214 protein-coding genes, 1 tRNA gene and 1 other RNA gene (2 of these 216 running past the window's edge) are annotated in these 224,712 nt (G+C 65.1%); 108 read left to right on the top strand and 108 right to left on the bottom strand.

What is annotated here, in order from left to right; all coding sequences use genetic code 11:
- Positions 1-567: the 5' portion of a heavy-metal-associated domain-containing protein gene (locus ACLBKT_RS03210; protein ID WP_410181530.1), read on the bottom strand. Its footprint begins 723 nt before the window's first position; only the first 567 of its 1,290 coding nucleotides appear in the window; its start codon is at positions 565-567; its stop codon lies off the left edge, out of view.
- Between the two features lie 69 nt (positions 568-636).
- On the opposite strand from ACLBKT_RS03210, the gene purM reads away from it, so the two are divergent.
- From purM to ACLBKT_RS03195, 3 genes are all read left to right on the top strand, one after another.
- Complete coding sequence (gene purM / locus ACLBKT_RS03205; RefSeq protein WP_410181529.1) at positions 637-1,758, top strand: phosphoribosylformylglycinamidine cyclo-ligase; 1,122 nt, start codon at positions 637-639, stop codon at positions 1,756-1,758.
- Positions 1,759-1,867: 109 nt separating this feature from the next.
- Complete coding sequence (gene purN, locus ACLBKT_RS03200) at positions 1,868-2,833, top strand: phosphoribosylglycinamide formyltransferase (RefSeq protein ID WP_410181528.1); 966 nt, start codon at positions 1,868-1,870, stop codon at positions 2,831-2,833.
- On the top strand, positions 2,833-4,038 hold the full coding sequence (locus ACLBKT_RS03195; RefSeq protein WP_410181527.1) for a sulfotransferase: 1,206 nt from the start codon (positions 2,833-2,835) through the stop codon (positions 4,036-4,038). Before purN ends, ACLBKT_RS03195 begins: the two co-directional genes overlap by 1 nt.
- 84 nt (positions 4,039-4,122) lie before the next feature.
- On the opposite strand, the gene ndk is transcribed toward ACLBKT_RS03195, so the two are convergent.
- From ndk to ACLBKT_RS03165, 6 genes are all read right to left on the bottom strand, one after another.
- Entirely contained in the window at positions 4,123-4,545 is a 423-nt protein-coding gene (ndk, locus tag ACLBKT_RS03190; protein WP_410181526.1) for a nucleoside-diphosphate kinase, read from the bottom strand.
- Between the two features lie 141 nt (positions 4,546-4,686).
- Positions 4,687-5,199, bottom strand: a complete 513-nt coding sequence (locus tag ACLBKT_RS03185) for a hypothetical protein (protein WP_410181525.1) — start codon at positions 5,197-5,199, stop codon at positions 4,687-4,689.
- Between the two features lie 82 nt (positions 5,200-5,281).
- Positions 5,282-5,716 (bottom strand): DNA polymerase III subunit chi, encoded by a 435-nt coding sequence (locus ACLBKT_RS03180; RefSeq protein ID WP_410181524.1) that lies wholly within the window; start codon positions 5,714-5,716, stop codon positions 5,282-5,284.
- A gap of 15 nt (positions 5,717-5,731) precedes the next feature.
- Complete coding sequence (locus tag ACLBKT_RS03175; protein ID WP_410181523.1) at positions 5,732-5,899, bottom strand: DUF2256 domain-containing protein; 168 nt, start codon at positions 5,897-5,899, stop codon at positions 5,732-5,734.
- Between the two features lie 10 nt (positions 5,900-5,909).
- Complete coding sequence (locus ACLBKT_RS03170) at positions 5,910-6,032, bottom strand: hypothetical protein (protein ID WP_410181522.1); 123 nt, start codon at positions 6,030-6,032, stop codon at positions 5,910-5,912.
- Entirely contained in the window at positions 6,029-7,489 is a 1,461-nt protein-coding gene (locus tag ACLBKT_RS03165; protein WP_410181521.1) for a leucyl aminopeptidase, read from the bottom strand. The genes ACLBKT_RS03170 and ACLBKT_RS03165 overlap by 4 nt, the downstream gene beginning before the upstream one ends.
- 123 nt (positions 7,490-7,612) lie before the next feature.
- Between ACLBKT_RS03165 and ACLBKT_RS03160 the strand changes: the two genes are divergently transcribed.
- The 4 genes from ACLBKT_RS03160 (at position 7,613) to rsmA (ending at position 13,421) form a co-directional block, all read left to right on the top strand.
- Positions 7,613-9,919: an LPS-assembly protein LptD gene (locus tag ACLBKT_RS03160; RefSeq protein WP_410181520.1), complete on the top strand. Its 2,307-nt coding sequence runs from the start codon at positions 7,613-7,615 to the stop codon at positions 9,917-9,919.
- 252 nt (positions 9,920-10,171) lie between these two features.
- On the top strand, positions 10,172-11,479 hold the full coding sequence (locus tag ACLBKT_RS03155; RefSeq protein WP_410183639.1) for a peptidylprolyl isomerase: 1,308 nt from the start codon (positions 10,172-10,174) through the stop codon (positions 11,477-11,479).
- The gene (pdxA, locus tag ACLBKT_RS03150) at positions 11,476-12,501 is read left to right on the top strand and encodes a 4-hydroxythreonine-4-phosphate dehydrogenase PdxA (protein WP_410181519.1); all 1,026 of its coding nucleotides are present in this window, start codon (positions 11,476-11,478) and stop codon (positions 12,499-12,501) included. Before ACLBKT_RS03155 ends, pdxA begins: the two co-directional genes overlap by 4 nt.
- A 98-nt stretch (positions 12,502-12,599) precedes the next feature.
- Positions 12,600-13,421: a 16S rRNA (adenine(1518)-N(6)/adenine(1519)-N(6))-dimethyltransferase RsmA gene (gene rsmA, locus ACLBKT_RS03145; RefSeq protein ID WP_410181518.1), complete on the top strand. Its 822-nt coding sequence runs from the start codon at positions 12,600-12,602 to the stop codon at positions 13,419-13,421.
- Here rsmA and ACLBKT_RS03140 read toward each other — a convergent pair.
- Positions 13,418-15,514 (bottom strand): malate synthase G, encoded by a 2,097-nt coding sequence (locus tag ACLBKT_RS03140; RefSeq protein ID WP_410181517.1) that lies wholly within the window; start codon positions 15,512-15,514, stop codon positions 13,418-13,420. The genes rsmA and ACLBKT_RS03140 overlap by 4 nt on opposite strands.
- Positions 15,515-15,638: 124 nt before the next feature.
- Here ACLBKT_RS03140 and ACLBKT_RS03135 point away from each other — a divergent pair, with 124 nt between their 5' ends.
- The 4 genes from ACLBKT_RS03135 (at position 15,639) to ACLBKT_RS03120 (ending at position 19,536) form a co-directional block, all read left to right on the top strand.
- Positions 15,639-16,835, top strand: a complete 1,197-nt coding sequence (locus ACLBKT_RS03135) for a hydrolase (protein ID WP_410181516.1) — start codon at positions 15,639-15,641, stop codon at positions 16,833-16,835.
- Positions 16,832-17,848: an arginine N-succinyltransferase gene (locus ACLBKT_RS03130; protein WP_410181515.1), complete on the top strand. Its 1,017-nt coding sequence runs from the start codon at positions 16,832-16,834 to the stop codon at positions 17,846-17,848. Before ACLBKT_RS03135 ends, ACLBKT_RS03130 begins: the two co-directional genes overlap by 4 nt.
- An 87-nt stretch (positions 17,849-17,935) precedes the next feature.
- Entirely contained in the window at positions 17,936-19,183 is a 1,248-nt protein-coding gene (locus ACLBKT_RS03125) for an N-succinylarginine dihydrolase (protein ID WP_410181514.1), read from the top strand.
- Between the two features lie 92 nt (positions 19,184-19,275).
- Positions 19,276-19,536 carry a hypothetical protein gene (locus tag ACLBKT_RS03120; RefSeq protein WP_410181513.1) on the top strand — a complete coding sequence of 87 codons (261 nt, stop codon included), beginning with the start codon at positions 19,276-19,278 and terminating at the stop codon, positions 19,534-19,536.
- Between the two features lie 119 nt (positions 19,537-19,655).
- Here ACLBKT_RS03120 and ssrA read toward each other — a convergent pair.
- Positions 19,656-20,034: a transfer-messenger RNA gene (gene ssrA / locus ACLBKT_RS03115) on the bottom strand.
- 101 nt (positions 20,035-20,135) lie between these two features.
- Entirely contained in the window at positions 20,136-20,558 is a 423-nt protein-coding gene (mscL, locus tag ACLBKT_RS03110) for a large conductance mechanosensitive channel protein MscL (protein ID WP_410181512.1), read from the bottom strand.
- A gap of 168 nt (positions 20,559-20,726) precedes the next feature.
- Here mscL and ACLBKT_RS03105 point away from each other — a divergent pair, with 168 nt between their 5' ends.
- The 5 genes from ACLBKT_RS03105 (at position 20,727) to ACLBKT_RS03085 (ending at position 24,335) form a co-directional block, all read left to right on the top strand.
- The gene (locus ACLBKT_RS03105; RefSeq protein WP_410181511.1) at positions 20,727-21,329 is read left to right on the top strand and encodes a LemA family protein; all 603 of its coding nucleotides are present in this window, start codon (positions 20,727-20,729) and stop codon (positions 21,327-21,329) included.
- A gap of 5 nt (positions 21,330-21,334) precedes the next feature.
- The gene (locus tag ACLBKT_RS03100) at positions 21,335-22,192 is read left to right on the top strand and encodes a TPM domain-containing protein (RefSeq protein ID WP_410181510.1); all 858 of its coding nucleotides are present in this window, start codon (positions 21,335-21,337) and stop codon (positions 22,190-22,192) included.
- Between the two features lie 3 nt (positions 22,193-22,195).
- Positions 22,196-22,870: a TPM domain-containing protein gene (locus ACLBKT_RS03095; RefSeq protein ID WP_410181509.1), complete on the top strand. Its 675-nt coding sequence runs from the start codon at positions 22,196-22,198 to the stop codon at positions 22,868-22,870.
- Between the two features lie 157 nt (positions 22,871-23,027).
- Positions 23,028-23,549, top strand: a complete 522-nt coding sequence (locus ACLBKT_RS03090; RefSeq protein ID WP_410183638.1) for an NUDIX hydrolase — start codon at positions 23,028-23,030, stop codon at positions 23,547-23,549.
- A 3-nt stretch (positions 23,550-23,552) separates the two neighbouring features.
- Positions 23,553-24,335 (top strand): SDR family oxidoreductase, encoded by a 783-nt coding sequence (locus tag ACLBKT_RS03085; protein WP_410181508.1) that lies wholly within the window; start codon positions 23,553-23,555, stop codon positions 24,333-24,335.
- Positions 24,336-24,539: 204 nt separating this feature from the next.
- Here the strand turns inward: ACLBKT_RS03085 and ACLBKT_RS03080 are convergent, their stop codons facing one another.
- The 3 genes from ACLBKT_RS03080 to ACLBKT_RS03070 are packed head-to-tail and all read right to left on the bottom strand — an operon-like array spanning position 24,540 to position 25,057.
- Positions 24,540-24,755, bottom strand: coding sequence for a PspC domain-containing protein (locus ACLBKT_RS03080; RefSeq protein WP_410181507.1), 216 nt, complete (start codon positions 24,753-24,755; stop codon positions 24,540-24,542).
- 33 nt (positions 24,756-24,788) lie between these two features.
- Positions 24,789-24,902, bottom strand: coding sequence for an enoyl-CoA hydratase (locus tag ACLBKT_RS03075; protein ID WP_301751539.1), 114 nt, complete (start codon positions 24,900-24,902; stop codon positions 24,789-24,791).
- 41 nt (positions 24,903-24,943) lie between these two features.
- Complete coding sequence (locus ACLBKT_RS03070; protein ID WP_301751538.1) at positions 24,944-25,057, bottom strand: enoyl-CoA hydratase; 114 nt, start codon at positions 25,055-25,057, stop codon at positions 24,944-24,946.
- A gap of 241 nt (positions 25,058-25,298) precedes the next feature.
- Between ACLBKT_RS03070 and recF the strand changes: the two genes are divergently transcribed.
- Positions 25,299-26,387 carry a DNA replication/repair protein RecF gene (gene recF, locus ACLBKT_RS03065; protein ID WP_410183637.1) on the top strand — a complete coding sequence of 363 codons (1,089 nt, stop codon included), beginning with the start codon at positions 25,299-25,301 and terminating at the stop codon, positions 26,385-26,387.
- Positions 26,388-26,504: 117 nt separating this feature from the next.
- Here recF and ACLBKT_RS03060 read toward each other — a convergent pair whose 3' ends face one another.
- Positions 26,505-27,221: an arylesterase gene (locus ACLBKT_RS03060; RefSeq protein ID WP_410181506.1), complete on the bottom strand. Its 717-nt coding sequence runs from the start codon at positions 27,219-27,221 to the stop codon at positions 26,505-26,507.
- 59 nt (positions 27,222-27,280) lie between these two features.
- Here ACLBKT_RS03060 and ACLBKT_RS03055 point away from each other — a divergent pair, with 59 nt between their 5' ends.
- Both ACLBKT_RS03055 and ACLBKT_RS03050 read left to right on the top strand, forming a co-directional pair.
- Positions 27,281-27,979 carry an ABC transporter ATP-binding protein gene (locus ACLBKT_RS03055; protein WP_410181505.1) on the top strand — a complete coding sequence of 233 codons (699 nt, stop codon included), beginning with the start codon at positions 27,281-27,283 and terminating at the stop codon, positions 27,977-27,979.
- Positions 27,976-30,501, top strand: coding sequence for an ABC transporter permease (locus ACLBKT_RS03050; protein ID WP_410181504.1), 2,526 nt, complete (start codon positions 27,976-27,978; stop codon positions 30,499-30,501). Before ACLBKT_RS03055 ends, ACLBKT_RS03050 begins: the two co-directional genes overlap by 4 nt.
- 11 nt (positions 30,502-30,512) lie before the next feature.
- Here the strand turns inward: ACLBKT_RS03050 and ACLBKT_RS03045 are convergent, their stop codons facing one another.
- The 3 genes from ACLBKT_RS03045 to ACLBKT_RS03035 form a co-directional block, all read right to left on the bottom strand.
- Positions 30,513-31,382, bottom strand: coding sequence for a glycerophosphoryl diester phosphodiesterase membrane domain-containing protein (locus ACLBKT_RS03045; RefSeq protein ID WP_410181503.1), 870 nt, complete (start codon positions 31,380-31,382; stop codon positions 30,513-30,515).
- Between the two features lie 104 nt (positions 31,383-31,486).
- Positions 31,487-31,888: a DUF805 domain-containing protein gene (locus ACLBKT_RS03040; protein ID WP_410181502.1), complete on the bottom strand. Its 402-nt coding sequence runs from the start codon at positions 31,886-31,888 to the stop codon at positions 31,487-31,489.
- A gap of 120 nt (positions 31,889-32,008) precedes the next feature.
- On the bottom strand, positions 32,009-34,591 hold the full coding sequence (locus tag ACLBKT_RS03035; RefSeq protein ID WP_410181501.1) for a TonB-dependent receptor: 2,583 nt from the start codon (positions 34,589-34,591) through the stop codon (positions 32,009-32,011).
- Between the two features lie 417 nt (positions 34,592-35,008).
- On the opposite strand from ACLBKT_RS03035, the gene typA reads away from it, so the two are divergent.
- On the top strand, positions 35,009-36,841 hold the full coding sequence (gene typA, locus ACLBKT_RS03030; protein WP_410181500.1) for a translational GTPase TypA: 1,833 nt from the start codon (positions 35,009-35,011) through the stop codon (positions 36,839-36,841).
- A gap of 97 nt (positions 36,842-36,938) precedes the next feature.
- Here the strand turns inward: typA and ACLBKT_RS03025 are convergent, their stop codons facing one another.
- Complete coding sequence (locus ACLBKT_RS03025; protein WP_410181499.1) at positions 36,939-37,802, bottom strand: outer membrane protein; 864 nt, start codon at positions 37,800-37,802, stop codon at positions 36,939-36,941.
- Positions 37,803-38,047: 245 nt separating this feature from the next.
- On the opposite strand from ACLBKT_RS03025, the gene putP reads away from it, so the two are divergent.
- From putP to ACLBKT_RS03010, 3 genes are all read left to right on the top strand, one after another.
- Entirely contained in the window at positions 38,048-39,523 is a 1,476-nt protein-coding gene (gene putP / locus ACLBKT_RS03020; RefSeq protein ID WP_410181498.1) for a sodium/proline symporter PutP, read from the top strand.
- On the top strand, positions 39,520-39,906 hold the full coding sequence (locus ACLBKT_RS03015; RefSeq protein ID WP_410181497.1) for a VOC family protein: 387 nt from the start codon (positions 39,520-39,522) through the stop codon (positions 39,904-39,906). The genes putP and ACLBKT_RS03015 overlap by 4 nt, the downstream gene beginning before the upstream one ends.
- 103 nt (positions 39,907-40,009) lie before the next feature.
- Positions 40,010-40,738: an extensin family protein gene (locus ACLBKT_RS03010; RefSeq protein ID WP_410181496.1), complete on the top strand. Its 729-nt coding sequence runs from the start codon at positions 40,010-40,012 to the stop codon at positions 40,736-40,738.
- A gap of 88 nt (positions 40,739-40,826) precedes the next feature.
- On the opposite strand, the gene ACLBKT_RS03005 is transcribed toward ACLBKT_RS03010, so the two are convergent.
- The 7 genes from ACLBKT_RS03005 to ACLBKT_RS02975 form a co-directional block, all read right to left on the bottom strand.
- Entirely contained in the window at positions 40,827-41,447 is a 621-nt protein-coding gene (locus tag ACLBKT_RS03005; protein ID WP_410181495.1) for a response regulator transcription factor, read from the bottom strand.
- 143 nt (positions 41,448-41,590) lie between these two features.
- Positions 41,591-42,337 (bottom strand): peptidase, encoded by a 747-nt coding sequence (locus ACLBKT_RS03000; RefSeq protein WP_410181494.1) that lies wholly within the window; start codon positions 42,335-42,337, stop codon positions 41,591-41,593.
- 102 nt (positions 42,338-42,439) lie between these two features.
- Positions 42,440-43,306 (bottom strand): transglutaminase domain-containing protein, encoded by an 867-nt coding sequence (locus ACLBKT_RS02995; RefSeq protein WP_410181493.1) that lies wholly within the window; start codon positions 43,304-43,306, stop codon positions 42,440-42,442.
- On the bottom strand, positions 43,303-44,247 hold the full coding sequence (locus ACLBKT_RS02990; protein WP_410181492.1) for an alpha-E domain-containing protein: 945 nt from the start codon (positions 44,245-44,247) through the stop codon (positions 43,303-43,305). The genes ACLBKT_RS02995 and ACLBKT_RS02990 overlap by 4 nt, the downstream gene beginning before the upstream one ends.
- A gap of 16 nt (positions 44,248-44,263) precedes the next feature.
- Positions 44,264-45,694, bottom strand: coding sequence for a circularly permuted type 2 ATP-grasp protein (locus ACLBKT_RS02985; RefSeq protein WP_410181491.1), 1,431 nt, complete (start codon positions 45,692-45,694; stop codon positions 44,264-44,266).
- A 115-nt stretch (positions 45,695-45,809) separates the two neighbouring features.
- Complete coding sequence (locus ACLBKT_RS02980) at positions 45,810-46,646, bottom strand: esterase/lipase family protein (RefSeq protein WP_410181490.1); 837 nt, start codon at positions 46,644-46,646, stop codon at positions 45,810-45,812.
- A 71-nt stretch (positions 46,647-46,717) separates the two neighbouring features.
- Complete coding sequence (locus ACLBKT_RS02975; protein ID WP_410181489.1) at positions 46,718-47,251, bottom strand: DUF3617 domain-containing protein; 534 nt, start codon at positions 47,249-47,251, stop codon at positions 46,718-46,720.
- A 122-nt stretch (positions 47,252-47,373) separates the two neighbouring features.
- Between ACLBKT_RS02975 and uvrB the strand changes: the two genes are divergently transcribed.
- The 5 genes from uvrB (at position 47,374) to ACLBKT_RS02950 (ending at position 52,565) form a co-directional block, all read left to right on the top strand.
- Positions 47,374-49,569, top strand: coding sequence for an excinuclease ABC subunit UvrB (uvrB, locus tag ACLBKT_RS02970; protein WP_410181488.1), 2,196 nt, complete (start codon positions 47,374-47,376; stop codon positions 49,567-49,569).
- A 111-nt stretch (positions 49,570-49,680) separates the two neighbouring features.
- On the top strand, positions 49,681-49,962 hold the full coding sequence (locus ACLBKT_RS02965) for a type II toxin-antitoxin system RelE/ParE family toxin (protein WP_410181487.1): 282 nt from the start codon (positions 49,681-49,683) through the stop codon (positions 49,960-49,962).
- A complete protein-coding gene (locus ACLBKT_RS02960; RefSeq protein WP_410181486.1) occupies positions 49,937-50,257 on the top strand; it encodes a HigA family addiction module antitoxin in 321 nt (106 codons plus the stop codon). The genes ACLBKT_RS02965 and ACLBKT_RS02960 overlap by 26 nt, the downstream gene beginning before the upstream one ends.
- 203 nt (positions 50,258-50,460) lie before the next feature.
- On the top strand, positions 50,461-51,966 hold the full coding sequence (locus ACLBKT_RS02955) for a S10 family peptidase (RefSeq protein ID WP_410181485.1): 1,506 nt from the start codon (positions 50,461-50,463) through the stop codon (positions 51,964-51,966).
- Positions 51,963-52,565, top strand: coding sequence for a hypothetical protein (locus tag ACLBKT_RS02950; RefSeq protein ID WP_410181484.1), 603 nt, complete (start codon positions 51,963-51,965; stop codon positions 52,563-52,565). Before ACLBKT_RS02955 ends, ACLBKT_RS02950 begins: the two co-directional genes overlap by 4 nt.
- Here ACLBKT_RS02950 and ACLBKT_RS02945 read toward each other — a convergent pair.
- Positions 52,551-54,638 carry a protein-disulfide reductase DsbD family protein gene (locus ACLBKT_RS02945; protein WP_410181483.1) on the bottom strand — a complete coding sequence of 696 codons (2,088 nt, stop codon included), beginning with the start codon at positions 54,636-54,638 and terminating at the stop codon, positions 52,551-52,553. The two genes, ACLBKT_RS02950 and ACLBKT_RS02945, sit on opposite strands and share 15 nt — an antisense overlap.
- Positions 54,639-54,688: 50 nt before the next feature.
- On the opposite strand from ACLBKT_RS02945, the gene ACLBKT_RS02940 reads away from it, so the two are divergent.
- Positions 54,689-55,915 (top strand): UbiH/UbiF/VisC/COQ6 family ubiquinone biosynthesis hydroxylase, encoded by a 1,227-nt coding sequence (locus ACLBKT_RS02940; RefSeq protein WP_410181482.1) that lies wholly within the window; start codon positions 54,689-54,691, stop codon positions 55,913-55,915.
- A gap of 161 nt (positions 55,916-56,076) precedes the next feature.
- Here ACLBKT_RS02940 and ACLBKT_RS02935 read toward each other — a convergent pair whose 3' ends face one another.
- The 3 genes from ACLBKT_RS02935 to hemC form a co-directional block, all read right to left on the bottom strand.
- The gene (locus tag ACLBKT_RS02935) at positions 56,077-56,919 is read right to left on the bottom strand and encodes a hypothetical protein (RefSeq protein WP_410181481.1); all 843 of its coding nucleotides are present in this window, start codon (positions 56,917-56,919) and stop codon (positions 56,077-56,079) included.
- A 124-nt stretch (positions 56,920-57,043) separates the two neighbouring features.
- Positions 57,044-57,751: a uroporphyrinogen-III synthase gene (locus tag ACLBKT_RS02930; protein WP_410181480.1), complete on the bottom strand. Its 708-nt coding sequence runs from the start codon at positions 57,749-57,751 to the stop codon at positions 57,044-57,046.
- On the bottom strand, positions 57,748-58,686 hold the full coding sequence (hemC, locus tag ACLBKT_RS02925) for a hydroxymethylbilane synthase (RefSeq protein WP_410181479.1): 939 nt from the start codon (positions 58,684-58,686) through the stop codon (positions 57,748-57,750). The genes ACLBKT_RS02930 and hemC overlap by 4 nt, the downstream gene beginning before the upstream one ends.
- A 44-nt stretch (positions 58,687-58,730) precedes the next feature.
- On the opposite strand from hemC, the gene tsaD reads away from it, so the two are divergent.
- From tsaD to ACLBKT_RS02875, 10 genes are all read left to right on the top strand, one after another.
- On the top strand, positions 58,731-59,921 hold the full coding sequence (gene tsaD, locus ACLBKT_RS02920; protein WP_410181478.1) for a tRNA (adenosine(37)-N6)-threonylcarbamoyltransferase complex transferase subunit TsaD: 1,191 nt from the start codon (positions 58,731-58,733) through the stop codon (positions 59,919-59,921).
- Positions 59,918-60,919 carry an NAD(P)H-dependent glycerol-3-phosphate dehydrogenase gene (locus ACLBKT_RS02915; RefSeq protein ID WP_410181477.1) on the top strand — a complete coding sequence of 334 codons (1,002 nt, stop codon included), beginning with the start codon at positions 59,918-59,920 and terminating at the stop codon, positions 60,917-60,919. Before tsaD ends, ACLBKT_RS02915 begins: the two co-directional genes overlap by 4 nt.
- Positions 60,901-62,433: a lipopolysaccharide biosynthesis protein gene (locus ACLBKT_RS02910; RefSeq protein WP_410181476.1), complete on the top strand. Its 1,533-nt coding sequence runs from the start codon at positions 60,901-60,903 to the stop codon at positions 62,431-62,433. The genes ACLBKT_RS02915 and ACLBKT_RS02910 overlap by 19 nt, the downstream gene beginning before the upstream one ends.
- 373 nt (positions 62,434-62,806) lie before the next feature.
- The gene (locus ACLBKT_RS02905) at positions 62,807-64,279 is read left to right on the top strand and encodes a vWA domain-containing protein (RefSeq protein WP_410181475.1); all 1,473 of its coding nucleotides are present in this window, start codon (positions 62,807-62,809) and stop codon (positions 64,277-64,279) included.
- A gap of 82 nt (positions 64,280-64,361) precedes the next feature.
- Positions 64,362-64,934, top strand: a complete 573-nt coding sequence (locus tag ACLBKT_RS02900; RefSeq protein WP_410181474.1) for a hypothetical protein — start codon at positions 64,362-64,364, stop codon at positions 64,932-64,934.
- A gap of 72 nt (positions 64,935-65,006) precedes the next feature.
- Entirely contained in the window at positions 65,007-65,363 is a 357-nt protein-coding gene (locus tag ACLBKT_RS02895) for a response regulator (RefSeq protein WP_410181473.1), read from the top strand.
- Positions 65,364-65,498: 135 nt separating this feature from the next.
- The gene (locus ACLBKT_RS02890) at positions 65,499-66,674 is read left to right on the top strand and encodes an acyl-CoA dehydrogenase (RefSeq protein ID WP_410183636.1); all 1,176 of its coding nucleotides are present in this window, start codon (positions 65,499-65,501) and stop codon (positions 66,672-66,674) included.
- A gap of 124 nt (positions 66,675-66,798) precedes the next feature.
- Positions 66,799-67,437, top strand: a complete 639-nt coding sequence (gene maiA / locus ACLBKT_RS02885; protein ID WP_410181472.1) for a maleylacetoacetate isomerase — start codon at positions 66,799-66,801, stop codon at positions 67,435-67,437.
- Positions 67,438-67,569: 132 nt separating this feature from the next.
- Complete coding sequence (locus ACLBKT_RS02880) at positions 67,570-68,580, top strand: fumarylacetoacetate hydrolase family protein (protein ID WP_410181471.1); 1,011 nt, start codon at positions 67,570-67,572, stop codon at positions 68,578-68,580.
- Positions 68,581-68,699: 119 nt separating this feature from the next.
- Positions 68,700-70,151, top strand: a complete 1,452-nt coding sequence (locus ACLBKT_RS02875; RefSeq protein ID WP_410181470.1) for an NAD-dependent succinate-semialdehyde dehydrogenase — start codon at positions 68,700-68,702, stop codon at positions 70,149-70,151.
- Here the strand turns inward: ACLBKT_RS02875 and ACLBKT_RS02870 are convergent.
- The 10 genes from ACLBKT_RS02870 to ACLBKT_RS02825 all read right to left on the bottom strand — a co-directional run bounded on the left by ACLBKT_RS02870 (position 70,148) and on the right by ACLBKT_RS02825 (position 78,304).
- The gene (locus tag ACLBKT_RS02870) at positions 70,148-70,309 is read right to left on the bottom strand and encodes a hypothetical protein (protein WP_410181469.1); all 162 of its coding nucleotides are present in this window, start codon (positions 70,307-70,309) and stop codon (positions 70,148-70,150) included. The genes ACLBKT_RS02875 and ACLBKT_RS02870 overlap by 4 nt on opposite strands.
- Before the next feature lie 105 nt (positions 70,310-70,414).
- The gene (locus ACLBKT_RS02865; protein WP_410181468.1) at positions 70,415-71,581 is read right to left on the bottom strand and encodes an alpha-hydroxy-acid oxidizing protein; all 1,167 of its coding nucleotides are present in this window, start codon (positions 71,579-71,581) and stop codon (positions 70,415-70,417) included.
- 69 nt (positions 71,582-71,650) lie between these two features.
- On the bottom strand, positions 71,651-72,001 hold the full coding sequence (locus ACLBKT_RS02860; RefSeq protein ID WP_410181467.1) for a thiol-disulfide oxidoreductase DCC family protein: 351 nt from the start codon (positions 71,999-72,001) through the stop codon (positions 71,651-71,653).
- Positions 71,998-72,132, bottom strand: a complete 135-nt coding sequence (locus ACLBKT_RS02855; RefSeq protein WP_234031976.1) for a DUF2474 domain-containing protein — start codon at positions 72,130-72,132, stop codon at positions 71,998-72,000. The genes ACLBKT_RS02860 and ACLBKT_RS02855 overlap by 4 nt, the downstream gene beginning before the upstream one ends.
- 34 nt (positions 72,133-72,166) lie before the next feature.
- A complete protein-coding gene (cydB, locus tag ACLBKT_RS02850) occupies positions 72,167-73,162 on the bottom strand; it encodes a cytochrome d ubiquinol oxidase subunit II (protein ID WP_410181466.1) in 996 nt (331 codons plus the stop codon).
- Complete coding sequence (locus ACLBKT_RS02845) at positions 73,162-74,616, bottom strand: cytochrome ubiquinol oxidase subunit I (protein ID WP_410181465.1); 1,455 nt, start codon at positions 74,614-74,616, stop codon at positions 73,162-73,164. The genes cydB and ACLBKT_RS02845 overlap by 1 nt, the downstream gene beginning before the upstream one ends.
- A 139-nt stretch (positions 74,617-74,755) precedes the next feature.
- The gene (locus ACLBKT_RS02840; RefSeq protein ID WP_410181464.1) at positions 74,756-76,513 is read right to left on the bottom strand and encodes a SulP family inorganic anion transporter; all 1,758 of its coding nucleotides are present in this window, start codon (positions 76,511-76,513) and stop codon (positions 74,756-74,758) included.
- Positions 76,510-76,929, bottom strand: a complete 420-nt coding sequence (locus tag ACLBKT_RS02835; RefSeq protein WP_410181463.1) for a DUF6691 family protein — start codon at positions 76,927-76,929, stop codon at positions 76,510-76,512. Before ACLBKT_RS02835 ends, ACLBKT_RS02840 begins: the two co-directional genes overlap by 4 nt.
- The gene (locus ACLBKT_RS02830) at positions 76,926-77,375 is read right to left on the bottom strand and encodes a YeeE/YedE family protein (protein ID WP_410181462.1); all 450 of its coding nucleotides are present in this window, start codon (positions 77,373-77,375) and stop codon (positions 76,926-76,928) included. The genes ACLBKT_RS02835 and ACLBKT_RS02830 overlap by 4 nt, the downstream gene beginning before the upstream one ends.
- A complete protein-coding gene (locus ACLBKT_RS02825; RefSeq protein ID WP_410181461.1) occupies positions 77,372-78,304 on the bottom strand; it encodes an MBL fold metallo-hydrolase in 933 nt (310 codons plus the stop codon). Before ACLBKT_RS02825 ends, ACLBKT_RS02830 begins: the two co-directional genes overlap by 4 nt.
- 74 nt (positions 78,305-78,378) lie before the next feature.
- Here ACLBKT_RS02825 and ACLBKT_RS02820 point away from each other — a divergent pair, with 74 nt between their 5' ends.
- The gene (locus ACLBKT_RS02820) at positions 78,379-79,029 is read left to right on the top strand and encodes a peroxiredoxin (protein ID WP_410181460.1); all 651 of its coding nucleotides are present in this window, start codon (positions 78,379-78,381) and stop codon (positions 79,027-79,029) included.
- The gene (locus ACLBKT_RS02815) at positions 79,029-79,376 is read left to right on the top strand and encodes an ArsR/SmtB family transcription factor (RefSeq protein ID WP_410181459.1); all 348 of its coding nucleotides are present in this window, start codon (positions 79,029-79,031) and stop codon (positions 79,374-79,376) included. The genes ACLBKT_RS02820 and ACLBKT_RS02815 overlap by 1 nt, the downstream gene beginning before the upstream one ends.
- Here the strand turns inward: ACLBKT_RS02815 and ACLBKT_RS02810 are convergent.
- The 12 genes from ACLBKT_RS02810 to ACLBKT_RS02755 form a co-directional block, all read right to left on the bottom strand.
- On the bottom strand, positions 79,373-80,086 hold the full coding sequence (locus ACLBKT_RS02810; RefSeq protein WP_410181458.1) for a hypothetical protein: 714 nt from the start codon (positions 80,084-80,086) through the stop codon (positions 79,373-79,375). The two genes, ACLBKT_RS02815 and ACLBKT_RS02810, sit on opposite strands and share 4 nt — an antisense overlap.
- Positions 80,083-81,099, bottom strand: coding sequence for a sterol desaturase family protein (locus ACLBKT_RS02805; protein ID WP_410181457.1), 1,017 nt, complete (start codon positions 81,097-81,099; stop codon positions 80,083-80,085). The genes ACLBKT_RS02810 and ACLBKT_RS02805 overlap by 4 nt, the downstream gene beginning before the upstream one ends.
- Before the next feature lie 130 nt (positions 81,100-81,229).
- Positions 81,230-82,141: a response regulator gene (locus tag ACLBKT_RS02800; protein WP_410181456.1), complete on the bottom strand. Its 912-nt coding sequence runs from the start codon at positions 82,139-82,141 to the stop codon at positions 81,230-81,232.
- Positions 82,131-83,612 (bottom strand): ATP-binding protein, encoded by a 1,482-nt coding sequence (locus ACLBKT_RS02795; RefSeq protein ID WP_410181455.1) that lies wholly within the window; start codon positions 83,610-83,612, stop codon positions 82,131-82,133. The genes ACLBKT_RS02800 and ACLBKT_RS02795 overlap by 11 nt, the downstream gene beginning before the upstream one ends.
- 1 nt (position 83,613) lies before the next feature.
- Positions 83,614-85,380 carry an allophanate hydrolase gene (gene atzF / locus ACLBKT_RS02790; RefSeq protein ID WP_410181454.1) on the bottom strand — a complete coding sequence of 589 codons (1,767 nt, stop codon included), beginning with the start codon at positions 85,378-85,380 and terminating at the stop codon, positions 83,614-83,616.
- Positions 85,377-88,919: an urea carboxylase gene (gene uca / locus ACLBKT_RS02785; RefSeq protein ID WP_410181453.1), complete on the bottom strand. Its 3,543-nt coding sequence runs from the start codon at positions 88,917-88,919 to the stop codon at positions 85,377-85,379. Before uca ends, atzF begins: the two co-directional genes overlap by 4 nt.
- Positions 88,916-89,554, bottom strand: a complete 639-nt coding sequence (locus ACLBKT_RS02780) for an urea amidolyase associated protein UAAP2 (protein ID WP_410181452.1) — start codon at positions 89,552-89,554, stop codon at positions 88,916-88,918. The genes uca and ACLBKT_RS02780 overlap by 4 nt, the downstream gene beginning before the upstream one ends.
- A 24-nt stretch (positions 89,555-89,578) precedes the next feature.
- A complete protein-coding gene (locus tag ACLBKT_RS02775) occupies positions 89,579-90,400 on the bottom strand; it encodes an urea amidolyase associated protein UAAP1 (RefSeq protein WP_410181451.1) in 822 nt (273 codons plus the stop codon).
- Positions 90,397-90,885, bottom strand: a complete 489-nt coding sequence (locus ACLBKT_RS02770; protein WP_410181450.1) for a CopG family ribbon-helix-helix protein — start codon at positions 90,883-90,885, stop codon at positions 90,397-90,399. The genes ACLBKT_RS02775 and ACLBKT_RS02770 overlap by 4 nt, the downstream gene beginning before the upstream one ends.
- Positions 90,886-90,897: 12 nt before the next feature.
- On the bottom strand, positions 90,898-91,704 hold the full coding sequence (locus ACLBKT_RS02765) for an ABC transporter ATP-binding protein (RefSeq protein WP_410183635.1): 807 nt from the start codon (positions 91,702-91,704) through the stop codon (positions 90,898-90,900).
- On the bottom strand, positions 91,701-92,516 hold the full coding sequence (locus tag ACLBKT_RS02760; RefSeq protein ID WP_410181449.1) for an ABC transporter permease: 816 nt from the start codon (positions 92,514-92,516) through the stop codon (positions 91,701-91,703). The genes ACLBKT_RS02765 and ACLBKT_RS02760 overlap by 4 nt, the downstream gene beginning before the upstream one ends.
- Before the next feature lie 4 nt (positions 92,517-92,520).
- The gene (locus ACLBKT_RS02755; protein ID WP_410181448.1) at positions 92,521-93,609 is read right to left on the bottom strand and encodes a putative urea ABC transporter substrate-binding protein; all 1,089 of its coding nucleotides are present in this window, start codon (positions 93,607-93,609) and stop codon (positions 92,521-92,523) included.
- Between the two features lie 187 nt (positions 93,610-93,796).
- Here ACLBKT_RS02755 and ACLBKT_RS02750 point away from each other — a divergent pair, with 187 nt between their 5' ends.
- Positions 93,797-94,786: a YncE family protein gene (locus ACLBKT_RS02750; protein WP_410183634.1), complete on the top strand. Its 990-nt coding sequence runs from the start codon at positions 93,797-93,799 to the stop codon at positions 94,784-94,786.
- A gap of 84 nt (positions 94,787-94,870) precedes the next feature.
- Here the strand turns inward: ACLBKT_RS02750 and ACLBKT_RS02745 are convergent, their stop codons facing one another.
- Genes ACLBKT_RS02745 through ACLBKT_RS02730 form a run of 4 tightly spaced genes read right to left on the bottom strand, consistent with a single transcriptional unit; the run spans position 94,871 to position 99,027 of the window.
- The gene (locus tag ACLBKT_RS02745) at positions 94,871-97,405 is read right to left on the bottom strand and encodes a TonB-dependent receptor (RefSeq protein WP_410181447.1); all 2,535 of its coding nucleotides are present in this window, start codon (positions 97,403-97,405) and stop codon (positions 94,871-94,873) included.
- A gap of 37 nt (positions 97,406-97,442) precedes the next feature.
- Positions 97,443-97,853, bottom strand: a complete 411-nt coding sequence (locus tag ACLBKT_RS02740; protein WP_410181446.1) for a nuclear transport factor 2 family protein — start codon at positions 97,851-97,853, stop codon at positions 97,443-97,445.
- The gene (locus tag ACLBKT_RS02735) at positions 97,853-98,284 is read right to left on the bottom strand and encodes a nuclear transport factor 2 family protein (protein ID WP_410181445.1); all 432 of its coding nucleotides are present in this window, start codon (positions 98,282-98,284) and stop codon (positions 97,853-97,855) included. Before ACLBKT_RS02735 ends, ACLBKT_RS02740 begins: the two co-directional genes overlap by 1 nt.
- Positions 98,284-99,027 (bottom strand): aspartate/glutamate racemase family protein, encoded by a 744-nt coding sequence (locus tag ACLBKT_RS02730; RefSeq protein WP_410181444.1) that lies wholly within the window; start codon positions 99,025-99,027, stop codon positions 98,284-98,286. The genes ACLBKT_RS02735 and ACLBKT_RS02730 overlap by 1 nt, the downstream gene beginning before the upstream one ends.
- Positions 99,028-99,224: 197 nt before the next feature.
- Here ACLBKT_RS02730 and ACLBKT_RS02725 point away from each other — a divergent pair, with 197 nt between their 5' ends.
- The 8 genes from ACLBKT_RS02725 to ACLBKT_RS02690 all read left to right on the top strand — a co-directional run bounded on the left by ACLBKT_RS02725 (position 99,225) and on the right by ACLBKT_RS02690 (position 109,370).
- Positions 99,225-99,896: a GntR family transcriptional regulator gene (locus ACLBKT_RS02725; protein WP_410181443.1), complete on the top strand. Its 672-nt coding sequence runs from the start codon at positions 99,225-99,227 to the stop codon at positions 99,894-99,896.
- Positions 99,897-100,017: 121 nt separating this feature from the next.
- A complete protein-coding gene (locus ACLBKT_RS02720; protein WP_410181442.1) occupies positions 100,018-100,938 on the top strand; it encodes a hydroxymethylglutaryl-CoA lyase in 921 nt (306 codons plus the stop codon).
- A gap of 14 nt (positions 100,939-100,952) precedes the next feature.
- A complete protein-coding gene (locus ACLBKT_RS02715; protein ID WP_410181441.1) occupies positions 100,953-103,010 on the top strand; it encodes a hydantoinase/oxoprolinase family protein in 2,058 nt (685 codons plus the stop codon).
- 4 nt (positions 103,011-103,014) lie between these two features.
- Positions 103,015-104,904, top strand: a complete 1,890-nt coding sequence (locus ACLBKT_RS02710) for a hydantoinase B/oxoprolinase family protein (protein WP_410181440.1) — start codon at positions 103,015-103,017, stop codon at positions 104,902-104,904.
- A complete protein-coding gene (locus ACLBKT_RS02705) occupies positions 104,901-106,085 on the top strand; it encodes a CaiB/BaiF CoA transferase family protein (RefSeq protein ID WP_410181439.1) in 1,185 nt (394 codons plus the stop codon). Before ACLBKT_RS02710 ends, ACLBKT_RS02705 begins: the two co-directional genes overlap by 4 nt.
- Positions 106,085-106,720, top strand: a complete 636-nt coding sequence (locus ACLBKT_RS02700) for an isochorismatase family protein (protein ID WP_410181438.1) — start codon at positions 106,085-106,087, stop codon at positions 106,718-106,720. The genes ACLBKT_RS02705 and ACLBKT_RS02700 overlap by 1 nt, the downstream gene beginning before the upstream one ends.
- Positions 106,721-106,821: 101 nt before the next feature.
- A complete protein-coding gene (locus tag ACLBKT_RS02695; protein ID WP_410181437.1) occupies positions 106,822-108,138 on the top strand; it encodes an amidohydrolase family protein in 1,317 nt (438 codons plus the stop codon).
- Entirely contained in the window at positions 108,138-109,370 is a 1,233-nt protein-coding gene (locus ACLBKT_RS02690; protein ID WP_410181436.1) for an amidohydrolase family protein, read from the top strand. The genes ACLBKT_RS02695 and ACLBKT_RS02690 overlap by 1 nt, the downstream gene beginning before the upstream one ends.
- Before the next feature lie 18 nt (positions 109,371-109,388).
- Here the strand turns inward: ACLBKT_RS02690 and ACLBKT_RS02685 are convergent, their stop codons facing one another.
- From ACLBKT_RS02685 to ACLBKT_RS02675, 3 genes are all read right to left on the bottom strand, one after another.
- Complete coding sequence (locus ACLBKT_RS02685) at positions 109,389-109,844, bottom strand: (2Fe-2S)-binding protein (protein WP_410181435.1); 456 nt, start codon at positions 109,842-109,844, stop codon at positions 109,389-109,391.
- 15 nt (positions 109,845-109,859) lie between these two features.
- The gene (locus ACLBKT_RS02680) at positions 109,860-112,241 is read right to left on the bottom strand and encodes a molybdopterin cofactor-binding domain-containing protein (protein ID WP_410181434.1); all 2,382 of its coding nucleotides are present in this window, start codon (positions 112,239-112,241) and stop codon (positions 109,860-109,862) included.
- Positions 112,242-112,351: 110 nt separating this feature from the next.
- Positions 112,352-112,744 carry a MerC domain-containing protein gene (locus tag ACLBKT_RS02675; protein ID WP_410181433.1) on the bottom strand — a complete coding sequence of 131 codons (393 nt, stop codon included), beginning with the start codon at positions 112,742-112,744 and terminating at the stop codon, positions 112,352-112,354.
- Between the two features lie 82 nt (positions 112,745-112,826).
- Here ACLBKT_RS02675 and ACLBKT_RS02670 point away from each other — a divergent pair, with 82 nt between their 5' ends.
- The gene (locus ACLBKT_RS02670; protein ID WP_410181432.1) at positions 112,827-114,080 is read left to right on the top strand and encodes a GTP-binding protein; all 1,254 of its coding nucleotides are present in this window, start codon (positions 112,827-112,829) and stop codon (positions 114,078-114,080) included.
- 144 nt (positions 114,081-114,224) lie between these two features.
- Positions 114,225-114,911 carry a hypothetical protein gene (locus ACLBKT_RS02665; RefSeq protein WP_410181431.1) on the top strand — a complete coding sequence of 229 codons (687 nt, stop codon included), beginning with the start codon at positions 114,225-114,227 and terminating at the stop codon, positions 114,909-114,911.
- Between the two features lie 36 nt (positions 114,912-114,947).
- On the opposite strand, the gene ACLBKT_RS02660 is transcribed toward ACLBKT_RS02665, so the two are convergent.
- From ACLBKT_RS02660 to ACLBKT_RS02650, 3 genes are read right to left on the bottom strand one after another with little or no spacing between them, the layout of a single operon-like run.
- Entirely contained in the window at positions 114,948-115,958 is a 1,011-nt protein-coding gene (locus tag ACLBKT_RS02660; RefSeq protein ID WP_410181430.1) for a zinc-dependent alcohol dehydrogenase, read from the bottom strand.
- Complete coding sequence (locus ACLBKT_RS02655; protein ID WP_410181429.1) at positions 115,951-116,208, bottom strand: hypothetical protein; 258 nt, start codon at positions 116,206-116,208, stop codon at positions 115,951-115,953. The genes ACLBKT_RS02660 and ACLBKT_RS02655 overlap by 8 nt, the downstream gene beginning before the upstream one ends.
- A complete protein-coding gene (locus ACLBKT_RS02650; protein WP_410181428.1) occupies positions 116,208-116,429 on the bottom strand; it encodes a tautomerase family protein in 222 nt (73 codons plus the stop codon). The genes ACLBKT_RS02655 and ACLBKT_RS02650 overlap by 1 nt, the downstream gene beginning before the upstream one ends.
- A gap of 99 nt (positions 116,430-116,528) precedes the next feature.
- On the opposite strand from ACLBKT_RS02650, the gene ACLBKT_RS02645 reads away from it, so the two are divergent.
- Positions 116,529-117,110 carry a TetR/AcrR family transcriptional regulator gene (locus ACLBKT_RS02645; RefSeq protein WP_410181427.1) on the top strand — a complete coding sequence of 194 codons (582 nt, stop codon included), beginning with the start codon at positions 116,529-116,531 and terminating at the stop codon, positions 117,108-117,110.
- A 3-nt stretch (positions 117,111-117,113) separates the two neighbouring features.
- On the opposite strand, the gene ACLBKT_RS02640 is transcribed toward ACLBKT_RS02645, so the two are convergent.
- The 3 genes from ACLBKT_RS02640 to ACLBKT_RS02630 all read right to left on the bottom strand — a co-directional run bounded on the left by ACLBKT_RS02640 (position 117,114) and on the right by ACLBKT_RS02630 (position 119,293).
- The gene (locus tag ACLBKT_RS02640) at positions 117,114-117,917 is read right to left on the bottom strand and encodes a MipA/OmpV family protein (protein ID WP_410181426.1); all 804 of its coding nucleotides are present in this window, start codon (positions 117,915-117,917) and stop codon (positions 117,114-117,116) included.
- 108 nt (positions 117,918-118,025) lie between these two features.
- Positions 118,026-118,724, bottom strand: coding sequence for a DUF4386 family protein (locus tag ACLBKT_RS02635; protein WP_410181425.1), 699 nt, complete (start codon positions 118,722-118,724; stop codon positions 118,026-118,028).
- Entirely contained in the window at positions 118,721-119,293 is a 573-nt protein-coding gene (locus ACLBKT_RS02630) for a cupin domain-containing protein (protein ID WP_410181424.1), read from the bottom strand. The genes ACLBKT_RS02635 and ACLBKT_RS02630 overlap by 4 nt, the downstream gene beginning before the upstream one ends.
- A gap of 120 nt (positions 119,294-119,413) precedes the next feature.
- Here ACLBKT_RS02630 and ACLBKT_RS02625 point away from each other — a divergent pair, with 120 nt between their 5' ends.
- Entirely contained in the window at positions 119,414-120,073 is a 660-nt protein-coding gene (locus ACLBKT_RS02625) for a TetR/AcrR family transcriptional regulator (RefSeq protein ID WP_410181423.1), read from the top strand.
- A gap of 56 nt (positions 120,074-120,129) precedes the next feature.
- Here the strand turns inward: ACLBKT_RS02625 and ACLBKT_RS02620 are convergent, their stop codons facing one another.
- On the bottom strand, positions 120,130-122,484 hold the full coding sequence (locus ACLBKT_RS02620) for a transketolase (protein ID WP_410181422.1): 2,355 nt from the start codon (positions 122,482-122,484) through the stop codon (positions 120,130-120,132).
- A 280-nt stretch (positions 122,485-122,764) separates the two neighbouring features.
- On the opposite strand from ACLBKT_RS02620, the gene ACLBKT_RS02615 reads away from it, so the two are divergent.
- Positions 122,765-123,283 (top strand): DUF3526 domain-containing protein, encoded by a 519-nt coding sequence (locus tag ACLBKT_RS02615; RefSeq protein ID WP_410181421.1) that lies wholly within the window; start codon positions 122,765-122,767, stop codon positions 123,281-123,283.
- 84 nt (positions 123,284-123,367) lie between these two features.
- Here ACLBKT_RS02615 and ACLBKT_RS02610 read toward each other — a convergent pair whose 3' ends face one another.
- Positions 123,368-124,702, bottom strand: coding sequence for a glycine C-acetyltransferase (locus tag ACLBKT_RS02610; protein ID WP_410181420.1), 1,335 nt, complete (start codon positions 124,700-124,702; stop codon positions 123,368-123,370).
- Between the two features lie 83 nt (positions 124,703-124,785).
- Here ACLBKT_RS02610 and ACLBKT_RS02605 point away from each other — a divergent pair, with 83 nt between their 5' ends.
- Positions 124,786-126,282 (top strand): class I adenylate-forming enzyme family protein, encoded by a 1,497-nt coding sequence (locus tag ACLBKT_RS02605; RefSeq protein WP_410181419.1) that lies wholly within the window; start codon positions 124,786-124,788, stop codon positions 126,280-126,282.
- Positions 126,283-126,301: 19 nt separating this feature from the next.
- Here the strand turns inward: ACLBKT_RS02605 and ACLBKT_RS02600 are convergent, their stop codons facing one another.
- From ACLBKT_RS02600 to ACLBKT_RS02555, 10 genes are all read right to left on the bottom strand, one after another.
- On the bottom strand, positions 126,302-127,588 hold the full coding sequence (locus ACLBKT_RS02600; protein WP_410181418.1) for a cystathionine gamma-synthase family protein: 1,287 nt from the start codon (positions 127,586-127,588) through the stop codon (positions 126,302-126,304).
- A gap of 393 nt (positions 127,589-127,981) precedes the next feature.
- On the bottom strand, positions 127,982-128,137 hold the full coding sequence (locus ACLBKT_RS02595; protein ID WP_410181417.1) for a hypothetical protein: 156 nt from the start codon (positions 128,135-128,137) through the stop codon (positions 127,982-127,984).
- Between the two features lie 11 nt (positions 128,138-128,148).
- Positions 128,149-128,880: an RES family NAD+ phosphorylase gene (locus ACLBKT_RS02590; protein WP_410181416.1), complete on the bottom strand. Its 732-nt coding sequence runs from the start codon at positions 128,878-128,880 to the stop codon at positions 128,149-128,151.
- Positions 128,877-129,290, bottom strand: coding sequence for an antitoxin Xre-like helix-turn-helix domain-containing protein (locus ACLBKT_RS02585; RefSeq protein ID WP_410181415.1), 414 nt, complete (start codon positions 129,288-129,290; stop codon positions 128,877-128,879). Before ACLBKT_RS02585 ends, ACLBKT_RS02590 begins: the two co-directional genes overlap by 4 nt.
- Before the next feature lie 512 nt (positions 129,291-129,802).
- Entirely contained in the window at positions 129,803-131,914 is a 2,112-nt protein-coding gene (locus ACLBKT_RS02580; protein WP_410181414.1) for a prolyl oligopeptidase family serine peptidase, read from the bottom strand.
- A 336-nt stretch (positions 131,915-132,250) separates the two neighbouring features.
- Positions 132,251-134,254, bottom strand: a complete 2,004-nt coding sequence (locus tag ACLBKT_RS02575; RefSeq protein WP_410181413.1) for a TonB-dependent receptor — start codon at positions 134,252-134,254, stop codon at positions 132,251-132,253.
- Between the two features lie 5 nt (positions 134,255-134,259).
- Positions 134,260-135,633, bottom strand: a complete 1,374-nt coding sequence (locus ACLBKT_RS02570; RefSeq protein ID WP_410181412.1) for a DUF3526 domain-containing protein — start codon at positions 135,631-135,633, stop codon at positions 134,260-134,262.
- Positions 135,620-137,029 carry a DUF3526 domain-containing protein gene (locus ACLBKT_RS02565; protein ID WP_410181411.1) on the bottom strand — a complete coding sequence of 470 codons (1,410 nt, stop codon included), beginning with the start codon at positions 137,027-137,029 and terminating at the stop codon, positions 135,620-135,622. Before ACLBKT_RS02565 ends, ACLBKT_RS02570 begins: the two co-directional genes overlap by 14 nt.
- Complete coding sequence (locus ACLBKT_RS02560) at positions 137,026-137,754, bottom strand: ABC transporter ATP-binding protein (RefSeq protein WP_410181410.1); 729 nt, start codon at positions 137,752-137,754, stop codon at positions 137,026-137,028. The genes ACLBKT_RS02565 and ACLBKT_RS02560 overlap by 4 nt, the downstream gene beginning before the upstream one ends.
- On the bottom strand, positions 137,754-139,805 hold the full coding sequence (locus ACLBKT_RS02555) for a TonB-dependent siderophore receptor (RefSeq protein WP_410181409.1): 2,052 nt from the start codon (positions 139,803-139,805) through the stop codon (positions 137,754-137,756). The genes ACLBKT_RS02560 and ACLBKT_RS02555 overlap by 1 nt, the downstream gene beginning before the upstream one ends.
- A 465-nt stretch (positions 139,806-140,270) precedes the next feature.
- Here ACLBKT_RS02555 and ACLBKT_RS02550 point away from each other — a divergent pair, with 465 nt between their 5' ends.
- From ACLBKT_RS02550 to ACLBKT_RS02515, 8 genes are all read left to right on the top strand, one after another.
- Positions 140,271-141,527, top strand: coding sequence for a tyrosine-type recombinase/integrase (locus ACLBKT_RS02550; protein ID WP_410181408.1), 1,257 nt, complete (start codon positions 140,271-140,273; stop codon positions 141,525-141,527).
- Entirely contained in the window at positions 141,524-141,922 is a 399-nt protein-coding gene (locus tag ACLBKT_RS02545; RefSeq protein WP_410181407.1) for a hypothetical protein, read from the top strand. Before ACLBKT_RS02550 ends, ACLBKT_RS02545 begins: the two co-directional genes overlap by 4 nt.
- A gap of 87 nt (positions 141,923-142,009) precedes the next feature.
- The gene (locus ACLBKT_RS02540) at positions 142,010-142,174 is read left to right on the top strand and encodes a helix-turn-helix transcriptional regulator (RefSeq protein WP_410181406.1); all 165 of its coding nucleotides are present in this window, start codon (positions 142,010-142,012) and stop codon (positions 142,172-142,174) included.
- 3 nt (positions 142,175-142,177) lie between these two features.
- Positions 142,178-144,256 carry an AAA family ATPase gene (locus ACLBKT_RS02535; protein WP_410181405.1) on the top strand — a complete coding sequence of 693 codons (2,079 nt, stop codon included), beginning with the start codon at positions 142,178-142,180 and terminating at the stop codon, positions 144,254-144,256.
- 155 nt (positions 144,257-144,411) lie between these two features.
- Positions 144,412-145,122, top strand: coding sequence for a hypothetical protein (locus ACLBKT_RS02530; RefSeq protein WP_410181404.1), 711 nt, complete (start codon positions 144,412-144,414; stop codon positions 145,120-145,122).
- Positions 145,123-145,194: 72 nt separating this feature from the next.
- The gene (locus tag ACLBKT_RS02525; RefSeq protein ID WP_410181403.1) at positions 145,195-145,371 is read left to right on the top strand and encodes a hypothetical protein; all 177 of its coding nucleotides are present in this window, start codon (positions 145,195-145,197) and stop codon (positions 145,369-145,371) included.
- 49 nt (positions 145,372-145,420) lie between these two features.
- Positions 145,421-145,774: a hypothetical protein gene (locus ACLBKT_RS02520; RefSeq protein ID WP_410181402.1), complete on the top strand. Its 354-nt coding sequence runs from the start codon at positions 145,421-145,423 to the stop codon at positions 145,772-145,774.
- A 5-nt stretch (positions 145,775-145,779) separates the two neighbouring features.
- Positions 145,780-146,334 carry a hypothetical protein gene (locus tag ACLBKT_RS02515; RefSeq protein WP_410181401.1) on the top strand — a complete coding sequence of 185 codons (555 nt, stop codon included), beginning with the start codon at positions 145,780-145,782 and terminating at the stop codon, positions 146,332-146,334.
- An 11-nt stretch (positions 146,335-146,345) separates the two neighbouring features.
- Here the strand turns inward: ACLBKT_RS02515 and ACLBKT_RS02510 are convergent, their stop codons facing one another.
- On the bottom strand, positions 146,346-147,038 hold the full coding sequence (locus ACLBKT_RS02510) for a hypothetical protein (RefSeq protein ID WP_410181400.1): 693 nt from the start codon (positions 147,036-147,038) through the stop codon (positions 146,346-146,348).
- A 57-nt stretch (positions 147,039-147,095) separates the two neighbouring features.
- On the opposite strand from ACLBKT_RS02510, the gene ACLBKT_RS02505 reads away from it, so the two are divergent.
- Positions 147,096-148,181 carry a DUF4238 domain-containing protein gene (locus tag ACLBKT_RS02505; protein ID WP_410181399.1) on the top strand — a complete coding sequence of 362 codons (1,086 nt, stop codon included), beginning with the start codon at positions 147,096-147,098 and terminating at the stop codon, positions 148,179-148,181.
- Positions 148,182-148,249: 68 nt separating this feature from the next.
- On the opposite strand, the gene ACLBKT_RS02500 is transcribed toward ACLBKT_RS02505, so the two are convergent.
- Positions 148,250-148,339 (bottom strand) — tRNA-Ser (locus ACLBKT_RS02500).
- A gap of 179 nt (positions 148,340-148,518) precedes the next feature.
- Here ACLBKT_RS02500 and hspQ point away from each other — a divergent pair.
- The gene (gene hspQ, locus ACLBKT_RS02495) at positions 148,519-148,899 is read left to right on the top strand and encodes a heat shock protein HspQ (protein WP_410181398.1); all 381 of its coding nucleotides are present in this window, start codon (positions 148,519-148,521) and stop codon (positions 148,897-148,899) included.
- 24 nt (positions 148,900-148,923) lie between these two features.
- Here the strand turns inward: hspQ and ACLBKT_RS02490 are convergent, their stop codons facing one another.
- Positions 148,924-149,772, bottom strand: a complete 849-nt coding sequence (locus tag ACLBKT_RS02490) for an ABC transporter permease (protein ID WP_410183633.1) — start codon at positions 149,770-149,772, stop codon at positions 148,924-148,926.
- A gap of 142 nt (positions 149,773-149,914) precedes the next feature.
- Between ACLBKT_RS02490 and ACLBKT_RS02485 the strand changes: the two genes are divergently transcribed.
- On the top strand, positions 149,915-150,637 hold the full coding sequence (locus tag ACLBKT_RS02485; protein ID WP_410181397.1) for a GcrA family cell cycle regulator: 723 nt from the start codon (positions 149,915-149,917) through the stop codon (positions 150,635-150,637).
- A gap of 93 nt (positions 150,638-150,730) precedes the next feature.
- The gene (locus tag ACLBKT_RS02480) at positions 150,731-151,684 is read left to right on the top strand and encodes a YdiY family protein (protein ID WP_410181396.1); all 954 of its coding nucleotides are present in this window, start codon (positions 150,731-150,733) and stop codon (positions 151,682-151,684) included.
- Here ACLBKT_RS02480 and ACLBKT_RS02475 read toward each other — a convergent pair.
- From ACLBKT_RS02475 to ACLBKT_RS02450, 6 genes are all read right to left on the bottom strand, one after another.
- A complete protein-coding gene (locus tag ACLBKT_RS02475) occupies positions 151,672-152,352 on the bottom strand; it encodes a spermidine synthase (RefSeq protein WP_410181395.1) in 681 nt (226 codons plus the stop codon). The genes ACLBKT_RS02480 and ACLBKT_RS02475 overlap by 13 nt on opposite strands.
- A 158-nt stretch (positions 152,353-152,510) precedes the next feature.
- Entirely contained in the window at positions 152,511-154,799 is a 2,289-nt protein-coding gene (gene pnp, locus ACLBKT_RS02470) for a polyribonucleotide nucleotidyltransferase (protein ID WP_410181394.1), read from the bottom strand.
- A gap of 263 nt (positions 154,800-155,062) precedes the next feature.
- Positions 155,063-155,332, bottom strand: coding sequence for a 30S ribosomal protein S15 (gene rpsO, locus ACLBKT_RS02465; RefSeq protein ID WP_066524809.1), 270 nt, complete (start codon positions 155,330-155,332; stop codon positions 155,063-155,065).
- A 12-nt stretch (positions 155,333-155,344) separates the two neighbouring features.
- The gene (gene truB / locus ACLBKT_RS02460) at positions 155,345-156,289 is read right to left on the bottom strand and encodes a tRNA pseudouridine(55) synthase TruB (RefSeq protein WP_410183632.1); all 945 of its coding nucleotides are present in this window, start codon (positions 156,287-156,289) and stop codon (positions 155,345-155,347) included.
- A 56-nt stretch (positions 156,290-156,345) separates the two neighbouring features.
- Positions 156,346-157,038 carry a site-2 protease family protein gene (locus ACLBKT_RS02455; protein WP_410181393.1) on the bottom strand — a complete coding sequence of 231 codons (693 nt, stop codon included), beginning with the start codon at positions 157,036-157,038 and terminating at the stop codon, positions 156,346-156,348.
- A 25-nt stretch (positions 157,039-157,063) separates the two neighbouring features.
- The gene (locus tag ACLBKT_RS02450) at positions 157,064-157,639 is read right to left on the bottom strand and encodes a thymidine kinase (protein WP_410181392.1); all 576 of its coding nucleotides are present in this window, start codon (positions 157,637-157,639) and stop codon (positions 157,064-157,066) included.
- A gap of 80 nt (positions 157,640-157,719) precedes the next feature.
- On the opposite strand from ACLBKT_RS02450, the gene ACLBKT_RS02445 reads away from it, so the two are divergent.
- The gene (locus ACLBKT_RS02445) at positions 157,720-158,304 is read left to right on the top strand and encodes a YceI family protein (protein ID WP_410181391.1); all 585 of its coding nucleotides are present in this window, start codon (positions 157,720-157,722) and stop codon (positions 158,302-158,304) included.
- An 81-nt stretch (positions 158,305-158,385) separates the two neighbouring features.
- Here the strand turns inward: ACLBKT_RS02445 and rbfA are convergent, their stop codons facing one another.
- From rbfA to pspF, 7 genes are all read right to left on the bottom strand, one after another.
- A complete protein-coding gene (rbfA, locus tag ACLBKT_RS02440; RefSeq protein ID WP_410181390.1) occupies positions 158,386-158,808 on the bottom strand; it encodes a 30S ribosome-binding factor RbfA in 423 nt (140 codons plus the stop codon).
- Positions 158,808-159,254 (bottom strand): PaaI family thioesterase, encoded by a 447-nt coding sequence (locus ACLBKT_RS02435; protein WP_410181389.1) that lies wholly within the window; start codon positions 159,252-159,254, stop codon positions 158,808-158,810. The genes rbfA and ACLBKT_RS02435 overlap by 1 nt, the downstream gene beginning before the upstream one ends.
- A complete protein-coding gene (gene infB, locus ACLBKT_RS02430; RefSeq protein WP_410181388.1) occupies positions 159,251-161,812 on the bottom strand; it encodes a translation initiation factor IF-2 in 2,562 nt (853 codons plus the stop codon). The genes ACLBKT_RS02435 and infB overlap by 4 nt, the downstream gene beginning before the upstream one ends.
- Before the next feature lie 9 nt (positions 161,813-161,821).
- A complete protein-coding gene (locus ACLBKT_RS02425; protein WP_410181387.1) occupies positions 161,822-162,601 on the bottom strand; it encodes a DUF448 domain-containing protein in 780 nt (259 codons plus the stop codon).
- On the bottom strand, positions 162,582-164,210 hold the full coding sequence (gene nusA / locus ACLBKT_RS02420) for a transcription termination factor NusA (RefSeq protein WP_410183631.1): 1,629 nt from the start codon (positions 164,208-164,210) through the stop codon (positions 162,582-162,584). Before nusA ends, ACLBKT_RS02425 begins: the two co-directional genes overlap by 20 nt.
- Positions 164,207-164,773 (bottom strand): ribosome maturation protein RimP, encoded by a 567-nt coding sequence (gene rimP / locus ACLBKT_RS02415; protein WP_410181386.1) that lies wholly within the window; start codon positions 164,771-164,773, stop codon positions 164,207-164,209. The genes nusA and rimP overlap by 4 nt, the downstream gene beginning before the upstream one ends.
- Positions 164,774-164,934: 161 nt before the next feature.
- A complete protein-coding gene (gene pspF / locus ACLBKT_RS02410) occupies positions 164,935-165,990 on the bottom strand; it encodes a phage shock protein operon transcriptional activator (RefSeq protein ID WP_410181385.1) in 1,056 nt (351 codons plus the stop codon).
- 158 nt (positions 165,991-166,148) lie between these two features.
- Here pspF and ACLBKT_RS02405 point away from each other — a divergent pair, with 158 nt between their 5' ends.
- From ACLBKT_RS02405 to ACLBKT_RS02345, 13 genes are all read left to right on the top strand, one after another.
- A complete protein-coding gene (locus ACLBKT_RS02405; RefSeq protein WP_410181384.1) occupies positions 166,149-166,346 on the top strand; it encodes a hypothetical protein in 198 nt (65 codons plus the stop codon).
- Between the two features lie 40 nt (positions 166,347-166,386).
- Entirely contained in the window at positions 166,387-167,322 is a 936-nt protein-coding gene (gene pspA / locus ACLBKT_RS02400) for a phage shock protein PspA (RefSeq protein ID WP_410181383.1), read from the top strand.
- 3 nt (positions 167,323-167,325) lie between these two features.
- Positions 167,326-167,631 carry an envelope stress response membrane protein PspB gene (gene pspB, locus ACLBKT_RS02395; RefSeq protein WP_410181382.1) on the top strand — a complete coding sequence of 102 codons (306 nt, stop codon included), beginning with the start codon at positions 167,326-167,328 and terminating at the stop codon, positions 167,629-167,631.
- Positions 167,628-168,005 (top strand): envelope stress response membrane protein PspC, encoded by a 378-nt coding sequence (gene pspC, locus ACLBKT_RS02390; RefSeq protein WP_166547423.1) that lies wholly within the window; start codon positions 167,628-167,630, stop codon positions 168,003-168,005. Before pspB ends, pspC begins: the two co-directional genes overlap by 4 nt.
- 30 nt (positions 168,006-168,035) lie before the next feature.
- Positions 168,036-168,350, top strand: coding sequence for a hypothetical protein (locus ACLBKT_RS02385; RefSeq protein WP_410181381.1), 315 nt, complete (start codon positions 168,036-168,038; stop codon positions 168,348-168,350).
- Positions 168,350-168,694 carry a hypothetical protein gene (locus ACLBKT_RS02380; RefSeq protein WP_410181380.1) on the top strand — a complete coding sequence of 115 codons (345 nt, stop codon included), beginning with the start codon at positions 168,350-168,352 and terminating at the stop codon, positions 168,692-168,694. Before ACLBKT_RS02385 ends, ACLBKT_RS02380 begins: the two co-directional genes overlap by 1 nt.
- Complete coding sequence (locus tag ACLBKT_RS02375) at positions 168,694-169,053, top strand: hypothetical protein (RefSeq protein WP_410181379.1); 360 nt, start codon at positions 168,694-168,696, stop codon at positions 169,051-169,053. Before ACLBKT_RS02380 ends, ACLBKT_RS02375 begins: the two co-directional genes overlap by 1 nt.
- Positions 169,053-169,367 carry a hypothetical protein gene (locus ACLBKT_RS02370; RefSeq protein ID WP_410181378.1) on the top strand — a complete coding sequence of 105 codons (315 nt, stop codon included), beginning with the start codon at positions 169,053-169,055 and terminating at the stop codon, positions 169,365-169,367. Before ACLBKT_RS02375 ends, ACLBKT_RS02370 begins: the two co-directional genes overlap by 1 nt.
- Complete coding sequence (locus tag ACLBKT_RS02365) at positions 169,364-169,675, top strand: hypothetical protein (RefSeq protein ID WP_410181377.1); 312 nt, start codon at positions 169,364-169,366, stop codon at positions 169,673-169,675. The genes ACLBKT_RS02370 and ACLBKT_RS02365 overlap by 4 nt, the downstream gene beginning before the upstream one ends.
- The gene (locus tag ACLBKT_RS02360) at positions 169,672-169,923 is read left to right on the top strand and encodes a hypothetical protein (RefSeq protein WP_410181376.1); all 252 of its coding nucleotides are present in this window, start codon (positions 169,672-169,674) and stop codon (positions 169,921-169,923) included. Before ACLBKT_RS02365 ends, ACLBKT_RS02360 begins: the two co-directional genes overlap by 4 nt.
- Complete coding sequence (locus tag ACLBKT_RS02355; RefSeq protein ID WP_410181375.1) at positions 169,920-170,096, top strand: hypothetical protein; 177 nt, start codon at positions 169,920-169,922, stop codon at positions 170,094-170,096. Before ACLBKT_RS02360 ends, ACLBKT_RS02355 begins: the two co-directional genes overlap by 4 nt.
- Before the next feature lie 126 nt (positions 170,097-170,222).
- A complete protein-coding gene (locus ACLBKT_RS02350) occupies positions 170,223-170,633 on the top strand; it encodes a SufE family protein (protein ID WP_410181374.1) in 411 nt (136 codons plus the stop codon).
- An 84-nt stretch (positions 170,634-170,717) separates the two neighbouring features.
- A complete protein-coding gene (locus ACLBKT_RS02345) occupies positions 170,718-171,095 on the top strand; it encodes a VOC family protein (RefSeq protein ID WP_410181373.1) in 378 nt (125 codons plus the stop codon).
- Here ACLBKT_RS02345 and ACLBKT_RS02340 read toward each other — a convergent pair.
- The 4 genes from ACLBKT_RS02340 to ACLBKT_RS02325 form a co-directional block, all read right to left on the bottom strand.
- Entirely contained in the window at positions 171,092-171,622 is a 531-nt protein-coding gene (locus ACLBKT_RS02340) for a sterol desaturase family protein (protein WP_410181372.1), read from the bottom strand. The genes ACLBKT_RS02345 and ACLBKT_RS02340 overlap by 4 nt on opposite strands.
- Positions 171,619-172,416 (bottom strand): fatty acid desaturase, encoded by a 798-nt coding sequence (locus ACLBKT_RS02335; protein ID WP_410181371.1) that lies wholly within the window; start codon positions 172,414-172,416, stop codon positions 171,619-171,621. The genes ACLBKT_RS02340 and ACLBKT_RS02335 overlap by 4 nt, the downstream gene beginning before the upstream one ends.
- Positions 172,417-172,568: 152 nt before the next feature.
- Positions 172,569-172,850 (bottom strand): hypothetical protein, encoded by a 282-nt coding sequence (locus tag ACLBKT_RS02330; RefSeq protein ID WP_410181370.1) that lies wholly within the window; start codon positions 172,848-172,850, stop codon positions 172,569-172,571.
- Positions 172,851-173,038: 188 nt separating this feature from the next.
- On the bottom strand, positions 173,039-173,455 hold the full coding sequence (locus ACLBKT_RS02325) for an acyl-CoA thioesterase (protein ID WP_410181369.1): 417 nt from the start codon (positions 173,453-173,455) through the stop codon (positions 173,039-173,041).
- A gap of 128 nt (positions 173,456-173,583) precedes the next feature.
- Here ACLBKT_RS02325 and leuC point away from each other — a divergent pair, with 128 nt between their 5' ends.
- The 11 genes from leuC (at position 173,584) to ACLBKT_RS02270 (ending at position 184,195) form a co-directional block, all read left to right on the top strand.
- Positions 173,584-175,014, top strand: a complete 1,431-nt coding sequence (gene leuC / locus ACLBKT_RS02320; RefSeq protein ID WP_410181368.1) for a 3-isopropylmalate dehydratase large subunit — start codon at positions 173,584-173,586, stop codon at positions 175,012-175,014.
- A 45-nt stretch (positions 175,015-175,059) separates the two neighbouring features.
- Positions 175,060-175,236: an isopropylmalate isomerase gene (locus ACLBKT_RS02315; protein ID WP_410181367.1), complete on the top strand. Its 177-nt coding sequence runs from the start codon at positions 175,060-175,062 to the stop codon at positions 175,234-175,236.
- Positions 175,237-175,246: 10 nt separating this feature from the next.
- Positions 175,247-175,849, top strand: a complete 603-nt coding sequence (gene leuD, locus ACLBKT_RS02310; protein ID WP_410181366.1) for a 3-isopropylmalate dehydratase small subunit — start codon at positions 175,247-175,249, stop codon at positions 175,847-175,849.
- Positions 175,850-175,874: 25 nt separating this feature from the next.
- Positions 175,875-176,873 carry an NADPH:quinone oxidoreductase family protein gene (locus ACLBKT_RS02305; protein WP_410181365.1) on the top strand — a complete coding sequence of 333 codons (999 nt, stop codon included), beginning with the start codon at positions 175,875-175,877 and terminating at the stop codon, positions 176,871-176,873.
- Between the two features lie 88 nt (positions 176,874-176,961).
- On the top strand, positions 176,962-177,285 hold the full coding sequence (locus tag ACLBKT_RS02300) for a DUF1476 domain-containing protein (protein WP_410181364.1): 324 nt from the start codon (positions 176,962-176,964) through the stop codon (positions 177,283-177,285).
- A gap of 3 nt (positions 177,286-177,288) precedes the next feature.
- Complete coding sequence (locus tag ACLBKT_RS02295) at positions 177,289-177,522, top strand: BolA/IbaG family iron-sulfur metabolism protein (protein WP_410181363.1); 234 nt, start codon at positions 177,289-177,291, stop codon at positions 177,520-177,522.
- A gap of 41 nt (positions 177,523-177,563) precedes the next feature.
- Positions 177,564-177,893 carry a Grx4 family monothiol glutaredoxin gene (gene grxD / locus ACLBKT_RS02290; RefSeq protein WP_410181362.1) on the top strand — a complete coding sequence of 110 codons (330 nt, stop codon included), beginning with the start codon at positions 177,564-177,566 and terminating at the stop codon, positions 177,891-177,893.
- Between the two features lie 471 nt (positions 177,894-178,364).
- Positions 178,365-179,147, top strand: a complete 783-nt coding sequence (locus ACLBKT_RS02285; protein ID WP_410181361.1) for an NUDIX hydrolase — start codon at positions 178,365-178,367, stop codon at positions 179,145-179,147.
- Positions 179,148-179,413: 266 nt separating this feature from the next.
- Positions 179,414-181,951, top strand: a complete 2,538-nt coding sequence (locus ACLBKT_RS02280) for a glycoside hydrolase family 3 N-terminal domain-containing protein (RefSeq protein ID WP_410181360.1) — start codon at positions 179,414-179,416, stop codon at positions 181,949-181,951.
- 63 nt (positions 181,952-182,014) lie between these two features.
- Positions 182,015-183,049: a glycoside hydrolase family 5 protein gene (locus ACLBKT_RS02275; protein WP_410181359.1), complete on the top strand. Its 1,035-nt coding sequence runs from the start codon at positions 182,015-182,017 to the stop codon at positions 183,047-183,049.
- A 21-nt stretch (positions 183,050-183,070) separates the two neighbouring features.
- Entirely contained in the window at positions 183,071-184,195 is a 1,125-nt protein-coding gene (locus tag ACLBKT_RS02270; protein ID WP_410181358.1) for a hypothetical protein, read from the top strand.
- Positions 184,196-184,204: 9 nt separating this feature from the next.
- Here the strand turns inward: ACLBKT_RS02270 and ACLBKT_RS02265 are convergent, their stop codons facing one another.
- Complete coding sequence (locus ACLBKT_RS02265) at positions 184,205-185,854, bottom strand: glycoside hydrolase family 43 protein (RefSeq protein ID WP_410181357.1); 1,650 nt, start codon at positions 185,852-185,854, stop codon at positions 184,205-184,207.
- Between the two features lie 96 nt (positions 185,855-185,950).
- Between ACLBKT_RS02265 and ACLBKT_RS02260 the strand changes: the two genes are divergently transcribed.
- The 6 genes from ACLBKT_RS02260 (at position 185,951) to ACLBKT_RS02235 (ending at position 192,908) form a co-directional block, all read left to right on the top strand.
- Positions 185,951-187,075: a fumarylacetoacetate hydrolase family protein gene (locus ACLBKT_RS02260; RefSeq protein WP_410181356.1), complete on the top strand. Its 1,125-nt coding sequence runs from the start codon at positions 185,951-185,953 to the stop codon at positions 187,073-187,075.
- Positions 187,076-187,175: 100 nt separating this feature from the next.
- The gene (locus ACLBKT_RS02255) at positions 187,176-187,934 is read left to right on the top strand and encodes an SDR family NAD(P)-dependent oxidoreductase (RefSeq protein ID WP_410183630.1); all 759 of its coding nucleotides are present in this window, start codon (positions 187,176-187,178) and stop codon (positions 187,932-187,934) included.
- Positions 187,931-188,809, top strand: coding sequence for an SMP-30/gluconolactonase/LRE family protein (locus tag ACLBKT_RS02250; protein WP_410181355.1), 879 nt, complete (start codon positions 187,931-187,933; stop codon positions 188,807-188,809). The genes ACLBKT_RS02255 and ACLBKT_RS02250 overlap by 4 nt, the downstream gene beginning before the upstream one ends.
- Positions 188,809-190,722, top strand: a complete 1,914-nt coding sequence (locus ACLBKT_RS02245; RefSeq protein WP_410181354.1) for a sialate O-acetylesterase — start codon at positions 188,809-188,811, stop codon at positions 190,720-190,722. The genes ACLBKT_RS02250 and ACLBKT_RS02245 overlap by 1 nt, the downstream gene beginning before the upstream one ends.
- A complete protein-coding gene (locus ACLBKT_RS02240; RefSeq protein ID WP_410181353.1) occupies positions 190,719-192,041 on the top strand; it encodes a glycoside hydrolase 5 family protein in 1,323 nt (440 codons plus the stop codon). Before ACLBKT_RS02245 ends, ACLBKT_RS02240 begins: the two co-directional genes overlap by 4 nt.
- Before the next feature lie 21 nt (positions 192,042-192,062).
- Positions 192,063-192,908 (top strand): aldose 1-epimerase, encoded by an 846-nt coding sequence (locus ACLBKT_RS02235; RefSeq protein WP_410181352.1) that lies wholly within the window; start codon positions 192,063-192,065, stop codon positions 192,906-192,908.
- On the opposite strand, the gene ACLBKT_RS02230 is transcribed toward ACLBKT_RS02235, so the two are convergent.
- The 4 genes from ACLBKT_RS02230 to ACLBKT_RS02215 all read right to left on the bottom strand — a co-directional run bounded on the left by ACLBKT_RS02230 (position 192,888) and on the right by ACLBKT_RS02215 (position 198,970).
- Entirely contained in the window at positions 192,888-193,874 is a 987-nt protein-coding gene (locus ACLBKT_RS02230; RefSeq protein WP_410181351.1) for a family 43 glycosylhydrolase, read from the bottom strand. The two genes, ACLBKT_RS02235 and ACLBKT_RS02230, sit on opposite strands and share 21 nt — an antisense overlap.
- Complete coding sequence (locus ACLBKT_RS02225) at positions 193,874-195,658, bottom strand: IlvD/Edd family dehydratase (RefSeq protein ID WP_410181350.1); 1,785 nt, start codon at positions 195,656-195,658, stop codon at positions 193,874-193,876. Before ACLBKT_RS02225 ends, ACLBKT_RS02230 begins: the two co-directional genes overlap by 1 nt.
- Positions 195,655-196,779, bottom strand: a complete 1,125-nt coding sequence (locus ACLBKT_RS02220) for a LacI family DNA-binding transcriptional regulator (protein ID WP_410181349.1) — start codon at positions 196,777-196,779, stop codon at positions 195,655-195,657. Before ACLBKT_RS02220 ends, ACLBKT_RS02225 begins: the two co-directional genes overlap by 4 nt.
- A gap of 67 nt (positions 196,780-196,846) precedes the next feature.
- Positions 196,847-198,970 (bottom strand): alpha-glucuronidase family glycosyl hydrolase, encoded by a 2,124-nt coding sequence (locus tag ACLBKT_RS02215; protein ID WP_410181348.1) that lies wholly within the window; start codon positions 198,968-198,970, stop codon positions 196,847-196,849.
- Between the two features lie 59 nt (positions 198,971-199,029).
- On the opposite strand from ACLBKT_RS02215, the gene ACLBKT_RS02210 reads away from it, so the two are divergent.
- Genes ACLBKT_RS02210 through ACLBKT_RS02200 form a run of 3 tightly spaced genes read left to right on the top strand, consistent with a single transcriptional unit; the run spans position 199,030 to position 205,023 of the window.
- A complete protein-coding gene (locus ACLBKT_RS02210) occupies positions 199,030-201,432 on the top strand; it encodes a glycoside hydrolase family 3 N-terminal domain-containing protein (protein ID WP_410181347.1) in 2,403 nt (800 codons plus the stop codon).
- A gap of 29 nt (positions 201,433-201,461) precedes the next feature.
- Entirely contained in the window at positions 201,462-203,813 is a 2,352-nt protein-coding gene (locus ACLBKT_RS02205) for a glycoside hydrolase family 3 N-terminal domain-containing protein (RefSeq protein ID WP_410181346.1), read from the top strand.
- Position 203,814: 1 nt separating this feature from the next.
- Entirely contained in the window at positions 203,815-205,023 is a 1,209-nt protein-coding gene (locus tag ACLBKT_RS02200) for an endo-1,4-beta-xylanase (protein ID WP_410181345.1), read from the top strand.
- Positions 205,024-205,170: 147 nt separating this feature from the next.
- Here the strand turns inward: ACLBKT_RS02200 and ACLBKT_RS02195 are convergent, their stop codons facing one another.
- Positions 205,171-208,545, bottom strand: coding sequence for a TonB-dependent receptor (locus ACLBKT_RS02195; RefSeq protein WP_410181344.1), 3,375 nt, complete (start codon positions 208,543-208,545; stop codon positions 205,171-205,173).
- A gap of 176 nt (positions 208,546-208,721) precedes the next feature.
- Between ACLBKT_RS02195 and ACLBKT_RS02190 the strand changes: the two genes are divergently transcribed.
- Genes ACLBKT_RS02190 through ACLBKT_RS02180 form a run of 3 tightly spaced genes read left to right on the top strand, consistent with a single transcriptional unit; the run spans position 208,722 to position 212,826 of the window.
- Entirely contained in the window at positions 208,722-210,284 is a 1,563-nt protein-coding gene (locus tag ACLBKT_RS02190; protein ID WP_410181343.1) for a tryptophan halogenase family protein, read from the top strand.
- Positions 210,281-211,819: a tryptophan halogenase family protein gene (locus ACLBKT_RS02185; RefSeq protein ID WP_410181342.1), complete on the top strand. Its 1,539-nt coding sequence runs from the start codon at positions 210,281-210,283 to the stop codon at positions 211,817-211,819. The genes ACLBKT_RS02190 and ACLBKT_RS02185 overlap by 4 nt, the downstream gene beginning before the upstream one ends.
- Entirely contained in the window at positions 211,816-212,826 is a 1,011-nt protein-coding gene (locus ACLBKT_RS02180; protein WP_410181341.1) for a cupin-like domain-containing protein, read from the top strand. Before ACLBKT_RS02185 ends, ACLBKT_RS02180 begins: the two co-directional genes overlap by 4 nt.
- Here the strand turns inward: ACLBKT_RS02180 and ACLBKT_RS02175 are convergent.
- The 3 genes from ACLBKT_RS02175 to ACLBKT_RS02165 are packed head-to-tail and all read right to left on the bottom strand — an operon-like array spanning position 212,804 to position 217,249.
- Positions 212,804-214,279, bottom strand: a complete 1,476-nt coding sequence (locus ACLBKT_RS02175) for an FAD-dependent oxidoreductase (protein WP_410181340.1) — start codon at positions 214,277-214,279, stop codon at positions 212,804-212,806. The two genes, ACLBKT_RS02180 and ACLBKT_RS02175, sit on opposite strands and share 23 nt — an antisense overlap.
- Entirely contained in the window at positions 214,276-215,799 is a 1,524-nt protein-coding gene (locus ACLBKT_RS02170; RefSeq protein WP_410181339.1) for a tryptophan halogenase family protein, read from the bottom strand. Before ACLBKT_RS02170 ends, ACLBKT_RS02175 begins: the two co-directional genes overlap by 4 nt.
- A 28-nt stretch (positions 215,800-215,827) precedes the next feature.
- A complete protein-coding gene (locus ACLBKT_RS02165) occupies positions 215,828-217,249 on the bottom strand; it encodes a sugar porter family MFS transporter (protein WP_410183629.1) in 1,422 nt (473 codons plus the stop codon).
- Between the two features lie 121 nt (positions 217,250-217,370).
- Here ACLBKT_RS02165 and ACLBKT_RS02160 point away from each other — a divergent pair, with 121 nt between their 5' ends.
- Together ACLBKT_RS02160 and ACLBKT_RS02155 are read left to right on the top strand one after the other, a co-directional pair.
- Positions 217,371-218,933 carry an aldehyde dehydrogenase (NADP(+)) gene (locus tag ACLBKT_RS02160; protein WP_410181338.1) on the top strand — a complete coding sequence of 521 codons (1,563 nt, stop codon included), beginning with the start codon at positions 217,371-217,373 and terminating at the stop codon, positions 218,931-218,933.
- 13 nt (positions 218,934-218,946) lie between these two features.
- A complete protein-coding gene (locus ACLBKT_RS02155; protein WP_410181337.1) occupies positions 218,947-220,170 on the top strand; it encodes a Gfo/Idh/MocA family protein in 1,224 nt (407 codons plus the stop codon).
- 22 nt (positions 220,171-220,192) lie between these two features.
- Here the strand turns inward: ACLBKT_RS02155 and ACLBKT_RS02150 are convergent, their stop codons facing one another.
- From ACLBKT_RS02150 to ACLBKT_RS02140, 3 genes are all read right to left on the bottom strand, one after another.
- Positions 220,193-221,035 carry a 23S rRNA (adenine(2030)-N(6))-methyltransferase RlmJ gene (locus tag ACLBKT_RS02150; RefSeq protein WP_410181336.1) on the bottom strand — a complete coding sequence of 281 codons (843 nt, stop codon included), beginning with the start codon at positions 221,033-221,035 and terminating at the stop codon, positions 220,193-220,195.
- A gap of 61 nt (positions 221,036-221,096) precedes the next feature.
- The gene (locus ACLBKT_RS02145; protein ID WP_410181335.1) at positions 221,097-222,179 is read right to left on the bottom strand and encodes a 5-methylcytosine restriction system specificity protein McrC; all 1,083 of its coding nucleotides are present in this window, start codon (positions 222,177-222,179) and stop codon (positions 221,097-221,099) included.
- Positions 222,176-224,344, bottom strand: coding sequence for an AAA family ATPase (locus ACLBKT_RS02140; protein WP_410181334.1), 2,169 nt, complete (start codon positions 224,342-224,344; stop codon positions 222,176-222,178). Before ACLBKT_RS02140 ends, ACLBKT_RS02145 begins: the two co-directional genes overlap by 4 nt.
- A gap of 225 nt (positions 224,345-224,569) precedes the next feature.
- On the opposite strand from ACLBKT_RS02140, the gene ACLBKT_RS02135 reads away from it, so the two are divergent.
- Positions 224,570-224,712: the 5' portion of a hypothetical protein gene (locus tag ACLBKT_RS02135; RefSeq protein WP_410181333.1), read on the top strand. It continues 172 nt past the right edge of the window; only the first 143 of its 315 coding nucleotides appear in the window; the start codon lies at positions 224,570-224,572; the stop codon falls past the right edge of the window.

The following is a 224,712-nucleotide window of genomic DNA, read 5'->3' as shown; positions in this document are numbered from 1 at the left end:
GGACAGGCGGACATAATCGATCCGGCTTGTGCCCGGATTGAACTCGGCCCAGGCGCGCTGCCACGGGTTCCGCTGTTCGAAGGTGATATAGGCCCCGCCCGAATCCTGCACCGGGATCAGCAACAGCGGAGCCGATCGCACCTGCTGCGCCGCGCCGCCGAGATAGGAGCCCGCGCGCTGGCGATCGAACACGACGCCCAGGGTGGCGATGTAACGCCGGGGGCCCAACCGCTCCTGCTCGATCACGATGGCCGAGACCAGTCCATCGAGCTGGCTGTCAGACAGCTTGGGGCCTTTCAGCTTCTCCCACGCCTTGCGCTGCGCCTCGCGCCAGCCATTGGCGCGGGCATCCTCGGCGCTCTTGCCCTTCACATCGACGGTGATGCCCTTGACCTCGATGTCGGCGCTGGCGGCGGTGGGCGCGATGCCGCGCTCGCCCGCGACCTGCGCCACCAAGGCATAGCCGCCGCCCAGCAGCGCAAGCGCCAAAGCCGCACCGCCAAGCCAGCGCCGCAGGGGACGAACGGAGGCAGCACCGGGGCTCTGAAGGGAAAGAGACGCGCTCATGGGGAAAATCGCGTCTCCTTTGCCCAATGGCGAGTGGAATTCCAAGCGCGAAAGGCTATGGGACTGCGCATGACTTCGGGGACAAACGAGAGCAGCCCGCCGCAAGGCACCGGCTACACCTATGCCGACGCGGGCGTTTCGATCGCTGCGGGCAATGCGCTGGTGAAGGCCATCGCCCCCTTGGCGAAGGCCACGGCGCGCCCCGGTGCGACCAGCGAGTTGGGAGGGTTCGGCGGCTTTTTCGACCCCAAGGCGGCGGGCTACACCGATCCCTTGCTGGTCGCCGCCAATGATGGCGTGGGCACCAAGCTGAAGCTCGCCATCGAGCATGACCGGCACGACAGCGTCGGGATCGATCTGGTCGCGATGTGCGTCAATGACCTGATCGTGCAGGGCGCCGAGCCGCTGTTCTTCCTCGACTATTTCGCCACTGGCAAGCTGGAGAACGGCGTCGCCGAGAGGGTGATCGCGGGGATCGCGGACGGGTGCAAACTCGCGGGCTGCGCACTGATCGGCGGCGAGACGGCGGAGATGCCGGGGATGTATGCTGAGGGCGACTATGACCTTGCCGGCTTTTGCGTCGGCGCGGTCGAGCGCGGCGAGCAGCTGGCGGGCGAGAGGGTCGCAGCGGGCGATGTCCTGCTGGGGCTGGCTTCGAGCGGGGTGCATTCCAACGGCTATTCGCTGGTGCGCCGCTTGGCTGCGGACAAGGGCTGGAAGCTGAACCGCCCCGCCCTGTTCGATCAGGAGCAACTGCTGATTGACGCCCTGATCGCGCCGACGCGGATCTATGTGGCGAGCCTCCTGCCGCTGATCCGTGCGGGGCTGATCAATGCCCTCGCCCACATCACCGGCGGCGGGCTGCTGGAGAACATCCCGCGCATCCTGCCCGATGGCGCGCACGCGGTGGTCGATGCCGACCTCTGGCCCCAGCCACGGCTGATGGCTTTCCTCCAGGCGCAGGGGAACATCGAGCCGGAAGAAATGGCGCGCACCTTCAACTGCGGGGTGGGCATGGTGCTGGCCGTCAGCGAAGCGAATGTCGCCGAAGTCACCGCCAAGCTCGAAGCGGCGGGCGAGAGCGTGTTCACGGTCGGACGCATCGAAGCGGGCGCAAAGGGCTGCACCGTTCGCGGTTCGGTCGAGACTTGGTCGGCGAAAGCGGATTGGACAGCCACCCACCTTGCATAATCCGTCACCCTGAACTTGTTTCAGGGTCCATCGTGCCGCAAGAACCCGCGGTGACTTGGGGAGGAATGGATGCTGGAAGCGAAGCTCTGCTTGCAGAAACGAGTTCAGCATGACGATTAAATCAAGGATCGCCGTCCTCATCTCCGGCGCGGGGACCAATATGGCTGCGCTCGTCTATGCCAGCCGGATCGGCGATTGCCCCTATGAGATCGTGCTGGTCGCCAGCAATGACCCCGCCGCCCCCGGCCTCGCGCTCGCCGCCGCCGAGGGGATCGCGACCTTCGCCCACCCTCACAAGGGCATGACCCGCGAAGCACATGATGCCGCGATGGAAGCCGCCGTGCGGCAAGCGGGGGCGGACACCATCGTGCTGGCGGGCTATATGCGCATCCTCTCGGACGGATTTGTGGAACGCTGGCAGGGCCGGATGCTCAACATCCACCCTTCGCTGCTGCCGCTCTACAAGGGGCTCGACACCCACGCCCGCGCCATCGCGGCCGGAGACAGCCATGGCGGCGCCAGCGTCCACTTGGTCACGCCGGAATTGGACGCGGGCGAAGTGCTGGCGCAGGTGCGGGTCCCGATCGTGGCGGGCGATACGGCCGAGAGCCTCGCCGAACGGGTCAAGCTTGCCGAACACCAGCTCTACCCGCGCGCCGTGGCGGATTACGTGTCGCGCTGGCGCAACCCTGCATGGCTGCTGGAGCGGCTGCGGGAACGCGCGCTGGCGCTCCCCGAAACCAGCGAACAGGAGAGCTTCGGTTCGGCTGGTTTCCGCGTCGGCGAGGGCAAATCGGGCAAATATTTCGCCTATTTCTCCGACCGCCCCCACGGCCACGAACGCATCGCACTGCTGGTCAAGACCAGCGGGATGGACGAGCTCCACACTCTCGTCGAAGATCAGCCCGAGACCTATTTCAAGCCCGCCTTCTACGGCGCGAGCGGCTGGGTCGGGATCATCCTGGATCGCCCCGATCTTGACTGGGGCGATGTCGATGCGTGGCTCCAGCGCAGCTGGCGCAGCGTTGCACCCAAGCGGCTGACGCGGATGCTGGACATCGCGGACGAATTCTGATGGCGCCCACCCGCGATCACCTGCTGGCCCGCGGACCTGTGGCCGAGAAAGCCAACGCCTTCCTCGGCAAGGCGTGGGAGCGCGGGTGGCTGCCCCCGCCGGTCCTCGAACCCGAAGAGATGTGGGCCATCGCCACCAAGGCGCACGGCGCGCGCGCCGAGGCGGCCGAACATGGCGGGCGATCCGAGGAGGACGTGGCCGATTTCCGCGAGCGGCTCGCCCGGCTCATCGCGGCGCTGGAAGACGAGGCCGATCTCAACCCGTTGGGTCGCGCGATGGCGTGGGGGCAGCTGGCGCGGGTGGTGAAGAACCGTCTCGCCTTCGGCACGCTGTGGCTGGAACGGCCCGAGTTGCTCGAAACCCCGCTCGCCCCACCGATCATCGTCATCGGCCATATGCGATCCGGCACGACCCGCATCCACACGCTGCTCGCCGCTGATCCCGCGCACTCGCACACCCGCTACTGCGACGCCTATCACCCCGTCCCCGCTCGGCTCGGCATGAACCGCGTCAAGGCGGCGATGGAGCTGGCGATGCTCGGCCTGCTCAACCCGTGGATGCAATCGATCCACCCGATGGCGGCGAGCGGGGTCGAGGAGGAGCTCGCCTGGCTCAGCGCCGCGCTCCACCATTCGATCTACGAATCGCAGTGGCATATCCCGGCCTATTCGGCGTGGAGCGAAGCGCGCGACCCCGCGCCGGTTTACCGCGAGTTTGCCCGCATCCTGCGCACCGATGCCGCCATCCGCAGCGTGGCAGACAAGCCGCGCGTGCTCAAAGTCCCCGCCTTTGCCGAAGATCTGACAACCCTGCTGTCGCTGTTCCCCGATGCGCGGCTGGTGATCGCCCACCGGGCGCATGACGCGGTGTTGCGCAGCGCGGTATCCCTCGCGGCGAACCAGATGGCGATCCAGTCGGATAACTGTGACCTCGCCAGCATCGAGGCGCGCTGGCGGCACAAGATCGCCCTGCGCGAGGCGCGCATGGCGGAGGCGCTGGCGGACTGGCAGGGGCCGATAGCGCGGCTGACCTTCGAAGACCTCAACGCCGATTGGGAGGGCGCGATTGCGCGCTGCTATGCTGATCTCGGCATCACGCTGACTGGACCTGCGCTGCTGGGGATGCGCAGCGTGATGACGGCGAGCGAAGCGGGCCAGCACCGCGCCCACGCCGAGCAACTGGCGCGGTTTGCGGAGGCGGGCTGATCTCCCCCTCGCCTAGGGGAGGGGAGAAAAACAAAAGGGCCGCCCCATCGGGACGGCCCTTTCTATATCGTCAGGCGCAAAGCCTTAGCCGACGATTTCGTCTTCGTTGAAGAAGAAGGCGATTTCGATCGCGGCGTTTTCTTCCGAGTCCGAACCGTGAACGGTGTTCTCGCCGATCGACAGCGCCAGTTCCTTGCGGATCGTGCCCGGCGCGGCGTCGGCCGGGTTGGTCGCGCCCATCACTTCGCGGTTCTTCGCGACGGCGTCTTCGCCTTCGAGCACCTGCACCACCACCGGTTCGCTCATCATGAAGTCGACGAGTTCGCCAAAGAACGGGCGCTCACGGTGAACGCCGTAGAAGCCTTCGGCCTGTTCGCGGGTCATGTGGATGCGCTTGGAGGCGACGACGCGCAGGCCGGCGTCTTCCAGCATCTTGGTGACGGCGCCGGTCAGGTTGCGACGGGTGGCGTCGGGCTTGATGATCGAAAAGGTGCGGGTGACCGCCATGATAATGCTCCTGTGAACGTCTGTTCTGGTAAGGGGGATATTGGCCGCGCCCCGTAGATGCTGCGCTGCAAAATGGCAAGCATCCCCGCACCGGTGGCCGAACACAGCCGCCAGACGACAATTTGCGCAGGTCGATTGGGCTTAGCCGCCCTTCTTGGTGCCGATGATAATCTGCCCGGTGGTGGCGCTGTCATCGCCGGTCGTGGCAGTGACCGAGATCGAGGATTCATCCGCCTTGCGCTCACCGCCGATCATCACGGTGCCATTGGTGGTCATTTCCAGCTGGATGTCGAACCCAGCCGCCTTGGCCGCGTCACGGTAGTGAGCGACGACCTTGTCGGCGGGCGCATCGGCCTCGAACGCGACCATTGTGCCCTGTCCGTCCGGCTGGTTGACGACGGTGTTGGTGATGACCTTCGAACCCGGGAACAGCGTGAAGCCCGCGGGCAGGCTCACCGGCACATCCGCGCCCGATCGCAGGGTGGCCTCGCCATCCTCGCCCTTGATCGTCATGCTGGTTTCGCCGGTGTCCTTGTCGATGGTGTATTCGGCGTTCTCGCCATCGGCGGTGGTGAATTCGCCCGAGGTTTCCGAACCGCAGGCCGCCAGCGCCAGAGCGCCGCCGCACACCATCACCCGTGCCAACCATGTCATTGCCCAACTCCCCCTATCGAAGCGGGATGCAGCATCTCTTATTGCACGCGGAGGTGCAAGCCCCTCAACCCTTCATCGCTCGCTACCCCTTTTTCACCCAGCGCCCGTCTTCCTGCGCGAAATAGGCACGGGTGACATCCTCACGCCCGTCATGCGCGCGCCAAGCGAGCCGGGCGGCGGGGGCGGCGTCGGGCGGGAAGAGCAGGAACACGCGGGCAAAGTCGCTGCTTTCGCGGAACGTGCCATCGGCGAGGATCAGGTGGCTCGCCCCGTTGCTGGCGGCGATGTCGGGGGATAGCAGGATCGGCTGACGTTCGGCGCCGGGCGCGTCCGCCTCGCCATTGGCGAGAAAGGTCTCCGGCCCGGCCTGCCACAGCGTCCGGGCGATCACGGCGCGCTGTTCGGCATCGGCGGAGACGACCAGCACCCGCTCGCCTTCACCCAGCGCGCGCTTGGCGATCAGGGCGACGACCTTTTCGAGCGGGTCATGGGTGTATTGCCAGAAATCGAGCTTCATCAGTCTGCGTCTGTCCTACCGCTGTGCCACTTGAGGACGGGGGGCCTTCGCGCCGCGGCACCGATCGGAACAATACTTCACATTGTCCCAATCCCGCTCCCACTTCTTGCGCCATGTAAAGGGCAGCCCGCAGGCAAGGCAGGTTTTGGTCGGCAGATCCGATTTTTTGCGCATTTTCGGCATGACATGCGCCTCAATGACCGGCGGGCGCGTGCGCGCCCTTGGCTTCCGCGCTCACGCGGCCCAGCCGCCGCATGGCTGCGGGCGACCCGTCGGCCTTGCGGCACTGCGGGCCGATGAGCGCTGGTCCGATCAATTCTCCGCCACGTCCCGGATGAACTGGTCGAGCAGGCGCACGCCGTATCCAGTCGCGCCCTTGTCCCAGGTCTGGCCCGGCTTGTTCGACCAGACCACGCCCGCGATATCGAGATGCGCCCAGGGGGTGCCGTTTCTGACGAAGCGCTGGATGAATTGCGCGGCGGTGATCGAGCCGGCCTCGCGCGGACCGACATTCTTGATGTCGGCGATCGGCGAATCGATCAGCTTGTCGTAATTCGGCGAGAGCGGCATCCGCCACAGCTTGTCCCCGCTGGTCAGGCCTGCTGCCGAGAGCTGCGCCGCCAAAGTGTCGTCATTCGCGAACATCCCGCCGTGCTCATGGCCGAGGCTGATGATCATCGCGCCGGTGAGCGTGGCGACATCGATGATGCGCGCAGGGTCATATTGCTCCTGCGCCCAGTGGAGCGCATCGCAGAGAACCAGGCGACCCTCGGCATCGGTGTTGAGCACTTCGACAGTCTGCCCGCTCATTGTGGTGACGACATCGCCGGGGCGCATCGCCTTGCCATCGGGCATGTTCTCGACGAGGCCCACGACCCCGATCACGTTCGCCTTGGCCTTGCGGCTGACGATCGCCAGCATTGCGCCGACCACCGCGCCTGCGCCGCCCATGTCCCACTTCATGTCTTCCATGCCCGGCGGCGGCTTCAGCGAGATGCCGCCCGTGTCGAAGGTTACGCCCTTGCCGACGAACACGGTCGGCCTGTCCCCCGCCGTGCCGCCGTTCCAGCGGATCGCAAGCAGCTTCGATTCGCGGTCGGAGCCCTGCCCGACGCCGACCAGCGCGCCCATGCCGAGCGCGGTCATCTCCGCTTCGCCCAGCACGGTCAGCTCCGCGCCGGTGCCCGCGAAGGCTTCCTCGCAGGCGGCAACAAAGGTTGCGGGGTAGAGGATGTTGGCCGGTTCAGTCACCAGTCGGCGGGTGAACTCCACCCCCTGGGCGAGCGCCGATTCCCGCTCCCACGCCGCGGCGAGACCCTCGGGCGCGCCGGTCACGTGAACCGTGGTCAGCGAGGGGCGCTTGTCCGCAGCGAGGCGCGTGCGGTACTTGTCGTGCCGCCAGCCGCGCAGGCGCAGGCCGAGCAACACCGCCGCCGCATCGTCCGCCGAAAGCCCGGCATGGGCAAGATCGACCACGATCGCCGTCTCACCCGAAGCAAGATATTTCGCGGTCAGCGCGGCGCCTGCGCGCTCGAGGTTCGCGCGGCGGTCAGCGGCATCGACCTCGCCCGCGCCCGCCAGCGCAATCCGTTTGACCGAATCCCCGAGATTCGCAAAGCCTTCAAACACTTGCCCGGCCCGACCCGTAAAGCGCGAAGCCGCCGCGCCTTCAACGAACGTCACATCAAGGCCGGTGATCGCCGCCCCCTGATTGATCACCCGCGCATGCAGGCGAATATCGGTGGGAGGGGTGGCAGTGAGGTGGATTTGCATGAGTACTCCGAAGAAGCATGAGGGCGGTCATGCGGACATGGTGTCCAGCACGTGCGACGAGCCGCGCGTCAGGGGGCGCAAACGCGATTGCGATTAGGCCCGAGCGGTGCAATAGGCAAGGCTATGTCGGGAGGCTTGTCAGACGGATCGCGGGACGGCGCGTGCCTTGCCCAGCGCGTTCCGGGACGGGCTGGCGCGCCGCTTTGGGCCTTGGTGATGGGTCTGCTCGGGACAGCCACGCCGCTCGCCGCGCAGGACGCAGGTGCGGTTGCGCCAACCGAAGCGCCCCAACCCGCCCCATCGGACTCCACCGAGGCCCAAGCGCCCCGCAAGATCGATTTCGAAGCCCGCGAGCTGAGCTACAACAACGAAACGGAAACGGTCATCGCGCGCGGCAATGTGATCCTGCGCTCGGAAGACCGCTCGGTCCGCGCCGACGAAGTGGTCTGGGACCGCACGTCGGGCCGGATCATCGCCACCGGCAATATCCGGCTGGTGGACGAGGCAGGCAACCAGCTGTTCACCGACCAGGTCGAACTGACCGAAGAATTCGATACCGGGGCCATGAGCGAACTCCTCATCGCCCTGCGCGCGGGTGGCCGGCTTGCCGCGCGATCGGCGGAACGGGGTGAGGACGGCGTCGCCGTGCTGACCGATGCCGCCTACAGCGCCTGCCCGGTGGTCGATGCCGAAGGCTGCGCGACCGATCCCAGCTGGCGGATCACCGCCAAGCGGGTGATCTACAACCAGAAGACCAGCGTCGTCAGCTTTTCGGGTGCGGTGCTCGAACTGTTCGGCGCGCGCATCCTGCCGCTGCCGGGTCTCGGATTCCGCACGGATGGCAAGGGGACATCCGGGTTCCTCGTCCCCGATGTCCGCATCACGCAGGTCAACGGGCTGGAACTGTCGGGCGAATATTACTGGCGCTTCGGCGACAACCGCGATCTGACGCTGGGCGCCTATGTCTTCTCCAATGTCGCCCCGATGGCGAGCGCGAAGTGGCGGCACCTCACGGACAAGGGCGCCTATCAGGTCACCGGCTATGGCACCTTCAGCGACCGCCTGACCGATTTCACCGGGGCGGACAGCTTCCAGAGGGACCCGCGCGGCTACCTCGACGCCAATGGCCGGTTCCAGTTTTCGCCCGACTGGAGCTTCACCTCCTCGATCCGCTTGGCATCGGACCGCACCTTCCTGCGCCGCTACGATCTCAGCCGCGATGACCGGCTGCGTTCGACCGTCAATCTCGAACGGATCACCGACCGTTCCTATCTCTCGGTGGCGGGCTGGGCGACTCAGACCCTGCGGCTGAACGCCGATCAGGGGCAGGTGCCGCTCGCCCTGCCCGCAATCGATTACCGCCAGAAGCTCGCCAATCCGGTGCTGGGCGGCAATGTCCAGTTTCAGGCAAACAGCCTCGCGCTGCTGCGCAATGACGGGCAGGACACCCAGCGCGCCTTTGCCGGGGCGCAGTGGGATCTGAAGCGGCTGACCGGTCTGGGGCAAGTCGTGACCATGACCGCGCTGGTGCGCGGCGATGTCTACAACACCAACAACAGCATCGCGACCACCACCGCCAGCTATCGCGGCACCGAAGGCTGGACGACGCGCGGCATCGCCACGGCGGCGCTCGACATCGAATGGCCCTTCGTGGGCGAAGCCTTCGGGGGCACGCAGGTGTTCAAGCCGCGCGTCCAGATCGTCGCCAGCCCCAAGATCCGCAATCTCGACGTTCCCAATGAAGATGCGCGCGCGATTGATCTGGAAGATTCCAATCTGTTCGCGCTTAACCGCTTCCCTGGCTACGACCGGGTCGAGGATGGCAGCCGCGTCACCTGGGGCGTCGACTGGGAATTGCAGCGCCCCGGCTGGCGGGTGCGGTCGACCATCGGCCAGTCGTTCCGGCTCGAAGCCCCGCGTGACGACATCTTCCCGGAAGGCACCGGCCTGTCCGAACGGGTCTCCGATTTCGTCGGTCGCACCGAAGTCCGGTTCCGCAATCTGGTCAGCTTCACGCACCGCTTCCGGCTCGACAAGGACAACTTCGCGGTCCGCCGCAACGAAATCGACGCCACTGTCGGTTCGCGCCGGACCTATCTCGAAGTCGGATACCTGCGGCTGAACCGCGATATCGCCACGGTGGAAGACTTGCGCGACCGTGAGGAACTGCGCGCCGCGGCCCGGGTGGCGATTGGCCGCAAATGGTCGGTGTTCGGCTCGGGCGTGTTCAACCTCACCGACCCGGAAGAAGACCCGGTGTTCCAGCCCGACGGATTCGAGCCGATCCGCACCCGGCTCGGCGTGGCCTATTCCGACGATTGTATCGAATTCGGCGCCACCTGGCGGCGCGATTTCATCGATGCAGGCGATGCGCGGCGCGGCAATGCGTTCCAGCTGTTCTTTGCAATTCGCAATCTGGGCTTCCGCTGATCGGCGCGAATTGGCAGGCTTGGCAAATGGCGTTAAGGAAGCCGCCTGAAGCAAGCCGACCACGCCCTCGGGATCGGGCGAGGCTCAGCTTCCATTAAGCCGGTAGAGAACATTGGCGGCACAATGCGTGAGGGATCGCGCGACATGGTTGGCCATACGTCAGGCGAAAAGAACGGGAATGAACGAGTGAGTGTAAAGCTGTTTTCCAAGGCGTTGTTTGCCCGCACCGGAACCGCATTGGCGGTGGCCGGGATGATCGGCCTTGCGCTGACGCCGGTTGCGGCTCCGGCCCAGACCGTCGCCGTGCCGACCGCGGACAATCCCTTCGGCCTGCCCGAAGACATCACCCTCTTCGGCAAGGCCGATCCCGACCGCCGCACGGCCACCGCGATCGTCAATGGCTTCGTCATCACCGGCACCGATATTGATATGCGCGTGGCGCTGGTGACGGCGGCATCGGATGCCGCGATTTCCGATGATGAAATGCTGCGTCTGCGGGTGCAGGTGCTGCGCAACCTTATCGACGAAACGCTCAAGATCCAGGCCGCTGCCGCCGCCGAAATGGAAGTGAAGCGCGAAGAGGTCGAACAGACCTACCAGCAGCTTGCCGCCCAGAACTTCGGCAGCGATCCGAAGAAGATGGACGAATATCTGCTGTCGATCGGTTCCTCCCCCGCCTCGCTCAAGCGCCAGATCGAAGGCGAAGCGGCGTGGGAGAACCTCCTGCGGCGCAACATCATGCCCTTCGTCAATGTGTCGGCCGAAGAGGTCAATGATTCGCTCAAGCGGATGAACGAGGCCAAGGGCACCGACGAATACCGGCTGGGCGAGATCTTCCTGTCCGCCACCAGCGAAAATCGCGCGGCGGTGCTCGCCAATGCCCAGCAGATCGTCCAGCAATTGCAGCAGGGCGGCAGCTTCGTGGCCTATGCGCGCCAGTATTCCGAAGCGACGACCGCCGTGGTGGGCGGCGATCTGGGCTGGGTGCGGCTGGGTCAGCTCCCCCCGCAGCTCGCCGCGGCGGCCCGCACCATGAACGCCGGCCAGTTGCAGGGGCCGATCGAGATTCCGGGCGGTTTCTCGATCCTCTATCTCATCAACAAGCGGCAGGTGCTGATGGCCGACCCGAATGAGGCCGTGCTGAACCTGAAGCAGATCTCGGTGATGTTCCCGGCTGGGGTCACGCAGGCCCAGGCAGAAGCGCGCGTCAATGAATTCGGCAGCTTCATCGATGGCCTGCGCGGCTGCGCCGATGTCGAAGCGAGTGCGGCCAAGATTGGCGCGGACGTCGTGACCAATGACCAGATCAAGGCCGAGGTGCTGCCGCCGCAGCTGCGCGACATCATCCTCAACCTCCAGATCGGGCAGACCACCCCGCCCTTCGGCAACATCCAGGAAGGCGTGCGGGTGTTCATGCTGTGCGGTCGCGACGATCCCAAGGATGCGGGCGCCCCGACCTTCGCCGCCGTGATGGATCAGCTGGAACAAGAACGCGTCAACAAGCGCGCTCAGCGCTTCTTGCGCGATCTGCGTAACGACGCTTACATCGAATACAATTGACGCAGCCCGCCCCATCCCCGGCCGCGCCGCTTGCGATCAGCCTCGGCGATCCGGCCGGGATCGGGCCGGAGGTGATCCTTGGCGCTTGGATGCGCTTGCGGGCCGAACACCGCGCGCCTCCCGCCTTCGTGGTCGGCGGGCCGCAATTGCTGCGCGGGCTGGCCGAACGGCTCGGGATCGACTGCCCGATCGTGCCGATTGCCGACCCGGCCGAGGCGATGTTCGCAGCCGGAGCGGGGTTGCCGGTTCTTGCTGGCCTCGATGGCCTGTCATTGCCCGGTCATCCCGCACCAGATGGCGCCCGGTTGGCGCTGGCCTCACTCCAGTGGGGCACGAAATTCGCGCTGTCGGGGATCGCCGCAGGGCTGGTGACCGCGCCTGTTTCCAAGGGTGAATTGGCCGCGATCGGGTGGGACTATCCGGGACAGACCGAATTCCTCGCCGACGCCTGCGGACGGCCCTATCGCGACGCGGTGATGATGCTGGCTGGGCCTTCGCTGCGCACCGTGCCGCTGACGGTCCACGTGTCGCTGGCCGAGGTGCCGGCGTTGATCTCGGCCGAACTGATCATCCACAAGGCGCGGATCGTCGCCGCAGGATTGCGCCGCGATTGCGGTATTCCCGCCCCGCGCCTCGCGATTGCGGCGCTCAACCCGCACGCAGGCGAAGGCGGCAAATTCGGGGACGAGGAAGCCCGGATCATCGCCCCTGCCATCGCCGCCCTGCAGGCCGAAGGGATCGCCGCTTTCGGCCCCGTCCCCGGCGACGCACTGTTCACCCCGAGAGCGCGGGCCGGTTACGACGCGGCCTTGTGCATGTATCACGATCAGGCGCTGATCCCGTTGAAGGCACTGGAGTTCGACGAGGGCGTCAACGTCACCCTCGGCCTCCCGATCATCCGCACCTCGCCCGATCACGGCACCGCCTTCGACATCGCGGGGCAAGGCCTGGCCGATCCCGGCGCGATGGCTGCGGCGATCGTGATGGCGGCCGAGATGGCGGCGGCGCGCAGCAGCGCATAACTTCCGTTCGGGCTGAGCTTGTCGAAGCCCCGACTTTTCCTATAGCGCAGTGCCGAAGTGGAAGGACGGCCCTTCGACAGGCTCAGGGCGAACGGATATTGGTTGATCTTCCCCCCATCCGCGAAGTGATCGCCCGCCACAACCTCGCCGCGTCCAAGGCGCTGGGGCAGAACTTCCTGCTGGATGAGCAGCTGCTCGCCCGCATTGCCGCGCTTCCCGGAGACCTCACGGACCAGCAGGTGCTCGAGGTCGGCCCCGGACCCGGTGGCCTGACCCGCGCGCTGCTCAGAGCCGGGGCCCGCGTCACCGCGATCGAGATGGACCGCCGCTGTCTCCCTGCCCTCGCCGAACTGGGGGAGAGCTTCCCCGGCCAATTGACGGTGATCGAGGGCGATGCGCTCAAGCTGGATCATCCCGCGCTGATGCAAGGCGCGCCGTTCCATGTGCTCTCCAACCTCCCCTACAACGTGGGCACCGCGCTGTTCGTGCGCTGGCTTTCGGGTGAGGCCTGGCCGCCACTGTGGCAATCGCTCACCCTGATGTTCCAGCGCGAGGTGGCTGACCGGATCGTCGCGCAGGCCGGAGACGACGCCTATGGCCGCCTCGCCGTGCTCGCGCAGTGGCGGGCCGAGGCGCGGTTGGCGATGAAGGTTCACCGCAGCGCCTTCACCCCGCCGCCCAAGGTGATGAGCGCGATTGTCCACGTGACCTCTGCTGCCATGCCCGAAGGCGTCTCCGCACGGCTGCTCGAACGCCTCACCGAAGCCGCCTTCGGCCAGCGCCGCAAGATGCTGCGCCAGAGCCTCAAGGGCGTACCCGGCGCGCTGGAAGCACTGGCGGCGCTGGGCATCGACGAGACCCGGCGGGCCGAGACGGTCAGCGTGGCGGAGTTTGTCGCGGTGGCAAAGGCGCTGAGTTAACCCGCCTTCTTCACCTGCCGCCAGTGGTGCAACAACGGCTCGGTGTAGCCGCTCGGCTGCTCGACGCCCTTGAAGATCAGGTCCTTCGCCGCACTGAAGGCCGCGCCGTCCTCGTTGCCGGTGAGCGGTACATAGAGCGGATCGCCCGCGTTCTGGGCGTCAACCTTGGCGGCCATGCGGGTGAGGCTGTCCAGCACCTGCGCCTCGGTGATGACCCCGTGGAGCAGCCAGTTGGCGATGTGCTGCGAGGAAATGCGCAACGTCGCGCGGTCTTCCATCAGGCCCACATCATTGATGTCGGGCACCTTGGAGCAGCCCACGCCCTGATCCACCCAGCGCACCACATAGCCGAGCAAGCCCTGACAATTATTGTCGAGCTCCTCGCGGACTTCGTCTTCCGACCAGTTCGCACCGTCGGCCAGCGGAATGGAGAGCAGCGCGTCAAGGCCCAACGGCTCGGGCAAGGTCTTCTGCACATCGAACACGTCGATCTGGTGATAATGCAGCGCGTGGAGCGTCGCAGCTGTGGGGGACGGCACCCACGCGGTGTTCGCCCCGGCGCGCAGGTGGCCGACCTTCTCGACCATCATCTGCCCCATCAGATCGGGCGCAGCCCACATGCCCTTGCCGATCTGCGCCTTGCCTGACAGGCCGTGGCGGAGGCCGATGGCGACGTTGCGCGCCTCGTAGGCCTTGAGCCAGTCACTGCCCTTCATGGCGCCCTTGCGCAGCATCGGCCCCGCGCGCATCGAGGTGTGGATTTCATCGCCAGTGCGGTCGAGGAAGCCGGTGTTGATGAACACGATCCGGTCCTTCACCGCATGGATACAGGCGGCGAGGTTGGCCGAGGTGCGGCGCTCCTCGTCCATCACGCCGACCTTGATCGTGTGGCGCGGCAGGCCGAGCAGGTCTTCCACCGCATCGAACAGGTCATTGGTAAAGGCGCATTCCTCCGGCCCGTGCATCTTGGGCTTGACGATATAGATCGAGCCGCAGCGGGAGTTGCCAAGCGTGCCGTGGCCTTCGACATCGAGCGTGCTGATCGCCGAGGTGAAGACCGCGTCCATGATGCCTTCGGGCACTTCGCTGCCATCCGCGAGGCGGATCGCCGGGTTGGTCATCAGGTGGCCGACATTGCGCACGAACATCAGGCTGCGGCCTGAGAGCGTGTGCTGCGTGCCATCGGGCGCAGTGTAGCTTTTGTCGCCCGCCAGCGTGCGGGTGAGGGTCTTGCCGCCCTTTTCGAAGCTCTCTGACAGATCGCCGCGAATGATCCCGAGCCAATTGGTATAGGCCAGCAGCTTGTCCTCGGCATCGACCGCCGCGACCGAATCCTCGCAATCGGCGATGGTGGTGAGTGCAGCTTCGACGATGATGTCGGCGATCCCGGCCTTGTCGGTTGCGCCCACCGGCGTGTGCGAATCGAACACCACTTCGATGTGCAGGCCGTTGTTCCTCAGGAGAATGCCCTTCTCCGTCTCGCCAATATATTGTGCGGGGTCGGCGAGCGTCACGTCATCGCGGCCCGCCAGATCGGCCCAGCGGCCCTCCGCCAGGGGGAACGCCGAGTCAAGGAACTGCCGCCCGCGCGCGATTACCGCTTGCCCACGCGCCTCGTCATAGCCGCCCGGCCGCGCCGGGGCGGCGTCGAGCGCATCCGTGCCGTAGAAGGCATCATACAGGCTCCCCCAGCGCGCATTGGCGGCGTTCAGCAGAAAGCGGGCGTTGAGGATCGGCACCACCAGCTGCGGACCGGCCATGGTGGCGATCTCGGGGTCGACATTCTGCGTGCCGATCAGGAAGTCGCCCGGCTCGGGAACGAGGTAGCCGATGTCGGTCAGGAACGCCTTGTAAGCCGCTGGATCATGCGGCTTTCCGGCCCGCTCCACGTGCCACGCATCGATCTGCGCCTGCAACGCCTCGCGCTTGGCCAGCAACGCCGCATTGCGCGGAGCGAAGTCGGCGAGCAGCGCGGCCAAGCCCTGCCAGAAGGCTGCCCCATCGCGGCCCAGTGGCCCCAGCACCTCGGCTTCAAGGAAGCGCGCCAGCCGGGAATCGATCGTGAAACCGGCGCGGGTGATCATGTCAGTCATTGGTGTCCTCGTAGGGCTAGCAAAGGGCGTGACCTGGGGAGGAGAGGACGGCTGGGGCTATGGCGCAGGGGAGACGCGATTGCAACGGGTTGGCCCCGCGCCCGCGCACGGCTAGAGGGGGGTCATGAGAGAGGATGGGACCCTGACCGCGATCGACGGCGCTGCCATGCTGGCGCAGGTCGAAGCGTGGAGCGCGATCAACACCGGCACCGCGAATCTCGCCGGGCTCGCCCGTCAGGCTTCCGCGCTGGCTGAGGCCTTCGCGGTACTCCCTGGCACGGTCGAACTGGTCGACCCCGCGCCTGTGACCGCCATCGCTGCGGATGGTTCCGCATTCCCAAAGCCCCACGGCCAGCATCTGGTGGTGCGAGTGCGACCGCAGGCCAACCGGCGGATCGTGCTGACCGGGCACATGGACACGGTGTTTCCGGCCGATCACACCTTCCAGCGACTGCGCTGGCTCGACGCGGAGACACTGAACGGACCGGGCGTGGCCGACATGAAGGGCGGGATCGCGGTGATGCTCCACGCGCTGATGGCGTTCGAGCAGACCGCCAGCGCCTCGGCCCTTGGCTATGATGTGCTGATCAATTCGGATGAAGAAACCGGCTCGCTTGCCAGCGCGGCGTTGATCGCCGAGCTGGCCGCAGGCAAGCTTGCCGCCTTGACCTATGAGCCTGCTGCCCTGCCCGATGGCACGCTGGCGCATGAGCGGGGCGGCACGGGCAATTATTCGATCACCTTCACCGGCAAAAGCGCCCATGCCGGGCGCAATCCGCATGAGGGGCGCAACGCGATCGTCGCGGCGGCGGATCTGATCCTGCGACTGAAGGCGCTGGAGACGCCCGAGATCACGATCAATCCGGCCAAGCTCGAAGGCGGGGCGGCCAACAACGTTGTACCCGATCACGCCGTGCTGCGCTTCAATATCCGGCCCAGAACGGCCGAGGCGGGCGCGGCCTTCGACCATGCGCTCTCGCATCTGCTGATCGACATTCAGGTCGCACACGAAGTTGCCACCCATCGCCACGGCGGCGTCACCCGCCCGCCCAAAAAAGTCGATGCGGCGGCGCAGCGGCTGTTCGATCTGGTGCGCGAGTGCGGGGCGGAGCTGGGGCAGGATATCCGCTGGCAATCCACCGGCGGGGTTTGCGACGGCAACAATATCGCCGCCTGCGGCGTCCCGGTGGTCGACACCATGGGGGTGCGCGGCGGCGCGATCCATTCGCCGGACGAATATCTGATCGTCCCCAGCCTCACTGAACGCGCGGCCCTGTCTGCCCGCGTGATCGAGCGTCTTGCTCAGGGAGCTTTGTCTTGACCTTCCGTCTGCGCGCCGCGCGCTCTGCCGATCTCGAAGCGCTGTACGAAATGGCCAAGTTGACGGGCGGCGGTTTCACCAACCTCCCGCCCGACCGCGCCGCGCTCAAGAACAAGCTCGAACGCGCCGAGGCCTCCTTCGCCAAGGACACCGACACCTTGGCGGACGAGCTGTTCGTGCTGGTGCTCGAAGACGCCCGCACGGGCGCGGTGCGCGGGACGTGCCAGTTGATGGGCCAGGTCGGCCAGCGCTGGCCGTTCTACTCCTACCGGCTCAACACCCTGACCCAATATTCGCAGGAGCTCGACCGCACCGTGCGCGCGGAGCTCCTGAGCCTCGTCACCGATCTCGAAGGGTCGAGCGAGGTTGGCGGGCTGTTCCTCCACCCCAATGAACGCGCCGGAGGCCTCGGCCTGCTGCTCGCCCGCTCGCGCTATCTGTTCGTGGCGATGCACCGCAAACGGTTTGCCGACCGCATTCTGGCCGAGCTGCGCGGCATCATCGACGAGCGCGGCGGGTCGCCCTTCTGGGACGGGGTCGCGGGGCGCTTCTTCGGGATGAGCTTTCAGGACGCGGACTATTTCAACGCGATCAACGGCAACCAGTTCATCGCCGACCTGATGCCCAAGCATCCGGTCTATATCGCCATGCTGAGCGAGGATGCGCGCAGCGTGATCGGCGTTCCCCACCCCACGGGCCGCGCGGCGATGCGGATGCTGGAGGACGAAGGCTTCCGCGCGGACGGCTATGTCGACATCTTCGACGGCGGGCCGACGATGGTCGCGCGCACCGATAATGTCACCAGCGTGAAGAACAGCACGCTTGCCAAGGTCACCGCACTCGATGTGAGCGAGGGCGAGAAGGCGATCCTTGCCACCGGGCGGCTCGGCACCTTCCGCGCCTGCTTCGGCGCGCGGGTGCTGGACTCCGAGGGCGGCATCGCGATCGATAGTGCCAGCGCCGATCTGCTCGATGTGTGCGAAGGCGACATGGTGTGGAGCGTGGCGCGCTAGGATAACCCGTCCCCGTTCGTGTCGAGCGAAGTCGAGACACGGCCAAGCAGGGGTTCTCGACTTCGCTCGAACCGAACGGATAGAGGAATGCTTACCGAGATCAACTTCGACGGGATTGTCGGCCCTTCGCACAACTATGCGGGCCTCAGCCTCGGTAATATCGCCAGCGCCAACAATGCAGGCGACCCGTCCTTCCCGCGCGCTGCGGCGCTTCAGGGCGTGGCGAAGATGCGGGGCAATCTGGCGCGGTTGGGGGTGCAGGGCTTCCTGTTGCCGCTGCCCCGCCCCAATCACGGCCTGCTCGAAGCGCTGGCACTGGACGCCACCACGCCGCCGCAGCTGCGCGCCGCGGCCTGGTCTGCCTCGTCGATGTGGACCGCCAATGCCGCGACAGTCAGCCCCGCACCCGATACCGCCGATGGACGCTGCCATCTGACACCGGCCAACCTCGTCACCATGCTCCACCGCGCGCAGGAATGGCCGGATACCAAGCGTCAGCTTGCGGTCGCTTTCGGTGACACCCGCCACTTCGCGATCCATGACGCGGTGCCGCCAACCTTCGGCGACGAGGGCGCGGCCAATCACATGCGCCTGTGCGAAAGCCATGACAGCCCCGGCGTCGAGGTCTTCGTCTATGGCAAGACCGGCGGCCGCTTCCCCGCGCGTCAGCACGAACAGGCCAGCCGCATCGTCGCCCGCCGCCACGGGCTCGATCCGGCGCGCGCGGTGTTCATCGAACAGAACCCTGAAGCCATCGCGGCAGGCGCGTTCCACAATGATGTGGTCGCGGTCGCCAATGGCCGCGTGTTGTTCACCCATGATGCGGCCTTTGCCGACCAGCAAGGCGCCTATGCCGCAATCCGCGCCGCCTTCCCAGCGCTCGAAGTGGTCGAGGTGCCATCCAGCGCCGTCACCTTGCAGGAAGCGATCCGCACCTATCTGTTCAACGCCCAATTGCTCACCCTCCCCTCCGGCGAGATGGCGCTGATCGTGCCCGAGGAATGCCGCGAAAGCGCCAGCGTTTGGGGATGGGTCGAGGCGATGCTCGCCACCAATGGTCCGATCCGGCAGGTGATCCCTGTCGATGTCCGCCAGTCGATGGCCAACGGCGGCGGTCCGGCGTGTCTGCGCCTGCGTGTGGTGTGCGATCCGGCAACGGTCGATCCGCGCTTCTTGCTGGACGAAGCCAAGGCCGACCTGATCGAAGGGGTCATCGCCCGAAACTGGCCCGAACAGATTGACCCGTCCGATTTAGGGTCGGACAGTCTGGCGGCCAGCGTGATTGCCGCACGGCTGGCCTTGCTGGATGCGCTCGATCTGGCACAGCTTGGTTAACGCAGTTGGTGAGAAGGCGCTCCGGGCCTAAGGTTATCTCCACCTTAACGCGACTCAGGCGCAGCCCGGTCGCAGAACAATCGGGAGACGCCATGCTGCGCAAGCTCGGAAGGCTGTTTGTGATCAAGAACCGCCTTGAAGCGTTTCTGATCATCTACGCGCTTGCTCTAGGTTCAAGCGCGCGGGGCATGGTCTATCTCCATGATTATCCCGGCTTTGGCGGCAAATTGCTGTTTCTCGCCACCACCGGCGCAGTGTTCCTCGCCGGCGCGAAGATCCTCGATTGTATCAAGCTGGAGAAAGAAGTGGCGGAATTGCGCGGATTGCGGTCGCAGACCGCGCCGGGCGATTAGGTTCACGCAAAGCGGTATTCTATCGAGAATGCCGACCTTGCATATCCGCGCGCCTCTCAGCGTCTGTCTGTGAAAAAAGTGAGGTGGGGGATTCTGTTGCTACGCTCCCCCGGGCGCCCGGTTTCCGATTCTGTTACCCGGTTCGGTCCGAACCGTGCTCTAAGCTTTGTAAATTCAGGCCGTTAAGCCGTCACATTACGCAGCGAGAGCAAGTGCTTCGTTGTCGTTGGCACTTATGGTTTTTGAGCCTTATGCGGGTTACTCAGCCCGGGCGAAAACTACGCTTTTCAACACACGTCGATCCTGGTTCGGCCCCTCCAGCTGAGCCGCTCGGTCGGCACGCTTCCTGCGTGCTGACCGCGTTGCTCGGCCCAAATGGTGGAGCCGCCGGGTACTGCCCCCGAGTCCGTTGCATCTATTGCACGCAGCAATTTATCGCCATAGCCGGTCGAAACCGGCACCGAGCGATATAGCGCGGAAAAGCTGAATGTGAAGTGAGTAGCCCACCTGTACGTTCCCCGCGCAGGCGGAAACCTCCGCGCGAATAAGCGCCGAGATGCGCGAGGCCCCCGCCTTCGCGGGGGCTCACAGCCATGTTTTCACTTCTTCAACGCGTCGCGGATCTCGATCAGCAGGTCGATCTCGGTCGGACCGGCCGGCGCGGCCGCTTCCTCATGCTTGGAAAACTGCGCGGTAATCTTGTTCACATAGCGCACCATCAGGAAGATGATGAAGGCGAGGATCAGGAAATTGATCACAACCGATGCCAGCGCCCCCACGCCAAGCACCACCGCCCCTGCCTCCCGCGCGGCGGCCAGCGGCGTGCCCGGCGCGACATCGCCCGACAGCACGATATAGATGTCCGAAAAATCGATGCTGCCGACAATCCAGCCGATGAACGGCATGATGATATCATCCGTCAGCGACTTGACGATGGCCCCGAACGCCGCGCCGATAATCACCCCGACAGCGAGGTCGATGACATTGCCCTTGGCGATGAAGGCCTTGAATTCTGACAGCATGGTGATCCCCTTTATGCGTGGTATTTACCATGTTCTGGCACTCACATCCGTCCCTGCCAAGCCGCGCGCGCTGCCCGTCCACCGCTTGAACCGGCCAAGTGGTGTGCTATATGCGCAATACAGGAACACGCCGCCGGGTCTGCCCGTGCGTTGAGGAGGGATCGACCTATGCAAATTTCCACCATGCTGCGCGGCGCCTTTGCCGCCGTTGCGGCGCTGAGCCTTGCCGCTTGCGGGATCAACTCGGTGCCGACCGCCGAGGAAGAGGCGAAGGCCAAGTGGGCCGACGTCGAAGCGCAATTCCAGCGCCGCGCCAACCTCATCCCCAACCTTGCCGAAGTGACCAAGGGTGCGGGCGAGAACGAGCGCACGATCCTGACGCAGGTGACCGAAGCCCGCGCCAAGGCGACCAGCGTCAATATCACCGGCGATGATCTCAATGATCCCGCGAAGATGGAACAGTTTGCCGCCGCGCAGAGCCAGCTCGGCGCCGGGATCGGCCGCCTGCTTGCCAGCGTCGAGGCCTATCCGACCATCCAGTCGAACCAGAACTACCTCGCGCTGCAAAGCCAGCTCGAAGGCACCGAGAACCGCATCGCTGTCGCCATCCGCGACTATAACGAGGCGGTGCGCAAGTATAACACCACCATCCGCACCTTCCCGGATTCGATCGGCGCGAACATCATCCACGGGGCCGAACCGATGGTGCCCTACAAGGCCGTGACCCCAGGTGCCGAAGCCGCACCGCAGCTTGACATGACGTCGAACTGAGCGGCGTGATCCGGCGGCTTCTCATCCTGCTCGCGCTGGCGGGGGCGCTGATTGCGTCTCCGCTTGCCGCGCAGCCGAAGTTTCCCGAACTCTCGGGGCGTGTGGTCGACAATGCCGATATCCTCACGCCCGATGTCGAAGCGCGGTTGACCGCCAAGCTTGAGGCGTTGGAGACGCAGTCGCAGCGGCAATTGGTGGTCGCGACGATCCCGAATCTGCAGGGCTACGACATTTCCGATTATGGCTACCAGCTGGGCCGCACCTGGGGCCTTGGCGACAAGGAACGGAATGACGGCGCGCTGCTGATCGTCGCGCCGAATGATCGCAAGGTGCGGATTGAGGTCGGCTATGGGCTCGAAGGCTATCTCACCGACGCCCTGTCCTCGCTGATCATCCAGAACCAGATCCTGCCCGCCTTTCGCGACGGCGATCTCCCCGGCGGGATCGAAGCGGGCACGGATGCGATCATCGCTCAGCTGCAATTGCCACCAGAGGAGGCCGCCAAGGTCGCCGCGGAGGCGGGCAGCGCGCGCGAAAGCGACGGGGGCTTCCCGATCGGCGTGCTGATCTGGCTCGCCTTCATGTTCTTCTTCTTCGTCCTGCCGATCCTCGCCGGGCGCGGGCGGCGGCGTAAGTATCGCTCCAAGGGCAAGGGTCCGTGGGGCAGCCGCGACCTTGGCGATACGGCGCGTGACGTCATCCTGTGGGAGGTCGGCAGTGCGATTGCGCGCGGCATGATCTCGGGCGGCGGGGGTCGCGGTGGCGGTGGTGGATTTGGCGGCGGTGGTGGTTTTGGCGGCGGCGGCGGTTTTTCCGGTGGTGGCGGCTCCTTTGGTGGCGGCGGCGCCTCGGGGGGGTGGTAAGCCATGGCCTATCTCGATGATGCCGGGCGCCAGCTGGTCAGCGAAGCGGTCACGGCCGCCGAAAGCGCAACCTCGGGCGAGATCGTGACGGTGCTGGCCGATCGCTCGGACGGCTACACCGATGTCGCTCTGCTGTGGGCGGTCGGCGCGGCGTTCACCGCCATGAGCGTGTTTGCGGCAGTGCCCCTGCCCTTCCTCGATGCGTGGGATGCGGCGTTTGGCGGGTGGGACCATGAATGGACCACCGGCGAGTTGGCGAGCATGGTGATCGCGCTCGGCCTCATCAAATTCGTCGCCGTCATGCTGGTGCAGCAGTGGGAGCCGCTGAAGTTTTTCCTGATCCCCGGCCCGCTCAAGACGATCCGGGTCCACAATCAGGCCGTGCGCCAGTTCAAGGTCGGCGCGGAACATCGCACCACCGGGCGCACGGGGGTGATGATCTACCTCTCGATGCGCGAACACCGTGCGGAAATCGTCGCGGATGAAACCATCGCGGCCAAGGTCCCCGCCGAGGTGTGGGGCGAGGCGATGGGCGATATGCTCGCCCACATCCGCACAGGCCGGGTGGCCGAGGGGCTGGCCGTCGGCATCCGCGACGTCGGCTTCGTCCTCGCCGAACATTTCCCGCGCGGGTCCGAGGACGAGAATGAGCTCCCGGATCGACTGATCGAGGTTTGACGAATTAGCCCCTTGACCCGTTCGCCCTGAGCCTGTCGAAGGGCCGCTCTTTTCTTCTGATCCGCCGCTAAAGAAGGACGATCCTTCGACAAGCTCAGGATGAACGGGGTTTTTCATCTTGGAACGAGACCGCGACGCCGATCTGCCCGAAGAGGTGATGTGGGAGGGCCGCTTCATCACCACCAAAAAGCGGGGGCGCTGGGAATATGTCGGCCGGGCGCGCGGCATTCGCGCCGCTGCGATCATCGCGCTGGACGAGGACGGCGATGGCACGCGCCACGTGATCCTCGTCAGCCAGTACCGCGTGCCGCTCTCGCGCTTCAGCCTTGAAGTCCCCGCAGGCCTCGTCGGCGATGATGCGGGCGGCGAGGACGAAAGCGTCCTCACCGCCGCTGCACGCGAGCTGGAGGAGGAAACCGGCTACCGCGCGGCCACGCTTGAAGTGCTGGGGGAGTTCTATTCCTCGCCCGGCATGGTCTCCGAATGCTTCACGCTGCTGAAAGCGACCGGCCTGGAGCGCGTGGGCGAAGGCGGGGGCACCGAGGGCGAGAATATCACCGTCCACCGGGTTGCGCTGCGCGATCTTTCGCGCTTCGTGGCCGAATGGCGGCGCGCAGGCCACGCGGTCGACGTGCGCATCGCGATGCTTTTGACACCGGGATACTTGGGAGAGGATTGAATTATGGCAGGCAGAGTTGCGGGCAAGATGGCCCTCGTGACGGGCGGCGCGCAGGGCTTGGGCCGCGCGCATTGCATCCGCTTGGCGCAGGAAGGCGCGCGGGTGTTGGCGACCGACATCAACGGTGCGGGCGCGGAGGAAACCGCCGCGATCATCAATGCCGAGATGGGCGAAGGCACCGCTTTCGGGATTGCGCATGACGTCACCGACCCTGCCCAGTGGGAAGCCGCCGTCGATGCCGCGCGCGAGAAGCTCGGCGGGCTCAATGTGCTGGTCAACAATGCCGGGATCGGCGTTCCGGGCAATATCGAGGCCTGCGATTTCGGCGATTGGCAACGCTGCTTCGACATCAACGTCAATTCGATCTTCCACGGCTGCCAGAAGGCCCTGCCGCTGATGCGCGAACACGCACCGGGCTCGATCATCAACATCTCCAGCATCGCGGGTCTGATCGCGAGCGATACGATGCCCGCCTACAATGCCAGCAAGGCAGCGGTATGGATGCTGTCGAAGTCGATCGCGCTGCACTGCGCCAAGAAGGGGATGCAGATCCGCTGCAACTCGGTCCACCCGACCTTTGTCGACACGCCGATCCTTGACGGGACGGCCAAAGCCCATGCTCTCGACAAGGAAGTGCTGATGGAAAAGCTGGCGCGGCAGATCCCGCTTAAGTTCGTCGGCGAGCCCAATGATATCGCTAACGCGGTGCTCTATCTCGCGAGCGACGAGAGCCGCTTCATGACCGGCGCCGAGCTCAAGCTGGATGGCGGCATCAGCGCGATGTGAGTTTCGGACCTCCCGCCTCGCCTCCCCACCCGGCCACCATAGCGTGATGGTATCATTGGTGGCCAGGTGGGGAGGCGGGGCGGGAGGTCTGCGCCGCCCAAGGTGGCCGCAAGACAAAAAGAAAGGGGCCCAAACGGCCCCTTCCCGGTTGTTCCAATCAGGTGCAGCGGCCCGAAAACCGGGAACCGCTTTTGGTCGCTGCACTCAATCCGCGATCAGCGCGATCGCGAGGTAGATCAGGATGAAGCTGCCGAAGCCGAGCAGGGCGCCGGCAACGAAGCCGATCCGCACCAGCATGGCGTCGATCCCGAAGTAGTCGGCAATCCCGGCGCAGACGCCGAAGACCTTGGCGTTGGTCTTGTCGAGGCGGAAGTTCGCGCGGGGCGGCTTGCCGCCGGAATTGCCCGTGATGTTGTTCATGTCAGTCAGTCTCCGTGAGAAATCTGGGCCGGCTCAGGCGATCATGCCGGGGCTAGCAGGAACGATGGCATAGGCGAAGCTGGCAACGGTCAGAACGACAGCGAAGGCAGCGGAAGCGAGACGGGCGAGGTTGTCAGAGCCGAACATGGTTTTGGGTCCTTGGGGTCGAGTGATTGGTGAGGCGAAGATCAGGCGAGCAGGGTCGGGCTGGCCGGAACGATGGCGTAGGCGAAGAACGCGGCCGACATGACGATCGAGAAAGCGGCGGCGAACAGACGGTTCGAAGTTTCGGTGGCGAACATGTGAAGTCTCCTTTTTGGCGTTTTTCGTGTTTTCCGGGACCATCCCGGGGATGCCAACTACTTTGCATGGGGCGTGCCAAACTCGAAAAATGGCGGAATTCTGCGGTTTCGATGCTTTCACTCCGCAAACAGCCCGTTCAGCAAAGCGAAAGATTGGGAAAATCTCCCAAGGGTTGGGATGGCCGATTTCAGAGCCGCGGCTCTGGCCAAATCCGGCCCCTGTGCTAACCGCGAGGGCGCCATGGGCCTCAGCCGGATCACGCTCGAAAACTTCCGCAATCACGCCGCGACGACGCTGGGCGAGACGGCGCATTTCAACCTGCTGGTCGGCGAGAACGGCGCGGGGAAGACGAACCTGCTGGAAGCGCTATCGCTGCTCGGGCCGGGGCGCGGGCTGCGGCGCGCGAACCTCGGCGATCTGGCGCGGCGGGCGGTGCCGGGCGACCCCCCCCTGCCCTTTGCCATCGGCGCGAGCCTGAGCGAGGCGGGAACCGTATCGGCGCGGATCGGCACCTATACCGAAGATGGCCAACCTGGTCGGCGGCTGGTGCGGGTCAACAGCGCGCCTGCCAGCGCGGCGAGCCTCGCCGAATGGCTGGCGCTGAGTTGGCTCACCCCCGCAATGGACGGCCTTTTCACCGACAGCGCGGGCGCACGGCGGCGCTTCATGGACCGCATGGCGCTGGCCATCGCGCCGGATCATGCGCGGCGGGTCAATGCGCTGGAGACCGCCTTGCGGGAGCGCGGCAAGCTCCTGGAAACGGGCGGCGATCCGCGCTGGCTCGATGCGATCGAGGCGCAGGCGGCGGAGCATGGCGCGGCTGTCGCACGCACCCGGGCCGACCTCGTGCTGCGGTTGGTGGACGAACTTTCGGCCCTGCCCCCTGAACCCTTTGCCCGGCCTGCCCTCACCTACCTTCCCGGCGGCCCGCTGGACGAGACCGCCTTGCGCGCCGAACTTGCCCGCGCCCGCCCGCGCGACCGGGCGGCCGGACGCGCGCTCACCGGGCCGCAGCGGGATGAATTGCAGGTAAAAATGGCCTCGACCGGCCAGCCTGCCGCCGCCTGTTCGACCGGCGAGCAGAAAGCGATGCTGATCGCCATGACCCTCGCCCACGGCATCCTCGCCGCCGCTGGCCGCCCCAGCGTGCTGCTGCTGGACGAAGTCGCCGCGCATCTCGATCCGGTCCGGCGGACCGAGCTGTTCCGGCGCTTGCGCGACGGCAAGGCGCAGGTCTGGATGACAGGCACCGAACTCGCCCCCTTCGATGCGATCCGCAGCGAGGCGGCGGTGTGGCGCGTGTCCGGCGGCGGGGTGGAGCGTATCTAGAACCTTGTCGTCATTGCGAGGCGAAGGCGAAGCAACCCATGGCCCGGTCGTGCCAAGCTACTCCAACAGTCCATGGATTGCCACGTCGCCTTCGGCTCGTCGCAAAGACGAGGTCTGCTACTTCACAGGCGGCAACGCCCCCTCAACCTCGCTAATCGTCGCTGCCACCAACCGCTCGATCCCGTCGGCGGTCGGATGGATCTTGTCAGCCTGGAACAGCGCGGGTTCGCGGTAGATGTCTTCAAGCCAGAACGGGATCAGCGCCGCGCCATATTCCTTGGCGAGGTCGCGGTAGATCGCATCGAACTGCGCCTGAAACTCCGGCCCGTAATTCGGCGGTGCGCGCATTCCCATGATCAGCACCGGAACCTTCTGGTCGCGCAGGATCGTCAGCATCTTGCCAAGGTTCGCCTTGGTCTCTGCCGGTGAGAGGCCGCGCAGCAGGTCATTCCCGCCCAGCTCCAGAATGAACAGCGCAGGCGGCGTGTCCTGCGCCGCCAGCGTGAACTCCAGCCGCTGCAAACCCGCCGCCGAGGTATCGCCCGAAACGCCCGCATTGATCACATCGGCGTTCATGCCCTTGGCCCGCAGCGCGTTCTCCAGCTTTTCGGGATAGGAGTCCCGCGGATCGAGGTTGTAGCCTGCAAACAGGCTGTCCCCGAAGGCGATGATTGTGCGCTCCGGCCCCATCACCGGGATCGCCGGGAGCGCGGGCTGGCCGTCTTCGGCCACCTCGGCCGCGGGTGCGGCATCCTCGGCCGCGTCTCCGCAGGCCGCCAGCGCCAGCAGTGCTGCGCCAACGACGCCAATATTCGACCAACCGCGCTTGTGCATCCGCACACCATCCTTAGCTGTAGCTTGTTGCTCTCCCCCACCTATGCCATCGGAACCGTGTGACAAGTCCCTCTCTCGCAATCAGCGCTCGCAATCTTACCCTCACCCTCGGCAGCGATGCTGCGCCGGTCACGATCCTGCGGGGTATCGACCTCGATATTGCGCAAGGGCAGGTCGTGGCGCTGCTCGGCCCATCGGGCTCGGGCAAAAGCTCGCTGATGGCGGTGCTATCCGGCCTTGAGCGCGCCAGCGGCGGAAGCCTGACGGTCGCGGGCGCGGATTTCACCCATCTGACCGAGGATGGTCTTGCCGCCGCGCGCCGGGGGCGGATCGGCATTGTCCTGCAAGCCTTCCACCTGCTGCCGACCATGACCGCGGCCGAGAACGTCGCCACGCCGATGGAACTCGCGGCCATGCCGGACGCCAGCCCGCGCGCACTGGCGGAGCTGGAGGCGGTCGGCCTTGGCCACCGCACCGGCCACTACCCCACCCAGCTTTCGGGCGGCGAGCAACAGCGCGTCGCCATCGCCCGCGCCACCGCCCCGCGCCCCGATCTGATTTTTGCCGATGAACCCACCGGCAACCTCGATGCCGCGACCGGGGAGGAGATCATCAACCTCCTGTTCGCCCGCCGCGCCGAGACCGGGGCGACGCTGCTCATCATCACCCATGATGCCAGCCTTGCCGCGCGCTGCGAGCGGGTGCTGACCATGGCGGACGGCGTGATCGTTTCGGACACGGCTGGCACCCGCGCATGAGTCTTCCGCTCAAGACAGCGTGGCGCATCGCCCGCCGCGATCTCAATGCGCGCTTCCGGGGCCTCAGGTTGCTGCTGGTGTGCATCTTCCTCGGCACCGCAGCGCTGGCGGCGATCGGCACGCTGACCAACGCGATCGAGCGCGAGCTGGAGTCGAGTGGGCAGGAACTGCTCGGCGGCGACCTCGAGGTCGAGGTATGGCAGCGCGATCTGCGCCCCGATGAACGCACAGCGCTGAGCGCCTATGGCACGGTTTCGAGCGGCTACCGGATGCAGGCGATGGCCAGCACCCCCGACGCGGCGGCGCCGATTGAGCTGAAGGCGGTGGATGCCAAGTGGCCGATGTTCGGCACGCTCACGCTGACCGATGGCCGCACGGTCGGCGCGCCCAGCGGCACGGATGCGTGGATCGCGCAGACCGCGCTCGAACGGCTCGGCATCGCGGTGGGGGACAGCTTCACGGTCGGCACCGTGACCCTGCGCGCGGCGGGGGTGATTCAGGACGAGCCGGACCGCCTGTCCGAAGGCTTCCAGCTCGGCCCGACGATCATTGTGGCGCAGGATATCCCCGCCAAGGCCGGGTTGCTGCAACCCGGATCGCTGTACCAGAGCAAGCACCGGATCGCCTTTGCCAACGAAGCGCAGGCCCCTGTCGCAGTGGAAGAGGCGCTGACCCAGCGCTTCCCCACCGCCGGGTTCGACATTCGCACCCGTGACCGCGCTTCACCCGGCGCGGATCGCTTTGTGCGGCAGATGAGCGATTTTCTGACACTGGTGGGCCTTGCCGCGCTGGTGATTGCGGGCATCGGGATTGCGGGCGGCGTGTCCTCCTATCTTGATCAGCGCCGCACCAGTATCGCGACGCTGAAGGTGCTCGGCGCGACCTCGGGGGACATTGTCCGCATCTATGCGATGCAGATCGGCGTGGCGGCGCTGGCGGGGAGCTTGGCCGGGCTGGCCGCAGGCGTGCTGGTCACGCCGCTGCTGGCGAGCGCCTTGCAAGGGCTTCTGCCGGTCGAGAGCGGCTTCATCATCGCGCCGGGTGCCTTGGCGCTGGCGGCGAGTTACGGGCTGCTGGTGGCCTTCGCCTTCGCCGCCGCTCCCCTGCTGCGCGCGCGGACCTTCCCGGCGATGGCGCTGATGCGGTCGGGCATCGTGCCCCTGTCGCGGGACAAGCGCGCGCTCCTGGCGACCGGACTGGGGCTGGCGGCGATCTGCGCGCTGGCGCTGCTCACCACCGATCAGCCGATGCTCTCGGGCGGGTTCCTGCTCGGCGCAGGCGGCGCTCTGGTGCTGCTCGCCGGACTTGGCTGGGGCATCCAGACCCTCGCCCGCCGCTTGCCGCGTCCGGCAAACCCCTTGCTGCGGAGCGCGCTCGCCAATATCCACCGCCCCGGCGCGCCGACGGGGGCGCTGGTGACGGCGCTCGGGTTCGGGCTGGCGGCCTTTGTGCTGCTCGCCGCGGTGCAGAGTGCGATTGACGGCAATATCCAGCAGCGTGTGCCGCAGGCGGCCCCGGATTACTTTGTGCTCGATGTGCCCCCCGCCAAGGAACCGCGCTTCTTCGCCCTGATCCAACAGGACTTCCCCAAGGCCGCGATCCGCACCGTGCCAACGATGCGCGGCGCGGTGCTGGCTTACGGGCCCAAGGCGAAGATGATTCGCGTGGCCGACCTCAAGGAGATCCCCGAAGGCGCATGGGCGCTGCGGGGCGAGCGCGGGCTGACCTATGCCGACACCCTGCCCGAGGGCAACCGCGTGATCGAAGGCGAATGGTGGAGCCCGTTCCACAAGGGTGAGCCGCTCGTCTCGGTCGATGCCGATTTCGCCAAAGCCGTGGACCTCAAGGTCGGCGATTACCTCACCATCGGCATTCTCGGCGTGGAGCGCACCGCGCGGGTCGCCAATATCCGCGAGATCGACTGGGAGAGCATGGGCTTCAACTTCGCGTTGGTGTTCAGCCGCAATGCGATTGCCGATGCGCCGCATAACCTGTCGGCGACGATCGACCTGCCCGAAGGCGCGGATAGCGCTGCGCGTGGCAAGCTGCTGCGGGCGCTGGTGAAGGAGATGCCCTCATCATCGGTGATCGAGGTGGGCGGCATTCTGGTCGAGGCGCGCAATCTGCTCCAGCAGGTGAGCCTCGCGACGCTGGCGGCGGCGGCGGTGACGGTGCTCGCGGGTCTCGCGGTGCTGATGGGCGCGATTGCGGCGGCACGGGCCGCGCGAACCTATGACACAGTGATGCTACGCGTGCTGGGCGCGAGCAGGCGGCAAATCCTGCTGTTGCAACTGGCCGAATATGGCCTGCTCGCCGCTGTGCTGGCACTGGTCGCACTGGCGCTGGGCGGCGGGCTGGCGTGGGTGGTCATCACCCAGCTGTTCGAATTCGACTGGCTGCCCGATTGGGGCGAGGTGCTGGGCGTGCTCGGCCTCGGCGTGGTGCTGGTGCTGGGCTTCGCGCTGGCAGGATCACTGCCGCTCCTGCGGGCCAAACCGGCGCGGGCGCTGCGGGAATTGTAGGTGCGGGCGCTTCAGGCGAACACCTCTTCCAACCGGTCCGATCCGCCACCTGTCACTTCGGAATGGAGCGAGGCGGTGAAGGCCGCGGCGAATAGGGTATAGACGATCATCACCGGGATGATCAGCAGCCCACCGATGATCGCCAGCACAGCCCCCGCACCGGAGCCGCCCTCGGCTGCGTCGGCCGCGGCAATCAGCAGCACCACCGGCAGGCCTACGGCGACCAGAGACACCACGACAAAGGCGATCAGCGCCAGCAGGATTGCCAGAATCTTGCCGCGCGTCACCGACCAGCTGCGCCGCAGTGCGGTGATCGGGTTGAACACCTGATCGACCGCGACCACCGGAATCAGGACGGCAAAGCGGCAGGCCAGATAGATGATCACGGGCAGGAACAAGATCGGCAGGATCGCAGCAAAGGCCCGGCCGCCCGAGCCGCCCACCGCGTCCGACACGCCGAGCAGCATCATTATCCCCAGCGCAAGGATGAAATATCCCAGCATCAACAGCACCGCGAGCGCGAAGAACGGCAGCGCGCTCCGAAACCCGCGCACCATTGCCCCGCCGAACGATGGCTCCTCCAGCGGCGAGGCAATCGTCACCATCGCCGCCTGCTGGGCGAGCAGGATCACGATATATCCGGCGTAGAACAGCACGACCGCGGCGATCATCCCGATCCCGAGGCCGGTGAAGGCAGCCGGATCTTCGAGCCCCCCCGCAAGGCCCGCCGCCCCGGCTAGGCCCATCCCTATCACGCCAACGAATATCGCGATCGCGGCGGCGAACTGGATCACCAGAAACACCAGCCATATCCCGAGCAGCAGCCAGAAGCGCTGCCGGAACATGGCAAAGCTGATCGAAAAAACGCGGCCGATATCCATGATGCAACGCCCCTAGCGGGCTTGCCCGCGCCGCAGCGGTAACCTGCAACGCGCACACGCTTGGAGCAAGGGCCAAAGTCGCCCGTGCTCCATCACCGTGCCGATCACTCGAACACGTTCTCGCTATATGGGTCCTTCGGGTCAGCCCCGAAGCGGTTGGGCCCGCGTGTGCCTTCCAGACACATGAAGATGAGCAGGATCAGACCGCCCAGATAGGGGATCAGGCCCAGCAGGATGAACCAGCCCGATTTGTCCTGATCGTGAAAGCGCCGCACCTGCACAGCGAGGCTCGGGATGAAGAAGGCTAGGCCGAAAACCCCGACGAGCAGCAGAAAGAGAAAGCTGCCACCCTCCCCGCTGTCCGAAAAATCACCCATGACAAAGCCGAGCGCCATGAGCGGAAACAGCAAAAGGATCTGGAGCAGCACGAACATCCAGTATTCCTTGCGCCGCGAGCGGCCCGAAAAATCGGCATACCGCTTGAGCGGCATAATCATCCATTCCATCTGTGATCCCCCATTTGCTTGTGAAGCCCCTGCAAACCATCACATTTGCCTCCACCATGCAAACGAAAAGGGCCCCGCACCCGTGGTGCGAGGCCCCTATTCACGCCGATGGCGCTACGCTTAGAAGCGGAAGCGCACGAGGCCGCCGTAGGTGCGCGGCTGGCTCGGGTAGCCCGAGACCGTACCCGCCTGAGCGACGCCGTCGAACACCGTGATGATGTACTGATCGTCGAGCAGGTTGCGCGCCCATGCGCCGATTTCCAGCCCGTTTTCGAGCTTGAAGGTCATCGAGGCGTTCACGAGGTTGGTTTCACGCTGGAAGATCCGGGTGTTGCCCAGACCAGCGTTGAAGGTCGGCAGGCCGTTGTTGATCGCGACATTGCTTTCGTGGGCGTAGTCGAGACGGGTGACGAGCGTATTGCCGCTGTCGCCGAACTCGAGCGTGTAGGTCGCCGAGGTGGCGAGGCTCCACGCCGGGATACCGCCCGGACGCGCGCCCGTCAGATCGCCGACCGGGCTTTCTTCGAAGCTGTTGAACTTCGGATCCAGGTGGGTCGCCGCGAAGGTGAACACCAGACCGTCGGTCGGGTTGATCGTGGCATCGAGTTCAAAGCCGCGAACCGATTGCTCACCCGCATTGTTCAGCTGGAAGCCGGTGCCGGTGAACAGGAAGCTCTGGAAGCCCTTGATGGTCTGGTCGAACAGCGCGAGGTTGAAGCCGAAGCCGTCCCACTGCGCCTTCATGCCGAGTTCGTAGACTTCCGCCTTTTCCGGCCCGGCAAAGCGCGAACCCGTGGCGAGGTTGGCCACGCCCAGCCCGCCAGTGGTGATCGGCGAAGCCGGAGCGGCAAAGCTCGAGCGGCCCGGACCGGGGATGTAGTCCCCAAACGCCGGACGGCTGTCACGCGACAGGTTGACCGAGCTCGCCTTGAAGCCGGTGGCATAGCTGGCGTAGATGTTGACCTCGTTCGAGACCTGATAGGCGGCGCGCAGCAGGTAGGTGAACTGATCGTCCTGCGTACGGCCGGGTTCGACCGCGTTGGGCAGGTTGAGGAACGGCGGCTGGAACTGGAACGGCGTCAGGCCGAGCAGCGGGTTGGTCGCCGGGTTCGTGGCCGCGGCGAGGAGCTGCTGCTGGACCGCGCCGGGCAGAGCCTGGAACTGCGCGCGCGTGAAGACGTCGGGCAGGTTCGGGTTCTGCAGGGTCGCACCCGTGATGAACGCATCGACAAGGTTGATGTTGGCCAGCTCATCGAACGATTGCTGCGCGAGCGCGAAGTCCTTCTTGTCGTCGGTGTAGTTGAAGCCGGCGGTGAAGACGAGGCCGTCAGCCGGTTCGAAATCGACCGTGCCGAACACCGACCAAGACTTGTTGTCCATCGAAAACTGCTCGGCGGTCAGCGGACCGGGCGAGAAGATCGAGTTCTGCGGGAGACCAAGAGCCGCTTCGACACCGTTGAAGACCAGCGGGTTGCCAGCCAGCAGGCTGAAGAACGCGCGGGTGTCGGCACCCGTGGTCAGGCGGCTGTCCTGCGAAATCGACTCGTCGAAGTAGAACCCGCCGAGCAGGAAGTTGAGCGGGCCATCGAAGTCCGATGTGATCCGCAGTTCCTGCGTGAAGGTGTCAACCTCCTGATCGCGCACTTCGCTGACCACGTCGGCGCTGGTGAAGTCGACGTCCTGATCGAGGAAGTTCTTCAGCTCGCGATAGGCGGTGATCGAGGTGACGGTGAGGTTGCCGACGTTCCAGTCCGCCTGGATCGAGCCGCCGTAGTTGTCGACGGTGTTGCGCGGAACCTGGCTGAGGAAGGTGTTGTAGCTGAAGAAGTTGGTATCGAGCGCGCCGCCCACGGCAACCACGGCGGGCGCGCTGGGGCCGGCGACGAGGGTCGAGACCTGGCAGCACACTTCGTCGATCCGGCCGTAGTCACCGATGATGCGGATCTTGAAATCGGTGCTCGGCTCGATCAGCAGCTGGCCGCGGGCCGACCAGCGGTTGCGGTCGGACAGGTCTTCGTCGAGGTTCACGATCCGGGCATAGCCGTCACGCTTGTTGTAGCTCCCGTCGAGCGAGAAGGCGATATTGTCGGTGATCGGGCCGGTCACTTCGCCGCGCACCACGATCGCGTTGTAGTTGCCATAGCTGGCTTCCACGACACCGCCGAATTCGTACTCGGGCTCCTTGGTGACGACCGAGATCACACCGGCCGAGGCGTTCTTGCCGAACAGCGTCGATTGCGGGCCGTTCAGAACTTCGATGCGACTGACCATGTTGAGGTCGGACAACGCGGCGGCCGAACGCGAACGGAACACGCCGTCGATGAAGACGCCGACCGAAGGCTCGATCCCGAAGTTGTTATCGCCATTGCCGAAGCCGCGGATGATGAAGGTGGTGGCCGAAGCGCTCTGCAACTGGCTGACGCGCAGCGACGGCGTGACGGTTTGCAGGTCGAGCACGTCGCGGATCTGCGCGTTTTCGAGCGTCTCGCCGCTGGTCACCGACACCGAGATCGGGGTTTCCTGCAAGGATTGCTCGCGCTTGGACGCGGTAACGATGATGACGTTGCTGCTCTCAGGCGCTTCGACTTCAGGTTCCTGCTCCTGAGCGAATGCCGTGCCCGGCATGGCCAGGGCAAAGGTGGCAGCGCCTGCAAGCAGGGTGAATCGATATGCGCCGGCAATGCCGGTGATGGTCGAACGCATGGAAGCTCCTCTCCAAAAAATCCCGCGACCCCGGCGCCCGTTGGGCACGCACGTTGTTCGTGCGCTCTCTCCCGTGATCGTGTCGCGCCGGTGATAAGCCAGTGTTGCGTCAGCGACAAGCGGCCCACCCGCGCTTTCCTCTGCCAATCCGGGTTATTGTTGCGCCAGAGTCACACTGGAATTGGGTGCAAAGCCACCCCAAATGCGCCCCGCGCTTGCCCCGAACGCATCCTTGCGCTACGCGCCGCGGCGATGTTGCAACGCAGCACATGGATGCATCGGCCACGCTTGCCGTAGCGTCCGGCGCTGTCGCTAACCCGCCATAAACACTGCCTAACGCAGCGCCCCCGATCCGCGTTGCCCGTTTACCCTGCCCCGGATGCCTCGCATCCGGCTTTCACCGGAAGTTTTTTGCGCATGTCGTCCGCCCTCAGAAATATCGCGATTATCGCTCACGTCGACCACGGCAAGACCACTCTGGTTGACCAGTTGTTCCGTCAGTCGGGCACCTTCCGCGAGAACCAGCGCGTGGAAGAACGCGCCATGGATTCGGGCGATCTCGAAAAGGAGCGCGGGATCACCATTCTCGCCAAGTGCACGAGCGTCGAGTGGGAGCAGGACGGCGAGACCACCCGCATCAACATCGTCGACACCCCCGGCCACGCCGACTTCGGCGCGGAAGTGGAGCGCATCCTCAGCATGGTCGATGGCGTCATCCTGCTGGTCGACAGCGCGGAAGGCGCGATGCCGCAGACCAAGTTCGTGACCGGCAAGGCGCTCGCCCTCGGCCTCAAGCCCATCGTCGTGGTCAACAAGATCGACCGTCCCGATGGCCGCCCGCAGGAAGTGCTCGACGAGGTGTTCGACCTCTTCGTCAGCCTCGATGCCAATGACGAGCAGCTCGAATTCCCGGTGCTCTATGCTTCGGGCCGCGATGGCTATGCCAGCGAGGACGAGAGCCGCCGCGAAGGCACGCTTGCCCCGCTGTTCGCCAAGATCATCGAGCACGTGCCCGCGCCGGGCCTCGACCCCGACGCGAAGTTCGCCTTCCTCGCCACCCTGCTCGACCGCGACAACTTCATGGGCCGAGTGCTCACCGGCCGCGTCCAGTCGGGCACGATCCGCGTCAACGACCCGATCCACGCCATCGATGCCGACGGCAAGGTGATCGAAACCGGCCGCGCGACCAAGCTGATGAGCTTCGACGGTCTGGAGCGCGTTCCCGTGGAGGTCGCGCGCGCAGGTGATATCATCGCGCTCGCCGGTCTGGAGAAGGCGACCGTTGCCAACACCATCTGTGATCCTTCGGTGTCCGAACCGATCGCCGCCCAGCCGATCGATCCGCCGACGCTGGCGATGCGCTTCTCGGTCAATGACTCACCCCTCGCCGGGCGGGAAGGCAGCAAGGTCACCACCCGCATCATCCGCGACCGCCTGCTGCGCGAGGCCGAAACCAACGTCGCGATCCGCGTCACCGAGAGCGAGGACAAGGACAGCTACGAAGTCGCCGGGCGTGGCGAATTGCAGCTCGGTGTCCTCATCGAAACGATGCGCCGCGAAGGCTTCGAACTCGGCATCAGCCGCCCGCGCGTGCTGTTCCGCGAGGAAGACGGCAAGCGGATGGAGCCTTACGAAACCGTCGTGATCGACGTGGATGACGAACACTCGGGCACGGTTGTCGAGAAGATGCAGCGCCGCAAGGCGGACCTGACCGAAATGCGTCCCTCGGGCCTCGGCAAGACCCGCATCACCTTCTCCGCCCCCTCACGCGGCCTGATCGGTTACCACGGTGAATTCCTGTCCGACACGCGCGGCACCGGCATCATGAACCGGTTGTTCGAGAAGTACGATGTCTACAAGGGTCCGATCGAAGGCCGCATCAACGGCGTGCTGATCTCCAACGGCGATGGCGAGGCGAATGCCTATGCGCTCAACATGCTGGAAGAGCGCGGCGAACTGTTCGTGGCCCCCCAGATGAAGGTCTATCAGGGCATGATCATCGGCGAGAATGCCAAGCCGGAGGATCTCGAAGTCAATCCGATGAAGGCCAAGCAGCTCTCGAACGTCCGTTCGAGCGGCAAGGATGATGCGATCCGCCTCACCCCGCCGCGCCGCATGACGCTGGAACAGTCGATTGCATACATCGACGATGATGAGATGGTCGAAGTGACGCCGCAGTCGATCCGCCTGCGCAAGGCCGAGCTTGACCCGAACGAGCGCAAGAAGATGCGCCGCAAGAAGGAAAGCTGAGGCTCGCTCCCCCGAGCGACCGACCCTAAAGCAAATGACCCCGCGCGAGGATGGCCTCGCGCGGGGTCATTTTTTCAGCCGCAGCCGAAGCGACGGATCAGAACCGCAGGTTCACCGATGCGCGCAGCGCGTGGTAATCGAACTTGTCGTTCGACAGACGCATGTCCGTGCCGCCCGATTCCAGCAAGAACGGGTTGGTTGCGGGCGCGGTGCCCGGGCCGACGGCGACGACATAATCATCATCGTTGAAGCGCGAGTAGAGATACTCGATCCCCAGACCAAGGTTGCGCGTCAGCATCACTTCCGCGCCGCCACCGGCTTGCCAGCCGAACTGCCAGTCACGCTCGTTCGACGGCGTGAACGAATTGGCACCGTTGCTGGTGCTGAACGAATGGTCGATGCGAGCATAACCCGCGCCGCCAGTGGCGTAGAACAGGCCGCGCCCTTCGCCCGGCGCAATGCCAAGACGAGCGCGCGCCGTCACGGCCCAATCCATCTCGCGTCCGAAGGTATAGGAAGCCGGCGTGGTGCTGAAGCCGGTGGTAAATTCCTCCACGCCCGGGCGCGCACCTTCAACCAGAACCCCTGCGACAAACGGGCCGTCACCGAGGTGACGGTCATAGCCGATGCGGAGAGCATAGCCTTCGTTCTGGCGATTGCCGCGGCAACCCGCAGCCGCCGCGCTCACCGGCGTGCCGGCGCAGAAGCCCGGCGAGAAGGCATTGGCGCCCGCAGCCGTATTGACGTTGTCGTTGAAGGCACCGTCCTGATCGGTATCGAATACGATGGTATCGCCGCGACCATCTTCTACAGATTCAAGACCAATCGATCCGGAAATATAGGGGCCATTAAAGTAACGTTCATCTTCCTGCGCAAAGGCGGTGGAAGAAAGCATCAGTGCAGTTAGACCAACTGCCGGGGTAATGTAACGTAACGACATTATTGAAAACTCCGGATCCAAAGATGAGCTTTTTGCAATATCTTTTGATTGCCGGAGTTAACTGTCGCAGGTGCGATAATGTTTCTAACTCATGAGTTAGCATTCGCGCGATCCAACTTTCTGCTGCCTCGTCTCGGCTGAGAGGTGTGTATGAATTGCGATGAATGACCCCACCGGCTCTCGCAGCGGCGCATAAGCTCACTCCAACGGGGAAACTTGGCGCGATGGGTGGCCATCGGCGGCGGCGCTTGTTAGGCCTGCGCCCCATGAACGCCTTCACACTCGGCTCGCTCGCTGTTTATTTCGTCCTGATGCTGGGCATCGGGGTCTATGCCTGGCGCAAGACCGCCAAGGACAGCTCGGGCTATCTGCTCGCCGGACGCAGCCTTACGCCCTCGGTGGCTGCCTTGAGCGCAGGGGCGTCGGACATGTCGGGCTGGCTGCTGCTCGGCCTGCCGGGCGCGCTGTTTGCCAGCGGGTTGGTGGAGGCGTGGATCGCCATCGGTCTGACCGTCGGCGCGGCGCTCAACTGGATCATCGTCGCCCCCCGCCTGCGCGAACAGACTGAGCGGCTGGGTGACGCGCTCACCATCCCGCAATACCTTGCCAATCGCTTCCCCGAAAGCGGAACGCTGCTGCGGGTCATATCGGCGGTGATCATCGTCGGCTTTTTCACGGTTTACACGGCCAGCGGGATGGTCGGTGGAGGCAAGCTGTTCGCGACGGCCTTTGCCGGGGTGCTGCCGGACACGGGGCTCAGCGACTACATGCTCGGCATCATCATCACCGCCGGGATCGTGCTGATCTACACCATGATCGGCGGGTTCCTCGCCGTCAGCCTGACCGACTTCGTGCAAGGCATGATCATGATGGTGGCGCTGGTGGTGATGCCATTGGTGGTCATGTTCGGCCCCGGCGGCAGCGCGGGCGGGAGCATCCTCGCTGTGCCGCAAGAAGGGTTCCTGAGCCTTACCCAAGGCGCGACCGCCCTCGGCATCATCAGCGCGGTGACGTGGGGCCTCGGCTATTTCGGCCAACCGCATATCATTGTGCGCTTCATGGCGATCGACCGGGTGGAGAGCGTCGGCCGCGCCGGGGTGATTGGGATGAGTTGGATGATCATCTCGCTGGTCGGCGCGGTGGCCGTGGGCCTCGCAGGCCGCGCCTATGCCGAGCGCAACGGGGTGGTGGTCGAGGATCCCGAGACGATCTTCATCATCCTTGCCAATCTGCTGTTCCACCCCGCGGTGACCGGCTTCCTCTATGCCGCACTGCTGGCCGCGATCATGAGCACGATTTCCTCGCAGCTGCTGGTGTCGTCCTCCTCGCTAACCGAAGATTTCTACCGCCTGTTCCTGCGTCGCAATGCCTCCGAGGCGGAGGCGGTGAATATCGGGCGGCTGAGCGTGGCACTGGTGGCAGCGGCGGGCATGGTGATTGCCGCCGATCCCGAAAGCGAGGTGCTCGGCCTCGTTTCCAACGCATGGGCGGGCTTTGGAGCGGCGTTCGGCCCGTTGATCCTGCTGGCGCTGACATGGAACCGCATGACCGGCGCGGGCGCGGTCGCCGGATTGGTGACGGGCGCAGGCGTGGTCGCGGCGTGGATCGCGCTGGGCTGGAACAAGGCCTTCCTCGGCGGCCCCGGCCTCTACGAGATTGTCCCGGGCTTTGCCGCGTCGCTGCTGGCGATCGTGCTGGTGAGCGGGATGACGGGCAACGGGCGCGAAGGCGCGAAGGCATGAGCGCAGCGCCTCCCCGTGTCACCGGTCTTGGCGGGGTGTTCTATGTGGTGCGCGACCCTGAAGCCTCGCGCACATGGTATCGCGAGATGCTGGGGATTGACGGGCCCTATGGTCCGCAACTCGCCTGGGCGGACGAGCCGCGCGCGAACGCCTATTCGCTGATCAGCCACTTCACCGACGACGCCTATATCCAGCCCGGCACCGGCGGTTTCATGATCAACCTGCGGGTCGATGATCTGGACGGCTTTGTCGCCATGCTGCGCGCCAAGGGGGCCGATATCCTCGGCGAAGCGGACGAGGGCTATGGCAAGTTTGCCTGGCTGCTCGATCCCGATGGAGTGAAGATCGAATTGTGGGAACAGGTCGCGGACGAATTGCCCTGACGCGGACGGCGGCCTGCGCCCACGTCCATAGCGCGCTGCCAATCATCGGTTTTTCGGGCGCGTTTCCGGCCTGTTAACCATTTCTGCCAGATAATCTTTAGCCATGAAGGCCAAGGGCACGATTCGCGGATGGACGCTGGCGGTTGCCGCACTCGCACTGGCGGGGTGCGGCTCGCTGATCCCCGGCGGTGGCGGCGGTGCTGCACCGGGCAACGCCAGCCAAACCGCGCGCGCACCGGCCCGTCCCGCAGCGCCGGTGGCCTCGGCCCCGCAAAGCTATGCCCCGCGCGCTGAAGATGCGAGCTGCCTCGCCGATCTCGGTGCGAGCGGAGCCCGGTTCGATCCCCTGCCCGATACCTATGCCGCGCCCGGTTGCAACAAGCTGGGCACGGTGCAGCTCTTGGCACTGGCGGGAGACCGCGCGCCGCTCACCCTCAGCAACATGGGGCCGGTGCGATGCAGCGTCGCCAAGGCGTTTGGCGATTGGGCCCGCTTCGGGGTGGACCGCGCCGCGCGCCAGCTGCTCGGCAGCACGGTGGCGAAAATCGAGACGATGGGCAGCTACGCCTGCCGCAATGTTGCGGGGAGCGAACGCCGCTCGGCCCATGCGCGCGCCGAGGCGATCGACGTCTCGGCCTTCGTCCTGGCCGACGGGCGACGGATCGTGCTGAAGCGCGACTGGGACGGCGGCGATGCGGCCACCCGCGAATTCCTGCGGATCGTGCACAAGAGCGCGTGCAAGCGCTTTGGCACAGTGCTCGGCCCCGAATACAACGCCGCGCACGAAGATCACTTCCACCTTGAGGGCACTGGCGCGAAATTCTGCCGGTGATGGACAACGGTCTCGCGGCACCAGCCTGCTGAAGGATCAGCGCCAAGGCCACCTGGGCGAGGCGGAGCGATAGCCATCTGCCCTGACGCTAGGCCCGCCGCCTCGGCTCCAGCCTCGCCTCCAGTTTCAACCGAACCGCTTCCGCCGCATGACGCGCGCCGAGTTTGGTCATCATATTCGCCCGGTGGATTTCGACTGTGCGCGGGCTGATGTCGAGCTCGCGCGCGATCACCTTGTTGCTGCTGCCCTCGGCCAGCCAATCGAGAACCTCGCGTTCCCGTGCCGACAGGGTGGAGATCCGGTCGCGCGCTTCGATCATCCGGCGGCGGGCCTCGGCGAACTGTTCGGCTTCCTTCTCGATCCGCATCAGGCAGCGGTGGAAGCGTTCGGGATCGAGCGGCAGGGAAAGGTAATCCAGCGCGCCGGCCTTGATCGCCTCGACAATCCGGCCGGGCCGCGGCTGCGCATCGACGGCGATCATCGGTAACCAGATGCCCAGCCGACCCAGCCGGTCGAGGATGGTGCTTACCCCGCCTTCCTCAACCGTGTCGCGGGCGATGATGATCCCGAGGCGCGGCGGGTGCACGGCGAGTTCGGAAAGATCCCCGTACACCTCGCAATGGTGTCCGAGCGCAAAGCCCACCCGGGCCAGCTCTGCGCGTTGGCGGCTACAGGAATCGACGATGTGGAGCGATACTTTCTCTGTCATGCCCGGGAGTCTGCGTCATCCCCTTACGGGATTCACGCAAAAGCACCGCCAATCCGGAGAATATCCAATCCCCCCAATCACCGATATTTTTGATTTACTTGACTTATTTACCTCCACATCGGAGTTATATCGGACGGAAAAGCCTAGGCATCATCGCTGAAGCGATAGGATGGAAGCGAGTGGAAGGCCGATCGCAGTGCATTTCCCCACCCGGATGAAATCGTGTCGAAATAGGCATCCTCGGCAGTCACACGGTGTTCGTGGCTGGCGACAAATCCGTCCTTTGCGATCACCAGCAGGTCCAGCGGGAGGCCGACCGACAGGTTCGCCTTGAGCGTTGAATCAAAGCTCACCATCAGCAGCTTGACCGCGTCTTCAAAGCTCATGTCCCGGTCATAGCCACGGATCAGGATCGGGCGGCCATATTTGGTCTCGCCAATCTGGAAGAACGGCGTGTCCCAGCTGGCTTCGATGAAATTGCCTTCGGGATAGATCATGAACAGGCGCGGTTGCATCCCCTTGATCTGCCCGGCGACAATCATGGTCGCGGTAAAGCGCCCCTTGCCGGCCTCACCGTTGACAGCCTGCGCGCTTTCGATGGTGGAGCGCAGCAACCGTCCGATCTCGGTCGCGACCTGAAACATGGTCGGCCCTTTGAGCAGAGCGTTGTCGCGCTCGGAGGGAGCCTTGGTGCGTTCCTCAAGCTGGCTGATCACCGCCTGCGTGGTGGCAAGATTGCCCGCCGTCATCACCGCGATCATGCGTTCGCCCGGTACGCTCCAGTGGAACAGCTTGCGGAAGGTCGAGATGTTGTCGACGCCCGAATTGGTGCGGGTGTCGCTCATCAGCACGAGGCCTTTCTCAAGCACCATGCCAACGCAATAGGTCATGCTGTCATCCTCCCCTGCCCCAACCCCTTGGCCGGAGCCTTCGTGCTCCGCGCCCTAGCGCGTGGCACGCATCTGCGCAAAGCCTGCGCCTCGGCTTTTCGGTTATTGCGTCGACTGGCTCTGGCTTTGGCTCTGCGATTGCCCGGCCGAAGGTTTCGCCTCAACCGCGACGCCCACGGTCAGGACCTCGTCGGTCGCTCCGCCAAAGCTGATGCCGGTCACTGGCGCGGCATCGCGGTAGTCGCTGCCCGTCGCCACTCTGACATAGCGCGGATCGGGGCTGATCCCGTTCGACACATCAAAGCCGACCCAGCCCAGCCCTTCGACATGGGCTTCGGCCCAGGCATGCGTGGCCTCCTGCTCAATCCGGTCGTCCATCATCAGGTAGCCGCTGACATAGCGCGCCGGAATGCCGTTCGCCCGAGCGGCACCGATGAAGATATGCGCGTGGTCCTGACAGACGCCATAGCCGTGGATCACCGCCTCTTCCGCGGTGGTGCCGGGATGGGTGCGGCCGGTTTCGTAGGTGATCCGACCCCGGATGAGATCGGACAGGGAATGGAGAAATTCGAGCGGCGCCCTGTCCGCTGCCCCCTGCACCTCGCGCAGCAAGCCGCGCAGCTTGGCGCCGGGACGGGTCAGCGGGGTCTGGCGCAGAAAGCTCCACAAAGGCAGGTGGCCCGAATGGCGGCCGATCACACCGGCATTGTCCTCGGTCTCGACCACGCCTTCGCAGGTCACCGTCACCTCACGCGCGCCCGGCTCCAACCCGATCAGCGTGACGTGGTTGAAATGCTGATCGTCATATTGCAGCTCGGCATGGGCGTTGTCGAAGGTCATGCGCCAGTCGACGATGCGCTGGCCCTGCGTTTCCTTGGGCGTCAGCCGCAGCCGCTGGAGCGCGTGAACCACCGGCTGCGTGAAGGCATAGTGGGTGGTGTGCCGGATCGAGAGAGTGAGCTTGCTCATGCGTGGAACCGGTAATCCTCAGCGATGGCCTGGCTGATGCTGGCGTTGCGGGACAGGAAATCGACAAGGAATTCGTGCAGCCCCTGCTCGAAGATCTGGTCGACGCACAGGTGGCTGATGCGGGTGTCCGAATCCCGCATCAGGGCAACGGCGCGCCCCTCGACCCCGTGCATCCGCGCCAGCGCGCCGAGACAATCGCGCAAGGCGTTGCGGCAGAAGGCGAGGCTGCGCGGGAAGCGATCATCCAGCACCACGAATTCGACGATCCCGCGCGCTTCGATCTGCCCGGCGTTGAGCCAGCTATAGACCCGCGCCCCCGCGACCGAGCGCAGCACCTGTTCCCACTGCCCGGTATCGAGGCTTGACCCGACATAGGACAGCGAGGGCAGCAGCAGGAAATACTTCATGTCGAGAATGCGCGCGGTCGAATCCGCGCGTTCGATGAAGGTGCCCGCGCGGCTGAAGTGGTAGCCTTCGTCGCGCAGCATCGAGCCGTCGAAAGCCCCGTGAACCTGCGTGCCGGCGCGGCGAATCGCGGCCAGCACCTCACCCACGCCTGCCTGCCCCACCGGGCGCGCGAGCAGCGCGTCGAGCTTCATCCAGTTCTCGTTGACCGCTTCCCAGACATCCGAGGAGATATTGGTGCGCGCTGTCCGGGCGTTCGAGCGGACTGCGCCGAACATCAGTCGGACATTGCCGGGGTTGGACGGCCCGCGCAGGACGAAGTTCCACACCTGCATCCCGTCATAACTGTCATGCAGCGCCTCATAGGCCTTGCTCAGCCCCAGCGTCGCGATCACCGATCGCCATTCCGCTTCGGCCGTGGCGAGATCGCGGGTCAGCGCCATGCGCAGCGCGGCTTCGAGCAGGCGAGCGGTGTTCTCGGCCCGCTCAAGATAGCGGAACATCCAGAACAGTCCGTTGGCGGTGCGGCCTAGCATGATGCGTCCCCCACCATCAGTCCTTCAGCACCCAGGTGTCCTTGGTGCCCCCGCCTTGCGAGGAATTCACCACGAGCGATCCCTTCTTCAGCGCCACCCGCGTCAGCCCGCCGGGGGTGATGTCGATCCCATCGGGCGAAACCAGCACGAAGGGCCTCAGATCAAGATGCCGGGGAGCAAGGCCCTTGGCGGTGTAGATCGGGCAGGTCGATAGCGCGAGCGTGGGCTGGGCGATGTAATTCTCCGGCCGGGCCACCAGCTTGGCGCGGAAAGCCTCGATCTCGCGCTTGGACGAGGTTGGTCCGATCAGCATTCCGTAGCCGCCCGATCCGTGCACTTCCTTGACCACCAGTTCGGCGAGGTGGTCGAGCACGTAGGCCAACGCGTCCTTGTCGGCGCAGCGCCAGGTCTGGACATTGGGCAGCAGGGGCTTTTCGCCGGTGTAGAACTCGACGATCTCGGGCATGAAGCTGTAGATCGCCTTGTCATCCGCCACCCCAGTGCCGGGCGCATTGGCGATGGTGATTCCGCCCGCGCGATACACATCCATGATCCCCGGCACGCCAAGCGCAGAATCGGGATTGAACGTGAGCGGATCGAGATATTCGTCGTCGACCCGGCGATAGAGCACGTCGATCGGTTTGTAGCCCCGCGTGGTGCGCATTTGCACCCGCCCCTCGACGACACGCAGATCGCTGCCCTCGACCAGTTCCGCGCCCATCTGGTCGGCAAGGAAGGCGTGTTCGAAATAGGCCGAATTGTAGATGCCCGGTGTCAGCACCGCGACGGTCGGCTTGCCACCCGTGAAGGCGGGCGGGACGCAGGCGGCGAGACTGCGGGCGAGGCGGCGCGGATAGTTCGAGACGCTCTCCACCGCCACCCGGCTGAACAGATCGGGGAACATCCCCATCATCGTCTCGCGGTTTTCAAGCATATAGGAGACGCCCGATGGCGTGCGCGCATTGTCTTCCAGCACGAAGAACTCGTCCGGCCCGGTGCGCACCAGATCGATCCCGACGATGTGGGTGTAGATGCCGCCCGGCGGCGTGAAGCCGACCATGTTGGCGAGCCAGGCGTCGTTGGTCCGCAGCAAACGCTCGGGCAGACGACCGGCGCGGACGATCTCCTGCCGGTGATAGAGATCATAGAGGAAGGAATTGAGCGCCCGCACCCGCTGTTCGATCCCGCGCGAGAGCTTGCGCCACTCGCTCGCCGTGATGATCCGCGGCACCATGTCGAACGGGATCAAACGCTCTTCCGCCGCATCCTCGCCATAGACGTTGAAGGTGATGCCAGTTCGGCGGAAGCTGTCATCCGCCTCGCGGTTCTTGCGGCGCAGGAATTCGGGCGGCTGTTCGTTATACCAGCGACAATATTCGGCATAGGCGGGCCGGGTCCGGCCATCGCTATCGAACATCTCGTCGAAATTGCTGCTACCCGCGTTCATTGGCCCCCGCACGCCCTGTCAGAGCTTTATGCCCTTAGGTGCAGCGCACAATCTAACCGGCGTTTCGCAAAAGGAAAGCCGCCATGTCAGTTTGTGCAGGATCGACGAAAAAGCGTCAGATGCGGGTGGTTTCAAGTTCGTCGAGCAAAGTCGCGATCACCTGCGCATCATAGGTGAAACCCATATGCGTGCAGCGCAGCGGGATCGCGCGGTCACGTTCGCCCGGGCGGCCAGCCGCGCAGCGCGGGGCGATCACGCCGTCATTGGCGCTCCACAAGGCCACGGTTTCGACCGGCGGCTTGACCGCCAGCATGGCCTCGACCGGCGGAGCATCGACCGAATGGCCGGTGATGAACTGATAGGCGCGCCACACATTGTTGGCGCGCGGGCTCCCCGAAAAGGGTGAACCCATGGTGACGACCTTGGCGACCGCCTGCGGCTGACGCTTGGCCATCTCCCGCGCATACAGCCCGCCAAGGCTCCATCCGATCAAGAAGACCGGCCGCCCATGGCGTTGATGCAGTTCAAGCAAGCGCGCCTCGATCTGGTCGAAGCGTTCGGGATCGGGGCCCCAGTTGCGCCCCTGCCCCCAGCGCTTGACCACATGGCCAGCGCTTTCAAGCTGCCGCGCCAGATAGCGCATCCGCAGCGGGCTGGCGCCAAAGCCGGGGATGATCATCGCCACCTGCGGATTGGCCGTGGCCCTAGCGGCGGGCTTGCGCTTGGCGCGCCGCAGCGGTTCGAGCAGCACGTCAGCCTCACCCAGCAAGCGGATGAGGCGCGGCTTGCCCGCTTCAAATTCCTCGGGACAGGCTTCCCGCGCGAGCGCAACCCGCCGGGCCATCGCCGTCGCGGCATAGGCCTGCCTCGCCTGCGCGCCCGCCGCCGTCGCCGCTGCAACCAGCGGGGATGGCAGGCGGGGAAGCTCAGGGACGAAGCGCTGCAGTATCATGTGACAATTTAAAGAGCGAAATCGATTAATGTTCCCTGAAGTGTCACAAAGGAAATGCCGATTGCGGCGATTTACTTCGCCGGGCAGTCTCCGATCCGCTCGTGCTTCACCTTGAAGCTCATCGTGCCCTCACCCATGCCGTCAAAGTTCATCTTGGTGCTGGCGTTGTATTCGGACGAGGTGGGCGTGGTCGTGCCGGTCATGGACATGCGCGCTTCGCCCTCGGGGGTCTTGCAGACCATGACAGCATCGAGCTTGCCGCCATCGAGGTTGAAGCTTTCATAGGCGCACTCGCCATTCTGACCCTTCTTGACCAATTCCTCGAAACCCTTCTCGACGTCTTCGGCCGTCAGGCAATCCTCGCTGGTGGTGGTCGCGCCGGCCCCGTGGCCTTTCATTTCGGCAGGCATCCCCGGAACGTCGATCCCGGTCATGGTGATGGTCGCCTTGTAGAGCCCGGGCTGCGGCTTGATCCCTTCAGCCTGAGCCTTGTCGGCGACTTCCTTGGCGGTGATTTCGCCATTGCCGTCAGCATCCGTCTCTGCGCCGGAACAGCCGACAAGCAGCGCCGCACTGGCTGCGGCGAGAATGGTCATGCGCTTCATAGTGTCGTCTCCTCCAGCGTTTCGCGGTGATAACCGATCTAGCAGCAAATCGCGGCACGAAAAGCACTGCTATGCCGGGAAGCCGCCTTGCACGTCCCCGCTTTGTTCCCCATAATGTGGCGATGGCCCAACTCGTGATCCGCCGCGGACTGGACGAGCCCGAAACGGGCGCGGACTTCACCCCGCACCGCCCCCAACGCCCGGACAAGTCGATGGGCGGCATCCCGTTCAAGCTGGTGTCGGACTACGAGCCCGCCGGCGATCAGCCGACCGCCATTGCCGAGCTCACCGAAAGTGCGCTGGCGGGTGAAAAGACCCAGGTGCTGCTCGGGGTGACGGGCTCGGGCAAGACCTTCACCATGGCCAAGGTGATCGAGACCTTGCAGCGCCCCGCGCTGATCCTCGCGCCTAACAAGATCCTCGCCGCGCAGCTCTATGGCGAGTTCAAGAGCTTCTTCCCCGAGAACGCGGTCGAGTATTTCGTCTCTTACTACGACTACTACCAGCCGGAAGCCTATGTGCCGCGCTCCGATACCTACATCGAGAAGGAAAGCTCGGTGAACGAGGCGATCGACCGGATGCGCCACTCGGCCACCCGCGCGCTCTTGGAACGCGACGACGTGATCATCGTGGCGTCCGTGTCGTGCCTTTACGGCATCGGCTCGGTCGAGACCTATTCGGCGATGATCTTCGACATCAAGGTGGGCGAAGTGGTCGACCAGCGCGAGTTGATCCGCAAGCTGGTGGCGCTGCAATACAAGCGCAACGACGCCGCCTTCACCCGTGGGTGCTTCCGCGTGCGCGGGGACAGCCTCGAAATCTTCCCCTCGCACTATGAGGACATGGCCTGGCGGGTCAGCTTCTTCGGCGACGAGATCGAGGCGATCAGCGAGTTCGACCCGCTGACCGGCACCAAGGGCGCGGCGCTGGAGAAGGTCCGCGTCTACGCCAACTCGCACTACGTCACGCCGGGGCCGACGATGAAGCAGGCCGCCGCCGCGATCAAATTCGAGCTGGAGGAACGGCTCAAGGAGCTCGAAGCAGAAGGCAAACTGCTCGAACGCCAGCGCCTTGAACAGCGCACCCATTTCGATCTTGAGATGATCGCCGCCACCGGCTCGTGCGCGGGGATCGAGAACTACAGCCGCTTCCTCACCGGCAGGCTCCCCGGCGAACCGCCGCCGACCCTGTTCGAATACCTCCCCGAAAACGCCCTGCTGTTCGTCGACGAAAGCCACCAGACCGTGCCCCAGATCGGCGCGATGGCGCGCGGGGACCATCGCCGCAAGCTGACGCTCGCCGAATACGGCTTCCGCCTGCCGAGCTGCATCGACAACCGCCCCTTGCGCTTCAACGAATGGGACGCAATGCGCCCGCAGACCTTCGCGGTCAGCGCCACCCCCGGCGGCTGGGAGATGGAGCAGACCGGCGGCGTCTTCGCCGAACAGGTGATCCGCCCCACCGGCCTCATCGACCCCCCAGTCGAAATCCGCCCGGTCGAGGATCAGGTGCAGGACTGCATCACCGAGTGCAAGGCGACCGCCGCCAAGGGCTACCGGACGCTCGTCACCACGCTGACCAAGCGCATGGCCGAGGACTTGACCGAATTCATGCACGAGGCTGGCGTGCGCGTGCGCTACATGCACTCGGATGTCGAAACGCTGGAGCGCATCGAGCTGATCCGCGACCTGCGTTTGGGCGTGTATGACGTGCTGATCGGGATCAACCTGCTGCGCGAGGGCCTCGACATTCCCGAATGCGGGCTGGTGTGTATTCTCGATGCCGACAAGGAGGGCTTCCTGCGCAGCGAAACCTCGCTGATCCAGACCATCGGCCGCGCCGCGCGCAATGTCGATGGCCGCGTGATCCTCTACGCCGACCGCATCACCGGCTCGATGGAACGCGCCCTCGCCGAAACCGACCGCCGCCGCGCCAAGCAGCAAGCCTACAACGAAGAGCACGGGATCACCCCGCAGACCATCAAGCGCAACATCCACGACATCGTCGCGCACACCGCGGCGCAGGATAGCGTGCTGGTCGACACCGGGGATGAGGAACGCAACAACCTCGTCGGGCACAATTTGCGCAGCTACATTGAAGACCTCGAAAAGCGGATGCGCGATGCGGCCGCCAATCTGGAGTTCGAGGAAGCAGGCCGCCTGCGCGACGAAATCCGGCGGCTGGAAGCGGACGAGCTTGGATTGCCGGACGATCAGAAACGCGCGCCGATTGTGGGCCGGAGCAATGAGGGCAAACCGGGGACGAGGAAGACGCGGTACGGCAAGACGCGCTACAAGCGGATGGGGGGGAAGCCTTGAGTGCGTCAAAGTTATTTTGGTTCGATGCGTGAGTAAAATTCTGTTTCGAAATAACTATTGATTTCGCCTCAGAATGTGATTCTTAGAGGGCTGACCTAATCAGAGGCAGCCATGATCCACTCCTTCGCCTGTGCCGAAACCGAGAGCATCTGGAACGGCAAGCGCAGCCGCAAGCTGCCCGCCGACATCCAGGAGCGCGCGCTGGCGAAGCTCAACATGATCGACGCCGCAGACACCCTTGATGACCTCAAATTGCCGCCGAGCAACCGTCTACACGAGCTGGACCGCGACCGCGCCGGTCAGCATTCCATTTCAATTAACATGAAATGGCGTATATGCTTCCGCTGGGACAACGGAACCGCATACGATGTCGAAATCGTCGACTACCACTGACACCTCGGACTGGCTCGACATTCCCCATGCGGGCGAGATGCTAGTGTCGGAGTTCATGGAGCCTCTGAAGCTCGATACCGCCGCCTTGGCCGATGCCATCGCGGTCGATCCTGCGCGCCTCCAAGCGATGATTGACGGCAAGACCCGCGTTGATGGCGAGCTTGACCTACGCCTCTCGCGCTACTTTCGTATGTCGGAGGGCTTCTTCCTTCGGCTTCAGACAAGTGCTGAACTGCGCACCGCAAAACGCGCCTTGAACGGCGAGCTGGAACGGATCACTCCCCGCGCCGCGTGAACCACGACAATACACCACTAGCGCCTGCGACGCCGCAACATCCGGGCCGGATGCGAGCTCTGCAAGGCGTGGAAGGCAAACGGCTATCGCACCGAGGCATTGGGCGGCGAGACGTTTTCCGATCACGTGCGGCGCTTTACTGTTTAGATCACTCCAGGGCGCGCTTGACCCCCGCCCCCCATCCCTGCCACTCCCCTACCCCCATGAGCCCCCGATTCCTCGCGCTGCTGGCCGCTGCCAGCGCTCTCGCCCTTGCTACCCCCACCGCTGCGCAAGACGCGCCCAAGCCTGAGGCCGCTGCCAAGCCCGCGCCGAGTGCGCAAGTGCGTACGCGTGACCTCGTCGGCACCTTCGGCGGACAGCGGATCGCCTACAAGGCGACCATTGCCGACACGATCCTCACCGACGAGGCGGGCAAGCCCGAAGCCGTGATCGTCACCACGTCCTATGTGAAGACCCCCGCCGATCCGACCCGCCCGGTGTTCTTCATCTATAACGGCGGCCCCGGCTCAGGCTCGGTGTGGCTCCAGATGGGCGCCTTCGGGCCCAAGCGCGTGGCGATCCCCTCTGATGCGAAGGATGACGGCGCGCCGCCCTATCCGCTGCTCGACAACCCGGACAGCCTGCTCGACGTGGCCGATCTTGTCTTCATCGACCCGCCGGGCACGGGTTTCAGCCACCTTACGCCAGGCACCGATCCCAAGAAGTATTATGGTCTGCGCCAGGATGGCCGCGCGGTTGCCACGGTGATCCGGCGCTGGATCAATGATAATGGCCGCTGGAACAGTCCCAAGTTCCTCGGCGGCGAAAGCTACGGCACCACCCGCACCGCGATGGTCGCGGACGAGCTGGAAGGCAGCACCTACAACGATGTCGGCCTCAATGGGCTGATCCTCGTTTCGACCATCCTCGATTTCGGGGTCGAAGACACGACGCCCGGCAACGAGATGGCCTATGTCGTCACCCTGCCCAACATGGCAACCACGGCCTTTTATCACGGCAAGGTCGAAGGCACCTCGGCCGCGGCAGTGGCTGAAGAAGCCCGCCGCTTTGCGATTGGGCCATTTGCCACCGCGCTGCTCAAGGGGCAGGACTTGCCCGCCGAGGAGCGCGCGAGCGTGCGCAAGGAATTGGCGCGCCTCACCGGCCTGTCGGAGGAATATCTCGACCAGGCCAATCTGCGTGTCACCGATCAGCGCTTCTACAAGGAACTGCTGCGCGACCGCGGGCTAACCGTGGGCCGCCTCGATTCGCGCTACACGGGGACCGATTACGACAATGCGGGCGAGACGCCGGACAATGATCCGAGCTTCTACGGCATTGATGCGGGCTACACCGCCGCGATCAACAGCTGGGCGCGCGAGACGCTGGGATACAAGACCGACCGCGAATATCAGGCGATCGGTCGCGAGCCGGGGCGCAACTGGGACTGGAGCCTCGACGGGTCGGGCCGCGCGGCCTATCTCAACGTCGCGCCCCTGATCGGGAAGGCGCTGCGGCAGAATTCGCAGCTGCGCCTGTTCAACGCGCAAGGCTATTATGATTTCGCCACGCCCTTCTTCGGGGCGGAATATTCGCTGAAGCGCTACGGGATCCCGCAGGACCGCATCACGTGGAAATATTACGACGCCGGGCACATGATGTATATTCGCGACGAGGACCGCGCGAAGCTCTCGGCCGATATCCGCGCCTTTATCCGCGCGCGGTGATCCGCAGACTGGCGTTTTGGGCCGCGCTGGCGAGCGTGGGCGGATTGACGGGGTGCAAGCCGCCGCCGACCGATGCGGCCGTGGCGCGCGTATCGCTTCTGGCGCCGACCGCCGGGCCCTCCACCCCGATGCCCTCGCCCGATACCACCGGTGCGATCTGGGCGAGCACGGCCACGCCGCTGCGGCTGGTCTATGGTGTCCCCGGTCAGCCGGTGTTGCTCGCGCTCGAATGCCTTGACCCTGCCAAGCCCGAAGCGCGCCTCAGGATCACCCGCCATGCGCCTGCGGACGAAGGCGCTGCCGCGCTGCTGGCGCTGATCGGCAATGGCTGGATCGGACGCTTCCCGGTCGACGCGACCACGGTTGGCGGGCGCGTGTTGTGGCAGGGTGAGGTTCCGGCGCTGACCCGCGAATGGGATGCGCTCAAGCCGGAACGCGAGGCGACCGTGACGGTACCGGGCGCGGGGCTGGTGCGGCTCAACCCGAGCCCGCTGCCGATGCAGCTTGTCACCACATGCCGCAACGAAGCGCGCGACAACGCGCCGACCGCCCTGGAGCTGTTCACCCCGCCGACGCCGGAGCCGTCACCGGTTCCCTGATGCCTGCCGTTCAAGCAGCTCCGGGGTCAGCACCTGCGGCAATGGCTGCGGGCTGGCGGCTCCCGGCGCATACCACAGGTAAAGCGGCACGCCCGCTGCGCCCTGTTCGGTGAGGAAAGCGGTGATCTCGGGATCGCGCACCGTCCAGTCGCCCACCATCGGTACCACCCCCGCTTTGACGAAGGCTGCGCGCACGCTCTCGCGCTCGATCGAGCTGGCTTCGTTGACCTTGCAGGTCACGCACCAATCGGCGGTGAACCACAGGAACACCGGCTTGCCCGAGGCGCGCGCCTTGGCCAGCGCATCGCGGCTGAAGCTTTGTGGGTTGTGGATGCTGGCCTTGGGCGCGCCGGCCTTGCTTTCATAGACCGAAGGCAGGCCGATCAGCGCAAAGGCGAGGAACGGTGCGGCGACCAGGCCGAAGGCGGGCCAGGCCATTTTCCCGGCGCGTTGCAGCTTGCCCACCACGAACAGCGCCACAACCACGCCGAACACCAGCACCAGCGCGATTAGGCCAAAGGGGCGACCGCCCAGCTGCACCGTCAGCCACAGCAGCGCCAGCGCGGTGAGCGCCATCGGGATCGCCATGATCCGCCGGAACCGCTCCATCCACGCGCCGGGCTTGGGCAGCATCCGCCTGAGCGGCGGGACGAAGCCGAGCAGCAGGAACGGCAGCGCCAGCCCCAGCCCCAGCAGCGCGAACAGCAGCAGGGCTTGCGGCACCGGCAGCAGCAAGGCCGCACCCAAAGCTGCCGCCATGAACGGGCCGGTGCAGGGGGTCGCCACGAAAGCGGCCAGCAATCCGGTGGCGAAAGCGCCGGTGCGTTCGCCCCCCATGCGCATGGAGATCGTCGGCAGCTCGAACAGCCCGGCGAAATTCGCCGTGATCGCCGCCGCCAGCACCAGCAGCGCCACGACCACGCCCGGCTCCTGCAACTGGAACGCCCAGCCAACCTGCTCGCCCGCCGCGCGCAAGGCCAGCAGCAGCGCGCCCAGCGCGACGCAGGCCAGCACCACGCCCGCGGTATAGGCCAGCCCCTCAGCCCGCGCCTTGGCCTCGCTCTCCCCGGCGCGGGCGAGCGCGATCGCCTTCAGGCTCAGGATCGGGAAGACGCAGGGCATGATGTTGAGCAGCAAACCGCCGACCAACGCACCGAGGATCAGGGTCCACAGCGGTGGGACGGGTGCATTCTGCGCGCCCGCGATGATCTCGCCGCCGCTTGGCACGGTGCCGAGATCGGCTTCAAAGCGCACCCCGCTGCCCTCGCCAAAGGCGAGGATGCCGCTGACTGTCGCGGCCTTGCCCGTCCCGTATTGATCGAGCGGGATTTCGGCGACCAGCATATCGCCCGCCCGGCGGAAGGTCTGCGGCGCGGCATAGGCCACCAGCCGGTCGTTGGCGATGAACACGTGCGGATCGGTCAGGCCGACACTGGCGGGCAAGGGGATCGCAACGCGCAGCGTCTTGCCAGTGATCGCAAAGCGCGCCTTGGCGTCGATCAGCGGCGCGATAGCAGCCCGCCAGCGCGCGAAATCGCCCCCTGCCTGCGCCGTCAACGCAGCTGCCTGCGGCACGCAGATCTCATCGGTGCAGGCGAGATATTCGATTGCGCCTGTGACCGGCGTTCCGGCAAAGCTTTTCACGCTCGGCCCCGGCACCACCGGCACCAGCACGGTGTAGGACCCCTCGTAGATATGGTTCATCAGCCCGCTGATCACCAGCCGCTTGGGCACCGGATAGCGCGCTTCGCCCACTTCCCAATCGGGCGGCAGGTTGAGCGACAGGCGCATCCCCTGCCCCGCATCGCCGGGGTTCGACCAATAGCCATGCCATTCGCTCGCACTCGGCGTGAAGCGCAGCGCCAGCGTCCATTCCTTGCCTTCGGCCGGAGCGCCGTCCGCGTAGAGCGCGACCGCGATCTTGTCGGACCCGATCAGCGGCCCGCCACGCGCGGGCTGCGGCGTTGCTGCTTGCGCAAAGCCCGGCCCCGCCAGCATCAGACTTGCGGCCAGCGCAAGCACCCATGCAGCGAATTGTCGGATGAGGGACGGGAAGATTCTTGCGTGCGGCACGGGCTACCCTCTAGGCTTCAGCACCATACTTCGCAATCGGAGCGCGAGACGTGACAGCAGCAACAGACAATACGCGCGATCTGGTGATCCTCGGCGGCGGGCTCGTCGGCATGACGCTGGCGCTGGCGGCGGCGAAGAAAGGACTGTCGAGCCACGTGATCGACCGCGCCGACCCGGCCGAACTGACCGCCGAAGGCTTCGATGACCGCGCCACCGCGATCTCGACCGCGAGCTGGCACCTGTTCGAGAATATCGGGATCGCCGAAGGGCTCGAACAATTCGCCTGCGACATCGCCGCGATTGCGGTGACCGATCAGAACAAGCCCGGGCGGCTCGACTTCGTTCCCGGTGAAGGCGGCGGCACGCTCGGGCGAATGTTCCCCAATCGCCGGTTGCGCCTCGCGCTGTTCGAAGCTGCGGCGCAGGAACCCCTCATCAACTGGGTCGCCAAGGCCCATGTCACCGAGCGCCAGCGCAGCGAATATGGCGTCGCCGCCGTGCTGGCGGACGGGCAGAAGCTCAAAGGCCGCTTGATGATCGCGGCGGAGGGCCGCCAGTCGCCGACACGCGATCAGGCGGGCATTGCGATAGCCAAGTGGGATTACAAGCATCGCGCGATCATCGCCGGGCTGACGCATGAAAAGCCGCACGGCAACGTGGCGTGGGAAATCTTCTACCCCGCCGGTCCCTTTGCGCTGCTGCCGCTCAACGACGATGCGGATGGCACGCACCGCTCCTCGCTGGTATGGACCGTGTCCGAAGCGGATGGCGCGGGCGTGATGAAGCTGGGCGACCGCGCGTTCCTAGCCGAAGTCGAAAAGCGCATGGGCGGCGTGCTGGGCAAAGTGAAGAGTGTGGGCCACCGGTCAAGCTGGCCGCTGGGCTTCCACCATACCGCCAAGATCACCGCAGAACGCCTCGCCCTGATCGGCGATTCGGCGCACGGCATCCACCCGATTGCCGGTCAGGGGCTGAACCTCGGCCTGCGCGATGTCGGGGCGCTGGTCGAAGTGCTGGCGGACGGCGCGCGACTGGGCCTCGATCCGGGCGATCCCGAGCTGCTCAAGCGTTACGAGACGTGGCGCGGGCTGGACAGCTTCATGGTCGCGCTGGCAACCGATGGCTTGACCCGGCTGTTCGGCGTGCCGGGCAAAGCCGCCTCGGCCGTAAGGCGGCTCGGCATGGCGGCGGTGCAGCGCACCCCGATGCTCAAGAGCTTCTTCATGGACGAAGCGCGCGGGGTTTCCGGGGACTTGCCGGAATTGCTGCGGGGGTAGGTTGGCCAAGCAGTCCCTCCCCGTCCCGACGGGATGGGGAAGTGGCAGCGCGGAACGCGCTGACGGAGGGGTAAAGCGCAAGTAAGAACCCCTCCGTCAGCCGCCCAAGGCGTCTGCCACCTCCCCATTCGCAAGCGAACGGGGAGGGACGCAAGCTGCGCTCAGGGCCTGATCAACGGGCTCAGCTGCCGCACCGGATTGCCCGCCCCGTCGCGCAAACCACGCTGGTCGAGCACGGCGGCGGTTTCGATCACTTCCATCGCTTCCATCGCCTTGCGATAACGTTCGGCGTCCGCGATCCAGGCATCGGCCTTGCTCGCGCCCGGCATGGCCTTCACCTCGTCAATCGCGGCGCGGTAGCGGCCCTGTTCCAGAGCCCAGCGCGCCCGATCCAACCGGCGCTGCGGCTGCGGCGAGGGTGTGCTTTCGCGGCGGAACACGAACAGCTGTCCGACCTCGCGCTGGAACGCGGCCCATGATGGGCCCTCGCTGCTTTCCCGCAGTTGCGGCCCCAATCCTTCGAGCCGCGCGACTAGACTGTCGAGCCGGATCGGATTGCGCGAAAATTCGATGATCGTGCTGACCGCATTGGGCCACTGGTCGCCAAACCGCAGGCGCAGCTGATCGGACAGGTAGCCAAGCTCGGCCCCGCGTTCGACCGCGCGGCGGGTGGCAAAGGCAATCAGCAGGCTTTCGGCCCGCGCGGCATTGCCAGCGGCGGCCTGGGCTTGCAGGTCGAGCTGGGTCAGGCGCTGTTCGGCGGCGGCGAGGCGCTGGTCGAGGCCGCCCTGCTGTTCGGCCACCCGTTCGACCGCTTTTTCGGCCGCGGCCATCGGGGTCGGTTTGGCGGTGAGCGGCGTCTGAGCCGCAGATCCGGTGCCTGCCCCCGCTTCGGCCACCACGTCAGCACGCGGCGCTCCGGGGCGACCGGGTTGAAGGTTGTACCACATCACCCAACCCACCAGCGCGCCGCCCGCGATGAACGCGGCGAAGGCGGCAAGCATCAGCGCCCGACCCGTCGCGGGTCTGGGCGAAATGTCTAATGGCGATGATCCGGGCTCAGTTGCCATCGTGATCCGTTCTTTTGCGACCGTATAATCCCGCTCGCCCGCGCCGCTCTTACGGCTGTCAGGGTGAGCGAGGCGGAATGGAGCGCGGCTCGCCGCACAAGTCAAATGCCAATTGCAACATGGCGGCCTCATCCGGCTGCGGCGCGATATGGACGGCAGCCCATCCCGCGCCCGCCGCAGCCGCGATTCGCGGGCCGAGTGCGGCGAGCGTGATCCGCGCCCGCGCGACGCCGAGCCGGTCGCATTCCTCGGCAAAATGGCGCGCCGTGGCGGCGGAATGGAGCAGCACCAGCGCCTTGCCCTCCGCCAGAAGGGGCGTCACCGGATCGAGCAGCAGGGGCACGCTGCGATAGGCGATCACCTCGGCAAAGGTAACGCCTTCAGGCGGCGTAAGCGGCACATGCTCCTCGCCCGCGATTCGCAGCAGGTGACTAGGCGGAGCGATGGCATCAAGCACCCCTTGCAGCCCCCCACTCCCGGTCATGGCGACGGTGAACCCGGCAGCGCGCGCAGCCGCGGCGGTGGCCTCGCCCACGGCATAGACCGGCTTGGCGGTGAGGCGGGCGAGGTTTGTCCCGCCGTGCAGAAGGGCATTGGCGCTGCCGATCAGCAGCCCGTCAATGCCCGCCGGATCAGGGCACTCCCAAGCGACGGCGCGAATTTCGGAGAGGGCCAAGCCGGTGATCGCAAGGCCCATGGCGCGCGCCCTCTCCACCGTCGCGTCAAGCCCCGGCTGCGGGCGCAACGCGAGCAAGCGGAAGCTCATCTGCCGCTGAAGTGCTGCGTGATCGCAGGCGTCGCCCGGGCGAGCAAATCGGCAGCAAGCGCTTGGACCGCAGCGTGGTCACCGGGCGCAAAGCGGGCCGTGCCCTCGATCCGCTCGGCCCCGTCCGGGCTGAACAGCGCCGCGCGCATCACAAGCGCGCCATCGGCAGGCACGCACAGCACCGCGACCGGAGAATGGCAGGTGCCGCCCAGTTCGGCGAGCAAAGCGCGCTCCGCTTCGAGTTCCGCGCGCGTGGGCGCGTGGTCGATGGCGGCCAGTAGCGCAGTGGTTGTCGCATCATCGGCGCGGCATTCGATCGCGATCACGCCTTGGGCGGCGGCCGGAATCCATTCATCCTGTTCGAGCGGCGTGCCGACCGCGCTCTGGCCCAGACGCTCCAGTCCGGCAGCGGCCAGGAAGGTCACATCAGCCTCACCCGCCTGCAATTTCGCCAGCCGGGTCGCGACATTGCCGCGGAAGGTCACGACCTTGCAATCGGGGCGCAGGTTGAGCAGTTGCGCCGCCCGCCGGGGCGCGCTGGTGCCGACCACGGCGCCCTCGGGGATCGCGGCAATGCTCGCTGCTCCCACCAGACAGTCACGCCGGTCCGCGCGCGGCAGGAAGGCGGGGAAATGGAATGTGTCGGGCCTGATCGTCTCGACATCCTTGGCCGAGTGGACCGACAGGTCGATCCGGCCTTCGCCCAGCCATTGGTCCAGCTCCTTGGTCCACAGCGCCTTGCCGCCAATTTCCGAGAGGGGCCGGTCGAGCACCTTGTCACCGCTGGCAAGCACCGGGACGAGTTCAACCGCATCCTCGCTCCAGCCGTGGGCGGCGCACAGGCGGGCCCGGGTCTCGACTGCCTGCGCCATAGCCAAGGGGGAATTGCGCGTGCCAAGGCGCAGGCGGGGGGCGGTTCGTTCAGTTTCAGTCATAGCTATGCTTGCTCTAGCCTTCACACAGTCTAGATGGAAGCGGGATGGGATCGGTCACGCACACCTCAGAAGCTGGCTTTGCGCCCCCACTGGTTTTGGGCATCGAATCCAGCTGCGATGAAACCGCCGTCGCGCTGGTGCGCGGCGACGGGACGATTCTGGCGCAGGCGATTGCCAGTCAGGAGGCCGAACACGCGCCCTATGGCGGGGTCGTTCCCGAAATCGCCGCCCGCGCCCATGCCGAACGGCTCGCCCCGATGATCGCGCAGGTGATGGGCGAGGCGGGCCTTGGTCTTGACGATGTCGACGCGATCGCTGCAACAGCCGGGCCCGGACTGATTGGCGGGGTAATGGTCGGTCTGGTGAGCGGCAAGGCGCTGGCGATGGCGTCCGACAAGCCGCTGCTGGCAGTCAACCACCTCGAAGGCCATGCACTATCCCCCCGCTTGGCAGACGCGGGCCTCGCCTTCCCCTACCTTCTGCTCCTGGTGTCCGGCGGGCATTGCCAGATTCTCGCCGTTGAGGGCGTGGGCCAATATCGCCGCCTTGCCACCACCATCGACGATGCGCTGGGCGAGGCGTTTGACAAGACTGCGAAGATCCTCGGCCTCGGCTATCCCGGCGGGCCGGCGGTGGAGCGGCTGGCCTTGGAGGGCGATTCCGAGGCGGTGCCTCTGCCGCGCCCGCTCAAGGGCTCGCCCGAACCGCATTTCTCCTTCGCCGGGCTGAAAAGCGCGGTGCTGCGGGCGAAGGAAAATCAAACCCTCAATCCCGTTCGCGCTGAGCCTGTCGAAGGGCCGTATTTGTCTTCGGAAGGGACAAACGGTGCTTCGACAAGCTCCGCACGAACGGGGAATTATACCGACGCCGATATCGCCGCGAGTTTCCAGCAAGCCGCAGTCGATTGCCTGATCGACCGGCTTGATCAGGCCTTGGAACGGACGGGTCCTTTCCCGGCGCTGGTCGTTGCTGGCGGGGTCGCCGCCAACCGGACCGTCCGCGCCGCCTTGGAAGCCTTTGCCGCCAAGCACGCCATGCACTTTACCGCGCCGCCACTGGCGCTGTGCACCGATAATGCAGCGATGATCGCCTGGGCCGGGTGCGAACGGCTCGCGGCGGAAGGCTGGCAGCCGGGCGCCGCCTTTGCCGGTGACCCGCTCGATTTTCTCGCCCGCCCGCGCTGGCCGCTCGATCCCGCGGCGGAGACGGTGCGCGGCGCTGGAGTAAAGGCATGAGCAAGCCCGCAACTCTGGGCGTCATCGGCGCAGGCGCGTGGGGCACCGCGCTCGCGCAAATGCTCGCCAGTGACGGGCGCGACGTGCTGCTGTGGGCGTTCGAGCCTGAGGTGGTCACCGCGATCAACACCGATCACCGCAATCCGCTCTACCTCCCCTCCGCAACCCTCGCCCCGACTATCCGCGCGACCGGGGATCTGGCCGCGTTTGCCGCGCTTGATACCGTGCTGGTGGTCACACCCGCTCAGGTGCTGGGACGGGTGCTGACCGGCCTGACCACGGCGCCGCGCGATCTGGTGCTGTGCTCCAAGGGGATTGAGGCCGGCACCGGGCGGATGATGTTCGACGTCGCCAGCGAAGCGGCTCCCGGCAGCGCCATTGCCGTGCTTTCCGGCCCGACCTTTGCGCACGAAGTCGCGGCCGGATTGCCGACTGCGGTGACGCTCGCTTGCGATGACGGCGTGGCGCAGTGGGAAAGGCTCGCACCTGCCCTCGCCCGGCCTACCTTCCGACCCTATTATTCGGACGATGTCATTGGCGCGGAGATTGGCGGCGCGGTCAAGAATGTGCTCGCCATCGCCTGCGGGGTGGTGGATGGGCTCGGTCTCGGCCAGAACGCCCGCGCGGCGCTGATCACGCGCGGCTTTGCCGAAATGGCGCGGTTCGGTGCAGCCTATGGCGCCACGTTCGACACCATCGCAGGCCTCTGCGGCCTCGGCGATCTGGTGCTGACCTGCTCGTCCACCTCCAGCCGCAATTTCTCGCTCGGCAAGGCCTTGGGACAGGGGATGAGCGCCGCCGAAGCGCTGGCGGACAAGCGCACCGTGGCCGAAGGCGCGCACACGGCACCCGTGCTCGCGCAGCTCGCGGCGGAACGTGGGATCGAGATGCCGATCACCAGAGCCGTCGCCGATCTGCTCGCCGGAACTCCGGCGCGTGACGTGGTGCAGACGCTGCTCGCGCGTCCGCTCAAGGCCGAATGGGAAGCCGGTGCGTGACCACAGCGGCTGACGATCAGGACGACATCGCCAAGCTGGCAAAGGGCGGGCGCACCAATACGCTGGGCTTTGCGATCCGGCTGATCGCCCGCATCCCCTTTCTTGTCATCGCCACTCGGCTTTACGGAGCGGAGTCGCTGGGGCGCTTTGCCTCGGCGATGGTGGTGATCGAGATTGTCGCGCTGATCTGCTCGCTGGGAGAAAAGCGCGGGTTGGCGCAGCGCCTCTCCGAAGGGGCGGGCGAGAATCGGGAGGCGGAAAGCAATCTCGTCTATGACGGAATCCTGCTGGCGCTCGCCTATTCCGGTGTGGCCGCGCTGCTACTGGTCGCCTTCCCCGAACCGATGTTTCCCAATGGCACCAACAGCCACTGGGATATCTGGCTGGTCGCCACGATCCCCGCCTTTGCCGTCACCGAAATTCTGCTGGCCGCCCAGGCCTATCGTTATGATATCGCCACCATGGTGCGCACCCGCGCGATTGTCGAACCGTGGTCGATTGCCATCGGCGCGGGCGTGTTCTTCTTCATCCCCGCCACCCGCGATGGCGGGCTGGCGCTGGCCTATATCACGTCGATCTATTGCGGACTGCTGTCAGCCCTTTGGCCGTTTCTGCGCGGTTATGGCCTGCCCAAGGGCTGGCGACCGGAGGCCCGCGCTTTGCTCGCCATGTCGTCCCGCGCCTTCCCGCTGGTGGGGGCCGATGCGATCGAGCGCGGCACGCGGCTGCTCGATATCTTCATTCTCGGCTTTTTCGCACCCCCGCAGGCGGTGGGCATCTATTACGCCGCCCAGCAGATCGCATCGCTCCCGCAGAAGCTCAAAACCAGCTTTGAGCCGATTCTTTCTCCGGTCATCACCAAGAACCTGCGCATCGGCAACATGGGGGCCATAGCGGCGCAGGTGCGGCAGGTCGGGTTCTGGATCATCGCGATCCAGTTGGGCATCGCGCTGGTGCTCGGGATGCCGGGCGAGGCGGTGATGGGCCTGTGGGGGCCTGACTATGTCGCGGGCACAGCCGCGCTGGCTTTCCTGCTGGCGGCCGAGGTCGCCGCGTCGATGGCGGTCGTCTCGGAAAGCGTGCTCGTCTACATCGCGAGAAAGCGCAATCTGGCGATTTCGGTAGCAGTGATCGCGCTTCAGGCCGTGCTCACCATCGCGCTGATCGAGGGGGCGGAGGCCTATGGCCTTGGCAAAGGCTTCGAGGCGGCCAGCGCAGCCGGCGCGCTGATGATCGCGCTGGCGATGTCGAGCCTCGTCAAGGCGCTGCTGCTCAAGCATCTGCTCAAAGCGCCTGTCAGCAATTTGCGCTGGGCGCTGGTCTATGCCGCCGCGCCTGCCGTGGTGGTGGGCTATGCCTTTACGTGGCTGCCCGAGTGGATGGAGCTGGTAATCGGCGTGCCCGCGATCCTCGGCACCTATGCGCTGGTGATCTGGCGGCGCGGCTTTGACGACGGGGACAAGGTGCTGTTCCGCAAGCAGGTCGTCCCCGACCCGGCGACCGACCTGCCGTGATTACGCCCCCTTCCCGGGCCTGAGTACACCCACGGCCCGCCCGCGGACGGGCCGCGAGCGCACGCGCGCACGCAAACAGAATTACGTTCAGTCGCTATTCACGGGTCGGCTACGATTTTTCGAACCGCTGGAAGCGCGGGGAGACAAGGTGATGCGAGGAACACGGTTGGTCGCGGCAGTAGCACTGTGCGCGGTGATGACTGGCTGCGCGAAGAACGCGCCCGAGCAGTTGGCCAAGGCCCCGCCGCCGCCCTCGGTTACGGCACCTCCCCCGCCCCCTCCGCCGCCGCCGCCTCCCCCTCCTCCGCCGCCGCCTGCGTCACCCGGTGCCATCGTGGTCACCGGTTCGCAGCGCGTAGCGGATGCGGAGCGAGTGAGCCGCCGTGCAGCCCCCTCCGCCAATGAAGCCGCCTTCTACGCCCCGCCCGTGATGGTGGCGACCGATCCGGGCCGCGAGAAGTATGACAGCAAGGAGGTCTCCCCCGTAAGGCTGACCGCGGCCGAGCCCGTCTCCACCTTCGCGGTCGACGTCGACACCGGAGCCTATGCCAATACCCGGCGGTTCCTGACCCAAGGCATGATGCCGCCCAAGGATGCGGTCCGCACCGAGGAGATGATCAACTATTTCCGCTATGATTACGCGCGGCCCAAGGATCGCAGCCAGCCGTTCAGCGTGACCACCGATGTCGCCAAGACCCCGTGGAACCCCGGCACTTACCTCATGCGCATCGGTTTGCGCGGGTATGATATCGCAGGCGATGAGCGTCCGCCTGCGAACCTCGTCTTCCTGATGGATGTCTCGGGCTCGATGAACTCCCCGGACAAGCTGCCTCTGGTCAAGACCGCGCTGGCCGGCCTTGCGGGAGAGCTTTCGCCCAAGGATACGGTCTCGATCGTCGTCTATGCAGGCGCGGCGGGCATGGTGCTGGAACCCACCAGCGACACCGCCAAGATCCGCCGCGCGCTTGATAGCCTTGCCGCGGGCGGATCAACCGCGGGCGGCGCCGGGATCGAGCTGGCTTACCGCATTGCCGAGGACAACTTCATCAAGGGCGGCGTCAATCGCGTCATCCTGGCCACCGACGGCGATTTCAATGTTGGCGTGTCAGACACCAAGGCGCTGATCGAACTGATCGAGAAGAAGCGCGAAAGCGGCATCACGCTGACCACGTTGGGCTTCGGGCAAGGCAACTACAACGAAGCGATGATGGAGCAGATCGCGAACAAGGGGAATGGCAACTACGCCTATATCGACACCGCCATGGAAGCGAAAAAGGTGCTGGGCGAGGAGATGCAATCCTCTCTCTTCACCATCGCCAAGGACGTGAAAATCCAGGTCGAGTTCAACCCCGCCGTGATCGCACAATACCGCCTCGTGGGTTACGAGAACCGGGCGCTGCGCGAAGAGGATTTCGACAATGATCTGGTCGATGCGGGCGAGATTGGCGCGGGCCATCAGGTGACGGCGATCTATGAAGTGGTCGCGGTCGGCGGCAAGGGCTGGATCGCGCCCCGCCGCTATGAGGACAAGCCTGACGTGGCGGCAACCGCCAGGCTGGCCGAGGCTGCCAACGTCAAACTGCGCTACAAGCTGCCTGATGGCGATACCTCCAAGCTGATCGAGCAAGCGGTACCCTCCGCCGCGTTCACGTCAGCCACGGCGCCCAAAGGCGACTTTGCCTTTGCCGCCGCAGTCGCGGCTTACGGTCAGGTCTTGCGCGGGGACGAGATGATGCTGGGCTTCGGCTTTGACGACATCGGGAAACTCGCAGGCAGTCAGGACAATTTCTGGCGGCAGGAGTTCCTGCAATTGAACCAGCAGGCCGCCAGCATGAAGGGCGGCTGATCGCAGGGGCCTCGGCGAAGCGGGACGAGGCTGCTAGAGCGCATCGCCGCAACGTCATGATTCGCTTGGGAGCAAAAGCGCCATGTCCCCTGACCTTATGAATTATCTGCCGCTGATCCTGCTCGGTCTGGTGGCGCTGGTGCTGGCCGTGTGGATCCTCGCCCGCCTCAGCCGCAAGGCTCGCGTGATCGAGGACGAAAGCGGCAGCCCCCTTGCCCGCGATGTGCTGGAAGACGGCGCAGCCCCTGCGGCGCGCAATCAGGCGCTGATCGATGCGCCGCGTTCGATCGCAATCATTCAGGGCGCAACGTCGGCCGCCGCGAATAGTCAGGCGGTCGCCGCAGCGACGGTGGAAACCGATGCCGAGGCTGGCCCCGCCATCACCCCGACGGTGAGCCCACCTTCCGCCGGGGCCGCTGACGATCTGACGCGCATCAAGGGCCTCGGCCCCAAACTGGCCGCGCTGCTGGGCGAACTCGGGGTTCGCAGCTTTGCCCAGATCGCCGCATGGCAGCCTGCCGATATCGAGCGGATCGACGCCCAGCTTGGCCGTTTCGCCGGTCGCATCACGCGGGATCAGTGGGTCGAGCAGGCACAATTGCTGGCTGCGGGAGACGAAAACGCATTTGCAGCACAATTCGGCCGCACTGGATAATATTGCGCAAGGTTGACGTCCAATCCGTGATACACTTCGATTTGTGGGAGTCGGAGAAGCGGGAGAGGGTCAATGGTTTTGCGGATCTTGGTGGCCGAAGACGAGTTCATTACTGGATTTGATCTGTGCGACACTTTTGAAGAAGCCGGGTACGAGGTTGAAGGGCCGCACGCCGGAATTTCCTCGGCCATGCTGGCCTGCCAGAAGGAAAGGCCTGATCTGGCGATCCTCGACATCGAACTGGCCGATGGCCTGACCTTTGAGCTGGCGCAGAAGCTGCTCGATGACAATGTGCCGGTGATCCTCCATTCCGAACGGCATTCGGCGACGGAAGTCGCAGCCCGCTTTCCCGGCGCGACGACGCTGGCCAAACCCTGCCCTCCGGCGATGCTGCTCGAAACTGTCAGCCGGGTGATTGCCCCGGCCTGACCGAATGCTCTCTCACTGCTGGCCCCGCCCCTCTTGCCCCGGCCTGCCAAGCCTGCAAAGGCTGGTAACAACAAGATAAGCAGGAGCATGCCCGTGCACGGCACCACCAACACGCCTTCCCGGGCGGATTCGCGAATGGCCCCGTTCAACTGGGAAGACCCGTTCGACCTGGAAAGCCAGTTGACCGAGGAAGAGCGGATGATCCGCGACGCCGCGCACGGCTTTGCGCAGAGCGAACTTCAGCCGCGGGTGATCGATGCCTTCCGCGAGGAAATCGACGCGCCCGAGCTGTTTCCGCTGATGGGGCAGGCCGGGCTGCTGGGCGCGACCATTCCCGAAGAATTCGGCGGGGCGGGCGCAGGCTATGTCGCCTATGGGCTGATCGCCCGCGAGATCGAGCGGGTGGATAGCGGCTACCGCTCGATGGCGAGCGTGCAGTCGAGCCTCGTGATGCATCCGATCTACGCGTACGGATCGGAAGAACAGCGCCGCCAATATCTCCCCGGCCTGGCCGCTGGCACGCTGATCGGCTGCTTCGGCTTGACCGAACCCGATGCGGGCTCCGACCCGGCGGGGATGAAGACATGGGCGAAGAAGGACGGTGATGATTACGTCATCTCCGGCAGCAAGACCTGGATCAGCAACGCGCCCTTCGCCGATGTTTTCGTGGTCTGGGCCAAGTCCGAAGAACACGGCGGCGCGATCCGCGGCTTCGTGCTGGAAAAGGGCATGGCCGGGCTGTCAGCGCCCAAGATCAAGGGCAAGATCAGTCTTCGCGCCTCGACCACCGGCATGATCATGATGGATGAGGTGCGGGTGCCCTCCTCGGCCTTGCTCCCCAATGTTGAAGGGCTCAAGGGCCCGTTCGGCTGCCTCAACCGCGCGCGATACGGCATTTCGTGGGGCGCGATGGGCGCGGCGGAGTTCTGCCTCCACGCTGCGCGTCAATACGGGCTGGACCGACACCAGTTCGGCCGTCCGCTGGCCGCCACCCAGCTGTTCCAGAAGAAGCTCGCCGACATGATGAGCGACATTGCGCTGGGCCTTCAGGCTTCGCTCCGCGTTGGCCGGTTGATCGACGAGGGCCGGTTTGCTCCCGACATGATCTCGATCGTGAAGCGCAACAATGTCGGCAAGGCGCTCGATATTGCCCGGCAGGCGCGCGACATGCATGGCGGCAACGGGATTTCCGAGGAGTATCAGGTGATCCGCCACATGGTGAACCTCGAAACGGTCAACACCTATGAAGGCACGCATGATGTCCACGCGCTGATCCTGGGCCGCGCGATCACGGGGATTGCGGCGTTCTGATGCAGGGCATCGTCAGTGCAAGGAGCGACGCGACGAAGCAATCCATGGACTATGCTTGCACAGCCGAACGGGCCATGGATTGCCGCTCGTCTGCGCCGCTCGCAATGACGGAGGATAGGCACCCATGAAGCTCTACGGCTACTTCCGCAGTTCCACATCCTACCGCCTGCGGATTGCGCTCAACCTCAAAGGCCTCGCCTTCGAGAACGTGCCGGTCAATCTGGTGACAGCGGAAAACAAGGACGAGGCCTTCACCAGCCGCAACCCATTCGGCTCGCTGCCGATGCTGGAGGCAGATGGGCGTGACCGGGCGCAGTCGATGGCGCTGCTTGAATGGCTGGATGAGGCCTATCCCGAGCCGCAGTTCCTGCCTGCCGATATCGAGGCGCGCTACACGGTGCGCGAACTCGCCTACGGGATCGCGACAGAGATTCACGCGGTCAACAATCTGCCAGTGCTGAAATATCTGAAAGACCCGCTCGGCCATACGCAGGACGAAATCGACACATGGTATCGCCACTGGCTGGCGCGCACGCTGAACCCGGTTGAAGCGCGTCTGGCGCAGCTTGGTGCGGGCGATTTTCTCCACGGTGACGCGCCCGGCCTGTTCGAGATCGTGCTGATTCCGCAGCTCGCGAATGCACGGCGGTTCAACTACGATCTGACGAACAGCCCGCACATGACCCGAATTGAGGCCGCCTGCCTTGCCCTGCCCGCCTTTGCAGCGGCGCATCCTGACAAGCAGGTGGATGCGCCGCAATGAGGCCCGTTACACCCACCTCCGTCATCCTGAACTCGTTTCAGGATCCATGTCCCCTCTCGCACCGACGCCGCGAGCCGAAGGATGGATGCTGAAACAAGTTCAGCATGACGAAGGCAAAAGAAGGAAAACCGAATGAAACTTGCAACCCTCAACGATGGCACGCGCGACGGGCGACTGGTGGTGGTGTCGAAAGACCTCACCCGCTGCTGTGCTGCCGGCTATATCGCGCCGACCCTGCAAGCCGCGCTTGATGATTGGGAGCGGATCGCGCCGGAGCTTGAACTGCTCGCTCGCGATGTCGAGCATGAAGCGGTGCCGTGCGAACGGTTCCACGAGCGGCAGGCGCATTCCCCCCTGCCGCGCGCCTACCAGTGGGCCGATGGCAGCGCTTACATCAACCATGTCGAGCTGGTGCGTCAGGCGCGGGACGCAACCGTCCCCGCAAGCTTCTACCACGATCCGCTGATGTATCAGGGCGGATCGGACTCCTTCCTGCGGCCGCGGCAGGACATTCCGCTGGGCGATCCGGCCTGGGGCTGCGACATGGAGGGTGAGATCGCCTGCATCACCGATGATGTGCCGATGGGCGTGTCTGCGGAAGAGGCAGCGCGCCACATCAAGCTGCTGATGCTGGTGAACGATGTCTCTCTGCGGGGCCTGATCCCGGCGGAACTGGAAAAGGGCTTCGGCTTCTTCCAGTCCAAGCCCGCGAGTGCTTTCTCGCCGGTTGCCGTGACCCCGGACGAACTCGGCGAGGCCTGGGCTGACTCTCTGATCCATCTGCCGCTGATGGTCGATCTCAACGGTCAGCCATTCGGACGGGCGAATGCGGGCAAGGATGCGACCTTCAACCTCGCCCAACTCGTCGCCCATGCGGCCAAGACCCGCAACCTGAGCGCCGGAACGATCATCGGCACCGGCACGATCTCGAACAAGGGCGCCGATGGCGGCCCCGGCCAGCCGGTCGCAGAGGGCGGCGCGGGCTATTCCTGCATCGCCGAAATCCGCATGATCGAAACCATTCGCGACGGCGCGGCCAAAACGCCGTTCATGCAAGTGGGGGACACGTTACGGATTGAAATGCGTGACGCGCACAACCACTCGATCTTCGGGGCGATCGAACAGCATGTTGTGGCCGTCTAGCCTTCTTCAAGCCCTTGCCAGAACCCGGCTGAACCCCATCTGGGCCACCACCAGCGCGCCGTCGCGGCGATGTTTTGCGTGGAACATTTCTGCGCGCCCGAACCATCAGGAACTGACCGATGACCGACTACCCCACCCTCAAGATGTTCATCAATGGCGACTGGATCGAAGCCGGCGAGGCAGGCACGATGGAGGTGGTCAACCCCGCCACCGGCGCGGTGATTGGTCAGTGCCCCAAGGCCTCACCCGCCCAGCTCGATGCGGCGCTGAAGGCGGCGGACGATGCCTTTGCGAGCTGGAGCCGCACCTCGGGGGCGGAGCGTTATGCGATCCTGCGCCGCGCCGCTGACCTGCTGCGCGAACGCGCGCCAGTGATCGCCCGGGTGGTGACCGCCGAAATGGGCAAGCCCCGCGCACAGGCCATCGGCGAGATCACCTCATCCTGCGACGTGATCGACTTTCTCGGCGAAGAAGCGAAGCGGCGCGGCGGGCGCCTGATCCCGACACGCGGTGCGGCGCTGATCGCGCAGATGGTGACGCATGAACCGATTGGCCCCGCTGTGCTGCTCACCCCGTGGAATTTCCCGATCAATCTGCCGGTCAAGAAGATCGCCGGTGCCTTGGCGGCAGGCTGCACCGCGATCCTCAAGCCTGCGGAAAACACCCCGGGCGCGGCGCAACTGCTGGTCGAGTGCTTCGTCGATGCAGGCGTGCCAAGGGGTGTGCTGAACCTCGTCCATGGCGATCCCGGCCCGGTGTCCCAACACCTCATCGCCTCGCCCGTCACCCGCAAGGTGAGCTTCACTGGATCGACCGCCGTCGGCAAGCAATTGGGTGCGCTGGCAGCGACGCACATGAAGCGCTTCACCCCGGAACTGGGCGGCCATGCCCCGGTGATCGTCAGCAAGCATGCCGACCTTGAACGCGCGGTGGCAATGTGCGTCAGCACCAAGTTCCGCAATGCTGGACAGGTCTGCGTCTCGCCCACCCGGTTCCTGGTGGCGCGCGAGGTTTACGACCGCTTCGTCGCCGAATTTGCTGCCGTTGCGAGCAAGTTGAAGGTTGGCGATCCGGGCGCGGATGAAAGCGTCGACATGGGTCCGCTCGCCCACAGTCGCCGGATTGCAGCCATGGAGCAGGTCGTGGCCGACGCGGGCGGGAATCGCGGCGAAGTCGTGACAGGTGGCTCCGTCATCACCGGCAGCGGATTCTTCTTCCAGCCGACCGTGATCGCCAATCCCTCGCCCGACAGCCGGTTCATGACCGAAGAACCCTTTGGCCCCATCGCCGGGATCGTGCCGTTCGATGCGATCGAGGACGCGGTCGGGATCGCCAATAGCCTGCGCTATGGCCTTGCCGCCTATGCCTTCTCGGGCGATCTGGACGAAGCCCATTATCTCGGTCGGGCGCTGCGCGCAGGCATGGTCGGGATCAACCAGCTGATTGTGTCTTCGCCCGAAACCCCGTTCGGCGGGATCGGCGACAGCGGGTTCGGATCGGAAGGCGGCGAGGAAGGCTACCTCGCCTTTACCGATACCAAGCTGGTCATGCTGGCCAAGTCTGGCGGTTAAGCGCGCAGGTTCTTCCAGACGATCCGCGAGAGTAACGACTTGCGCTGCTCAATCGGCTGGATCTGGCCATAGCTTGCCTGCCGCGACTGTTCATCCTGCAAGCAAACCGTGCGTCGCATCCGATCTGGCCGGCTCGACCAAATAGTTGGTTTTTCCATGTCGTGCGTCCCCGAATGGCGTGTTGTTATATCGCAATGGATAGCATAATTTCCCTTCATAAATAGAGTCTTAATGCAGTCGCGGGTGAGAATATTCAGCATGGCCTAGGCTGTGGTGCGACGAACTCCGGCGGCGCGAACGTCGGCGAGCGTCGGATAGCCGTTCACCGCCATCAGCAGGTCCGCCTCGGCCAGGATCGAGCGCAGCACCCAAGCCGCACCCTCAGCCCCGCCCAGCGCGAGGCCGTAAGTGTAGGGCCGCCCCACGCCAACCGCCCGCGCGCCCATTGCCAAGGCCTTGACGGCATCAGAGCCGGAACGAATGCCGCTGTCGAACAGCACCGGCGTATCGCCAGCAGCTGTCACCACATCCTCCAGCAGATCGATGGTCGCAATCCCGCCATTGGCCTGCCGCCCGCCGTGGTTCGAACAGTAGACCGCATCCGCGCCGCAATCGACTGCGCGGCGGGCGTCGTCGGGATGGCAGATGCCCTTGAGCACGATGGGCAGCTTTGTCACCGACTTGAACCACGCCATGTCGTCCCAGGTCAGCACCTGCCCGAAGGTCGCCGCCCAGGTGAAGATCGCCGCCGCCGGGTCCTCCTCGGGCGGACGCGCCAGCAGCGAGCGGAAGACCGGGTCGGTGAAGTAGTTCTGCAAGACCTTGCCGCGCAGCTGCGGGAAGTTCGAGGCGTTGAGGTCCCGCGGCCGCCAGCCCGTCACCCAGGTATCGAGTGTCACCACCAGCGCTGTGTAGCCCGCGTCCTCGGCGCGGCGGATCAGGCTTTCCGCCAGTTCGCGGTTCTTGGGTGTGTAGAGCTGGAACCACGCGGGCGTCTCCCCGCAGGCGGCCTTCACATCTTCCATCGGGTCATTCGCCAGCGTCGAAGCGCAGAACGGCACCCCCGTCAGCGCCGAGGCGCGTGCGGCGGCCATGTCCCCATGGCGATCTTGCGTCGCCTCTCCGTTCAAGCCGATGGGGGCCATGAACAGCGGCGTGGGATACGTGTGGCCGAACAGTTCGATGCTGAGATTACGCACCGAACAATCGACCATCATGCGCGGCACCATCCCCCAGTGGTGGAAGGCCGACGCATTGCTGTTCTGCGTATGCTCATCACCGCAACCGCCGGCGACATAATTGGTGAGACCCGGCCCCAGCGCTTCATGCGCCCGCATTTCGAGGGTGGCGAAATCGACCGGCCAGGTCGGCAGGATGCCGCGCAAACCGGCGTTGTAGATTTCGTTCTGCATCGCGCCGAAATTGCTCATGGCGGCTGATCTCTCCCGTTGTTTAGGGGAACAGATCAGACGATCCGCGGATGCAGGGCAAGCGGTTTTCTAGGCGAAGAAGCGTTGCAGGCGTGGGCGAACCTTGAGGAAGCGCAGGTAAGCGGCCTCCAGAACCCGCAACACAAAGCCATTGCGCGCCGCCAGCCCCAGCGGACGCAGCAACGGGATTGCGCGCCACATGGCCGCAAAGGCCGCCGCTCCGCTATAGATCACGCCGCCTTCTTCGGCATGGAAACGCGCAAGCAGTTGCGCGCGATCAATCGGGCAGGAGGGGTCGGCCCCGCTCGCGACATCAGCGAAGGTGATCGCTCCGCGCTTGTCGAGCCGCCGCATCAGCGCGATCTCACGCCGGCATAAGGGGCAGGCACCGTCGAACCAGACCTTGACCGTACCGCTCAAGGCGCGATCCACAGCCGGATGACATAGGCCACAGCGCCAAGCACAGCCACGCTCGCCGCCCAGATGCCCGCCATCCACAGCAAGCGCTGCCATAGCGGCTTTTCAGGTTCCAGTTCCGGCGGGGCGAGCATTAGTGTTGTCCTGCCGCTGCGCTGCTTGAGGACATCAGTGGTACCCCTCGGCACCAACCTTGCCGCGGAACACCCAATAGGCCCACACGGTATAGGCGATGATCAACGGCAAGGTCAGTGCGACGCCAACCAGCATGAATTCCTGACTCCGCTCAGGCGCGGCGGCGTCCCAGATCGTGATCGAGGGCGGCACGACATTGGGCCAGATGGTGACCCCCAGCCCGCTCATGCCCAGGAAGAACAACGCAATCGCCAGCCAGAACGGTGCCGAATTGCCCGCCCCCCGGATCGTCCGGATCAGAGTGATTGCCACCAGCGCCGTCACAATCGGCACGGGTGCGACCCAATAGACCTCGGGCGCGGACAGCCAGTGCGCGGCATATTCGGGGTTGAGCGTGATGTTGTAGAGGCTCACCGCGCCCATCAGGACGATGGTCGCAAGCGCGGCCCGAAAGGCGACATAGCGCGCGTGCGCCTGCACCCCGCCGTCGAGCTTCCAGATCAGCCAGGTACTGCCGAGCAACGCGTAGCCCGCAACCGTGCCAAGCCCGGTGAGGAAGGTGTAAGGCGTCAGCCAATCCCACCAGCTGCCCGCATAGGCCCGGCCGTCAACCTCGATCCCTTGCAGCAGCGCGCCAAGGATCATCCCCTGCGACATCGCTGCGACCAGCGAGCCGCCGAAGAACGCCAGGTCCCAGAACTTCTCATGGGCCGGATCGCGCCAGCGATATTCGAACGCGACACCGCGGAACACCAGGCCGAGCAGCATCGCGATGATCAGCGGATAGGTCGCAGGCAGGATCACCGCATAGGCCAGCGGAAAGGCGGCAAACAGCCCCCCGCCGCCCAGCACCAGCCACGTCTCATTCCCGTCCCACACCGGCGCGATCGAGTTCATCGCCCGGTTGCGGCCATGCCCGACTCTGAAGGTCGGAAACAGAATGCCGATCCCGAGGTCGAAGCCGTCCATCACCACATAGGCGAAGACCGCAAAGGCGATGATGAAGGCCCAGATGACGGTGAGGTCCATCACACCGGCTCCTTTTCAGAAGGCGCTTCGGTGGGCAGCGGCTCGTCGCCCCCGGGGTTCTGCGTCGGGCCCGGGGTAATCCCGGCGGTACGGATCGGCCCGTCAATCTCGCCCTTGATGCCGCTCTCACCGGCATGGGGCGGTTTGCCCATCAGTTTGAGAATATACCACACGCCGATGCCGAAGACCGTGAAATAGACGAGCACAAACGCCAGCAGCGAGGCAGCAACCGCAGGCGCGTCGAGAGGGCTGGCGGCATCGGCTGTCCGCAGCACGCCGTAAATCACATAGGGCTGGCGGCCGACTTCGGTGGTGATCCATCCGGCCAGCACGGCGGCAAAGCCAGACGGCCCCATCAACACGGCGGCACGGTGAAGCCACGGCATGTCATAGAGCCGCCTGCGCGCCCGGCCCCACAGGCTCCAAAGCCCGATGCCAAGCATCGCAAAGCCAATGCCGACCATCACACGGAAACTCCAGAACACGGTGCCGACCGGCGGCTCCTCGTCATCGGGGATCGTGTCGAGACCGGCCATCGGCGCGTTCAGATCATGCTTGAGGATCAGCGAGGATGCCTTGGGAATCTCGATCGCATAACGCACCGTCTTGGCTTCGCTGTCGGGAATGCCGAACAGGATCAGCGGCGCGCCCTCGGGGTGCGACTGATAATGGCCCTCCATCGCCATCACCTTGGCCGGCTGATGTTCGAGCGTGTTGAGGCCGTGCATGTCGCCCGCGAAAATCTGCAAGGGCGTCACGATCGCGGCCATCCACATCGCCATCGAGAACATCGTGCGCGCGTGCGGATTGGCTTTGTCCTTGAGCAGGTGCCACGCGCCGACTGCACCGACCACGAAAGCGGTCGTCAGATAGGCCGCCATCACAGTGTGGACGAGGCGGTAAGGGAAGCTCGGATTGAAGACGATCTCCCACCAATTGGGGCCGGGCAGGAACTGGCCATTCGCGCCCATCTCGTACCCCGTGGGGGTCTGCATCCAGCTGTTGACGCTGAGGATCCAAAACGCCGAAACGAACGTCCCCAGCGCCACCATCAGCGTCGCAGCAAAGTGCAGCTTCTTGCCGACCTTCTCCATCCCGAACAGCATCACGCCAAGGAAGCCTGCTTCGAGGAAGAAGGCGGTCAGCACCTCATAAGCCATCAGCGGCCCGATCACCGGCCCCGCCTTGTCAGAGAATACCGCCCAGTTGGTCCCAAACTGGTAGGACATGACGATGCCGGAGACGACACCCATCGCAAAGGCAATCGCGAAGATCTTCAGCCAATACTTGAACAGGTCATGATAAACCGGCTTGCCGGTCTTCAGCCACAGCCCCTCGAGCACCGCAAGGTAGCTCGCCAACCCGATCGAAAAGGCCGGGAAGAAGAAGTGGAAGCTGACAGTAAACGCGAACTGGATGCGCGCAAGCAGCAGAGCGTCGAGGTTATCAAGCATGATCAGCAGCTAATCCCTTGGCGGCGCCGATCAATTGCTTTTGGCGCAACGGAGATACGGTTTGAGGGCAAAAGGGTTGCAGCGCCGGGCGAATTGGCGGCCAAAGGATGAAGGCGTCCGGCCATTCGCGGCGCGATGCTCAGATAAGCCCGCGCGCTTCGTCGGGGATGGGCGATGGCGCTTCCTCGCCGGTATCGCGGGCCAGATCGGCAAAGGCGGCGTCCTGTGACAGGAATACCCGGCCCGACAACTCATCCAGAAAATGCGTGCGCTTGAGACGGTCCATCACCGGCCCTTTGACCTCCGAAAGGTGCAAGCGGACGCCGCCATCGGCAAGACGATGGTTGATCGCTTCAAGGCTTTCGAGCCCCGATGCGTCAATTGCGTTGACGGCACTCGCCATCAGCACCACGTGGCGCAGGGATGGCCGGTCCGCGACCTGTTCGAGCACATACGCCTCCAGCCATCGAGCGTTGAGATAGGTCAGGCTTTCATCGACGCGGATGGTCAGCAGGTGCGGCACGGTGAGCACCGTGTGGCGTTCGACATTGCGGAAATGCGCGGTTCCCGGCACCCGCCCGACGATGGCGGCATGGGGACGGCTCGCACGCCAGAGATACAGCAGCAGGCCCACCGCCACGCCCGCGATCACGCCCCATTCGACTCCGGCTACCAAAGTCACGGCGATGGTTGCGGCGTGAGCAGCAAAGTCGGCCTTGGAATAGGCCCAGAGCTGGCGCGGCGTCTTGAAATCGACAAGGCTCAGCACGGCCACGATGATGGTGGCTGCCAGTGTGGCGTTGGGGAGGTGAAACAGCAGGGGGGTGAGGAACAGGCTGGCGAGCGCGATTCCCACCGCTGTGAACGCGCCTGCCGCCGGGGTCTGCGCGCCCGCGTCGAAATTGACCACCGAGCGCGCAAAGCCCCCCGTCACCGGATAGCCGCCCGAAAGGGCGCTCGCGATGTTACTCGCCCCCAGCGCGATCAACTCCTGATCCGGCACGATCCGCTGGCGTCGCTTGGCCGCGAGCGTCTGGGCGACTGAGACACTCTCGACAAAGCCGATCACCGAAATCAGCAGCGCTGGCACCCACAAGGCTTGCAGCAAGGCAAGATCGGTCGAAGGCAATGCGAAGGGCGGCAGGCCTTGCGGGATGGCGCCGACGACGGAGACGCCGCGCGCCTCCAATCCAAACCCGATCACCGCGAGGATCGACAGCGCCACGGCCACCACCGGCCCCGCCTTGGCGCTCATGTCCGCAGCGCGGGGGGAGAGGCCGAGCCGCTGGAGTGCGGGCTTCAGGCCCTTGCGCACCCAGAACAGGAACAGCGTCGCCGGGATACCGATGCAGAGGGTCGCAAGGTTGCTGTCACCAATCGCGCCTGCCAGACCGGCCAGCATCTCCGGCCAGGTCTCACCTCCGGGCTTAACCCCGAGAATGTGCTTCAGCTGGCTCGTCGCAATCAGCACGCCGCTTGCCGAGATGAACCCGCTGATCACCGGATGCGACAGCAGGTTCGCCAGAAACCCCAGTCGCAGCAGCCCCAGCACCACCAGCATCACGCCCGACAGGGCCGCCAGCGTGATTGCAGCCTCCCAATAGGCCGCTGTCCCCGGCGCCGCGACCGCTCCGGCGGCGCTCGCCGTCATGAGGGAGACCACCGCCACCGGGCCGACTGCCAGCGTCCGGCTCGTGCCGAAGATCGTATAAGCCAACAGCGGCAGGATCGAGGCATAGAGGCCGACAACCGGTGGCAGCCCCGCCAGCATCGCATAGGCAAGGCTCTGCGGGATCAGCATGATGGTGACAATTACCGCCGCCATCAGGTCGCTGGTCAGCGCCGGGCGGTCGTAGCTGCGCCCCCATTCGAGGATCGGGACATAGCGTTGAATCACGCCGCGCCGTCGATCAGGCGCACCAGCAGCATTCCGCCCAGCATGGCGATCACGAAAATCGCGGCCGAGGCAGGCGCGATAGCCAACGCGGCAAAGCCGGGCCCGGGGCACAGCCCAGCGATGGCCCAGCCAATCCCGAACAACGCTGATCCTCCAACGAGGCGCGGGGTGATATCGCTCCGATCAGGCAGCGCAAAGCCCTCGCCGAAAAAGGGGCGCAGCATCCGGCGCTGCACGGTCCAGGCGAGCGCCATCACCAGCACCGCGCCGCCCATCACGAAGGCGAGCGTTGGATCCCACGCCCCGAACAGGTCGAGGAACCCGCGCACCCGCGCTGGATCGGTCATTCCGCCGATGGTGAGTCCTGCGCCAAAGATCGTGCCCGACACGAGCGGGACCAGCGTGTCGCGGATCATGGCAACACCGCAATGCCAAGGGCGTTCATCGCGGCGACGGTGGCAAAGCCGGTCGCCATGAAGGTGGCGGTGGCAACCAGCGACCGCTGGGACAGGCGGCTCATGCCGCACACCCCGTGGCCGCTGGTGCAGCCACTGCCGAGCCGTGTGCCGACGCCGACGATCACACCCGCGACAGCCAAGGTGACCGGATTGGCAAAGGCCGGGGCTGAGGCGAGCGTCTGACTGGTGACGATCAAGGCACCCAGCGGCAGGCCGATGATGAAGGCCCATGCGCCGAGCCGCGGCTGCGAGCCGCTGGCAAGCCCGAAGGCGCGGGCGGCGATCCCGGAGACACCGGCGATGCGCCCCGCCCCCAGCAGCATCAGCGCTGCCGCCAGCCCGATCAGCACGCCGCCGATCAGGCCTTCAAGCGGCGCTGCATCAGGAAAGCCCGGCAAGGTCATACTGCGTTGACTGGTAGCTTGAGGTAGGTGATGCCATTGTCGTCCGGCGGGGGCATGTGGCCCGCGCGCATATTCACCTGCACCGAAGGCAGGATCAGGCGCGGCATATCGAGCGTCGCATCACGCGCCTCGCGCATGGCAACAAATTCGTCCTCGGTAATCCCGTCATGGGCGTGGATATTGCCCTCACGCTCGGCCGCGACGGTGGTTTCCCACACATACTGACTGCGGTCCTTGGGCAGGTAGTCGTGGCACATGAACAGCCGCGTCTCCGGCGGCAGCGCAAGGATCCGGCGCAGCGAGCGGAACAGCGTCCGCGCATCGCCGCCGGGGAAGTCAGCGCGCGCCGTGCCGTAGTCGGGCATGAACATCGTATCGCCCACGAACACCGCCTCACCCACGACATAGGCGATGCACGCAGGCGTGTGGCCGGGAACGTGCATCACCGTGACCGGCAGATTGCCGATGGTGAAGGTATCGCCGTCCTTGAACAGCGCATCGAACTGCGATCCGTCCCGCGCAAACGCGGTCCCGGCATTGAACAGCTTGCCGAACACGGACTGGACCATGGTGATGTCCGCACCAATCGCGATTTTGCCGCCGAGCCTCTCCTGAAGATAGGGGGCGGCGGAGAAGTGGTCCGCGTGGGCGTGGGTCTCTAGCAGCCACGCCACTTTCAGATTATGCGAAGTGACATGGTCGATCACCCGATCAGCCGACAGCGTAGCGGTACGCCCGGAGTTGGGATCGAAATCGAGCACGGAGTCGATCACGGCCGCCTCAAGCGTCGCAGGGTCGTGCACCACATAGGTAACCGTAAAGGTCGCCGGGTCAAAAAAGCTCGCGATTTCGGGACGGAGCGCGGATTCGCCAGCGGCCTTCACAACCTGTGCCGTTGCGCTTTGCAGCACCGGATCAATTGCGCTCATCGCCATTCTCCATTCATTTTCATAAATCGTGTATATGTATTGCAATCACGGAGTCAAGTGCTATGACCCGGGCCATGGACCAGACCGCTCCCCCCCTCCCCCCCTGCGCAGGGCTCCGCATCGGCGATTTTGCCCCCGATTTTGAAGCCCGCAGCACCATTGGCCCGGTTCGGCTCTCCGCCCACCGGGGGCGGTGGCTGGTCCTGTTCTCGCACCCGGCGGACTTCACCCCGGTCTGCACCACCGAATTCGTCGCCCTCGCCCGCGAAGCGGCGGCGTTCGAGGCGCGGGATTGCGCGCTGATGGCGCTCTCGGTCGACAGCCTGTTCTCGCACTTCGCGTGGCTCAGGATGATCCGCGACCGCTTCGGGGTCGAGGTGCGCTTTCCCATTCTTGAAGACCCGACACTGGTGATCGCCCGCGCCTTCGGCATGGTCGGCCCGCAGGACAGCGACAGCGCGGCGGTGCGCACGACCTTTTTCATCGACCCCAAGGGCGTAATCCGGGCGATGACCTGCTATCCGGCGAACCTTGGCCGCTCGGTTCCGGAGATGCTGCGTATCCTCGACGGGCTTCAAGCGATCGACGCGAAGGGCGCCCTCGCCCCTGCCAACTGGCAGCCGGGCGAACCCTTGCTCAAGCCGCCGAGCCAGACCCTAGACGCAGTGTTCGACGCCGAAGACGCGACCAGCTGGTTCCTGCGCGATGAGCAGGGAGACGGCTGATGGCTGAAGATGATCTGATCGAGGCGCTCAAAGCCCTCGCCCACCCCTTGCGCTGGCGGATTCTGACGACTCTGGCAGGCGGTGAGCGCAATGTCGGTGAGCTGGAACAGGCGACCGGGATCGTCCAGCCGGGCCTGTCGCAGCAGCTTGGCGTGTTGCGCAAGGCCGGGCTGGTCGCCACGCGCAAGGATGCCAAACTGGTGTTCTATTCGCTCGCGCCGGATGAACTCGGGGCGGTAACGGCGGCGATGGCGCAGGTCGCTCCGGCGCGCGCCATCCCGGTCGGCGAACCCGCAGCCCAGCGCACACCAGCTCCCGGCGTCGCCAATTTCGCCCGGATGTCCTAGCCCGCTGCGGGCGGGTTTGCGAGCGCCGCGCGAAAGCGTCGCCGCACCAGCCACGGCTCCAGCCAGCGGCCCACAAGATAGATCAGCGCGAAGACACCGGCCATGAAGTACCCCTCGTCAGGCGAATGACGGCCTTCGTCCTTCTTCTCGTCCTTCTTCTTGTTCGGATCTTCAGGCGCAGGCGCGCCGAGGAATTGATCGACGGGGTTGAGCGCTTTCACCGGTTTGGGTTTCTCGTCCTTCTTTTCCGCCTTCTCCGACGCGTCAGCGCCGGCGCCTTCCCACGCGTTGATTGCCACAGCCATCTGGGCAAAGCCGAGGAACAGCAGCGGGGCGAGGAAACACAGCAGCAGCGCATGGCTGAACAGGTCAAACCGCAGGACCGCGCCAGCGCCAACCCGCTCAATCCGCAGCTGACCGCGGGTGAAGGTCGCCAGCTTGTCCTGTGCGGCCGGGTTGTCTTTCGCATAGGTCAGCGTGCCCCCCTCTGCGCTCACAACCGTCCCCGGCGTGCGCAGCAGTGGATCGAGCCGGGCAAAGGCCTCTTCGGGCGACAACAGAGGGTCGATGGGCACATCGCCCCGCACCCGCCAGATATGGTCGATCAACGGCAGCCTCATGGTCGGAAGGCCCGCCGGGCGTTCCGGGGAAGGCACCGCGCCCCACGGCCCCGCTGTCTCACTGGCAATACCCCCTGACGTTCCGCTCATTCGGCAGGTTCCAGCTGGGCTGCTTGAAGCTGCGGGCTGGCCCCGCGGCCGAAGCGCTTGTCCAGCGCAGCCTTGGTGCTGCGCCAGCCTTCGCGGAACGGGAAGATCATCGTCTCACCGATATGCATCCGACGTCCGCCTTCCATGCCGAGCACCTCGGCTTCACCATCGACACAGGTGCCGAAAATGCGGTCCCAGATGATCCAGGTCCCTGAATAATTGCTGCGGGTTGCCTCGTAATCCTGCGAATGGTGCACCGAGTGATGCTCGACGGTGTTGAAGATGAAGCGCCACCAGCGCGGCGTGTTGAAGCGGACGTTGATGTGCTGATAGACGCTCACCGTCATCCCGATCGCGCCCGCCAGCAGGAAGGCGCGCGGCAGGAAGTCGAACAAGCCGCCAATGCCGAGGCCGATCAGGAACAGTTCGATCGGGTTGCCGACCGCGCCTTTGTTGATGTTGAGCTGGGTGATGTAGTGGTGCGGCGCATGGGTCAGCCACAGCGGGTACCAGTTGTGCATCGCGCGGTGCATCCAGTACTGGCCAAAGTCGAAGATCATCGAAATCAGCACCGCTTGCACCAGCAGCGGCAGGCCCGTGAACCAGCTGAACTTCTCCCAATCGAACGCCCCCTGCACCGCCTTGATCATCACCCCGTCGCCAATGTAGGCGTCAACCATGCCAAGGAAGGTCATGCCGAGCCCGACATAGAAGGCGTCGGTGGCGAATTCCTTCCACGTCAGTTGCCAGCTTTCGTAGCGCGGATTGACCCATTCCAGAGCCAGCAGCAGGATCGTCCAGCCCAAGCGGATGGCAATCGCCGTCGAGGCGACAGCGAGCCAGTTAGGGGCGTAATACCAGAACAGGATCGCAGCAAAGAGCATTGCGGGCTGGAAGTACGTGAACACGAATTGCTTGACCGGACCGCCCTGGACCCGGCCGATATTCTCCCAGCCGACAATCACCGGAGCATCCGCTCCGATAATGCGCTTGCCCACCTGCACTCCGGCCATGACGAACTCCCCTTAAGCTGTCCGTTTCATTCCAAATACCCATGGCGACCTCCCCCGTTCGAGGAAGTGGCCAAATGACGTAGGCTTGCGCGGACCCGTAGAAAGTGAAGAAATTTCAGTAAGAAAGTGATCAGTCAGCAAGATATCGCACGGCAATGGCCGTGGCGGCAGCACGGGTTTCGACCCCGAGTTTTCGGAACACCTGTTCCAAGTGCTTGTTCACCGTTCGCGGGCTTATACCAAGGATCTCGCTGATCGTCTTGTTGGTTTTGCCATAGCTCACCCACAGCAGCACTTCCGCCTCACGCCGGGTCAGGCCGTTATGCTTTTGGAGGTCGGCGATCTTGCCATCTTCACGCACTTCGGTGAGGCGGATCAGGGTTTCCCCCGGCCGGCCGGTCTCGACCAAAGCCAGATCAATCTCCAGCCCGCGCACATCGACGCGTGCGCTGGCGGGGGGCTGGACGGGGTCCGCGGCGATCAAGCCGAGGGCTGCGCCGATCAAGGCTTCGGGCAGCACGCCGCGATCGGCGGTCCAGTCGGGATCGACTGCGATGAACAGCGCCTCGGCCTGCGGTGTGCACCAGATCAGCCCCGCATCATCGCCCAGCGCCACCAGACTGCGCCCGGCTAGACCGAGCGCCAGCCGGGAGCGATAGGTGGTGCGGGCGTTGGCGAGGTGCACCTTCATCCGCGCCAGCAATTCCTCGATCACCACGGGCTTGCGCACATAATCGACCCCGCCGGTGCCGAGCGCGGCGACGACATGTTCAGGATCGTTGAGACCGGTCATGAAGATCACCGGGATATGCGCGGTCGCCGGATTGCGCTTGATCGCCTGCGTGGTCTCGATCCCGCCGATGCCGGGCATGATCGCGTCCATCAGGATGAGATCGGGCTGCACCTCGGCCAGCAGTTCGAGCGTCGCTTCGCCGCTGCGGGCGATCAGCACGGTCATGTCCTCGGCTTCAAGCGTATCGACCAGGAACCGGAGCGATTCCGGGCTGTCGTCGACCACGAGGATGCAGTCCTTAGCGCGCATCGGCAGCCACCGCTTTGGCAAGGTCGGCCAGCGCCTTCAAATCGAAGCTGTCGAGCACCCGCCGCATCCGTTCGGCCAGAGGCCCGGCTTCGGGAGCGAGCGCGGCGATGGCATCGATCTCCGTCTCAATCGCGCGGACATGACCGATCCGCACCAACCGCTCGATCTCGGCGCAATGGGCAGCGGCCCGGGACGCGATGGCTGGCGATAGGTGCGGAACACCGGCTTCGGGCAGGTCACGGGCGGGGCCGCCCGCCCGCAGCCATTCGAGCCCCAGCTGAGCGGCAATGACATCGAGCAGCACGGTGAACTCGAACGGCTTCATCACGAAGGTATCATTGGCCGGGCCGTCCGCAGGAGACGCGGCGGAATGGGGCCCCTCACCCGACAGCATCACGATCCGCAGAGCAGCGCCGTGGCGGCGGCGCAGTTTCGCCGCAATGTCCCACCCGGACTCGCGCCCCAGCATCACGTCGCACAGCACCAGATCGGGTTGGACCTGCGCCGCGAGCGCAAGGCCCGTCTCGCCATCATTGGCGGTGTGCACCCGGAAGCCCAGCGGTTCGAGCAGGTCGCGGACCATCGCCAGATGCGCCGTATCGTCATCGATCAGCACGACCCAGCGCTCACGCCCGAGGTAGCCGGTGACAGCGCCGGGCTCCGGTGCCGGATCGGTCGGCGGGCTGAGCGGCTGCGACAACATCAGCCGCACAATGAAGCGCGACCCTTCCCCCGGGGCGCTCTCAACCCGGATTTCGCCGCCCATGATATGCACCAGCGCCTGCGTGATCGCGAGGCCAAGCCCGACGCCGGGCCGCTCGCCCGCTGGCCCCGCCACCCGTTCGAACGGTGCAAAAATCCGTTCCGCATCCTCAGCCGCGATGCCGATGCCGGTGTCGATCACGGTGAAGGTCGCCAACTGGTTGCGATATTCGACCTTGAGCGTGACCGACCCGTGATCGGTAAACTTGATCGCGTTGGTCAGCAGATTGATCAGCACCTGCCGCAAGCGCTTGGGATCGGCATGGACAAATTCGGGCAGGCCCGGCGAATGGTCAAGCACGAGGGCAATACCCTTCGCCTGCGCTTGCAGATCAAGCATGGCGATGAGTTGGGCAAGGAACTCGGGGAAGCGGATCGCCTCCCGGCTGAGCTTCAGTGCGCCGCCTTCGACCTGCGCGATGTCGAGCAGGCCCTCGACCAGGTGCGACAGGTGTTCGGCGCTGCGGCGGATCACCAACGCGGCATTGCGCGCGTCCTTGCCGTCATTGCGCTCCAGCAGCTGGGCATAGCCATAGATCGCATTCAGCGGCGAGCGGATCTCGTGGCTGACGCTGGCGAGGAAGCGGGTCTTGGCCTCATTGGCAGCTTCGGCGGCCTCCTTGGCGGCGCGCAGCTGCGCGAACGCATCGTCGGTCGGCCCTGTTGTGCCGTCGCCCTTCAGCCAATTGGTGAGCCGCCCCGCCATCATGTCATCGCGAGGCGATATAGGCGCGCCAGCCGCCCAGATGGGTGATATCTTCCGCCCCGGTCAGTGCCCGCGGCTCGGCGACAAAGCCCTTCACGCTGCTACCGTCGGCCAGCGTCACCGTGCCGATCGCGAGCGGCGGGGGGACTTCGGCAACGAAGCTGCCGAAGCTGGCGAAGTCGAGCTCGTAGACTTCCAGCGCGATTTCCGCGCCGTCCTCGCTATGCACCAGCGCAGGCTTGGGGGGGACACTATCGGCCATCGCATACAGGCGGTAACTCGGCGCGGTGGTGAAGGCTCCCACGAAGGTCGCCCCGCGCGACGTCAGCTGCCAATGCAGCGGCATCCCTTCAAGATGGGCCCCAACGACGGCGAGTTTGACGGTGTCCATGCGGTCTCCAAGATCGAGTGGTGGCGGAGGGGGAAGATCGGCCGAGGCCAGGTAAGAACCCGCGAGGTCGATAAGTGCAAGATCGCTGTGCGCTGGCCCGATCAGCGTGATCCCAAAGCCCGTGCCATTGTCGCGCGCGCCGGCGGGGACAGCCAGCGCGGCCATATCGAGCAGGTTCACGAAGTTCGTGTAGAGTCCGAGATTGCTGTTCAAGGCCACCGGCGCTTCGAGCAGTTCGGCCACGCGGTAGGTCGTGCCAGTGGTGGGAAAGGCCAGCACATCGACCGCGCCCCACATGCTCTCGGCGTGGCGCTGCAATTCGGCGAGGCGGTAGATGCCGTTCCACAACTCGGTCGCCAGCATGGCACTGCCGGGCGCGATGACCTCGCGCACCACCGGATCGATGGCGAGCGGATTGCTCTCCAGCAGCGGAGCGATGGCGGCGGTGCGCTCAGCCACCCACGACCCGCCGTAAAGCAGGCGTGCGGCTTCGAGCAGCGGGGCGATGTCGATCTCGACGATTTCGCCCTGCGCTGCCAGCACGCTGAGTGCGCGGTCATAGAGGTATTCGGCCGCAACATCGCCGAAGAAGACCCGCTGATCGGGGCGCGGCACGCCGATCCGGCGACCTGTCATCGGGACGTCCGACCGCGGGCGCGAGAAGGCGTCCTCGGCATCGAACCCGGCGATCACCGCGTCGACTGCCTGCGCATCATGCAGGGCATCGGTGAACACCGTGATACAATCGAGCGTGCGGCAGGCCGGCACCAAGCCCCGGGTGCTCCAGCGGCCTTTGGTGGGCTTCAGCCCGATCAGGTGATTGAACGCCGCCGGCACCCGCCCCGATCCCGCCGTGTCCGTGCCAAGCGCGAAGGCCACCAGACCCGCCGCCACCGCAATCGCCGAGCCGGAGCTTGATCCACCGCTGACATAGTCCCGGTTATAGGCGTTGCGCGGGATGCCATAGGGACTGCGCGTGCCGACAAGGCCCGTGGCGAACTGATCGAGATTGGTCTTGCCGACGCAAATAGCGCCCGCCGCCTCCAGCCGTTCGATCACGGTGGCGGAACGCTCGGGCCGGTAGGCGAAGGCCGGGCATGCGGCGGTCGTCTCCATCCCCGCAACGTCGATATTGTCCTTGGCCGCGAACGGCACTCCGGCCAGCGGCAGGTGCGCACCAGCGGCCACGCGGACATCAATCGAACGCGCAGCGGCGCGCAAGGCGTCAGGGTCGGCGCGGCTGATCCACACTTGCGGCTGATGCGCATCATAGGCGGCGAGGCGGGCGAGCGTATCCTCCATCACGGCCAGCGCGGTGACCGCACCACTGGTGACGCTTGCCGCGATGGCTGTCGCGCTGAGGCGGGCAAAGGTGCTCACGATGCGGTTCTCAAGGCCAGCATCGGCGCGCCCGGATGCAAGGCCTGATGCTCGGTAATGTAGAGCGCGGCCACCGTGCCGCTCGCGGGGCTTTCAAACGGGCATTCCATTTTCATCGCCTCGATCACGGCAATCACATCGCCTTCGGCCACCACATCGCCGGGGGCGACCAGCAGCTTCCACACGCTGCCGCCGAACGGGGCTTCGATGAGGTCCGCACCTTCGGGAACCTTGATGGCGACCACATCGCCGCCGCCTGCCCCACCCTCAAGCAAATCGCTCACCCGGTCGAACTCGCCCGAGGCCTGCCATGCGGCGCGTTCCGCATCAAAGGCAGCCTGGCGGGTGCTTTCGAAAGCGGCGATACCGGCGGCGTTGTCGGCGAGAAACGCACGGTAATCGGCAAGGCGGAAAGTGGTCTCCTCCACGCGGATCGACCGGCGGCCATGCGGGAAATCGCGCCGCCAATCGGTCAGTTCGTCGGCCGAGACGGGGAAGAACCTGATCTGATCAAAGAACCGCAGCAACCACGGCTTGCCATCGACAAAGGCATCGGTCTGGCGGTGCGTGTTCCACACCTGAATGGTGCGACCGAACAGCTGGTAACCGCCCGGCCCCTCCATCCCGTAGATGCACATATAGGCCCCGCCGATCCCGACCACATTGGGCGGGGTCCAGGTGCGCGCGGGGTTGTATTTGGTGGTGACGAGCCGGTGGCGCGGATCGACCGGCGTGGCGACCGGCGCGCCGAGATAGACGTCGCCCAGCCCCAGCACGAGGTAGCTGGCATCGAAGATCAGGTCCTCGACAGCCTTGGCATCCGGCAACCCGTTGATGCGGCGGATGAACTCGATATTGTCCGGGCACCACGGCGCATCGTCGCGCACGGCGGCGATGTATTTGTCGATGGTCTCCTGCGTCGCCGGATCGCGCCAGCTCAAGGGCAGGTGGACGATGCGCGAGGGGGCCTCGAAATCGGCAAGGTCGCCCATCGCCTCCTCCGCCTGCTGCAATGCGGCGAGCGCCCCCGCCTGATCGAGCAGCGCGCCGTCGAAGTGCAGTTGCAGCGAGCGGATGCCGGGAGTGATGTCGATCACGCCGGGCAAGGCCATGGCCTCCAGCGCCTGCATCAGCGCGTGGATGCGGATGCGCAGCTCGATATCGAGCACGATCTCGCCATACTCGACGAGGATGTTGCGGTCGCCCTGCTGGCGATAGGTGGTGCGCGGCCGGCTCGGCGTGGCGGGAAGCTCAGCGAGGATCGGCGAGAGGTCGGCGATGGGCTGCGGCGAAGCGGTGTCGGCGATGCTGACGGGGACGAAGCGCACGCGGTCATCGGGGCTGAGTTGACCGATCTTCCAGCGGTCCTCCGCGATCACCGTGAAGGGGCACACGAAACCGCCGAGTGAAGGCCCGTCCGGCCCGAGGATGATGGGCATGTCCCCGGTGAAGTCGACCGCGCCGATTGCATAGGCGTTGTCATGAATGTTCGACGGGTGCAGCCCCGCCTCGCCCCCGTCCCGCCGCGCCCATTCGGGCTTGGGGCCGACCAGACGCACGCCGGTGCGGTTGGAGTTGTAATGCACCTGCCACTCGGCCTCGAGGAAGGTGGCGATGTCGGCAGGGGTGAAGAAATCGGGCGCGCCGTGGGGGCCGTAGAGGACGCGCAATTGCCATTCGCGGCCGAGCTCGGGAAGCGCGGCGGGCACGGGATCGCCACTCGGCCCACCGCCCAGATGCAGCACATCGCCCGCCACCAGAGCCCGCGCGGCGTGGCCGCCGAACTGGCCGAGCGTGAAGGTTGCCGCGCTGCCGAGATAGGGCACCACATCGAGCCCGCCCGCGATCAGGATGTATCCGCGCATCCCCCCGCCGCTGGCGCGGCCCATCGCGAGGGTCTGGCCGGCCTTGACTGCAATTGCCTCGCCGCGCGGTGCATGCGCGCCGTCGAGTTTCGCGCCGAAATCCGCGCCAGTGAGGCAGATCGTCGCGGGCGCCTCGAACAGGAGGGTCGGACCGCTCGCCGTGACTTCGAGGCCCGCCGTGCCCTCGGGATTGCCGAGGATGCGGTTGCCGAGGCGGAAGGAGAGATCGTCCATCGGGCCGCTGGGGGGCACGCCGACGTTCCACAGCCCGAGCCGCCCGGGCCAGTCCTGCACCGAGGTCGCCGTCCCCCCGCCGATCACCCGGATCGCGCGACGCCCATGGATGACCGTGTCGAGCATCCGCGTCGAGACTTGCCCGCTAGTGAAGCCCTCGTGCCGCACGACATCGCGCAGCCAGCGCAGGTTCGTCTCGATCCCGTCCACCCGCGAAGCATCAAGAGCCGCCTGCATCGCGCTGATCGCGCTGTCGCGGGTGTCACCAAAGGTGATCAGCTTCGCCAGCATCGGATCATAGAAGGCGCTGACCTCGCTGCCCGCCATGACCCAGGTCTCGGCACGGACAGTGTCCGGGAAGGCGACGTTAACCAGTGTGCCGGTGGTCGGGCGGTAGTCCATCGCCGGGTCTTCGGCATAGAGCCGCACCTGCACCGAATGGCCCTGCGGCTTCGGCGCGTCGGCATCGAGCATGGCGAAATCGCCCGCTGCGCCCCGGATCATCCATTCCACGAGGTCGATCCCCATCACCTCCTCGGTGACGCCGTGTTCGACCTGAAGCCGGGTGTTCATTTCGAGGAAGAAGAAATCGTCGCGCTGCGCATCATACAGGAACTCGACTGTGCCTGCCGACAGATATTCCGCAGCCTCGCCCAGCCGGACGGCGGCGGCGATCAGCTCGGCACGCTTGGCGGGGGAGAGACAGGGCGCAGGCGCTTCTTCCACGACCTTCTGGTTGCGCCGTTGCAGCGAGCAGTCGCGCTCGCCTAGCGCCATCACCCGGCCCTGCCCGTCGCCGAAGATCTGCACCTCGATATGCCGCGCGCGGGCGACATAGCGCTCAAGGAAGACGCCCGCATCGCCGAAGCTCGCCTCGCCCTGCCGGACAACGGCCGCGAAGCCCTCGCGCACCGACGCCTCGTTTTCGCAAATGCGCATACCGATGCCGCCGCCACCTGCCGTGGCCTTGAGGATCACCGGATAGCCAATCCGCGCCGCAGCCTCCGCCGCCTCGTCCTCACCGGTCAGCAATCCCGTGCCGGGTGCCAGCGGCAGGCCATGCGCTTCGGCCAGCGCCCGGGCGGAGTGCTTGAGGCCAAAGGTGCGGATGTTGTCCGGCGTCGGCCCGATAAAGACGATGCCAGCCGCCGCGCAACTTTCCGCGAACTCGGCATTCTCGGCGAGGAAGCCGTAACCCGGATGGATTGCCCCTGCGCCGGTCGCCCTGGCCGCCGCCAGAATGGCTTCGACATTGAGATAACTCTGCGCCGCAGGGCCCGGCCCGATACACACCGCCTCGTCCGCCGCGCTGACATGGAGCGAGCCTGCGTCCGCTTCGGAATAGACCGCCACGCTGCGCAGCCCCATCGCCTTGCAGGTGCGGATGATCCGCGTCGCGATCGCGCCCCGGTTGGCGATCAGGACGGTGTCGAAGCTCATGCGCCTGCAACGATCATCCGCACCGGCGTCGGGTTGAAGCCGTTGCAGGGGTTGTTGATCTGCGGGCAGTTGGAGACGACCACGATCACGTCCATCTCGGCGCGCAGGTCAACGGTGAGATTCGGCGCGGAAATGCCGTCGACGATGCCGAGCGTGCCGTCTTCCTCGACCGGAACGTTCATGAAGAAGTTGATGTTGGAGACGATGTCGCGCTTGCTGCGACCTTGGGTCAGGTTTGCTTCAAGGAAGTTTTCGACGCAGGCGTGCTGCGACTTGGTGTGATGACCATAGCGCAACGTGTTGGATTCGCAGGAGCACGCTCCGCCGATGGTGTCGTGATAGTCCACCGCGCTATCGACGATGGTCATCAACGCGCGGCCTTCGTTCGAAAGGAGCACGGTTCCGGTGCGCAGGAACAGATTGCCCTGCGCTGCCACGGTGTCCTGCGCCGAATACCGCTCGGCATCATCGGCGGCGGCATAGATCAGGAAATCGACCGCCTGATTGCCCTCCAGATCGACGATCCGCAGCACATTGCCCGCAGCCACATGGTGCAACCACGGCGCGCGGGCGGGCACGATCTCGTCGTGAATGATGGTGCCGGTAAGGCCGGAGAGGGCCGGGTCGCTGGTCATGGTTTGCCTTGCGTTTTGGGCGGGTTATCGGCGGTAGTAGTCCTCGGTGTTGAGGAAGGCGCGCTGCCCTTCTGGCGTGGCATTGCGCACGGGGTCGTGTTCAGGGGTGATCGGCCCGCGCCATGCGGTGACGCGCAGCGGGGCCGAGGCATATTCGGCACGCGGGTCGAGCACATGGGGGCAGTTGGCGATGACGATGATGACATCCATCTCGGCGCGCAGCAGCACTGTGCGGCCCGGTGCGAAGGGGCCGACAATTGGCGTGATGGTGCCGTCAGTCTCGATCCGGGTGCCCTTGAACAGGTTCACGCAAGGGTGGACATCGCGCCGTGTGAGCCCGTGCTTGGCCGCGCCAAGGATCAGCCGGTCGCGCCCGTTGGGGTAAGCGCCCGAATTACGACCTTCCCCATATTTCCTGAGGTTACCATCTGCATTTGAGACGCCGCAGAAGGTATCGTGCGTCCCCGCACCGTCCTCAACGATGCTCACCAGCACCCGGCCCATGTCGGACAAGAGGAGCTTGCCCTCGCCCAGATAGGCGTTCCACTGGACCTTGACCGTGTCGGCGACGTTCAGCCGCTCGGTCGGCATGTCGGCGTTGAAGATGTTGAGGCTCGCGCAGGCATCGCCCGCCTTGTCGATCAGCCGCAACCGCGTGCCGCGCGCAATCCGGCGGGAAGCATAGCCGCCCGGCGCGAGGGTTTCTTCCCAGAGCAGGTCGTCGGCTGCGACGCCATCAGGCAGGTCGCTTGCGACGGGCGGCAGGGTCGGCATGGTTTCGACCCGCGTGCCACCTTGCGCACGGGCATGGTCGCGCGCGGCCTTGGGATCGGCGGTCGCGCTCATTCGGCAGCCTCTTTCGCGGGCGGCACATCCTGTTCGTGCAGCGGCGGAAGCAGCGCGGTGGTGGTGACGAGCTGCAATTGCTGCACGCCGCGGATCGCGCGCAGCGCGTCGCACAGCTGCTTCAGCCGCACCGCCGGGCCCTGAACGAGCAGCACCTCAAGCGACTGGTCCTCTTCGAGGAACACGTGCTGCGACGAGATCACCTCCTTGAGGTAATCCACCTGTGTTTCAGCGAGTTGTTGGCGTACCCTGCCACCGCCTCCAGCATAGACGATGGTCACCGTCCCCGCGAGCGTCTCGTCCGGCCGGGTCAGCGCCTCATGCTCGGCCAGCGCGTGGCGGATCAGCTCGGCGATCAGCTGCGAGCGCGAAGGCAGCCCGCGCTCTTCCACCATCATGTCGAGCTGGCGGAACAGCTCGGCCGGCAGGCTCATGCTGAGGCGCGCGAGCCGTGCAGGTTCGGAGCGGGAGGGTTCGGTGGTCATGGGGCGATCATTTCAATTATTACCAACTGTGTCAATCGTAATACCGTCACCCTCAGCATCTTCATCCGCCCCGGCTTGCGTATGGACTTGCTGTACTTTGCGGGTCAGTTCGAGGTCATAGACCACAGCCGCTCCATAGCGCTGCGGGGCGTGCGGATCGTGGCGGCGCTTGTCCAAGGTAAGCACCCGCGTACCGAGCGAGAACGCCTCCTTGATATCGTGGGTGACCATGATGATCGTCAGCCCATGCTCGCGCCACAGCCGGGTGATGAGCGCGTGCATATCCTTGCGGATGCCGGGATCGAGCGCGCCGAAGGGCTCGTCCAGCAGCAGGATGCGCGGGCGCTTGATCAGGGCCTGGGCGATGGCGAGACGTTGCTGCATCCCGCCCGACATCTGCGCCGGGTAGAGGTGGCGGCTATCCGCCAGCCCAACCTGCTCCAGCATCGCCTCCGCCTCCGCCACCGCAGCCCGGCGGGCGGGGCCGAACAAGCGGGCGGTGAAAGGCGAGGCGGAAAACTCCAAACCCAGCAACACGTTACCCAGCACAGTTAAATGCGGGAACACCGAGTAGCGTTGGAACACCACCCCGCGATCAGGCCCGCATTCCGGCGGCAGGGGCGCGCCGTCCAGGGTAATCGTCCCCCGCGTTGGCTTCTCCTGCCCCAGCACCACGCGCAGCAGGCTGCTCTTGCCCGCGCCCGAAGGCCCGATGATCGAGACAAAGGAACCTTCGGCAATATCGAGCGAAATCCGTTCGAGCACGACCTTCTCGCCATACTCGACCCACAGGTTCCTGAGGCTCAGCAACGCCATCAGTGCGCCGCCCCATGCGCCCAGCCGAACAGGCGGCGACTGCCGCGCGACAGGGCGAAATCTATCACCACCGCGAGGATCGCGATCCATGCGACATAGGGCAGGATCACGTCCATCGCGAGATAGCGGCGGACGAGGAAGATGCGGTAGCCCAGCCCGACATCCGCCGCGATCGCCTCTGCCGAGATCAGGAACACCCAGGCGGGGCCGAGCGAGAGGCGCAGCGCCTCGATCAGTCGCGGCATGGCTTGGGGCAAAGCCACGCGCAGTATCACCCCCCACGAATTTGCGCCCAAAGTCAAAGCCTTGATCACCTGCTCACGCGGCAGAGCGGCGATGTGCCCGGCCACGTCGCGGATGATGAACGGGGCAACCCCGACGACGATCAGCGCCACCTTGGCGGTCTCGCCCAATCCGAACAGGATGAACAAGATCGGCAACAGAGCAATGGGCGGTATCACGGCGATCGCGGTGACGAGGGGGCCAAAGGTGGCTTTCACCGGGGGCAATGACCCGACAACCAGTCCGACACAAAGTGTCGATGCCGTGGCAATGCCAAGGCCAAGCCCCAACCGCGTGAGACTGGCGAGCGTATCGGCCCAGAACAGGTATTGGCCGGACAGCGGATCGGCTTCGAAAATCAGCGTCGCCATCGCTGCGGCCATTGCTCCGGGGAGCGGCAGGATCTTGTCCGCGGCGTTATCGGCATAACGCGCTGCTGCGGCGATGATGTAGGCGAAGCCCAGCACCACCAGCGGCAGCGCGCCCAACAGGATCGCCCGGCCTCGCCCCGGCTGGGCTGTCACCCAGCGCATCGGCCTAGAGCTTCCCGTCGGCGGCGAGTTGCATATAGGTCGGATCAAAGCGCAAGGTGATGGCGGCCTTGTCACCCAGCGTCTTGCCGCCGGGGAAGCTCATCCCGACCGCATCGGCCGAACGGGCCCCCTGTCCGAACAGGCCTTGGGCAAAGCTGAAATCGCGCACGCGGGTCATGGTGGTGACCAGATCGGGCGATTGCATTGCCACCAGCGCCGCCTTGGGATCGGCGTAAAGGGAGGTGGTGACAAGCTGGCCTTCGAAGGCCTCGGGCGTCGTCCCCGCCAGCTTCGCCATCGCCGCGCGGGCGGCGGCGCCTTCGGCATCCTGCCGCGCCATCAGTGCCATCGTCTCGTACCAGATCCCCGCCAGCGCCTTGCCGAGATTGGGATTGGCCTTCAACACCGCCGTATCGACCACCATCAGGTCGAGAATCTCGCCCGGAATATCGGCCGAGGAGAACACGGCCTTGGTGCCGGCGACGCCCTTCATCGTGGTCACCTGCGGGTTCCACGCCACCGCCGCGGTCACATCGGGCGCAGTAAAGGCGGCGGCGATATCGGCGTCCGAGGTGTTGACCGTCTTCACGTCGGTCAACTTCATCCCATTGGTCTCCAGCGCGCGGGCGAGCAGATAGTGCGAGACCGACAGCTCGGCCAAGTACACCTGCCGCCCCTTGATCCCCGCCACGCCATCCGCGCCCTTCAGCAGCACCGCATCATTGCCGTTGGAATAATCGCCGAGGATGATCGCCGAGGTGTCCTTGCCGCCGGCCGCCGGGATCGTCAGCGCGTCCATGTTGGCGACGGTCACGCCGTCCAGCTTGCCAGCGGTGTATTGGTTCACGCTCTCGATGTAGTCGTTGACCTGCACGAAGGTGATTGTGACCCCGTACTTGTCTTCCCACTTCTTCACGATCCCGGCCTGCTCGGCATAGGGCCAGGGCATCCACCCGGCGTAGATCGACCAGCCGATATTGAAGTCGGTCTTGGGCGCAGCCGCCTCTTCTTCCCCGCCGGAACATGCTGTCACCAGCAGCGCGGCGAGGCCGAGGAGGAGGAAGCGGGCTGCCCGGGAGAGGTGGTGGAGCATGATTCGTCCCCTATGTTGCGGGTGCGAACATCCCCCCGTTTGCAGCATTTGTCTATGGGGAATTATTACGATTGATTGGAAAAGTAATATGCGCAAAGTTGCGTCAGTCTGGCAGGCATTGTGCCCTTGCGGCGCTCCTCTCCTTCCCCTGCCATGCGTGGAGGCTCAGAGACCCATGACACCGATGATGCGCAATTCCGTTGCCCGCCCGCTCACTCTCACCCTTGCCGCCAGCCTGGCTGTCGCGGCTTGTGCGGCTGAGGAAAGCGAACCTCCCACGGAGATGGTCGGCCCCGCGCCCGACCTCATCGAAACCGCGCTCAAAGTGCCGGGCTTCGCCGATTTCCTCGCGGTGGACGGCGATACGGTGTGGGTCACCAATGACGGGCGGGTCGAGCAATGGTCGCCTGCGGGCAAGCTTGCCAGCACCCCTGTTCCCCGCCCCTGCGGCACAATGGCGATTGCGGCCGGATCGCTGTGGGTCGCCAATTGCGATGATCGTGAGCTGTGGCGCATCAACCTGAAGACCGCGGCGGTGGAAGCGAAGATCGCCACCGGCCTCGCCAACCCCAAGGGCGAAACCAATGTGATCGCGGGCGCTGGCTCTGTCTGGGTGCCGAGCGACCCGGAAGGCAAGCTGGCGCGGATCGACCCGGCCACCAACGCGATTGTCGCCACCGTCACCGTCACGCCCGAGACCTGGTATCTGGCCTATGGCTTCGATGCGGTGTGGGCGGTGTCGAGCGAAGGCAAGGTGCTGGAGCGGGTTGATCCGGCCACCAACGCCGTCACCGGATCAGCCGCGCTGGGCGATACGCCCGGCTTCCTCGCAGCAGGCGAAGGCGCCGTATGGGTGCAGGAACAGGGCGATGGCACGGTCGCCAAGGTCGATCCGGCCAGCCTGAAGGTCGCGGGCCGCACCAAGGTGGGCGATAACCTCAAGTGGGGCGATATCGATGCCAATGGCGGCGCGGTGTGGCTGCGCACCACCGATGATCAGACGATGGTGGTGATCGATCCCGCCACGCTCAAGATTCGCGCGCGGATGGGCGATGCGGTGGGCAGCGGCGCGCTGCGCTGGACGCCCAAGGGCGTGTGGACATCGGCCCATGACAACCAGACCCTGTCGTGGTGGAGCGCGCCTGCGGCACCGGCCACGGCAACACCCGCACCCTGATCGGAGCAAAAAAGAAGCGCGCAGAGCGGGTCGTCCCTGCGCGCTTCAATTGGCTTTGCGACGCCCGGAAGGGCTCTTGTTGTTTTAGAACTTGTAGCCGAACTCCACCCCGAAGCGCTGACGCGCGCCCGGCGAAATGAACGATCCGCCGAACTCGACGGCGGTGATGACTTCGTTCAGATACTTCTCGTTGAACAGGTTTTCGGCATAGGCCGTGATCGACCAGCGCTCGGCATCGAGCCCGACACGCAGATCGAACACGCCGAAGGTGTCCCGCTGCGAGACCGAGTAATCGGCATCGCCCACAAACGCAGGCAGCGCCAGCGCCGAACCCGGCAGCAAGCCGCTGAACAGCGTCGGGTTGGGATCATCCTGCAAGGTGTGGAACCAGGTCGGCCCGGTGATGCGGTAATCGGCGCGGGTGACAAAATCGATGCTGTCCGAAATCGGCAGATCAAGCTGGGTGCCGAAGTTCAGGGTATAATCGGCGGTATAGGGCGACTTGTTGCCCACGGTCACGGGGCGCGAGGCGTTTTCGATGATCTCGCTTTCGGTCACGTTGCCCGAGCCGAACACCGTCCAGCCATCCAGGATTTCCGCCGACAGGTTGAGCTCGGCCCCGTAGAGTTCGACCTCGTCGATGTTCGACACCACGCGCAGCAGGCCGAAGCCGCCGACGAAGAATTCGAAGAACTGCATGTCTTCGACCTTGGTGTAATAGCCCGCCAGATCAAAGGTCACCGCGCCGTCCAGCAGCGTGCCCTTCACGCCCGCTTCGAAGGCGCTGGAGACTTCCTTGCGGTACTGATCGTCGATCAGCACGTTGGTGCCGATGAAATCGTTGAACGCGGAATCGACGATCGCGGCTGAGCCCTGGTTGTTGAACCCGCCCGATTTGAAGCCGATCCCCCAGTTGCCATAGAGGTTGATGTCGTCGGTCAGCTCGTACCGCAGCGAGATCTTGGGCTGGAACTGCTTGAAGGTCGCGGATTTCGGCGCAATCGGCTGGACCACGCCGCCCACGACGGTCTGACCGGGGTTGATCGGCCCGCCCGTGATCGGATCGAACACCGCCGGAACGAGGCTCGCCACCTGACGGTCCTCGATGTCGTAACGGCCGGCAAAGCCGACATTGAAGCGGTCGGACAGATCGGCGTCGATGGAGGCGAAGGCCGCATAGACATCGGTCTTGAACGCATCGTGATAAAGCTGCGTGGTCGGGTTGTCCGATCCGGGCGCGTTATACAGCTCGCGGATGATGCCGCGGCCAAGGTCCGCCCCAAGGCTCACGCCAACCTCACGGTCGATGTGGAGGTAATAGGCGCCAACCTGCCAGTTGATCGCCCCGTCGCCGTTCGAGGCGAGCCGGATTTCACCGCTGACATCTTCCTGCTTGCGGATCTGGTATTGGGTGCCGTCGCAGGTGGTCGGGCTGTAGGGGCCAAAGGTCGAGCCATTGACCGGATCGAAGATGAACGGGACCGGGTTGTTGCCGATGAAGGTCGGCTGGTTCAGCGGGAAGCCCGTCAGCGCGGCGGTGCTGGCAAAGCAGGCGTTGGACGCCGCCACCGAAGCCGGCGTCGCGCCGGGGAAGGAGAAGCGGGCAAAGTCGGCCGAGGTGCTGTCCGCCGTGAGCGACTGGTCGACATCGCTGTAGAGCACCCATGCGGTCAATGTGGTGCTTTCAAACTCGTGCTCGACCTTGGCCGAGGTTTCGAAGGTCACCTGATCATTGGTCGGGCGGATGTTCGAATAGAAGCCGAAGGGATGCTCGTTCACATCTTCGAAGAACGCCGGGTTCACCGCGGCGAAGTTCGGGAGGTGGAAGCTGGCATTGAAGTTGATCGAAGCGCCGCGCAGGTCGGCATAGCGGGCCTTCACGTCGAGCTCGGTGTTCGGCCCCAGCTCCGCAACGAAGCGCCCGTCGATGCCAAAGACTTCCTGATCGTCGATGGTCTTGGAATTGCCGAGGAAGCTGTTGCGGAAGAAGCCATCGGTGGTCGAATAATTGGCCGAGAGCACCAGCCCCGCGGTGTCGCCGATCGGCGTCGAGATGAAACCATTGGCAAGGTAGGTGTTGTCCTGCGCGGCGCGCACCAGCATCCCGCCTTCCAGCGCGTCGCCGGGCTTCAGCGTTTGCAGCACAATCGCCCCCGCCGCCGCGTTGCGGCCATAGAGCGCGCCTTGCGGGCCCTTCAGGATTTCGACCTGACGCAGCGTGCCCTGGTTCTGGTTCAGCTGCGCGGTGTTCGTCTTGAGGATTCCGTCGACCACCAGCGCAACCGAGCTTTCCGCGTCGCGCGCGCCGTTGATGCCGCGAATGTTGATCTGGGTGTCGCCCGCTTCGGCGGTGCCGGTGACGATGGTGACACCCGGCGTCAGCTGGACGAAGTCATCCGCGCGCTGCACCCCGGTTGCGGCGAGCGTTTCCGCACCGAACACGGTGACCGCGGCGGGGACGTCCTGCAAGCTTTCCGACTGGCGGCGAGCGGTGACGATGATCCCGCCTTCCTCCTCGGCAGCAGGTTCAGAGGCAGAGGCGTCCTGCGCCAGAGCGGGCGAAGACAGGGCAATGGCGCCGAGCGCCGCGCCAGAAGCAAGAACCAAACGGACATTCATGGGACGGCTCTCCTGAAGAGGATTTAGAGATAGGCAATCAGACGAGGACGTTGGCCCCGCTCATGTAGACATAGACTTCCTGAAACTTCGGGCCTTCCGGGCCGGGCCGAAACCGCCAGAAATTGGTGTTTTCCAGCAGCGTCACCTGCCCGGCCGCATCATGCAGTTCGGCGGTGAAGCACGCCGTGATGCGGCCATTGGCCTCGTCCACCGTGCAGGTGAAATCGCGGTGGATGATGGTCTCGTAAGCGGCGAAAAAATCTTCGAACATCCGGCGGATTTCGGCCTTGCCCGCATGGCGGGTGAAGGCGGTCTGGACGCAGAACAGAGCGGTGTCATGGAAGCAGGCAAGCGCGCCCTCCATGTCCTTGGCATCGACGCGGGCGAAGTATTTGTTCAGCGCGAAGTCGATCAGCTCGGCGCGCGAAAGCGTGGGCTCGTACTGCATCAGACGTCCCCTTCCTTGAGCAGGTTGTCACCCGACATGTAGACATAGACGCGGTGGAACAACCGGTCCTTGAGGTAGAAGCGGTTGCAGTTTTCGTAGCGCAGCTCCTCGCCCCCGTTGGGCGTGATCAGCACCGTGAACTGCGAGCAGATCGCGTTCGTCTCCGGGTCGGCGGTGTGGACGAAATTGCCGTGCCAGATGCTTTCAAAGTCGGCGAACAGCTTCACGAACATCGCCCGGATCGCCTCGCGCCCCTTGTGCACGGTGTTGCTGGTCACTTCGGTCAGGATCGCGTCCGGCGTGAAACAATCGAGCACCTTGTCCATGTGCTTGTTATCGACCCCGTCAAAATACCGCTTGGTGACGATATCGACATAGACCGGATAGGGCAGCGGGGTCTGGCCCGACCCGCCTTCTTGCCATTCACTCATCAGTACCAGCCCTTTCGGATATCGGCGTGCTTGGGCACTTCGGGCGCGGGGAAGGCTGTCTTCGAGTGGGTCATCCCCAGTTCGATCAGCGTTTCGAGCTGTTTGTAGGCGACCTGTCCGGGGTTGATCACCGGCACCGGCAGCTCGCTTTGCAGGTAGGCAGCGGACTGGTGCATGGTGGTCGAGCCCAGCACGATCACATCCGCGCCGTCCTCTTCGATGGCGCGCAACGCCTCGGCCTTCAGCTTGGCGAAGACGACCTCTTCCTTGCCTTCGAGCAGTTCGGTCACGTCAGGCCGCGTGTCGATCGAGCGGACGCTGGCACAGCGATGGTCCCAGCCGTGCTGGTTCAGCACCTTCTCGTAAAGCGGGAACCACTGCGGCCACATGGTGATGACCGAGAACTTCTTGCCCAGCATCATCGCGGCGGCAAAGCTCGCCTCGCCCGGGCCGACCACGGGAATCTTCAGCGCAGAGCGCAGCGGCCACAGCCCCGAATCGCTGACCGTGTCGATCAGCACGCCCGCGTAGCCTTCGTCCTCGGCTGTCACCCCGGCCTGGAACACCGTCCAGTCCATCAGCAGCGTGTCATGATAGGAATCGCCCAGCGCCGCGCCCCAGCGCACCGCCTCGAAGGTGGGCGCGAAGCCCGGGCGCACGAAATCGGCCGGAAGCTGCTGCGCACGATTCGCGACGCCTGCTTCGTCCATGGCGATCGGTACGATGACCTTGATACGCTTCACGGCACTCCCCTGTTGCCCTGGCTCGCGTGGTTATTGTATACAAAACCATCTCGTCAAGTGCATAACTGAATTGCCGTGACAAGGCTGATGGGGTGTGTTCTTGCCGCCGCACAGGCTTGTGACAGGCGCCGGACGAACTAGAACAGGAAGGGCATGATTATCCTCCGCACCTCCCCCGTCCCCCGGAGCACTGCCGCATGAGCCGCGCGTCCGAACAGGCCTATGCCAAGATCCGCTCGCATCTGATGAGCGCGGCCTTGAAGCCCGGTGAACAGCTCACCGAAGATCAGCTTGCGCAGATCACCGGGGTCAGCCGCACGCCCGTGCGCGAGGCGGTGCGGCGGCTGGAGGATGAATTGCTGCTGGTGCGCAGCGATACCAAGCGGTTGTTCGTGGCCGATTGGAGCCGCGACGATATCGAGGAGATGTTCGCGCTGCGTCAGATGCTCGAATGCCACGCGGCCGAACGCGCCGCCCAGCGTCTTTCCCGAGAGCAGATCGCTGATCTGGAGGCGATCAACCGCGCCCTGAAAGACGCAATCGAACTGCTCGAACCCGACGTTGTGCGCTTTCTCGACGCCAACCGCGCCTTCCACGACGTGATCATCGACGCTGCCCATTCGCCGCGCTTGGGGCAGCTGCTTGGGCGGCTGGTCGAAGCACCGGTGGTGCTGCGCACGGCGCGCACATACTCCCCCGAAGACCTGCGCCAATCAGCCCGCGATCATGACGAGCTGATCGCCGCTTTTGCCGCCCGCGATCCCGATTGGGCCCGCGCGGTGATGGGCAGCCACTTGCGCCGCGCCTTCCACACTTTCGCCAAGACGGTTGGCCCGCCAGCTCCGCGATATGGCAACGGGAAGCCGTAACAACGCACGTTCCCGGCCCCCGGTTCCAGCCGAACTTCTCAACCCAAGCATGATTGCAATTGTATACAAACCCGGTAATTGACCCCAGGAAACACACCGCATCAGCAACAGGCGATTCACCATGTCAGGCCCAAAGTCCGTCGGCGCGATCGAACTGGTCGAAGTCGGCCCGCGCGACGGGCTTCAGAACGAACCCGACATTATCTCGACCGAAGTGAAGCTCGACCTTATTGGCCGCATGATCGGTTATGGCGCGCGGCGGCTGGAAGTCGCGAGCTTCGTCCACCCGCAGCGCGTCCCCCAGATGGCCGATGCCGAGGCGGTGATCGCGGGCCTGCCTGATCGGGACGACTGCACCTACGTCGGCCTTGTGCTCAACAAGCGCGGCGTGCTGCGCGCGCTCGCCACCCGCGAAAATGGCGCGCGGGGCGTCGATCAGGTCGGCTGCGTGGTGGTCGCCAGCGACACCTTCGGCCAGAAGAACCAGGGCCAGACCATCGCGGAAGGCATCGCCGAGACCCGCGAGATGCTGCGCTTCGCCCGCGCCGAGGGCATCCGCGCACAGGTCACCATCAGCGCCGCCTTCGGCTGCCCCTTCGAGGGCGAAGTGAAGCACGAGACCGTGCTCGCCATCGCCAAAGCCATTGCGGAGGAGTCCCCCGAGGAAATCGCGCTCGCCGATACGATCGGCGTTGGCACGCCGTGGGAGGCGGGCGAATTGTTCGGCAAGCTCGGCGGATTGCTCGGCGGCAAAATCCCGATGCGCGCGCATTTCCACAACACCCGCGGCACCGGCATCGCCAATGCGTGGGAGGCATACAAGGCGGGCGTGCGCGTGTTCGACGCATCGCTCGGCGGGCTCGGCGGCTGCCCCTTCGCGCCGCGCGCGACCGGGAACATCGCGACCGAGGATCTCATTTACATGATGCAGCGCTCCGGGGTGGCGAGCGGCATCGATCTCGACGCGGCGATTGCCGCCAACAAGTGGTTTGCAGGCGAGTTGGGGCGCGAACTGCCCTCGGCCGTCGCCCGCGCGGCATAACAAGAGGAAACGGTATGACGTACAGGCTGGGTGTGGATGTGGGCGGGACGTTTACCGACCTGCTGCTGTTCGACGAGGCGAGCGGCGCTTTCTGGCGGCACAAGACCCCTTCGACCCCGCACGATTCCTCCGAAGGCATCCTCAACGGGGTGAAGGCGATCATGGCCACCGCCGGGATCACGGCGGCGGAGATCAGCTATTTCCTCCACGGCACGACCGTTGCCACGAACGCGGTGCTCGAAGGCAAGGGCGCGAAGGTCGGTCTGGTAACGACGCAGGGCTACCGCGACATCATGCAGATCGCGCGCAGCTTCGTGCCCGGCGGGCTGGCCGCGTGGATCGTGTGGCCGAAGCCCCAGCCCTTGGCGCGGCTCGAACACACCGTTGAAGTCCCCGGCCGCATGGACGCCAAGGGCCGCGAGGTCGCCCCGCTCGATGAAGACGCGGTGCGCGCCGCGCTGCGCAAGCTGAAGGGTGACGGGATCGAGGCGCTGACCGTCAGCCTCATGAACGCCTACCTCAACGGCGCGCACGAAGCCCGCATCGGCGCCATCGCCGCCGAGGAACTGCCCGGTATCCCGGTCTCGCTCTCCCACGAAGTCCTGCCAGAGATGCAGGAATATGAGCGCACGCTTTCGACTGTCGCCAATGCCGCCGTGCGGCCGGTGGTGTCGAAATATGTCTCCAACCTGCGCACCAAGCTCGAGGCCGAGGGCCTCAAGGGCCGTCTTTCGCTGCTGCGCTCCGATGGCGGGCTCATGTCCAGCCAGAAAGCCGAGGAGCACCCCGTCAACATCCTCATGTCCGGCCCCGCGGGCGGGGTCACCGGCGCGTTGTGGGTGGCGAAGAACGCGGGCTTCGAGAATATCCTGACGCTGGACGTCGGCGGCACCTCGACCGATGTGGCGCTGATCCAGGGCTTGGAGCCGCGCCGTCAGCGCACCACCGAAGTCGGCCACCTCTCGGTCCGCGCCTCGGCATTGGACGTGAAGACCGTGGGCGCGGGCGGCGGCTCGATCGCTCACGTGCCGCAGCTGACCGGTGCGCTGCGAGTCGGCCCGGAGAGCGCGGGCGCAGTGCCCGGCCCGGTCGCCTACAACAAGGGCGGCACGCTCCCCACCGTGACCGATGCCAACGTGGTACTCGGCTACCTGCCCGAAGACCTCCTCGGCGGCAGCTTCAAGCTTGATCGCGAAGGCGCGAAGGCGGCGGTGCAGACCATCGCCGATGCGCTGGGCGTGACGCTGATGGAGGCCGCGCGCGGGGTCATCGACATCGTCAATGAAAACATGTTTGGCGCGCTGCGGATGATCAGCGTCCAGCAGGGCTACGACCCGCGCGAATTCGCGCTGATGGGCTTTGGCGGCGCGGGTCCGCTCCACGTGAATGCGGTCGCGCGGCTGATGGGCAGCTGGCCCGCGATCTCGCCCGTCTCCCCCGGCGTGCTCTGCGCGCTGGGCGACGCGACCACGCGGATGCGCACCGAGACCGCGCGCAGCTTCTCGCGCCTCGCCCGCGACACCACCATCGCCGATCTGGTCACCGTGCTCGACGAGATGGCGGCGCAGACCCGCAGCGAATTGCTCGCCGACGGCATTCCCGAAGAGCAGATCACCTCGCTGTTCGAGATCGACGTGCGCTATGCGGGTCAGGCCTTCGAAGTGCCGCTGACGATCACGCAGGACATTCTCGAAAAGGACGGGATCGAAGGCATCCTCGCCCGCTTCGACGAGGAGCACCTGCGCCTGTTCACCTTCAACATGGACACCCCACACGAGATCGTGAACCTGCGCGCGGTGGCGCAGGGGCAGGCCCCTGCCCTGCCCGCCGCGCAGCTGCCCAAGGGCGATGGCGATCCGTCAGCCGCCAAGATCCGCGACCACGTGATGTGGATCGGCGGCGAGGAACGGCCTGCGGTGATCTACGACCGCGCGAAGCTGCGGCAGGGAGATGTGATCGAAGGCCCCGCAATCATCACCGAGATGGATTCGACCACACTGGTCGAACACGATTGCCGCGCCACCGTGGACGCCGTCGGCAACATCCTCATCACTCTGAAGACGGAGGGCTAAGACCATGCCGGCTCGCATCATCGAACCCAACACCACCCCCTTTGCCAAGGTCGCCATCGACCCGGTGACGCTCGACATCATCGAGAACGCGCTTAGGAACGCTCGCATCGAGATGGACGCGACCCTCGTGCGCACCGCCATGTCGCCGGGCATCCGCGAACAGGGCGACGCCTTCCCGCTGATCTCCGATCCCGCGGGCAAGATGATCGTCGGCCAGTTCGGCAGCTTCATCGACGGCTTCCTCCGGCAGTATGACGGCACGATCGAAGACGGGGACATGATCTTCCTCTCCGATCCCTATTCCTGCGGCGGGGCGGTCAGCCACTCGAACGACTGGCTGGTGCTGCTCCCGGTGTTCAAGGACGGGCGGCTGCTCGCCTATACCGCGATGTTCGGCCACCAGTCGGACATCGGCGGCTCGGTGCCCGGTTCCATGCCGATCGGCGCGTCCTCGATCTTCGAAGAAGGCGTGCGCATCCCGCCCGTGAAGATCTGGAAGAAGGGCGAGTATAACGAAGACCTGATGAAGCTGGTGATGCACCAGACCCGCAAGCCCGACTGGTGCCAGGCGGACCTCAACGCGCTGATCGCCAGCTGCCGCGTCGCCGCGCGCCGCGTGATCGAGATGGCCGACCGCTTCGGCGATGACGTCTACGTCTCGGCCACGCAAGAGCTTCTGGCGCGCAACCACCGCGCGATGAAGGCGCTGCTGGCGATGGCGGTGGCCGAGGAGCCGGTGAGCTTCGAGGACTATATCTGCGACGATGGCAAGGGCTACGGCCCCTACAAGATCCGCTGCACCATGTGGCGCGATGGCGACCGCGTGATCCTCGACTTCGAAGGGACCGACCCGCAGTCGGCCGCCTCGATCAACTTCTTCCTCAATGAAAACATGTTCAAGATGTTCTTCGGCATCTACATGATCATGGTCTTCGATCCGCAGATCCTGTTCAATGACGGGTTCTACGATCTGATCGAGGTGCGCATTCCGTCGGGCTCGCTGCTGAAGCCGCACTTCCCTGCCGCGCTCTCGGGCCGCACCCATGCGTTGGGCCGCATCTTCGATATTCTCGGCGGGTTGCTTGGCCAGAAGACGCCGGAATTCCTCAACGCTGCCGGGTTCTCCTCCTCCCCCCACCTGTTCTATTCGGGCTGGGACGCGCGCGAGGACGGGACGCGCGACTGGTTCCAGCTGTTCCAGATCGGCTTCGGCGGCATCCCCGGCAGGCCGCTGGGTGACGGGCCGGACGGGCACTCGCTCTGGCCGGGCTTCACCAATGTCCCCAACGAGTTCCTCGAACGCTACTTCCCTCTGCGGATCGAGCGTTACTCGACCGCGCCCGACAGCGGCGGGGCGGGTCTGCATCGCGGGGGCAACGGCATCCACATGACCTACCGCTTCCTCGCCGATGGCGAGATCGCGATCCATGACGACCGCTGGTTCGTGCCGCCCTGGGGCGTCAATGGCGGGCACCCCGGCGCGCGGGCGCGCAAGGTGCTGGAGCGGGCGGACGGGTCGCAGGCCATCGTCGGCAACAAGGTCGAGAGCGTGAAGGTGAAGGCGGGCGATCTCCTCCACTTCATCACCTGGGGCGGCGGGGGCTGGGGCGACCCGCTGGCGCGCGATCCTGAGCTGGTCGGCCTCGAAATCCGGCAGGGCCTTGTCACTCCAGAGGGCGCGCGCGCCTATGGCGTAGTCGCCGATGCCGAGGGCGTCGTGGACGCTGCCGCGACCGACAAGCTGCGGGCCGAGATGTCCGCCTCACGCGGCGAACTCCCGCTGTTCGACTACGGCCCCGGGATCGACGCCCTGCGCGCCAATTGCGAGGCCGAGACCGGCCTTCCCGCCCCCGTCCAGCCGGTGTGGACCACCCTGCGGGAGGCGGCGGAATGAGCGGCGCTCTGCAAGGGATCAAGGTCGTCGAGATGGGCCAGCTGCTGGCAGGGCCGTTCTGCGGCCAGCTACTTGGCGACATGGGCGCGGATGTGGTCAAGATCGAGCCGCCGGGTGCGGGCGATCCGATGCGCAACTGGGGCCAGGGCGAGGAAAAGGTGCAGTGGGAAGTGATCGCGCGCAACAAGCGCTCGGTCACCTGCAACCTGCGCGTGCCCGAAGGCCAGGCGCTGGCGAAGCGCCTGATCGCCGAGGCCGATGTGCTGATCGAGAACTTCAAGCCCGGCACATTGGAGCGCTGGGGCCTCTCGCCGGCGGAACTGCACGCGGTCAACCCCGGCCTCATCATCGCGCGAATGTCGGGCTACGGGCAGGACGGGCCCTACAGCGACCGCGCGGGCTTCGGCGGAATCGGCGAGGCAATGGGCGGGTGGCGCTACATTGTCGGCGAGCCTGACCGCCCGCCATCCCGCATGGGCATCTCGATCGGCGACACCCTGTGCGCGACCTATGGTTGCATGGGCGTGCTTGCCGCGCTCCACCACCGCGAGAAGACCGGCGAGGGACAGGTCGTGGACTCGGCGCTCTACGAGGCGGTGTTGCAGGTGATGGAGGGACTTGTGCCCGAATATGACCGCAACGGCGTGATCCGCGAACGCTCGGGCTCGGTGCTCAAGGGCATCGCGCCGTCCAACGTCTACACCTGCAAGGACGGTAGCTACATGATCGGCGGCAATGGCGATGCGATCTTCGCGCGCCTGTGTCAGGCGATGGGCCGTCCCGAATTGTCGAGCGACGCGCGCTATTCCACCCACATCGCGCGCGGTATCCATCAGGACGAACTCGACGCGCTGATCAACGACTGGACGGGGACACTGACGGTCGACGAGGTCGATGCGCTGATGATCGAATATTCGATCCCCGCAGGCCGGGTCTACCGCGCGCCCGAAATGCTCGCCGATCCGCATTTTCAGGCGCGCGAGGCGATCATCGAGGTCGAGACCCAGAAGCGGGGCAAGATCAAGATGCAGAACGCCTTTCCCAAGCTCTCCAAGACCCCCAGCACCATCCGCCGCCCCGCGCCCGCTGCGCCCGGTCAGGACAATGCCGAGGTGTTTGCCGAGCGGCTGGGGATGGGCGCGGAAGAACTCGCGCGACTGGCCGAGGCGGGGATTATCTGATGGCCGGACCTTCGGCATCGGACAATTATGCCGGGGTCTATGAAGGGCGGCTCCAGCCCGGCAGCCGCCCGGCCCTGCTCATCGTCGATGTCGTGGCGGCCTATCTTACCGAAGGCTCGGCGCTGTTCATGGACACCGCCGCTGCCGCGCGGGACAGCAACGCGCGGCTCGCCGCAGCCGCGAGAACGGCGGGGGTGCCGGTGGTGTTCACCAATGTCAGCTACAAGCCCGATGGCTCGGACGGCGGCGTGTTCTACCGCAAGGCCCCGGTGCTCAAGGCCTTCATCGAAGGCTCGCCGCTGGGCGCCTTCCCACCCGAGCTGACCCCTCTCCCCGGTGAGCGGGTGTTCACCAAGCAATACCCCAGCGCCTTCTTCGGCACCGGCCTTGCCGAGGCGCTCCACGCCGAGGGGATCGATACGCTGCTGATCACCGGCTATTCCACCTCCGGCTGCGTGCGCGCCTCGGCGCTCGATGCGATGCAATATGGCTTCGTGCCGCTGGTGGTGCGCGAGGCCTGTGCCGATCGCCACCCCGCCCCGCACGAGGCGAACCTGTTCGACCTTCAGGCCAAATATGCCGAGGTTATCTCCGAGGCCGAAGCGCTGGCAGTGATCGCCGCGCCGTCCGGTTGATCGCAACCTGCGACACCGGCAACCCGCTCTTTTGGGCTTGTGCACGGCGGGCTGGGCCTTCAAGTAACACGCCAGCGGGCATCAACAGGGAGAAGCGCCTCGTGGCATTTGCAAAGTCGAGGCGATGGGCAATCGCCGGTCTGACGGGAACCGCCCTTACCGGCATCGCTCTCACAGCAAACCCCTTGGCAGCGCAGGAGCGCCCGCTTGCCTTCACCGGCGCGCGCATCCTCACCATGGCGGGCGAGCCGATCGAGAACGGCACAATCGTGATCAAGGATGGCAAGATCATCGCGGTGGGTGCCAATGTCGCCATTCCCGCGGAGGCCGAACGCCGCGCCGTTGATGGCCGGGTGATCATGCCCGGTATCGTCGATACCCATTCGCATATTGGCCAGGTGGCGGGCGCGGACGGTTCCGGCCCGATCCAGCCCGAAGTCCGCGCGCTGGATTCGATCAACCCTTTCTCCACCTCGATCGACAAGGCGCGCGCCGGCGGGGTCACCACCGCCAACATCATGCCGGGATCGGGCCATCTGTTGAGCGGTCAGACCTTCTACATGAAGTTGCGCAAGGGCCGTACCGTCGATGACATCGCGTTCCAGATGAAGGACGGCGCGGCGCTCGGCGGGATGAAGATGGCGAACGGGACCAACCCGATGGGCGGCAGCGGCTTCCCCGGCACCCGCGCCAAGTCCGCATCGCTGGTGCGCGAGCAGCTGACCGAGGCCAAGGCCTATTGCGACGGCGACCGCAAGAAGCGCGATCTTGGCAAGGAAGCGCTGTGCGAGGTGCTCTCGGGCGAACGGCTCGTCCATTTCCACACCCACCGCGCCGATGACATCATGACTGTGCTGCGGCTCAAGCAGGAATTCGGTTTCAGCGTGCTGATCCAGCATGGCACCGAAACATGGAAAGTCGCCGAGGAACTGGCCAAGGCCGGGGTGCCGGTATCGAACATCACGCTGGATGCGCCGGGCGGCAAGCTGGAGACGGTCGATCTCAGGATGGACAATGCCGCCATCCTCGAACGCGCGGGTGTGCTGGTGTCGATCCATTCGGACGACGCGATCGTGGATTCGCGCATGATGCTGCGCGAGGCCGCGCTCGCGGTGCGCGGCGGGATGAGCCGCGAGGGCGCCTTGCGAGCGCTGACCATCAACGGGGCAAGGCAGATGCGGCTCGATGCCCGCGTCGGCTCGCTTGAAGTGGGCAAGGATGCCGACTTTCTGGTGCTCGATGGCGATCCGCTGTCGACCTATACCCACGTGCTGGAAACCTGGGTGGAGGGCGACAAGCTGTTCGATCGCAGCCTGCCTGAGGATCTGTTGATGGCGACGGGAGGGTTTGGCGCGGGCAGCCCGATGGAAGCCTCGCATCACCACTGGGAACTTGCCGAAGCGGAAGGGCACCACTGATGCGTATCGCCGGATATTGCCTTACCGCCGTCAGCGCACTCGCGCTTGGCACAGCGGCCCACGCGCAGGACATCGCCATCAAGGGCGACCAGGTCCACACCATGGCCGGCCCCGCCATCACCGACGGGGTGGTGGTGATTGACGACGGCAAGATCGTCGCCGTCGGACCTGCCGCCAGCACACCGATCCCTGAGGGATTCACCGTCGTCGAGGCCAAGGTCGTCACCCCCGGTCTGGTCGATGCACGCACCGTGGTCGGGCTGGCGGGCTACCTCAATCAGGAGCATGATCAGGATCAGCTCGACGAAAGTGCTCCCGTGCAGCCGCAACTGCGCGCGATTGACGCCTATAATCCCGGCGAGGCGCTGGTGGCATGGCTGCGCGGCTTCGGGGTGACCACGATCCACACCGGCCACGGACCCGGCGCGCTGGTTTCGGGGCAGACGATGATCGCCAAGACCGTCGGCAACACGGCCGATGCCGCCGTGATCGTGCCCCGCGCGATGGTCGCGGCGAACCTCGGGTCCGGCGCGCTGGCCGAGGGTGGCAAGGCCCCCGGTACGCGAGCCAAGCAGATGGCGATGCTGCGTCAGGCGCTGCTTGCCGCCAAGGAAGGCGAGGCGCCCAAGCCTGCGAAGAAGGGCGAGGCAAAGTCCGGCCCGGACAAGCCTCCCAGCCTGGAGGTGCAGGTGATGCGCGATGTGCTTGCCCGCAAGCTACCGCTGCTGATCACCGCCCACCGTGCGCAGGACATCATGAGCGCCCTGCGGCTGCGGCAGGAGTTCGGCATTGATGTCGTGCTCGACGGCGCGGCCGAGGCCTATCTGCTGACGTCAGAGATCAAGGCCGCCGGGGTCAAGGTGATCCTCCACCCGCCGATGGCGCGGCAATATGGCGAGTTCGAAAACGCCAGCTTCACCACCGGAGCGGCGCTGCGCGCCGCGGGCATACCGTTCGCCTATCAGTCGGGTTACGAGGGCTATGTCCCCAAGACGCGGGTGATCCTGTTCGAAGCCGGGGTCGCGGCGGCCAACGGGCTGGCGTGGAATGACGCACTGGCCAGCATCACCATCGATGCCGCGCGCGTGATCGGGCTGGAAAAGCGCGTCGGTTCGCTCGAAGTCGGCAAGGATGGCGATGTCGCGCTGTTCGACGGCGATCCCTTCGAATATGCCTCGCACACCGTTGGCGTGGTGATCGATGGCAAGGTGGTCAGCACCGCCACGCAGTGACGGGCTGACGCGCCGCGATCAGCCCAGCGCGGCGGCTTCCTTGATAGCGCGGCGGATGCTCATATAGGTGGCGCAGCGGCACAGGTTGCCGCTCATCGCTTCATCGATGGCCGCGTCATCGGGGGCGGGATTGTCCCGCAACAGAGCCGTCGCGGCCATGATCTGACCCGATTGGCAATAGCCGCATTGCGGGACGTCATTGGCGACCCACACCTGACGAATGGCATCGGCGGCGGGGCCTGCGACGCCTTCGATCGTGGTGATCTCCGCCCCTTCGAGCGAATCGTGCGGCGTCACGCAGGAACGGGTCGGCGCGCCGTCGACATGGACAGTACAAGCCCCGCATTGCGCGACCCCGCAGCCGAACTTCGTGCCCGTCATGCCGAGATGATCGCGCAGCACCCACAGCAAGGGCGTGCCGGGAGCCGCATCGACACTTGCGGATTTCCCGTTGATTTTGAGGGTAATGGCCATGGTCGGCTCCTGATCCTAAACGGTTGTCTGCGTGGGCAGCTTGAGCGTGTCGCCCTCGGCCCCGATCAACGGCAGCGTGCGCAGCCGGTGCCCGGTCGCAGCGAAGATCGCATTGGCGAGCGCGGGAGCGGCGGGCGGCGTCGCCGGTTCCCCCACCCCGCCGGGCGGCGCGTCCGAAGCGATGATTTCCACCTCGAAGTCGCGCGGGGCCTCACCCATCCGCATCAGCCGCCAGCTCGGGAAGTTGTCCTGCACGACCGCGCCGTCCTTGGCCGTTATCGCGCCGTAGAGCGCGTTCGACAGCCCGTAGATCGTCCCGCCCTCCATCTGCGCGCGCACGTGGCGCGGGTTGATCACGGTCCCCGCATCCACCGCCAGCCACACGCCCGGGATACGGAGCGTGCCATCCTTGGCCACCGCCACTTCGATGACTGTGGCGATGTAGGTGAGAAACGAGCGGTGGACCGCGATCCCCAAGCCCCGTCCCGCGGGCAGCTTGCGCCCCCAGTCCGCCATCGCCGCGGCCTTCTCCACGACATTGCGCAGCCGCCCCGTGTCGATCGGATATTCCGCCAGTTCGGCCCCGTAATTGCCGTATGTCGCCCCCTCCGCTTCCGGGTCGATCAGGCGCGGCGGACCGATCAGTTCGAGCAGATAGTCTTTCTGGTCACGCCCCGCCGCATGGGCGAGTTCGGCGGCGAAGCTCTGCACCGCAAAGGCGTGGTAGATATTCGCGACCGAGCGCAGCCAGCCGATCCGCATATGGCCCTTGGCATCGCCGGATTCGACCCGCAGGTTGGGCGCGGCAAAGGGCACATCTGTGGCGCCCATGCTCATTTCGCCATCGCTCGGCTCGGCCACCGTGTTGTCGAAGGTCGAGGAGATCGGGGGGAACACCGTGCGGTGCAGCCATGCGGTGCATTGGCCCTCCGCGTCGAGCCCGGCTTCGCAATATTGCGCGCTGACCGAGTGGTAGAAGCCGTGGCGGATATCATCCTCGCGAGTCCAGGTGACCTTGACCGGCTTGCCGACTTCGCGGGCGATCAGGGCCGCCTCAATCACAAAATCGGGCTTGGACTTGCGCCCAAAGGCACCGCCCAACCAAGTCGGGGTGACCTTGATGTTGTCCTTGGGAATCCCCAGCGCCTCGGCGAGCGTATCGCGCGTGTTCTGCGGGTCCTGGACGCAGGCCCAGCATTCGAGCCGGTCGCCATCCCATTCCGCCGTCGCGCTCGGCGGCTCCATGGGGGATTGGTTCAGGTGCGGGGCGTAATATTCCGCTGTCACCCGCTTCGCCGCAGAAGCCAGCGCCGCGCTGACATTGCCGCGCGACCGGCGCACCTTGCCGCTCCTCCGCGCGGTGGCCTGCAACTGCTTGGCATAGGCTTCGGAATCGTAACCGGCATTGGGGCCGTCCTGCCATGCGATCTCCAGCGCGCGCCGCCCCTCGATCGCGGCCCAGGTGTCGCGCGCAACCACGGCCACACCGCCCAAGGGCTGGAAAAGCGCGGGCGGCTTGGCATCGGGCAGTCGCATGGTGCTGAGCACGCCGGGCACCGCCAGCGCCTTGGCATCGTCCACGCTGCCGACCCGGCCGAAAAGCTGCGGCGGGCGGGCGACAACGGCATAGACCATGCCCGGCCGCCTGACGTCGATCCCGAAGGTGCTGTCGCCCTTCACGATACGCGGCACCGTCAGCGAAGGGATTTCCTCGCGGATATAGCGCCACTCCTTGGGGGTCTTGAGCCTGATATCGGCCTCGGCCGGAATGGCGAGCCGCCCGGCCAGTTCGGCCAGATTGCCATAGGACAGAGTCTCGTTGTTCTTGGTATTGCTGACGAGTCCGCCCTTGGCCGAGCACTGGTCCTGCGGCAGCTTCCAGTACAGTGCGGCGGCCGCGACCAGCATATGCCGCATCGCCGCGCCAGCAACGCGCAGCCGGTGGAAATTGAACCGGACCGAGCGTGAACCATCGGTGTTCTGGTCGCCGTAACGCTCATGCCCTTCGGCCTGGACGATGGCGACCTTGTCCCAATCGGCCTCAAGTTCATCGGCGACGATCTGGGCCATCGCCGTCCAGGTCTGCTGCCCCATCTCGGAGCGGTGGCAGGTGATCTTGACCGTCCCGTCCTTGTCGATCGCGATCCACAGCGAAGGGGTGGCATCCCCGCCCTTCACGCCGGTGAGCGGGCTGGCGCCGGGGTCAGGCAGCTTGAAGGCATCGGCATCGATGACCGGTTCGACATAGCTTGAACAGCCCGCCAACGTCACGCCAAGGACAAACAGCCCCGCCCCGCCCACAAACGCGCGGCGGCTGAGATTGACATAGGGGCTTGGGCCATCGCCCGCCCTGTCCGCCTTTGGTGCAGGAATGATCCCGAGATCGCGCATCAGCATCGGCTTTTCCCCTTCAGCCGGATCGTCGGCTCATGTCCGACGACGCAATCTTGGGCGAGGTCGCGCGTTGTGGCAAGCCGCCATCCGCCGCGGCGGCGGCCACCACCGCGTCAATGCCGGTGCACAGCCCGCAACCGCGCCCCATGCGCTGCCAGCAGCAGCGCCGCTCCGGTCACGGTCAATGCCTGCTCTCCGGCCTCACTGCCGACGAAGAGTCCGCCGAGCAGCGCGGCGAAGGCCGCCAGCACCGATCCGATCTGCCAGCGCCCCGGGCTCGCGCGCAGCAGCACCGGGCCGCTCACCAGCAGCACGGGCAAGATCAGCGCGGCGTGGAGCCACTCGTTCTCGCGCAGTCCCTCGGGCAAGGCGGTGAGCATCACCACCGGCATGCTCGCAAGCAGCCACGGCAGGGCGAGGCAATGCACGAGGCACAGCGCCGATAGACCCATACCGAAGTGGTGCCACGGTGCCTCGCTGCGCGTCTGTGTTGGTGAACCGGCCATGCCTTATCCCTGTTGCGTAATGTTACAACATCACTTAATGTGCGGCCACGTCTTTACAAGCCGCACATCACAGGATTTCCGCATGACCGCCCCCGCATTCGCTCCGTCCAGCGCCGACCGCCGCCTGCCCGTCACCGTGCTCTCGGGATTTCTCGGGGCGGGCAAGACGACGCTGCTCAACCACATCCTCGCCAATCGCGAGGGCAAGCGGGTGGCGGTGATCGTCAACGACAAGAGCGAGGTCAATATCGACGCCGATCTGGTGCGTGGCGGCGAAGCGGCCCTCTCCCGCGCGGAGGAAACGCTGGTCGAGATGACCAATGGCTGCATCTGCTGCACCCTGCGCGATGATCTGCTGAAGGAAGTGCGCAAGCTCGCCGAGGAAGGTCGGTTCGACTATCTGGTGATCGAGAGCACCGGGATTTCCGAACCCCTGCCGGTCGCCGCGACCTTCTCGTTCCGGGATGAATATGACGAATGCCTCGGCGATGTCGCGCGGCTCGACACGATGGTGACCGTGGTCGATGCGCTCAACCTGCTCGCCGATTATTCGAGCACCGATCTGCTCTCGGCGCGCGGCGAGACGGCGGGCGAAGGCGATGATCGCAGCCTTGTGGGCCTTCTGGTCGAACAGATCGAATTCGCCGACGTGGTGATCGTCAACAAGGCGAGCGCCGTGAGCCCCGAACAACTGGCCACGGTCAAGCAGGTGGTCGCCTCGCTCAATGCCGATGCGCGGATCGTCGAAGCCGATTTCGGCAAGGTCGCGCTCGACACCATCCTCGACACCGGCCTTTATGACGAGGAACGCTCCGAACAGCACCCGCTGTGGATGAAGGAGCTCTACGACTACGCCAGCCATCGCCCCGAAAGCGAGGAATACGGCGTCGAAAGCTTCGTCTATCGTGCCCGCCGCCCGTTCCATCCGGCGATGTTCTACCGCTTCCTCACCAGCGACGCGCTCGACAAGGTGATCCGCGCCAAGGGGCACTTCTGGCTCGCCACCCGCAGCGAATTTCTGGGCGAGCTGGCGATTGCCGGGCACCAGAAGACGGTCAGCCGCATGGGCCGCTGGTGGGCCGCCGTGCCAAGGAACCGCTGGCCCGATGACGGCACCTTCGAGGAATTCGTGATCCGCCACTGGGACGCGGTGTGGGGCGACCGGCGGCAGGAGCTGGTGTTCATCGGCATCGGGCTCGACAAGGCGGCGATCACCAAGGCGCTTGATGACTGCCTTGTCCCCACCGACGAATTCGCGCCCGAAAAGTGGGAGCGGCTCAACGATCCCTTCCCCGCCTGGGGCGAAGCGCAGACCGCGCTCGAACCAGCGGAGTGACGCCAAGGGCGGCGGCTTCGCCGCGCCGGAATCCGGTGCCCGCTGTGGGGACACACCTGAGCGCAGCGTTCCCGCTCATCAGGGCATCATACGCCTGATCGCGCAAGCTCGACAATGGCGGGGACTTCACACAATGTCCGCCGCATGACGTCTTCGCTCCCGCATCAGCCGCCCGGACGGCCGCTTCTGGCATGGCTGACGGCAGGCTTGGCCGGGGTCGTTGCACCTGCACTCGCCATGCTGCTGCTGGGCGATGCAACCGCCACTCCGCCGATCGCCCGGATCGCCGGACCAACCCTTGCGGTCGGGCTGATGGGAGCCGGCATGATTGCAGCGGCCATCGCAGGGAGGCTGTGGGTCGGTATCGCGCTGGCGTTGCTGACAGGAGCGGTCCTCGTCTGGCTCGCCTTCGCGCTGGGAATGCCACGCTTGGCGAATCCCTTGGCAACCGGATTGGCCGTCATCATCGCCAGCACCAGCTTCGCTGCCCGCGGCACCCTGTTTGCCCGCAGCGCAGCCGACAAGGGCTGGTGGATCGCGGTTGCCGTGGTCGCAGGAGAGGCCGCGGTCGTCGCAACCGCTGCGGCGACACCGGATGCCCTGCCCGGCTGGCTGCTGGCTCTGCTGCCAGCACAATGGGCCAGCATGGCCATCCAGTCAGCACTCACCGGACCCGGCACACCGGCAGCAAGCGCGGCCCTGTTCGCCCTTGGCGGAACAGCCGCAGCGACGTTGCTGGTCGCCCACCTATGGCCAAGGCGCTGGCCCTACCTGATCATGTTCACCACATGGCTCGGCTTCTCGGCGCTGGTCTGGCACCAGATCGGGTGAACGCCAGCAGGCATCGCCATGCCAAGCAGCAGGTGATCAGTCGCGCACCAGCACCGGCTTGGTAAGTCCTTCAGCCAGAACGGCCGGTGCGTCATCGAACGGGGCGATGCACGAGACGACAGGCGCGGGATCGGCAAGTCCCTTCGCCACCCATTCCAGCGCCTCGGCCACATTGGGCCCGCCGCGTCCCCTGCCGGTGTAGAACCGTACTCCGCGTTGATACATCTTGAACAGCGGCATGGAGACGTCGCCGAAATGGCCGCCGACTGACGAGACAATACCCTCGGGCGCGACCGAACGCAGGGCGCACTTCAGGGCTGCCTCATCAGCGCTGGCATCGACCACGATCGGGAATTCTCCGGCGCGGCGGGGCGGCGGGCCTTCCACGACATCGGCGCCGTAGCGCGCGGCAATCTCCAGCCGGCCGCGGTCCGTATCGCGATACTCGACCCGCGCCGCGCCGCCTGCTCGCGCAAACATCACCGCGTAGAGCGCGATCGATCCGCAGCCCCCCATCACCAGCACTTCGGCACCGGGGGTTTCGGCGAGGTGCGGGATCGTGAATTCCCAGCCAAAGGGGATATTGTCGCCCGCACTCGCGACGATTGCCGGATCGACCCCGGCGGGCAGCGGGGTGAGCGCGACATCGGCCTCGACCACGCGCAGCAGGTCGCTGAACATTCCGCCCCAGTCGCCCAGGCCCGGAAGCCCGTACATGGCTCCCGGCTGGTGCGTGAGGCAGGCGTTGGGGCGGCGGGTGGTGCAATGGTGGCAACTGCCGCAGGAAATGTGCCAGTTCACCACCACCCTATCGCCGGGGCGAAAGCCGGTGACCGCCTCGCCCACCGCCACCACCTCTGCGACGCATTCGTGGCCGATCGCGAAGGGGCCGCGGAACGGGGCCTCGCCGCGAATGATCAGACGATCAAGGTCGCAGGTGGTGGCGGCAATGGGCCGAACCAGCGCATCGCTTTGGGCAAGGATGTGCGGTTCGGCCCTCTCGCGCCATCTAAGGCGACCGGGCGCGAGAAACAGCAATTCACGCATCGACGAGCACCCAGGTGCGGGCAAGGTCGGCGCCGGAGGCGGCAAGCGCGGCAGCGACGGCCGCGATCACCTGCTGCAGGGATGCAGCGTCTTCGTCGGGCGAAGCAGAGGACAGGACGGCGAGCGCCGGAACGCCCGCGCCATCCGCTGCCAATGTCACGGCCGGAAGCGCGAGAGCGGCGGTTGCCGCCGCGCTGCCCGCAAGGACAGCACGGCGGGAAACCCCGGCATCGGGGATGATGCTGCTCATCAGCGTGGCGCCAACGCGGCCTTCATCTGGTCGAGCGTCAGTGCCCGCCCGGCCATGCCCCAACCGCCATCGGGCACTTCGTTGATGTGCACCCAAGTGAACTGGCGCACCGCGGGAACGCCCTCGGCCTCAACACAGGCATCAGTGACCTTGGCGACCATCAGCGCCTTCTGATCCTGCGACAGCGAGCCGGCCGGGATGGAAATCTGGACGAGTGGCATGAAGCAAATCCTTATCATCGATCACCACAATTGTATGGCGATCACCATACTATGATGGTCACCATAGATTCGTCAAGCGCTTTGTGCTAGAGCTGCGCCATGCCCCGTACATCCGATGCCCGCGCCAAGGCGCTCGACACTGCTGAAGACCTGTTCCGCCGCCAGGGCTTTGCCGCCACGGGGCTGGCACAGATCATTGAAGAGAGCGGCTCGCCCAAGGGCTCGTTCTATTTCCACTTCAAGGGCGGCAAGGATCAGCTCGCGGCCGAAATCGTCGAACGCTTCGCGGCGCGCGGCGTGACGGCGATCAGCGCCGTTGCGGCGGCAACACCGGGGAATGCGGAGGCCTTCGTCCGGATGCTGTGCGCCGGTTTCGCGCAGGAGATGCGCGCCAGCGACTACACCCTGGGCTGTGCCTTGCAGAACATTGCGACCGAGAAGGCCCCGGGCGATCCACGGCACACCGCGCTGGTCCACAACGGGCTGGAAGCTTGGGTCGAAGGTGTCTCCACCCACTTCGCGGCCTGCGGTGTCGCGGCGCCGCGTCCTTTGGCCGAAGCGTTCATCGCCGCCCTCGAAGGGGCCCGCACCCTCTCCCGGACGAGCCGGAGCGACGCTGTCTATTCGGCCATTGCCGATAGCTTTGCAGCAGCGCTCCGGTCGTCTGGACCGGACGGATGATCCTCAAAAGGTGAAGAATACCCCCACGCCGCCGCTCAGCTGGTCGGCGCTGCCGCCTGCCTTTACCACCGGGCTATCGGCAAAGTCGCCGAGCAGGCGGCGGTAGGTGGCGGTGGCGGCGATGCCCCAGTTGTCGCCGATCCGATAGCTGGCGATGATCTGGGCGCCGACATCCTTGAGGCCGCCCTTGGCCGCGAATTGCGGCAAGCCGCTTGCCACAGCGCCAGCCGGGGTGACCGAAAAGTAGGTCTCGGCATAATCGTCGCTGGCGTAACTCGCGCCGAGGTCGAACTGCAAGTTGACCCGCTCGCCCACAGGTGCGGCATAGGTGGCGCTGGCGGCGATCACATAGCCGCCGTGGACATCGCTGACATCGTGCACGCCCTGGAGCGACAGCCGCAAGCTGTCGTTTCCGGCGACATCGAAGGTCGTCGCGGCAAAGGCCCCGACCTCGTAAGCATCCTTGATCCGGCCCAGATCGGCCACGGCGGCGTTCTTGATGTCCGCATCGCGCCCGAAGGTGAAGGAGGCGACGGGGCCGAACTCGATCTTGTCGGCGGCGATCACGTTGGCGCGGATCGCGGTGCCCTGAATGGCGACATAGCGCTCGCCAAAGCTGAGCTTGCCGTCGACAAGGGGGAGGATCTGGTAATCATCCGCGCCCTCGTATTCGGGCAGAGCCGCGATTCCGAGCGTGGAGTAGCCGGAGATATCTTTGCTCTCCGTCCGCTCGTCCTCGGCAAAGGCAGCCGAGGGCAGAGCAAGAGCGAGGAGGGTGACGAAGCGCGAGAGAGAGGCAGTTTTCATGGTATTGTCCTTGTGCTGGGCGACGGCGAGAGGAAGCCGGGCACGGGCCGTCGCGGCCGCACCAGAGCGGGGTGGAAAACGCAGAAAATTCAGGTGGAGGACGGGCGGTCAGCCCCGACGTATCAGCCCCAGACCGGTGGCGATCAGCCAGACGGTGAGACCGAGGAACCCGGCAATCGTAAGGAGCGCGAAGGTGTCGCCATCCCGCCCCAGCGCCAGCATCAGCCCCTCTCCCGTACCGAAGGCCAGCAAAGGCGCGGTCAGCACGCCGAGGGTCGCGGCGATCCGGCGACTTTCGCGCCATTGGATGATCGCCAGCAGGGCAACGAACAGCGCGGTCAGGAGCTGGCCGAGATGCTCCCCGATCGCCACGCCGCCATAGGCATGGATGAGCGCGAAGCTGTGGGCCGCCGCCGCCGTGCTTGCCGGATCCCCGCTTGCTGCGGCGCGGGCGAGCTCAGGGACCACGAAGACCCAGCGCATCAGCCCGATTGCCTGCGTCAGACCGGCGAGCGCGCCGACGATCGCCGCGCTGGCCGTCATCGCGGGCTGGTCGGCCAGTCGTCGCGGGGTCATTGCGAGGCCGATGGCAAGCGGTACCAGGGCCAAAGCGGCCAAGGCGAAGGCATACCAGGTCAGGACCAGCCCCGCCCAGCCCTCGGCAAAGCGCACCAACACCTCGGCGGGGGGCTGCCGCAGGATCGCGGGATAATCGAAACTGACGGCCAGGATGGCATAAGGCAGGTTGAACAGGATCGCGAGCGCGATGGCGGCGGTGCCCAAGGCGGGCTGGCGGGCGGCGCTCATGATCCGCGCACCAGATTAGCCAACCGGCGGTCGGCCCCGGTGACGCGCGCCACCCAGCCGAGCAGACCGAGCAGCGCATTCTGCAAGGTGCGCGGCACGCCGACCATCACGAGGTTCCCATAATGCAGCAGCAGGCCGAGCGCCCGCGGATCGCGCGGCATCCCCGCGCCGTTGGTCTCGCCCGCAGCGGCGAGCGCATACATGCCGCGCAGGAAGGTCTCCAGCCCCTCGCCCTCATCAGCGGTGGTGAGGAACACGACTGGCGCATCGCCGGGATTGCGGAAGCCGTGCGGCGTGCCGGGCGGGATCGCGATGGCCTCGCCCGCCGAAAGCAGGACCTGACGGCCGTTGCCGAGGTTCACTTCGAGCACGCCAGATTCGACCGCAAAGGTCTCGGTCATGGTGTCATGCGTGTGGAGCGGAGCGCCCTCGCCGTGGGCCGGGAGGGTGCAGCGGAAGCGCAGTTCCGCGCCGTCGCCCGACAGAGGCGAGGCAAGAAAGGCGATCGAGTCGCCGGTGACGGGGTTGTGGATGGTGGCTGGGAGCCGTGGGGAATGGACCGTTTGCATAGCATGTCTCCAAGTGGTGACACGGCAGATATCACCAGCCAGTGACATGCGCAAGCCCTTTTGTCACCGACCGGTGAATTATTGCTGGAAACCCCTCTGCGATAGGTCTAGGACAGCAGCATGACCGCGCCAGCCACATCCTCCCTCGCCCTCGACACTGCCCCTGATCGCACCCGCGACCGCTCGCGTACGGAGGACGCGATTCTCGCCGCTGCCCGTGACGTCCTGATCGAAAAGGGGTTCGGTGCATGGGGTGTCAATGCCATCGCTCGGGCCGCTGGCTGCGACAAGCAGCTGATCTATCGATATTTTGGCGGACTCGACGGGCTCGCCGAAGCGCTCGGCACGGACGTGGCACGGGCTATCGAGACCGCGCTGTCCGTCGCGCCCTCTCAACCCGCGGCAAGCTATGCGGAGCTGGTTGCACGTCTGCTCGACGCGCTGGTTGAAGTGCTCCGCGGCAACCCCTTGATGCAGCGGATTATCGCGTGGGAACTCTCGGAGCCGAATGCGCTGACTCATTCCTTCGCTCAAGCCCGCAGTCGCGCACTTGCCGACTGGATTGCACGACTGCGCGGTGATCTCGCTCCGCCGGCGAACATCGACGCGCCCGCGATCAACGCCGTGCTGATCGCCGCCGTTCAACAGATGGTGCTGGGCAGCGCAGCGACGGGCAACTTCGCCGGTCTGCCTTTAGGCGATGAGTCGGATTGGAACCGGGTCAGACTGGCCATCCGCTCGCTCGCCATGGCCGCCTACGCCAGTGGTGACCCAGCGTAGGCACGCACCTGAAAGCGCGAATAGCGGACGGTAGAGCAAAGCGAGCCTGGCTTCGATCAGCCGAGGAACAGCTCTGCCATGGCTTCAAAGATGGCTTCCTCGTCGAGGCGGTAGGTGCGGTAGAGGTCTGGGAGGTCACCGGTCTGTCCGAAGCGGTCGGTGCCGAGCGGGCTGACACGGTGACCCTTGACCCCGCCGAGCCATGACAGCGCGGCGGGCGAGCCGTCGAGCAGGGTGACGAGACCGGCGTCGGGGGCAAGCTGGCCGAGCAGACTTTCGATATGGCTCGGCTGACGCGTGCTCCCCTGCCAGCGGGCTGCGCGGGCAGCGGACCAGTCGCGATGCAGCCGGTCTGGCGACGTCACCGCCAGCAGGCCGAGGCCGGGCAGATCGTCCTGCAATTGCTCCCATGTACTCAGCGCCTCGGGGGCCACCGCGCCGCTATAGGCGATCGCCGCCTTGGCCCCCGGCGCAGGCTCGCGCAGCCAGTAGCCCCCGGCGATGGCGCCTTGCTGCCAGCTGTCGTCCTTGCGGGCCTGCTGTTCGATCTGGCGGGTAGTGAGGCGGAGATAAACGCTGCTCCCCCCGTCCGCCTGCATATGCGCAAAGGCCCATTGCATCAGCAGCGCGACCTCATCGGCAAAGGCGGGGTCGAAGCTTTCGAGCCCCGGCTGGCCCATCCCGATCAAGGGCGTATTGATCGACTGGTGCGCGCCCCCCTCGCCCGCCAGGGAGATGCCCGAAGGCGTCCCCACCAGCAGGAACCGCGCGTCCTGATAGCAGCCGTAATTCAGCGCATCGAGGCCGCGGGCGATGAAGGGATCATAGACCGTCCCCACCGGCAGCAGCCGTGTGCCGAAATGCGGCGCGGCCAGCCCCAATGATGTCAGCGCGAGGAAGAAGTTGTTCTCGGCAATCCCCAGTTCGATATGCTGGCCCGCCGTGTGCGCGCTCCACTTCTGCGCCGAGGGGATCTTGGCCTTCTGGAACACGTCGGCCAGTTCCTGCCGCCGGAACAGCCCGCGCTGGTTGACGAAGGCGCCGAGGTTGGTCGTTTGCGTCACATCGGGCGCGGTGGTGACGATCCGGTCGGCGAGCGGCTCATCCGACTTCGCAAGATCGAACAGCACCCGCCCGAAGGCGGCCTGTGTGGACTGCACCGCGCCCTCCGGCACCGGCAGAGTGGGAACGGGCACGGCAGGCGCGCGGTGTTCGTGCGCCTTGCGCGCGATCGGGCTGTCCTTGACCAGCGCCTCAAGCCGCGCGGCGAGATTGTCGCCAAGCCCTGCCCACTTGTCCAACTCCTGCCCGGGTGCGATCCCGAGTTCGGCACGCAGACCCTCGATCTGCGCGGTGTTCATCATGCCGGAGTGGTTGTCCTTGTGCCCCGCCAGCGGCAACCCGTAGCCCTTCACCGTGTAGGCGATGAACAGGGTCGGCTGGTCGCCCGTTGCAGCGTCGAAGGCATCGAGCAGGGTCTCGATGCAATGCCCGCCGAGGTTGGTCATCAGCCGGGCAAGCGCGGCATCGTCATGATCGGCGAGCAGTTCCTTCACGCCCCGGACCCCCGCCAGATCGCGCTCCAGCCGCTCGCGCCAGGCCGCCCCGCCGAGGTAGGTCAGGACCGCGAAATCGGCATTGGGGCAGTTCTCAATCCAGTCTTCCAGCGCCTGTCCGCCCGGGCGCCTGAACGCCTCGCGCTGGAGCCTGCCGTGCTTCAGCGTCACCACCCGCCAGCCGCAGGTCTCGAAGATGTCGTCGAAGCGACGGAACATCCGGTCCGCCGTAGTCGCATCGAGGCTCTGGCGGTTGTAATCGACGATCCACCAGCAGTTCCTGAGGTCGTGCTTGTAGCCCTCGATCAGGCATTCGTAGATATTGCCTTCGTCAAGCTCGGCATCGCCCATCAGCGCGATCATCCGGCCCGTGTCGCCTTCCGCCAGCTGGCCGTGGGCAACGAGGTAATCCTGCACCAGAGAGCTGAACGCCGTCACCGCCACCCCGAGCCCGACCGAGCCGGTGGAGAAGTCGACCGGGATCGTGTCCTTGGTGCGGCTGGGATAGGACTGCGCCCCGCCCAGCCCCCGGAACGCCTCAAGCTTCTCGCGCGTCTGCTCGTCCAGCAGGTAGTGGATCGCGTGCAGCACCGGCCCGGCATGGGGCTTGACCGCCACCTTGTCCTGCGGGCGCAGCGCGTGGAAATAGAGCGCGGTCATGATCGCCGTCATCGACGCACACGAGGCCTGATGCCCGCCAACCTTCAGCCCATCCCGCTTCGGACGAAGATTGTTCGCATTGTGTACGGTCCACGAAGACAGCCAGCGCAGCCGCTGCTCGATCTGGATGAGCAGGGCAACCTGTTCCTTGCGCGCGGGCGTGTCTGACACGGTGGATGGGGCGGGGACATTCATACAAGCGCAATCCACAAGGTTAGGCCGATAGGCAATGCTTCGGTAATGCCCGAGCCAGGCCGAGCCATGTCCCCGTCCCACCTGCGGGCACGAGACGCTAAAACGAGCCTAGACCCGAAGTCCAGATTCTTCGAAGCCATGATGCCGCCTGACCATCCGCCAAGATCCTCATGCAGCCCCGCACTTAGACTCGATATCGGGGTATCGTCTGCACGCTGCCGAGAGGGAATTATCAAGCGGTCACCGGTTCGAACACCGCAGTCGCAGGATTGGCAGCGAAGTGGCGCGAGAGCCTGTCGCTTTCCTTACGCGTCTTTACGCCGCGCGTCCCGAACTGCGAACCATGCCTGCCGCAAAGCTCGATGCGCTCCCCCCCGAGGTTGAACGCCATGTTCTTGACTGGCAGGGGGTGCAGGATATTCGCAAGGACAATGCAATCAAGCTGGCCGAAGAGAGCCGCGCCATTGCTCAGGCCGAACGCGACATGGCATGGTCTCCTGCGGCGGCGATGACATTGGCGAGCGAGCGTCTGGCCGGACGCGATATGGCTGCGACGCAGGCTTTCCGCACTGAGGTGATCGAGCGCATCACGCAGCGCGTGGACTGGGTGTTAACGGCCGCATGGGAGAACAAGCCCCTGACGGCCGAGAATTTCGAACGGCTCGTCACGACCCGTTCCGAGCCGGTCGTCATCGCGACTACAGGAATCGCGCCGCACTTTGCGATCCTCGCCATCTGGGCGCTGGCAGCCTGGGGGGCGGGTGTGATCCTAATCCGCAAGCGTGAGCCGGGTCGATAATGGGAGACGCGCTGGTTCACGGCCCGATCGCTGTCATCGATTAGGTCGAGACCGAACGCCTCTGCAAATACTTTGGTGGCTCGCTCACGGCCGCGCTTCACCCGGTTGGGGTTCCAGAGACGGTCGGCACCCTGCGCCGCTCGAAAGCGCTGCGCGGGCCTTGACCCGTGCGAAGGCGGCAAGCGCATGCTCGACATCCTGCGTGTCGAGCGCGCTCGACATCTGGGTGCGGATGCGCGCCTTGCCTTGTGGCACAACCGGATAGGAAAAGGCGGTAACATAGACGCCCTCCTCCATCGCCGTCGCCGCGAAGCGCGCCGCACGGTCGGCATCGTGGAGCATGATCGGGATGATCGGATGTTCGCCGGGAAGGAGGTCGAAGCCGAGCTCCTCAAGGCCCTGCCGGAACTGCGCCGTGTTGCGCTGCAGCTGGCCGAGCGCCTCGCCGCGCCGAACGATTTCGAGCGCCTTGAGGCTGCCGGCCACCACCGGCGGCGCGACACTGTTCGAGAACAGGTAGGGCCGAGAGCGTTGGCGCAGCAGCGCGACGATCTCCCTGCTCGCGGCGGTATAACCTCCGCTAGCGCCGCCGAGCGCCTTGCCGAGCGTGCCGGTCGTGATGTCGACCTGGTCCATGCAACCGCGATATTCGTGCGTCCCGCGACCGCTGGCGCCCAGAAAGCCGGTGGCGTGGCAATCATCGAAATGGACCAGCGCCCCGTAGCGGTCGGCCAGATCGCAGATCGTATCGAGCTGCGCGATGGTGCCGTCCATCGAGAACACGCCGTCGGTGGTGATCAGCTTGAACCGCGCTCCGGCCGCATCGGCAGCCTGGAGCTGGACTTCGAGATCGGCCATGTCGTTGTTGCGATAACGGAAGCGCCGCGCCTTGGAGAGGCGGATGCCGTCGATAATGCTGGCGTGATTGAGCTCGTCGGAGATCACCGCATCCTCCGGGCCGAGCAGGGTCTCGAACAGCCCGCCATTGGCATCAAAACAGGAGGGATAGAGGATCGTGTCCGCCATCCCGAGAAAATCCGAAAGCTCTTCCTCAAGCCGACGGTGGAGGTCCTGGGTGCCGCAAATGAAGCGCACCGAGGCCATGCCGAAGCCGCGGTCATCGAGCGCCGCACGCGCATAGGTCTCGCTCGAGTTGATGTTGTTCGCGCCGCCTGGGGCATCGATGTAGCCACCGTCGCGCACGTAGTAGCCGGTTGCCTCAAAGCCGAGCACGCCCTCTACGATCGGTGCCGAGATGCTCGCGCTGCCGCGATAATTGGTGCTCCCGTCCTCGGTGAAGGACACAGCGGCGACGCCGTTCGCGCGGGTGCCGTTCAACGACGGCCGGCGGGTGTCGACCTTGATCGTGCCGCCCAGCGAGGAAGCGCCGTAGAGCGTGCTGTTCGGCCCCTTGATCACGCTGATCTGCTCGACCCCGAGACGGCCGAGGCCGAGCGAATGCTCGAGGATCGCGAAGTGGTCGGCAAGGTTCTGATCCGCCCATGAGCGTCCGCTTCCCGAGCCGGAATCTCGGAGACACGATCGCGAAGGTTGCGGTCGGCAGCGCCGCAGCGTTTGTCGATGAAGGAACTGGCATCGCCCTTTCACTTGGCGAGATCGAGGGTCGCGCCGCGCGGTTCGGTGGAGCGATGGCCGAGCGGTTCGCGGTGGGCGACCGGGTGGGGCTGCTTGGCACCAATGGCGCCGATTTCATTATCGCTTATCTCGGCCTGATGCGCGCGGGGCTGGTTCCGGTGCCGATCAATTACCGGCTGCCAGCCGCGACCATCGCGCATATCCTTTCGGACTCGGCCTGTCGTCTCGTGCTGGGTGACGCCGAATTCTCCAGCTCTGTGCCAGAAGGCACGCGCTTCGTCGCCTTTGGAAGCGCTACGCATCGCCGCTATCTCGAAGCCGAACCGGGCGCGGTCTTTCGTCCCGAGCCGGGCGACCTGTGCGAGATTCTCTACACCTCCGGTTCGACCGGTTTGCCCAAGGGCGTGCCGCTCGACCATGCCGGACAGGTCTGGGCGCTCGAGGTCTTTCTCGGCACTCTCACAGACGAACCCGAGTGCACGATCATCGCGGCGCCGACCTATCACATGAACGGGCTGTTCTTCACCACGGTCGCGCTCGCCGCGGGATGGCGGACCTTGTCGATGCCGCGCTTCGATGCGCGCGCCTATCTCGAGATCGCCGCCCGCGAGAGGGTGACCATGGTGAGTGGCATTCCGACCATGCTTGCCATGATGGCGCGCGAAACCGACCTCCTCGCCCGGCTCGACCTTTCCTCGGTGCGGAACGTCATCATCGGCTCCGCCCCGCTCACCAACGCCCTGATCGAGCGAACAAAGGCGATCTTCCCGAATGCGAGCGTTCGCAATTCCTACGGCACGACCGAGAGCGGGCCGGCCATGTTCGGGCCGCACCCAAAAGGGCTCGCCCGCCCGCCGCTGTCGATCGGCTATCCCTATCCCGGCACCGAGTGGAAGCTGCTCGACGGGTCGCCGGAGGAAGGGCGTCTGCTTACCCGCACGCCCGCCGTGCTCAAGGAATATCTCAACCTGCCCCAAGTGACCGCGAACAAGCTCAGCGACGGGTGGTACGACACCGGCGACATCGTCAGGCGCGATGCCGACGGCTGGTTCTACTTCGTCGGACGCGCCGACGACATGTTCGTGTGCGGCGGCGAGAACGTCTATCCGGGCGAGGTCGAGAAGCTGCTCGAACGCCACCCGGCGGTGTTGCAGGCGGCCGTGATCGCCGTGCCGGACGAGATCAAGGGCATGGTCCCGGTCGCCTTCGTCGTGCCGGTCGGCGGGGAGACGCTCGATCCCGGCGCGCTCAAGGCCTTCACCCTTGAGCATGGGCCGGCATATGCTCATCCTCGGCGGATCGCGGTGTTGGATGGCCTGCCGGTGGGCGGCACCCATAAGGTCGACCGCAAGGCGCTCGAGAAGCTGGCCGAAACCATGGCGGGCGACCTCGCCCGCCGCTGAGGTCCGGCCCGCGGGGTCCTCACACCTGATCGAGCGCTTGCAGGCAATCCGCGATCAGGTCCTCGGGCTCCTCCACTCCAATCGACAGGCGCACGAGGTTGTCGCTGATGCCATAGGCGCGCTGCATCTCCGGCGCCACGTCGACATGGGTCATGCCGGCTGGATAGGACGCGAGGCTCTCGGTGCCGCCGAGGCTGACGGCGAGCTTCATGAGCTTCAGCGCGTCAAGGAAGCGGAACGCCTCGGCCTCGCCGCCATGCAGGAACACCGAAAAGGTCGAGCCTGCGCCCGAACACTGGCGGGCGAAGATGCGGCCCTGCTCACTCGCCGGATCGACAAAGCCGAGAAAGCCAACCTCGGCTACCTTGGGATGGGCGCCCAGCGCCTCGGCTACCTTCCACGCGCTCGCCTCGGCCTGGCGCATCCGCAGCGATAGGGTCTCGAGGCTGCGCAGCAGGAGCCAGGCCGTGTGCGGATCGGTCATCGTTCCCAGGATCGTGCGAAACCCCGAGATCGCAGCGAGATCGGCCTCGCTGCCGACACAGGATCCCGCGATGAGGTCGCTGTGGCCGCCGACATACTTGGTGAGGGAATAGATCACGATGTCCGCCCCGTGCGCCAGCGGCTGCTGCCACAGTGGGCCGAGCATGGTGTTGTCGACCAGCAGTTTCGGCCGCCCGCCCGACTGCCCGTCGAGAGAACGGGCCAGGTCGGCCAGCATGGCGAGATCGATCAGCCGGTTGGTCGGGTTGGCCGGATTCTCGGCGTAGATCGCGGCGATCCGACCGCCCGGACCGATCCCGGCCCGCGCGCGCTCGACCGCCTGCTGCATCGCCGCATCGCCAAGATCACCGTGAACCGGGTGGCAGCGGATGCCGAATTGTGGCAGCAGCTTGTCGAACAGGAAGTCCGTACCGCCATAGACCGGTGCTGTGTAGACGATAGCGTCGCCCGGCCGTGCCATGCTGAGGACAGTGGTCGAAATCGCCGCCATCCCGCTTGCGAAGACCAGTGCCCGGTCAGCCTTGTCCCACAGGGCCAGCCGATCCTCGAGGATTTCGAGCGCGGGGTTGTTGATCCGCGAATAGATCAGCGCCGGGTCCTCGGCCTGCTCACGTTCGCGCAGGCCGTAGGCAAGTTGCATCACACTCTTGCCCGCCGCCGCGCTCTCGAACACGAAGGTCGAGCTCTGGAACACCGGGCACTTGATCGCGCCTTCGGACAGTTTCGGATCGAAGCCGTAGCTCATCATGAGCGAAGCCGGGGCGAGAGCATGTTCGCCGATATGGGTGATGGTACGGCGCATTTGTGGGCCTCTCCGGAAAAAGTTAAGTGATGTGATGATGGCGTGGCCCAAGTGCGTCAGCTGCCGCTAGACAACGAGCAACTGCTGTGGCGGAACGAACTCGTAGCCGAGCGCTTTGGCGACGCGCGCGCCGCCAGCGATTCATTGATCGGCGCGGTCCAGTGAAGGGACAGGCGGGACCGGTCGCTTGGCGGGGAGCACGGTTCGGGGCTGCGTCCATGCGCATCATTTCGCATGGTGCGGGCAGATTTTCAGCACCATTTTCAAGGCAAATTGGCCTAGGTTTTGGGTCATTTGACCACACGGCCGATCGAATTCGACCAAATCAACAGAACGCTGCTGGCGGCGGGTCAGCCGATTGCAGCCCGAAGGCCTGATCATCGGCCACCGGGCCTAGCTTGTTACCAGGCACTTCGTCATGGCGAAGAAGATCAGCGCGATGCCGGTGGTGCCGAGATAATGCGTTTTGCGGCTGCTTGTCGCTTGTTTGATGCCTGACCGATTGGCCGAATGGCCGCCTCTGCGCCGAGAGCCGCCAATCTTCAGCACGTCATCGGCACTCAGCCCATGCTCGGCAAACTGACAATTCGGAAAACAGACCCGGATCCGGCATCGCGGACAAGGTCAACGCGCTGGCCGTCCCAGTGGTAATCTAGGTGTCGCCCCTGGAGGGGATTTGACGCGCGGTCGGGGTAGAAGAGCGCAACGCATTCCGCACCCGGATGCCGTACGCTCGGGTAGGCAATCCCGTCCGATCCCGCGCCCTTAAGTTGCCGCGCGAACGCTTGAGATGCGCTGTAGCTATCGGGATCAAGCACTGGAGCCGGCTCTCCCGTGAGAGCTCGCAGGTCATGGAGGTCTGCATGGACCGATATGACGATTTCGCGGAACTGCGAGGTCCATCCCGGCGCTTCCCGGGTTCGCGCCATGAAACGGGCGTGATGGTGGATCGTCTCGAAGAGCGCGGTCTCGAACCGGTCGCCAGCGTAGAGCACGCCGAAACTGCCATCGGTAAAGCGGCTGGGCCGGTCGGTGCTGACGTGGGTGAATGGCGCCATGAGGTAAGAGGCACCGTTGCCGCCGACACGCCGCCCTTCTGGAACGAGGTCAAGATTGCCAATCGTCGCCATGATGCGAGGATTGGTCTTCTGCTCTGCCGAGATCAGCAGCGGCCAATCGGCTGGATCAGCGATATCCTCGAACAGGTCGATCGGCGGAAAGGCACTCCGGATGATCCGAACAGCGCCCTTCCACTCAACTCTAGAAACGGGGATATCTGGCGATCCGCTCACCAGCCACCGCGTGTCGCGTCCAGGTAGCGACGCACCCGCATAATGTCGGTCAGCTCGCCTCCCAGCATCACCTCAAGCGCACTGGCCCCGCCGAACGCCTCGTTCGCCGTCCTGATCCAGACATAACCCCGGGCCGCCTCGGAGAAGATGATCCGAAGCGCCTTGTGAATGCCCATAAGGTTGGAGAGGCGCGCACGGCCGTCACGCGATACGCGCCCCGGCCCTTCCGCCTTCCAGCGGCGATAGGAGCGAACCGGCATGTCGAGCAGGGTTGCGGCCTGCTCGTCGGTCAGCTCCCACTTGCCGAACAGATTGAGGGCTGCCCGGAACATGGCAGCCGCCTCGTCCTGGGTAATCGGATCAGGACGGAAGGCGGTAACGGCAGTATCAATGGGCTGCAAAGCCAGCATGGCGGTTCTCCGGAGGCCATATATAGGCTCAGCAATGCCATTTGGCAAGATTTGACGATTTTCTGTCAATTTGGCTATTATGCGCGCTGACCCCCTTGATCGGGACGAAAGACCTCCCACCGAGAGCAGCAGCGGTTTGCGGCGCTTCTTGACGATCAGCTGGAGGTGCCTGCCACCAGCACAGGATCCGCGGACATATGGTTCGAGACGCGCCGCGAGCCAATCGGGCAGGATCACCGGATTACAAGCACTGTGCTCGACATTTCTGTCACACGCTACCAAAGCCCCGATGCGCCGGTACAGGTAGAATGTCGCGGACAGCTCAGGGCGTTATGCAACATCTTCGCCTCCCTGTCGCAGATCATGCCCTGTTTCGACAAGGGGCTTGAGCAGCTGTCGACGCTATCGGCATCACGCCCTGTGTTGGCCCTTTTGGGACCGTCACCGCAGAACTGCCTGTCCTGCCCCCGTTGCGTCTCCCTCGAATGAGCCTCGACGCGCCAGTGCAGTCGTCACCGCGACTGCTGCGTCCAGGCGAAAGCGAACAGATCGGCGGTTTCGTTGCGGCGCACGCCTTCGGCGGTGCCGATGCCGTGCCCTGAATCCGCATCGCCGCGCAGATAGATCGGTGCGTCAGGCCACTTGGCCCGCGCCCGCGCGACCCACTTGGCGGTCATCCACGGGGCGACGCGGCGATCATTGAGGCCGATGGTCATCAGGCTCGGCGGCGGGGGTGAGGCACTGCTGGCGAGCATCTGGTAGGCGTCCATCGCCACCAGATCGCGGAACTGCTGCGGATCGGCAGGATTGCCCATCTCGTCGAACTGGTTCGCGCCATTCTCGGCAAAGGCGATGCGGCTGGCGTTGACCACGCCGACCATGGTGATCTGCGCGCCGAAAGCGGAAGGATCAGTCAGCGCCGCCGTCGGCACCAGCGTGCCGCCCATGCTCGCGCCGGTAATTAGCGGGCCGCCTTCGGGAGCGATCCCGGCCGCGGTGAGTGTCCGGGCACAGGCGGCGAGGTCCTCCATCGCGCGCGGCTTGTTGGGGCCGCGCCCGCCTTCGTGCCAGTCGCGCCCGCGCTCGCCCCCGCCGCGCGTCCCGCAATAGGCCCGCGCGCCGCCCCGATCGAGCCAAGCCATTGCGTTGCGATCATAGCCGGGCGAGATGTTGTCGAAGCCGTAGCCGCCATAGGCCTCGATGATGGTAGGGGTGCGCCCGGCATCGCCCTTGCAGCGGATCACCACCAGCGGAACCTTGGTGCCGTCCTTGCTGACCGCTTCCATGCGGGTGACAGCCATGCCGGCGGCCCCCTCCCACACGCCCGAGGCAAGGCCGGTCGCCTCAAGCTTGCCGCCCACGACGTGGAACTGCGTCAGCGCCTCGGCCCAGCCGCTCAGGCCGAAGCTAACCCCGCGTCCGTCGGCATCGGGGCTCAGAGTGACGATCGAGCCTTCGAACGGCAGCGCCACCTCCTGCGCCGGGCCGCGCCCGTCAGGCAGGAAGAACAGCTGCGCCGCGCCGTCGCGGGTGGCGTGGACATAGACCCCGTCCTTTGTGACCCGCATATCGCGCACCAGCCGCTCGGGCGATCCGGCGAATATCACCTCGGGCGCGCCGGGCGTGCCATCGTCGGCGAGCGGGTAGCGCAATATCGTGCCTGCCGGGTTGTCGCGGCTGCTCATCGCATAAAGCGCCTTGCCGCGCGGCAGGGCGATGGTGATGCGGTCGGCGAGCGTTACGACCTGCCGCCACTGCGGCTTGCCCGCCAGCAGGCTGGCCATGGGGGCGAGGAAAAACTCGTTATCCACCCGCGCGCCGACCGCGGCGCCCAGCGCGAAGGGCTCGTCAGGGACGGCGAGGATGACCGCAGCCTGCTCCGGCGCCACCAGCACGCCATTGCCGAGCACCACCGTCGCCCCGGTGCCATCGCGGTTGGCGATGACAGCCGTCATCCCCAGCATCGGATCGCCTTCCGGGTTGGCGGCCATCTGGGTGTAGGTCACCTTGTCCGGGCCGACGAAGCTCGCCGAGCCTTCGCCCCAGATGCGTTCGATCGGCGGGCCGATGTCCTTGCCACTGGCAATGTCGATCAGGTGGACGCGCCCGACCTCCGATCCGCCGCTCGACACCTGCACCGCGACACTGCGGCAATCGGGTGCAATTTCGATCGCGCCGAAGCTCGCCAGCGGATCGCCCCCGACCACCGCCGGATCGAGCAGCATGCGTTCGCCCGCGCCATCGCGGATATAAAGCCGGGGCGTCTGCTCGCCGGGCCGGACGCGGCGGAACAGGGCGATATCGCCGCATTGCAGATAGCCCGAGACGCGATCAATATCGGACGACAGCGCAGCCAGCCGCTGTTCGAACCACGCGCGTTCGGGCAGGGCGTCCAGCATCGCGCGGGCGCGGGCGTTTTCTGCCTCGACGAAGGCCAGCATCTCGGGCGCGTTGGCCGGGTCTTCCATCCAACGGTATTCATAGGTGAGCGTGATGCCGTGGACGGTCTCGGTCACCGGATCGGCGCGAACGGACGCGGGTTGCGCGGCAAGACTGGTGCTTATCGCTGCCGCGGCACTGGCCGTCAGCAGCACCGCAGCACGGACATGAAACGTCGCAATCATATGACTCCCCCCCTTAAATCCCCGACATGAATGAACGTGAAGTGGCATCGCTGGTCAAGCCAAAATAATGACGCGATTACTGCGATCTGCGGGATCGGCCCTCACTCTCAGCCCGCCCGTGGTACGTCGCTGGGTCGGGTCGTCTGGCCCTGCTTCGCTGACGAAGCGCAGGGCTGAGCCGTTGGCCGGCTATTGCGCCGCGCAGGCGATCGCGAACCAGCGCCAGAAGCTGTCAGCGACATTGATATTCCGGACGACGTCGCCGGCGCGCAGCGGGCGAAAACTTGCCCAACGAATGGCGCAAACAACAGAAAGGTTGAAGAACGAGGGCCGAATTCAGAAATCCGCCGACAGCGATAGATTGAACCTGCGCGAGGCGATGAACTGGAATCCCCCGCCACCGGTGACGTTCCACCCGAACGTGTTGGTCAGGTTGGCGATCTGTGCGCGCAGCACGGCGGGTGTGCGGCCCAGTTTGAAGCGGTAGCGCGCGCCCAGATCGACAATCGCCCGCTCCGGGATGAACAGCGCGTTATCGATCCGCGCCGCTCGGTCGCCAGTGTAATTGATGCCGAAATCGACCGAAAGGGCATCAAAGGCAGGTAGTTGATAATCGAGCCTGAGGTCGAGTGTCGCGCCCACCCGGCCCAGCGGTCGTTCGCCCAAGCGACCCTGCTCCACCGCCTCGCCGGTAACGCGCGGGCGCATCAGGACCGCGCCTGCCACCACATTGAGCCCCGCCACCGGCTTGGCGGTCAGCGAGAGCTCCACGCCCTGATGCTTCACATCGCCCAGCACGCGGAAGAAATTATCAGCGTCGAGCTCGAAATAGGGGCGGCGCACGTCGAACAGCCCTGCGATCAGCTTGACGTCCTGCGCCAGCGTCCAACGCACCCCGGCCTCGAGTTGACGCGTCCGCAGCGCGGGCAGAGTGAGGTTGGCGTTGGCAGCGAAAGAGGGCGCGGTGCCGCTTTCCTCAAGGCCCCGGGTGGTAGCAGCATAGAGGGCGACACCGTCAATCGCGGTGATTGCCGCCGAGGCATTCCACAGGATCGGGCTGTCGGCATTCGCGGTGGGCGCACGCCCGGGGGCCAGGACTTCCTTGCGGTAGCGAGTCTTTTGCACCCCGAGATTGATCTCGCCCAGCCCAAGCCACTGCATTGCATAGCCGAGCGCGCCGATCTCCTGCCGGATCTTGTCGCGGGTGAGCGCTCCGAAGCTAATTGCGGGCTCGGGCACCGGATCGGCGACGTCGATCTCGCCGGGCCCAATATTGCGGAAGGCAAAGCCACCCAGATCGTCATCGACCCGGCGAAAGCGTGCAGAGGCCAACAGCCGGTGGCGGCGCGGGCCCTCGGTGAATTCGCGCTCCACCAGAAGCTCGCCGGAGTAGGACTGCGATACCTGATCGCGGCCTAGCAGCACCTGCCGCTCGGTGCTGCCGTCGGTCTGCGTGTTGGCGAAGAAATTGGCGCCGAACTCGTCGATGGTGAAGCGGGAGGAGAACAGCCCCAGTCCGATCCGCCAGTCCCCGCGCGTCACCTTCGCCAATGCGCCGAAGTTCTGCGAATGACCGGCCCAGTCGGCCCAGTCCTGTCCGACAAAGCGATTGCGAGCGATGCGCTTGGGCAGAAAAGCGCCAGCGGTGAAGATCACCGGGGTCGTTTCTTCGTCGAAATAGTCATAGCGGCTGAAGAAGCCGGTGAGTTCCACGCCCTCGGCAGGCCGCCAGCGCACGACGCCGCCGTATCGCACGAACCAGAAATCGGCCCCGTCCGCATAGACGAACTCCTCAACTCCCGCGCCGACGTTGAGATCGAGGCTGCCGGTGAGCGGCAGCGCGGCATCGACCGTTGCAAAGGGCGCAAAGAAATCGCCGAAGCCCGTGCGTGCGCTGACCACCGGCTTGTCGCCCACCCGCCGCAGGGCGAAGTCGACGATGCCTGTGGGCGCGGGAAAGGGATAGCCCAAGGCGGAAATGCCGACCTGGATGGTCGATCCGGCGCGCACCGCATCGCTGAAGGCGGCCTGGGAATCGAAATAGAGCCCCTCGATCCGCACGTTCTGCGCTGCGAAGGCGGAGAACCCGCGCACATTGCCGCCATTGTAGAGCCCGATGGTCTCGTCCCCGACGCTGGTGCCAAAGGCGTCGGATGCCTGGGTAATGACATTCTCCGCCGACCGGTTGACCAGCGCGATCGGCACCGCGGTATCACGCTTCTGAGCGGTTCCCGTGTCCCGTTGCTGCGTGGCAGGCGGATCATCCGCCTGCGCGGCCGCCGGACAGAGCGGAGCCAGCATCAATGCCGATGCCAGCAGCGCCGCGCGTCGTGATGCCACCGCCGTCAAGCGAATTTGAGGCGCGAGAAGCGCCGACCCGCCAAAAGCATCAGACCGGCAGCAAGCGCCGCCAGAACCATGATCGCAGCCCAAGGCATCAGGCGCACGGGCGACCAGGCGAAGCGCGGGATCTGCTCGGCGTCAGCGGCTCCGATGATGGCTCCGCGTTCCACGAACCCGCCGCCGAACCGACGCAGCGCAGCGCGGTATTCCTCGCTTGCGGTGCGGAAGTCCTGCCCGGTCGTGGCATGGGTGCCGGCCACCTGCTCCAGCGCCCGCTTCGCCACAAGAGCGGGCGAGGCCCACGACAGAGCCTCGGCAAAGCGCTGCTGCGCGGCGAGTTGCTCGGTGAAGCGCCGGTCGATCGGGGCGGTCGCGGCCTCGACCTTCTGCGCCACGTCCCAGGTCTTGCGGATCGAGGCGAGGCGACCTTCGAATTCGCCTGATGCGATCTCGGGATGATCGTTCTCATAGGCCTCTGTCGAAGCGACCTCGGCGGCGCGGGCCGCGGCGATCTGCTCGAAGCGCGATGGCGGCGGGTAACTCGCCTGCACGATGGCCGAGAAGGCAGCGGGTAACACCAAGGTGACGAGCGCCCACAGCGCGACCAGCGTGAAGGCGGCGGTTTCCGCGCCTATCGCGAGACTGTTGATCCAAGCCCCGCACGCAGCCCACAGCAGCAGGAACAGAGCTGCCACCAGCAGCCACACGCCCGCCGCCTGCCAGCGGCCCGCCACATCCGGCCCGCTCGCCAGTTGCACGAGCACCGTCGCCGCAATCATTAGTAACACCAGCGCAAGCCGCGGAAGGATGCGTGCGGTCACCAGACGCACCGGATTGCCCGCCTGCGCAACGATGAGGCGGGCCATGCCGCTATCGCGGTCAGCGGCGAACAGGCCATAGAGCAGCCCGATCAGCACCAGCGGGGCAAGCACCACCACTACAAAGGCGAGGTCGATGCCGCCGCGCACCAGCAGCTCCGGGTTGTCGAGCCCGCTGCGCTGGAACAGCGTGTCGCGGCCGGTGCGCATGGTGACCGTGGTGGCATAGGGATCGAGCGCAGCGCGCCCGACGCTCAAATCGGCGAGGACGGGCGGCGGCGCAATCAGCACCTGACGCAGGCGGTAAGGCGTAAGGATCGCCTCCTCGGGAGGAAGCTCGGCATCGGCAAGCCGCTCGCGCAGTTGCTCGGTCGCCTCGCTCTGACGGATCTGAGCGGCGGTCCGCCCCTCGATCTGGCTCTGCATCAGCGCCGCGCCCGACAGGCACGCCAGCACCAGCGCGCTTGCCAGCACCGCTAACAGCCCGAGCGCCGCACGCTCGCGCAACATCATGCGCAGCTCGAGCGCGATCATCCCCAGCACGCTATTGCCCCGCACCGTTCAGCCGCCGTGCCGCGCGCTGCACCAGAACCATCGCCGCTGCCAGCCAAGCCAGCAGGATGAGAGCCTCGCGCCACAACCCGGCGAGCGTCTCGCCCAGCGAAGGCGGGGCAAAGGTGAAATCCTCCACTTCAGCCCACAGCTCCGGCTTGGCCAGATAGTCGAAATCGGCGCCAGCGCCGTTCTCGATCAGATCGGTGTTGAGCTGCGTCACCACCGCCCGGCGGCGGCTTTCGGCCTGCTCCTGGAAGGCGATCTGGTGCGGCAGGTCGGTGCCGCTCAAAGCCATCGAGATGTTCTGCAGGGCGGGCAGCGGGGAGACGAGACTTGCCCAGCGCAGCACCGCACGCTGGGCATCGTAGACGGCGAAGAGCGCACGGAACGTCTCGTCATAGACCTGGTTGCCGAGCCGCTCGTCCTCCTCGAGCTGGAGACCGCCGAAGCTGACCGGAAGGTCCTCGATCCGGCTCACTCCATATTGCGCCGTCACCTTGGCTGCGAAGGCCTCCATCCCCTCGGCAAAAGGGCTGGGATAGGCCGCCTTGGCCGCGGCGACATCGGCCCAGAACTGCTCGCCGGTCGGTGCCGGGGCGGCATAGTCGGCGAGAGATGCGGCGGCGCGCGGGGTCAGGACGATGGCGAAGAGCCACAACCCCGCAAGCACCATCAGCGCCTGCCCCGACGAGCGCGCATGCAGCGACACCGTCACCGCGATCGCCGCCACGATCGCCAGAAACGCGCCATAGGCGAGGAGCCACAGGCCCGGCCTTGCCGGATCGATGGGCCCGGCACCCGCCGCGGCGATCACCCCGACGAGGCTGATCGCGCCCCCCAGCGCCAGCGTCACCGCGCCCACCGAAGCGAGCTTGGCCCTCACGAGGCTTGCCGCGCCGACCCCGCTCGCCAGCATCAGCCGCAGTGTTCCGCGCTCCCGCTCGCGCGCGACGCAGCTGGCGGCGATCACCGCAACGAGCAGCGGCATCAGCACCTGCAGCACCCAGGCGAGGCTGAAGTCGCCGCTCGGCAGGATCACCGTCTGATCGTCAATCGGCCGGGCGACCGCCGGGTTGCGATTGTGCGCTTCCATCCACACCGCGCTGCCCGCAAAGGCGGTGATGCCCGGATCGAGCACGGCCTGCGCGGTCAGCGGCTTGAACGCCCATTTGGAGAAATGCGCCGCACTGTGCGGGTTGCGGGCGCCCTGCCCTTCCCATGTCACGCGGTCAGCGGCGATGGTGGCAGCGCGGTCCACCTCGTAAGCGTTGATGCGGACATAGGCGGTCAACAACGCGGTGACGGCCAGCGCAAGAACCAGCATTGCCATGACAACGACCCGCCGATCCCGCCGCAGCTCGCGCAGATCCTTGCCCATGATCGCGGTGGTGATACTCATGCCGCGCGCTCGGCCATATGGGTGAGGTAGATCGCCTCCAGCTCGCTGGCGGAAAGGGTCGCCGGATCGATCATCGCGAGCAGTTGCCCGTGGCGCATGATGCCGATGCGGGTGGCGACATCCTTGGCGCGGAAGATGTCATGGGTGGAGATCAGCAGCGCTGTCCCGCCCGCCGCAGTCTCGCGCAGCACTGCAACCAGATCATTGGCCGCCGCCGGATCGAGACCTGAGAGCGGCTCGTCGAGGAGGATCGCCTTGGCCTGCTTCATCAGCGCAATCGCAAGGCCCAGCTTCTGGCGCATCCCCTTGGAATAGGTGCCTGCGGGGCGATCGATTGCGCCATCGGGGAACCGCAGCCGCGCAAGGATCGCATCGCGCTCGCCGCGGTCCACCCGCTCGCCCGCCAGCTGGGCGAAGAAATCGAGGTTCTCCGCCCCGGTCAGCGTCGGATAAAGCGCGACGACCTCGGCCACATAGCCGAGCTTGCGCCGCGCAGCAGCAGGATCGCGTGAGACCTCAACTCCGTCGACCAGCGCCGCCCCTGCCGACGGTTCCAGAAAGCCTAGGAACAGGTTGATGGTCGTTGTCTTGCCCGCCCCGTTGGCTCCCAGCAGGCACACCGTCTCACCGGCCGCGACCTGAAGTTCGAGGCGGTCGAGCGCGACTGCATCGCCGAACCGCTTGGTCAGGCCCTTTGCTTCTATCACCGCGGGCTGCATCTCCATCAGAACCCCGTCAACAAGGTGAGCTGCACCTGCCGCCGCTCACCGAAGAAAACCGCGCGGAAATCACCGCCGATAAAGTAGGTCTCGTCGAACAGGTTCTTGACGTTGAGCGCAGCTTCGAGCGGCCCAAAATCGTGTCGCAGCGCAGCGTCAAACACGGTGAAGGCGGGCAGGATGTCGAGCGCGTCATTGGCGCGCCGCTCGCCGACATGACGCACGCCGATGCTGCCCTCGCTGCCCGCTGCTCCCAGCGCGTCGCCATCCAACGTCAGGAACATGCTCGCCGAATTTTCCGGCACGTTGAGCGAGGTCAGGCCGACATCACCGTTGTTGCTCGCCCGCACCTTGGCGTCGAGATAGGTGTAGCCCGCCTGAACAATCAGCACCTCGCCGATCCGTCCACTGAGCTCGATCTCCACCCCCTTGTGCCGCTGCGCGCCGATCAGCACGCTGAAGCCGGGGTTGGCGGGATCGCCCTGCACGATGTTGGTCTGGTCGATCTGGAACACCGCCGCCTGCGCCGACAGCCGCCCGTCCGCCGATTGCCAGCGCAGCCCCGCCTCGATCTGCTCGCCTTGCGAGGGCGGCGGGGTCTCGCCGCTGGTGAGCGGATCGAACCCGAACTGCGGCTCGAAGGACTGGCTGTAGCTGAGGTAGGGTGAGAACCCCGCATCGGTCAGATACATCACTGCCGCGTTGAAGCTGGTATCGCTATCGTCCTGCGTGCGGGTGGTTCCGGCCAGCACATCGGTGCTGCTTGTGTCCGAATCCGATTGCCGCACCCCGGCGACGATGATGAACCGCTCGGCAATCTTGGCGCGATACTGCGCATAGAGGCCGACCTGCTCCAACCCCACGTCGGCCGAAAAGAACGGCCCCAGCGGCACCGGCGCTGCACCGTATACGGGCGCGTTGGGATTGATCGGCGCAAGGCCGAACAGTTCGCCTGCATTGCGGTCGGTAAAGTCCTGATAGTCGACCCCGATCATCACTCGGTGTTCGACATTTCCCGTGCCGAAGACCGCTTCGAGCTGGTTGTCGGTCGAGAGCATCGTGCGATCACCCGTAAACTCGAAGCCGCGCCGGGTGATGTTGGTGGGGGTCGACCCGCCGCGCGGGGCCTGCACGATCGGGCCTTCGAGGCTGAGGTCGCTATACCGCAGGCGCGAGCGGAACTGGATCGCGTCACTGAACCGGTGAGAGAACTGGTATCCGATCTGCACCTGCTCCGACATGAGCGGGTCCAGCCCCGGCTCCCCCAGAAACAGCGAGCGGCGGATCGGCCCGGCCGGGCTTGGCCGCAAGGTTCCCACCAACGGCGCGCCGATGGTGCGGTCATAGTCGTCGCGCTGATAGAGCCCGAGCAGACTCAGAGTCGTCGCGTCACTCGGCTGCCAAGTCACGCTCGGCGCGACAAAGATGCGCTCCGCCCCGACGAAGTCCTGCGTGTCACCGCGATTGAGATAGACGATCGGCGCGCGGGCCGAGAGCGTGCCGGAGCTGTTGATCGCGCCGCCAATATCGGCGGACAGGCGATAGAAATCGTCCGTGCCGATGGTTGTCGCAAAATCCGCCACGCGTTCGGACGACGCAACGCGGTTCGTCATATTGACTACGCCGCCCGGCGCAATCTGTCCGAACAGCACCGAGGCGGGGCCTTTCACCACCTCGATCGAAGCAAGCCCGCCCGGCTCCTGCTGCTGGAGGAACCCCGGATCGAGCCGCAGGCCATCGCGGAACTGGTAGCGGGACTGATCGAACCCGCGCACGAGGAAGGCATCGAAGCCCGATCGCCCCGAAAGCTCGGCCTGCACCGAGGGAACGTAACGCAGGATTTCCTCAACACTGGTGGCGTTCTGACGCTCGAATGCCTCTTGCGTAATGACGGTGATGTTCTGCGGGGTTTCGGCCAGCGGCACGTCCAACTTGGCGATAGCTGTGGCAGTGACGACAATGTCTTCCGCCTGATCTGAACCGCTCTTGCTGCTTTCCTGGGCATGCAGCGTTGTCGGCAACGTGGAAATGGCCGCAGCCAAGACAATGGTCTTCATGTCGTTCTGCAAGCCCCGTCGTGTTTCCCTGCGGCGCTTGATATGTGACAACATCACATTTAGCAACGTTCATGTTCGGCATCTTGCGCGCTCATCGATCGCTTTCGCTCATACTGAAGCTGGCGGTGGCGATTTTCGCACTCACCGGCATGCCGGTTAGGGCTGCGAACGCAATCCCGGGCCCCATGCTTTAGACAGCACGAAGTGTATCGGGATGCGGTTAAGCGAACGCGGGCTGTTAAGCGGAAAAGGTCGATCTTTTCAGAGCAAACTGGCGGAGAGGGTGTCCGGCTCCGCCATATCTAAGGCGATCTAATAGCGTCTATTATCGTCGCCAAGTGTCCCAATTTGCTACGTTTTTAGCGTCCAAATGCGTCTATTCCAATCTTGCACGATCTGCTATCAGGGTGTGGGTTCAGGTGTGGGCCGGGAAACCGAACTCATTATCGTACAAGGGTGTACTAAATGTCGCAGGAATTATCGAAGGTAACGAAGGCGAAGTCGCAATCCGAACCGGGGCGGTATGGCCTTGGCGGCGGGCTGTATCTGCAAGTGTCGCCCACCGGCACGAAGTCGTACATTTTCCGGTACAAGCTGCACGGGCGTTCCCGGCACATGGGGCTTGGCAGCGCAAATACACTCGATTTGAAGGAAGCCCGCAAGCGCGCGACGAAGGCTCGCCTTCTCATTCTCGACGGGATTGATCCGCTTGCCGAAAAAGACGCGCAAGCCGACGCCGAACGGCAAAAGCGCGCCCGCACGAAATCGTTTGCCGATTGCGCCGCCGTAGTGATCGCGAACAAGACGAAGAATGCGAAGAACCCCAAGCATATCGCGCAGTGGACCTCGACGCTCGAAACGTACGTGTACCCGACGCTTGGCAAACGTCCTGTCGGCGAAGTCACGAAGCACGACGTTGAAGCCGTCCTTCGTCCGATTTGGGATACCAAGCACGAAACCGCGAGCCGCGTTCGGGGCCGCATGGAAGCCGTGTTCGATTACGCGAAAGCTATGGGATACCGCGAAGGCGACAACCCGGCCGCGTGGAAGGGCAACCTTCAACCGCTGCTAGGCGACGGATCGCGAGCAAAGCGCCACCAACCGTCGTTGCCTTACACGCGCATTTTCGAATTCATGGCCGATCTTCGTAAGCGCGAAGGAACGTCGGCGCGTGCGCTCGAATTCGCCATTCTAACGGCCGCACGATCATCGGAAGTGCTTGGCGCGACTTGGGCCGAAATCGACTTCGACGCGAAGGTTTGGACGATCCCGGCCGCACGCATGAAAGCGAACCGCGAACATGACGTGCCGCTGTCGGACGCGGCAATCGCGCTATTGAAGGCGCTGCCCCGGATCAAAGACGTTCCGTACCTTTTCGCCGCAACGCGCGGCGGCAAGCTGTCGGACATGGCGTTGTCTATGACGGTTCGCCGCATGAATGGCGAAACTCCGAAATTCGTAGATCGCGTGTCGGGCGATCCCGTTGTGCCGCACGGCTTTCGCAGCACGTTCCGCGAATTCGCTGGCAACATGACGACGCACCCGCGCGAAGTTATCGAACACGCTCTTGCCCACAGATTGCCCGATGCTGTCGAGCGCGCATATCAGCGCAGCACGCTTTTGCCGAAGCGGGCGCTGCTAATGGCGGATTGGGCAGCGTACTGCGAGCGCCCCAATACTGTGGGCAACAACGTCGTTCCGATGGCACAGGCGCGCGCGTGACCGACGACACGCCCTCTAAGCGGCCGCGCGGGCGTCCCCCCGGTACGCGAAAGCGCGAATACGCCGTCGCAGCGGCCGAAGCCGTCCGTTCACGGCAGTTCGATAGCATTCGCGAAGCTGCGCGCCATTTTTTCCCGCTGCATATTGGCGCGCGCGATACGACACCACCCACTGTCGAAGAATTGCGGGCATCGGAGCGTTTTAGCGATTTCGTTGACTACGTCGAAGAAGCGTTCCGAGATGGCGAACTATCGGTTCGGGACTTTGGCGTATTGGGAAAGCGCAGCATTCATCGCAGCGTACAGCCGCACGAACGGAAGAAGCGAGCCGCCGCCAACATTGAAGAAATCAAGGCTGTACTTGCCAGCTTAGACGATCTGCCGCCGACTAATTAATTCCCCCCTCACGGCGAACCGGGCAACGATTAGCCACCTTCCAAGATCACCTTGGAGGGACCGAGCATGTCCAACAAAGTAATGCGAATGCCCGAACTTACGGGCTACGTCGGCCTTAGCCGGGCGTCGATCTATGCCATGATGGCGCGCGGCGAATTCGTACGTCCGATCAAGCTTGGCGAACGGGCTGTCGGCTGGCGTTCGGCTGATATTGACGCATGGCTTGCCGCGCGTCCGATGGCTGCCGCTTGATCCGTGACAGCCATTTTGCATCCTGTCCCTACAAGGCCGTTCGCGCGCATTCCGTCCGACATGCGGCCGTTCGTCCAATGGGTATGTTGGAAATACGAAGATCGCGGCGGCAAGCGCGCCAAGCTGCCCGTGAACCCGCGCGACGGTTCGCTTGCCAGCGTTTCCGATCCGGCCACATGGGCGACGTTCGACGACGCGTGTACGGCTGCTATTGATTACGACGGCATCGGCTTCGTTTTCACGGCCGACGATCCCTTTGCCGGTATCGACATTGATCCGACAAACGATTCGACAATTCGCGCCCGGCACGACGCCATTTACGCTGCCTTCAACAGCTACACGGAACGTTCACCGTCCGGGCAAGGCGTGCACATAATCGTTCGCGGCACGGTGCCCACAGGCAGGCGGCGAGATTGCGTCGAACTTTACCCGTACGGCCGCTTCTTTACCATGACAGGCGACGTAGTGAACGACGCGCCAATCGTCGAACGGCAGGAATTGCTCTCGCACCTGTGGGACGAAATGGCCCCGCCGACCGCCTCGCCAACGGGCGACGCTAGCACGTTCTACCGGCAAGCTACCGAAGCGGACGACACGATTTACGAGCGCGCTGCCAAGGCGGCGAACGGCGACAAGTTCGTGCGCCTTTGGAACGGCGACGGATCGGCGTTGCCCGGCAGCGACAAATCCGGTTCGGCAATCGACCAAGCCCTTGTGAACTTCCTCGCCTTCTACACGAAAAACCCGGACCAAATCGAACGGCTTTGGCTTCGCAGTCCGCAAGGCCAACGCGACAAGACGCGGAACCGTACGGACTACCGCGCCAGCACGATCCGTCGCGCATTCGACAACGAACAGCCCGTCGCGAATTTCGATGGCATGACGGCGAACGGTTCGCATTGGTTGCCCGGTGTCGGCGTCGTGCCCGCGATCCCGGCCGAACAGCGGTACAAGCCCCTTAACGCGGCCGATCTACGGGCGCTGCCGCCGCTGCGCTGGATCATCAAAGGCGTGCTGCCCGCGCATGGCCTAGCCGTCATGTACGGCCCTAGCGCGTCGGGTAAGTCCTTCCTCGCGATCGACATGGGTTGCGCCGTCGCCGACGCCCCTTCGTGGTTCGGCTACCGCACGAAGCCCGCCAATGTCGTGTATCTCGCGCTTGAAGGGCAAGCCGGTATTCGCAACCGCGTTCTGGCATGGGAAACCAGAAACCGCCGCGAATTGCCGGACGGTTTCCGCGTCATTCTCGAAACATTCAAGCTAACCAACCCGGACGACGTACGGGCGCTTGCCGAAGTCTGCCCGAAAGGCGGCGTCGTGATCGTCGACACGTTCGCACGCGCAGGCGACGACGATCCGAACGACGCGAAACTGCGCGCCGCCAACGTCGCCGGGGCGCTATCGCTGCAATCCATGATCGGCGGCGTCGTCGTGCTTGTCGCCCATACCGGCAAGGATGAAACGCGCGGCATTAGCGGTATGAAAAGTCTGTTCGACGCAGCCGACGCCGTGATTTTCGTTAGCCGGAAAGACACCGGACGCACTTGGAAAGCCGACAAGGTAAAAGACGGCAACGACGAAAAGGAACACGCCTTCACGCTCAATACCGTGTTTCTTGGCGTGGACGACGACGGCGATCCGATAACAAGCTGCACCGTCGAACTCGTCGCCGAAGTGAGTTACGGACCTGCCCACAGGATCGCGGCCGAAACAGCTGCCGACGAACTGTTCATGCGATTGCTGGCAGAATTCACAGCGCAGGGCCGCACAGTGTCCGCGCACCCGGCATCACGCACGCACGCCGCGCTAATGTTCGCGCAAACTGCCGCTGGCAAATCGTTCAAGCGATCCGGCTTCGAAGCGGCAATGCAAAGGCTGTTCGAAACCAAACGCATTCGCGTCGAGCATGTCGGCCCGGCGTCGAAGCGAAAGGAAATCGTCGTAGCGGCGGGCGCGGAAATGCTTTCCGACCCCCCTTCCGACCCATTTCTGACCGCTTCCGACCCCTATGCCGACCCCCATGCCGACCCCGGTGCCGACCCCTTCCGACCCCCAGCCTTCTCACCCCCCAAACCCCCCTAGGGAAAGGCGCGCCCTTGGGGGCGGCTCGCCTTCCCTAACTGTGGGAAGTCGGCGGAATTTGCGTCCGCCAAATCGAACGCATTTCCGCACGTTACAGCGCGAATTCGAACCGAACCTACAACCGAACTTACACTATCATCACGAAAGGAATTCCGATGGCTACCAACGCAGCATCCTTGAACGATATTGGCGGCGACGCTTTAAAGGGCGAACAGTACGTCGCGCCGGACCTTGCCGAAGCCGCCGCAAACGATCCTATCGTATCGAACATGCGCGGCACGCATGACTTTCTACGCAAGGGGTTCGGCGCGATCCAAAACGCACTTGGCACGCAAGACCCGACGCGCACGGCCGAAGCGCACTTTATGGAAGTGAAGAAGAAGGCGGAGCAATGGCTGTCGGACGGCGCGCGCAAAGCCGAAGCGACGCGGACAGCCGCCGAAGCTGCCATTGCGACAATCGAACAAGAGATTGTCGATGAACTCGGCATTGTGGACGGCAAGTACGCATCGGAAATTCGCGCGCACTTCCTGCAAATGGCGAAGAATGATCGCATTAACGCGATCCGCGCGGCAATCGACAAACGGGACGCCGAAACGCTTGGCGCGCTGTTGTCCGGGCCGTCGTTCCTGTCGGGCTTTTCGGACGACGAACAGGCGCTTTTCCGCCGCCTGTATGCGGAGAAATACGCCGCGAAGCCGCTTGCACGTAAGGCGGCTATCGAAAAGTCTGTCGAGATTAACCGGCGCACCTTCGACGAAGCAATTATGGCGGTTTCGGCCATGTTCCCGCACGGCAAGGTCGCCGACATTTCGGATCGTATCGCTAAGGCGCAGGCGGCAAAGGATGGAATCCTAGCCAGCTAGCGCCCGCGTGCCCGTGTCGAACGGGAACCCCGGCACGGGCACGCACCCATTCCCGAAATCAAAGGAACGAACATGGCCGACAATTGGATACCGAACGAACCGGAAACCGGATCGCAACCCACGCCGCAAGTGGCAGCGAACAACATACCGGACGGCGAAAACCCGCCGCTTGGCGTATTGCTCGACAACGCCTTAGCCATTGACGAACGGCTCTATGGGCCGGGGAAAGGGCCGTACAGTGCCCGGTGACGATCCTTGGCCCGCGAACCCTGCCAATCTGCCCGCTGTGGTGCCCCCTGTGGGCATCCAGCCGGTTCCTGGGGGTGCACAGCCCCCGGCGCTCGCACGCGACGCCAGCGGCCGTTTCAAATCGGGGAATATCGGTGGCGGACGGCCCAAGGGCGCGCGTAACCGGCTTACCGAAACTTTCCTCGCAACCGTCGTCGATCACTTTGCCGAACACGGTAAGGCGGCGTTCGACAAATTGGCGACGGACGATCCAGCCGCGTACCTTCGTATAATGGCGTCGTTCGTCCCGCGCGAACAGGCACGCGAGGATTTTGGCGATATGACGGACGAAGAAATCGTCGAAGCCGTAGAGCGCGCCGAACGGCACCGCCGCGTCGCGCGCTTGATCGACGCAGGCGAGTAAGGGCAATGCGGCTAGAACGCTTCAACGATAAAGCGCACGTTATCCTACAGGACATGCTCGATTACGCCGAAGAAAAGGTCGTACGGCTTGGCCTTTGTCAACGCGCCGACGCCGACGAATATCTCGCGCTCGACTATATCAGGACGTGCGCCGAATTCCTCGAACACAGCACGCAATATCTCGAATCCGACGAACGTATCGGCGCGGACTTGTTTCTTGCGAAGCTGGCGAAGGGGCCGCTTAGGGCGCGCTTCGAACGGAACAAACGCATGTGCGCGTTGCAGTTAGCGACGAACACCCGAACGTACTTCCCGGAATATCCGAAGCTGTTGCGGCTCGCCATGTTGCATGTAATCCAGACGGCATCGGACGCGCAGACGGTGCGTTGGAACGGCGTCGTGTTGCTAGCCGCCGCTTCGTTACCGAACGTCCGTACCGACGTTCGGCGCGAACTTCGTAGGCGGGGCATGGATCACGACGTAACGCTTGTCGGCGATGCTACCGTAGCGCGGCGTATCGACAGCCGCGACGGCTTACCGGAATGGCCTCGCCTGCAATGAGTGTGTGAAACTTAGCCCGGCTTAAACTCGGACACCCCGTTCGCTGTCATCCATTGCAAGAACTGATGCCCAAACGGTGTGATTTGCGCCAACGCAGGGTTCGAACCTTCAACCGCCACGACGTACCCTATGTTCACAACGAAATCGGCCCATTGGTTGAAGCTGCGGTCCTTATGGATTGGTTCATTTGCCGGGTTGCTAGCGACTGTCGCATAGTACTTTTCGAATTCGCTAATGGGGGCCGGGCCAGTCACGTTTAAGGACTTCAGCGCAGCTATTTGCGAACCAAACAACAATCGATAGTTCGTCTCATGCATCCGGTTAGCTTCGCTGATCGACCGTGACCTGATTGCCCACGCCAGCTTCACCTCAGCGCCGCCTTGTATGTGTTTATCTAAGTTTGCTTTAAGCTGCGCGTCGAGTGCGTCGTATACCGGGTCGGATGGCGGCGCGATGCTTGTGTCAGTAAGGGCTGGAAGTGACGCCTTCGTCGCGTCGGCGGACTGCTGCGATCCGATTTCAGGCGGATTAAATTCCGCAGTGCCCCCGAACCCACTTACCTGCCGCACCCGCCCAATCATGGCCGTGATTGGCTTTCGAAACGCCCAAGCGATAGCGCCGATGGAGATAGGCCATGCGGCGTTCGAAATTGGATCGAGTACCGTTTTCACACCCTGAAAAACGATTGGCCAATCAACGCTCATATGCCCCCTCGAACCGATAGGATTTCGCCCTATATACCACACAAGCATGAGGTGCGTATGTCGGGGCGGAAACAGCATTTTATTCCACAAAGTCTTTTGCGCGGATTCAGCCGCAAGGGAAAGGGATCGAAACAACAAGTTGTAGCGTACACGTACGATCGCGGCATTTTCACGGCTGCAACCGACGGCGTAGGAGCCGAACGAAACTTCTATTCTGAACTTGACGTCGAAGGAAAAACCCAAACACTCGACGACAAAATCACTGATTTTGAAACGCCTCTTGCGGATGTGCTGGTAGGCCTTCGGGCATTACCACATCGCGCCAGCGCAGAGACGCTGCAAGCCGCGACCTTTGTCACACATTTAACGGTCCGAAACGATCATTTCCGAAAGTCCGTTTCTACTGGCGGCGCTGCCTTGTTCCACAGGTTCCAAAGTTCAATGTCGGACGAACAAACCGCAAAGGCTTTGATGGGCCTTGGGGGAAATAGCCCGTCCGACTTCTTCCGAAACGCGATGAAAAAGCCCATTGCCGATTACGCAGCAATGTTCGCGGCAATGGGACTTAGCGAGGACCAAATTATTGAATGGGCATTCGCGTACGCTAAAGCAAACTTTTCCGAATTTCACAGAGCATTAGTCGTGCCAATGCAGGCGTCGTTTGATAGCTTTTCCGAACCAAAGATACTCGAAATTGCGGCAGATGCGCAACGCCGCGCGCTTGAAACAGGTTTGTCGCCGCAGGCGTGGATTGACCGATTAAGCGAAATGGACTGGCACGTGTTACATAGCGACGTGTCACTCATTTTGCCTGACTGTGTGTCGATCGCTGTCGGTAACTCTGGAACTCCTAGCCCGCTTATGCTCGCAGAACGCGATGAGGTCGAAGCTATCCTATTGCCAATCGCTAGCGACCGATTGTTAGTTGGATCGCGCGAGGATCGCGCCATACCTTTGTTCGACTTGAACGCAGCTTTTGCAGCTTGTTCGTGGGACTTTTTCGTAGGCTTTGATCGCACCAATGAATTTGAGGCGCTTCGCGATAGCATCCGCACTGGCGTCCAGAAGCAGATGGACGATCTTGTATCCGAGGCACTGAACGAATCAGTGCACAAGCAAACCACGAAGAATTCAGGGGTGTAGGCGCGGTTGTTGGTTCGTCGAATTATACGACGAAAAGGCTAAAAAACTCAAATACTTAATGAGATAGTTGGCGGAGAGGGTGGGATTCGAACCCACGTTACCGTCGCCGGTAAACCGCATTTCGAGTGCGGCGCATTCGACCACTCTGCCACCTCTCCGCAAGTCCTGTCGCAGTACTGGAGGCCATCTGGTCGGGACGGCTGGCGACAGGGAGCGCGCCCGTTAGCCCAAGGCGCGGGGCTTGCCAAGACCCGAGGGTGCACAAAATGCGGGCATATCTCGCAGGTGCACAAAGCCACTGCTTGTTTTGCTGGCGCAAAGGTCCATATTATCAGGCATGGAACGTTCAGAGTTCTTCTCGAGCCAGGCCGGGCGCACCATTGTCGCGCCGCGCCAGACCCGTGCCCGCTTCGGCATTGGCGATGTGGTCCGCCACCGCCTGTTCGCCTTTCGCGGTGTGGTGTTCGATATCGATCCGGTCTTCGCCAATTCGGAGGAATGGTACCAGTCGATCCCCGAGGACATCCGTCCCCGGCGCGACCAGCCGTTTTATCACCTGCTCGCGGAGAATGATGATTCGTCCTATGTGGCCTATGTCAGCCAGGGCAATCTGATCGCGGACTCCGATGGCGGGCCAGTCGATCACCCGACCGTGCGGCAGCTGTTCGAGAGATTCAAGGATGGCCGCTACCGGATGCGGCGCTCGCTGACGCATTGATGATCAAGGGTCGATCCCGCCCGCTCAGCTCTTGAGCTTCCAGCCCGATCGCAGCAGCGCATAGACGCCCGCCGCCAGCGCCGCGTTCAGCACCAGCAGGCCCACAGCCGCCGCCGTCAGGACAGTGCCAGGCCCCATGTCGCTCGCCCCGAGGAAGCCATAGCGGAAGCCCGAGATCACGTAGAAGAACGGGTTCAAGCGGCTCACCCACTGGAACACCGCGTCGAGGTTCTCGATCACATAGAACGTGCCCGACAGCAGCGAGAGCGGCGCGATGATGAAGTTGGTGACAGCGGCGTTGTGATCGAACTTCTCGGCCCAGATCGAGGTCGCAAGGCCGAGCGTCGCCAGCATGAGCGATCCCATCAGGCCGAACCATATGACCGCCCACGGGTGTGTCATCGCGAGCGAGACACCGGGCCACAAGGCAATCGCGAAAGCCACCGCAAGCCCCACCGCAATCGCGCGGGTCACAGCCGCCGCGAGGATCCCCGCCATCAACTCACCCGGCGACAGCGGCGGCATCAGCAGATCGATAATCGTGCCCTGCATCTTGCCCGACAGCAGCGAGAAGCTGGAATTGGCAAAGGCGTTCTGCATCATCGCCATCACGATCAGACCCGGCGCAACGAAGCTGGCAAAGGGCACGCCCAGCACTTCGCGCCCCTGGCGGCCCAATGCGACCGTGAAAATCACCAGAAACAGCAGTGTGGTAAAGGCCGGAGCCCAGATCGTCTGCGTCTGGACCTTGAGAAACCGGCGCACCTCCTTCATATAGAGGGCGAAGAGCCCCACGCGATTGACCCCGATGATCACGGGCACGCCGCGCGGGGAAAACCGGATGCTCCCGCCGGTCTTGTCATCAGGCGTCATTTCAGTCACGGGAGCAGCGTCGTGCAAAGGGTTTGCTGAAGGAGCGCGGTCGGCCATGGCGCAGGTGCCTAGGCCGCAAGGGACGCTCTGACAAGCAGCAGTGCTATACGGCAGGCGCCGGACACAGGAACAGGTAGGAATTATGGGCTGGACGGACGAGCGCATCGCAACGCTCAAGAAGATGTGGGAAGGCGGCTCCACCGCGAGCGAGATCGCGGCCGAGCTCGGCGGCGTCAGCCGCAATGCCGTGATCGGCAAGGCGCACCGCCTTGGCCTGAAGGCGCGCCCCTCTCCGGTGAAGGCCAATGACAAGAAGAAGCCGGCCGCTCCGGCGAAGAAGCCCGCTGCAGCGCCCGCGCCGCGCGCGGCTGAACCGCGGGCCGAACCCGCAGAACGCAGCGTTGCCGGCGAAGCGGCTGAGCGCCCTGCGCCGCGCACGCCTGCGCCCTCCCCCCGCGTTGACGTGGCTGCGGATGAAGGTCTGAATGCAGTGCCTTCTCAGCCCGTTCCGGGCCCATCGGCCGATCTGCCCAAGATCGTTTCGGTCGGGCCGGGCGGTTTCCTGCGCCAAGGTCCCGGCGACCAGCAGGCACCGATTCCTCCGGCCCCGCCGCGCCGCCTCGTGCCTGCCAAGCCGAGCCCCGAGATTGCGGGCAAGACCACGCTGCTCGATCTGTCGGACAAGGTGTGCCGCTGGCCGATGGGGCACCCCGGCGAAGCCGATTTCCACTTCTGCGGTCAGCCGGTAAACCCGGGCTTCCCCTATTGCGTCGAACATTGCGGCCGCGCCTATCAGGCGCAGCTGCCGCGCGGCGTGCGTCGCCCCCCGCCGCCACTGCCCTTCGGCGGACCACGCGTTCGGTAAATCATCGCGCATGGCGACGGGCTGCCTGCATCAGGTCTTGCCCTCGCCCTGCCTCGCCTTCTATGGCTGGGAGAGGTCAAAGGGAGCGCTAACATGCACGCCAGAACAGGGTGGCAACTGGTAGCACTTGGCGCCCTCGCGACGGCGCAGGCGGCTCATGCCGAATTGCCCGAACCCGTGCGCGCGATGATTGATGCCGCGATCGCCACCGGCGATGAAACCAAGGTCCGCACCGTTACCGAAATCGCGCGCGCGACCAATCCGGGCGATCAGGAAGAAATCGACGCGATTGTCGCCAACTTCGAGAAGGGTGTCGCCGCGCGCAAAGCGGCCGAGGCCGAGGCAAAAGTGGCGCAAATCCGCGCGGCCGGTCTGCTCGACAACTGGTCTGGCAAGGGCGAGTTTGGCGCGTTCCGCGCCACCGGCAACTCGGACAATACCGGCGTTACCGCGGGCCTGACCTTGGACCGTGAGGGCATCGACTGGCGCCACAAGCTGACAGGCCGGGTCGATTACCAGCGCGCCAATGGCGTGACGACCCGCGAACAATACCTCGGCCGTTACGAGCCCAACTTCAACGTCTCGGACAACTTCTATGTCTATGCGCTTGCCCAATACGAGCGCGACCGGTTTCAGGGCATCGCGGCACGCTATGCCGTGTCAGGCGGCATGGGCTATCAGGCGCTCAAGGCAGATGACATCCAGCTTTCGGTCAAAGCCGGTCCGGCATACCGCGTCACCGAATTCGCCGATGGCCGCAACGAAAGCCGGATCGCCGGGCTGATCGGCCTCGATTTCGACTGGAAAATCACCGAAAAGCTCAAGCTGACCCAGGACACCAATGCCGTGGCCGAAACGGGCGGATCGGCGGTCGCCATCATCGATTCGCGCAACACCACGCTCGATCTGATCACCGGCCTTGATGCCCGGATCAACCGCAGCCTGACCGCGCGCTTTTCCTACGCAGTGGAATATGACAGCAACCCGCCGCCGGGCGCCGTGCAGACCGATACGCTGAGCCGCGTCACGCTGATTTACGACTTCTGAGCAAACCAGATGATGTGGTGTGCGCCCTTGTTGTTGGGGCGTGATCGGACGTTCCACTCGGTCACTTGCAGGCCCGTATCGTACAGCCGCTTGCGGAAGGCGGGGTCGGGCCCTGCCGACCACACCGCGAGTATGCCGCCCGGCTTCAAGGCGTCGCGCGCCTTGGCAAGGCCGGTGCGCGAGTAGATCCGGTTGTTGGCGTCGCGCACAATCCCGTCGGGGCCGTTATCGACATCGAGCAGGATCGCATCGAACTTGTCGCAAGTGCCGTCATTGGCATCGTCGATCAGCGCGGCGACGTCGCAGATCTTGAGGTCGAGACGCGGGTCGGCGAGGCCGTCCCCCGTCAGCTCTGCCATCGGCCCCTTGGCCCAGTCGATGATCGCCTCGCTGATTTCCGCGACCACGATCTGCGCCTTGGGCCCGAGCTTAACGGCCGCCGCGCGGTAGGTGAAGCCCATGCCGTAGCCGCCGATCAGGATGCGGGCCTTGTCCTTGCCGAGCCGTTCAAGCGTGAGGTCGGCGAGCTGCTCCTCGGAAAAGCGCATCCGCGTGCTCATCAGCTCGTTGCGCCCCATCACGATCATGAAGTGGCCGGCATGGGTGTAGAGTTCGAGGGTGACGCCGTCCTCGATCTGGGTGGTGTCGATGAGTTCGCGCTGGAGCATGGTTGGTGCCTTAATGGAAAGGCCGCCCGGAATGAACCGGGCGGCCTTTGTTCTTTTCAACCCGTCATCCCAGCGAAAGCTGGGACCTAGGGCCTCAAAGGACTGCGCTTGCCGCTCAAGGTCCCAGCTTTCGCTGGGATGACGAGAGCGGGCTAAGCTCAGTCCTTCAGGAAGTCGGGCAGGCCCGCAGGTGCGTTGTCGCGCGGACCACGGTCACCGCCGCGATCGCCGCCACGGCCACCACGGTCGCCGCCGCGACCACCCCGGTCGCCCTTCGGCCCACGACGATCACCGCCACGGCCGCCTTCGCGCGGTTCACGCGGTTCGCGGGGCGGACGGGTGTCCTCCAGCTCTTCGCCGGTTTCCTGGTCGACCACGCGCATCGACAGGCGGACCTTGCCGCGCTGGTCGATCTCGAGGACCTTGACCTTCACTTCCATGCCTTCGGAGACGACATCGGTGGGCTTCTCAACCCGCTCGTTGCGCATTTCCGAAACGTGGACGAGGCCGTCCTTGCCGCCCATGAAGTTCACGAAAGCGCCGAAATCGACGATGTTCACGACCTTGCCGTTGTAGATCTTGCCGACTTCGGCTTCCTCGACGATGCCGAGGATCCACTTCTTCGCCGCTTCGATCTCGTCGAGGTTCGAGGACGAAATCTTGATCACGCCTTCATCGTCGATGTCGACCTTGGCGCCGGTTTCGGCGACGATCTCGCGGATCACCTTGCCGCCGGTGCCGATGACGTCACGGATCTTCGACTTGTCGATCTGGATCGTCTCGATGCGCGGTGCGTGCTTGCTGACTTCGGTGCGGGCACCGGTCAGGGCCTTGGCCATCTCGCCGAGGATGTGCTGACGGCCGGCCTTGGCCTGCTCCAGCGCCTTGGCCATGATCTCCTGCGTGATGCCGGCGACCTTGATGTCCATCTGCATCGTGGTGATGCCTTCGGCGGTCCCGGCAACCTTGAAGTCCATGTCGCCGAGGTGGTCTTCATCGCCCAGAATGTCCGAGAGGACGGCGAATTCGTCACCTTCGAGGATCAGGCCCATGGCGATACCCGAAACGGGAGCTTTCACCGGCACACCGGCGTCCATCATCGACAGACAGCCGCCGCACACGGTCGCCATCGAGGACGAGCCGTTCGACTCGGTGATGTCCGACAGAACGCGGATGGTGTAGGGGAAGTCTTCCTTGCTCGGCAGCACGGGGTTCAGCGCGCGCCAAGCGAGCTTGCCGTGACCGACTTCGCGGCGACCCGGCGCGCCGAAGCGGCCCACTTCACCGACCGAATAGGGCGGGAAGTTGTAGTGCAGCATGAAGCTCGAATAGCTGAGGCCTTCGAGCCCGTCGATCATCTGCTCGCTGTCCTTGGTGCCCAAAGTGGTGGTGCAGATCGCCTGAGTCTCGCCGCGGGTGAACAGCGAGGAGCCGTGGGTGCGCGGCAGGAAGCCGACGATGGCTTTGATCGGGCGAACCTGATCGAGCTTGCGGCCGTCGATGCGCTGGCCATCCTTGAGGATCGCGGTGCGCACGATTTCCGCTTCGAGCTTCTTCATCAGCTTGCCAGCGACCATCTGGGTCTGTCCGCCTTCGTCGGCGAACGCCGCCTTGGCCTTGGCCCGGGCTTCGTTCAGCAGGTTCGAACGCTGCGACTTGTCGGTGACCTTGTAGGCCGCCGCGATGTCGCCGCCGATCAGCTCTTTGAGCTTGGCCTTCATGTCGGCGGTGTTGTCGCTGGTGTCGACATCCCACGGATCCTTGGCGGCCTTCTCGGCCAGATCGACGATCGCGCCGATGACCTTGCGGATCTCGTCATGCGCGAACATCACCGCGCCGAGCATTTCGTCCTCGGTCAGTTCCTTGGCTTCGGATTCGACCATCATCACCGCGTTCTGGGTCGCGGCGACCACGAGGTCGAGACGGCCTTCGGAGAGCGCCTTGTCCTGCTTCGGGTTCAGCGTGTATTCGCCATCGACATAGCCGACGCGCGCCGCGCCGATCGGGCCCATGAAGGGCACGCCCGAGATGGTGAGCGCAGCTGATGCCGCGATCATCGCGACGATATCGGCCTCGGTCTCGCCGTCGAACGACAGGACCTGCGCGATCACGTTGATCTCGTTGTAGAAGCCTTCGGGAAAGAGCGGACGGATCGGACGGTCAATCAACCGGCTGGTGAGCGTTTCCTTCTCGGTCGCGCCGCGTTCACGCTTGAAGAAGCCGCCGGGGATACGGCCGGCAGCCGAGAACTTTTCCTGGTAGTGGACGGTGAGCGGGAAGAAGTCCTGCCCTTCCTTCACCGACTTGGCGGCGGTCACGGCGCACAGCACCACGGTTTCGCCATAGGTCGCGAGGACTGCGCCATCGGCCTGACGGGCAATACGCCCGGTTTCCAGAGTGAGGGTCTTTCCGCCCCACTCCAGCGATACGGTTTTCGTGTCGAACATTGGTTTTCCTTCTGACCCGCTCGGCCACATTGCCGGGCGGGGCCTCATGTGCCGGGGAAAGAACCGTCCCGGTCCGGTTAGGGGCGCTTGTGTCAGCCCCGAAGGCGATGCTCGCCGAATTGCGAGCCGCACCCTTTACTTCGTCATCCCGGCGAAGGCCGGGATCCATTACTCCACCTGGCTCTTCGGCCCGATGGATCCCCGCCTTCGCGGGGATGACGCAAAACGTAAACGGCCCGCCAATGGCGGGCCGAACGTTTGCGTCACTTACGCAGACCCAGCTTCTGGATCAGGGCGTTGTAGCGCTCGACATCCTTCTTCTTGAGATAGGCGAGCAGCGTGCGACGCTTGTTCACCATCATCAGCAGGCCGCGACGCGAGTGGTTGTCCTTGTGGTGATCCTTGAAGTGCTCGGTGAGGTTGCGGATGCGCTCGGTGAGGATCGCGACCTGGACTTCCGGGCTGCCGGTGTCCTTGGGATCACGGGCGTTCGAGGCGATAACTTCCTGCTTCTTTTCGGCGGTCACCGACATAACTTTTCTCTCTTACTCAGCGACATCGGGAAGGTTGAACCCGCGCACGACCGTGGCCGTGCCATCCGAAATCTCCATCAGCGCCACCGGGACGGAGCCCAGCTTGGCGAGGTAGAGCCCGGATGAGTGGGGCATGCCAGACAGCACCCGGCCCTGTCGGACCGCCTGCGCGCTTGTCTGGTCGAGGCTTAGGGCCGGGATGTCGTCCAGCCCCGCCTCCAGCGGCAGGAGGAGGTGTTCAAGGCCCCGGCCCTTAGCGCTTTCCTCCATGAAGTCCAGCGAAATCGCCTGTTCCTCACGGAAGGGCCCGGCCTTGATGCGCCTCAGGTAGGTGACATGGCCGCAGGTGCCAAGGGCATGAGCGATATCGCGTGCGAGGGAGCGGATGTAGGTGCCCTTGGAGACGTGGGCGATCAACGTCACCTCACTTAACAAATCGTCACCCTGAACTTGTTTCAGGGTCCATTCCTCATCCCGCGCAGCCGGTGCTTGCGGAGAGATGGATGCTGAAACTAGTTCAGCATGACGAAGGTGGAGTGCGTGGATCACCACCGCCCGCGCCTTCAACTCCACCGCTTCCCCGGCCCGCGCCAGATCATACGCGCGCTGGCCATCGACCTTCAGCGCTGAGTAGGCCGGGGGCACCTGCTCGATCAGCCCCGTGAATCGCCCCAGCACCGCCTCCACATCCGGCAACGTCGGGCGCACGTCGCTGGTCGCAATCACCGCCCCTTCCGTATCGAGCGTGTCAGTCTCCTCGCCAAACGTCAGCGTGAAGGCATAGATCTTGTCGCTATCCAGCATCCGCCCCGCGAGCTTGGTCGCCTCCCCCAGCGCAATCGGCAGCACGCCCTCGGCCAGCGGATCGAGCGTCCCGCCGTGGCCGACCTTGGTCTTGGTATAGCCGTTCTGCCGCAGCACGCGCTTGACTGCGCTCACCCCCTGCGTGCTGCCCATCCCGCGGGGCTTGTCGAGAATCAGCCAGCCCGAGAGCGGCGTGGACGCCCTGCCGCTCACCGCGCGATCCCGCCCGCGATCCAGTTCGCCAAGGCGAAGTAACGCTCCTCCAGCCACATCACTGGGGGCAGGACAGTGTGCTCGACCAGCGTGAATTGCGGAAAGGCCCAGGTCGCCGCGATCAGCACCACCAGCAGCAGCATCCCGATCTGCTGCAATTTCTGCCACTGCGCCGCCATGCTGCGCGGCAGCAGCCCGCCGACGATGTGCGACCCGTCGAAGGGCGGGATGGGCAGCAGATTGAACAGCGCAAGGAAGATGTTGATGAGGATGAAGGTGGTCAGCATCGTGCCCGCGATCCCCGCCGCCATCGTCCCTTGCCCGACCCCGAGCCCCGCCAGCGCGCCGAGCAGCACGGCACCCACCAGCGCGAGCAGCAGGTTGCTTGCCGGGCCGGCCGCTGCGACGGCCATCATCCCATAGCGCGGATTATCAAGCCGAAGCGCGTTGACGGGCACGGGCTTGGCCCAGCCGAACACCGGCCCGCCCATCAGCGCCAGTGCGCCCGGCACCACCAGCGTGCCGACGGGATCGACATGGCGCAGCGGGTTGAGACTGAGGCGGCGCTGCTCGCGCGCGGTGGGATCGCCCAGTTTCAGCGCGGCCAGCCCGTGGGCGACCTCGTGGAAGACGATGGCGATGATGAGACACGGCACAAGGATCGCCGCATAGAGAAGCGTTTCGGTCATGATGTGGTAGATAGGAAGCCCGCGGTCAGCCCGCCAGCGCCTCGGAGAAATGCTTGCGGCACAGCGCAACATAGCGGTCATTCCCGCCGATCTCGGTCTGCTGGCCCTGACGCACCGCCGCGCCGCTTTCATCGACCCTGAGGTTCATCGTCGCCTTGCGCCCGCAGTGACACACGGCCTTGAGCTCCACCAAGGCGTCCGCAATCCCGAGCAACACCGCCGAGCCAGGGAACAGCGCGCCCTGAAAGTCCGTGCGCAATCCATAGCACAGCACCGGTATCCCCGCCTCGTCCGCCAAACGCGCAAGCTGCCACACCTGCTCCGGCGAGAGGAACTGTGCCTCGTCGGCCAGCACGCAATCGAGCGGCTCCACCTTGTGCGCCGCGCCGATCACCGCCCACAGATCGGTTTCGGGCGTGAATTTGTGCGCCTCGCTCTCCAGCCCGATGCGGCTGCGAACCATCCCCGCAGACCGGCTGTCGAGCGCGGCGGTCCAGAGCATGGTGCGCATCCCCCGCTCGCGATAGTTGAAATCGGCCTGCAACAGGTGCGAGGATTTGCCTGCATTCATGCTGGCGTAGTAGAAGTAGAGCTTGGCCATCGTGTCAGGCTAACCATTCGCCGGACGCTGGGCGAGATGGGCGTGAACCTTTTGCCCGGTTGAAGCGTATGGATAACATCATGATCAAGTCCGTCGCCCGCTCCCGGATGTTCTTGTTGCCGCTGTTTGCGGCGTTGGCGCTGGCCAACAGCGCGGGCGTGCCGCAGCGCTACACGCTTGATGCGTCGGCGAGCAATGTCTCGGCCAAGGTGCCGTTCTTCGGCCTCGCCAGCAAGACTGCGCGCTTCCCGCGGATGGAGGGGGCGGTGACAATCGTGCCGGATGCACCGGAAAAGGCGCTGATCGACGTTACCTTCGATGCCACCGCGATCGAGGCGCCCGACAGCGTCACACTCGCCCGCCTGCGGAGCGACAAGTTCTTCTGGGTGGACAAATATCCCACGATCCGATTCCTCGGCCGCTCGCTCAAATTGTCGAGCACGACGCGCGGGACTGTCAGCGGCGAGTTGACGGCCCGCGGCGTCACCCGTCCCGCCACGCTGGCGGTGACCTTCAATGCCGATCCGATCGCGCAGGCGGGCAGACCCGTCAGCTTCACCGGCACCACCACCATCGACCGGCGACAGTTCGGGATGAAAGCCTATCAGCTGATCGTCGGCAACAAGGTGGACATCACGCTGAAAGCGCGGATGGTGCCGCGTTGAGACAACCGTGAGCCCCCGCACAGGTGGGGCGCCTCAGGCGTGTGGCACTTGGCCGCACGAAGTCCCGGCCTGCGCGGCGACTCAGTCGTCTTTGTTGAGATCGTCATCCAGATCATCGCCCAGATCACGGGCGACCTTGGGGTCGCGCAACAGCGCCTCGATCCGGTCGGCCTCGGCAAAGCTTTCGTCCTTGCGGAATTTGAGCTTGGGGGCGAATTTGAGACCCAATCGCTGGGCGACCTCGCGCTGGAGGAAGGCGGTGTTCTGCCGGAGAGCGTGCACGATGTCGTCCTCGCCCGCCCCAAGAAGGGGCTTCACGTAAGCGGTGGCGTTGCGCAGATCGGGGGTCATCCGCACCTCGGTGACCGCAATATGCGCGGCGCGCACGACATCATCATGCACCTCGCCCCGCGCGAGCAGTTCCGAGAGGATATGCCGCACCCGCTCGCCGACCTTGAGGACGCGGACGGACTGTTGCTCGGTGGTGAAAGGCGTCTTGGCCATCAGCGGTCCATCCCCGTGCTGGTCGGCGTCGGGCGTGGGGTCGGCAGCGCGGTCGAGGTCGAGCGGGCGTATACCGCCCCGTCCTCGGCCAGCAATTCGCCTTCGAGGAAAACGACGCGCCGTCCGCCCTTGACCACCCGGCCCTTGCCGATGACTGTCGCGCCTTCTGGAATCAGCCGGATCAGGCTCATCGAAATGTCGAGATTGAGCGGCGCCATTTCGCCCCCAGTGGCCGCGACATAGGCATATCCCATCACGTCATCGAGATAGCCCGCCACCAAGCCCCCCTGCACGCCCCCGCGCCAGGTGGTCATCTCGCGCTTCACGGTGAAACGCATGGTGACGGTCTGGGTCGCCTCATCCCAGCCAACAAATTCCGAGCCGAGCAGCGCCGTGTGCGGCGACTGCCCGGCATCGTCTGGGTAGTGCGTATCCGTCAGGCTCACAGCGTCCGCTCACGCTCCTCGACCGAGAAGACTTCAAGCTGGTCGCCCGGCTTGATGTCGTTGGTGTCTTCGAGCACCACACCGCATTCCAGACCGGTGCGCACTTCGTCGACATCGTCCTTGAAGCGCCGCAGCGACGCGATCTTGGTGGCCGAAATGATGACATCGGCCCGCGTAAGACGGGCGAACAGGCCCTTGCGGATGACCCCTTCTTCGACCAGCAGGCCAGCGGCCTTGTCGCGCTTGCCCGACTTGAACACCTCCTTGACCAGCGCGCGGCCGACCACGTGCTCGATCCGTTCCGGGCCAAGCTCGCCGATCATCTCCTTGGCGATGGCATCGGTGAGGTGGTAGATGACGTCGTAATACATCATCCGCACATTATCGCGCTTCAACAGCTCGCGGGCCTTGGCATTGGGGCGCACGTTAAAGCCGATGATCGGCGCTTTCGAGCCGCCCGCCAGCATCACGTCGCTTTCGGTGATCGCGCCGACGCCGCCGTTGAGCACCCGAACCTTGATGTCGTCGTTCGACAGGTTGTGGAGCGCATTGACGATCGCTTCGACCGACCCCTGCACGTCGGCCTTCACCACCACCGGGAATTCGATGACGTTGGAGGACAGCGTGTTGAACATCGTGTCGAAATTGGTCGGGGCCAGCGCAGTGCGCTTTTCCGTTGCCAATTCCTGACGATACTTCGCGACTTCGCGGGCGCGCTGTTCGTTCTCGACCACGGTGAGGTTGTCGCCCGCCGAGGGCACCCCGCCAAGGCCGAGCACTTCGACCGGCATTGAGGGGCCGGCTTCCTTGAGCTGCTGGCCCTTGTCATCGACAATCGCGCGCACCTTCCCGCTTTGCGTGCCGACCACGAAGGTATCGCCACGCTTCAGCGTGCCGCGCGTCACCAGCACCGTCGCGACCGGGCCGCGGCCCTTGTCGAGCTGAGCTTCGATCACGGTCGCCTCGGCATCGCGGTCAGGCCGCGCCTTGAGTTCGAGCAGTTCGGCCTGAAGCCCGATCGCCTCGATCAGCTGATCAAGCCCCGCGCCGGTCTTGGCCGAAACCTCGACATCCTGCACATCGCCCGACATCGCCTCGACGATCACTTCGTGCTCGAGCAGACGTTCACGGATCTTCTGCGGGTTGAACTCGGGCTTGTCCGACTTGGTGATCGCCACGATCATCGGCACGCCGGCGGCCTTGGTGTGGTTGATCGCCTCGATCGTCTGCGGCATCAGCCCGTCGTCACCCGCGACCACGAGGATCACGATGTCGGTGACATTCGCCCCGCGCATCCGCATCTCGGTGAAAGCGGCGTGGCCGGGGGTATCGAGGAAGGTGATCTTCTGCTTGTCCTTGGTGGTGATCTGGTAGGCGCCGATATGCTGGGTGATGCCCCCCGCCTCGCCCTTCACAACGTCGGTGCCGCGCAGGGCATCGAGCAGGCTGGTCTTGCCGTGGTCGACGTGGCCCATGATCGTGACCACCGGCGGACGCGGACGCAGGGTCTCTTCCGGATCGGTGTCCTCGCTGCTGTCGATGTCGACATCGCTCGCCGAAACACGCTGGATGTTGTGGCCAAACTCCTCGACCAGCAATTCTGCCGTGTCCTGATCGATCGTCTGGTTGACGGTGACCATCATGCCCATGTTGAACAGGGCCTTCACCAGATCCGCACCCTTTTCGGCCATGCGGTTGGCGAGTTCGCTGACGGTGATCGCCTCAGGCACCACCACATCGCGGACCTGCTTCTCGCGGGGCTTGGACGGGCCGCCCTGACCGCGACGTTCCTTTTCACGCGCACGCTTCAATGCGGCGAGGCTGCGCGCGCGGCGGCCTTCGTCCTCGTTCAGCGCACGCGTGACGGTCAGCTTGCCCGAACGACGGTTGTCCTTGCCTTCGTCGATCGGCGCGGCGCGCTTGTCGTCCTTCTTCTTGCTCTTGACCTCGGCGGGCCGCTTGGGCTCGGGGCGCTCGACCGGGGTGAAGCGCCGTGCGGCGGGCACAGCATCGGCCTTGGCGGCCGTTGCTTCGGTGGCGGGCTCTTCGGCAACGACGGGCGCTTCTGCCGGCGCTGACGCAGCTTCGCTGGCAGCCACGTCGGGCGCAGAGGCGACTGCGGTGCGCTGACGCTCGGCCTCTTCTTCGGCCCGGCGGTTTTCTTCTGCGCGGCGACGCTCTTCCTCTTCGGCGCGCTGACGCTCTTCGTCCTCGCGCTTGCGGGCTTCCTCGGCCAACCGCAGCCGTTCTTCCTCGGCTTCGAGCTGGAGGCGCTTCACGCGCTCTTGCGGGGTCTCGCCCGCGGGAGCGGGGCGGGCCGGACGCGGCGGCGGGGCGGCCGGACGAGGCGCTTCTGCCGCGGGAGCGGGCGGTGGCGGAGGCGGCGGCGGCGCAGCCGCTTCGCTGCCGGGCTTGCCGAGCACGCGGCGGCGCTTCACCTCGACCACCACCTTGTTGGTGCGGCCGTGGCTGAAGGTCTGCTTGACCTCGCCCGCATCCACCGAACGCTTAAGGCCCAGAGGTTTGCGGATGCGCTGGTTGTCGTTGTCGTCGCTCATTATCGCTCGTCAGTCCTTCACGTATTCATCAATATGCGCCGTCCCGCCCTGAGGCTGGTCAGCGTGGCCGGAGGTGTCCCGGCCCGTTTCGTTCGTCGCGCTCGCCCGATCATCCCCGACGTAGTGCACCAGCCGGGAAACCGCCTGCAGCACGCGGCTTGCGGCGCGCATGTCGCCGGGATGGCCGGCGACGCCCAGGTGGACTACGTTGTCGCGGCCCAATGCCACAGACAGCGCGGTGCGGTCCAGAGGCAAGGTCTGCCCGCGCAGGCCGGAGCCTTCGGCATCGGTGCCGACGCGCCACGCCTGATCGAGCTTGCGCCGCCCGTCCTCGCTGCTGTCGGCAGCGTGAAGCAGAACGGCAATCCGTCCGCTGCGCGCCTGCTCTTCGATCCGGGCCGAACCCATCACGATATTGCCGCTGCGAAGTTCAAGCCCGAGCCGGTCGCACAATTGGCGCACCAGCGCGGCTTCAACCATGGCGGGCAAATCGTCAGGAACGGTGAGAGGCGCGCCCTTGAACGCGCGCATCAATGCCTTCTTGAGATGGCCCTCTGCCAGCGCTGTTTCAAGCGCAGCGCGGGTCACTCCGATCCACGCACCGCGTCCGGGTGCTTTCGCCCCTGCATCGGGAAGCACCAGTCCGTCGGGCGAAATAGCCAGACGCAACAGATCGTCCCGTGCCGAGATGTCCCCGGTAAGGATACAGCGCCGCTCGCTCCCCGCCTTCACGGGGAGCGCCGGCTCAGCGATGTCGGACGTCAGGCGCTCATTGGGTGGAGTCCGCATGGGCGGCCTCCTCGGAAGGTTCGTCTTCGAACCAGTGCGCACGCGCGGCCATGATGATCTCGTTGCCCTGCTCTTCCGAGAGGCCATATTCGCCCAGCACGCCGCCCTTGTCGGTTTCGCGCTGCGGACGACGCTGCGGCGGGCCGTCGGTGTTGTTCCGGCGGCGCGGCGCTTCGCGCTTCTTGGCGATCAGCTCGTCGGTGGCGAGATCGGCGAGATCGTCGAGGGTCTTGATCCCCGCCTTGCCGAGCGTGACCAGCATCGCTTCGGTGAGGTGCGGGATTTCGGCGAGGGCATCCTCGACGCCCAGACCACGGCGCACTTCGCGGTGCGCGGCTTCCTGACGCTCGAGCGCTTCGAGGGCACGGCTCTGGAGTTCCTCGGCGAGTTCCTCGTCGAAGCCTTCGATGCTCGCGAGTTCGGCGAGATCGACATAGGCCACTTCCTCGAGCTCGGCAAAGCCTTCGGCGACCAGCAGCTGCGAAAGGGTTTCGTCGACGTCGAGCTCTTCCTCGAACATCTTGGACCGCTCGGCGAATTCCTTGGAACGCTTCTCGGAAGCCTCTTCCTCGGTCATGATATCGATCTGGTGGCCGGTGAGCTGGCTCGCCAGCCGCACGTTCTGGCCGCGGCGGCCGATGGCCAGCGACAGCTGATCGTCGGGAACCACCACTTCGATGCGGCCATCATCCTCGTCGAGCACGACGCGGCTGACCGTGGCGGGCTGGAGCGCGTTGACCACGAAGGTCGCGGTGTCTTCGCTCCACGGGATGATGTCGATCTTCTCGCCCTGGAGTTCCTGCACCACCGCCTGCACGCGGCTGCCCTTCATGCCGACGCAGGCGCCGACCGGGTCGATCGAGGAATCGCGGCTGATCACGCCGATCTTGGCGCGGCTGCCCGGGTCGCGGGCGGCGGCCTTGATCTCGATGATGTTGTCGTAGATTTCGGGCACTTCCTGCGCGAACAGCTTCTTCATGAAGTCCGGGTGCGCACGGCTGAGGAAGATCTGCGGCCCGCGGTTGTTGCGTTCCACCTTGGTGATGAGCGCACGCACCCGCTCGCCGGTACGAGCGGCTTCGCGGGGGATCTGCTGATCGCGGCGGATGACGCCTTCAGCACGGCCGAGGTTGACGATCACGTGCCCGAATTCGACCGACTTGATCACGCCGGTGATGACTTCGCCCTGACGGTCCTTAAACTCTTCATACTGACGCTCGCGCTCGGCATCGCGGACCTTCTGGAAGATCACCTGCTTGGCCGACTGTGCGTCGATGCGGCCGAGATCGACCGGGGGCAGCGGATCGACGATGAAGTCGCCGACCTTGGCGCCGGGCTGAAGCTTTTCGGCTTGCTTGAGATCGACCTGCTTGAAGTAGTCCTCGACCTCCTCGACCACCTCGACCACGCGCCACAGCGTCAGATCGCCGGTCAGCGGATCGAGCTTCGCGCGAATGTCGTTTTCCGCGCCGTAGCGGTTGCGCGCGGATTTCTGGATCGCTTCTTCCATCGCCTCGATCACGATGGACTTGTCGATCATCTTTTCCGAAGCGACCGCGTTGGCAATCGCAAGCAGTTCAGCCTTGTTGGCGGAAATGGCACTCATCAGTCGTCTGCCTTCTCTGTATCTTCTTCGATGAGTTCGTCGGCCCCGCTGGTGTCCAGCGGGCGGGTGGCGGCGATCAGCGCGTCGGTGAGGACGAGCTTGGCCGTGTGAACCTGATCAAGCGGCAGGCGGACATCGCCCGCCTTCACTTCCGCGACGAGGATCATACCATCCTCAAGCCCGCCGAGCACGCCTTTGTTGACACGCTGACCATCATAGCTCTTGCCCATGACGATCCGCACCTCGTGCCCAGCCCAATTGGCGAAGTCTTTCTCGCGGGTGAGCGGACGGTCAATCCCGGGCGAACTGACTTCGAGGTGGTAGGCCCCTTCGATCAGCACTTGGCCCGCTTCTTCCGCCGCATCGATCACGTCCGAAACCCGGCGCGACAGCTCGGCGCACTGATCGATGACAAGTTGCCCCGTCTCAGGATCTTCGGCCATGATCTGCAAGGCCATTCCGCCATCACCGGCTTCGGACGGCAGCATCGCGACGCGCACCAGTTCGAAACCCAGGGCGGTCGCCTCGGGTTCGATCAACTGGGTCAGACGCGCGATATCGGCCATTGATGCTCCATACGACTCGGCATTGCAGAAACGGCGTGTGGGGCCGGCCCCCGGAGGCGCCAGCATCCAAACCTTGTCTCGACAATGCCGGGATTGGCGGTGCAACTAATCGCTGAGACCCGATTTGGCAAGAGCGAACCGCGCCGGCGTGGTGCCCGGTCTCAGTCCTGCCCCTCCATCAGGGAATGCTTGCGAATGCAATGGCGCAGTTGATCATAGGTGAGGCCAAGCGCGCGGGCAGTCTGGCGCTGGTTCCAGCGATGTTTCCCCAAGGCATGGGCCAGAATCGCCCGCTCATGCGCGTCGACCGCGGCACGCAGATCTTCAATGCTGTCGAAACTGGGCGCGGTGCCCGCCACCGGCGCAGCGCCGGACGCCGCGCTGGCAGCGCCCGCTCCTGAAGCTTGCGTGTGGCTGCGCCGGTGTTCGGGAGGACGCGGGCGCCACGGGCTCTCGAAGGGGTCAAACTGGACGTGCGCGATCGGCATATCGGGGCCCGCCCAGCGATAGACCGCGCGTTCGACCACGTTGCGCAGCTCGCGGACATTGCCCGGCCAGGGATGATCCTCAAGCGCATCCATCACGTGCGGGGCGAACCCCGGCCAGCGCTCCCAGTCGAGCTCGGCGGCCATGCGCCGCCCGAAATATTCGGCGAGCACCCCGATATCGCCCTCGCGCACCCTGAGGGGCGGCAAGGTGATGACTTCGAAACTGAGCCGGTCGAGCAGATCCGCGCGGAACTCGCCGCTCGCGGCTAAGGCGGGAAGATCATCATTGGTCGCCGCCACGATCCGCACGTCGACCCGGACCGGGCGCGAGGCTCCGATGCGTGTGATCTCGCCATATTCCACCGCGCGCAGCAAGCGCTCCTGCGCCCCCATCGACAGAGTGCCGAGTTCATCAAGGAACAACGTCCCGCGATCCGCCTCCTCGAACCGACCCACGCGGGTCTTTGTCGCGCCGGTAAAGGCGCCGGCTTCATGGCCGAACAGCTCCGCCTCGATCAGCGTCTCGGGAAGCGCGGCGCAGTTCATCGTCACCAGCGGCTCGTCCCAGCGGCTCGACAGACGGTGAAGGCGTTCGGCGATCAGTTCTTTACCCGTACCGCGCTCACCGATCACCAATACGGGACGGTTCATCGCAGCGGCGCGGCTGGCGCGTTCGACCGCGTCGAGAAAGGCCCCTGACTGGCCGATGAATTGGCTTTCGAGCTTCACATCCAAACTATAGTGAAAAACACCAATGCTTGGCAATACAGACCAACGCTTCCACAGCGCTACTCTCCAAAAACCCCGCAATTCCGCCATTTTCGCGGTTTGGCACGGCGGTTGCAGAATACCGGGCAAGACCACGCATAGCACTTGGGAGGCTCACTATGATCGACCGCAACGCCGCAAACGCCCGCTCCTCGGACAGCTTCTGGAACACCAAGCTCGGTCATGCAGCATTGGCCAGCATCGCTGCGATGGTGATGATGATCGCGCTGTCGTCGCAGATCCAGCCCAGCGCTGCCCATGCCGCTCCGATCGCTCACCCCGCTGCCGAATCCGGCGCGATGATCGAGATCGCATAAGGTGGGCGACCCCTTTGACCCCCTCGGGCCGGAACGCCCCATGCAGGATGTCCCCCCTGCCGACGCTGACCGCACCGCGAAGCCCACGCGCGCTGCCTTCGACAGCGATGTTCCGGCCCAACCCTCCCGCCTGCTTTCGTCCACGCGCCTGTCGCGGCTCGACGAGGAAATCGAGGCCTTGCGCCGCAACCCCAGCCCGTCGCAATCTCGCCGGGCAACTGCCGACCAGGAGCACGACCGCGTCGCTCCCCTGGACCGGGTCAATTCGTTTCTCGATGGAGTAGCCTTCATGGGCATTTTCAGCCGCACCCGCGACATTATTGCCGCCAACTTCAACGACATGCTCGACAAGGCGGATGATCCGTCGAAGATGATCCGCATGATCATCCTCGAGATGGAAGAAACTCTGGTCGAAGTCCGCGCCAGCGCGGCGCGCACCATTGCCGACCAGAAGGAAATGCATCGCCACTGCGTGAAGCTCGACCGTCTCCAGGCCGACTGGAGCGAGAAAGCGCAACTGGCGTTGAGCAAGGACCGCGAAGACCTCGCCCGCGCCGCACTGGTCGAACGGAAGAAGGCCAGCGACATGGCCGAACAGCTGAAAAGCGAAATCGCCGTGCTCGACGACGCCCTGCGCGCCTACGAGGAAGACATCGCCAAGCTCCAGCACCGTCTGCGCGAAGCCCGCAGCCGTCAGACCGCGATCGCCGCACGCCTCGAAAGCGCGGAAAACCGCGTCAAGCTGCGCACGCTGATGAGCACCGAGCGCACCGACGAGGCGCTGGCGCGCTTCGACCAGCTCGAACGCCGGGTGGATTACGCCGAAGGCCGCGCCGATGCGCTGCGCATCGCCGAGGACGGGCCGCCGAGCCTCGCCGACGAAATCGCCGCGCTCGCCGGATCGGACGCCATTGATGACGAACTGGCCGCGATGAAGAAAGCGCTTGGCAAAGCCGACGACAGCAAGGGGGAATAAATCATGGATTTCGAAGTCATTCTTGTTGTCGCGATGCTGTTCATCGGTTTGCCCTGGGTCATCCTGCATTACATGACCAAGTGGAAGACCGCCGCCACGATCACCGTCGATGACGAAGTGCTGCTGGAGGAACTCTACAATCTCGCCAAGCGGCTCGATGAACGGATGGACACGGTCGAACGTCTGGTCGCCAGTGACGACCCGAGCTTCACTCCCGCCCGCCGCCTGATCGCCGATCAGGAACAAGACAACCAGCAACTGCGCGAATTGGAAGCGCTGATTGCCGAGAAGAAGGGAACCCGCGCATGAACAGCCCCCGCACCACGCTCTACCGTGACAAGCACAATGCCAAGCTGATGGGCGTGTGCTCCGGCATCGCCGACTACACCGGGGTGAACGTCTTCTGGGTCCGCATGGCCGCGTTCTTCTCGATCTTCATCACCGGTGGCTGGTCGATCCTGGCCTATTTCGTGGCCGGCTTCATCCTCAACAAGAAGCCGCCGCATCTCTACCGGGACGAAAGCGAGCAGAAGTACTGGCAGTCCGTCCGCCAGAGCCCGAAGCGCACCGCCCGCGAAATCCGCGCCGCCTTCCGTGACGTCGACCGTCGTCTGGCCGCAGTGGAAACCCACTATGTCAGCAGCAACCCGCGCCTGACCGCCGAGATCGAGCGGCTGCGCTAAGCCCGAACACACGCAACAGGGACACGTATCATGGACGCAGGAAGCCTTGGAGTGATGATCCCGATCATCGCCCTGATGATCCCGGTCATCGCGCTGTGGACAAAGCACCAGCAGAAGATGGCTGAAATGCAGCTCGGTGCCACCGCCGAACAGACCGCCGAAAAGGCCGCGCAATACGCCTCGAAGATCCAGCGCCTCGAAGATCGGGTGCAGGTGCTCGAGCGGATCGTCACCGACCGCGGCTATGACATTGCCACCCAGATCGAGGCCCTGCGCGACACCCGCAGGGTGGATGAAGAAGGCGCGGGCGTGCCGCTCGGCCTCGAGAAGAAGGAGCGCGTGTGATGGAATTTGGAGCCCCGCCCTTCGTCGTCATGATCGTTATCGTCTGCACCGCAGGCTGGCTGATCAACAACTGGATCCGCGCCAAGCACGGCTACCCGCTCGAGGACGAGTGGGGCGGCAAGACCGTCAAGCCCGACACGGGCGAAACCGAGCGGCTCAAGGCCGAGAACAAGGCGCTGCACGACAAGCTCGACGCCATGCAGGATCGCATGATCGTGCTCGAGAAAATCGTCACCGACCGTGGCTACTCGCTCGCCCAGGAAATCGAAGCGCTGCGCGACGTGCGGACGGCAGACCATGGCACGGGCGTCCCGCTCGGTCTCGATAAGAAGGAGCGCGTGTGATGGAGAATTTCGACGCTTTCCTCCCCTATCTCGGCTGGATCATCGGCGGCGGCTTCACGCTCGGCGCGCTCGGCATTCTCGCCTCGTTCCAGACGACGCGCATGAAGATCAAGAACGGGTATCCGCTCGAAGGCATGTGGGGCCAGTCCCTGAAGCCCGGCTCGGACAAGGAGACCGCACACCGCGTTACTCTGCTCACCCAGGAAAACGCCGAACTGCGCGCTGAACTCGGTGCGATGAAGGACCGGTTGGTCAATGTCGAACGGATCGTGACCGACGGCGGCTACCACCTCGGCGCGGAAATCGATGCGCTGCGGGATCGCGCCATGTCCGGCCTCAAGGACAAGGGGGAAGCGTGATGGCCGAAATGGTTCTGATAGCGATGACCATCGTCGCGATCGCTCTGATCACGGGCATGACGCTGAACGGCATCGTCGACAAGGTGATGCAGGGCAAGCGCCTGCGCCATGAAGCCCGGCTTCCCGCCGACCCGCACACCCCCGGCGTCCGCGAGATCGCTGAACGCCAGCAGATGATCGAAGACCGTCTGCGCGTGCTGGAACGGATCGCGACCGACCGGGGCAGCCTGCTGGCGGACGAGATCGAAGCGCTGCGCCGCGATACCCTCGCGCTGGCCCCCGCAGAGCGCCAGACGGAGAATGTCGCACCATGAGCAGTTGGGCTATCGTTGCGCTGGTTGCGATCGTGATCTGGGGGATCGTCGAATCGATCCGGGCCCGCGCCGGGATTATCACCGATGAGGACGGCAACCAGAAGGTCGTGACCCGCGAAGATGGGCGCAGCCTGGCCGAAATCGAAGCCGCCCGGCGCGAGGTGAGCGAACTCAAGGAACGGGTGAAAGTGCTGGAACGCATCGTCACCGACAGCAACACCGGCGATGCGCGCGTGACAGCGCAGATCGCGGCCGAAATCGAAGCGCTGCGGGCTCTACCGCAGGCGAAGGAGGAACAGCACAAATGATCACTCCGCTTCTCGACCCTTCCGTGATCACCGCCACATCCGGCCTGATCGCGATCATCGTCATCGCCGCCGCGCTGCTGCGTGGCTGGCAGGGCTGGCTTGACCTCAAGCGGCAGGAGCTGGACCGCAACGTCCACCACCCTGCGGCGGCTGACGGTTCCAGCATCGGCACCGCCCGGATCGAACTGGCCGATCTCAAGGAGCGCATCCGCAAGCTGGAAGCCATCGCCAGCGGGGTCGAGCTGTGAGCACAGCTCGCAATACCGCGACGCAGGCGGGTATCGGCCTCGGCAGCGCGATCGCGGTGGCGATCAGCTGGAGCCTCCACAAGTCGATCATCTGGGCCGCCATCCACGGCTTCTTCGGCTGGTTCTATGTGATCTACTATGCCCTTACCCGGCCCGGCGGCCTGAGCGGGTAATTGCGCGGAACGGCCTCCTCCCAACCCCGTTCATGCTGAGCTTGTCGAAGCATCGCCCGATCTTCTAGGGCGATAGCACAAAAATGAAGCAGCCCTTCGACAGGCTCAGGGCAACGGAGTTAGTCATTGCGCACCCTTTCCGATATTCTCGAGGAATATGAATTCCTCGAAGGTGACGAACGTTACGGCCTGCTGATCGAGCTCGGCCGCAGCCTCGAGCCGATGCCCGATGCGCTCAAGACCGATGCGACGCTGGTGCGCGGCTGTTCGGCGGCGGTCTGGGTCTATCCCGCCTCGCAGGAGGAGCAAAAGCTCCACTTCCTCGCCGACAGCAATGCCGCGATCACCAAAGGGATTGTCGCGCTGGTCATCGCCGCGGTGCAGGACAAGCCTGCTGCCGAGGTCGCGCAGATGGACGTGATGGGCGCGCTCGCCCCGTTCGATCTCAGGAACCAGCTCTCGAGCAACCGCACGCAGGGCGTGCCCAACATGATCGCGCTGGTGAAGGAACACGCCGCGCGGCTCGCGGCTGGCTGACCCTTTGGCGCGGAGGGGCAGATAGCGTAATCTCGGCCCCGGGGGACAAGCGCAGGGCGAGTCGCCCCGTTGGGGAGAGACGCAATGCTCACCGATGCCAAGCCCGTCTGCTTCGTGCTCACCGCCGATCTGGCCAAGGCGCGCGGCTTCTACACCGAAACCCTGGGCCTCACCGAAACCGGCGAAGATCCTTTCGCGGTCAGCTATGATCTGGCGGGCACCACGCTGCGGCTCACGGCGATAGAAAACCACCAGCCCGGCCAGCATACAGTGCTCGGCTGGCAGGTCGCCGATATCACGGCGATGATCGATGCGCTGACCGCCAAGGGCGTGACCTTCGCGATCTACGAGGGCTACGGGCAGGACGCGCGCGGCGTGTGGACGCACCCCGCATCGGGCGCGAAGGTCGCGTGGTTCCTCGATCCCGAGGGCAACAATCTCAGCCTGACGCAGGCGCCTTAGAGGTTACGCCCCACGGTCTCGAAGCCCTCAGCCCCTGCGCTGTCGCGCACCACGGCGATCCCCGCTTCCTTTTGCGCCTTGAGCTCGGCTTTCAGCTTGGCCGGATCGCGCGCGAAGACGAAGCCGAAGCTGACCCCGCCCTCCTTGCCGATGGTCGCATGGTGGAGCTTGTGCGCCTGCACCAGCCGCTTGGCGTAGCCTTTCCTCGGCACCCACTTCCAATAACGCTGGTGGACGAGGCCGTCATGCACCAGCGTATAGATCACCCCGTAGAGCGTGATGCCGACGGCGAACCACCACAGCCAGTCCCAGTAGAGCGAGCCGTAGATATACATCGCGGCGTTGATCGTGCCGAAGACGACCGCGAACAGGTCGTTCTTCTCCAGCAGATTGTCATGCGGCTCGTGATGATCGCGGTGCCAGCCCCAGCCCCAGCCGTGCATGATGTACTTGTGCGCATACCACGCGAACAGCTCCATCCCGATCAGCGAGGACATGACGGTGAGAAACACTTCGAGCCAGCTCATGCAGGCACCTTCTCAATCGATTCAACCCGGCCCACCCCGGCCCGGCGCGCACGCGGCAGCGCCCACCACGGCACATCGGGGCGGCGGTGGTGTTCCAGATGATAGCCGAAATGAAAGCACGAGGCGAGGCTCGCGAGCGTGCCGAAATCCTCACTACGGGTGTTGTGGCGGTCGGCGAAATCCGTCGCATCCTCGCCCGGCGCATGGCGGTGCGGGCGGAAGGTGCCGAAATAGAACAGCTGGAGCGATGATCCCAGCGCCGGCAGACCATAGAGCAGCACGATCTGCACCATCGGAATATCCAGCACCAGCCAGTAGATCCCGACCACGGTGTGCACAAACAGGATCGAACGCCAGCCGAAATAGCGCCGGAAGAAGGTGCGGTACCACCTCAGGAAATCAGCTGGATTGTGCTCGTCGAAATCGGGATCACCCGGATGGCCGGCCAGCTTGTGATGATCGAAATGCGCATCGCGCAACTGCCGCCATGCGAAGCCCGCATAGAGCGCCAGCAGCACGGCGCCGATGGCTCCGTTGATACGCGGCTGGCCGGGCACCAGCGTCCCGTGCATCGCATCGTGACAGACAATGAAAACGCCGACGGAAAGCCAGCACTGCACCGCTGCCAGCGCCAGCGCTAAGGGCCAGTTCGACCAGGTCAGTTCGAACACGAACATGCCGTAAGCATGGATCCCCAGCCAGCTCCCGGCAATCGCCAGCGCCAGCGCAAGGCCGATGGCGCTCTGCAAGGTCCGCTTAGGCAGCGTGAAGCCTGGGGCAAAATGCGGGTTCATCGGACCAAGGATACGCACGGGCAAGCCATGCAGATGCGTATAGTCCGCAAAGCCCCTATGGCAATTGCGTTTGCGCGAGGGTCGCGCGCGCCCGCGCCGCAGGCGACACACTCCCACTGACAATGCCGCCGTTCAGAGGCGTCACGTCACGCTCAGTTCGTGACCTTGTCGACCGCCTCTTCGGCCGCTGCGCCGACCTGTTCGGCCGCATCGCCCACCTGTTGCGCGGCTTCAGCAACCGCAGCATCCTTGGCCGCTTCGGATTCGCTCATTTGCGAGAACACAAAAAGCGCCGCCACAGCGATCAGGACCAGCACGATCAACCCGACCCATTTGGTGCCACCGCCAGAACTTGCCCGGTCTGTAACAATCGTGGTGGTGGTGTGGGTATTGCCTTCAGGCGTGCGTGTTTCCGTGATGCGTTCTTCGGTCATGTCGTCTTCCTAAGTGAGTGACCCGCACTCACCCACAGGCATCGCTGCATGAATTGCAACATCACGTGTTAGGAATCGACGGGCCGTGACTCCGCCAAGGGGGCCCATCCAACCGCGTTGCGCAGCGTGGTTGCAAATGGCCGCATTCGGGATGAAGCCATTGCGATCAGGCCGCTCAGGCCTGCCGCTTATTCCCCTTTGGGGAAGAAGAATTCGCGCAGATGCTCGCCGATGCGCGCCGGTCGCAGGGTTTCTGCATCGATGCAGCACCAGCTCGATTGCACCTCGGCCAGCACCTCTTCGCCGCGCTTGATCAACGTCGAATAGAACGCGCGCGCGCCGTTGAAGCGTTCGAGCACGGTCTGGGCGATCACGTCGTCCTCAAGAAAGGCGGGCTTGCGATAGGTGATCTCATGCTTCAGCGCGACCCACGCCTTGCTGGCCACATCCTCGGCCGGGGCGAGCTTGTTCCAGTGCGCAAGCACCGCGTCCTGCACCCAGTTGAGATACCGCGCGTTGTTGACGTGGCCCATGAAGTCGATGTCGCCCGGCTGGACGATGATCGGGTGAAGAAAGGCGACCGCCGGGGATTCGTTTGCTGACATGTCTGTAAGCTAGCGCAAGATTATGACAATTTCCACCAAGGCGTGTCGATGAATTGCCGCAATCTTGCCACGGCTCGACAATCGTGACTATTGGGCCGCACTCTCACCCCCGAATAATGGACCCGATCATGGCTAGCCGCCCTCGCACCCTCTACGAAAAGATCTGGGACGCGCATGTCGTGGAGACACGCGATGATGGGACGGCGCTGATCTATATTGACCGGCATCTGGTGCACGAAGTCACCAGCCCGCAGGCCTTCGAGGCGCTGAAAGTGGCCGGGCGTCCGGTGCGGCGGCCCGAATTGACCCTGGCAGTACCCGACCACAACCTGCCGACGACTGCGCGACGAGACGCCAACGGCATGCCGATGCCCATCGCCGATCCCGAAAGCGCAGCGCAGCTCGCCGCGCTCGAGGTCAACGCCCCCGCCTTCGGCATCCGTTACATCCCCGCAACCGCCAAGGAACAGGGGATCGTCCACGTGGTCGGACCGGAACAGGGCTTTTCGCTGCCCGGCACCACCATCGTCTGCGGCGATTCGCATACCGCCTGTCATGGCGGGCTCGGCGCGCTGGCGTTCGGGATCGGGACGAGTGAAGTCGAGCATGTGCTCGCCACCCAGACCCTGCTGCTCCAGCAGTCGAAGCCGATGGAAGTGCGGGTCGAGGGCGATCTTGGCCCCGGCATCAGCGCGAAGGACCTGATCCTCCACATCATCGGCCGGATCGGGGCAGCGGGCGGATCGGGCTATGTGATCGAATACCGGGGCAAGGTGTTCGAGCGCATGACCATCGAGGAACGCCTCACCGTCTGCAACATGAGCATCGAGGCCGGCGCGCGTGCGGGCCTGATCGCGCCGGATGACACCACCTTCGCCTATCTCAAGGGCCGCCCCATGGCCCCCAAGGGCGCGGAGTGGGATGCGGCGGTCGCCTATTGGCGCAGGCTTCACAGCGATGACGGCGCGACCTTCGCCAAGTCGGTCACGATCAACGCCGCTGATGTCGAACCCAGTGTCACCTGGGGCACCAGCCCCGAGGACGTCGTGCCGATTGGCGGCACGGTGCCGCACCCCGAGGACTTCGCCGACGAGAGTAAGCGCGTCGCCGCGCAGAAATCGCTCGATTACATGGGCCTCACCCCCGGCACCCCGATGACCGAGGTGCCGATCGAGAACGTGTTCATTGGCAGCTGCACCAACAGCCGCATCGAAGACCTGCGCGCCGCCGCCGCGATTCTCAAGGGCCGCCGCAAGGCTGACAATGTCCGCTGGGCAATCGTTGTCCCCGGCTCGGGTCTGGTGAAAGCCATGGCCGAGGATGAAGGCCTCGACCGGATCTTCACCGAGGCGGGCTTCGAATGGCGCGAGCCGGGCTGTTCGGCGTGCCTCGGCATGAACCCCGACAAGGTGCCCGCGGGCGAGCGCTGCGCTTCAACCAGCAACCGCAACTTCGTCGGCCGCCAAGGTCCCGGTGCACGCACCCACCTCGTCTCGCCTGCCATGGCAGCGGCTGCCGCCGTCACCGGGCGGCTCACCGACGTGCGCGAGTTGGCGTAACGCCAGCCCCTTGAAACACCGCCGCGTGAGGCGCAAGGTAACATCATGACCGACAAGCCCAAGAACAACACCGCCCGCAACGCCGCGATTGCTGCTGCCGGTGCCATCGGATCGGCGGCGATTGCTGCCGCGCTGCTCTATACCAACAAGCGCAAGAAAAAGCCGAACGAGCCGACGCAGCCCGGCCCGATTCCGTCGGGCGAGCCGCCGCAAACTGATTGACAGGAACCCCATGCAGCCCCTCACCCACGTCGAAGGCCGCGCCATTCCGCTCGGCCTCAAGAATGTTGATACCGACATCATCATCCCGGCCAGATGGCTCAAGACCATCAGCCGCGAAGGCCTTGGCGCGGGCGCATTTGAATCGCTGCGCGCGGAACCCGGGAATGTCTTCGACGATCCCGCCTACCAGGGTGCGCCGATCTTGATCGCGGGCGACAATTACGGCTGCGGATCGAGCCGCGAACACGCGGCGTGGGCGATGCTCGACCTTGGCATCCGCGTGGTGATCGCGCCGAGCTTTTCCGACATCCATTCGGGCAATGCGGTCAAGAACGGCATCCTGCCCGTGGTGCTTCCGCAAGAAGCGGTCGACCGGCTGCTGGAAGTGGCGCGTGAGGGGCTGGAGATCAGCGTCGATCTCGAGGCGCAGACCGTCACCACCCCCTATCAGGACCGCTTCGTCTTCGAGATCGACCCGTTCCGCAAGCACTGCCTGCTCCACGGGCTCGACGAGGTCGGGCTGACGATGGCGCGGGACGAGGCCATCGGCGCCTTCGAAGCAAGCCGCACCGCCGGTCAGCCGTGGCTGATGCGCGGCACCGCGGCGGCATAGAATTACCATACCGGGAGAGGACACAATGAAAGCTATTCGCACCCACGCCATCGGTGGGCCTGAAACGCTGACCCTGGACGAGGTCGAGACCCCCACCCCCGGCAAGGGCGAAGTGCTGGTCGCGGTCAAGGCTTGCGCGATCAACTATCCCGATGGGCTGATCATCCGCGACATGTACCAGTTCAAGCCGCAGCGGCCCTTCTCGCCTGGCGGCGAGATCTCGGGCGTGATCGAGGCGGTGGGCGAAGGCGTCGAAGGCTTTGCCGTGGGTGACCGGGTGCTGGCCGGGATCGGCAACGGAGGGCTGGCCGAGAAGGTCGTTGTCCCCGCTGGCCGGATGTTCAAGGTGCCCGATGGCGTGCCGTTCGAGAAGGCCGCCTCGCTGTTGATGACCTATGGCACCACCATCCACGGCCTCAAGGACCGCGGGCACATCAAGGCGGGCGACACCGTCTTGATCCTTGGCGCGGCGGGCGGCGTGGGGCTTTCGGCCATCGAACTCAGCAAGGCATTCGGCGCGCGTGTGGTTGCCGCCGTCTCCTCCGAGGCCAAGGGCGAAGTTGCGCGCAAGGCCGGGGCCGACGAGGTCGTGATCTACCCGCGCGAGGCGATGGACAAGGACGCCTCCAAGGCGCTCGCCGACGCCTTCAAGAAAGCCTGCGGCCCCGAAGGCGCGAACATCGTGTATGACATTGTCGGCGGGCAATATTCCGAGCCTGCCCTGCGCGCCATCGCGTGGGAGGGGCGTTTCCTGGTGGTCGGCTTCCCCGCCGGGATCGCCAAGATGCCGCTCAACCTCACGCTCCTCAAATCCTGCGACATCTGCGGCGTCTTCTGGGGCGCCTTCACGGCGCGCGATCCCGAGGGCTTCCACGCGCAGGTCAACGAGCTGTTCGATCTGATGAAAGCGGGCAAGATCGATCCGCTGGTCTCCGAAACCTTCCCCCTCGCCCGTGCCGGCGATGCCATCGCCAAGCTCGAAGCGCGCGAGGCCGTGGGCAAGCTTGTCGTGACGATGGATTAGTGCCGTGCGGGCGCGGCTTCCCGCTTGAAGCTGCGCCCGCCCGCCTCTATCGCTGGCGCGGATCGTATCGGAAGGGACACGCAAGCACATGACCGACTTCAAGGATCGCGAACGCGCCGAGGAAGCCAAGTTCGCGCTCGACAATGACACCGCCTTCCGCATCGCCGCGCGCCGCAACCGCCTGCTGGGCGAATGGGCGGCCGGGCTGATGAAGCTCACCCCGGAAGAAACCGACGCCTACCGCAAGGCCGTGGTGCAAGCCGATTTCGAGGAATCGGGCGATGAGGATGTGGTGCGCAAGCTGCTCGGCGATCTGACGGCCGCGCAAGCCGATGTCAGCGAAGCCGACATCCGCGCCAAGCTGGAAGACATGACCGTCGAGGCCCGGCGTCAGCTGTTCGGCGAGGTCTGAGCCATGCCGATGTCGGCCAGCGCCATCGAAGCCGCAATCCTTGCTGCCCTGCCAGGTGCCACAGTGGAATTGCGCGACCTTGCCGGGGATGATGACCACTGGGCAGCCACTGTCACCGCGCCGCAATTCGCCGGTCTCAGCCGCGTGGCGCAGCACAAACTGGTCTATGCCGCGTTCGGCGGACGCATGGGCGGGGAACTGCACGCCTTGCAAGTCACCACCGTGGTCCCCACGTAATCCCGCAACACCCACCCAAAGCATCAGGGGCGCAACGCACCATGTCCGACGCCAATTCCCGTATCTCCGATCTTGTCACCAGCAACGACGTCGTCCTGTTCATGAAGGGCACGCCGCTGTTCCCGCAGTGCGGCTTTTCCAGCAAGGCCGTTGCGATCCTCGACCATTGCGGCGTCGCCTACGAAAGCGTGGACGTGTTGCAGGACATGGAAATTCGTCAGGGCATCAAGGCTTTCTCCGACTGGCCGACCATCCCGCAGCTTTACGTGATGGGCGAATTCATCGGCGGCAGCGACATCATGATGGAGATGTTCGAAGCGGGTGAATTGCAGCAGCTGATGGATCAGAGCGGGGTCGCCAAGGTCGGTTGAACGTTCAGTCCCTCCCCGTTCGCACAGCGAATGGGGGGCACTGATCTCCCTCAACCTTTCTATTCTACGGATGCACGGCCGACCGGCCGCCCACCGGCGCCCTCAGCGTAGCGGAGGAACAGCGCCGAAGACGCACCCGCGCATCACGCACAAAGAAAAAGCGCTCCGCAGGACCAGTGCGGAGCGCTTTTCATTTTGGGGAGGCGCAACCCGGAGACCAGGAAGGGTCGCACCTCACTTTGAAGACCATTAGGACCGCCACGTATGATGCACAGTGCGTGCCAAACATGAGATATGTCGGAAATTCAACGCTTTTCCGATTTGACCACGTTGGATCCGGAGCGCGGTTGTAAAGGAACCCGACACTCTGTCCTCGCTGGTTCAATCGGCGCTGCGGCGGGCGACGGAAACCCGGCAGGACTGCGCCTTCGCTCTTGGCAAGCGCCAGCCGCAAGGCCATCCTTGACCGCCATGACCAGTGATTCCAGCCCCCAAGGCATTCCGGCCGCCACCATCATCATCTTCCGCAATGCCCCCAACGGGGCACCGCCGGAGGTGCTGATGACGGTGCGTTCGCGGAACATGACGTTTGCGGGCGGGATGGCGGTGTTTCCGGGAGGCAGGGTCGATCCGGCGGATTATGCGCTGGGCGAAGATGTGGCAGCAGCCAGCGGCCTCACCCCCGATGAAGCCGCGCACCAGATCGCCGCTGTGCGCGAGACGCTGGAGGAGACCGGCCTCGCACTCGGGCTGGCCGGTGACATCAACGCCGCCCGCGCGGCGGAGGCGCGCGCGATGCTGGCAGAAACGGGCGCACTGGCCCCGGTGCTGGAAGCCTTCGGCTGGACGCTCGATCTGGCGCAGATCACCCCGTTCGCGCGGTGGTTCCCCAAGAACGAGGCGATTGCCCGGGTCTATGACACGCGCTTCTACCTCGCCAATCTCGGCACCGGGGCGGTCGATGTGTCGATCGACCATGCGGAGAACACCCACCTGTTCTGGACCAGTGCGCAAGGTGCGCTCGACGCGGCGGAGCGCGGGGAGATCAAGTTGATCTTCCCCACCCGCCGCAATCTCGAACGCCTCGCGCTGTTTGCCAGCTTCGAGGAAGCCCGCGCGCAAGCCGAAGCGATTCCGGTGCGCACGATCATGCCGCAGGTGGTGGAGCAGGATGGCAAGCCGTGGCTGACGATCCTCAGCGATGCAGGCTATCCTGTCACCGGCGAATTGCTGGAGAATGTCGCACGCGGCTGACGACCGGGGCGCGGCCCGCTCGAATCGCGCCTCTCCTTGCCTTCGAGCCTTTTATGGTATCGCTATCATTGCACTGAAGTGTCCGTGCATTCGTATTTACGCGGCATTTTCAGCATAGGTTTCATTGGACTAGGCCAGACCTCCCCTGACCCCCCGCCAATCAGCCACCGGCCGGATTGACTTCCCGCTACAGATTTTCCAACATCAATGTTAGCGTTAGCAAGAACGCAGGGGTCTGGCGGGCATCACCGCCATGGGAGAGGGAAATGACAGGCCATTCAGGTCGCACACGGGCTTGCCTTGTCGCGGGGCTTCTGGCCTCGGCCAAGGTTGCGCCGACCGCTTGGGCGGAAGCACCCCAGACACCCGCGCCAGCCGCTGCTGCGACGATTGCGCCTGCTGCGCCCGGCACCGCCCATCCCTCGATCTGGCCCGCCTACGACTACCCCGTCCCGACCCGCGCGGAGCACGAGGCTCGGATTGCGGCGCTGATGGCGCGCATGACGATCGAGGAAAAGGTCGGGCAGTTGGTGCAGGCCGATCTGTGCTGCGTCACGCCTGATGACTTCAGGACATACAAGCTCGGCTCGCTGCTGGTCGGCGGCAATAGTGGCCCAAACGGCAATGACCTGTCCCCCGCGCCCGACTGGCTGAAGGCAGCGGATGATTTCTACCTCGCTTCGGTCGACACGTCGGACGGTGGGGTGGGCATCCCGATGATCTGGGGCATCGACGCGGTTCACGGCCATGCGAACATCATTGGCGCAACGATCTTTCCGCACAATATCGGGCTCGGCGCGATGCGCGATCCGGCGCTGATCGAACGGATTGGCGCGATCACGGCCAAGGAAATCCGGGTCACCGGGCAGGAATGGACCTTTGCCCCGACCGTCGCCGTGCCGCAGGATTTCCGCTGGGGCCGCGCTTACGAGGGCTATTCTTCCGATCCGGAGATCGTCGCCTCCTATGTCGGCGCAATGGTGCGCGGATTGCAGGGACCGCCTGCGGGCGACAATTTGCTGGCCGGGCCTTACGTGATCGCTTCGACCAAGCATTTCCTTGCCGATGGCGGCACCGATAACGGCGTCGATCAGGGCGACAGTTCGGTCAGCGAGGCGGCGTTGCGTGACATTCACGGCAAGCCCTATGGCCCTGCGATTGCCGAGGGCGTCTCGACCGTGATGGTCAGCTTTTCCAGCTGGCAGGGCGTGAAAATGACCGGCAACCACTCGCTGATCACCGGCGTTCTCAAGGAGCGGATGGACTTCGGTGGCTTTGTCGTTTCCGACTGGAACGCTCACGGGCAAGTGGCGGGCTGCACCAATGAGGCATGCCCCCAGGCGCTGCTGGCGGGCCTCGATATGTATATGGCGCCCGATACGTGGAAGCCGATCTACCATGATCTGCTCGCGCGGGCGAAGTCGGGTGCGATCCCGATGGCACGGATCGACGATGCGGTGGCGCGGATCCTGCGGGTCAAGGCGCGGCTCGGGTTGTTCGAGGCAGGCAAACCATCCGACCGCCCCTATGCCGGCCAATACGAGCTTCTCGGCGCGCCCGAGCACCGTGCCGTTGCGCGCGAAGCGGTTCGCAAGTCGCTGGTGCTGCTGAAGAATCAGGGCGTGCTCCCGCTGGCTCCGGGCAAGCGGTTGCTGGTCGCGGGCGACGGGGCTGATGACATCGCGCGCCAGTCAGGTGGCTGGACACTGACCTGGCAAGGCACCGGGATCGACAATCGCCACTTCCCCGGCGCAACCTCGGTCTGGAGCGGATTGCAGCAGGCGGTGGAGGCGGGCGGCGGCAGCGCTGTCCTCTCGCCCGATGGCAGCTACACCGAAAAGCCCGACGCCGCCGTGGTGGTGTTCGGCGAGACGCCCTATGCCGAGTTTCAGGGCGACCGGGCGGCCTTGGTGCTCGATCCCCAACTGACCGCGCCCTACGCGACGATGCGAAAATTGCAGGCCGAGGGCATTCCGGTGATCGCGGTGATGATCACCGGGCGGCCGCTCTATGTGAACCCCGCGCTCAACACCGCTGACGCTTTCGTGGTCGCATGGTTGCCGGGGAGCGAGGGCGGCGGGGTGGCCGATGTTCTGGTGGGTGATAGCGCGGGCAAGCCGCGGTTCGATTTCACCGGCACCCTGCCCGCCGCATGGCCGCGCACCACGCTGCTGAGCGAAGGCGCGCTGTTCCCGCTCGGCTTCGGCCTCGATTACAGTGCGCGGGCGGGTGACTGGGCGATGCTGCCAGAGCTCGATACCAAGAGCCTCGCGGGCGATAGCCGCGTGTGGCTCAACGCGGGCACTCCGGCAGCGCGGTGGTCGTTGATGCTGACCGGCACTGACGGCGAGGTCGAAACGCGCGTCACCACCCTTCCCGCCGAGGCGCTCGGCGGACGGATGCGGGTGACGGCTGAGAATTACAAGGTGCAGGAAGGGGCCAAGCGCTTTGCGATCACCGGCGGGAATGCGAGTGTGCAGCTCGGCAATCTCGATGGTGTGGATGTCGCGCGCGAAGCCAATGGCGATGTGATGCTGCTGGTGACGCTGCGCAGCTGGCACGCGCCCGCCAAGGCGCGGATCGGCGCGACCGGCCCCGGCAGCCGGGGGTTTGCCGAGATCGCTCTGCCGGTCAGCCAAGGCTACATTCGCTATGGCATCCCGCTCAAATGCCTGCGCGACAAGGGCGCGGACGTTGCCAAACTGACACGGCCCTTCGTGCTGGAGACCGAGGGCAAGGCGGATTTCGCCATCGCCGAAGTGCGGTTGGGGAGTGATGCGGAAGCGGTATTGCCCTGCCGCTGACGGGCTGAAGCTATCGGACTGGGGAACAAGCAAGCCGAAAAGGCTGCATCAAGGGAGAGACCAATGAAGTGCTTTGCTTTGGCATCGGCATTGAGCGTTGCGGCGCTCGGGCTGGCATCCGCCACGCTGGCGCAGGCCCCGCAATCGCCTGCGCCTGTCACCAAGCCGCTGCCGGTCGGCACCTGCATCAACATGGGCAACACGCTCGAACCGATGACCGAAGGCGCATGGGGCGGCGCTCCGGCGCGCAAGGCCGATTTCGAGCGGATTGCCGCCGCCGGTTTCGATACCGTCCGCATCCCGGTGCGCTGGCACAACAAGAGCAGCGACACCCCGCCCTACACGGTCGATCCCAAGTGGATGGACCGGGTGCAGCAGATCGTCGACTGGGCGTTGGAGGCGAAGCTCAACGTCATCCTCAACAGCCACCACTTCGACCCGATCCATGACGATCCGCTGGCGGTGGCTGCCTGGCATGGCGGGGTCTGGAAACAGATCGCGGCGCGCTTTGCCGGTTACCCCGAAGCCACCTTGTGGTTCGAACTCGAAAACGAGCCGCACAAGAATTTCAACCACAGCAATCTGCTCGCCACCCTCGCCCCGGCGCTGAAGGAAGTGCGCGCGCTGCATCCGACCCGTGCGGTGATTATCGGCGGCGAGAACTGGAGCGGGATCAAGTCGCTGGAAACGCTGCCACTGCCCGAAGACCCGAACATCCACCCGACCTTCCACTACTATGACCCCTTCACCTACACCCATCAGGGGGCGGAGTGGACCAAACCCGATATGCCGCCCGTGGGCCGGGTGTTCCCGACGACGCAGGATGCCGCCCAACTCGCCCGGGATGTGGCCTCGATCCAGACCTATATCGCCCGCACCGGCAAGACTCCGTTCATGGGCGAAGTCGGCGCTTATGATGCGCACATCCCGCTGGCCGACCGGGTGAAGTATCACCGCATGATCACCGATGCCTTCGCCCCCACCGGGATCGGCGTGTGCATGTGGGCCTATACCAACACCTTCCCGTTCTATGACCAGAACCAGCGCAAGTGGCTGCCCGGCATGTTGGGCGCGGTGGGGCTGAAGGAACAGAACTGACGGATGAGGAGCCTGAAGGTCATGAACCATACCTCGATCACCCTTGCCGCGGGCGCGGCGTTGCTGGCTGTTGCCGTGCCTGCGCTGGCCCAGCTCCCGCCCGAGCTTGCCGCGTTTGACGAACAGGTGCCGGGCGATCTCATCAACGATCCGACCCGGATCGATTGGGCGAGCTATGGCGACAGCTTCGAAACCAGCGGACGGCAAGCGGCCGACATCCCCGGCGGCGGCGCGGCGCGGGTGTTCGATATCAAGGCCAAGGGCGCGTTTCCCTACACCGTCGCCACCAACGTGCCACTGCTTGCCGAGATCAGCGCGGGCGATCAGGTCACAGTCGGCTTCTACGCCCGCGTGGTCAGCACCGAAAGGTCGGACGGCAAGGGGATCATCGGGGTGCGCTTTCAGGAAAACGCCGCGCCCTATGGCGGGTTCGGTGACACCACTATGCTCGTCGGGTCGGAGTGGGAATGGTATGAGGTAAGCGCGCGCGCCGACAAGCGCATCCGCAAGGCCGATGCCATCGTCGCGCTGCAATTGGCAGGTGCGCGGCAGCAGATCGAGATCGGTCAGACGATCGTGGTCAAGGGCTCGCCCACCATCATCGCCAAGCAGATCGCCGCCGCCGCACCGCAGCCGAGCCTGAAAGACCCGGCCAGCATCGAAATGCCCGATTCCCTGCGCAGCGCCGGGCAGCTGATCAATGATCCGATCAATCGCGCCTGGGCGCATGGTGGTGCCGGCGGGAGTTGGCAGGGGCTCGATATCCCCGAAATCTGGCTCCAGAAAGCCACCCGCTTCACCACCACCCAGGTGGGCGCAAACCGCTGGGATCTGACCACCGCGCTCCCGATCATTCCCGAGGTCAAGGAAGGCGATCAGTTCATGGTCGCCGTAGTCGCGCGCACGATCAGCGCACAGACCGATGACGGCAAGGGCCTGATCTACGCGCGGATGCAGAGCAGCACCCCGCCTTACGAAGGCTTTGGCGACAAGGTCTTCAAGATCGGCGACCGCTGGCAGATGGTCAACCTGCCCTTCACCGCCACGCGCGACTTCGGTGCGGGGGATGCGACCATCACGCTCCATTTTGCGGGCGCCGCGCAATCGGTCGAGATCGGGCCGGTCTATGTGTTCAAGACCAACTGAGCCCCTCCGCTAACCCGGCGAGAAAGCATAGGGGCCGACCACCAGCCCGGTGAACAGCCCGGCGTGGACCGAAGCGAGCGGCTCGACATTGATCGGGCCGCCGACGGCCTGCCATGCGCTCGCGTCTGCCGCACGCCAGAACACCCGCGCGCTGCCGCCATCAAGCGCGAGCTTGAGTTCGATCGGTGCATCTGTGGTGAGCGGTTGCTCGGCCACGATCACCCCGCTGCTGCCCTGCTCGGCCGACGTGCGCAAGCGCACCACCAATCGCCCACGCTCCTTGCCCGCGGCGAGGAAGTGGGTCTCGTCCATAAAGGCCAGCAGGCCGGCAAAATCGCCGTTGCGTTCAGGCGTGAAGGCGAGCCGGGTGGAGAACGCTGCGCGGTGATGGCGCAGGCGGCGACCGATGAAGGCGGGCTTGCCGAGGCTGCCCGCCGCCGCTGACCCGGCGATCATCCGCAACTCTCCCGCCGCGATGGCGAATGGGGGCGTCTGCCCGGGTGTGCGCAGGCCAATCCATTCATCGGACAGAGCGGCGTCGAATTCATCGCGCCAACTCGTCCATGCGGACCCGGGCGATGCGGGCAGGTTCGGCTTGGTGAGCACCATCGGCACGGCCTCCTGCCGGTCCAAGAAGCGCGGCCAGCCGTCTTGCCACCTGAGCGGCAGCAGGAACGTCTCGCGCCCCATCAGCGTCGATTGCCCGGCGAAGGGTCGGGTGGCGAGGAACACCCCCCACCACGATCCGTCATCCAGTTGGACAATATCGGCATGGCCTGTGGCCTCGACCCGTTCAGGGCGGCCAGCGGGCAGATCGCGCTGGGTCAGGATCGGATTGAACGGTCCGAGGGTGTAAGGCCCCGTCACCTTGGACGCGCGGTAGATCGTTTGCGAATGCTGGTCCGCCGTGCCGCCTTCGGCCGTCAGCAGATAGTACCATGCGCCGATCTTGTAGATGTGCGGCCCCTCGGCCCAGATCGGCTTGGTGCTGGGATCGACCCCGCCATCCACCAGCAAGGTGCGCCCCGGCAAGACTTTCATCGCCGCCGGATCGAACTCTTGCAGCCACAACGCGCGGTGGCCTTCGTATTTCGGCTCACCGGGCGGCGCATCATTGTAGACGATCCACGCCTTGCCATCGGCGTCGAAGAACAAGGAAGGGTCAATCCCGCCGAAATCGAGCCACGCCGGATCGCTCCACGGCCCGGCGGGATCGGTCGCGGTGATGACGAAATTACCGCCGCATTCGATGCAGGTGTTGACGATCCAGAAGCGCCCGCCGTGATGCGTGATCGCGGGGGCAAACAGCCCGCGATTGGTGCCGAGCCCGCTGAAATCGAGCTGCGTGGGGCGGTCGATGGCATTGCCGATCAGCCGCCAATTGACCAGATCGGTGCTGTGCAGGATCGGGAGGCCCGGAAACCAGCTGAAGGTCGAAGTGACGGCATAGAAATCATCGCCAACGCGCACAATCGACGGATCGGGGTGGAAGCCCGGCAAGACCGGATTGCGAAACGCGCCTTCAGGAACCGGCGCTTCGGCCTCGACCGATTCGTATGCGAGAAAGTCGAACGCGGCGATCACATCGCGCGCCGCTACGGCGTCTGCTGTCCCCATCAGCGCGAGTGCGCTCACCAGCCCGGTCATCCTGCGTGTCATCCCATTCCCTCCCGCTTATCGCTTGCTTTGGGGGCTTGTCGGCCCGTGATTGCGGTTCTATGGTAGCGCTATCAATGAGGAGGGCAAGAGCCAGCAATGGCCGAGAGGATTCTGGAAAGTCTGCCGGCGGATTACCGCCAGGGCCATTTCATCGGCCGGGCGCAATCGCCTGAGGGGCCGTGCGTCATCGCGATCGAAGGCGGCATGATCCATGACCTTACCGGCATCGCCAGCACCGTTTCCGGGGCCATCGCGCGGCGCAGCTTCAGCGGCGGCGCACCGATCGGTCTAGTCGAGGACGGCCTGCCCGAAGGCTGGCGCCTGCTCACCCCTATCGATCTGCAATGCATCAAGGCTGCCGGTGTTACTTTCGCTGTCTCAGCCATTGAGCGCGTGATCGAGGAACGGGCGCGCGGCGATGCCAATGAAGCCGCCGCAATCCGCGCCCAGCTTGAAGACAAGGTCGGGGCCGGGATCCGCGCCGTCATCCCCGGCAGTGATGCCGCAGCGCAGCTCAAGGCCGCGTTGATCGAAGAGGGCATGTGGTCGCAATATCTCGAGGTCGCGATCGGCCCGGATGCGGAGATCTTCTCCAAGGCACCGGTGCTGTCGGCGGTGGGCGCGGGTGCGCCCATCGGGGTGCGGTCGGATTCGCACTGGAACAACCCCGAACCCGAGGTCGTGCTAGTCTGCGATGCGCATGGCGCGGTGATCGGCGCGACGCTCGGCAATGACGTCAACCTGCGCGATTTCGAAGGCCGCTCAGCGCTGCTGCTGTCCAAGGCAAAGGACAACACCGCCAGCTGTGCGATTGGCCCCTTCATCCGCCTGTTTGACGACGGCTTCACCATTGATGATGTGCGCAGCGCCGATGTCGAACTCACCATCGAAGGCCCCGAGGGCTACCGCCTCGAAGGCCGCAACGACATGAGCCAGATCAGCCGCGATCCGCTCGATCTGGTGGCGCAGTGCCTGTCGGAACATCATTATCCCGATGGCTTCGTCCTGTTCTGCGGGACGCTGTTCGCACCCACGCAGGACCGCGATACGCCGGGAACCGGGTTCACGCACAAGGTGGGAGATGTGGTGACGATCCGCTCGCACCGGCTGGGCACTTTGACCAACACCGTCACAACCTCACGCGATGCTCCGGCATGGACGATGGGGATCGGCGGCTTTGTAAGCAACCTTGCCGCGCGCGGTCTTATCGACCGGATCTGACGGCAGGACATGATTTGACAAGGCGCGCCGGAGAGGGATCATCCGCCGCGTCACTGAGGGATGGGGACAAGTTTTGGACGCGCATTCGAGCAGCGCTGGCGTGCACAGCGCGATCTACCCGAGCCTGACCGGGCGCAAGGTGATCGTCAGTGGTGGCGGCTCCGGCATTGGTGAGGCGGTGGTGGAAGCCTTCGCCCGGCAAGGCGCAGCCGTCGCCTTTGTCGACATTCAGGAAAGCCCGAGCGAACAGCTGATCCGGCGGCTCGCGGATGTCGAAATCCCGCCGCACTTCCTGCGCTGCGACATCACCGATTGCGCCGATTACGGGCACAAGATCGAAAAGCTGATCACCAAGCTCGGCGGCTGCGACGTGCTGATCAACAATGCGGCGAGCGATGATCGTCACGCGCTTGATGATGTCACCCCCGCCTATTGGGACGAGCGGATGGCGGTGAACCTCAAGCACCAGTTCTTCGCCGCCAAAGCCGTGCTCCCCGCGATGCGGGCGGCGGGCGGCGGGTCGATCGTCAACATGGGCTCGATCAGCTGGCATCTGGGGCTGCAGGATCTGGTGATCTACCAGACCGCCAAGGCCGCCATCGAGGGCTTGACCCGCAGCCTGGCGCGCGAGCTGGGGCGGGACAACATCCGGGTCAACACCATCATCCCCGGGAACGTCCAGACCCCGCGCCAGATGCAGTGGTATTCGCCGGAAGGGGAGGCGGAAATCGTTTCCGCTCAATGCCTTGACGGCCGTATCCAGCCGGTCGATATTGCCGCGATGGCTCTCTTCCTCGCCTCGGACGACGCGCGCTATTGCACCGCGCACAATTACTGGGTCGATGCCGGATGGAGATGAGCCTGCCCGTCACCGCCGTGCTCGCCGCTGACACCTTGCTGGGTGAAGGTGTGCTGTGGGATGCCGAGCGGGCGATCGTCTGGTTCGTCGATATCAAGCGCAAGCGGCTGTGGCACCTTGACCCGGCCACGGGCAGCAATGGCTTTACCGAAGCGCCCGAACAGATCGGCTGGGCGATCCCCGCTGAAGGGGGCGGATTGCTGTGCGGGTTGAAGGACGGGCTCTACCTTTTCGCGCCGGAATCTCAAGCGTTCACAAAGCTTTGCGTGGTTCCGGGGGAGCCTGCCACCAACCGACTGAATGATGCCTGCACCGATCCCTGGGGTCGGGTGTGGTTCGGGTCGATGGATGATGCCGAGGGGGCCGCGTCGGGCCGGTTCTATGTTTTCGACCGGGGTGAGATCCGCCCTGCCGGGCCAAGCGGGATCGCCATTACCAATGGCCCTGCGGTCAACGCTCAGGGGGACCGGATCTACTTCACCGATACCATCGCCCAGAAGATCATGGTCGCCGACCTTTCATCCGCCGGTGTAGGCGAGGCGCGGCTCTTCGCCGATACCGCGGCGCACTTCCCTACCGCCTACCCCGATGGGCCGGTGGTCGATGCCGAGGATCATGTCTGGACCGGGCTCTATCTTGGCGGCTGCGTCGCCCGCTTTGCGCCCGATGGCAAGCTGGTCGCGACCGTCCCCATGCCCGCCCGCGACATCACCAAGATGGCGTTCGGCGGGACAGACTGCAAAACGGGTTTCGTCACCTCCGCAACCAAGAACATGTCCCAACAGGACATGGCGGAGAGGCCGCTCGCAGGGAGCCTGTTTGCCTTCGCCGCGCCCGTTGCCGGGTTTGCGCAGACGCGCGCCAGGCTCGGCTGATGTTACGTCTTTTCAAAGTTTTGCCGGTCACTCTTGCGACGCTGTGGTCCGCCGCAGCCCTTTCCAACCCGGTGCTGGACGCCGGATTTGGCGACAATATGGTGCTGCAATCCGGCGCGCCGCTGACGCTCTCCGGGCGCGCAAAACCGGGAACAACCGTGACACTACGGCTTGATGACCGCGCAACCACTGCAGAATCCGACGGCAACGGCGCCTTTTTGGCCACTTTGCCCGCGCAATCCAACTCCGCCGCGCCGCACACCCTGACGATCAGCGATTCCGCAGGTTCAACAACCTATCGCAACATTCTGATCGGAAACGTCTTTTTGTGCAGCGGCCAGTCCAACATGGAGCTTTCGGTCGATCGGGCGCTCGATGTCTCCAACCAGCTGCGCCTCGCCGCCGATGACGGCATCCGGTTGCTCATGATTCCCAAGGCGACCGCGCCTCTGCCGCAAGCGCAATTCGCCAGCCCGGTCGCATGGACCCCGGCGACCAGCGCAACCGTCGCGCCCTTTTCCGCAGCCTGCTTCTACATGGCCAAGGCACTGCGGAAGAAAGACCCCGCCACGCCGATCGGCCTCATCCATTCGAACTGGGGCGGCAGCGCCGCGCGCGCGTGGTATGATCCGCAAGGCGCGCGTGAACGCCACGGTGAGGCCGCGCTCGATCAGCTCGCGCTCTACGCCCGTGATCCCTATGCCGCCGCCCAGGCCTTCGTCCCGCAGTGGTTCGACTGGTGGCGGTCGCAGGACAAGGGGCGCGAGCCGTGGAAAAATCCCGCGCTGCTCGACTGGAAGCCGATCCCGCAATTTTCCTTCTGGAACGAATGGAAGGGCACCGGGCTCGACACAAATCCGCGCGCCAATCTGTGGCTGCGCCAGACCATCACGCTGACCGCGCAGCAGGCCAAGTGGGATGGCAGCCTCGCCATCGGTGCCATCGACGATCTCGACCTGACCTTCGTCAACGGCCATCCGGTCGGCTACACCTTCGGCTGGGGGACGGAGCGCACCTACCGCGTGCCGGCCAAGCACCTAAAGCCGGGCGAAAACACCATCCTGATCGCCGCCAACAATATGTGGGACACCGGCGGCTTCTTCGCCGGGCCGGAGCGGCTACACTTCACCGCCGCCAATGGGGAGCGCATCCCGCTGGGCGCGGATTGGGACTACGCGACCACCACTGTCACCGACGTTCCCCCGCGCGCGCCGTGGGATGCCAATGCGGGCATCGGGGTGATGCACAATGCGATGATCGCGCCGCTCGGCCGGATGACGCTGGCAGGCGTGGCCTGGTATCAGGGCGAATCCGACGCGGGACAGCCCGCCTATGACGCCAAGCTTGCCAGCCTGTTTGCCGGATGGCGCCGCCAGTTCGGCCCGCAGACCCGGATGCTGGTGGTGCAGCTCGCCGATTGGGGAGAGCGCCGCTCTGCGCCGGGCGAGTCCGGCTGGGGCCAACTGCGCGACGAACAGCGCCGCGCCGTCGTCGCCGACGGCAACGCCGCCCTCGTCACCGCGATCGACATTGGCGAGCCGACCGACATTCACCCCGCCAACAAGAACGATCTGGGCAAAAGGCTGGCCGAAGCCTTCAATGGCCGCCGGTTGCCGATGCCCGAACGCGCGGTGCGTGAAGGCGCGAATGTCGCGGTCAGCTTCACCGGGATCGAAGGCGCATTGCAGGCGCAGGGCGGCCCCTACCCGCTCGGCGTCGAACTGTGCGAGGCGGCGCCGGGCACCTGCCGCTTTGCGCTCGCCAGCCTTGATGGCAGCCGCATGGTGATCCCCGCGCCGCCGGGCATGACGCCCACCCGCGTGCGCTATGCCTGGGCCGATGCGCCCGTGGTCAATCTGGTCGATGGCGGCGGGATGCCCGTCCCCGGCTTCGGCCTCGATATCGCGCCGTGAGGCTGACGCGCCGTGAGGCCGTTGCCGGAGCGGCCGGGACGCTGGCACTCAGCAGCGTCCCGGCGCGGGGTGAGACCCCTGCTCCCGGCTTCGTCACCCGCCAAGGCACGCAGCTCGTCCGGGGCAAGACGCCATACCGGATCACCGGCGCGAACCTGTGGTATGCCGCATGGCTGGGCGCGGATGCGGCCTATGGCAACCGCGCGCGGCTGATCCGCGAGCTTGACCGGCTGCAAGCGCTCGGCATCAACAATCTCAGGATCATGGCGGCGGCCGAGGAAGGCCCGCTCAAGAATGCTATCACGCCCGGCTTCACCCGCCCCGATGGCAGCGCCAATGCGGCGCTGTTCGCAGGTCTCGACTTCGCGCTGGCGGAGATTGCGAAGCGCGGGATGACGGCGGTGCTGGTGCTGTCGAATTTCTGGGAGTGGTCGGGCGGCTTGCAGACCCTGCTCTACCGCACCACCGGCACCTATATCGACATGGGCGATCCGGCGCATCCCTGGCCCGCCTTCGCCGATGCCACCGCCGCGGTCTACGCCAACCGGGATGCCGTCGCGCTGTACCGCAAGCATATCCGCAGCCTGCTGGCCCGCCGCAACAGCGTGAACGGCGTGGCTTATGCGCAAGACCCGGCGATCATGAGCTGGCAGCTCGCGAACGAACCACGCCCGGGCGGCAGCAAGGCCGCGATCGCCGCCAACCGCGCAGCCTATCTCGGCTGGATTGCCGAGACCGCCGCACTGATCCGCGCTGGCTCGCCGCGGCATCTGGTGAGCCTCGGGCAGGAAGGGACGCAGGCGACCAACGGCGATGCGGAACTGGTCGCCGCGGCGCATCGCGATGTGGACTATGTCACCGCCCATATCTGGCCGCTCAACTGGGGCTGGGTGGCAGGGAGCGATCTGGCCGGGACATGGCCGGAAGGGCGGCGCAAGGTCGCCGAGTATGTCGCCGCCCATGTCGCCATTGCCGAACGCCTCGGCAAGCCGCTGGTGATCGAGGAGTTCGGCTTCCCGCGCGATGGCGAGGCCTATGGGCCGGAGGCCGCGACCACCTTCCGCGAAGCCTATTACGGCGTCATTTACGACGCGGTCGAAGCCAGCTGGCGCAGCGGCGGGGTGATCGCGGGGAGCAACTTCTGGGCGTGGAATGGCGAAGCGCGCGCGGCCCATGCCGATTTCCGCTTTGCCACCGGCGACGCCGCCTATATGGGCGACCCGCCGCACGAGCCGCAGGGTTGGTACGGCGTATTCGATAGCGACACCGGGATGCAGGATCGGATCCGCGCCCACGCCGCCCGCGCGCTGACAGACTGATCGTACAGAGGTTTTTCCGCAATGGCCGAGCTTGTTCTCCAGAGCGGCGCTTGGCACGCGCGGGTGCTGCCGGATGCGGGCGGGCTGATTGCGGCGCTGGCGTGCGGCGACATGCCGGTGCTGCGGGCGATGCCTTCCAGCTCGCGCTCACCGCTCGATGCGGCGTGTTTTCCTATGGTGCCGTGGTGCAACCGGATTGCCGAGGGGCGCTTCGCTTGGGAGAGCGCGGTGGTGGCGCTGGCGCGCAATTTCCTTCCCGAACGCCACGCCATCCACGGTCATGGCTGGCAATCGGTCTGGGCGGTGGAGAGCCATGGCCCCGCTCACTGCACGCTGGTGCATCGCCATGATGGCAGAGCGCCGGGCTGGCCCTGGGCCTATCTGGCGCGCCAGCAAATCGTTTTGAGCGATGCGGGGTGTGCGATCACGCTGTCGCTGACCAATCATTCGGAGCGGCTGATGCCTGCCGGCCTCGGCCTCCACCCCTATCTGCGCCGCCGACCGGAAAGCCGGGTGCGGTTTGCAGCGGCGGATGTGGTCGCGGTCGGCGCGGACCTGATCCCGACGGGCGAGCGCCTGCCGCCTGCCCATTTCGCTGACTTTGCGGCGGGCGCGGCTCTGCCGGCGCGGCTGATCGACCATTGCTTCACCGGCTGGGACGGCACGGCGAGCGTTACCGATGACTGCGGCACGATCACGCTGGCGGCGGAGGGCGCGGGGCTGCTGCATCTCTACGCGCCCGACAATCCCGCGATCCTCTGTCTTGAGCCGGTCAGCCACCTGCCCGACGCCGCCAATGCCGGAGCCATGCCGCTCTGCGCGCCGGGCGAGACGGTGAGCGTCAGCCTACGGATCGGCGTCGCTTAGAGCAGTCACACCGGCGGCGGTCTGCGTGACGGGGCGCATCAGGCCTTGCGCGTCATAGCTGAGGTGTTCCACCGTCACCGCCCGCCGCCCGAGCGCGCCGTTCCGCTCACCGATGGTCAGCGCGGCGTTGTGGAGGAACAGATACCACCGGCCTTTGAATTCGGCGATGCCGGGATGGATGGTGAAGCTGCCCTCCCCCGATCCGGTCAACTCCCCGCGATAGGTCCACGGCCCGTCCAGCGATGTCGCCGTGGCATAGGACACCCGCTCGTCGGTATGCGTCGCGCGGTCCAGTGAGGCGTAGGTGAGGTAATAGAGCCCGCCCCGCTTGTGCAGCCACGGGCCTTCCTCGAAATGCGGCGGGGTGATCTCGCGGATCGGGCCGTCAATGCTGACCATGTCCGCGCCCAGCCTGACGATGTAGCACTGGCGGTTGCCCCACGCGATCCAGGTGGTGCCGTCATCGTCGGTAAAGACGGTGGGGTCGATGTCCTCCCAGCTGTGGGTCCCCTTGGGGGTCATGTCGTTGCTGATCAGCGCTGCGCCCTTGGCGTCGGTAAAGGGGCCTTCGGGGCGGTCGGCAACCGCGACCGCGATGGCCTTGCCCGGTTTGGTCGCGTCATGCTCGACCGCCGCGTAGAGCCAGTAGCGACCGCCCTTTGCGATCACCTGCGCCGCCCATGCGTCCTTGGCGGCCCATGCGAAGTCCGCCACCTTCATGATCGGGCCGTGATAGGTCCACGTCCGCATGTCGGTGGTCGAATAGGCGAGCCATTCGCGCATGTTGAACATCTCGCCCTCGCCCGCCTCGTCATGGCCGGTGTAGAGCCAGAGGCGATCCCCGATCACCACCGGCGCGGGGTCGGCGGTGAAGCGGTCGCGGATGATCGGGTTGCTGCCCGGCGATGGTGCCTCTGCGGCCAGAGGCGTTGCGGCCAGCAGCAAAGTCAGGGCGAGGCGGCGCATCAATGGTTATGCCGCGGCAGCTTTTTCGCCGTGCCCCGGTACTTGAGCGCAAACTCCATCACGCCGCCTTCGGCCAATTGGCCGGTTTTCTCGCGGTAGAGTTCCTCCCACGGGGTCTGGCTGTCGGGCACCGGCGGGCAAGCCTCCTCGGCCAGCCGCCGCGCAATCTCCGCCTCCTCAACCAGCGCATCGCAGCGCCGGGTGTTGAGATCGACGCGGATCACATCCCCCGTTCGCAGCCACGCGAGCCCCCCGCCGACCGCGCTTTCCGGGCTGACGTTGAGGATCGAGGGGCTGTCGCTCGTCCCGGATTGTCGCCCGTCGCCCAGCGTCGGCAGCCATTGCTTGCCCGCGCGGATCATCGCGTCGGGCGGCTGCATGTTGACCACCTCCGCGCTCCCCGGCCAGCCGACCACGCCCGAGCCGCGGATCACGAGGATGCAATCCTCGTCGATGTTCAGGGCAGGATCGTTGATGCGGTGGTGGTAATCGTCCGACCCGTCGAACACGATCGCCCGCGCCTCGAACACGCCTTCGGAGCCGGGGCGCGAGAGGTAGCGGGCGCGGAAGGCTTCGGAGATCACCGAGGTCTTCAGAATCGCAAAGTCGAACAGATTGCCCGAGAGCACCATGAACCCCGCGCGGTCGATCAGCGGATCGGCGAAGGGCCGGATCATCTCACGATCATGGCTTTCGGCGCCTGTGAGGTTCTCGGCCATCGTCAGGCCGGTGCAGGTCAGCACATCGCCATGCAGCTTGCCCGCCTGCAACAGCTCCCACAAGGCCGCCGGAACCCCGCCCGCGCGGTGGAAGCGCTCCCCGAGATATTGCCCCGCAGGCTGCATGTTCACCAGCAGCGGCAGATCATAGCCGTGCTTCTGCCAGATATCGGTTTCGAGGCTCACACCCGCGTGCGCCGCCATCGCCATGATGTGCGGCTGGGCGTTGGACGATCCGCCGATCACGCTGACCGCGGCAATCGCGTTTTCGAACGCCTTGCGCGTGAGAATGTCGGAGGGCTTCAGGTCTTCGAGCACCATCTCGACAATCCGCTTGCCCGTGCGATAGGCCATCTGCCCGCGCTCGCGATAGGGCGCGGGGATCGCGGCGCAGCCGGTGAGCGACATGCCCAGCGCCTCGGCCACCGCGTTCATGGTGCTGGCCGTGCCCATCGAATTGCAGTGCCCGGCGGAGGGCGCGCTGTCGGTCGCGCGGCGCAGAAACTCGTCCTCGTCGATCTCGCCCGCCGCCAGCTTGCGGCGACTGCGCCAGATAACGGTGCCAGAGCCCACCAGCTCGCCTTCGTGCCAACCGTCAAGCATTGGCCCGCCGCTCAGCACAATCGCCGGGATATCGACCGTGGACGCCGCCATGATCTGCGAGGGCGTGGTCTTGTCGCAGCCGGTGGTCAGCACCACGCCATCGATCGGATAGCCGTTCAACAACTCCACCAGTCCGAGATAGAGCAGGTTGCGATCCAGCGCGGCGGTCGGCCGGCGGCAGTTCTCGAAGATCGGGTGGACGGGAAATTCCATCGGGATGCCGCCTGCATCACGGATGCCATCGCGGGTGCGCTTGGCCAGATCGATGTGGATGCGGTTGCAGGGGCTGAGATCGCTGCCGGATTGCGCGATGCCGATGATCGGCTTGCCGCTTTGCAATTCCTCGGGCGTGATCCCGTAATTCATGAACCGCTCGAGGTAGAGCGCCGTCATATCCATACGTTCGCGGTTGTCGAACCAGTCGCGCGAACGCAGACGGCGGGGGGTGGTATTATCGGTCATGGGCTCCCGGGAGGCTTGCTGAAGGATGCGGCAAGGCTGGGCCCTGCGTCGGAATTGCGGCGGATGAGCTGGTAGGCGAGCGTCAGCTGCTCCGCCTTGGCGCGGGCGATGCGCGGCTTCTGCTTGTGGACGCGGGCGATCATGGCGACGGCCTCGGCGGTCATTTCACGGATCGGCTGACGGATGGTGGTAAGCTCGGGCCAGATCGAGCTGGCCAGCTCGGTATCGTCGAACCCGCAAACCGTGATGTCGCCCGGCACGTCGAGATGCCGCCGGTGCGCCATGGCAACGGTGGCGGCGGCCATGTCGTCATTGGAGGCGAAGATCGCGGTGGGACGATGGCTGGCGCTCAGCAGCTTTTCCGCCGCGACCATGCCCGACCGATAGGTGAACTGGCCCTGCGCGATCAGGCTTTCGTCAATCGCCAGCCCGGCATCCTCCATCGCTGACCGGTAGCCGAGCAGACGCCGCCCGCTCGCCACCTGTTCGGGATTGCCGATGATGAAGCCGATCCGTTCATGCCCAAGGCTGATGATGTGCCGGGTCATGTCATAGGCGGCCTGGAACTCGTCGATCAGCACCGCGCCGTGGCTGCCGGTCGCGCGCCCCGGGCCGACCGCGACCGCGATCCCGCCCGCAGCGCGGATCTGGTCGAGCACGTTCTGATCGTCGCACAGCGGCGGAGGCAGGATGAAGCCTTCGATCCCCCCGTCGAGCAGCTTCTTGATCACCTTCTGCGCTTCGGTGGTGTTCTCGCAGGCCTGCACGACCAGATAGATGTCGCGGCGGCTCGCCTCCTCCAGCGCGCCCATCAGGAATTCGCTGAGGTAGGAGGCGGAAGGGTTGTCGAACAGCAGCGCGATCCGCAACTGCGATCCCGCCGCCAGCGAGCGCGCCGCGCGGTTGGGGACGTAGTTGAGCTTCGCAATCGCGCTCAGGACCTTCTGCTTGGTGTCCTCGCGCACGTTCTCCTCGCCATTGATGACCCGGCTGACGGTCATGGGCGAACACTTCGCTTCGCGGGCGACATCGGTGATGGTCGGGGCGGCATTGCTCCGCCGGGCATTGCGTTTGCGGCCCGGAGCGGTGGTCTCTGCGGTGAGGGATTTGGCGCTGTTCATGGCAGCCGCCATACTGCGATGCGCCGAGTGTCAGCAAGCACGATGATCAGCGCTACCATGAGCCGTCTCATTGGCCGGGCGCCTCGGGAAAGGTGCGCGCTTTGTAGGCCTCAAGCCGCTCCGGGATCGGCGCGGCGCCGACGGGAAGCGGGAGGCCGTGAAGCGATTGCCAAAAGCTGAGCGACGCGTCGCGCCACCAGCGCGCTTCGGTGAGTTGGATGGCGAGATCGGCTGCAACGGCGGCGTGGCGCTCCGGGTCGATATGCGGGGTGAGGCTCGTCCAGCCCTGCTGCCGCGCCTGGGCCTCGAGTACGCCCCAGCCATAGGCGTTGACCAGTTCCTCCCACAGCGTCCGCCCGCTCGCCATGCGATGATCCCACGGCAGGTGATGGAACCACAGCAGATGGCGCGGGTCGGTGGTCGCCGGATCGCTCCAGCGGGCCGCTATCGACGGTGCATATTGGGCGAGCGCGTCGGAACCGGTAGCGGTGCGGTCAAACCCGATCCCGCGCCGGTCGGCCCGGTGATAGTAGCACGGGTTCCAGTCTGCCCGCTCCAGATCGCACACCCACGGGCCGGGGCCATAGTGATGGCCGGTCGCCATGAGGTGAGCAAGGCCGAGCGGGCCGGTGTATTTCACCAGAGTTTCGCGGCTGGTGAGCATCATCCGCACGATCCCGTCACGCGGCCCGGGCGCGCGGGTGAAGGTCAGCGCGGTCCATTCGCGGGCGATCTGTTCGCTGGTCAGCGTGGGATCCCACGCCAGCCGCCCGAAGGCGTACCAGTTGGCCTGGTCGAAATGCGTTCCGGTCCAGTTGCGGTCCGCGCCGATGTTGGCGACCCCCGTCATGCCAACGGGGCTGACGATCTGCGCCACGGTTCCGCCCCGCCCGGTGTCGGCCTCCAGCACTTCCTTCCACAGCGGCGCAAGATAGACGATGCCGGTCGCCTGCCCGAGATATTCGCGGGTGATCTGCGCCTCCAGCATCACTTTGGTCCGGGGCAGCGCGCCGAACAGGGGGTGGAACGGCTCGCGCGGCTGGAAATCGAGCGGGCCGTTCTTGACCTGCAGGATGACGTTACTGGCAAACTGACCATCAAGCGGCTGGAACTCGGCATAGGCCTGCATCGTCCGGTCGGTATCGTCCTCGGCCCGGTAAACAAAGGCGCGCCAGACCACCGTGCCGCGGTCGCCCAGCGCGGCGGCGAGCATGTTCGCGCCCTCGGCATGGGTGCGGCCATAGTCCTGCGGGCCGGGCTGGCCTTCGGAGTTGGCCTTGACGAGAAACCCGCCGAAATCGGGGATGGCGGCGTAAATCTCATCCGCCTTGGCCCGCCACCAGGCCGCGACCGCAGCGTCGATCGGGTCGGCGGTGGCGAGCCCGCCGATGTCCTTCGGGGCCGAGAACCGCGCCGACAGGAACACCCGGATGCCATAGGGCCGCCACGCGTCCGCCAGCCGCTTGAGCTTCGCGATGTACCGCGACTCCAGCATGAAGGCGCGGGCGTTGACGTTGTTCACCACCACCGCATTGATGCCCACGCTCGCATTGGCGCGGGCATAGTCGATCATGCGGGGATCGAGCTTTTCGGGCAGGTGCCACCAGTCAAAGATCGAGCGCCCGGCATAGCCGCGTTCGACATGGCCATCGGGATTGTCCCAATGGTTGAGCATCCTGAGCGGCATGGCGGGGGCAGAAAAGGCCTCGGCGTCCGCCACGGTGCCGGTCGCTCCGACGTGGCGGACCAGCGCGAAGGCACCATAGAGCAGACCAAGATCGTCGTTGGCGGTGATCAGGATACGGCCCGAATGCACGGCGCGGATCGAATAGCTGCCCGGTGGCGCGCCTGCCAATCGCGGATCCTTGGGATAGCCGCCGGATTCGAGCCGGTCTGCGCGCGCGAGGACCAGCGCGGGATGGGTCGAGGGTTCGAGCCCGGTCATGCCCGCACCCGCCTGCCCCAGTTCATCCACCGCCAGTTGCACGGTTGGCGACATCGCCGCGAGCACCTGGACGCCCCGCCCCAAATAAGGCCGCGCCGCCTGCGCCTCGGCTGCCGACAGCGGCGCCTGACGCAACCATAGGTCGTAGCCATCCTCAGCATGCAGCGAAGCGAACGGGACCATCGCTGCCCCCACCGCCACAATCAGCATCGCAAGCCGGTTGACAAGGCCCGTCCCTCTCATCATGGTAGCGCTACCACAAACAGGCGGTCAGTCAAGCCGTCGTGGCAGGAGAGGGACATAGAATGAGAGGGATCAAGCGGGCCGCGCTGGCGGCTGGCGTGTGTCTGGCAGCGTTCGGGATGGTTGCCGCACCGGCGACTGTGGCGCAGCCGGTGGCGGTTGAGCGGGCCATGAAAGACGCGCCCTACTGGAACGCCAACCTGCCGACCGAGCAGCGCGTCGAAGACCTGCTGGCGCGCATGACACTGGACGAAAAGGTCGCGCAGCTCCTCACCATCTGGGACAGCAAGGGCCAGATCCAGGGCGACGGCGATGTCTTCGATCCCGCCAAGGCAGCCGCAAAATTCCCCCACGGGATCGGCCAGATCGCCCGCCCCTCGGACCGCGCCGGGCCATCCTCTCCGCGCAAGGTGCCGCGCCGCTCCATCGAAGCCAGCATCCAGTATGTGATCGATGCGCAGGTGTGGGCGATGCAGAACACCCGGCTCGGCATCCCCGTCCTGTTTCACGAGGAATCGCTCCATGGCCTCGCCGCCAAGGATGCGACCGCTTTTCCGCAGGCCATTGGTCTTGCCAGCACCTGGGACCCCGCGCTGATCCGCGACATCAATGCCCTGATTGCTGACGAGACCCACGCGCGCGGCGTCCACTCGGTGCTCTCTCCCGTGGTGGATGTCGCGCGCGATCCGCGCTGGGGCCGGATCGAGGAGACCTTCGGCGAAGACCCGTTCCTCGTCGGCGAGATGGGCGTCGCCTCGGTCGAAGGGCTGATGGGCACCGGCACCACGCGCAAGCTTGCGCCGGGCAAGGTGATGGCCACGCTCAAGCACATGACCGGCCACGGCCAGCCCGAAAGCGGCACCAATGTCGGCCCTGCCCAGATCAGCGAGCGAACCTTGCGCGAGATGTTCTTCCCGCCGTTCGAACAGGTGGTGAAACGCACGAAGATCGACGCGGTGATGGCAAGCTACAACGAGATCGACGGGGTGCCGAGCCACGCCAACCGCTGGCTGCTGGAGGACGTGCTGCGCGGCGAGTGGAAGTACCAGGGCGCGGTCGTCTCCGATTACTACGCAATCGAGGACATGGCCCGCCTCCACCACATCGCGCCCGACAATGCCCGCGCGGGCGAGATCGCGCTGCTGGCGGGCGTCGATGTCGATCTGCCCGAAGGCGCGGGGTTCAAGGACCTCGCGCGGAGCGTGCGCGAAGGCCGCGTGCCGCAGTCCGCCATCGACAACGCAGTGCGCCGCCTGCTGACGACGAAGTTCAACGCCGGATTGTTCGACAACCCCTGGCCCGATCTCGCCAAGGCAAAAAGGTCGAACGGCCCGGACGCGGTGGCTTTGGCGCGGCTGGCGGCGGAAAAGTCGCTGGTGCTGCTCAAGAACAATGGCGCGCTTCCGCTGTCGCTGCCTGCCTCCGGGAAGAAACCGACCATCGCGGTGATCGGACCCAACGCCAATGTCGCGCGGCTGGGCGGCTATTACGGCGAACCGCGTGCCAGCGTGACGCCGCTCGCAGGCATCCGCGCTGCCGTGGGCGACAGGGCGCGGATCGTCCACGCGCTGGGGGTCGAGATCGTCAAAGGTGACAGCGACTGGTGGGACGATCCGGTGGACCTTGCCGACCCGGCCGAAAACCGTCGGCGCATTGCCGAAGCGGTCGAGGTCGCCAAGACCGCCGACACCATCGTGCTGTTCATCGGCGACACCGAGAAAACCAGCCGCGAAGGCTGGGCCGCAGGGCATCTGGGCGACCGCACCAGCCTTGATCTCGTCGGCGAACAGAACGCGCTGTTCACGGCGATGAAGGCCTTGGGCAAGCCGGTGGTTGTCGTGCTCGTCAATGGCCGCCCGCCGAGCTACCCGACCATCGCGGCCGAGGCCGATGCGATCCTCGAAACCTGGTACGCGGGCGAACAGCAGGGCACCGCTATTGCCGATGCGCTGCTCGGCACCATCAATCCCGGCGGCAAGATGCCGGTCTCGACCGCGCGCAATGCCGGGCAATTGCCGATGTTCTACAACCACAAGCCAAGTGCGCGGCGCGGCTATCTGTTCGACGAGGTGACGCCGCTCTATCCCTTCGGCTGGGGCCTCAGCTACACCACCTTCGCGCTGGGCGCGCCGCAGCTTTCGGCGCGCAGCATCAAGGCTGGTCAAGGCGTGACGGTCACCGTGCCGGTCACCAACACCGGCAAGCGTGCAGGCGATGAGGTGGTGCAGGTGTACCTGCGCGATGATGTGAGTTCGGTCACACGCCCGGTGAAGGAACTGGTCGGCTTCCAGCGCGTTACCCTCGCCCCCGGTGAAACGCGCAATGTGGCGATCACCATCGAACCGCGTGCCTTCATGCTGTGGAACACCGACATGAAGCAGGTGGTCGAGCCCGGCACCTTCACGCTGATGACCGGCGCCAACTCGGCCGAGGTGCAGAGCGTCACGCTGACGGTGACCGAGTGAGCCACACCCGCCGCCACGCCTTGCGCTTAATGGCAGGCGGAAGCCTCGCCGTGCTGGCGCTGGCGGCGGGGCCTGCGGTGTGGGCCGCGGGCGGTGCGGTTTACAAGGACGCTGCTGCGCCGATCCCCCTGCGGGTCGCAGACCTGATGGCGCGCATGACGCTGGAGGAAAAGGTCGCGCAGATCCGCACGGCATGGGCGGCCAAGGCTGACATGATCGATGGCCTCGCCTTTGACCCGGCCAAGGCCAGCGCCGCCTTCCCCGACGGGATCGGCCATGTCACCCGCCCGAGCGATAAGCGCGGCGTTCCCGGCATCACCGGCGCGGCCGGCGGCACGGCGGCACGCTGGCGCAAGCCGGGGGAGACGGTCGCCTTCATCAACGCCCTGCAACGCTGGGCGGTCGAGAACACCCGCCTCGGCATCCCAGTGCTGCTGCACGAGGAATCGCTCCACGGCTACATGGCGACTGAGGCGACGATGTTCCCCCAGGCCATTGCGCTGGCGGGTAGCTTCGATCTTGACCTGATGCGCCGCGTCCAGTCGGTGATCGCCCGCGAAACCCGCGCGCGCGGGGTGCCGCTGGTGCTGTCCCCGGTGGTCGATATCGTGCGCGATCCGCGCTGGGGGCGGATCGAGGAGACGTGGGGCGAAGACCCCTACCTCGCCGCCGAGATGGCGGTTGCCGCCGTGGAGGGGCTGCAAGGGCCGGGCAAGTTTGAACGGCTGGCGGACGGCAAGGTGTTCGCCACCCTCAAGCACATGACCGGGCACGGCCAGCCCGAAAGCGGCAACAATGTCGCCCCCGCGCAAATCTCCGAACGCGAGCTGCGAGAGAACTTCTTCCCCCCCTTCCGCGAGGTGGTCCGGCGCTGTTCGGTCGGCGCGGTGATGCCGAGTTACAACGAGATCGACGGTGTGCCCTCCCATGCCAATGCGTGGCTGCTGGGCACCGTGCTGCGCGGCGAGTGGGGCTTCGACGGCATCATCGCCAGCGATTACGGCGGCGTGCACGAACTGGCCACGCTCCACCACGTCGCGCGCGATCTTGAGGACGCGGCGCATCAGGCCCTGCGCGCTGGGGTCGACAGCGAATTGCCCGAGGGTATGGCCTTCGCCACGCTGACAGATGCCGTGCGCGCGGGCCGCGTGCCGCAAGCGCTGGTCGATACCGCCTGCGCGCGGATGCTGGCGTTCAAATTTCGCTGCGGGCTGTTCGAGAACCCCTATGGCGATGCCGCGCTGGCCGAGGCGCTGACTGGCAACGCCGAGGCCCGCGCGCTGGCGCTGGAGGCGGCGAGGAAGGGCGTGTGCCTGCTCACCAACAACGGCGCGCTGCCATTGGACCGCAAGAGGATGGGCCGGGTCGCAGTCATCGGCCCCAACCACGCGATTGCACGGCTCGGCGGCTATTCAAGCGTGCCCAAGCAGACCATCAGCCTGATCGAAGGGCTGCGCATGATTGCGCCGGACGCCGACTCTGTCACCGCGCAGGGGGTGTTCATCACCACCAGCGAGGATCGCTCAGCCGACGACGTGACGCTGGCAGACCGCGCCGCCAACCTCGAACTGATCGCCGAGGCGGTGGACGTGGCGCGCCGCGCGGACACCATCATCCTCGCCATCGGCGATACCGAGCAGACCAGCCGCGAAGGCTTTGCCAAAAACCACCTGGGCGACCGCACCAGCATCGACATTCTGGGAGAGCAGAACGCGCTGGTCGATGCGCTCGCGGCGCTGGGCAAGCCGCTGATTGTCGCCGCCTATAATGGCCGCCCGCCGAGCTGGCCGAATGTCATCGCCAAGGCCGATGCCGTGCTGGAATGCTGGTATCCGGGGCAGGAAGGCGGCCAAGCGGTCGCCGAGGCGCTGCTGGGCGACATCAATCCGGGTGCGAAATTGCCGGTGAGCGTCGTCCGCAACGCAGGGCAGATCCCGCTGTTCTACAACCACAAGCCGAGCGCGCGGCGCGGATATCTGTTCGATGACAAGACCCCGCTGTTCCCGTTTGGCCACGGCCTCAGCTACACCAGCTTCGCCATCTCCGCCCCGCGCACCGCCAAGCCCCGCTTCGCCAGGGACGAGGATATCAGCGCGCAGGTGACCGTCACCAACACCGGCAACCGCTCAGGCGACGAGGTCGTGCAGCTCTATATCACTCGCTCCGGCCTGTCGGTCAGTCGCCAGGTGCTCGAATTGAAGGGCTTCCAGCGCGTCACGCTCCGGCCGGGTGAGAGCCGCACGCTCAGCTTCACCATCCCCGCCCGCCAACTGGCGGTGTGGGACGACACCCTCACCGAAACCAATCCGCCCGGCCCGCTGCGGCTGTGGGCGGGGAATAGCTCGGCCAATCTCACCCCGCTCGACGTGGAGATCATCTGACATGGATACGGATTTCACCCTCTCCCGCCGCGCGGCGCTCGCCGGGCTTGCCGCCTTGCCGCTGGTCGGCTGCGGCGGCGGATCGGCAGGCACCACGCCCGCGCCCATCAGCGCTCCCCTACCCTCGCCGCCTGCGACCGGCGTGCCGCAGCCCGGCCTCAACGCCATCGCCGCGCGCGGCGGCCGCAAGTTCGGCAGCGCCATCGCATCGACCCCCGGCACCACCAACGCAGGCTCGATCCAGAACGCCGATTACACCGCGATCATCAAGGGCGAATGCGGCATCGTCGTGCCTGAAAACGAGATGAAGTGGCAGGCCGTCCGCCCCGCCCCCACCGTCTATGCCTTCGACCGGATGGACGAAATCGTGCGCTGGGCGCAGCAGAACGCGCTGGCTGTGCGCGGCCACACCCTGCTGTGGCACCGACCGCAGTGGTTCCCGAACTGGCTCAACACCTATGACTACGGCGCGAACCCGGTGCGCGAGGCCGAGCGGCTGCTGACCGAGCACATTCAAACCGTCACCCGCCGCTACAAGGGCATCATCACGTCTTACGATGTGGTCAACGAAGCGATCGACCATGATCGCAATGCCACCATCGAAACCAGCATGAGCCGCGCGATGGGCAGTCCCGAGGCCGTCATCGACCTCGCCTTCCACACCGCGCGGGCCGAGCTACCGGACGCGCAACTGGTCTATAATGATTACATGAGCTGGGAGCCGCAGCACCAGAAGCACTGCAATGATGTGCTGCGCCTGCTCGAAGGGATGAGGAAGCGCGGCACCCCGGTCGATGCGCTCGGCATCCAGTCGCATATCGAGATTTTCGCGATTGATCCGGCCACGGGCGTCGGGCCCTATGCCGAACGGGAATGGCGCAGGTTCCTCGATGAGGTGACCGGCATGGGATACCGCCTGCTGATCACCGAGTTCGACGTGAAGGACAAGGCGCTCCCCGCCAATATCGCCCAGCGCGACGAAAAGGTCGCGGACTTCGCGCGGCGCTATTTCGATCTGATGCTGGATTACGATGCCAAGCTTGATGACGTGCTCGCGTGGGGCATGGTCGACCGGTTCAACTGGTTGCAAGGCTTCGACCCGGCCAAGCGCGCCGACGGGCAGGAGGTGCGCGGCACGCCTTACGATTCCCAATATCGCGCCAAGCCACTGCGCTCCGCACTGGCCAACGTGATGAGCGCTGTCGGCTGATCTCCTCGCAGCAGCGCATCCCTGTGGCCCGGGCATTGTCCCGGGCCTTTTTTTGCGTCCGCTGCACGGCCAGCCTGCCCCACAACGGAAAAGGGCCCCCCGGCAGATGCCGGAGAGCCCTTTCCCTGGGGACTGTGAAGCGAGGGGTCAGAAGTTGCCCCGCACGATGAAGGAGAAGCGCCGGTCATTCATGAAGAACGAACGGGGGGCCAAGACGCTGGCGTCGCCTGTGTAAGCCTGCGTGGTCCTTGTGACCTCGTCGAGCAGGTTCACCCCTTGCACGCCGACCCGGATATCCTTCGTCACGTTGAAGAAGATCGACGCATCGAGCTGTCCGGTCGACTCGTTGAAGATCGAGTAGAACGGGAAGATCACATCCGCCGGGGTCAGCAGGAAGCGTGAGCGCCAGTTATAGGCGGCCCGCAGGCTGAACGGCCCCTTCTCGTAGAACACGGTCGCGTTGACGTTGTGCTTCGAGAGCTGTTCGAGCGGCAGGTTGCCCGGCGGGATCGTGGATTCATCCACCGGCTCGCCCGTGTTGAGGAAGGTGTTCGGCAGGCCGCTGCTCTTGATATAGGTGTAGTTGGCAGCCACCCCCAGACCATCGAGCGGTTTGGGCAGGAAGTCATAGGTCTGCTGGTAAGCGACCTCGAAGCCCTTGATCTTCCCATTATCATCGAAGTTGGCCGGACCGCGCACCAGCACGTCGCGGGTGATCCCATTGCTGGTGACCTGACGGCTGGTGACCTCCTGATAGAAGAAGTCCTTGATGTCCTTGTAGAAGGCATTGAAAGTCAGCGAGCCGACCGTGTCGAAATACCATTCCGCGGTGAAATCGAACTGCCACGCGGTGGCCGGACGGATGAAGGGGTTGCCGGACTGCGCCGTCAGCTCGCCGCTCTGCCCCAGACCGATCTGGAGGAAGTTGCGAACATAGGAGTTGTCGGGCCGGGTCAGCACCTTCGATCCGGCAAAGCGGACAATCACATCATCGGTGATGCCGAGCTTGAGGTTGAGGCTGGGCAGCCAGAAGCTGTAATCGACATCGGCGACATCGAACTGCGATCCGCCACTACCCGCAAAGGTCTGAAGATCGGCGTAGCCCTGCGGCCCGAGATTGCAGACCCCGCCCGGACGGGACGGCTGCGTGCCCGGCGGCGCGCCCGGCGGGACCACGGCGGCGCAGCGGATATCGAACGGATCGAGGATGTTGAGCGCCTGGCCGCTCGGCACCCCGATCGACCCTTGCGAGCGGATGGCGGTGTTGACGTAGCGCAGGCCGACATTGCCCGACAGGCGCAGGTCCCCGAACAGGTTGTCCGTGCCGAATTCGAGCTGCACGTAGGCAGCCGTATCCTGCTGGGCAATCGGCTGAATATCCTCGGGCAGATACGGCGTTCCGGCGATAGCGTTCTGACGGCCCGAAAGCGGCACCCAGCTCGGCGAGGCGCCGAGCGCGCGGGCCTGATCCTGCACCGACTGGAAATCGCTAATCGCGCCTTCATAATCGCCGATCAGATCCCCGGCGTAGTAGAACGCGCCCGGAGGGCCGGGCACCTTGCCGCGGAAGAAGTTCGGGAATTCATAGCGCTCCGATGGGACCTGCGTGCTGTCGGCGAAGTTGACCGGACGGCTGCCCGACCAGGTTTCGCTCAGCATCCCCCAGTTATAGGTGGTGTAGCGCACCGTCTGATCGCGGTCCTGATAGCGCGCGCCCCACTTGGCCTTGCGCAGGAAGGAATCGTCATCAAATTCGTAAGCCATGTCGGCCTGGAAGGCATATTGCTTGCCGGTGCTGTCCTCGATGTGGTCCATCGCGGCCCGCCAGAACTGGAAGCGGGGATCGGTGAAGTATTGATCTTCCGTCGCGCCCGCCAGATCGGCGCCCGGCGTCGACCAGACATAGCCGAGATATTGCGGTTTGCGCGGGATGATCACCGGCAGATCGCCCGAGATATCGAGCTCCTGATCAGCGAAGGACGAACCGAACACGCTGAAATCGAGGTTCCGCTTGCGCGAGGTGGCATATTGCGCGTCGATCTCGACCGTGAAACGATCGGTCAATTCGGTGCGCAGGTTGATCGAGTAGTCTTCGTTGGTGATCCGGTCGTCGACCTGACGGCGCGCCAGCGACTGCTGAAGCCCGCCAATCGGCACGAAGGGCGATGCGCCCGGATCGCCGCGCCAACCATTCGATGCGTTGACGATGTAGCCCGACTGGAACAGGCCGGTGTCGTCATAGAGGAAGTCGGTGAACCCGCCGACCGGGCATTGCGCCCGCGGCGTGGGATCGCCTGCCGACCCATCGGGATTGACCCGGTTCGGGCCGTCGGCATTCTGACGGCAGCCGATCGGATAGGTCTGATACTCGGACAGATCGGGCGCGGTCTCGAAGGTGTACTCGCCCCACTTGTTGGTGGAGGCCGAACGGATGAACTCCGCGGTGATCAGGGTCTTTTCGTCGATCGATTCAAACTGCGCCGAAACCGCGATCCCGTTGCGCTTGCGATCAAATTCCTGCGTGCGGAACTGACCGCCGACCGGGGCCACGCGCGATGCGGCATAGTCGGCAAAGCCGTCCGCTCCGGCCACGCCATTGGCGCCGCACAAGGCGCCTGCGCCCGGCAAGGTGAAATTGTCCGCCGAGCCCGGAAGCGGATTGCGGCAAACGCGCACGCCGCCCGCATTGGCGGCGTTCACCAACTGCCCGTCACGGGTCTGGTAGTTGGCGATTTGCAAGCCATCGGCGCGGCTCTTGATCTCGGAGTAGGAGCCGCTGAACAGCAGGCCGAAGCGGCCCTTGTCGGTATCCCAGGTGTTGCTGATCAAGCCCGACAGCGTGGGCGTCCATTCCTTGCGGAAATCGCCGTAGTTGGCCTCAGCACTGAAGGCGACCTTGAAGCCATTGTTGTCGAACGGCTTGCGGGTGTTGAGGTTGACCGTACCCGCGAGCCCGCCTTCGATGGATTCGGCGGTGGCGTTCTTGCTGATGATCACCGAGCCGAGCAGTTCGGCCGGCACGTCGGCAAAGTTGAGCGCCTGCCCGCCGACGCCCGAAGCAAAGGCGCTGCGGCCGTTGAATTCCGAACGCACGAAGTTGAGGCCGCGCACCACCACACCCGAACCTTCGACCGAGAAGTGGTCGGGATCGTTCGATCCGGCGAAGCGGTTGATGGCAACACCCGGAACGCGCTGGAGCGCTTCGGTCACCGAACGATCGGGCAGCGCGCCAATATCCTGCGCGGTGATCGCATCGACGACGGTGTCGGCGTTCTTCTTCACGTTCTGGGCATTGGCGAGCGAGGCGCGCAGGCCGCTGACGACGATCTCGTTGACAGGCTGTTCCACCGCGGTCGTATCTTCGACCTCCGGTTCGGGTTGGGCTTGCTCCTGCGCCCAGGCACCGCTGCCGCTGATCGCGCTGCTGACAACCAGCGCCGAAGCACCGGCGCGCAAAGCGCTTTTGAACCACGAGTCCCTGACGCCTGCCCCAACGCCGTGGCCATGCACTGCTGTGCGCATAAGATCCCTCCCCATGTTAGCGCTATCATTTATTGTTAGATAGCTTGCCCTCTTGTGGGACGATGGCTTATCGCTGTGTGGGGCGCTTGACAATAGGTCTTCGAAGATTTGCAGGGGAACTGTGGCAATTTGCCAACAATCTCTCGGCACGGTAGGGTTGGGACAGGATGGCTGGGATGAATGGTATCGGTAACGCGAACCGCCTTGCACGGGTCGTAATCGTCGGTGGCGGGACCGCCGGATGGATGGCGGCTGCCGCGCTTGTGCGGTTCTTCAATGATGGGCAGCGCACCGTCACCCTGATCGAATCCGACGCCATCGGCACGGTCGGCGTGGGGGAAGCCACCATCCCGCCGATTCGCAGCTTCAACGCGATGCTCGACATTCCCGAAGCAGAATTTCTGCGCGAAACCCGCGGCACCTGCAAACTGGGGATCGAGTTCGTCAATTGGGGCCAGGTGGGTGATCGGTACTTCCACCCCTTCGGCACCTACGGCCAGGATCTCCACGGCATCGCCTTCCACCAATTGTTCCTGCGCGAGCACGCGCGCAGTGGCGGTGCAGGCGATATTGGCGACTATTCGATGAGCACGGCCGCGGCACGCATGGGCCGCTTTGCCCGCCCGGCCGCGGGTGCGCAGTCGCTGGTGAACCAGATCGCCTATGCCTACCACTTCGATGCCGGACTTTATGCGGCCTACCTGCGCCGTCTGGCGACGCGTCAGGGCGTGACCCGGATCGAGGGCCAGATCACCAAGGTCTCCCGCAATGGCGAAAGCGGTGATGTGGAAAGCGTCACGCTGGACAGCGGCTCAACCGTCGCAGGCGATCTGTTCATCGATTGCTCGGGCTTCAGGGGTCTGCTGATCGAAGACGCGCTGGAGACCGGTTACGAGGATTGGAGCCACTGGCTGCCGATGGACCGCGCGTTGGCTGTTCCCAGCCGCAACCCCGGCCCGCCCGATCCCTTCACCCGTTCCACCGCGCACGCCGCAGGCTGGCAATGGCGCATCCCGCTTCAGCACCGTACCGGCAACGGCCATGTCTTCTCGAGCGCCTTCATGGACGAAGACCGCGCGCGCGACATCCTGCTTGCCAACCTCGAAACCGAGCCGCTGGGCGAACCGCGCGCCTTGCGCTTCCTCACCGGGATGCGGCGCAAGGCGTGGAACCACAATGTGGTCGCCATCGGGCTGTCGTCAGGCTTTATCGAGCCGCTCGAATCGACCAGCATTCACCTGATCCAGAACGGCATCGCGCGCCTGTTCGCGCTGTTTCCCGACAATCCCATCCGCCCGCTGGAGCGCGACGAATATAATCGCGGGATGCGCGAACTGTTCGAGGATGTGCGGGACTTCATCATCCTCCACTACAAGGCGACGCAGCGCGAGGATTCGGCGTTCTGGCGCTATGTCCGCCACATGGACGTGCCCGACAGCCTCGCCCGCAAAATGGCGCTTTGGCAGCATCGCGGGCGGGTGTTCCGCGAAAATGCCGAGCTGTTCACCGCGCCGAGTTGGATCGCGGTGATGCTGGGGCAGAACATCTGGCCCGACATGCATGATCCGATCGCCGACACGCTGGACGAGTCCAAGGTTGCCGCTGCGATGGCGCAGATGCGCGCGGCCTATCGCGACATCGCCGACAAGCTGCCGGTGCATGAAGACTTCCTGCGCCAATCGGGTAGCTGGAACGAAGTCGCCTCTCCAATTGCGCCCGCGCAGGCGGTGAACGTATGAGCGTGCCGCAACCTGTCACGAAGATCGTGGTGGTGGGCGGCGGCACCGCCGGATGGATGACGGCGGCTGCGCTCGTCCGGGTGCTCGGGCAAATGCCGGGCCTGTCGGTGACGCTGGTCGAAAGCGAGGCGATCGGCACGGTCGGCGTGGGAGAGGCGACCATCCCGCAGATCATCGGCTTCAACCGCCTGCTCGGCCTCGATGAAATGCAGTTCATGCGCGAAACCCGCGCGACCTACAAACTCGGGATCGAGTTCGTCGATTGGCTCAGGCCGGGGCATTCCTACGTCCACCCCTTCGGCAGCTTCGGGATCGACATGCTGGGGATCGAATTCCAGCATTTCTGGCTGCGCGGACAACAGGTGGGTGATCGCTCGCGGATCGACGATTATTCGGTGGCGGCGGTGGCCGGCAAATCGGGGCGGTTCGGTTGGCCCCGGCCCGACAACCCCAAATCGCCGATGTCGAAACTGTCCTACGCCTTTCAGTTCGACGCAGGCCGCTATGCCCGGTTCCTGCGCGGCTATGCCGAGAACGCGGGCGCGGTGCGGGTCGAAGGCCGGATCACCGGCGTGAAGCAGGATGGCGAGACGGGCTTCGTCACCGCCGTCACGCTCGAAGACGGGCGCGAGGTTGCGGGCGAGCTGTTCATAGACTGCTCGGGCTTCCGCTCGCTCCTTCTGGGACAGGCGTTGGGCGTGCCTTTCATCGACTGGACCAAGTGGCTGCCGTGCGACAGCGCGGTGGCGGTGCCCTGCGAACTGGGCGGACGCAACGAACCGCTGACCCGCTCGACCGCGCGCCCGGCCGGATGGCAGTGGCGCATCCCGCTTCAGCACCGGATCGGCAATGGCCATGTGTTCTCCTCGGCCCACATTGATCGCACTGCGGCGACCGATCTGTTGCTGGCGAACCTCGATGGCAAGCCGCTCGCCGATCCCAACCAGATCGCCTTTACCGCCGGGCACCGCGCGCGCGCGTGGGACAAGAACGTCGTCGCTCTGGGGCTGGCGGCGGGCTTCCTCGAACCGCTCGAATCGACGTCGATCCACCTGGTGCAATCGGGCATCGCGCGGTTGCTGGCGCTGTTCCCCGATACCGGCTTTTCGGCGGTGGAGATTGACCGTTTCAACTTCGAAACCACCCGCGAATATCGCAACATCCGGGATTTTCTGGTGCTGCACTACCGCGCGAGCGAGCGGGATGATTCGGAATTCTGGCGGTATTGCCGCAACCTGCCGCCGCCCGATGGGCTGGCCGAAAAGCTCGAAATGTTCCGCTCTTCGGGCCGGATCATCCGTGAGAACAACGAGCTGTTCACCGAAGACAGTTGGCTTTCGGTGATGCTGAGCCAGGGGGTGACCCCGCAGTCCCATCACCCGGCAGCCTGGATGCTGGACGAGGCCGAAACCCGCACCCGGCTGGCGCACATCCGCGAGGTGATCCGCCAGACCGTCGATCAGCTGCCGACGCAGGATGACTTCCTGCACCAGCACGGCGGCGCGATCCCGCGCTCGGAATATCTGACGGCGTGAGCGGCCTTCCCCTCCCCGTCCCGATGTCCGAGCTGTCAGGGCCGATTGGCGACGAAGCATTCGCAGCCCTGCGTGCGGCCATTCGCCCGGTGGTGCTGCGCGGGCAGGTGGCGGACTGGCCCGTGGTCGCCGCCGCACGGGCGGGGGATGCGGCGATTGTCGCCTATCTTTCGCGCGAGCCGACCACCCGGCCGGTGGGCGCCATCGCGGCGGCGCCATCGGAAAAGGGCCGCTTCTTCTACACCCCCGATCTCACGCGGCTCAATTTCGTGCGCGGCAGCGGGCGGCTCGAAACCTTTCTGGACGATCTGCTGAGCGCAGCCGCCATGCCCGATCCGCCCGCGATGGCGGTGCAATCGGAAGAGATCGCCAGCCTGCTCCCCGCCTTCGCGCGCGAGAACCGCTTGGCGTTGTTGCCCGAGGTGACTGCGCGCATCTGGATCGGCAACCGCATCCGCGTGGGCGTGCATTACGATGCCAAGGAGAATGTCGCCTGCTGCGTCGCCGGACGACGGCGTTTCACGCTCTACCCGCCCGATCAGATCGGGGGGCTCTATCCCGGTCCGTTTGAGCTGACCCCGGCCGGCATCCCCGTCAGCATGGTCGATCCCCATGCGCCCGATCTGGCGCGCTTCCCGCGCTTCGCCGAAGCCGCGCGTCATGCCGAGGTTGCGACGCTGGAGCCGGGGGATGCGATCTACATTCCCTATGGCTGGTGGCACGGGGTGGAATCGCTCGATCCGGTCAGCATCCTTGTGAATTACTGGTGGACGCCCGGGCAACCGGACGGGATCGGGAGCCCTTACGAAGGGCTGCTCCATGCGCTGCTCGCATTCCGGCACCTGCCGGATGATCAGCGCGCGGTGTGGCGCGAGATGCTCGATTACTACATTTTCAGCGACGATCCCTCGGCGCATCTGCCCGCTCACGCCAAGGGCATCCTTGGCCCACCCTCACCCGAACGCTTTGCGCAGATGCGCAGCGCTATCCGGCAGGCGCTCGGTTAGCATTGACCGCCCGCGCGAGCCATTGATCATAGGGCGGCGCAAAGGCCAGCGCGGCGCGGGCTTCGGCGTCGAACGCGGCGCGCGCACGGGCTTCTGCGGCCGCATCGGCATGGCGCGCGGCGGGCGGCAGGCCCGGTGTCCAGCCCAGCGCGACCAGCAGCGCATATTGCTCCTGCCCCAGCAAGGGCAATTCCTCGCGGAACGGAATGCGCCCGCGCCGCACGAACTGGTCGATCACCGCCCCCACCCGGCCCGGCAGCACCCTTGCGCCAAACACGCGCTGCGCTTCGATGCCGGCGAAATGGAGCGCCAGCACCTCGTGTACGCCCTCCATCATCAGGCCGGAACGGCGGTTATACTCCGCGCGCTCCAGCGGCGAGATCGCGCGGCCGGGCAGCATTTCCAGCAGCAGATCAAGCTGGCGGTGGGCGAGATCCAGATGGAGCGGCCCCAGCGGTGCGAACCGTGCGGCGGCATCACCCAGGGCGACGACATTGCCGATCCACGGTTCCGCCGCCCGTCCCGGCGTGAGCGCAATCGCCGCCCGCGCTGAAGTGCCGAGCAGCGCTTCGGCCTCATGGCGCGCCAAGGGCTCCGCCGTCCCGAGCACGCGGTGCAACCCGTCCCGCCCGGCGACTTCGGTGACCCAGCCAGCGGAGGTCAGCGTGATGCGATCCTCCAGCGCGATCACCGGCGCAGCGGGATCGGCCAGATAGACATGGCGGGTCGGCAGGCTCGCCGACCAGTCAGTGAAGGCGAACCGGGGATGAGCGGCAAGCAGGCTCGCTTGCGGCCCGGTGCAATCGATGAACAGATCGGCCTCGATCAGGCCCTGCCCGGCCAGACCGACAGCGCGGATGGCATCGCCCTCACCCGGCTCGATCCGGTCGATCACCCCTTCGGCATAGCGCACGCCCGCAGCCTCGGCCTGCTGGATCAGCAGCGCGCGATAGGCCGCCGGGTGCCAGCGCAGCGCGTAATCGACCGCTGCCAAGGGCGTGGGCTCGCCCGGCGGCGGCGGGGCAAAGCGGGCCGCTTCGGCGAGCACCTGCGCCACGCTCCCAGCGGGCGGCGCGCCAGCGCCCAGCGGGCGAACCCGCCCCCAGTCCCGCGCAAACGCAGTCTTGAGCGTTGGGTCGAGCGCCTCGCCATAGGCAAGCACCCCCTGCTGCTCGCCCTCGCCCCATCCGGAATAGCGGGTCACCAGCCGGTAGGATCCCCCTGCCTTGGTGATGATATCGGCCTCGGCAATGCCCAGCCGGTCATGCAGCTTGTTGGTGAAGGGCATGGCGCTGGGCGACCAGTCGGCAAAAGCGGCGGGCCCCGGTTGACTGCCGATCACGATCACCTCGCATCCCGGCAGGCTGCGGCGCAACGCCAGTGCGGCGAGCACGCCGACGTGCCCGCCGCCGGCCACGACCACCCGGCGCAAAGGCTCGCGCGGGATGCTCATGCGGCCTCGGCAAGCCGCGCGGCTTCGGCCCGCAGGTAATCGCGGTGACCGGGCATGGTGGCAACCTCGCCCGTCACCGCCATGCGCAAGCGTTCGGTCGCGCGCGCCAGCGCTTGCGGGTCGATGAAGCCCGCGCGCGGGTCATGGCGCTCGGGCAGCATCCCCTGCCCGACATAGACCGCGATCCAGCTGGCATCGTAGAACAGCCCGTCCGAATATTTCTCGATCCGCCCGGCATTGCGCCACAGCTCGAGCTTATCCGCCAGACTGTCGGGCACCCGCATGGTGCGCACATGATTCCAGAACTCGGAATCGTCGCGCGTGGTGGCATGGTAGTGCAGGATCAGGAAGTCCCGCACCCGGTCATATTCCATGTCGACCAGCCGGTTGAACTCGGCCCGGTCGCGCGGGTCGATCTGGCCCGCGGCTGCCGGGAACAGCTCGATCAGATAGGTGATCGCCATCTGCGCGAGGTAGATCGAGGTGGATTCGAGCGGTTCGAGAAACCCGCTCGCCAGCCCCACGCCGATAACATTGTGGCTCCACGATTGCGCACGTCTGCCGGGGCGGAATTTGAGGATGCGTGGCTCTGCCAGCGGCGTGCCCTCGGCGCTCGCGCGGATCGCGTCGCAGGCCTGTTCCTCGGTGATATGGGCCGAGGAGAAGACATAGCCATTGCCCATCCGGTGCTGGAGCGGGATCTGCCAGCGCCAACCGGCGGGCATGGCGGTGGCGGTGGTGTAGGGGCGCAGGTCGTCGGTCGCATGGGTGCAGGGCATGGCTGCTGCCCGGTCACACGGGAGCCAATGTGTCCAATCCTCCCACGCCACGCCCAGTTCCTGCCCCAGCAGCAGCGAGCGGAAGCCCGAGCAATCGACGAACAGATCGCCCACGACCCGCCGACCATCCGCCAACACCAGCGCAACCACATCGCCACTGGCGGCATCACGCTCGACGCTGACGACCCGGCCCTCATGCCGCTCGATCCCGAGGCCCAGCCCGAATTCGCGCATGAAGGGGCCGAACAGCGTCGCATCAAACTGATAGGCATAGCCATAGGTCGAGCCGAGGCTGTCGTCCTGCGATGGTGGGCGGAAACGGTTGGCCTTGGCCGCCGCCACCGCGAGCGAATATTCGCCCAGCTCCCGCGCCATGCCGTGCCGGGCCAGTTCCAGCCAATAGTGGTGGAAGCCGACGCCTGCGACCTCCTCGCCGAAGGAGCCGAAGGGGTGGATGTAGCTTTCCCCGATCCGCCCGAAATCGCGGAAGTCGATGCCCAGCTTGAAGGTCGCATGGGTGGCCTTCATGAAGGCCGCCTCGTCGATCCCGAGCTTTTCGACGAAGCCGCGAATATGCGGCAATGTCGCCTCGCCCACGCCGACGATGCCGATCTCCTCGCTCTCGACCAGTTGGACGCGCGCCAGATCGGGCAGCAGCTTGGCAATTCCGGCGGCGGTCATCCAGCCTGCCGTGCCGCCGCCAAGGACGACGACACGGATCGGCTGAGGAGCATCTGACATCATGGCGTCCTCGCTATCATCGGCGGCCCTATCCGACCATCTCCTCCAGTTCCTTGCCCTTGGTCTCGACGATGAAACGCTGGACGAGGACAAAGCTGATGGTCGCGCACACGGCGTAGAAGCTGTAACTCGCCGCAAGGCCGATCCCCGCCGCCATCAGCGGGAAGCTTTGCGCGATGAGGAAGTTGGCGAACCACTGGAAGAAGCCCGCCACGGCCAGCGCCGATCCGCGAATCTGGTTGGGGAACATCTCCGCCAGCATCACCCACATCACCGGGCCCCAGCTGACATTGAAGAAGATGACATAGAGGTTGGCCGCCACCACCGCCGTCGTGCCGAGGCTCGCCGACAGCACCAGATTGCCCGCCGCATCCAAACCGCCCTGGCTAAACACGAACACCATCACGAACAAGGTCGCCGCCATCCCCGCCGAACCGATCAGCAGCAGTGGCTTGCGCCCGACCTTGTCGATCACCGCAATCGTGACGAAGCAGGCCGCAATCGAAACCGCGCCCGAGACGATGTTGATCAGCAGCGAATCCGCCTCGGTGAAGCCCGCCAGCTGCCACAGCGTCGCGCCATAATAGAAGATCACGTTGATCCCGACGAGTTGCTGAAACACCGCCAACATGATGCCGACCCACACAATCGGACGCATCCTGAGCAGACTCTTCGTGCCTGCCGGTGCCAGCACGTCAGCAAGGCGCGGGCGGTGATCTTCCGAAAAGCTCGCGCGGATTTCGGCGAGCTTGACGGCGGCCTCTTCGGCACCGAACAGGTCGGTCAGCACCTTGGAAGCCTCGGCATGGCGGCCCTTACCGATCAGATAGCGCGGGCTTTCCGGGATGAAGAACAGCGCGGCGAGGAAGATCGCCGCGGGCAGCGCCTGCATCAGATACATCCAGCGCCACGCGGCGATCCCGCCCCAGAAGTCGCCGGTCGAGCTGCCTGCCGCCGCCGCGAGAAAATAGTTCACGAGGAACGCCAGCGTCAGGCCGGTGATGATCATGATCTGCTGCACCGTGGTCATACGTCCGCGAATATTCGCTGGCGCAACCTCGGCGATATAGGCGGGCGACAGCACACTGGCCGCGCCCACCGCCATTCCGCCCGCGATGCGGGCGATCACGAACAGCACATGGCTCTCGGTCAGCCCTTGGATCAGCGCGCCGGCAAGGAACAGCACCGCGGCGATCCGCATGACATTGCGCCGTCCCATCTGGTCGGCGAGCGTGCCCGCAAAGAATGCGCCGATAAAGCAGCCGATCAGCAGCGAACTGACCGTGAAGCCCAGTCCGCCCACGCCCAGACCGAATTCCGCCTGCAACCCCGGCTGCGTGCCGTTGACCGCGCCGCTATCATAGCCGAACAGCAATCCGCCGATGGTCGCAACCGCAACGATCGCGGAAATCAGCACCATGTTGGTGCCGCCCCGATTATTCTCCAAGATCCCTCTCCCCGGTTGCTGTGTTGCAACCCACACCATTTATGGTAGCGCTACCTTTCACCGAAAATCGCGCTATGGCAAGCCGCGTTTTCACAAACGGATTCGGGCTTCGAGAGGAACGGCAATGCTGACGGGCAGAAATTTGGTTGCGGGCGAGTGGCGCGAAGGCACAGAACATTTCGCAGCGGTGGCGGCAGCGAGCGGTGCAGCGCTTGAACCGGCGTTCGCGCAGGCCAACACTGATGATGTCGCCGATGCCTGCGCGGCCGCGGCCGCGGCGCAGCCGGTCTTCGCCGACTTGCCCTTGGCGCAGCGCGCCGCCTTTCTGCGATCGGTCGCCGCAAAAATCGACGCACTCGGCGATAGTCTCACCCAGCGCGCGATGCTGGAAAGCGGCCTGCCCGAAGCGCGTCTCAATGGCGAACGCGGGCGCACTGTGGGTCAGCTCCGCCTGTTCGCCGACGAGGTCGAGAATGGCGCGTGGCAGGGGCTTCGGATCGATCACGCCTTGCCGCAACGCACCCCGCCCAAGCCTGATCTCAGGATGCGCAAGGTGCCCCTTGGCCCCGTCGCCGTGTTCGGCGCGAGCAACTTCCCGCTGGCTTTCTCGGTGGCAGGCGGTGACACTGCTTCGGCGCTCGCCGCCGGGTGCTGCGTGGTGGTCAAGGGCCACCCGGCGCACCCCGGCACGTCCGAGCTGGTGGCTGGCGCAATCCTCGATGCGGTGCGCGAAGCGGGGCTGCCGGACGGTGTGTTCAGCCTTGTGAACGGCACGGACTTCGCGCTGGGCGAGGCGCTGGTGAAAAACCCGCGCATCGCTGCCGTGGGCTTCACTGGGTCGCGCGCCGGGGGTCTCGCCTTGATGAACCACGCCGCCGCGCGGCCCGTGCCGATCCCGGTCTATGCCGAGATGAGCAGCGTCAACCCGGTGGTGTTGATGCCCACCCGGATGGACGAAGCCGCCGACGAACTCGCCGCCGCCTATGTCGGCTCGCTGTCACTGGGGGCGGGCCAGTTCTGCACCAATCCGGGGATCGTTCTGGCGGTGGAGGGCGAGGCGACCACCCGCTTCATCGCCGCCGTGGGCGCCGCGCTCACCGGCATTCCGGCGCAAACCATGCTGACGTCCGGCATCCAGTCCGCCTATGCCAAGGGTATCGCAACCATCGGCGCACAGCCGGGCGCGGAGCTGGTCGGCACCGGCACGGCAGGCGCGGGTGCTTGCGGACAGGCGCAGGTCTTCACCGTCTCGGGCGCAGCGTTCCGCGCCAACCCGGTCCTCAGCCATGAGGTGTTCGGCCCCAGCTCGATCATCGTGGTCTGCACCGATCTGGACGAAGTCTCCGCGATCCTTTCGGACATGGAGGGCCAGCTTACCGCCACGCTGCATATGGCCTCGGCCGATTATCCGGCGGAGCGCAAGCTCATCCCGATCCTTGAAAACCGCGCCGGGCGGATTATCGCCAATGCCTGGCCAACGGGGGTGGAAGTGACCCACGCGATGGTGCACGGTGGCCCCTTCCCGGCCACGTCGGACGGGCGCAGCACCTCGGTCGGCACGCTGGCGATTGATCGCTTCCTGCGGCCGGTCAGCTATCAGGACCTGCCCGCCGCATTGCTGCCCAAGGCGCTGCTCGATGGGCCTAGCCCGGTGCTGCGCCGGGTCGATGGGACGTGGCAGGCCTGAAAGGAGGCGGAGGATGACGCAGGATCACGGCATCACGCGGCGGCGGCTGATCGAAGTGGGCGGCACGGCGGCCGCGGCCGGTCTGGTGATGTCGGGCGCGGCGGCGCTCGGCCCGTCGCGCAATCCTGTCGCCACGGGACAGCCGCTGCCGGACGGGTTGACGCTCCCCACTGCCCCGCCCCGCGCGCACCTGCCGGGCAGCGTCGGCTTTGCGATCATCGGGCTGGGTGACTATGCGCTGAGGCAGATCATGCCGCGCTTCGCCCAATCCGAGCGTGCGCATATTACCGCGCTGGTCTCGGGCAACCCCGCCAAGCTGCGCGCAGTGGGCGAGGCTTACGGCGTGCCGCCGGAAGCCCGCTATTCCTACGACAGCTTCGCCGAAATCGCCGCCAATCCGGCGGTCGAGGCGGTCTATATCGTGCTCCCGACCGGCCTGCACGCCGCATGGGCGGAGCGGGCCTTTGCCGCGGGCAAGCACGTGATGTGCGAAAAGCCGATGGCGCTCTCCAGCGCCGAGTGCGAACGGATGATCGCCGCCAGCCAGCGCGCCAATCGCAAGCTGATGATCGCCTACCGCTGCCACTTTGAACCCTATAATCGCGCCGCGATGGAGCTGATGCGCGACCGGGCCGTGGGCGACCTCCGGCTGATCCGCACCGAACATTCCTACCGCATGGGCCCGACCACCCCGCCGCAGAACTGGCGCGTCAGCCGCGCGCTGGCAGGGGGCGGGCCACTGGAGGATTACGGGATCTACGGACTACAGGCCGCCCTCTACCTGTCAGGCGAGCTGCCCGACCGGATCAGCGCCAGCGCCTATCGCCCCGCCAACGATCCGCGCTTTGCGGAAATCTACGCCCATGTCGCGACCCAATGGCACTTCCCCTCGGGCGCGGCGGCGCAGATCGTGACGTCCTACGCTTCGGCCGGTCTCAACATGGTGGAGGCGCGCGGCACGGGAGGCGCGCTGGTGATGCGCCCGGCGACCAATTATGGTGGCCTGACGCTCGCGCTGGAGACAGGCCGCGACCGGCGCGATCTCACGCCGGGGGACTCTGAAGTCCAGTTCGCTGGTCAGCTCGACCACCTCGCCAGCGCGATCCGGGAGGGCACGGCGATCATCACGCCGGGCGAAATGGGCCTGCGCGACCTGCGCCTGATCGAAGCGATTTACGCCGCGGCGCAGAGCGGGCGCACCGTCATACTCAACGCGGATGCAACGATCGCCGGTTGAAGCGGCGCGGTCAGAGCGCGTGCTATTCGCGTACCCACGCGGCCGTGAGAGCGCCGCGATGCCCTTCGGGCGCGAGCGCCGCGCGCAGGGCTTCCAGCAGAGGCGGCAGGCCTTGGGTGAAGGCATAGGGCGGATTGACGAAGAACAGCCCCGCCCCGTTGTAGATGCCGGGCTGGTCGGCATCATAGAGCCAATGCTCCACCGTCAGAAGCTTCGGGATACCGAGCTGGCGCAGCTTGTCCTTCCACAGCGCATGGGCGGGCCGTTCCTTCAGCGGATACCAGATCACCGTCACGCCATGCGCCCACTTGCGGTGCGCGGCAGCGAGGGTCGCCGTGATCCGGGCGCGTTCGTCGGTCTGCTCGTAGGGCGGGTCGACCACCACAACGCCGCGCGGTGTCCGGGTCGGCAGCATCGCCAGCCATAGCTCGTAGGCGTCGCGCTCATGCACGGCCGCCGGGGTGCCGCGCATGGCGCCGCGCAGGGCATAGGCGTCCTCGGGATGCTTTTCGTTGAGGATCAGGCCATCCTGCGGGCGGAGAAGCTGCGCCATGATGCGCGGGGAGCCGGGGTAGAGGCGCGGTTCGGCCTCGGTGTGCGCGGCCGCATTCACGGCGCAAACGGCGGCGCGGTACTCGTCGAGCAGGGGATTCGGGTCGGCAAAGGCCCGCACCACGCCCTGCATGGCTTCGCCCGTGCGCCCGGCCTCCTCGCCGGCAAGATCATAGAGCCCGCAGCCGGCGTGGGTGTCGATCAGGGTGAGCGCGCTGTCTTTGCGCTGCAAGGCCCGGATGAGGGCGATCAACAGGCTGTGCTTCACGACATCGGCGCTGTTGCCGGCATGGAAGGAATGACGGTAATTCATCGTGAAGACCAGAAATTGCGGTATTATGGCGCAATTGCACCACGCCCAGTGCGCATCTGATTCAGCCGGGTGAAGCCGTCGCTTCAGCTGTTTGCGGAAGAGGCATGAGCAAAGATAGCAGATCAGATGAAATTTGCTGCCACGGCTGGGCGAGATTGATCGTGGCTATGGTCACGCTTTGTCCCTGAAGCTTGAAGCACTCTCGCATGCCTCGGCCCACCTGGGGGTAGAGCAGCATACCTTCGCACTTCGCAAAGGCAGGATCTGACGCCGCGTTTTTAAGATAGGCGAACAGCTGATAGAGGTTCCCAGACTGGAAACTTTCACTGCCGTACAAGCTCTGTTGAAGAGCCCTCGCATAATACTTTGTGTCGATGATCAGGCGACGATTTGGGCTCCTAAGGTAGATGTCGACGATCATCGAGGGCAGCCGCCCTACGCCAGTGGTGGTCAGCTCCAACGCGTCCCATCGAATGGCTAGCGGATTCACAGCGAACTCGCATTGCTCAGCTCGATAGAAGTTGCGGACGAAATCTTCGAAGACGCGGGCCATCTTCCCCTCGTCGCGAAGGATGTCATGAAACGCATACCCGGCGCCACTGGGGTCCGGGAGAAGGCAGTCATAAGCGAGTTCCGCGACCTTCAGGATGATGTCGTAGTAAGCATTGTTCCGATGCAACTGAACACGAGCGAAAGCCGAGCGTTCGAGCCAAATGTCCGACACGTCAGGCATGCGCTGAGCAGTCATAACAAGCTCGTGTGAGAGCTTGGTGTCGATTGTCTGAGCGCGAGCAATGCGCCTTAACGACGCTTTGATGATCTGATTGTGCAGAAGATCATGGCTGAGCTCATCGAACTCACAGGCGAGGCGCCTAACTTTTTGCGATTTCAGCCGAAGCGACGCGCCAATGTCGATATGTCCGCGTACGGTAGCAATCTCGTCCGAGCAATTTTGAAAAGCCCTATCCAAACCGCGTCGCAAAAGTGCTCGCGTGCCGTGCAGCAAAACACGACCCAAAAGATTCGGAAGATCGGGGCTTTGCGTGCCTCCGAGTGGGATCGATTGCGCCTCTTCGAACCGGTTCCAAGCGTAGCAGAACAGGTAATAGATATTCTCGATGGGGATCGGTGGGGCTGCGGTCATGGCTGAGCTAGGAGCTGCACTGTCCATTGCTCAGCTTTGGCAGGGGCATCGAACCAATACTCGCGCAAAAGTGGCGCGACCTCGGTCCGGATCACCCTCTCATACCATTGCCTATCGCCCTCGCCTTCAATCGGTCCCGCGCAGAAGAAGCTATGGCCGATTGCGAACCCTGGACCCAAGTTCGCCACGTCGCTGACAATCTCAGCGTTCAGAGCGGTAACTCGGCTTATCAAGGTCGAAACCAGTTGGTCAGAAACTCCAGCTTGGACCAGCTGCGCTCGAAACTTCGGAGAGCCCAAATTTGACCCGAGGTCGATGAACGCGAACCGCCTGCGCAGCGCATAGTCGACCACTGCAAGAGACCTATCAGCAGTGTTCATCAGCCCAAGGATATGCACATTGGCGGGTACGTGGAAGGGAGCCTTGCCCAATGCAAGCGGCATCGCCCAATCACTGGCGCGCTTATCTGGTTCGATCAGGACCATGAGCTCGCCCATAATCTTGCTCAAGTTACCGCGATTTATTTCATCGATCACAAACACGTACTTGCGGCCCGGATCAGCCTCGGCCTGCCGGCAGAACTCGACAAACTTACCTGGCTTGAGCTCGAAGCCATTTTCCGTGGGGCGAAAGCCCTCAACGAAGTCTTCATACGAATAAGACTGGTGGAACTGGACGAACTTTAGCCGGCTCCGATCATGTTCACCCATCAATGCGAACGCCAATCGCTGAGCGGCATAGGATTTTCCGACGCCGGGGGGGCCCTGCAGAATGATGTTCTTTTTGGCGCGCCAGAGCAGGAGTATCTCCTCGGCAAGCTCACGCTCGATGAACAACGTCTCTAGCGCATCGTCGATCGTGTAGATCTCAAGCTCCGCTGCCGGCTCAGGGGCATCTTCACCTTTTACGTGAGGTAGGTCCTTGCCGGCGAACTCGCGGTAGGCTCGGTTGAGAATGTTGAGCAGACTTGGGGTCGCTTCAGTCAGGTAGGCGCCTTGGTTCAGGTCGAGCGACCTATTGAAAAACATCCCTCTCGCGCCGCTTTCGACAAGCTCCTTCAACTCGCCGGCAAAGGGCTCGGTTGTGAGGAAGGCTTCCCGGGGGAGTGGGGGGTCGAGCGTTTCGTGATCCCGCAACGCAATCCGGTAACCGGCCTGGTCGGCCCAATCTGTTCCAGCCACTCCGGTAAAAGTGTCGTCAGCTACGTCCACCGCAATCGATACGTCGCTAATCGCCTTATTGTCCGTGAGGTGGAAAACGATGTCTCCAGCACGAACCTGCGTCATCGTCTTGTAGATGTCGCGGCCATCTCTTGAGCGCTGCGGCGACCAAAGCGCTAGGCCCAAGGCATGGTCTCCTGTGAGCCGATCTTGTCGGCCAGATACCAAGGTCTTTTCGATCCAAAAACGCGGCCGCACCTCACCTTTCTGTTTTCGGTACATCGCCCCCCAATGATCGTCCGCAAGGAAAATTTCGAAGTCTTGCGGCTGATCTTCGAACGCGAAGCGGATCAGCGCGTCGGCGAAGTCCGAGCCAGGGAGCAACTCCCAGATCGTCCTGCGATTGGTGTAGAAATACCATTCTTTCGGTTCGAAGCTTTGTTCCCAGTCAACCATGACGTGCAGACCATCGCCTGGGTTGGCAGTGATGACGCCGCGGGCCTTGATACGCATTACTGACACGTTGCCGCCGTGATTTTCGAAAGGCAGATTGTGGCGCTGAACAAAAGCCGCCTTTATCGCGATGCGCTGGCCAGTGGCCATCGACTTGACCTGCGCGGCTTCTGCATCGGTCGGGTTACTGATCTCCCATATTCCATCGTTCAGAAATCGCTCGGTCTGATCGTTAGTGCGGCCATACGAGGAGCCAACGAACCAGTATATTTCGTCTGGCAGTGAAGACGATCTCGATCTTGTAAGATCGTAGGTAAACGCTGTCGTGCTGCTGGCCATTGGACCTTCCATCTTGGGCGGGGGAACGCTGGCAAGATCCTGGAACTTGCGCCCGGCGAGGGCCTGACAAACATTGGCATGCGCAGCGCTAAGACCAAGTTGGTCATGAATGTCGCGCGCGATGATTGTTACCTTCTCACGTCCGGCTCGGCGTGCTGGCTCGAGATAGTCAGTCAATGCAAGCTGGCGAATTCGGTCAGCATCAATGGCCATAAATGCCCTCCCTGGCCGAGGAACAATCGAACCATTACTGTTACCCGCGCAAGCCAAATCCGTGCATTAACCGCAAAATGTTGCGTTTGCCCGCAGTCGGGGTCGACTGCTGAAAGGCGGTTCAGACGCCTAGCGGCGAATCCTGCCGTCCAGTCCGCTCCCGGGCCTGTTCAGAACGGAATAAGAACGGTTGCGAAAAGTCTCAATCGTGCATAAGCCATTGCCATGGCTGAAGAAGACAAGAAACCATATTTCGATATCGCGCTAGTGGTCCCGCTCGAGGAAGAGCTCATCCAAGTGATGGACCGCTTCCCAAGCAAAGAGAATCGCAGCACGGACACCGTGCTGTGCCATGTGGTGGATAGCGG

This window comes from Erythrobacter sp. W302b, assembly GCF_046452395.1.
GTDB lineage: Bacteria > Pseudomonadota > Alphaproteobacteria > Sphingomonadales > Sphingomonadaceae > Erythrobacter.
This window is presented reverse-complemented; position numbering and strand designations above follow the sequence as displayed.

Bases quoted from the DNA above. Each gene is read 5' to 3' on its own strand.
- ACLBKT_RS02140 (WP_410181334.1), bottom strand. From the start codon at position 224,344: ATGGCCATTGATGCTGACCGAATTCGCCAGCTTGCATTGACTGACTAT.
- ACLBKT_RS02650 (WP_410181428.1), bottom strand. From the start codon at position 116,429: ATGCCACTCGTCCAGATTTCCATCCCGGCCGGCTCGCTGTCGCAGGAT.
- pspA (WP_410181383.1), top strand. From the start codon at position 166,387: ATGCAGGATGTCCCCCCTGCCGACGCTGACCGCACCGCGAAGCCCACG.
- ACLBKT_RS02995 (WP_410181493.1), bottom strand. From the start codon at position 43,306: ATGAGCAAGCTCACTCTCTCGATCCGGCACACCACCCACTATGCCTTC.
- ACLBKT_RS02200 (WP_410181345.1), top strand. From the start codon at position 203,815: ATGGATACGGATTTCACCCTCTCCCGCCGCGCGGCGCTCGCCGGGCTT.
- ACLBKT_RS02425 (WP_410181387.1), bottom strand. From the start codon at position 162,601: ATGCGGACTCCACCCAATGAGCGCCTGACGTCCGACATCGCTGAGCCG.
- ACLBKT_RS02645 (WP_410181427.1), top strand. From the start codon at position 116,529: ATGCCCCGTACATCCGATGCCCGCGCCAAGGCGCTCGACACTGCTGAA.
- ACLBKT_RS02760 (WP_410181449.1), bottom strand. From the start codon at position 92,516: ATGCGCTGGGTGACAGCCCAGCCGGGGCGAGGCCGGGCGATCCTGTTG.
- ACLBKT_RS02285 (WP_410181361.1), top strand. From the start codon at position 178,365: ATGACCAGTGATTCCAGCCCCCAAGGCATTCCGGCCGCCACCATCATC.
- pnp (WP_410181394.1), bottom strand. From the start codon at position 154,799: ATGTTCGACACGAAAACCGTATCGCTGGAGTGGGGCGGAAAGACCCTC.
- ACLBKT_RS02660 (WP_410181430.1), bottom strand. From the start codon at position 115,958: ATGCGTGAATTGCTGTTTCTCGCGCCCGGTCGCCTTAGATGGCGCGAG.
- ACLBKT_RS02585 (WP_410181415.1), bottom strand. From the start codon at position 129,290: ATGCTGGCTTTGCAGCCCATTGATACTGCCGTTACCGCCTTCCGTCCT.
- ACLBKT_RS02625 (WP_410181423.1), top strand. From the start codon at position 119,414: ATGACCGCGCCAGCCACATCCTCCCTCGCCCTCGACACTGCCCCTGAT.
- ACLBKT_RS02855 (WP_234031976.1), bottom strand. From the start codon at position 72,132: ATGCTCGCCCCGCCGGAACTGGAACCTGAAAAGCCGCTATGGCAGCGC.
- ACLBKT_RS02805 (WP_410181457.1), bottom strand. From the start codon at position 81,099: ATGGCCGGAGTGCAGGTGGGCAAGCGCATTATCGGAGCGGATGCTCCG.
- ACLBKT_RS02605 (WP_410181419.1), top strand. From the start codon at position 124,786: ATGAGCGTCCGCTTCCCGAGCCGGAATCTCGGAGACACGATCGCGAAG.
- ACLBKT_RS02740 (WP_410181446.1), bottom strand. From the start codon at position 97,853: ATGCAGTACGAGCCCACGCTTTCGCGCGCCGAGCTGATCGACTTCGCG.
- tsaD (WP_410181478.1), top strand. From the start codon at position 58,731: ATGGGATCGGTCACGCACACCTCAGAAGCTGGCTTTGCGCCCCCACTG.
- ACLBKT_RS02275 (WP_410181359.1), top strand. From the start codon at position 182,015: ATGAAGTGCTTTGCTTTGGCATCGGCATTGAGCGTTGCGGCGCTCGGG.
- ACLBKT_RS02540 (WP_410181406.1), top strand. From the start codon at position 142,010: ATGCCCGAACTTACGGGCTACGTCGGCCTTAGCCGGGCGTCGATCTAT.
- ACLBKT_RS02490 (WP_410183633.1), bottom strand. From the start codon at position 149,772: ATGACGCCTGATGACAAGACCGGCGGGAGCATCCGGTTTTCCCCGCGC.
- truB (WP_410183632.1), bottom strand. From the start codon at position 156,289: ATGGGCAGCACGCAGGGGGTGAGCGCAGTCAAGCGCGTGCTGCGGCAG.
- ACLBKT_RS02635 (WP_410181425.1), bottom strand. From the start codon at position 118,724: ATGAGCGCCGCCCGCCAGCCCGCCTTGGGCACCGCCGCCATCGCGCTC.
- ACLBKT_RS02690 (WP_410181436.1), top strand. From the start codon at position 108,138: ATGCGTATCGCCGGATATTGCCTTACCGCCGTCAGCGCACTCGCGCTT.
- ACLBKT_RS02960 (WP_410181486.1), top strand. From the start codon at position 49,937: ATGTCGAAATCGTCGACTACCACTGACACCTCGGACTGGCTCGACATT.
- hspQ (WP_410181398.1), top strand. From the start codon at position 148,519: ATGGAACGTTCAGAGTTCTTCTCGAGCCAGGCCGGGCGCACCATTGTC.
- recF (WP_410183637.1), top strand. From the start codon at position 25,299: ATGGGCCTCAGCCGGATCACGCTCGAAAACTTCCGCAATCACGCCGCG.
- ACLBKT_RS02675 (WP_410181433.1), bottom strand. From the start codon at position 112,744: ATGGCCGGTTCACCAACACAGACGCGCAGCGAGGCACCGTGGCACCAC.
- ACLBKT_RS02720 (WP_410181442.1), top strand. From the start codon at position 100,018: ATGTCAGGCCCAAAGTCCGTCGGCGCGATCGAACTGGTCGAAGTCGGC.
- ACLBKT_RS02550 (WP_410181408.1), top strand. From the start codon at position 140,271: ATGTCGCAGGAATTATCGAAGGTAACGAAGGCGAAGTCGCAATCCGAA.
- ACLBKT_RS02270 (WP_410181358.1), top strand. From the start codon at position 183,071: ATGAACCATACCTCGATCACCCTTGCCGCGGGCGCGGCGTTGCTGGCT.
- ACLBKT_RS02665 (WP_410181431.1), top strand. From the start codon at position 114,225: ATGACGTCTTCGCTCCCGCATCAGCCGCCCGGACGGCCGCTTCTGGCA.
- ACLBKT_RS02870 (WP_410181469.1), bottom strand. From the start codon at position 70,309: ATGGAAAAACCAACTATTTGGTCGAGCCGGCCAGATCGGATGCGACGC.
- ACLBKT_RS03050 (WP_410181504.1), top strand. From the start codon at position 27,976: ATGAGTCTTCCGCTCAAGACAGCGTGGCGCATCGCCCGCCGCGATCTC.
- ndk (WP_410181526.1), bottom strand. From the start codon at position 4,545: ATGGCGGTCACCCGCACCTTTTCGATCATCAAGCCCGACGCCACCCGT.
- ACLBKT_RS02990 (WP_410181492.1), bottom strand. From the start codon at position 44,247: ATGCTAGGCCGCACCGCCAACGGACTGTTCTGGATGTTCCGCTATCTT.
- ACLBKT_RS02345 (WP_410181373.1), top strand. From the start codon at position 170,718: ATGCTCACCGATGCCAAGCCCGTCTGCTTCGTGCTCACCGCCGATCTG.
- ACLBKT_RS02600 (WP_410181418.1), bottom strand. From the start codon at position 127,588: ATGCGCCGTACCATCACCCATATCGGCGAACATGCTCTCGCCCCGGCT.
- ACLBKT_RS02185 (WP_410181342.1), top strand. From the start codon at position 210,281: ATGAGCGTGCCGCAACCTGTCACGAAGATCGTGGTGGTGGGCGGCGGC.
- ACLBKT_RS02230 (WP_410181351.1), bottom strand. From the start codon at position 193,874: ATGCGCCGCCTCGCCCTGACTTTGCTGCTGGCCGCAACGCCTCTGGCC.
- purN (WP_410181528.1), top strand. From the start codon at position 1,868: ATGACGATTAAATCAAGGATCGCCGTCCTCATCTCCGGCGCGGGGACC.
- ACLBKT_RS03080 (WP_410181507.1), bottom strand. From the start codon at position 24,755: ATGAACAACATCACGGGCAATTCCGGCGGCAAGCCGCCCCGCGCGAAC.
- ACLBKT_RS02375 (WP_410181379.1), top strand. From the start codon at position 168,694: ATGGAGAATTTCGACGCTTTCCTCCCCTATCTCGGCTGGATCATCGGC.
- uca (WP_410181453.1), bottom strand. From the start codon at position 88,919: ATGAGCTTCGACACCGTCCTGATCGCCAACCGGGGCGCGATCGCGACG.
- ACLBKT_RS02875 (WP_410181470.1), top strand. From the start codon at position 68,700: ATGACCGACTACCCCACCCTCAAGATGTTCATCAATGGCGACTGGATC.
- ACLBKT_RS02750 (WP_410183634.1), top strand. From the start codon at position 93,797: ATGCGCAATTCCGTTGCCCGCCCGCTCACTCTCACCCTTGCCGCCAGC.
- ACLBKT_RS03085 (WP_410181508.1), top strand. From the start codon at position 23,553: ATGGCAGGCAGAGTTGCGGGCAAGATGGCCCTCGTGACGGGCGGCGCG.
- ACLBKT_RS03000 (WP_410181494.1), bottom strand. From the start codon at position 42,337: ATGACCTATTGCGTTGGCATGGTGCTTGAGAAAGGCCTCGTGCTGATG.
- ACLBKT_RS02175 (WP_410181340.1), bottom strand. From the start codon at position 214,279: ATGAGCATCCCGCGCGAGCCTTTGCGCCGGGTGGTCGTGGCCGGCGGC.
- ACLBKT_RS02775 (WP_410181451.1), bottom strand. From the start codon at position 90,400: ATGAGCGCGACCGCCGATCCCAAGGCCGCGCGCGACCATGCCCGTGCG.
- ACLBKT_RS02915 (WP_410181477.1), top strand. From the start codon at position 59,918: ATGAGCAAGCCCGCAACTCTGGGCGTCATCGGCGCAGGCGCGTGGGGC.
- ACLBKT_RS02475 (WP_410181395.1), bottom strand. From the start codon at position 152,352: ATGCTCCAGCGCGAACTCATCGACACCACCCAGATCGAGGACGGCGTC.
- ACLBKT_RS03155 (WP_410183639.1), top strand. From the start codon at position 10,172: ATGATCGGCCTTGCGCTGACGCCGGTTGCGGCTCCGGCCCAGACCGTC.
- pspC (WP_166547423.1), top strand. From the start codon at position 167,628: ATGAACAGCCCCCGCACCACGCTCTACCGTGACAAGCACAATGCCAAG.
- ACLBKT_RS03095 (WP_410181509.1), top strand. From the start codon at position 22,196: ATGGCCTATCTCGATGATGCCGGGCGCCAGCTGGTCAGCGAAGCGGTC.
- ACLBKT_RS02830 (WP_410181462.1), bottom strand. From the start codon at position 77,375: ATGACCTTGCCGGGCTTTCCTGATGCAGCGCCGCTTGAAGGCCTGATC.
- ACLBKT_RS02715 (WP_410181441.1), top strand. From the start codon at position 100,953: ATGACGTACAGGCTGGGTGTGGATGTGGGCGGGACGTTTACCGACCTG.
- rpsO (WP_066524809.1), bottom strand. From the start codon at position 155,332: ATGTCGGTGACCGCCGAAAAGAAGCAGGAAGTTATCGCCTCGAACGCC.
- typA (WP_410181500.1), top strand. From the start codon at position 35,009: ATGTCGTCCGCCCTCAGAAATATCGCGATTATCGCTCACGTCGACCAC.
- ACLBKT_RS02480 (WP_410181396.1), top strand. From the start codon at position 150,731: ATGCACGCCAGAACAGGGTGGCAACTGGTAGCACTTGGCGCCCTCGCG.
- ACLBKT_RS02825 (WP_410181461.1), bottom strand. From the start codon at position 78,304: ATGAGCGCAATTGATCCGGTGCTGCAAAGCGCAACGGCACAGGTTGTG.
- ACLBKT_RS03105 (WP_410181511.1), top strand. From the start codon at position 20,727: ATGCAAATTTCCACCATGCTGCGCGGCGCCTTTGCCGCCGTTGCGGCG.
- ACLBKT_RS02360 (WP_410181376.1), top strand. From the start codon at position 169,672: ATGATCACTCCGCTTCTCGACCCTTCCGTGATCACCGCCACATCCGGC.
- ACLBKT_RS02835 (WP_410181463.1), bottom strand. From the start codon at position 76,929: ATGATCCGCGACACGCTGGTCCCGCTCGTGTCGGGCACGATCTTTGGC.
- ACLBKT_RS03175 (WP_410181523.1), bottom strand. From the start codon at position 5,899: ATGCCGAAAATGCGCAAAAAATCGGATCTGCCGACCAAAACCTGCCTT.
- ACLBKT_RS02505 (WP_410181399.1), top strand. From the start codon at position 147,096: ATGTCGGGGCGGAAACAGCATTTTATTCCACAAAGTCTTTTGCGCGGA.
- ACLBKT_RS02190 (WP_410181343.1), top strand. From the start codon at position 208,722: ATGAATGGTATCGGTAACGCGAACCGCCTTGCACGGGTCGTAATCGTC.
- rbfA (WP_410181390.1), bottom strand. From the start codon at position 158,808: ATGGCCAAGACGCCTTTCACCACCGAGCAACAGTCCGTCCGCGTCCTC.
- ACLBKT_RS02800 (WP_410181456.1), bottom strand. From the start codon at position 82,141: ATGCGCGCTAAGGACTGCATCCTCGTGGTCGACGACAGCCCGGAATCG.
- ACLBKT_RS03060 (WP_410181506.1), bottom strand. From the start codon at position 27,221: ATGCACAAGCGCGGTTGGTCGAATATTGGCGTCGTTGGCGCAGCACTG.
- ACLBKT_RS02220 (WP_410181349.1), bottom strand. From the start codon at position 196,779: ATGAACAGCGCCAAATCCCTCACCGCAGAGACCACCGCTCCGGGCCGC.
- ACLBKT_RS02845 (WP_410181465.1), bottom strand. From the start codon at position 74,616: ATGCTTGATAACCTCGACGCTCTGCTGCTTGCGCGCATCCAGTTCGCG.
- pspB (WP_410181382.1), top strand. From the start codon at position 167,326: ATGGATTTCGAAGTCATTCTTGTTGTCGCGATGCTGTTCATCGGTTTG.
- ACLBKT_RS02280 (WP_410181360.1), top strand. From the start codon at position 179,414: ATGACAGGCCATTCAGGTCGCACACGGGCTTGCCTTGTCGCGGGGCTT.
- leuC (WP_410181368.1), top strand. From the start codon at position 173,584: ATGGCTAGCCGCCCTCGCACCCTCTACGAAAAGATCTGGGACGCGCAT.
- ACLBKT_RS02620 (WP_410181422.1), bottom strand. From the start codon at position 122,484: ATGAATGTCCCCGCCCCATCCACCGTGTCAGACACGCCCGCGCGCAAG.
- ACLBKT_RS02365 (WP_410181377.1), top strand. From the start codon at position 169,364: ATGAGCAGTTGGGCTATCGTTGCGCTGGTTGCGATCGTGATCTGGGGG.
- ACLBKT_RS03185 (WP_410181525.1), bottom strand. From the start codon at position 5,199: ATGACATGGTTGGCACGGGTGATGGTGTGCGGCGGCGCTCTGGCGCTG.
- ACLBKT_RS03165 (WP_410181521.1), bottom strand. From the start codon at position 7,489: ATGCAAATCCACCTCACTGCCACCCCTCCCACCGATATTCGCCTGCAT.
- ACLBKT_RS02195 (WP_410181344.1), bottom strand. From the start codon at position 208,545: ATGCGCACAGCAGTGCATGGCCACGGCGTTGGGGCAGGCGTCAGGGAC.
- ACLBKT_RS02745 (WP_410181447.1), bottom strand. From the start codon at position 97,405: ATGAATGTCCGTTTGGTTCTTGCTTCTGGCGCGGCGCTCGGCGCCATT.
- ACLBKT_RS02380 (WP_410181380.1), top strand. From the start codon at position 168,350: ATGGAATTTGGAGCCCCGCCCTTCGTCGTCATGATCGTTATCGTCTGC.
- ACLBKT_RS02655 (WP_410181429.1), bottom strand. From the start codon at position 116,208: ATGAGCAGCATCATCCCCGATGCCGGGGTTTCCCGCCGTGCTGTCCTT.
- ACLBKT_RS02145 (WP_410181335.1), bottom strand. From the start codon at position 222,179: ATGACCGCAGCCCCACCGATCCCCATCGAGAATATCTATTACCTGTTC.
- ACLBKT_RS03005 (WP_410181495.1), bottom strand. From the start codon at position 41,447: ATGACAGAGAAAGTATCGCTCCACATCGTCGATTCCTGTAGCCGCCAA.
- ACLBKT_RS03015 (WP_410181497.1), top strand. From the start codon at position 39,520: ATGAGCGCAGCGCCTCCCCGTGTCACCGGTCTTGGCGGGGTGTTCTAT.
- ACLBKT_RS02455 (WP_410181393.1), bottom strand. From the start codon at position 157,038: ATGACCGAAACGCTTCTCTATGCGGCGATCCTTGTGCCGTGTCTCATC.
- ACLBKT_RS02985 (WP_410181491.1), bottom strand. From the start codon at position 45,694: ATGAACGCGGGTAGCAGCAATTTCGACGAGATGTTCGATAGCGATGGC.
- ACLBKT_RS02525 (WP_410181403.1), top strand. From the start codon at position 145,195: ATGGCCGACAATTGGATACCGAACGAACCGGAAACCGGATCGCAACCC.
- ACLBKT_RS02670 (WP_410181432.1), top strand. From the start codon at position 112,827: ATGACCGCCCCCGCATTCGCTCCGTCCAGCGCCGACCGCCGCCTGCCC.
- ACLBKT_RS02340 (WP_410181372.1), bottom strand. From the start codon at position 171,622: ATGAGCTGGCTCGAAGTGTTTCTCACCGTCATGTCCTCGCTGATCGGG.
- ACLBKT_RS02630 (WP_410181424.1), bottom strand. From the start codon at position 119,293: ATGCAAACGGTCCATTCCCCACGGCTCCCAGCCACCATCCACAACCCC.
- cydB (WP_410181466.1), bottom strand. From the start codon at position 73,162: ATGGACCTCACCGTCATCTGGGCCTTCATCATCGCCTTTGCGGTCTTC.
- ACLBKT_RS03040 (WP_410181502.1), bottom strand. From the start codon at position 31,888: ATGGAATGGATGATTATGCCGCTCAAGCGGTATGCCGATTTTTCGGGC.
- ACLBKT_RS03045 (WP_410181503.1), bottom strand. From the start codon at position 31,382: ATGGATATCGGCCGCGTTTTTTCGATCAGCTTTGCCATGTTCCGGCAG.
- ACLBKT_RS02510 (WP_410181400.1), bottom strand. From the start codon at position 147,038: ATGAGCGTTGATTGGCCAATCGTTTTTCAGGGTGTGAAAACGGTACTC.
- ACLBKT_RS03035 (WP_410181501.1), bottom strand. From the start codon at position 34,591: ATGCGTTCGACCATCACCGGCATTGCCGGCGCATATCGATTCACCCTG.
- ACLBKT_RS02210 (WP_410181347.1), top strand. From the start codon at position 199,030: ATGAGAGGGATCAAGCGGGCCGCGCTGGCGGCTGGCGTGTGTCTGGCA.
- ACLBKT_RS02900 (WP_410181474.1), top strand. From the start codon at position 64,362: ATGTCCCCTGACCTTATGAATTATCTGCCGCTGATCCTGCTCGGTCTG.
- grxD (WP_410181362.1), top strand. From the start codon at position 177,564: ATGTCCGACGCCAATTCCCGTATCTCCGATCTTGTCACCAGCAACGAC.
- ACLBKT_RS02170 (WP_410181339.1), bottom strand. From the start codon at position 215,799: ATGTCAGATGCTCCTCAGCCGATCCGTGTCGTCGTCCTTGGCGGCGGC.
- ACLBKT_RS02735 (WP_410181445.1), bottom strand. From the start codon at position 98,284: ATGAGTGAATGGCAAGAAGGCGGGTCGGGCCAGACCCCGCTGCCCTAT.
- ACLBKT_RS02330 (WP_410181370.1), bottom strand. From the start codon at position 172,850: ATGACCGAAGAACGCATCACGGAAACACGCACGCCTGAAGGCAATACC.
- ACLBKT_RS02245 (WP_410181354.1), top strand. From the start codon at position 188,809: ATGTTACGTCTTTTCAAAGTTTTGCCGGTCACTCTTGCGACGCTGTGG.
- ACLBKT_RS03160 (WP_410181520.1), top strand. From the start codon at position 7,613: ATGTCGGGAGGCTTGTCAGACGGATCGCGGGACGGCGCGTGCCTTGCC.
- ACLBKT_RS02810 (WP_410181458.1), bottom strand. From the start codon at position 80,086: ATGAGCGGAACGTCAGGGGGTATTGCCAGTGAGACAGCGGGGCCGTGG.
- ACLBKT_RS02385 (WP_410181381.1), top strand. From the start codon at position 168,036: ATGGACGCAGGAAGCCTTGGAGTGATGATCCCGATCATCGCCCTGATG.
- ACLBKT_RS02795 (WP_410181455.1), bottom strand. From the start codon at position 83,612: ATGATGGCGGGGCGGCTCACCAATTGGCTGAAGGGCGACGGCACAACA.
- ACLBKT_RS02555 (WP_410181409.1), bottom strand. From the start codon at position 139,805: ATGAAGACCATTGTCTTGGCTGCGGCCATTTCCACGTTGCCGACAACG.
- ACLBKT_RS02155 (WP_410181337.1), top strand. From the start codon at position 218,947: ATGACGCAGGATCACGGCATCACGCGGCGGCGGCTGATCGAAGTGGGC.
- ACLBKT_RS02485 (WP_410181397.1), top strand. From the start codon at position 149,915: ATGGGCTGGACGGACGAGCGCATCGCAACGCTCAAGAAGATGTGGGAA.
- ACLBKT_RS02150 (WP_410181336.1), bottom strand. From the start codon at position 221,035: ATGAATTACCGTCATTCCTTCCATGCCGGCAACAGCGCCGATGTCGTG.
- ACLBKT_RS02295 (WP_410181363.1), top strand. From the start codon at position 177,289: ATGCCGATGTCGGCCAGCGCCATCGAAGCCGCAATCCTTGCTGCCCTG.
- ACLBKT_RS02710 (WP_410181440.1), top strand. From the start codon at position 103,015: ATGCCGGCTCGCATCATCGAACCCAACACCACCCCCTTTGCCAAGGTC.
- ACLBKT_RS03125 (WP_410181514.1), top strand. From the start codon at position 17,936: ATGCTTACCGAGATCAACTTCGACGGGATTGTCGGCCCTTCGCACAAC.
- ACLBKT_RS02235 (WP_410181352.1), top strand. From the start codon at position 192,063: ATGGCCGAGCTTGTTCTCCAGAGCGGCGCTTGGCACGCGCGGGTGCTG.
- ACLBKT_RS02515 (WP_410181401.1), top strand. From the start codon at position 145,780: ATGCGGCTAGAACGCTTCAACGATAAAGCGCACGTTATCCTACAGGAC.
- ACLBKT_RS03120 (WP_410181513.1), top strand. From the start codon at position 19,276: ATGCTGCGCAAGCTCGGAAGGCTGTTTGTGATCAAGAACCGCCTTGAA.
- ACLBKT_RS02815 (WP_410181459.1), top strand. From the start codon at position 79,029: ATGGCTGAAGATGATCTGATCGAGGCGCTCAAAGCCCTCGCCCACCCC.
- ACLBKT_RS02405 (WP_410181384.1), top strand. From the start codon at position 166,149: ATGATCGACCGCAACGCCGCAAACGCCCGCTCCTCGGACAGCTTCTGG.
- ACLBKT_RS02580 (WP_410181414.1), bottom strand. From the start codon at position 131,914: ATGATTGCGACGTTTCATGTCCGTGCTGCGGTGCTGCTGACGGCCAGT.
- ACLBKT_RS02315 (WP_410181367.1), top strand. From the start codon at position 175,060: ATGACCGACAAGCCCAAGAACAACACCGCCCGCAACGCCGCGATTGCT.
- ACLBKT_RS02450 (WP_410181392.1), bottom strand. From the start codon at position 157,639: ATGGCCAAGCTCTACTTCTACTACGCCAGCATGAATGCAGGCAAATCC.
- ACLBKT_RS02265 (WP_410181357.1), bottom strand. From the start codon at position 185,854: ATGACACGCAGGATGACCGGGCTGGTGAGCGCACTCGCGCTGATGGGG.
- ACLBKT_RS02325 (WP_410181369.1), bottom strand. From the start codon at position 173,455: ATGTCAGCAAACGAATCCCCGGCGGTCGCCTTTCTTCACCCGATCATC.
- ACLBKT_RS02215 (WP_410181348.1), bottom strand. From the start codon at position 198,970: ATGATGAGAGGGACGGGCCTTGTCAACCGGCTTGCGATGCTGATTGTG.
- ACLBKT_RS02560 (WP_410181410.1), bottom strand. From the start codon at position 137,754: ATGGAGATGCAGCCCGCGGTGATAGAAGCAAAGGGCCTGACCAAGCGG.
- ACLBKT_RS02565 (WP_410181411.1), bottom strand. From the start codon at position 137,029: ATGAGTATCACCACCGCGATCATGGGCAAGGATCTGCGCGAGCTGCGG.
- rimP (WP_410181386.1), bottom strand. From the start codon at position 164,773: ATGGCCGATATCGCGCGTCTGACCCAGTTGATCGAACCCGAGGCGACC.
- ACLBKT_RS02205 (WP_410181346.1), top strand. From the start codon at position 201,462: ATGGCAGGCGGAAGCCTCGCCGTGCTGGCGCTGGCGGCGGGGCCTGCG.
- ACLBKT_RS02335 (WP_410181371.1), bottom strand. From the start codon at position 172,416: ATGAACCCGCATTTTGCCCCAGGCTTCACGCTGCCTAAGCGGACCTTG.
- ACLBKT_RS02300 (WP_410181364.1), top strand. From the start codon at position 176,962: ATGACCGACTTCAAGGATCGCGAACGCGCCGAGGAAGCCAAGTTCGCG.
- ACLBKT_RS03090 (WP_410183638.1), top strand. From the start codon at position 23,028: ATGTGGGAGGGCCGCTTCATCACCACCAAAAAGCGGGGGCGCTGGGAA.
- leuD (WP_410181366.1), top strand. From the start codon at position 175,247: ATGCAGCCCCTCACCCACGTCGAAGGCCGCGCCATTCCGCTCGGCCTC.
- ACLBKT_RS03180 (WP_410181524.1), bottom strand. From the start codon at position 5,716: ATGAAGCTCGATTTCTGGCAATACACCCATGACCCGCTCGAAAAGGTC.
- ACLBKT_RS02305 (WP_410181365.1), top strand. From the start codon at position 175,875: ATGAAAGCTATTCGCACCCACGCCATCGGTGGGCCTGAAACGCTGACC.
- ACLBKT_RS02895 (WP_410181473.1), top strand. From the start codon at position 65,007: ATGGTTTTGCGGATCTTGGTGGCCGAAGACGAGTTCATTACTGGATTT.
- ACLBKT_RS03140 (WP_410181517.1), bottom strand. From the start codon at position 15,514: ATGACTGACATGATCACCCGCGCCGGTTTCACGATCGATTCCCGGCTG.
- ACLBKT_RS02445 (WP_410181391.1), top strand. From the start codon at position 157,720: ATGATCAAGTCCGTCGCCCGCTCCCGGATGTTCTTGTTGCCGCTGTTT.
- purM (WP_410181529.1), top strand. From the start codon at position 637: ATGACTTCGGGGACAAACGAGAGCAGCCCGCCGCAAGGCACCGGCTAC.
- ACLBKT_RS02225 (WP_410181350.1), bottom strand. From the start codon at position 195,658: ATGACCGATAATACCACCCCCCGCCGTCTGCGTTCGCGCGACTGGTTC.
- ACLBKT_RS02770 (WP_410181450.1), bottom strand. From the start codon at position 90,885: ATGACCACCGAACCCTCCCGCTCCGAACCTGCACGGCTCGCGCGCCTC.
- uvrB (WP_410181488.1), top strand. From the start codon at position 47,374: ATGGCCCAACTCGTGATCCGCCGCGGACTGGACGAGCCCGAAACGGGC.
- ACLBKT_RS02955 (WP_410181485.1), top strand. From the start codon at position 50,461: ATGAGCCCCCGATTCCTCGCGCTGCTGGCCGCTGCCAGCGCTCTCGCC.
- ACLBKT_RS03075 (WP_301751539.1), bottom strand. From the start codon at position 24,902: ATGTTCGGCTCTGACAACCTCGCCCGTCTCGCTTCCGCTGCCTTCGCT.
- ACLBKT_RS02935 (WP_410181481.1), bottom strand. From the start codon at position 56,919: ATGCTTGCCGCCTTCGCCGCGTTCATCGCGGGCGGCGCGCTGGTGGGT.
- ACLBKT_RS02685 (WP_410181435.1), bottom strand. From the start codon at position 109,844: ATGGCCATTACCCTCAAAATCAACGGGAAATCCGCAAGTGTCGATGCG.
- ACLBKT_RS02890 (WP_410183636.1), top strand. From the start codon at position 65,499: ATGGCCCCGTTCAACTGGGAAGACCCGTTCGACCTGGAAAGCCAGTTG.
- ACLBKT_RS02880 (WP_410181471.1), top strand. From the start codon at position 67,570: ATGAAACTTGCAACCCTCAACGATGGCACGCGCGACGGGCGACTGGTG.
- infB (WP_410181388.1), bottom strand. From the start codon at position 161,812: ATGAGCGACGACAACGACAACCAGCGCATCCGCAAACCTCTGGGCCTT.
- ACLBKT_RS02530 (WP_410181404.1), top strand. From the start codon at position 144,412: ATGGCTACCAACGCAGCATCCTTGAACGATATTGGCGGCGACGCTTTA.
- ACLBKT_RS02980 (WP_410181490.1), bottom strand. From the start codon at position 46,646: ATGATACTGCAGCGCTTCGTCCCTGAGCTTCCCCGCCTGCCATCCCCG.
- ACLBKT_RS03010 (WP_410181496.1), top strand. From the start codon at position 40,010: ATGAAGGCCAAGGGCACGATTCGCGGATGGACGCTGGCGGTTGCCGCA.
- ACLBKT_RS02705 (WP_410181439.1), top strand. From the start codon at position 104,901: ATGAGCGGCGCTCTGCAAGGGATCAAGGTCGTCGAGATGGGCCAGCTG.
- ACLBKT_RS02260 (WP_410181356.1), top strand. From the start codon at position 185,951: ATGGCCGAGAGGATTCTGGAAAGTCTGCCGGCGGATTACCGCCAGGGC.
- ACLBKT_RS02820 (WP_410181460.1), top strand. From the start codon at position 78,379: ATGGACCAGACCGCTCCCCCCCTCCCCCCCTGCGCAGGGCTCCGCATC.
- putP (WP_410181498.1), top strand. From the start codon at position 38,048: ATGAACGCCTTCACACTCGGCTCGCTCGCTGTTTATTTCGTCCTGATG.
- ACLBKT_RS02700 (WP_410181438.1), top strand. From the start codon at position 106,085: ATGGCCGGACCTTCGGCATCGGACAATTATGCCGGGGTCTATGAAGGG.
- ACLBKT_RS03070 (WP_301751538.1), bottom strand. From the start codon at position 25,057: ATGTTCGCCACCGAAACTTCGAACCGTCTGTTCGCCGCCGCTTTCTCG.
- ACLBKT_RS02910 (WP_410181476.1), top strand. From the start codon at position 60,901: ATGGGAAGCCGGTGCGTGACCACAGCGGCTGACGATCAGGACGACATC.
- ACLBKT_RS02780 (WP_410181452.1), bottom strand. From the start codon at position 89,554: ATGACCAGCGACCCGGCCCTCTCCGGCCTTACCGGCACCATCATTCAC.
- ACLBKT_RS02680 (WP_410181434.1), bottom strand. From the start codon at position 112,241: ATGCTGATGCGCGATCTCGGGATCATTCCTGCACCAAAGGCGGACAGG.
- ACLBKT_RS02865 (WP_410181468.1), bottom strand. From the start codon at position 71,581: ATGAGCAATTTCGGCGCGATGCAGAACGAAATCTACAACGCCGGTTTG.
- ACLBKT_RS02975 (WP_410181489.1), bottom strand. From the start codon at position 47,251: ATGAAGCGCATGACCATTCTCGCCGCAGCCAGTGCGGCGCTGCTTGTC.
- mscL (WP_410181512.1), bottom strand. From the start codon at position 20,558: ATGCTGTCAGAATTCAAGGCCTTCATCGCCAAGGGCAATGTCATCGAC.
- maiA (WP_410181472.1), top strand. From the start codon at position 66,799: ATGAAGCTCTACGGCTACTTCCGCAGTTCCACATCCTACCGCCTGCGG.
- ACLBKT_RS02370 (WP_410181378.1), top strand. From the start codon at position 169,053: ATGGCCGAAATGGTTCTGATAGCGATGACCATCGTCGCGATCGCTCTG.
- ACLBKT_RS03135 (WP_410181516.1), top strand. From the start codon at position 15,639: ATGAGAGAGGATGGGACCCTGACCGCGATCGACGGCGCTGCCATGCTG.
- ACLBKT_RS02250 (WP_410181355.1), top strand. From the start codon at position 187,931: ATGAGCCTGCCCGTCACCGCCGTGCTCGCCGCTGACACCTTGCTGGGT.
- ACLBKT_RS02755 (WP_410181448.1), bottom strand. From the start codon at position 93,609: ATGCTCCACCACCTCTCCCGGGCAGCCCGCTTCCTCCTCCTCGGCCTC.
- ACLBKT_RS02725 (WP_410181443.1), top strand. From the start codon at position 99,225: ATGAGCCGCGCGTCCGAACAGGCCTATGCCAAGATCCGCTCGCATCTG.
- hemC (WP_410181479.1), bottom strand. From the start codon at position 58,686: ATGACTGAAACTGAACGAACCGCCCCCCGCCTGCGCCTTGGCACGCGC.
- ACLBKT_RS02965 (WP_410181487.1), top strand. From the start codon at position 49,681: ATGATCCACTCCTTCGCCTGTGCCGAAACCGAGAGCATCTGGAACGGC.
- ACLBKT_RS02930 (WP_410181480.1), bottom strand. From the start codon at position 57,751: ATGAGCTTCCGCTTGCTCGCGTTGCGCCCGCAGCCGGGGCTTGACGCG.
- ACLBKT_RS02640 (WP_410181426.1), bottom strand. From the start codon at position 117,917: ATGAAAACTGCCTCTCTCTCGCGCTTCGTCACCCTCCTCGCTCTTGCT.
- ACLBKT_RS03195 (WP_410181527.1), top strand. From the start codon at position 2,833: ATGGCGCCCACCCGCGATCACCTGCTGGCCCGCGGACCTGTGGCCGAG.
- ACLBKT_RS02160 (WP_410181338.1), top strand. From the start codon at position 217,371: ATGCTGACGGGCAGAAATTTGGTTGCGGGCGAGTGGCGCGAAGGCACA.